Source organism: Rhizobium sp. LjRoot98, from assembly GCF_964252935.1.
Lineage (GTDB): Bacteria > Pseudomonadota > Alphaproteobacteria > Rhizobiales > Rhizobiaceae > Pararhizobium.
In genome coordinates this window covers 54,427-219,186 of the sequence record NZ_CAXUPW020000009.1, presented here as the reverse complement: position 1 = coordinate 219,186, position 164,760 = coordinate 54,427, and the positions used below count along the sequence as shown (strand labels likewise).

Below are 164,760 nucleotides of genomic sequence, written 5' to 3'. Positions count from 1 at the left end.
CGAACCTGCGAGGGCTTCGCTTACCTTGCGGTCGTCATCGACCTTTATTCGCGCAGGGTCATCGGCTGGGCTATGCAGAGCCGACAGACCACGGACGTCGTATTGCAGGCTCTGCTCATGGCGGTGTGGAGGCGAAAGCCGAAGGACAAGGTGCTGATTCATTCGGATCAGGGTTCGCAGTTCACCAGCATGGATTGGGCCTCGTTCCTCAAGCACCACAATCTGGTTCACTCAATGAGCCGACGCGGCAACTGCCATGACAATGCGGTGGCCGAGAGCTTCTTCAATCTTCTGAAGCGAGAGCGGATACGTCGCAGGGTCTATCGTTCACGCGATGAAGCGCGCCAGGATGTGTTCGACTACATCGAGATGTTCTACAACCCGAAACGCAAGCACGTCAGGAACGGAATGCTGTCGCCCGTCGAGTTCGAGAGGCAGCAGAAAATCTAACCCGGGGGTGTCTACGAAACTCGGGGCTATTCAGCATCCTAATTCGGTTTGTGGGTAGCCTCGCAGCTAAGCTCTGGGAAAATGAAGACCTCCCTAACGCCTCTGGTGGATAAAACCGCATTCGCTTCACGTACACGAGAGAAGTCGGCCGGCGAAGGCTACGCCTGACTAAGCGATCACGTGCCCAAGACCATGGTGAAGTTCCCCGGTGCCGAAGGTGCTGGTGCGCATTGCGAGTTGTGAGCGAGCCGCCTGGCGTATGCCCGAATGTACGACTGGCTAGATCGAACGATGGCCAACGTGCGACGAGGAATGTCAGGGTGCGCCAGTGGCCGTGCGGCACAAACGCCCGCAGACGCTTGCTCTTGGATTCAGGAACCCAAGTCAATTCATTGAAACGCTTGGAAGCCGCCAGGCACCTGCGCCGGACGCGCAACGCCAGCAACGAGCGTCAGGTTCTGGTGACGCTGACAGATCAGATCGTGCCTTGCAGCACAAGGCAGGCTGCCTCAGCGATATCTTGCTTGCAACCTCGATCCAGACACCACCGGACTCGCTGCCTTGCATCACGACGTGCGGCACCTGCGTGACGTGATCTACTCGCAGATCGGCGGGTGGGACGCACCCGCCTGACCTGCAGGAGCAGTCGATGGCTAGCTAAAGCGGTCGGAACCGTACCACCGTCGATCATATGCTCGGTTCCAGCAATCGATGCGGCTCAACCCGAGGCAAGGAACGCGAGTAGATCCGCAACCTCTTCCGGTTTTGCCGGTCGTCCAAGCGGTATGCCGCCGAGAGAGTTCATGATCCCTGTATTGCGGCGTTGTACAAGGATTCAACGCGCCTTCAGCGACCTCTCCGATGCGAGATCAAACTTCATGGAAGCACACATCGCATCAACCACAGTTATGAAGCAACACATTCCTCGCAAATGCCACAGCCATCCTTGTCGAGGAAGCTTCGACGCCCACAACAAAGACATGGCTCCATTCCGTCCTGGCTGTCTTCGCGCTCAGGACGCAGGATTTGCACTTCGTGGGTTGAGATCAAGTTTTCGGGATGGTCTCCCATCTCGAGCCTCCAAATTCGGGGTCAGACCTGAGATAGTGTGATGCTGATGGATAAGGGGTGGTATTCACAACCACCCGGTTATCTGCAAAACGCCTGCATGACCCGGACCAACCGATCAAGATCCGTAGGCTTGCCGAGGTTGGCGACGTCGGAAAGTACAGGCTCGGACGCGAGTTCGGATGGATGACTCGCGCTTGCGATCACATAGGGCACGCCGAGCGTTTTCAATTCAGCGGCTACCGGTACCCTCTCGGTCCCGAGGCGGACATCAAGAACGGCCGCGTCGGGACGTTCGGTTTTGATAAGATCAAAAGCATCAGCGACCGATCCGGCGGGGCCGAGAACATCGAACTCGGCGTCGCGAAGGGCGCGAACCAGTTCCATCGCGATGAACATTTCATCTTCGACGACAAGAACCAGCCTCTTGCGTTCAAGACCGGCTACTGCAGGTTCCTCCATAAGACCTCACATTGGGATTTTGATGCGTGCGACTAAACCTTCAGAGTGGTAAAAGAGTTTCACCGCACCACCTGCCTGTGCAGAGGTTCCCTTGATAAGTTTTGTGCCAAAACCTCTGCGGACGGGCGGAGAAACCGGAGGTCCGTTTTTCTCAAGCCAGTCGCAGTGCAGAACGGGGCGTCGTTGGCCATCGGATTCAACTTCCAGCCAACCTTTACCTCACCCTCCGGCACAGAGAGTGCACCGTACTTCACAGCGTTGGTCGCTAGTTCGTGAAGTATCATGCCGACCGCAAGAACCTTTGTTCCCGCCACCGCACCCGAGGGCCCCGAGGCATAGATCCGGCCTCCGTTCATTCCTCCGATCGAATGCCGCAAAATTGATTGAATCTCGGCGCTCTCTTTGTTCGCGGCAAGCTCTTGCGCGTGAAGGGCAACCTCAAGTCTTTTCAGAAACGTCCCCCGAAGATTGCAGCGCCTGGGTCCTCCGCGTAGGTATGCATGGCAATCGCCCGTACGACGGCGAACATGTTCTTCATCCGATGGCGCGTTTCCGCGATGATGAATTCCTGCTCAGCGTCATGAAGCTGGCGCTCGGTAACGTCGTCGAAAATGACGAGAATGCTACTGCTGTTATCGTCGGGGTGGATAAGCCGGCGGGCGTCGACGTGAAAGGTTTTCTGACCGACTGATGGGAAGTCATGTTTGACCTCGAATCCTATGACGGCAGCCGCTTTCGGTATCACTGCGTGAATCAAATGCTTCAGCTCCGGCACGTCCCATTGACCGTTGCCCAGCTCGAACAGGCTTTGGCCGATGACATCGTCACGGTTCACTTCGAACATTGTGACAAAGGCATTGTTGGCAGTCGTGACGTTGAAGTTCTTATCCAGGACGACCACCGGCTGAGTCATCGTATCCACAACGCCTTGCGCTTGAACGTGGCTGCTTCTAAGCAGTCGATATAGGTCTTCAAGCACCATCCCTGTTCCCCTCAGCCAGCTTCGACTTCCATCGTCTTAATAGACGCCTGCCGATCTGCACGAGACATAGCGCTGTCCAGTGAGAATGGAAGGCACATCGAACAGCTGTCATCTATGACGCCCGCCTAGCGCCGCAGCACGGGCATGGCGGGCGGATCTCGATCGGCTCATCGGCTGAGTCTTCAGCGAGCGGCATGGCAGGGTTCAGGAGTTCGCGGGCACGAGCGATGCTGATCTTTCGGGAAGTGCCGGTGCGCAGACCCTAATGCCGGATGCGGTGGAAGCCGCGCGGCAAGACATGGAGTAGGAAGCGGCGGATGAACTCATCGACCGCGAGCGGCACGATTTGCTGCCGGTCGCAGCCGTCGCGGCACGATCTCGTCCGAGCAGGCAATGGAATTGGCGAAGTTCCTATAGTAGCGGCTGGTGGTTAACCGGCTGCTGGGGCGATGATTTTACCGATTTTTTTTCTTCGTTGCGACGCGCGCTCTTGTCGTCGGAGCCGACTGCGATATTGTTCTCGCTCGAGAGGCGTATCTGCGCCGCAAACTCGAATTGGGGGACATAGTCTGACCGATCCACGGCTTCCATCCGCCGCTTATCCCGTTGCCAAGCTCCTCGATTCCGTGGACTGGGCATCGGGACCGATTGGCCCGAAATCGGAATGGCCCGCCTGTCTTCACGCCGCGATCGATATCATGGTCCCGTCGCAGGCTCAGATCGTGATGTTCTGGGGGCGAGAGTTCGTCGCTTTATATAATGACGTCTATGCGCCGACTATCGGCAACAAGCATCCGCATGCATTCGGGAGACCTGCCCAGGAACATTGGACCGAACTCTGGGACGATTTGGAGCCGCTTCTGAGACGCGTCCTCGACAGTGGCGAAACCGTTGCCGCGAAAGACCGGCCCTTTTACATCGAGCGGCACGGATACCCGGAGACAGTCTACTTCGACATCTCGTATTCTCCGGTATCTGACTCCGACGGCGTCGTTCACGGTGTCTTCTGTATCGTGAACGAGACCACCGAACGCGTACGGGCTGACAGGGCGCTTCGCGAAAGTGAGGAACGCCTCAGGGCGATTTTCTCGCAGTCGGCCGCGGGCATTGCCCTCAGCGATTTGACGGGCAAGCTCATCACCGTGAACGACCAATATTGCGCTATTGTCGGCCGGGCCAGGGAAGATTTGATCGGGACGCGGATGCAAGATATCACGTTCGCCGACGATGTTCCCGAGAACAAGCGTCTTTTCATGCGGTTAGTGGAAACCGGCGAAAGCTTCGAGATCGAAAAGCGGTATGTACGTGACGACGGTAGTTTGGTCTGGGTCTCGAACTCCGTGTCTGCGATTCGTGATGAACGAGGTAGGATCTCGCAGGCAGTTGCCATTTCGATAGACATCGGAGAGCGGAAGCATGTGCAGGGGGTCGAGAAGCATCTCGCATCAATGATTGCTTCGTCAAACGACGCGATCCTCGGCATCGATCTTGACATGAAGATCACCAGTTGGAACGCTGCTGCTGAACGGCTGTACGGCTATTCGGAGGCCGAAGCCTTAGGGAAGTCGGTGCTGATGTTGGTTCCGGGCGACCGCAGCGATGAGGAGCCGACGATCCTTCGGCAGATCAGGGCCGGTCGCGTCGTCGAACCCTACGAAACCATCCGCCTACGCAAAGACCGCCGTTCCGTAGAGGTGCTGCTAAGCGTTTCACCGATCCACGATGCGAGCGGCAGAGTCGTCGGTGCTTCGAAGCTCGCACATGACATCACGGTTCGAAAGGAAGCGGAGCGCCTCCAGTCCGTTCTCGTAAACGAGATGAACCATCGGGTGAACAACTCGCTTGCGATTGTGATTGCAATAGCACGACAGACGATAGGCCGAGACAAACCCAACCGCGATGACGTCGAGGCGTTCACCAGTCGGATCGGATCGCTTAGTCGCGCACAGGATCTCCTCGTCCACGGTGACTGGCAGAAGGCCGATTTAAGGGCGATAGTCACACAAGCAACCTCTCCATATCCGGTCGACGCCTTCCATATCGACGGGCCGCCCGTGCATCTGCCGCCCAAGGCGGTCATATCGCTTTCACTGGCGCTTCACGAGCTTGCAACCAATGCCGCAAAATACGGGGCGCTTTCGGCTCCAGGCGGGCGGATATCGGTTTCGTGGCAGTACGATTCCGCGATGAGCCCGTTCCTGCGTCTGACTTGGAAAGAGACGGGAGGCCCAGAGGTGGTTGCACCCAACAGCAAAGGCTTTGGTTCAACGCTTGTTGAGCGCCTACTGGCCGCGGAGCTGAAAGGTGACGTCCAGCTCTCCTACAACAAAAGTGGTGTCATGTGTGTCATCGAGGCCAACATACTCCAGTTGTCGGATGAGGCGGCCGCTGTGCGTTAAAAACACCCCTTGGGACGCAAGCGATCAGTCAGGCATCGTATCGATCAACTCCGTCCCCTCACTTCCGCTCCCATCGGCCGATAACGGAAAATCGCAGCCTCGGAGGTAAAACGCCTAAACCTTATGACCAGCGCTTCGTTCCAATTTGCGCGTATAGTCGGCAGGTTTCGGACTGCATCATGATAAATTGACGTCAAACAACAAGCGCCGCGGATTCAAGAATCAACGCGTCTGATGAGAGAGGTGCGCGTTGGCGGTAGCCTGCTTCGGAAGCACGAGGCTCGGCGGCGCTCGGTTCGGAGTACCCCCTCCCACGACCGATTCTACATACTTCAGCGTGTTCTGAAGGCCGTTCATTGTGTACGGCTTCTCGAGTGCCCCGATGGCTCCGGCGAGGTCTTCGGGAATACGTTTGAGATTGCCCGAGACGAAGATGTAGGGGATGCCCTTCTCGGCGAGCCGTCGACCGACGTCTAGCCCTGTTGGACCGTCGGTAAGCTGAACATCCACAAAAGCAAACTCCGGGTCTTTCGCCTCGATGAGTTCGAAAGCCACTTCGCTTGCCTCAGCCTGTCCCACCACCTGGTGTCCAGCGGTTTCAATCTCACTTTCGAGTTCGAGGGCCAAAAGGGCCTCATCCTCGACGATTAGTACGCGCATTTTTACTCCTTCGTGTCATCGACAAGCAGCGTGACGCTGACGTCGGTGCGATGACCCGCCAGCGTCCGCTCGATCGTCGCGCCAAGTTGCCTGAGCGAGGTGTTCAGCATCAGATTGCTAAAAATGTGCTCCTCACAGTCGACCTCCACCGGGGTGACCGTGTCGGCAACACGAATAAGAAAGTGCCCGTTCAATCGTCGCACTTCGACATGGATTTCGCCGCCACCAACGCTCAGACCCCGACGCACAGCATCTCCGACAAGCTCATTGACGACGAGGGCGATCGGCGACGCCTTTGCGGCCGGAACAATGACCTCGTTCAAATCGGTCGTGACCTTTATGTCGTCTCTCTTCAGGGCGTCGACGATGTCGAAAACCAATTCCCTGGCGAAGTCTGCGACGTCGAAATGACCCACATCGTCATCATTGAACAGTTTGCGCTGGACAGTGCTTAGCGCCTCAACGCGATTGAGGACCGAGCGCAGGGTCTTCCTGACGGTTTCGTCTTGGGACATCCGTGCTTGGAGCTTGACGATGGAGGCGATGGTCAAGAGGTTGTTCTTCACGCGATGATCGACTTCGTGAACAAGCACGGTTTTCGTCCCAAGAGCCTCCCGGAGATCGGCTGTTCGCCTCTGCACTTCCTCCTCGGCGATATGCCGCGCCGCGGCGAGGTCCGCTTCCTTGCTCTTGATATTGGTGAAATCTAGCTGGGAGGCAAAGAAGTAAATGATCTCGCCGTCACTGTTGCGGACCGGGCTGACGAACAGGGCGTTCCAGAACGTGCAGCCGTCCTTGCGATAATTAAGGATGTCGGTTGCGATATCCTTGCCCGCCGCAATCGCGTCACGAATTCGCGCAACGGCAGCGGGATCAGTCTCGGGACCTTGCAACAAGCGGCAGTTCTTTCCGATCAGTTCGTCGGCCGAATATCCCGTTAGTTCTGAGAAAGCAGCATTAGAAAAGATGATTGGATTGTCGTGCTGGCGCGGATCCGTGATAATCATCGGCATTCGCGTCGCCTTGAAAGCGGCGGCGAACGGGTCTTCGGAAGTATGCCGAGCAAGGAGCCTGTCGCCAGCGTCCCGCGCGTCCGTATACTGGTCGTTTCCCTTCATCGGCACCCGCCCTTGTTAGGCAATCAATGAGACCCCAGCGGCTCTTGTCGTTGGTGACCCCGTTACTCAAGTTCGAGAGATATGAGACAAGTCGTGTAAGTCAACATCACCTGCGGCACTCTCCGGTCGCGCATCGAGAGTAATCCGGAGTTACGAACTGGTCGGGACCGAACAGAAGCCCCTGTCGTCGATGAGGAACCCCTGACCCCATGGCGCTGGCCGACGCGCTCATTGACAATGGCTACTATTTAATCCCACCGCAGTACGAGCTAGGGACATCGCTCGCCCTACCACAGAACACACACGTCGATTCCAGCCTTCCGGGCGTGATCATTTGAGCAGACCTACCGCTTCCAGCGCGCGATGCAGGTACCCTAAACGGCTGAATGGACGGCGCAAAGCTGCCGCATCTAGCGGCAATCATCTTTAGACCACTCGTGCTCAAGTCTGAAATGTGGAAAATGCAGGTGAACTCACAGCCTCGACCGATTAAGGTCGCTTGGGTAAGTGACAGAAATATCCTGGCTTGCTCCACTTAGCATTCGCTTAGCGCTCCACCACATCGCGTCCATTGTCGCGGTGACGCTCTTGCTCGGACTGGCGAATGCGCTCATGACGCTGTTCGTCCTGCACACCTTTCGAACCCACCGCCTGCTCGCGTGCTGCCCGGGCCGCTCGACCTGTAGCAATAGCGTCTTGCTGGACCGCGATTGCGGGATCGAGAGTTGCCGGCGGCTTCCGGTTCTGATGATCGCTGTCGCTCGCTCTTCCAGCTGCCAACGTTCCCCCTCCCCCGGAAGTTTGCATCGCCGACGGTATCTGCTGCAACTCGATGTCACGACGCTGCTCGGCAAAGAGTGTGGAAATTTCGCGCCGCATTTCCTCGACCGCCTGGCGCTCACCACTACTGTCGACCATGGTTTCTAGGCGGTCCATGGATTTGTTGGCGCGTGCGACGCGCTCATCGAACTGTTCCAGCGATAGTGGCATGGTATTTTCCTTTCGATGTTTGATGCCTGAAACGAAAGTCACGAATTTCGCCAAAGGCGTGGCTTCCGACGCCGGCGGGTGAACGAATTTGTCGAAGCGATTCTGCAGCCACGGCGTCGGATGACCATTCTTGCCAGCGCCGGCCACCTCAACCGAAACGGCGGCATGTAGCCCCTGTTCGAACAACCGTCGCTCGATATTCTTCATAACCGCAAGGGTCACCGCGCCCGGGCCAATCTCCTCCTGTCTCTTCAGCTCCCGCTCGAGCATGCTGACGCTCGCTGCGGTTGGCGCCAACAGCAACACTGTTCCGGCTTTCACAGAAACGAACCGAGAATCGATATTCAGGGCGCGCTCGACAGTTTTCGACACGGAAGCAGGGTCGTTGACAGTTTTGATTTCCAGCCGCACAAGCACGATGCCAGTTTCATTTTGTGGTGGAAGCTTTGGCGATTTCTCCGCGGCGGCAGCGGCAAACCGATCGGCAGCATCAATCACTGTGGATTTCGCCCCTACCTTTTTCAGCGCGTCCACGGTCGCCCGCCATAGTGGGGCCAGTGCAAGACTGCTGTTTGCGAATGAGAAGCGATCGGCGACACCGGACCGCTTTCGCTCGACGCGATTGTTAAGATCGCGGTTCTTCAGATAACGCGGATCGGAAAGACCACGTTGGTACGCGCCGGCCTGCGCCTGACTGTACGGCCGCGTTGCCGCGACGTCGGCGCGGCGGGTCGCCACCATTGCGATCCCATGCTCACGCGCCCTTGCCGCGAACCGCTCTCGCCATTGATGAAGTTCGGGCTTGGTCAACCGCAGCGCTTTGCCAACATCATCGCGGGCGGAAATCATCGCATGGACGTGCACATGACCGGTTTCCGGATGATGCGCCGTGACCCACTGGTGCCCTGCGACCTGGTCGCTCAGAAAATCGCGCACCGCGCTGTTCATCGCCTCCGCATCTGTACCGGCGCGGGCTGAGAAAATGACATGGAAAGCATTGCGTGGTTCAACGGTGCGAATATGACCGGACCACTCCTGCCAAATTCCGTCGGCTGCTTTCTGGATTGAAGCGCCGCGTTTTACCGCGTCGCCGGCGCTCGTGATAACCCGCTTTTCAGCACGAAGAAACTTTTCGAGGAAATAGCGGCTCGACTTTTCCGAAGTGGTAGCCCCAAGAACGCGAACCTCCGCCCGTCTGCCGGCGTCCGCCAACCGTGCCGCAAGGTCATCTTCGGCAGATCCTGCGAACCGCACCGAACCATCGCCCTTCTCACGGGCTTTCAAAGCGCCAGCCAGTTTCCGCGCCGGCAGGTCCGTGACCGCATAGACAGAAATCTTCCCATCCGGACGATGAGAATAAAGGAATGGCTTTGAGCCGAAGGCAGCGTTCAGCGCCTCATGAAGATCGTCGTCTCCCGCAGGTTCGGCAAACGTAATCGAGATGCTCGCCACCGCGTTAACGGCATAAGGCTCGCGGAATTCAGCGATCCAGTCTGAGAGAACGGCCGCGCGCGCCTCCCTGCTTGCGATAGTGATCCCGTTTTGATCAATGACAGGAGTGTCAAGCTTTGCGTTGCTGCCATTTTCGCTTTCGACCTCGCGCGTTCCAAGATAGGTGAGCAGGCCAGCGGCCGAAGTTCGGCTGCAAACCGTTGATGTGACTTTGATCACAACCGGCTGGGCACCGGCAGCAAGCGCTCCCCGGCTGGCAACCGCTGACCACGCCTTGTCTTTCAACGAACGCCGCGTGGCGATCTGCGTGTTGGCCTGACGTGCGGCGCTACCGCCGCCGCCCCCGCCCCTGCGCAATTCATCGTCCTCTTCCGGCCCCGTGCGTGAAGCTAAAGCACCGACGAGCGCGATGACGTCCTGCGGAGAGGAGCGCGCTGGCTGCAGGATGGAGGCGATAGTCTGCTCCCCCGACGGGACGGAGATCGTCGCGGCCCTGGCTGCAATCCCTGTTGGCAGATACCGCTTCCCAGCGCGATCACTGGTCACGTGAGGACCACTCGCCCATCCGCGGCGCCGCTCCTCATCATCGTCAAGGAGCGATGCCCCCCGCCGCGCGGAGTAGCCATCGACTTCGCCGAGGAGACTTGCCCACTCATAAGCGATGGACGCCTCCTCTCCGGTCACGCCGGCTGATCCGAAGCATCAAATCGACATCGGCCCTCAGCCGGAACACAGCGTCGAGAAGCTTCCGCAGCGCTGCATCAAGATGCGGTTCATAGCCGACGCGGCCTTCGTTCATGGCCCGCACAGCCTGGTTGAGATTGATGCCGACCCGACGCAATTCCTCATTCGTGCCCCGCAGATGGTCGGCTTCAATGGGTCCGACAGGCAATGGTAGACCGGCCTGATTGCGGAAAAGCAACCGGATAACATCGCTTGCAGTGCGCTTTTCTCCGCACAGCGCCGCGAGCGTTTGCCGCTCTTCCGGCTTCATGCGGACCCTGACCACCTCGCTTCGCATCGCTTCCTCTTCCTTGCCACTGGTGCCGGAGGCGCCCCAGAGCGTCATCGGCGCGAACACCAGCACCGCCGGTGCCGGTCGGCGTCGAGTTTGTACCACAAACTTGACTATCCTGCCACCGAAAATAAATTATAATTTCCACTTCGCACTGTCAACTCGCACTCGCAGGTGTGACGCACGAGCCGTCTTTGGACGGCGACCGACAATGGGTAATTGAAACGCTGGCAATTGCCCATTGTTACGTGAAGAGTGGCCGTCAAAGCATGGATAATGTCAGATATCCGTTGTTAATCATCAAGAAACGCGTCATCAACTGCTCCTTGCCAATCAGCAATGGGTCGTTCCCCGTTGATGATGAACAGCTGGCAATTGTCGATAATCAATCATCAGCGGTCAATGAGTAACGGGGTACTGAAGCGTTGCAAGAAAAGCTGCTAACTGTTAATTATAGTTTTTCTTGAGATGAACGGAGCTTTCATGATCGTCACCATCGCGAACCCAAAAGGCGGGACAGGAAAAACTACGCTCGTGCGGGCTCTATCGGGAACCGCCGCCCATGCCGGAAACGATGTATTTCTCATCGACGCCGACAGCCGTGCCAACACAATGCGATGGGTGACGATGTCGAAGCAGATGGAGGTCTGGCCTGACAGGCTGGAGGCAGAAAGTTGCTTGGATCCAAGTCGGCTCTACAAAATGGCGTTGGATCGGCAGCGCGACGGCAGGATCGTCTTTGTCGACATTGAGGGAACGACAAATGAAAATCTCTTCGCGGGTCTCTATTGTGCCGACGTCGTCCTCATTCCCCTTCAGACCACCCAGGACGACGTGGTCGCCGGAATGCAACTCGCACTCAATCACATCCCCGTCGTCGAAGACGATCAAAAGCGCAAACTTCCCGCTCTGATCGTCATCAACCAACACGATCTCGTCACCGGACGCGCTAAGGCGCATGCACCGCTTCGCGAAATCTTGCGGGAAAGCGGCGTTGCGCTCGCCTCGAAGCCCATCGCCCGGCGCGCTTGCTATCAATCGATCGGCGCCGCCGGCACGCTCCAGACAGTGGCAACGTCCGACACGAAAGCCATCGCCGAGATGGAAACGCTTCTTGGCGAGGTTCTCGCCCTTTACAGATCGACCGCTGAGGGAGTTCAATCATGAGCGACGGAGCAAACAGCAAGAACTTGGTTCTCGGGCTGATTTCCACCAACCGCGAAAAACCGTCTGTGCGTGAAAAGCACACCGCCTCCCCTCTTCTGCAAACCGAGGGCGACCATCGAGCCTCGACGTCGAAGCCACCGGTAGACCGTGCCCAACTTCGGGAGATGGTCGCCAAGGGTGAAAGCCGCGATCCGATTGCCGGAAAACGCTTCCGAGACACAGAAAAAGTGACCACCGGTATTCATATCCGCGCCGACGTTCACAAGACGCTGAAGATCCTTGCCGCGATAGAGCGCCGCAAGTTCAACGCCTATATCGAAGAAGCGATCGATGACTATCTCGAAAAGATCGCCGATCGGATCCCCGACATTTCCTGAGCATTTGGACGCGGGGCCCATCATGCGCTCCGCTTCTCATCCCCGGCGGTCGCCCTGATCGCCGCCATAAGCACAGGCCCGAGACCGAACTCGCCCCGCTTTATCGGACCCAACAGTCAGCCAGAGACATCCTGTCAAAACCCAGCCCGTCGGTTGCGCCAATCCTCGAAATCATAGACTCACGCTTGTATTTTATATGGACCAATTGACAGTGCGGACAGGCGAATTCTGAGGCGAAAGCCGTCCCACTGGAGCCTTGCTCCAGATGGCCTTCCCAGAGAACCGTCAGTTAGGGCGGATTTGGCTGATCTGACGTCGTGCTACTAGCTGCCGAGCCCGAACGACATCGCGATTTACTTCATGTGCTTCGTCCGTTACCCCACCGGAACGAATTCCAGCCTCGCAGCACCAGGCGAGCGTTTACGCATCCTGGCGATCGGTTTTCACGCGATTTGCCGACCGGCACGGCATCGAAGATGATAAAAATCACCATGCAGTCCACGCCGGCCTTCGCTTGACTGGCCTGCGCAACGATGTGATGGGCGTACGACACTCTCACCCGTCACTGGCTTCGATCGCGGGTCCGAAGCGACCGAGTGGACAGCCGATCTTCACCGCCATCGGGAAAACGGCGACTGGGCCGGCTTAGCCGACCCGTGTTTCGGACGGTCGCCAAATAAACGCGCTTCCGCTCATGCGCTCTTTGGCAATTAGGCTGAACTGTCTTGTATCGCGATGATAGCTCGAATTCGATATCCGAGTCTCGACATAGGCCAGATCACCCGAAGCGACATTTTTCGTGATCCATTCAACCTGCTTCCTGTCGAGAATGGTGACCTGTACCCAGTCGTAGTTTTCGAACGTGGCCGAGCGTATATGACGATTAACATGCCCCATTCATTTAAACCTTCCTTAAGCGTCAATAACCGATTATTTGTGAAGTTCGAACCAATGCCGCTCGGTTTGACCTGAGGTTTCATTCTTGATGTCAAAGAAATAGGGCTCTGACTTGAGCGGTCGGGATATGGAGACCGTTTGTATGCAGCCTTGCTGTCGATCAGAGTTATAAAGACCGTGCGTCCTGCCCTGACACATATTCACTGTCCTTATGCAGAGGTTCTGCTCTCTGCCAAAACCGTTCCTGTCCTGGCGCCTTCCAACCTGATATCCCTTTGGGCACGCAGCATAACGTTCAAAACCGGGGGAGCCTGTGCCGGCTGCCGGGCAGGTTGGCCAATCAAAGTCTGGCTTCTTCATCTCCGTAATCAAGCGCTTCATCGGTGGATGGCAGTAAGCGACACCGCGCCACGAGGGATTGGACGATGCTGCGCACAACAATACTTCACAGCCCCATTCGCTCGCGGTTGCGGGAAAAGCAAACACGGATGCGGATACAGAAAGAAGAACTCCAATGACCGCGTTCATTCTTTTGATTTTGACCGACATGGGCACCCCTCACACGACACAATGGATATTTAAATATAATTAATCCTATGGCAACGAGCAAGCGTAAGAAGACCGATACCGACCTGGGCACGATGATCCTGCGAAACATGGCGATGACCATGGAGCGCGAGCGGGAAAAGCGCGGCCTAAACAAGAAGGAAATGGCGAGCCTGTGCGAGATCACATCGCCGTATTACCTGCAGATTCTCGACGGGTCCGCAAACCCGTCGCTCCAGGTCATCACGCGGATCAGCACGAACCTGAAGATCCCTTTGCAAGTGCTGATGATGGGACAAAGGGCCGAATAAAGCGGACTGATCGATAATTCTGCCTTGCGGATTCAGTAAATTATAATTACTTCATTCATCTGCTGGCTTCGGATGCGGTTTATCCGGCCCACGATGGAGTGACCGTGATCTCGAAGCACCCGCTTATCGCCGTTTTGCTACTGGCGACAACCACGGCAAACGCCGCTGATAATCCCATGTGGCGCAGCGGCCTGGAGTGGACATGCGCGTTCTCGTCTGTCATCCGCTGTGAGCGGTCAACCGACTGCTCCTCCCATCCGGATAACGGTACGATTAAACTCGATTACCGGGAAAACAATTTGATCGACCTTGCAGGACGAAGTCACCCTATCAAACGTCACTATGTCCAGACGGTAACCGGCAGTCCGATTGGCAGCGAGGTAAAAATTGAACTGACGACAAACGAGGTAATCTGGCTTTCAGCCGCCGATGGCGGTGGGACATTCTCCGACAATTGGACGGGCGCGATGGTTTCGCCACGGGTCGGGGTGATCGTGCAAGAGCTACGGCCATTGATCTGCGCGCCGGCATCTTAATCTCGGCGATGCGTTACCAATTCAACGCGGCGATACCACTTTTTGCGTCGCTGAAGAAACTCATTTTAAGTGCTTTGCAGGCTCGATGCCGGATCAATTCGACGCCCTGATCCGAGGTTGAGGTAGGATAGCCATTACTGCCAACTTTAGTCGCCAGTCTCGTCGGGACAGGATCGATGAGCTTTTCGGTCTATTTGAGTGAGGACGGATATTGAGAGGGACCGATGCGTCAATTCGAGAGCCAATCTGCTTGGAAAGAGGTTGCTTGGATGGTGTCGGCATTGGATTTAGCCATTGGGGGGCAGACGATAACGCCGCCGGTCGAACCGGCGGCGTTATTGAAAGGTGGCAAAGGGTGCCTCCTAGGTAGGAGACTGGTGCTCAAGGCGGGCGGCGAGTTCTTCGATTGCGGCGCTCAGTTCCGTCTCAATCTGGCGACGTTCTTCGAGATTAGGTGCATTGCGGAGTTCGGCGTACAGTTCTTCGATATGCTGTTCGATCGTCATCTTATTCTCCTTGACGTTTGTGAAAGATGAAATCGGCGCGGCTCTAAGGAGAATGACGGGTCAAGGTTCGCGCCAGCGACCGGCAGAGCCGGCGTGCGGAGGAACCGATTTTGTCGGAGCGCTGCGCAGGCAAAATTGGAGGGGCCGTGCGACCTTGAGGCGGCATCTTCCTTGGGGCCACAGTGGCCCATCTCAGCAGACAGGGGCTTGTCTCGTGTGCCCCCAAAGGCGTTGCGGCAGATCGGCAGTTTATTGGAGAGACGTGAACGGTGACCAGACGCTATATGATCGGCCAAGTGATCGTCGAGGATGACGACCCGGAGTTCAACGCCACCTTGGGCGAGGCCTATCGCCTGCGAGATCGACCGATTTGCCTCTGCTGTGACAAAGGCGCCTCGATGTACGTTGCGAAGATTGGCGAGCAGCTTGTCATCAAGCGCATGCCGCTGTCAGGTGGCGAACACGATCCGCAATGCCCGTCCTATGAGCCGCCCTACGAGCTGTCAGGCCTCGGACCGTTGATCGGTGGCGCTATCCAGGTTGATCCGGCAAACGGGTTGGCGGCGCTCAAACTGGATTTTTCACTGTCGAAACGGGGCGCTAAAAAGGTGACCGCGGCGCCAACCCAATATGGAGGTCCGGTTAAGAACGAGATTAGAAAATTGTCGCTGCGTGCGCTCCTGCATTATCTCTGGCATCAGGGCGGCTTGACCGAATGGACGGCGCATTGGGCTGGCAAGCGGCATTGGTTTCAGGTGCGAAGCCATCTGATGGACGCAGCCGCGACCATGACGGTCAAAGGTGGGGCATTGGTCGAGCGCCTGTTCGTACCGGAGACCTTCAGGCTGGAAGACAAGGCGGTTATCGTGCAAAGGCGGGCTTTGGCGCTGGAAGACATCCGCGCACCGGCATCCGGGTCACGTAAACTGATGCTGCTGGTCGGCGAGGTGAAGGAATTCGCATCGGCGCGTAGCGGCCAGAAGATCGTCATCAAGCATATGCCGGGCTTTCCGCTGATGCTCGAGGATGGCGCTTGGCGGCGACTGCAATCGCGATATGCGGCGGCGCTGGAACTCTGGCAGGCAAACGAAGCGTTCCATCTCATCGTTATCGCGACCTTTGGCATGACGCCGTCCGGTATTGCGGGTATCGACGAGATCGCATTGATGTGCGTGACCGAACAGTGGCTCCCGATTGAAAACGCCTATGAGCAGCGGCTGGTCGAAAGTTTAGCGCGGCTCAGTCTGAAAAGCGTGAAGGGGTTACGCTTCAATCTGCCATCGGCGCAGCCGATGGCAGCGGCCACATTCCCGCATCATCGGCCGTCGCCGGTAGCGCTCTATATCGTGCCGCCCGATGCGGATGGGGATTTCAAGGTAGCGCTCGCGGAGATGATTGCCGCGCGTCCCGATGTCGAGCCATGGATCTGGCGCGTGGCCGAAGGGGAGATGCCCGTTTTGCCCGTTCTGTCGGAGTTCAGCACCCGGCAACCATCACGATCGTGAATCGGTCATGGCCCACAGATTCAAAACCGTCATTGGACGCAGGATGAACGAACGGCGATCCTGCCACGATGATTGCCCAACCCTACCATCTCTATATCGAGCGGATCGATGCCACCAAGAACATGGCGCGCTATTATGCATTGTCGATCCAGCCGACATTGTTCGGTGAGGCATCGCTTTTGCGCAGCTGGGGTCGCATCGGGTGCCGCGGCCAGCAGAAAATTCACCTGTTCCAAGACAAGCACCAGGCCGTCAGCCTATTTCTCGAACTTGCCCTGCAGAAGCGCAAACGAGGCTACCGAGCCCGCGCAACCTGTGGAAAGTCGGAAAATTCGACCACGGTTTGTGCAGTGCCTCAATGACAGCGACCCAATTGGCTGTCACGGATTCCGGCATCTATGACGATGAGGAGCACAACACATGACGACTACGAACGAAATCGCGGAAAAGGTGGCCACTGAGCACGGCCTCACCAGGCCCCAAGGCAAGGCCGTTGTTGAGACGGTCATCGCCTCGATTACCGAAGCTGCCCTTGCCGGCAACGAAACGAACTTGCCCGGGTTTGGCAAATTCAAGGTCAAAGACACGCCGGAGCGCGATGCGCGCAATCCGGCGACCGGCGCTACCATCAAGGTCGCCGCTGCAAAGAAGGTGACCTTCACGCCTGCGAAGGCGCTGAAGGATGCCCTCAACAGGTGACACGAGAAGAGCCCCGCTCGGGTCGAGCGGGGCTCTTAGTGTCGCGTCAGCGGCGCGTGTTGCGCGACCAGATCAACTGCAGACTTTCCTGGCCCTGAACCTCGGTCAGTGTCGCGTAAATCGGAGCCGGGAAGCTCGGATCGTCGAGCTTGACGGAGATGTAGTCGCGCTCGGTTTCGCGTGCCTGTTTCTGCCAGCCTGCCCCGAATTCGACTGTGCCTGCCAGCACCCGGAAGTCGGGGGCGTCTTCTGAAGAGCGTTCGACGCGGACGATCTTAGCCTTGACGTTGAGGTTGAGGGTCTTGATTGTGCCGGAGAAGCCGTTTTCGGAAGCGGTGAATGAGCCGATGGTTGCCATTGGTGCAGTCCTTCTGTTGTTCGGGCCACGCCTATCGCGGCCTCGATGGCTGTCGATAAGACCGGGGACGGTCGGTGCGCACCCGCTGGGCCGCAACGAAGTGAAGGACGGCCATGGGCCGAGGCTTTCTTGTCTCGCGAGGAATGGGCGCGCAGCGCCCAGGGGAAGAAAACGAGCCGGCCGTTGCTCCAGCCGAACGAGCCGAGTGTGCGAGGCGGTCTTCGGTCAGACATGCCCCTTCGAGACCGCGTTGGGGCGACCCGTCAAAGGGCGGTACAGCAATCGCAATCGTGTGCGAGCCGTCCCGTTCGATACGTTCCGTCATGATCGCACCCGCCTGTTGAAGCCTGATCAGTGCCGTAACGCCATTCGGTGACGACGCCGCTTTGTGCATGGCCGCCTGTTGAGGGGGCCATGCAGGGTCAGTTTCGCCGTGGGTCAGGCGGCTGTCCGGCCAGCCGATGGTTGCAGATCATGCAGATAGGAGACCGCGCGCTGTGCCTGGGCGGCGGCCTGAAAGATGAAGCGGTTGTCGTTCTGCAGCACCGAAAGCCACGATGCCAAATAGCTAGCATGATCCGGGCGAGGCTCCAGTTCGGGCACGATGCCGAGGTCGGCCGCCAGAAACACCGCCCCGAGCTCGGCGATTTATCCTGACAGTCAAGGATCAAAGGCGGCGTCTGGCCCCAAACGGACGTCAAATACGCCGCAAAATTCGAATATTACGATGAAGTTTGCGACGGAAATCCCCTGATTATTCAGCCTCGCGAACCGGATTTCATACCACGAGCCATCCAGCCGCGAGGATGAGGCCTACCGCCAAGAATGGCGGCGCAGCCGACAGGGGAAGAAAGTCACCAACGGCCGTTGCGGGAAGCCGCTCCCCGGTCAGACATGCCCCATCGAGTTCGCAGAAGAGCGACAACAGATACGTGAAGGGAATTGGCAGTACCGCTCTATCGAGTGAGCTCAAAGTGACGGGCCGTTACTGGCGCTATCGGAAGCGGCTGATTTCTATCAGGGATTTCCGGCGTGCGACGAACTCCCGAAGCAGTGGGAGGAAAAATGCCTTGCTGAACCGGCCGAGCGGCGGTTCTGGTTCAAGATAAAACGAGCGCCCGATCACATCGCTGTTGAACTCATCGAGGATAATCCAAAGCCGCAGATCGGCATCCAGCCCTGCTCGTCGTTTTTCAATCGAGGGAATTTCAGTGGCGAAGCGTGCCTTGTCGGGCTGCTTCGTGGTGATCGGAAAGAACAACGCCAGATCGCCGTCGGGCCGGGGAATCCGGACGCCGACCGCAACCGGCCGATTTTTCCGGCCCTCGGTCTCGCCTTTGCCGCTTTCTCGCGCCCAGAGATAGGGATAGCGAACGATCGCCGCGTCTGGATGTCGTCATAACCGCTCACCGGCCAGCCTCGTCGCTCTCGGCATACGCGCCAACGGCTGTCTCGAACTCGTCGAACAATTCATCTGGCATGGTTTCGAGCGTCATGGCAGACCGGGCATCGGACTGGCGCATCAACCGATCGTAGTCCTCGATGTTGAGCAGCACCAGACGCGGCTTGTTGCGCTGGGTGATGGTCACGGGATGGCGAAGTGCCTCGGCGATGATGTCGCCGGACTTTCGTGAGAGATCGCTGGTCGTATAAGAGCCTGGCGTGTGTCGCATGCTGATCTCCTGAGGTGTCGCATCGAAGGAAGTATAATAGACTTACGACTGAAAATCCAGCATATACAGCATTTCTGTATATGCTGGATTTAGATCTGCTTCGGGCCGGCCTCCTTACCCGCCCAGGTTCAAGGTTGAGTGCCGTAATCGGGAGGAGGAATGGAGCGTCGTCATCAAGCTGCCTCCCTCTCTTCAGACACCAGAGGCTGGAGGCCGTACAGATAATTCACTGCCCGTTGCGCATGCGCTGCCGCCTGAAAGATCGCTTTGCGGTCATCGGCAAGTACACGCAACCACGACTGTAGGTATGAGGCGTGGTCGGGGCGCGGCTCCAGTTCCGGGACGACCCCGAGATCGGCGCATAAAAAGCAACTTCCTAGCTCGGCGATCAGTTCCTCGCGTGCGCGCTCTGACCGATCCTTGGCGTAGCGCGAGAGATCGCGGTTCAGCCGGTGGGATGCACCGGCCCAGTGAATTTCTTCATGCGCCAGTGTCGCGTAATAGCTCTCGACATCGCGAAACGCCTCGATCGGCGGCATCTGGATCGTATCGGAACCTGGCGCGTAATAAGCCTTGCTGCCACCATGACGGATCACGGCGCCCGTAGCAGCGAAGAATGCATCGACCTCGGCGATGCGGTTTACAACCGGGTTGGCCCGATCGGACGGCACCGGCTGATCGTGACGAGGCAGATCATCGATCTGCTCGACATTGAAGACAGTGTAGGTCTTGAGAAACGGAATTGCACGCTCGACCTCATCACCGTTGGCAGCGGTTTCGGTTTTGGTGACGCGGTTTGCATACACGACGGTCGAGCCGGTCTCACCCTTGCGGACATGAGCGCCGAGCTCGGCTGCCTGACGAAACGTCATCCATGTCGGAGAACGGAAACCACGCGAGACCGTTTCCGACCAGAGCAGCAGAACATTGATCCCGGAATAGGGTTCGCCATTGTGCCGCATTGGGCGGGAAATGCGACCTTCTAGATGCCCCGAGTTCCAGGGCTGCACCCAAGGCCGGACGCCCTCCTCCAGCGAGGCGATGATGCGGTCTGTGATTTTCGAATAGATGTCGACGCGCGTTTCCTGACCGCTCTTCCGGCTTTCCTGTCTCATTTTCTTCTCCTCGCTTCGAAGACCGCGCCCATCGCGGTCCGTCACGGCGGTCGAAGAGCGCAGGCCTGCGACGGCGCACCCGACGTCATCAATCCGAAAAAGTGCGAGTGGAGAGATCCGGGCCGAAACGAAGTGGAGGACGGCTTGCCGTTGCGCCGGCACCAGCCGGCCGAAGCTAGACCGCGATCCGGAACGGACCGCATGGGCGCGATATGTCCACACACAAAAGCCGGCGCCTTGTGGCGGCGACCGTTTCGACCGGGGGAAGAGAAATGCGGGGCCGGAGCCCCGCGATCGTGCTATTCGAAAGCTGCCATCTGGGCGCTGGCGGCCTTTTGATCGACGGATGTGCCAGATTGCTCGACCGTGCGCTCGTAAGGCCTCCAGGTTTCGCCGGTGATGTCTTCGTAGGCGCAGATGGCGCCTTCGGCTGCCATTCGGAGCACGTGGGCCTGCAGGCCCATGTCGGCGGCAAATTCGCGTTTGCGCTGGGCGCGGCTATCGAATCCCACTGGACCGTCGAGATCTTCGTCGCGATCGTCGTTCGAGAGCTTGGTCGTCAGGTCACGGGCCTCGGTGACCGAGCGGCTGTAGAATTGCCCGGCGCCGTAGGCGGAGCCCACAAACGATCCGGCGATGCGCTGCATGTGGATCTGCATGGCCTTTTCGGCAAGGCCTTCCTTCAGGGCATCGGCGCTTTCGATCAACTGGCGGCGATGGAGATCGCGGATCCCGTCGCTATCGATGAGGGCAAGGCCGAAGCTTTCCGAGATGCGCAGCGCCTGGTTCAGGTCAGGGCAGGCGTGCTTCACCATTTCGAGTGTGGTGGCGCGCTGGGATTTTGCCGGACGGTTCTTTTGGGTGGAGCGGTTGAGCGGTGCCATGATCGGATCCTTTATGAGCGATGTTTCAGCGAAGCCCGGGGTGCCGTTTGTCGTCCGGCTCATCCCCTCGGGTGCGGGCAAAAGGACAGGGGCGTCAGCGGTCCGGCCCAAGGTCAGGGCGTCGCCAAGAGGAGCGGGGAAGGTTTGCGGATGGTGCGGCCCGCCCAAGCGGGCTGTGACAGACGCGGGCCTGCCTTGCGACGAGGCGGTGATCCTGCCGCAACGCGGCGTGGCACACGGCCTTCGACCGGGACGCGCCCATGTCAGACCGCAGCAAAACCGAGGTGCTGTGCCGGCCCACAATCTGGTCCACGACAGGATGATGCAATCGCATAGCGATCCGACCATGGTAACGCCGCGTCATCAGAGAGCACTGACAAATCTCGGACCCAGCAGACTTCGGTACAAGCCGGCTGCCATGTTTCCCTGGCTCCGCGCTTCGCTCAGCGCCCCTACCATCTTCGACTGGCCGGGGTTACCGTTTGCACGGCCGGTGCCGGCGCCGGCGTCGATGGCGTCGGGTTGTCGTTGAGGTGGTTCCCGAAGTCTGCTGCGAAACCCGGCATACCGAGATCGAAGCCGGATGCGAGCGCTGTATTGCCGAACAGGTCGATGTAGAGGGATCGTCACGCGCCATTGGTAAACTCCTGTGAGTGGGCGCGTCGAGGCACACTCGTTGTTGACTGCGGGTGTTGCCAGGATGCGGATGGTGGAGGGTTGGAAGTGAAGGCTGCCGTCAGGCAGCGATAGTTTCCGGCAGGAGGCGGAACTGCACCGGCAGTTTGACGGCGATCTCCTCGTCGGTCAGATCATCAAGCAGCTTCCAGATTTTGCCTTGTGCAGAGGGATAGACGAGCACGATCTGGCGATTGCACAGATCGGCTGGAAAGCGGTTATCGGCATAGCCGCGAAAATCCGGACCAGTCGCGCTCCAGATATGATCGAGCCTTTCCTGTCGGTTCATGGCGCGGACGGGACGGGCTTCGCGGGTGATGATTGCGGCACGCATCCGAACAGGTGACTGACGATCGCCCAGGTCGCAATATCCGTGAAACCATCTGGAACGATCATCGATCCGCAGGGCGAAGAAAACGCTGGTGACGCTGGCGGCCAGAAACACGCGCATGGCGAACATGTCACCGCGGTAAAATAGCGGCGGCAGGATCTCGAACATGTGGTCGTGATCGGCTTCGGATACCTCGAACCACTCGCCGACATCACGAGTGCCATATATCCTGTTATCGTCGAATGGCGACTGGCAATGGCGGTTGAACAGGATGTACATCTCGTGGCGGGTAGCGACGCCTTCGAATACTTTGCGGATGGTGGGAGGATTAAACATCTGCGGCTCCTTGGGGTTGCGATTGAAGCGAAGCCTGATCGACCTCTCTGTTCAGTCCTTTGATCACCCCTCCACAGCCGGCGCTTCGCGGGCAGCGGGTCAAGGGCCGCCGTCAGGCGGGCGGCAGCTTCACCCTTGATGCGCTGTCCGCGTATGCGGCAGCTCTCCTCTTTCCCTCCTCTGTTGCAATTCTTCATTCCAGTCTTCACACCGCGGCTTGAGCCGCGAGAAATCGCAACTGGCGCGATCTGCCATCTGGCGCAGACGATCGGCAAAGACTTCACCCTGGACGTTATTGTCGGTCGCGGCCACCAGCCACGCGCCTTTCCCTGAAGCCAGGATTTCCAAAGCCTGAGCGGTCAACGGCGACCAACCGCCACCTGTGCTGACATAGAGCGTGTCGGATCTTGTCTGCTCGATCGCGGCCAGGCTGAGCGCATCGATCGCCGCCTCCGTCACACAGATCCGATGAGCGTCATTCATACCAAACTGGAAGAGCGCCTTGGCGCCGCCGGTTGAAAACCCGCGCCAGTCGGGGCCGCGCTCTTCCCAGCCGATGACGGCGCCAGTCTTATCGACATGTTTTGCCCACATCGAGCCATATGAGCCTTCTCGAAGAACGTCTGCCTCGATCGCTGCGGAGATGACTTGCCATGGCAGGGCGCGGTATTGATGCAGATATCTCCACGTCGCCGATGTGCGCCACGGACGCTCTCTATGGTTCCAGCGGTCAGCGACCGAAGCCATTGTGTGCGCTTGCCGGAGAGGCTTCTCCCAGGTCGGTGCGGTAGGCTGAAACGCGACAAGATCGCCAACGACCGCCAGCGCTTCCGCAAATCCGAACCCATGCAGATAGCCTGCAAGAGCGAACACATCGCCCTTGGCATCCGAACGAGCGTCGAACCAGCCTCTGTCGTCATGGATGACGATGATGATGTCGTCGTCGCGACGGAATTTTACCGCCCGGCGCGTGCTCTCTTTCCTGTCTATCGCGAAGCCGTCATACTCAAGGACGGCTGCGCAGCCCACCCGGGCTCGCAGTTCCTCAATGTCATTCTTATTCATTTCGCTTCCTCTGCTTTCCTTACTTTTTGGACTGGCAGCGCCCAGGCCGCGAAGATGGAAGCGCGCAAGGGCGCGGTTCGCAATGTGCAGATCTGCCGGACAAGTTCGCGGCGAAGCCTCCCTTGCGCGCGCCTCAGCGCGAGCGGCACGCGCTCCCTGGAAGGGGTGATCGGCTCAATGAGCCGATCCATAGGCAAAGGGATCATATTCGTTGATGATGGCGTCCTCATCGCCGTCATACTCGGCGGAAGGCATGACGCCGATCTCTCCATCTATTTCAAAGAGGGTGACCGGGACCATGAGGGTCCGGGCAAGATCGAGTGCGTGGTTTTGTGCGAGGCTGAGATCCGACATGTGAGGCTCCATCCATTGGCGGGGCCGATCCCCGCTCGATGGCGCCCGTTCGATCCAGGCCGGGCCGCGGTCACCTCGGCGGCGCAGCCAGAGAGGTCGCAGCTCGCTCGCGAACCCCTTGTGGGTTGACCGTCCAAGGGCGGGACTGGATTAGGGATGCCAGACAAGAGAGCGGGAATCGGAAACGCCGATGGGTGGAGCATCATTGCGCTCGGCCTGTTTACGCTGCCGCGTGCTGATCAGGCGACCTGCAGGTGCTGTGCCGCTTTCGGACGGCTCGCTGAACGTGGAGACAGGATCGCGCAAGGGATCAGACTGATCTTCGAGCATCTATCCCTTCTAGCTGGCTGATGGCCGGAGCGAATGAAACGATAAACGCGCTCAAAACCACGCGATCTGCAGGTGACGTGGTTCTGTTTTATTTGTCGGCACATGGCCCGTCGCTTACAAGCGACGTGACGCAATTCCTGATCGACGCTCATGGCTTGAAACCGGACGCTGCCAGGCAGCGTGTGTCTCGCACCAGAGCCGCTGTCAAACGTCTCGCGTACATCACTTTCCCGCGCAAGGCTCGCTTCATCTATTTGCAGCAACACTACGGCTCTCCGCAATACTGGGAGAACCTCATCGAAGCTCTCATCAGGACACGTCCGGCATATGGATTGGCAATCGAGTCGATTTTGCTACGTGGCGGGCTCATTCCAGTAAAGCACTTCCCGATCGCGCGTGGCGCGCCGATCATGCAGGCACGGCATCTGTCACCAGACACGATCTTCAATCGGCTAAGGCAAGCCCACTCTTGGACAAGGTCCTTGTGAGCGGACTGGGAGAATGCATCGTGTTCACCCAATACGAGGGCCGCTACGAGTCCCTGGCTCAAGATGTCCGGGCCAGACTGATCACAGAGTCCGTCCTGTTGAAGGCCATCAGCGACTGGAGCAGAAAGCTCGGTCTCGTCAGCTACGAAAAGGTGGCCACACGCGATGGAGAGCAAATCCCAAGGGTTGGCACATTTGCATGGGATCTCACTGCTCCTTCTTACCGAAGCTTTCTAACGAAGAGTGATGGCGACAAACAGAAGCCAGGGTTTCTCGCCTGCGACATTCTGCTTGGCGAAAAGATAGGTGTTGGGGGAATCCGGCCGTTCCTTCAAAAATGCCACTCGTTGCGAGCCCTGCGAAACGTTGGGCCAACAATCCAGATGTTCGTTGCGGATTCCTTTTCTCATGACGCGTTCAAGGGCCTGACCACCGCTTTTTAAAAGCACTATATGAAAGCCTGACGAGTCATATCACTGACCAATTTTTAGACATAAAAATTGGTCAGAAGGACAGGATCGATTGCCAGTGACCAAAGTTTGTATATAATCTTCGGTCAGAAGGACGGACAACCATGCCGGATCCCAGATCGGACACTCTCGAACGTATTCACCAACGGATTGCCGGCGCGGCACCTTCGGGCGTTTGGTCGCGTGCCGATTTCCTCGATATCGCGACACCGAACGCCGTCGAAAAGGCGTTGCAGAGGCTAACCATCCGCGGCGACATCCGCCGGCCTCATCGCGGCCTATACGACAAGCCGGGTATCAGCCAGCTGACCGGCAAGATGGTGTTTCCGCCACGCGCCTCATTCATCGATGCGATTGCACGGCGCGACAAGCTTCGTGTGTGCGTTGACGGCATGACGGCTGCCATCGATTTGGGCCTCACGACGGCAGTTCCGGCCCGGTCCACGATCTATGCGGATACCTATCCCCGAACCATCGAAATCGAGGCCAATGCCGGCGACGCTAAGGCCACAAAACCAGTCATCTATATCCTGGACTTCAAGCGAATTTCGGCAAAGACCGCTTTCTGGGCCGGCCGGCCGGCAATGCGGGTGATCCAGGCCCTCCACTGGTTTCGCGATGAGCGATCCAATCTGGAGACGGTTGTCGATGGTATCGCCCGTTACCTGGCACGAAGCCCCCACAGGCAACCGATTGTCGAGGATCTGCGCGAAAACATCAACGCCATCCCTGCCTGGATGTACCAGGCGATAGAAACGATAACACGCGACCCGCGGCCCCCGGTGGATGAAGACACTCCAACAGGTCAGGATGGGAAGGCTGGACATGCGCCAGAGCTTCATTGAAGTCCTTCGCTCAAGCGCTGACGAGCGGAGAGCACTATTCTCCGCCGCGGCGTCCGATCTGGAAACGCGGACCGAAATATCGAGAAAGATCTCTACGTCTGCTGGGTGCTCGACTTCCTGTTCAACCGACGGAGGGACGATGCTATCGGCCTCTATTTTAAGGGCGGTACCAGCCTCAGCAAGGCCTATAGCCTGATCCAGCGTTTTTCCGAGGACATCGACATCGGCATCTACAAGGGGGACCCGAAAGTTCCGCTTGAGGCCGATATCGCCGCTCTCCCCTCTGTCAATCAACAACAGAAGGCTCTGGCCGAGCAGGTGGACGAGGCAGCAAGGCATTATATCTCTGGGCCACTCAAGCGTTTGCTCGAGGAGGAAATCGCCGTGGTCGAAGGAGAGTTGGACAAACGGGACATTTTACGCTCGGCTTCGGGTACGATCCCTACCGGAAGAAGGAAGCGCTCGACATTTTGGTGCTGGGATACAGAAGCGTCTTTGATACCAGCGGCGGCTATGTCGAGGCGGCGGTGCGCATCGAAGGCGGCGCACGCCCGGATCCGGTGCCAGCCGAAACGCGAGAGATCGTCCCCTACATAGCATCCGAAATGCCGGCCGGTTCGAATCTCACGATCTCCAATGTGATGACCGTCAAGCCCGAGCGGACGTTCTGGGAAAAGGTCCTCATCCTTCATGCCATGACGGAAATGACCGAGAAACGAAACGCGGAGCAGAATGCGGAAAGAATGGTCCCTGACCTCAATCGATACTCGCGCCACTATTACGATGTTCATCAGATTTGGACGCATCCAGACTACGGAAAGGCGACTGCATCCATGCTCGATCTTGCTGAAGCGTGCCGGCAGCACAAGGAACTGATGTTTCGTGCACCGGACCATCGCTATGATCGGGCAGTACCCGGCAGTTTCCGGCTGGTGCCGACCGCCGATATGCGCAAGAAATTGGCGACCGACTACGACAGAATGTCAGCCATGATCTTTGCGACACCGCCTGATTTTGAGGCCGTCATGACGAGCATCGAGGATCTGGAGCGTTTCCTCAACAAAGAGCAATAGTCGGTTGACAATGCAGTTCGAACAACACCGAGGTCGCACGACCAGGTACTGAACTCAGTCTATGAAAATGCTTGTACGTGTGGTTGGTAGGCAGGCCAGACTAGGCTCGCGCCAGTAGAGGAACGACCACGAAAATAGGGGTTCAGGTTGACTGGAGACCTACAGGAACTTGCCACCAATGGTATCGACACCGATACGGTTCGACAGCTCGGCCGTCGCGCTGCTCGTAATAGATAGGCTTGGTCCGGTCTAACGAAGTGTCAGAGCTGCCTGCGCCAAGGCCGGGGCAAACAGATCCGGCCGTGTCAAGCACCACAGCACATCGCCCTTGGTGCGCGCAACGATGCCGGCGACAAACAGAGCGGCGGCCGCGCCATGAACCGCGTCGGCGCCGCCGCCAGCCACCTCGTGCAAAGCGCCACAAGCTAGACCACCACCGGGCAGCTTTGAATCAATCTCGGCAATTCCGAACGACAGCACCTCGCCCTTGCGCGCAGCTCCGCCTTCAAGCCGCCGGATGCGGTCCTGAAGCTCGGAAATAACGGGATTGGCGGCAGTGATTGGCATGGTCTCTTACGTCGAGGGGGTGTTTGCACACCCAAAAAAAGCTGATATGTTCTGTTTTTGTTCCTTAACTAACGATGAGTCAACGGACAAGAATCGGGTGGACGGCGGCCAACATCACGAGATGGCTGTTGCCCAGTCGATTCATCAAGCAGATTCAATTCGATGCAGAATGTGACGAAAATATCGTGGATGAGAAAATAGAGATATGCCCGGCCTGTTGACGCTCAGAGATTTCAAGGGACCGGTGATCACCGTCCAATGCAAGCCGTGCGGTCAGCAGGGAGAACTTGATCGCAAGACGCTGGTGAGAGAGTTTGGCGCCAGCATGCGTTTTGTGGATCTGCGCCGCCGGATGGCGATGGGCTGCGACAAGATGCATTGCTCCGATGGGCGCGATAGATGCGGAACGCAATTCCCGTGTTTGCTGGAGGCAGGCGTGGCTGTTGAGATGCAAGCGTCCACGTGTTCGGAGAAGCTCTCAAAGCTTGATTACGATCCAAAAGGATCGGAAACTTCGCCTTGACCGACATTGGATAGGAGGACGGCAATGTGTAATCTCTACAATGTGACGACCACCCGCGATGCGGTCCTGCAGTTTACCAAAGCATTCCGGGACCGGGCCGGCTGGAACGAAGCCTCCGTCGATGTTTATCCAGGCTATCAGGCGCCGATTGTCCGCGTTGCTGAGGACGGACAACGCGAGATTGCCAGGGCGACCTGGGGAATGCCGTCGCCGCCTGCCTATGTGAAAAACTACGACCCGGGCGTCACTAATATCCGCAATGTAAACTCCCCACATTGGCGCCGATGGCTTGGCCCGACCAGCCGCTGCGTGGTTCCGTTCACCTCCTTTGCCGAGCCGGATCCAGCCAGCAAGATTGAGGGCGGACGGGTGCCTAATGCCTGGTTCGCGGGCAACGAAGAGCCGCCGCTGATGTTTTTCGCAGGCTTCTGGACCCCGTGGAAGGGCGTGCGCAAAGTCAGGGATGGCGAACAGGAATACGAACTCTTCGGATTTCTGACGACCTCCCCCAACGAGATCGTCTCGCCGATTCACCAAAAGGCCATGCCCTCCATCCTGACCACGCCTGAAGAAGTCGAGACCTGGTTGACAGCACCGTGGGATGAAGCCCGCCACCTCCAGCGTCCGCTCCCAGGCAACATGCTGGTGATCGTGCCGCCACAGGCCAAACCGAAGCCAGACGAGGAAGGTCTGTTGCTTTGATCACCGGCACCATGCACGACCAGAGCAGTTAGGTGCCTGTACACCAAATGCCCGCGTACCATGTTGGAACCGACGTAATGGGGAGCGTGTAATCTGTGCGCAAAATCATCCATGTCGATATGGATGCTTTCTATGCGTCTGTCGAGCAACGCGACAATCCGGCGTTGCGCGAGCTACCATTGGCCGTCGGCGGATCGGCGGCCCGTGGTGTGGTGGCGGCCGCGAGTTACGAGGCGCGCGTCTTCGGCGTGCATTCGGCCATGCCGTCGGTCACCGCCAAGCGCAAATGCCCCGAGCTGATCTTTGTGCCGCCGCGCTTTGACGTCTACAGAGCGGTTTCTCTGCAAATCCGCGAGATCTTTGCCGAATATACGCCGCTGATCGAACCACTGTCGCTCGACGAGGCCTATCTCGATGTCACCGACAACTTGAAGGGGATGGAGATTGCCACCGAGATTGCGCTGGAGATCCGTGCGAAGATCAAGGATATAACCGGCCTCAACGCCTCGGCTGGCATCTCCTACAACAAGTTCCTGGCGAAGATGGCGAGCGATCTCAACAAGCCGAATGGCCAGGCGGTCATTACCCCGAAGAACGGACCGGGTTTCGTCGAGATGCTTCCTGTCAAGAAGTTCCATGGCGTGGGGCCGGCGACAGCGGAGCGGATGAAACGGCACGGAATCGAGACGGGGTTTGATCTGAAGTCGAAGTCCCTCGCCTTCCTTCAGCAGCATTTTGGCAAGTCCGGTCCGTATTTCTACGGCATCGCCCGTGGGATCGACGAACGACAGGTCAGGCCCGATCGCATCCGCAAGTCCGTCTGCGCCGAGGACACCTTCGTCAAGGACATTGATGATTTCGATCTCGCCAAAGGCGAACTGCGGCCATTGGCGGAGAAAGTCCGGAAGTATTGCGAAGCGCACGACATCACGGGGAAGACCGTGACGGTCAAAATCAAATATTCGGATTTCAGCCAGGCGACACGCAGCCAGACAGTGCCGGGAGCCGTCTCCAACCTCGACCAGATGCTGGAGATTGCAGAGACCCTGCTCGCCTCGGTATTCCCGTTCAAACGTCCGGTGCGGCTCCTAGGGATCACCCTTTCGTCGCTCAACACCGAAGAGAGCGGGCAAGAACCGCAGCTCGATCTGGGACTTTGATGCAGCCGGGCCTCGAAACGAAAAAGCCTGCCGCGGGAGGAGGTGCGGCAGGCTTTTCGAAAAGAACCGAACAGCGACTGGGAGGAGGAGTGTCGCCGTTCCGACAGACGTCCCTTGGGAGGAGGAGCGGGCCGTCTGAAATCGAAGCTGTGCGGGAGGAGGTGCATCGCTTCGATGAAAACCAGAATACCCATTCTCGCCGCACATTAAATAGACTTTGCTGCAGTGCAGCTATGCAGAGAATGCAGGACCTCATCCGTGACGAAAGAAATCTCCAGCACAGCGCCTCGCTGTGGGCCAGATACAAAAAACGCCCGCGTCATCAGCGGGCGTCGTGTCATTCAGGTCGGCTTGCAAACAGTCGCTTAACGAGCGACCGATTGGCGGGCAAGGCTGTGAATGTCGGCACGATCGATGCCTAGATCCTGCAGTTCGCGCGAGCTCATGCGGCCAAGTTCGGTAACGGTCTGACGATACTTGCGCCAGTTATGGAAAGAGCGTGCTACGTTCATGATGATCCCCTTTCGTGAGGTCTCTTGACGCCAGCAACCTAGCTTTGGTTCCAACGTCGTTTCGATGATTAGAATATAGGCTCTTGGACGCCCATCGATAAGGCACAAGGTCTCAGGTCGGCCATGCGCTCAAAGCATGGGTCCAATCAAACGACGGACGGAGCTATCAGGCTCGGAAACGATCGAAGGCGGTGAGCCGTTTGATCGGGGGATCTGCATCGGGATAGCGGTAGATTTCGGCCCTGAGATAGCGGAGCTCATCATCAAGCGCTTCTTCCCCAACCTCGATCCACCAGGATTTGGGACGGCCGTCGCTTCCGTCGGACCAGCGATAGCCTCGCGTCTTCAAGTGATCCTTCATGTCGAAGGGGCTGTTCTCCGCAAAGATCCGCACGCGCGACCTTTGGCTTGCGCAATAAAGCTCGGCGAAAGCGGTGGAATCCGACCCATTCACTTCCCTTGCCAGGACCTCCAGAAGCGCAAAGCAATCATCGACCGCACGATGTCCCTCATGAAAATATCCCGCTTGCCCGACAAGATATCCGAGTTTGGTACCTTCATATCCCCGCGACGACCAGTCGATCTCGGAGTTGGAGCAAGCCCAGGCCTTGCCGGAAAACAGCTGAGAAAACGCCTCGCAGAATGGCCGGTCGAAACCGGCATTGTGGGCGATCAGCAGATCGGCAGGGCCGATCAGCGCCCGCAACGCTGCCGTGTCGATCGACTGCCCGGCCACCATATCGTCGGTAATCCCGGTGAGCCTGGTGATCTCAATGGGAATGGAAACGCTTGGCTGCTGAAGTCCACCGTAGATGCCGGTCACGTCACCAATACTTCCTGTCGCATCGAAGGTAAAAGCGATCACGCCAATCTCGGTGATCTCATCCTTGCGAGCATTGAGGCCCGTGGTCTCGGTGTCGAGAATGACGCCCTTGAGGGGGTACTCTGGCCGGGCGAATGAAGCTATTGCGCGCGGCATAAGTTTCTGCAGGATCCGATAGCGACCCGTCTGCGACAGATGACGGACCATGTCCTCTTCACTCATGGGGATGGTATTCTTGTCGGGTTTGGCGGCGTTGGACGAGCCACGCGTGACCACAGGGCCGGGCGGAGCCCGCTCCGAAAACATGTCAAACTGTTCTGCCATTGCTGTTGTCAAAGCCCCGCCGCCAATTTGCCCCCTTCAAAACACGGCACGATCGGCAGATCAACCTTGTTGGGGGGGTGCGATTTCAGGCAGGCTTTCCAGCAAAGTTCGCAACCTCGCAATTTTTCCAACCTCAGTTCACAGGTGCTTGTGCGAAATGGCCAAAACCAAAAGTAGGGATATCAGCTGGAGCGGGAACCGCGAAAGCCGTTCGCCTCCCGCACGATCGGTCAAAAGGGTTGCCGCAGGAGGTTCAGCATCGCGACGGCGATGCCGGAAACCGGGACCGACAGCCCGGTGCGCGGGTCCATTTATGCCAGCGAGTGGCACAGTGCCGCATTCGGAGATAGAAGTGCGACATCCTTTGTGGGAGCCGAAACACAAATGCTGCAACTTACAGCTCTCGCGTTTAACCGCTGAGGCGCGATCCTGCATATCCTGACCGCCAGCTTGATCGGTGACGGGGAACAACATCAGCTCGGGCTTACCTTGTAGATAGAAATTAGCGCAGTGAGAAAAAACTCGTGTCAAAAGCCCGCATTCGTGTCATCGATCTTGAGACCGCCGGAAACGGACCAAACGACGTCTGCGAAATTGGCTGGCAGGATGTCGTCCAGGAAGTTGATGGCATCTGGATCGTAAGCGAGGAGCGCGGATCGCTACTGGTCAACCCAGGCCGGCCGATCTCTCCTGAAACGATGGCCATTCATCACATTCTCGATGAACAGGTCGCTAACGCGTCCTTCTGGAAAGAGATTGCCTCGACGGTCTTGCGACCCGTCGGCAGGATCGATGCCCTCGCCGCTCATCGGGCTGCCTTCGAGCAGCGATATTGCACACCGCGACTGACCGGTGAGGTTTCGTGGATCTGCACCTGGAAATGTTCGCTGCGCGTCTGGCCTGAACTGCCCCGGTTTTCCAATCAGATGCTGCGTTATCAGCGTATGCCACAAGGTCTGGTCCATGAGATCGGATTGCCAGCGCATCGGGCCATGCCGGACGCGTACGTGACCGCTCATCATCTGCGAGACCTGTTGAACGCTGCATCGCTCGAACAGCTACTGGTGTGGAGCACCGAGCCCGGGCTTCTGCCCCGCGTGCCTGCCGGCCCGGAGCGCGGCAAGAGCTGGGACCGTGTCGGCACGGAAGCGCTCAGTGAATTGCTCCGCGACCGAGACGCCGACGTCCGGTTCAGTGCCCAGACAGAACTGACAAAGCGGGGTGAGCTTGGAACTCCAACGGTTGCCGAACCGCAACAGAGGTCGCTGTTATAAGCGATGATCCAAAGTCCACCTTGTCACCCGCCGGCAGGTACTTCGTGGTACAAGGACGTCTTTGGCGAAAAAGCAATCCAGCTCTTGGTGAACACACACGTGAGTTGTTGTTTTGCCGACAGATTCAAGCGGGGATCTTCTTATCCTCGTATCTTCACTAACTCAAACCCTGAACCGTCATAGCGTGCCGGTGTCGATGAGCCGGTCCAACCGGTTTTAAATCCGGCAGTACGCAAATCCCATGCCGTACAGCCGAATAACATCTGGGCAGACGGTCACACGGCACCGCATAATAGCGCCGAGGTCTTGCATGGCGCAGAAACTAAACACCGGACATTACGATGACTGGATTGACCGGCGAACTGGCGTCCTCTTTTTGCAATATTGCAATGCACCATGGTGATCCCGCCGCATTCGCTCATCGCAATTACTCACTAACTCTCCCCATTGCACCGTTGACAGTGGCCGCTTTCCCATCAATTATTGTTGTCAGACATCTTACAAAATGTCGTCAAACTGTCTTTGGGAGGCACCATGAATATCTTTTCGAAGCTTCTGGCCGGCGCTGCGCTGCTGGCTGCCACAAATTCTGCCTTTGCAGGCGAAACGCTTGACCGCGTCTTGGAAAACAAGGCTATGGTCGTCGCGACCAACAGCAGCTGGCCTCCGCAGAGTTTCCTGGATGACAACAACGAGATGGTCGGGTTCGACATCGACGTTTCGCGCGAGATCGCCAAGCGCCTCGGCGTCGAGGTTAGCTTCCAGACCCCGGATTGGGCAACGCTTACCGGCGGTCGCTGGCAGGGGCGCTACGACATCGGCGTCGGCTCGGTCACCCCGACCAAAGCGCGCGCTCAGGTCATCGACTTCGCCGGCATCTATTATTACAGTCCTTATGTCTACGTCGTTCACAAGGACAGCACGGCAAAGAGTGTTGACGACCTCAACGGAAGGGTGATCGGCGTCGAGACGGCGACCACCTCCGAAGACTTCATCAACCGCAAGCTCGAAATCGATGCGCCGGGCCTGCCGCCGATGGAATACAAGCTGCAACCGGGTGAAATTCGCACATTTGCCGATTCCATGCTCCCCTTCGATGACCTGCGCCTCGGCCCGGGCGTGCGCCTCGATGCAGTGATCGCGCCTGAGCAGACAGCGATGAACGCCATCAAGAACGGCTATCCGCTGCGTATCCTCGATGGCGGCTACGCCTTCCGCGAACCTCTCGTCGTCATCGGCGAAAAGGTCGATCCGGAATGGACGGCAAAGGTCGGCAGCATCATCGCCGACATGAAGAAGGATGGCACGCTCGCCTCCCTCACAGCCAAGTGGTACGGCAAGGACTACAGCGCCGACTAAGACGCACAAGTAATGCCGGTTCGGGATCACATCCCGGGCCGGCATTACCTATCCTGCCTGAAGCGAGCCCGACATGACATATCCCGATACCTACTACCGCCGCACCATGGCCAATGGCGCCGAGCGGCCGACCCTTTCCGGCGCCATCGACTGCGATACCGTGATCATCGGCGCCGGCCTTGCCGGGTTGACAACAGCATTGCAGCTTACCCGTGCCGGCGTTTCCGTCGTTGTGCTAGAGGCAGAAAGCATCGGCTTCGGCGCATCCGGCCGCAACGGCGGCTTCGTCAGCCCCGGTTTTGCAACCGGTGGCGATGCGATCGCACGGGCCACCGGCAAAGATGCCGCGCGAAAAATCCATCAGCTCTCGATCGAGGGTGTCGATTTCGTGCGCGACACGATCCGTGATCTTGGCATCACCGACGCGAAGCCGCAGCCGGGCATCATGAGCGTGTTGCGCCACGATGGAGGCGGCAGCCTGAAGCAGCATGCCGACGAGATGCGCAGGGAATACGGCTACGAATACGAATATATTGGCACGGATGCGGTTCGCAGCCGGCTGAAATCAACACGCTATTTCCAGGCTCTGCGCGATCCCAAGGCCTTTCACATGCATCCGCTGAACTATCTGCGGGCGGTGGCCAAGGAGATCGAACGTCTCGGCGGGCGTATCTACGAAAACTCCGCCGCGACGCGCTGCGACGTCAATGGCGCGGAAAAACGCGCCAAAACTGCCAACGGCCAGGTGAAGGCCCGCCACATCGTTTTCACCACGGGCGGTTATACCGGCTCGCTGGTCGGTAAACTCAAGCGGTCCTACCTCCCGATCGCCACCTATGTGATGCTGACCGAGGAAGCGCCCGAGCTCATTCGCGAAGCAATCACCACGCGTGACGCGATCGGCGACAATCGCCGGGCCGGTGACTACTACCGCCTGGTGGAAGACGGCAAACGCATTCTTTGGGGTGGCCGTATTACCACCCGCGCCGCCTCGCCTGCAGCCCTCGCCCAGGAATTGCGGCGCGAGATGATCGGTACCTATCCGCAACTCAGCGAGCTGAAGACGGAACTCGCCTGGTCAGGCCTTATGTCCTATGCCCGTCATCTCATGCCCCAGATCGGCGAGATGCAGGCCGGGGTCTGGCATTGCACCGCATTTGGCGGGCATGGCCTAAATACGACGGCGATCGGCGGCAAGCTCATTGCAGAAGGTATTCTCGGTCAATCGGGTCGCTACAAATTGTTAAAGCCCTTCGGCCTCGTCTGGGCCGGCGGAACCGCCGGGCTCGCCACGGCACAACTTACCTATTGGAAATTACAGGCGCAGGACTGGTGGCGTGAGCGCGGCGCCTGAGACGGGGGAGGAACATCGATGATTGGAAAACTGATACTTACTTACCCCGCGGCGGCCCGTCGCATCGGCATAGTGCTGATCTTCGCGCTTGTTGCAGCCTCACTTTACGCACTTGGCATCAGCTCAGCGTGGATCGGCAAGCTCTTCCCCTCGGCCATAGACTGGTTGAAGGAGAACAGGCAGCTTGGCCGGATCGTATCGTCGATCACGATTGCGCTTATCGTCGCCTTTAACTGGAAGCTGCTGCAGCTTCTTCCGCGCCGTCAACAGATAGTGGCCGTCTGGATCGAACTGTTCGCGCTGCTGATGCTGTTCTTTTATTCGTTCGACCTGTCGATCAGCTTTATCATCCGCAAGATCGGCTTCATGATCTCGCAGGGCGTGGTGACGACGCTTTATATTTCGGCGATTTCGATTGCGATCGCCACAGTGATCGCGTTGGTAGGTGCGATCGCCAAACTGTCGAAGAACGGCGTGATCTACGGTCTTGCCACCTTCTACACCTCGTTGTTTCGTGGCCTGCCGCTGTTGATGCAGATCTACATCATTTATCTGGGCCTACCGCAGGTCGGATACGTGATCAGCGCGGTCCCGGCCGGCATCCTGGCGCTCTCGCTCTGCTATGGCGCGTATATGACAGAAATCTTTCGAGCGGGGATCGAAAGTATTCACCGCGGCCAGACGGAGGGTGCAACCGCGCTTGGCCTCAGCCCGAACCAGACAATGTTCCTCGTGATCCTGCCTCAGGCGATGCGGGTGATCGTGCCGCCGACTGGCAACCAGTTCATCGCCATGCTGAAGGATAGTTCGCTCGTGTCCGTGGTTGGCGTGTGGGAGATCATGTATCTCGCCCGCACCCAGGGGCAGACGGAGTTCCGCCATATCGAGATGCTGATCACAGCCTCGATGATCTACTGGGCGCTGTCGATCGTGCTAGAGCTGCTTCAGTCGCGCATCGAAGCCCGTTTCGGTCGGTTCAATGCCCGCTGAAGTATTAGCGGTCGGGGCAATGTCGCCGCGAAACCTGCGCGCCGTTTTGATCGTGCTGTGCGCCTTTGCAGTCTTTTCCGGCACGGACGCGCTTGCAAAGCTCTTGGCGCAAAGCTTTCCTGTGCCCCAGGTGACCTTCATGGTGACGGTCACAGCGCTTATCGTCGTCGTCGGCTCTGCGGTTTCTTCCGGCCGCGCCGGCACGCTCTGGCCCCGTCACCCGCGGTTGGCTTTCGTGCGCGCCGGGTTGCTCGCCGGAGATACGATCCTGATCTATTACGCCTTTGCCGCATTGCCGCTTGCCGAAGCCTATGTGGTTGCGTTCCTGTCGCCTGTGCTGGTGGCGGTACTTGCCTTTATCTTCCTGCGCGAGCGCCTGTCGAGGGCGGGCTGGGCCGGCGTTCTACTCGGCTTTGCAGGTGTCATCGTTGCCCTTCGCCCCGGTGTCGTGCCAATGAATTTCGGTCATGCGGCCGCGATCGGGTCTGCCTTGCTCTTTGCCGTGTCGCTTGTTCTACTGCGCCGTACGCAGACGACGGAATCCGACGCTGCCCTGGTGGCGAGCCTGCTGGTCGTGCTGAGCGTGCTCTCCCTCGTCGTTGCGCTTGCTGGTAGCGGCTTTGAGCCGGTCGGATTTATCGATCTTGCGACAGTAACCGTCGCCGGTCTCCTGTTGTCTGCCGGTCATGCGCTGCTCGTGCGTGCGTTTCGTATCGGCGATGCGTCCGTGGTTGCGCCTTTTCAATACAGCCAGATCATCTGGGGTTGTCTCTATGGCGCCCTGCTGTTTGGCGCTCCTATCGAAATCCATACACTGGCCGGCGCCGCGATCATCATTGCATCCGGCTGGGTGCTCGTGAAATAACTGGAGGAAATTGATGCAGCAATCGTCCAACCTCACCGAGATCAAGCTTTCCGGCGTGCACAAGTGGTACGGGCAATATCACGCGCTGGACGACATCAATCTCGATGTAGCAAAGAGGGAGCGCATCGTCATCTGCGGTCCGTCCGGCTCGGGAAAGTCCACGCTGATCCGGTGCATCAACCGGCTTGAGGTGCACCAAGAGGGGCAGATCGTCGTTGGTGGGGTCGAACTTACGGAAAATGAGAAGAACATCGAGAATGTGCGCCGGGAAGTCGGCATGGTGTTCCAGCACTTCAACCTTTTTCCGCATTTGACCATTCTTGAAAACTGCATCCTGGCACCGGTCTGGGTGCGCAAGATGAGCAAAGGCAAGGCCACGGAGATTGCAATGCACTATCTGGAGCGCGTCAAGATTCCGGAACAAGCCAACAAATACCCCGGCCAACTTTCCGGCGGCCAGCAGCAGCGTGTGGCGATCGCCCGTGCGCTGTGCATGAACCCCAAGGTCATGCTGTTCGACGAGCCAACCTCGGCGCTCGACCCGGAAATGGTTAAGGAAGTGCTGGATACGATGGTGTCGCTTGCGCAAGAAGGCATGACGATGATCTGCGTGACCCATGAAATGGGTTTTGCCCGCCAGGTGGCCGACCGGGTGATTTTCATGGATCAGGGGCGGGTGGTGGAAGAAGCCGCACCGGTAGATTTCTTCGACAACCCGCAGCACGAGCGTAGCCGGTTGTTTCTCAGTCAGCTCCTGCACTGAGAGCCACACGAAAACGCGACCGGCGACATTTTGCCGGTCTCCTGTTTTCCGGCTCGGCTTGTTTCAGAGTGGCTTCGGTTCCTGCGGAAAACCGCCGACATGGGTGCAGGTGCGCGCTGCGCATTCGCGTCCTGAGACGAGGCTCGTTTCGAGACTGCCGCCAGCGACGAAGGCGTGGAGAAACCCCGCGATAAAACTGTCGCCTGCTCCGGTAGTGTCGACGACGGCGACGGGCGTGATGCCGGTTTCCGCATATTCCTCACGGCTCATCGCGGCCGAACCATCGCCACTGCGGGTGACAACGGCCACCTTGGCCCCGCCGTTAAGGCACACCTGCATCATAGCTTCGGCTTTCTGCCGATCTTCACCCGCCGAGCCGAAGGCAATGCGCAGGTTGTCGACTCCGATGTGAGCGGGCTGGTTGTTGACCGAGACATCCTGCGAGACGCTGATGCCGGCCTCCGCCAGCCTGCGGCGCACGGTGCCCCGATCGGCGATCCAGCCGATATGGACATGATCCATGCCAGCGAGAGCCACAAAATCCTCTTCGCTCGGGATGTAGTCCTGGCAGACACCAAAATCCTCAAAGGCGAAGATGCGATCGCCGGCCTCGGTAATGTCGATATTCGTATAGGCGGTTTCACCGGGCAGCACCTGCATGTGTTCGACCCGCACACCTTTTTCCGCCAGCAGGTCGCGGGTGCGCGCGCCGTCGGCATCACGGCCGACGGCACCAAAATAATAGACCTCGTGGCCCAGCATGCCGAGTTGGACGGCGACATTGATGGCATTGCCACCAATCAGCGACTGCCCGACGGGAGGCTGGAAACGATCGACGCAATTGTCGCCGACGACGGCGAAACGGTAACGGGACATGGGACCTCGAATGATCTGTCAATGGCAAGGCCGCGACTATCATTGCGACAATCACGGCCTGTATCTGGCGGCCAGCTCCCGGAATTCTTGAGGCTGGCGATTGCGCATAATGCCGATGGCTTCTTAGTAGGCAACCTTCTTGTAATAGCGGCGCGTCGTCAGCGGGTGATTGCGCATGACTTCGAGATGGGCGCTGATGCGCTCAAGTACCGTTGCCAGCAGGATCGGTGAAATCAATCCGCGCACTTCCGGCGAGATGCCCGGCAGCTCGAAATCCGCAGTGTCGAGCACGGCGAGCTTGTCGGTGTAGTTCGGCGCGAAATTCTCGACCCGGTCGGCGACCGGACGGCACTCGTCCTCGCCCTTGAACAGGATGACGCTGACATTCTTGTCGACTAACTCGAGCGTGCCGTGGAAGAAGTCCGACGCATGGACCGGGCGGGTGCGGATCCACTGCATCTCCTCGAGAATGCACATACCGTAGTAGAAAGCTTCCGACCAGACGTTACCGGCACCGGTGACGATGTGGTAGTCGGAGCCAGCGAGGATCTTGGCAAAATCTTCAGCCTTGCTCTCGTAAGTGCGCTTGACCTCGAGCAGGAGCTTGGGGAGGCTCTGCAGTTCGCCGATCAGTTGGTCGTAGTTGGCGATTTCGGCGCGCTGCTTCATGATTGAAAGCGCCACGAACAGCGATTGCAAATAGAAGGACTCGCAGGATGTGTCGTCTTCTGCAAAATTAACGAAGACATGATCGCCACCCTTGCCCATCGGCGTTTCCTCATGGCCGACGAGCGTCAGGACAGTTGCCCCGATCTCCTTGATCTTCGCAAGCAGAGCGACGCTCTCCTTAGTGGTGCCGGAAAGCGACGGCATCACGACGATCGATTTCTTCGTAAGGTTTGCCGAGCCGGTGATGACGAGTTCAGCTGTGAGGTCCAAAAAGGAGGGGAAGCGCGAGTTGCGCTGAAGCAGCTGGTAGGCGGGCTGCATCAGTATCGCGGCCCCTCCGGTTCCCAGGAAAAATACGTTATCGGATCCCGCGGCTATGCAGCCTGCGATCACGTCGTCAAAGCGCTTTGCAAGGCCGGCAGCGCCGGACTGGATGCGCAGGTATCTGTGTTCGTCAAAGTTCAGCATGGAAAACTCTCTGTTGTCATGATCATGGCTGCCCAGGATCGCCTCTCCAACTTGTCGCCCCCGACAATGTTGTAAGACAACTGACATCTATGGCTTGGACTGTCAAGAGATATTGAAAACGGTGTCCCGAGACGACGCCATGTAACGTTTCTCTGAAATTCCTTCGCTTGACCTTTGCAGATTTGTCAGACAAGAAAATGAGCATTAGGATAGATACGAGGATTGCCTTGGACGAGCCCCTTCGCGACACGCGCACCCTAGTAATTCAGCTTCGTGATCGCATTGCCGAACTCATACGGGACGAGGGACTCCAACCCGGCGACAAGCTGCCCACGGAAGCACAGCTGACGACGCGGTTCAAGATTTCGCGACCAGCCCTGCGTGAGGCGCTGAAGCTGCTCGAGCAGGATGACATCATCTATGTCGAGCACGGTCGCGGCCGGTTCATTTCCGCGATTTCGGCGGTGCAGGTAGATCGGCCGATTACCGCTTTCGAGAGCGTGACCGACATGGCACGCCAGTATGGTTACAAGCCGCAGAACAAGGTTCTATCGATCTCCGAGGAGACGCCCACTGATACGATTTCCAAGCAGTTGCGCCTTGAGGCGGGGGAGCGCGTGATCCGCATCGAGCGGCTCCGCCTCGAAAATGATATACCGATCATGTACTGTCTGGACTATGTTCCGCGCAGCATCATCCCGGCTCGGCTTTACGATATCGACTGGAGCGGATCACTGCTTTCGTTGCTTGAGCAGCACAAGCAGCGTCCGCGCATGTCGGCCGCGTCCGTCACGGCTGTGATGCTGCCTGATGACGTCGTCGAGCGCAACGATCTGCGCGATTTTGGCCCTGCCCTCCTAATCACCGAAACATGTTTCAATATAGCGGGAATGCCGGTTGTCTATGCAATTGACTATCACCGCGGCAGCCATTTCACCTTCAGTCTGGTGCGCAAATAGACGACTGCTTCCATTGTTTCCTGGCCCCTTGAACCGGTCGGCCCAAACGCAGCGGGTTTTCGCATCCGAACGTTACGAAAAACCGTTTTAATTGACAGATGTCTGACAATTGCGCGCGTTCGGTGGTTATTTTGCACCGGGTAATCCGCCGAACAAAATCTAACAAAGGTGTGGCGCGTGGCAGCCGGAGACCCCTTCCGCAGACCACGTAAGCCAGTCGATGTTTGGGAACCAACTCCTTGTCGGTGAGTTGACGGGTGGCCATCCCGGTCACACAGTCAAGGACTAAACATGGATACAGCGCTTGTGATAGGCTATCTAGCCTCTCTGTGCTCCGTGACGAGCTTCGTCCCGCAAGTCTGGAAGGTCTTCAAGACGGGTGACACCGCTGCCATCTCGGCCCGGATGTATGCCTTGACTGTATCAGGCTTCGCTCTTTGGTCGGCGTTCGGATTGATCCGCGGCGAATGGCCTATCATCTTGACGAATACGATCTGTTTTTGCCTGTCGGGCTGCATTTTCTTGAAGAAGCTGAGCAGATGATACTTGATTTGGGTCCCGATCCATCCCGATGTGTTATCGCACGTCCGCAACATGTCGAGGTCTACCGCAAAGCTGGAGAGTTTGCCGGATGGCCAGCGAACTATGGCTTGTGGATCTGGGACGATGAGGTCGTGGTTGTTTTCGCGCAGGGTCTGCTGGGACGCGAAGGCAAGATCCATGCCCGCGATCGCGACCACCCGTTTCGCCCGCTTCAGGCACGCAGTCACGATGGTGGCATGACATGGGCAGTTGAACCTTTCCTTGGGCAGGTTCCCGGCGCTGAAACACTCTCTGCGGACGAACATGTGGTCGAAGGGCTGCGTGCTGGCCGCAACATCATTCCAGGGCGCGACCTCCAGCCCTTGACCATTCCAATAGATTTTCTTGACCTGGATACGATTGTCATGGCGGCGAGGACGGGAATAAGCCGCGCGGTTAGCTGGTTCTACGTCAGCCGTGATCGCGCACGAACCTGGCAGGGGCCGTACGCTTTCGGCGATTTCGGATTGCCGGGGATCTCGGCGCGTACCGACATCATTCCAGTCTCGGCAAACGAAGCATTGTTCATGCTTACTTCATCGAAGTCCGATGGCAATGAAGGACGCATCTTTTGCGCGCGCACGACGGATGGCGGACGAACGTTCTCTTTTCAAGGCTTCCTGATGGAGGAGACAAAAGGCTACGCCATCATGCCGTCATCGGTGCGGCTACCTGAAGGACGTATCGTCTCGGCCGCTCGTCGAATGGGAACGGGAGAAGAAGGCTGGATCGACATCTTCATGTCCGATGACCTTGGTATCACCTGGAGGCAAGTGGGCGGTCCCGTACCGACAGGGTTCGGGGGCAATCCGGGGGCATTGCAAATCCTGCCAGATGGACGGCTTGCTTTGATTTACGGATATCGCGACAAGCTCTACGGAATCCGACTACGCATGAGCGATGATGGAGGTCGTACATGGTCTCGCGAAACCGTTGTTCGCCGCGACGGTGGGTCTCCTGATCTAGGATATCCTCGTGTGGTGGTGAAACCGGACGGTTCGCTGCTTTGCGTTTACTACTTCAACGAGAAAGAAGACGGCGAGCGTTTCATCGCAGCGTCTGTGGTAATGCCCAAATCGCGCTGATGATTTTAGCCATCGTTGAAAGACTGTGTTTGTAGCTCCACGGGCGTGCTTTCGCAGGACCTGAGGCAACCGGTCTTCTCAATGCCGTCGTGAAGCCTGACGTTCACCGGCGGCCATTGTATTTCGAATGGGTTGCGGTTTTCATCCGCGTGAATTTTCCGTCTCCCCCGTTCCGTCCGAGCAAAGATGGACACTGGCCTTTATTCGAAAGTAACGCGCCTTCGGCGAAGAGGGCTCCACCGGTCGAGCAAATTTCGCAAAAAAGGCCCCGGAAAACCGAGGCCAATTTCGAAAAGAGGAAGAGACTGAGGGGTCAACTCTCCTGCCGGTTTTTTGTTCCCGCCGCCCTTGCCATGACCGATGTAGCTGGACGACTTCCAACGAGACCGGGCGCGTTAACAGTTTCCGTTCGTCGCTAACGCCGCTCTGGAAGAAACGTAACAGCTGGCTGGCGACCATCTGCGTCTCGACGCTATCCGGGTGGGGTCTTTTCAGTTCCGTGCAGCGAACATCAATAACGCGGCTCAATTACTAGACCCATCTCGCGAAAAATACTCCGTATGAGCAGCTTCCACACGGCGACGAGGTGGTCGACTCGATGAAGTGATATGCTGGCATGTCGCCTCTGGATCATGTATCGGCCGCCGCCCTATCGTGTGGGAGCGGCAGCCATCGACAATCCCTGTCGAAGTGTCGCTATCGGAAGCCCGGCCGGTGATCCTTCGGCCAAGAATGCGTCGGCATTGCCGAGGTGACGCCGACACCAGCCTCGTAGCAGGCCGCAACAAAGGCGTCGCGCGCCACGGCGACAGGCGTGGTTCTGTTCAGGGCACCCCGGCAGCTCGCCACAGCATTCTTGTAGCGGTCTCCAGTCTTCACGGGCCATTCGTTTTCAAGAAAGTCCAATGCTTCGTAAACGCTTGAAAACATCCGGGTCACTCCCGACTGCAAGCGGGCATTCAAGGGCACATTCCAGTGTACGTCTTTTTGCATGCTTCAGCTCCTATTCTGCCTTCCCGGAGGCATCGAAATGGATATCGTGCGATTGCGTCTGGCATCAAGATCCGTGCTCCAACTCAAATCGATTAAATATTCGCGACCGAGAGCGTATGTTATGAGCGCACCCGGATTATGGGGGAGCCCCCGCGAGGTTTCACCTTGAGACGTCGTGGAAAACACGTTTCCACAGCATCGCATATTACTGGAACAGCGATTGCATGCGGCCTGTCGTGTCAGTCGGATCACCATTGCGCGGCTTTGCTGACGCTGCTCGTCGGCCATAGCACTGACACCCTTCCTTGGCGCACCATACGACAGCGTGATTCAAGAAGGATTTATTACCGGCCCCAGCCTGACGCATCGTTGAAATGAAATCTGCCAGGCCTGATGAATGCTCCACGGCCGCTGGGGTGCAGCCCTGTACTCCAGCGGAACTGACGGAAGCTGTGTATCCAGCTTGGGATCTCTATTAAAATAGCTTGGTGCGCTGATCGTGCCTCGGGCGCATCCCATGATCCGGCGGGGCGCGCTTTCATGGAGAGGCGTGGTGGGTTCCGTTCTCATGCCTGACGAATTTATCCGCTACCCCGCCAACCTGCCACGGAACCTTCCTTTGAAGCCTCAGTTAGGCAGTCGGAGGATTACAAATGCGTAACGGCCCAATCATAGCAGCGATCATCGTCGCCTTGGCCCTTTTGTTCGCGCTTGTGCTGCTACTACCAGGCCATGGCGATACGACCCCTGGACAACCATCGCCTCACGCAATCGATCAGTCTCAGTAGAGACCGGAACTCTAACCGATTGACCGTGGAAGGATATCATTGTGGAAGACAGAGAGACTCCAATCGGACTGGCGCCATCTGCTGATCCACCCGCGCAGAAACGGCGCAAGGTCTTTGCCGGCCGCGGCATCGTCATGGTGATTGCCAGCATCGCAGTTGGCGCATTCATACTCTATGCGTTTATCGCCATGTATGGCATTCTGTCTTCTCAGTAGGGCCACCGCATGCCCCAATTTAATTGGGCCTCCCTCACTGGCAGTGGCTTCGATCTCTGTGCCACCTTCCGTGATTCACTGTTGGCCTGCTCCAATCGCTTGATCACCTAGCCACATTTGGGGCTGTCAGGGTCATGATCCCCTCAGTCGCCCGCTTGACATGATTTATTGTGAATCAGTGGCTTCAATGACTGAGCATTAACAACTGGTGAAACTGCCCTTCGGCTTTGAGTTTCGTTCAAGCACATAACATCTGCACATTCTTCGCGGAGTAGGTAGGACGAACGGACAGTGGCGGAAAAGCATGTTCCCTGCATGGAACCAGCAAAAGTAACTCACGGTCACGCCGCCACCGAGTAGATGACGGTGCTCGCGACCCGCACGGTGCGAACAGTGACAAGCCCGCTCGACAAGCTCGGCTTGTTCAAGCCGGCAAAGATATCGCCGGACGGCTGAGCCGTGCGCGCCTCTGTCGAGGTCGCCGACATCTTCCGTGCTGCCGGGGCGGCGTACAGGCGTGCGCGCGCAGGACATCTGAGCTTGCCGCAACTGAAGGTGATGTCGGCGGTCGAGAACTGCCGCACTGCTGCCCTCGGCGGTCACGTCGAGGCCTGCGAGGACTGCGGCCAGTGGCGGATCGCCTACAACTCCTGCCGCAATCGGCATTGCCCGAAGTGCCAGGGCGCAGCGGCACGGGCATGGCTTGCCGAGCGCGAGGCCGACCTGCTGCCGGTCGGCTACTTCCACCTCGTTTTCACGTTGGGTCGATACGCCTCAGCGATGGACGGACGCCCCTCCCCTCCTCATTCTCGACAAGCGCGTGATCGATAGGTGTGTTGCTATTGCTCACCATTTTGGGCATTATGAGCTATAGAAGAGGTGCTCTATAACTCATGATATGGAATTGGACGCAACCAGACTGGCCGCAGTTCACATATGACGCCGCTTCCCTCGCCCCCTTAGAGAACCAATTTCTTCTGTCTTCAGGCGAAGTTATCGGAGCGGTACGCCATTTCAAAGACGAGGACCGTGATCTCTTACGCATTGAACTGCTTAGCGACGAGGCAGTGAAAACATCGGAAATTGAAGGCGAAATGCTCGATCGACAAAGCGTGCAGTCTTCATTACGGCGCCAACTCGGTCTCGCGAGCGAGGATCGGCCGGTCAAACCGCAGGAGCGCGGCATCGCCGAAATGATGATTGATGTCTATCAATCATGGCATACGCCACTCGATCACCCAACGCTGTACCGATGGCACGCGATGTTGATGACTGAAAATCGTCACCTTGAAACAATTGGCGGATACCGAACACACGCGGACGCCATGCAGATCGTGTCCGGCCGGCATGACAAGCCGGCCATCCACTATGAAGCTCCTCCTTCGCTACGGATCCCGACGGAAATGGAGAGTTACATTGACTGGTTCAACACCTCGGCGCCCGATGCCGGACTTCCTTTGCCACCGTTAACGCGAGCGGGCCTCGGACACCTCTACTTTGAGAGCATTCATCCGTTTGAAGATGGTAACGGAAGAATTGGTCGAGCGCTTGCGGAAAAGTCTCTGGCTCAAAGTCTGGGGCGGCCAAGCCTTATTGCCTTGGCTCATACGATCGAAAGTGCCCGCAAGACCTACTATGATCAGCTGGAGCGAAATCAACGAACCCTCGATGTTACTGAATGGCTCGCATACTTCGCAGGAACCGTCATCAAAGCGCAAAAGACCACCCTTGAGCGGGTGGCGTTTTATATTGCCAAGGCACACTTCTATGATCGCTTCCGTGGCCGGCTGAATGACCGGCAGGAACAGGCTGTCGCGCGCATGTTCCGGGAAGGCCCCCAGGGCTTCAAAGGAGGACTCAGCGCTGAAAATTATATTGCAATCGCCCGGGCATCACGGGCGACGACAACCCGCGACCTTGCCGATTTGGTGGCGAAAGGCGCCCTGATCCGGACTGGGGAACGCCGGCACACGCGCTATGCATTGAACCTCGACTAACACACACGCCCAATCCGTTTGTGGGACCAACCCACAGCACGGTATGACAAGCATGCGGTAGAAATATTTCCCACCAAAATCCTTGGACGCACTGGGCCCCTCGCCGTCCAAGTCAGATAACGTTGCTTTACCGGACAGCGCTGACCTAGGCCTGCCCGTCGGAAGCCCCTTGCAGGCACGATCTCTCATCTCATCACTTTCAGCGAGAAATCTCCGCCTTCTGCGAAGTGCGCGTTCAAAGACTGCGCTGGAAAACGTTCAGCCCTTTCTCATAAGACCCGTCAGCCATCGACGGCCGCCACCGATCTTGATTGGCCGCATGGACTGGACGGCCGTTGGCCAGGCATGCGGGATTCAACGAGAATTGACGGCGAGTCGAAGAAACAGTTGCGTCCGGGACTTGACGCGATTATCCGCTGGCTCGGGGCCACGTGCCGCCGAGGACATACGATCCATACAACTACGTGCGAATTGGACAACGCGCGTTCCGCGCAAGTCGGAAACTGCTCCGCGCTCCAGGCCGGGACGGATCCTCCCCAACAAGACCTCCGCTTCATCGTCGTCTGCGCCCCAGGGCAACAACCGAAACCGATTAGTCCTCTCCCTGCGCCTTTGTTCGAGGGGACCAATGATCCGGCCAGATTTCAGAATGCACTTGCTTATCAGAAGCGCCAGTTCGCGAGGACTACTGGCAGCGTTACCGCGGATTATTGTCAAGCGGTTTTCGAGAAAACCTTTCCGGACTTTGGCTCCACGCCAACCTGACCTGCTGTGGCTATCCGCGTTGTGGATTCCAAAACATTACACCGTCGTGAACGCTGGGGCTGCGTTGCCGGCCGGATGAAATTGTAGCGGTAAAACCGTCGTTTCCCCGGCGGCCCCGGGATCGAAACCCACGATCCTGACGCGCTCGATTATCTCGGGGTCGCATTGTTCGTCGACACCATTCTCGGTCAGACAATCACGGCGATGATTGTTAGCATTGGCTCATTGAGATCGAAGGGTCTTTTGCGCTATCGGAACCGGCGCCCTTAGAAACGCTTACAGGTGTAGGATCCATCGATACCCAAAGCGCATCACCGCGCGTCGCCGGAATGTGTTGGTACCACTCCATGCGATCCGGCACATCAATATCGTCACGCACCCGATGAATTACTGCGAGCGGGCCCTAGGTTCTTTGACTTGGACGATGCAATCGCGCAACCGTCCGTTTTGCAACAGGGAAAAGACCATGGCAAGCAATGCGTTGAAGGCGCTTCTGGGCGTGCTGGCGGTCGCCGGCTACCAGAACCGGGACAAGATTTCAGAGATTCTGAAAGGGCTTCGCAATCCACCCGAGCCAAGCTCTGATGGAACGGCATCCTCTGGGGGGCTCAGTGATATTTTGGGCGGCCTGTCCGGAACAGGATTGGGCGGCCTTGGTGATCTTTTCCGCGGCGGTAACGCGGGTGGACTAGGTCGAGGCTTGGGAGATCTGCTCAGGCAGTTTGAGCAAAAAGGCCAGGGCGAAACAGCCAAGTCTTGGGTCGAGCCAGGGCCGAACAAGCAGGTCGATGACAATCAGCTTTCGGAGGTGCTTGGGCCGGAGATCCTTGACGACCTTGCCAACAAAACGGGCCTGTCGCGTGAGGAAATTCTGAGCCGTCTCAGCCGTGACCTGCCCAGGGCTGTCGATGACTTAACACCGGACGGGCAACTGCCGTTCGACGCGGACGAAGACGGATATCCTGACGGCAAAGCGCAGTCATCGCCGCCAGTCAAGCCGCAGATCGTTTGACTGACCAGCAGAGTCATGTCTGCCGGTTCACGGATGTATGTGATCCCTCCCGCTCCCGGGCCTACTGAGGATAATCCGGGGGCGTTTGGCATCAGACTCATTGGCGTTTTCGCAGAGACAGAAAGGCCACGAGGCGATCCTTGAGATAGGAAATTACCTTTGCCGCGCAGCAGTTATCGCTCCCGGTCCTTCAAAGGAGGCATTGGAGCACCGACGTCGCGTTGAATGGGTATGTCCTTAATGTGATCCTATGCACGCGTGGTGTCAAAGCGAGAAAACAGCAATAGTCTCCTAGAGCTTTCGCGAACGTAACATTCACAAATCAGATCATGTTCATGGAGCTGCTCGCCGCTCAACAAGCCCGTTTTAGATTTCTTTGCCGCGCTGATCAACGCTATGCGGCTCACCACTGCGATGTCCAAACGGATCCTCGCCTTGGTAAGCTATCTTCCTGCCCAAGATCGTTGAGCTCGATCGACGCGCATGCTTGCTCGGTCCCCCGGGAGCCGCAAGAGGCTTAGCATAGCGGCGGCAAAACGGATCGGCCGCCCCGAAGCTGCGTTCCATCTTCTCGCTTTAGAAAGAAACGGTCGCAGCGACCGCCGGCCGGAATTTTGGCGCAAGCAAACAGACTTCAGTACTTCGTCGAAAAGCTGGGGAACTTTCTCGCGTTTGGCTAGTTCCTGCTGGGAGGCCGACGGAATGGCCTAAGTTGAGGAAAAACCATGAAAAAATTGATTTTCGCGACAGCGCTTCTGAGCGCGTCTGCACTGGCAGCTCATGCACAGACTACAACAGCGCCGGCCGCCGCCGGTGATACGCCAGCCGTTGCTACCCCCGACACGGCAAATCCCGCAGCGCCGGTGGAGGGAGCAAACTCGTTCACTGAAGCGCAGGCCAAGGAGCGAATGGAAGCTGCAGGATATTCGCCCGTCAGCGACCTGAAACTCGACGAGCAAGGCGTCTGGCAGGCCATGGGCACAAAGGACGGCAAACCAGTCGCCGTTTCCATGGACTACCAGGGGAACATCGTCTCGAAATAACGTGCAAAACGCGGCTGAAAAAAAAGCTCTGAAAGGTTGAAGACAATGAAAACTGTAACAGGACTGTTTGACAACTACAGCGATGCCAGCACGGCAGTCAGTGCGCTCGAGGCAAGCGGTATCCCGTCGGACGACATCAGTATCGTCTCCAACAATGCGGGCGACAAGCATACCAAGGGCGAGACGAATGCTGCCGAAGGTGCTGGGACCGGCGCGGGCATCGGTGCTGTCGTCGGCGGTGCTGGCGGCCTCCTGGCTGGCCTTGGGATTATGGCTATTCCGGGGGTCGGTCCGGTTGTTGCCGCAGGCTGGCTTGCGGCGACCGCGGCCGGCGTTGCAGCGGGCGCCCTTGCCGGCGGCGCTGCGGGAGGCCTGATCGGAGCGTTGACTGACTCCGGCGTGCCCGAAGAACATGCCCACGTTTTTGCCGAGGGTGTGCGCCGCGGCGGAACATTAGTCACTGCTAAAGTCGACGATACACGCCGCGCGGAAGCAGAGGCGATTTTGAAGCAGACCAACTGGGTGGATCCTGTCGAACGCCGCCAGGCTTATGCAGCGCAGGGTTGGACACGGTTCGACGAAACGGCAGCTCCTTACGGTCCTGACGAAATTGACCGCGAGCGGGAGCGTTACACCCGCCGCACCCTTTGATCCCGTTGACACGCGAAACGATGAAGGGCCGGTTCGTTCCGGCCCCATTCGTCTGCCCGACACAGGAAAATGCAAGACGATGCGGCAGGCGCCCTCGCTCGGGCTCCATCGGTTCGGCATCCTTCGCGTAACCTGGCCGGTGGCCAGCAAGCACTGACCGAATGCGCCGCAATCACATATCCTTCTCGACATGAACCTTTTACGCCGCATGCCGTTTATCTCGATAGCAGATGATCAATCCAAGTGCGAGTTCGCCAACAATCAGTCAAGCTTTGCTCCGGCCCGAAAAGGCCAGACCTGCCGAAAACCGACCTGGCAAAAAGGACAGCCAATTGACCTACATAGCCTCTCCAAAATTTGCATCCGATTCCCCGAACCGCGCGGAAGATTGCGAGCAGTGTTTGACCTCGGCTTTCCTGCATCTCCATGACGCCGTGCCGCCAGAAGACGACATTGGCATTGAAGCCAAACTGGTAAGTTCGGCCGTTGAAGCCGGGTGGGACGAGCATGAAGTCAGAAGGGCCGTGGAGCGCCTTCGAAACCAGCATTTGGAACAGACACCGCATGTTCTGCAAAACCCGGGATATGTCCCGTCCTCATCACTGTAACGCCCGCGGACTACTCTGGTCAGGCATGTGATGCCGCTCCCCAAATCACAACTGGTTCGCTCGCATAGACGATCCCCCCGACTGATATCGGGCCACTCGTTTGGCGTTGCGCCTTGGAAGCGCACGCGTCCTGATGGAAGAGCAGAGCGGGTGGAAAACTTACAGGCCAAGGAAAGCCGGCGGATCTCTCAGTGCTTTGCGCGCCGAGCCTGATCGTAGCATTACCAATCTCGAAACCTAAAACTGCCGCACTGGAAGCGCTGGTTCAGGGCCGAGCGTCGGTGTCTGGTCCCCGCTATCAGTTTTGACTAACCCGATCCTGCGTTCAAGACGGACCATGGCCAGAGGCTCAATGCGTGGTTGGCCCGCGACCCGATGAAATCCCTCGATTTCATTGCAGGCATCGACGTCGGTCATTGGAACATAGGGCGGAAAGCGAAAGACGGGGAACCTCCGAAAACCTTTTTGCCTCCCTGACCACCGACGCGAACGCGTTGGTCAAGCCAACCAACCCGAAGGCGATACCGGTCCTTCTATTTTCCACAGGAAGAAGCAGATGTTTTGTTGCGCTATAACAACGCAGACGGCGGGCAAACGGATGCATTTCTCCACAATGCGGCGAGGCTCCGTGCCTGGATTTGAAACAGAAACGCACAAAACCCAAATCGTGGTTTCCAACGGCGCCTCAAAACGATATGTTCCGTTTTTGTTCGGAGATTAAACCCCCTGCCGAAACCATTCCCAGCCAACCGGGACGCATTATGGCACAAGCCTATCTGGAAAAACTCAACGACCAACAGCGCCGTGCCGTCGAGTATGGCGTTGGCCTGCCGAAAGCCTCGATCGCGGGTCCGTTGTTGATTATCGCGGGCGCGGGATCAGGCAAGACCAATACGCTTGCCCACCGTGTCGCCCATCTCATCGTCAACGGCGCCGACCCCCGGCGTATCCTTTTGATGACGTTTTCACGCCGGGCAGCGTCGGAATTGTCACGGCGGGTGGAACGCATTTGCAGACAGGTGATCGGCAGCAATGCCGCCCTGTTGACAGACGCGCTTTCGTGGGCGGGAACCTTCCATGGCATTGGCGCGCGTCTGCTGCGCATGCACGCAGCACAGATTGGCTTGAATGCCGATTTTACCATCCACGACCGCGAGGATAGTGCCGACTTGATGAACCTTGTGCGGCACGAACTCGGATTTTCGAAAACGGAAACACGGTTTCCCACAAAAGGAACCTGTCTGTCGATCTATTCGCGGACCGTCAATTCCGAGGCTGCGTTGGCCGAGGTCGTGCGCAACCATTATCCTTGGGCGTCGATGTGGCAAGAACAGCTGAAATCTCTGTTCAGTGCCTATGTCGAGGCCAAGCAGAAGCAGAATGTCCTCGATTACGACGATTTGCTGCTCTACTGGGCGCAAATGGTCGCCGATCCGGAACTGGCCGAAGAAATCGGCAACCTTTTCGACCATGTCATGGTCGACGAATATCAGGATACCAACAAGCTTCAATCATCCGTATTGATGGCCTTGAAACCGGGTGGTCATGGCCTAACGGTCGTGGGTGACGATGCGCAATCGATCTACTCGTTTCGCGCAGCCACCGTCCGCAACATCCTCGATTTTCCAGGCTCATTTAGTCCGGCCGCCGATATCATCACGCTCGACCGGAATTACCGGTCGACACAGCCGATTCTTGCCGCCGCCAACGGGGTGATCGATTTGGCGCGCGAGCGTTTCACCAAAAATCTCTGGACCGAGCGCCAATCTGAACAGCGTCCGAAGCTTGTCACCGTAAAAGACGAAATAGATCAGGCGAACTTCATCGTTGACGAGGTCCTCGCAAACCGTGAGGGCGGCATGACGCTGAAGCAACAGGCCGTGCTGTTTCGCACATCGAGCCACAGCGGGCCGCTTGAGGTGGAGTTGACCCGCCGCAACATTCCTTTCGTCAAGTTCGGAGGTCTCAAGTTTCTCGACAGCGCCCATGTCAAGGACATGCTGGCAGCGCTGCGGTTCTCCCAGAACCCACGCGATCGCGTCGCCGGCTTCCGTCTTTTAAACATGCTGCCCGGGATTGGACCGCAGACGGCTGGAAAAATCCTCGATGCGATCGCCGCCGATCCCGAGCCGCTTGTTGCCTTGGGAGAGATCCCGGCTCCGCCGAGATCCTCACAGGATTGGCCGTCTTTTGTCTCCATGCTTCAGACGCTGCGCAAAGCCGAAGCCGGCTGGCCTGCAGAGTTTGGCCTGGCGCGTCTGTGGTATGAGCCCCATCTTGGTCGCATCCATGAGGATGCAGAAACCCGCCTGGCCGACCTGCTGCAGCTTGAACAGATCGCTGCCGGCTACGCATCGCGCGAAAGCTTCTTGACGGAACTGACCCTTGATCCGCCGGATGCGACAAGCGATCAGGCGGGCGTGCCGCTGCTTGACGAAGACTATCTGATCCTGTCGACCATTCACTCGGCAAAGGGCCAGGAATGGCGATCAGTGTTCATGCTCAATGTCGTCGATGGCTGCATCCCCTCCGATCTTGGAGCGGGCACGACCCATGAACTCGAAGAGGAGCGGCGCCTGCTCTATGTCGGCATGACGCGAGCCAAGGACAATCTGGCGCTTGTGACGCCCTTGCGGTTTTTCACGCACAACCAGAACCCGCAGGGCGATCGTCACGTCTTTGCCTCAAGGACACGTTTCATTCCGGCCACCCTTCTGCAGTTTTTCGAGGTTATCCGCTGGCCACTGGTGACACCCGATCGTTCCGGCCGGAGCGCACAACAGATCCGCATCGATGTGGCGGAAAAGATGCGGGGCATGTGGAAATAGCGCCCTGCGGCTGCAGTCCTACATCAATGCTCCAAGATCGAGGAAAGATTGCGTTTGCTCTGCGGTCAGGGCTGCGTCGGTGTAAACACGAAACGCGATGCCCTCGAACTTGAGCTGCTCTGCCCTCATCAATGCCTCGGAATAGGAAAGCTCCGGTTCGTCCCGGCGGTCTTCCCCGGCCGGGTCGAGCGCACTGAGGCAAACGATTTGAAACTGGGTCGTCATTGCAGGGCTTTCCTCTTAAATTGCCGCGAGCGGGGTTCTAGCCCTCGTTTCCATCCGATACGAAATTTTTGGAGACCGCCCGGCTTGCCTCCTCCAGCGACGAAGCGGTGTCGAGCCATCGCGTTTTGACGACGTCATGGATGGCACGCGCAATGTCACTCGTTGGCCAATCCGCGTTTTCCATCTCCAGCACGAGTGCCGTTATCTTTTGATCGATAATTTCGTGGAGATCGTCAGTCTTTTCTGTGTGGGTCGTCTTCATTGGAACCTGCCTCCGTCACTTTCCCAAACGATTGCGGTCGAAGTAGGTTCCCACGTGCGGCTGCATTTCCCGACAGTCGCCGCAGTCATTTCCCGGCCAATGCATGGCCGGTCAGCGCTTAACGGGTATTGGGCCGGACTGGCTTGCTTTCAATTGGAGCCGCGCAGCGCGCAGGCTCTCCGTCTTCAGCCGGTCTGCCGCTCGCTGGTCTTCGATCATCGCCGTTGAGACTGCTTTCGACTGCTCGAACTCTCCTCTTGGAGAGGAACCACGGTGGCGCTTTCCATTTTCCATCTCAACCTCCAAACGCTTGCAAAGAATAGCCGGTGCCCGATCCGGCGCAATTAACTATGACACTTGGGGACCGATTGACGGCCGGCAACGAGACGGAAATCGAGGCGCTCGTTGAAAGAGCCATGCCGCCGCGGATAACGAGGCTGGCCTCCCGCTAAGAGGTACCCTTGCCCTTGCTTTGCGAAACACCATCAGCGCCGGGTTGCACCGAACACAGACCAGTCGGTTTTCGACGTCAAAATTTCGAGGCCGAGGGTTCCAAGCCAGCTGTTCCCCATGGGATCCAGCGCGGGTGACCATACGGCGATCGATGCCTGGTGGGGAGCGATCGCAAGAATCCCACCGCCCACACCGGATTTTGCCGGAAGGCCGACGCGATACGCGAAATCGCCGGAACCGTTATACTGACCGCATAGCATCATGATCGACAAAATGCGGCGTGCCCTGCGTGCAGCCTTGAGTTTGACGGTGTTTCCGCTCGTGCGATCTCCCGGAATGAGAAAGCGGCCAGCCTTGGCAAGCCCGCAACAGTCGAGTGTGATGGCGCATTGATGGATGTAAGCGTCCATGACCTTTTCTACAGGATTCTTGAGGTTACCGTGATGTCTCGCCATGAACATCAGCGATCGATTGAGATCCCCTCCGGTGCGGTCGCTGTCCATGACGCCTTGGTCCAGCGTCATTGTCTCATCGTCCAGCATTCGTTCAACGAACCTTACGACGTGCTTGTTTGGCCCCTGACGCCCACCGATACCGGCAAGGATGTCGCAGACGACCAGTGCGCCTGAATTGATGAACGGGTTGCGCGGCACGCCCTTTGCGCGTTCCAGATCGATGATCGAATTGAACGGGTCGCCGGACGGATCACGGCCAACGCGCTCCCAAACTCTCTCACCAATCGCATCAAGAGCGACCTCAAGCGCGAAGACTTTGGAAATAGATTGGATTGGAAAGGGTGTCTTGGAATTGCCAGCTGCCGCCATTTGCCCGTCCTGCAGGAACACAGCGATGCCGAATTGCTCGAAGTCCCGTTTAACCGGCGCCACTTTGCCGGCTACTTCAGCCTTTGCGGCTGCCTCTTCCAGGAGGTCTGGTGTCGCTTTGCGCACACGGGCCACAACGTCCTCAAGGATTGCCCTGAGAGCATTCTTATCCTTTCCGGTATGCGCCACGATTACGAACCGCCCGGCTTCGGCTGGCTGCCCGCCGACGGCCAGTCGTTCGAGGGTTCGGCGTCGAGGTCGGTGCCGCTATCATCCGCCGGGTCTGGATCACGATCATAGGCTTCGCGCAGACGAACGGCCTCCTGAATGATGATTTCAATAACATCGCCCGCCCGTGCGCCTTTGACGACGAAAGTGTCGACGAAATCTTCAAGCCTCTCACGGACATCGTTGTGCAGGTCCCCGGCCATGTTCGCCTCCATCATACTTGCCTCCATTCCTTAGGGACGTCCTGTTTACCCGCAGAGCAACCAGACGTACCTGACCGCCACGGGCTTTCCGCACCCGCAGGCATGGGCCTGCTCCAGCGTCAGCGATGCCCACCCTGCTAACAGCGAAAAACACAGAAGACTCCCCGAAAACACATGCGAAGCGACAATGTTCCGCCAGTCACGGCTCCGACGTTCGCTCTAGCGCGGTGCGAGCAGAACTATGCTTCGAGGCGCCGCGATCCGACCCCGACCTTCGCACACATGGTCCTTGCAGGCACCTCTCACGGGAACAATTTGTGCGGCGTCGAGTTTGTTCTCGCACACGAAAGTAATCAATGGAGGAAGCAATGGATCATACAAACCACGTCCGCCTCGCGGCTGGCGAGCTCACCGCCGACATTCTCGAAGGCGCCACAGTCTATGGCGCAGACGACTCTAAGGTGGGCACAGTCGATCACGTACATGGTGCAGGCGCTGGTAGCACTGCGATCATCGATGTCGGCGGGTTCCTGGGTATTGGAGCCAAACCGGTTTCGGTCCCGCTGACGGATCTCGAGTTCATGCGGGATGACGATGGCGACGTCCATGCCGTTACCGGATGGACAAAGGACCAGCTGAAGGACATGCCGGAGCATCGGCACTAAGACCGAAACGGAGACAAGCGGCGGGGTCGAAATCCGGCAGCTTGTTGTTCTCTACGATAACGACCTTGCCTGCCGCTTGATTGGCTTGCAACTCTTGGTTCTTTTACGAGTACTCGAACCAGCGACAGCGTGATGCGAACACGCTCGTTGCGCCTTACGCCGACATTTCGTGGATCGCCTAACTGCCCCGGACCTTACGAACCTGAAAATTGCAATTGCACACACTTTTCATAGCCGCAAAGCCTGCCTAAAGGCAGTGAAGCGCGTAGTCATATTTGAGATATCAGCCGCAAAAACTTTGTGGCGTTCAGTTGGCAAGATAGGCAGCACCTTTGGCCGATCGGTCGTGTCTTGCTAACGTGGAGACAAACGCTCTTTCTTTTCTCGCTTACTGTATAGCCGTTGGTCTGCGCCCCGGCCGGATATCTTCTTTACCGCCTCTCCGGCTCAGTCGGACGGGGGCTGGTGTAGGGCTTCGTGCCACTATCGGCGTGATCGTTGGATATTGCGTCCATTCGCCTCCGGTCCCTCTGGGGTCGGGGCCGGGAGAAATCATGTCCTATTCTTCTCGTACTGGGCTTCAACCTCGAGGCCGATCTCTGGAATAACGTCGTGCCGAGCTTGAATGACGTCGTGCCGAGCTTGGCGGACTTTGGCCCGATTGTATATGGGGGCCTTTCGAGGGATACCTCCCTACATGACATGGTTCCACTCCTTCCAGGCTCGATGACCACAACGCGGCGCCAACCTGACGCCTCGCCATTGCCCTTTCGTGGTACGGAAAAAAGATTCAGACATCTACTGTGGCGCGGCCTCAAGGCGCTGCTTCAGAAGCCAATCCCAAAGTTCCGGATCGTTCAGAGCAGCCCACTCGACGCCCGAGTGATCCACGGCTTCCAGAACGCTCAAACGAGCATTCCGCTTCAGACCGACTAAGCGTTCGTAAAGCACGACTGAATCAGACAAGGGAATGACGTCATCGCTTGTGCCATGGAACGCCCAGAAGGACGCCTTGTCATTCGTCCTGCTCAGGTAGTGACGATTACCGCCGCCGGCGATCGGAACGAAAGCGGCAAACTTTTCGGGAAACTGTTCCGCCATCGCCCAAGTGCCGAAGCCGCCGCGGCTGAAGCCCACGACATAGACCCGTGTGCGATCGACACGATACTTCGACATGACCTCGTCGAGCGCAGCTGCCACTTTCTCGATCGGATACAGCAATTCTTCACTTGGGTTCTGGGGTGAAAACACCAGGAAGGGAAATTTCTTGCCATCTTCGATCAGTTTCGGAATGCCGCTCGATCTCACCTTCTCGATATCTGTCCCGCCCTGATCGCCGCCGTGAAGCCACACGACAAGTGGATACACCGTGTCGGACGACGCATAGTCGTCGGGCGTATACATAAGATAACTGAGATCGTTCTTTATGCTCGTGGTCGATCTCACTGCCACCTGCTCGGCATGTGTCACTCCCGCACTGCAGAGTCCGCAGACGGCGGCAAATACCAGCGCCATGATGTTCCGCGTCATTCGATCAGCTCCTCCGTGATGTTCGGCGTATGGGCAGATCAAATGGAGCACACGTCCTAAAACTCAAGCATTGGCGGCCAATTCGAAGACAAACCGTCTATCCCATCAAAGCCACTGCCGTTTGAAACAACTCAGGCTATCACCGAAAAATTTGGAAACGGATGGAAAACTGGCTTCCACCCATATTTACTTTTATAATTATATAATGCAAATTCCGCACGCGGCTCAGGAGGTGAGCCTTACCAGCAGGAGGAAATCGCTGTGCGCAATTATTTTAAAGTCGGACTTCTCGCCGCCCTCGTCGGCGGCACTTTAGGATTGGGACCGCTGCCGGCTTCGTCGCAGGATCTGGAACTGACCATCATGGCGCCCGCCGGTGCTGGCGGCGGATGGGATTCGGCCTCCCGCTCCATGCAGGAAGCCATGATGGCGAGCGGCAATGCAAAGAGCGTCCAGGTCATCAACGTCCCCGGCGCAGGTGGCACGGTCGGTCTTGCCCAGTTTATCGGCTCCGCGAAGGGCAATCCTAGCCAGCTTCTGGTCGCAGGCATCACGCTGGTCGGCGCAAGCATCTCCAACCAGTCGCCGGTCGATCTGACCCAGGTCACCCCGATCGCTCGCTTGACCGGCGACCCGCTCGTGATAGTGGTTCCGAAGGATTCGCCGATTAAGACGATGGACGATCTGCTGGCGACGATTAAGAAGGACGTGGCTACGACAATCTGGGTTGGCGGATCGGCTGGCGGTGCGGATCATATCCTTGCCGCGCTCGTCACCAAGGCAGCGGGTGCAGACCCAAGCAAGATCAACTACGTCGCCTATTCCGGCGGCGGCGAGTCGCTTGCAGCCATGCTCGGTGGTCAGGCGACTGCGGGCGTGTCGGGTTACGGCGAATGGGAAGGCCAGATCAACTCCGGCGACCTTAGAGCGCTGGCGATCTCCTATCCGGAGCCGATCGAAGGCATTGAGGCAAAACCATTGAAAGCGCAGGGCCTTGATATCGAACTCGTCAACTGGCGCGGCATCTTTGCGGGTCCGGGCGTCGAAGGCGCTGATCTCGACGCGCTCAAGTCTGCCGTCGAGAAAACGGTGAAGTCCGCCGAATGGCAGGCAGTCCTCAAAGCCCGCGGTTGGACCGACTACTATGCGCCCTCCGACGAGTTCAAGGCCTTCATCGGCTCGGAAACCGAGCGTGTGAAGACCATCCTCACTTCGATCGGTCTAGCAAACTAACCTGACGAAGCGCGCGGAAGCCGCCAAGTGCCGCTTCCGCGTGCGACGAGGACACCATGACCCAGAAAACTCTTCGCATTCCCAACCGTCCAACGGCGGTGATCGCTGTCGTCCTGTTCACCATGGCTTTCATCACGTATTGGGATGCCAGCCACATGAAGGTTCGAGCAACTTACGGGATGAGCGCCAGCGCGGCGTCTTATTTTGTGGCAATCTTGTTCGTGGTCCTTGCGATCGGCCATCTGATCAGCGCGTTCAAGCCATCCGACATCGAAGTCGAGGCTGCGGATTGGATGGCTGTCGGCTGGATCGGTTTTGCTCTTGCAGGGCTGATCGCATCGATCTGGCTCGGTGGCGGTTTCATCCTGGGCTCGACGCTTCTCTTCGCACTGACCGCGCGGGCGTTTGGTCGCAAGGCCCTTCTCGTCGATCTCTGTCTCGGAGCGGTCATCGGGATCCTGGTGTTTCTTCTCTTCAATAAGCTCCTGACGCTCGCGTTGCCGCAAGGCCCGCTTGAGCGGCTCTTCTGAGGAAGCTCTGATGGATACACTTTCCTTTTTGATCGATGGCTTCGCGCTGGCTATCCAGCCTGCGAACCTTATTTACGCCGCCATCGGCGTCCTGATTGGAACGGCCGTAGGTGTTCTGCCAGGTATCGGGCCGGCACTGACGGTGGCACTTCTGCTTCCCGTGACCTTCAAGCTGGATCCTGGCGGTTCGATCATCATGTTCGCCGGAATTTATTACGGCGGCATGTACGGTGGCTCGACCACTGCGATCCTTCTCAACACGCCCGGCGAAAGCGCATCGGTTGTCACCGCGCTCGAGGGCAACAAGATGGCACGAGCCGGACGCGGCGGACCTGCGCTCGCGACCGCCGCGATCGGCTCGTTCGTGGCGGCCTTGATCGCCACAGCCGGGTTGGCCGTTCTCGCACCCTATTTGGTGAAGATCGCCGTCAAATTTGGTCCCTGGGATTACTTCGGCCTAATGCTGATCGCGTTTGTAACGGTGTCGGCAACATTTGGGTCATCGCCTCTGCGGGGACTGACCAGTCTGGCGTTCGGCCTATGGCTCGGACTGATGGGCATTGACCAGCTAACGGGGCAAGCTCGCCTGACATTCGGTGTTCCGGAACTGCTGGATGGCGTCGAAGTGACCACACTCGCCGTCGGTCTGTTCGCGATCGGCGAAGCGTTCTTCGTGGCGTCGCGTCATCTCTACAAGCCCGAGAAGCCTATCCCAGTGAAGGGCTCGATCTGGATGACCCGAGAAGACTGGAAGCGATCATGGAAGCCATGGCTCCGCGGCACGATGATAGGCTTTCCAATCGGCGCACTTCCTGCCGGCGGCGCGGAAATTCCCACATTCCTGAGCTATACGATCGAGCGCAAGCTGAGCCGGAAGCCGGAAGAATTCGGCCACGGGGCGATCGAAGGCGTCGCCGGTCCGGAAGCTGCGAACAATGCGTCCGCAGCTGGCACGCTGGTTCCATTGCTGACGCTGGGATTGCCGACGTCTGCCACGGCCGCTGTCATGCTCGCTGGCTTCCAGCAGTATAACATCCAGCCGGGTCCCCTGCTGTTCACACAGCACGCCGACCTCGTCTGGGGACTGGTCGCCAGCCTGTTCATCGCCAATGTCATGCTGCTTGTCCTCAACCTGCCTCTGGTCGGGATGTGGGTGAAGCTGCTCAAAATTCCGCTGCCCTGGCTCTATGCTGGCATTCTCGTGTTCGCCTCGATGGGAACCATTGCGGCAAACCCATCCGTGACGGAACTGCTGCTGCTGACGGGTTTCGGGGTCGTCGGATTTGTGATGCGCCGCTATGACTATCCTATCGCTCCCGCAGTTGTCGGTCTGATCCTCGGGCCCCTCGCAGACAGTGCCTTGCGTCGCTCCCTACAGATGAGCCTTGGCGATCCGATGATCCTGTTGCAGCACCCGAGTTCGGCGACCATGATCGGCATAGCCCTTGTTGCCTTGGTCGCACCGTTCGTGTTCAGAGGTCTCTCTAAGTTCCGTCAAGACGAGGACTGACGGCGCAAATCTGTTTGACTGCGCCAGCCGGCGCATATCACTGTGGAAATTCTGACTGAAAGAACAGGTCTTACGGAAAAGCCATGGCCAGAAACAGCCTCTCACCCCGGATCAGCACGGACATCATCCAGTTCGTGAAATCCAACGCGATGCGAAAGGGAGATCATCTGCCTCTGCAGATGTTGGCCGATAATTTCCGCGTGTCGCGTGCTCCAATCATAAGCGCTCTTCAAAAGCTCGAAGAGAGAGGCATCGTGCGAGCTGAGCCGAACCGCGGATATTTCCTTGCGGTGAACGGCGAGGCAATCGACGGTCTCGAGTCTGAGAATGGGCAGACTGGCGCGGGCGACGATGCGATTTATCTCAGGATCGCGGACGATCGCCTGTCCGGTAAGTTTGCCGAGCGCATCAGCGAAAGCGAGTTGATGCGTATCTACGAGGTGCCAAGAACCCGGCTGTTGAAGATCCTTCACCGGATTGCCGACGAGGGATGGATCGAGCGTCTTCCGGGCAATGGATGGTCTTTCAAGCAGACACTCATGTCGAAGAAGAGCTATGAGGAAGGATATGTATTTCGCGCCGTCATCGAGCAGCAGGCGATGCTGCTGCCGACGTTCCAATCGGATGCGGACGGTTTTCGAAGAGCGCGCGAGACACAGACGGAACTTGGAAACGGCGGATACGAACATTGGTCACGGGTCGAAATCTTCAAAGCCAATAACGACTTCCACGAAATGCTTGTCGCGTGTTCCGGAAACGAATTTTTCCTGGACGCGATAAAGCGGATCAACAGACTGCGACGCCTTCTGGAGTACCAGATCACCATCGATCGCAGCCGCCTGCCAAAACAGACGGCAGAGCATTTGCATATCCTCGATCTTCTCGAGAGTGATCGACGATCAGAGGCGGCTGCCTTCCTCTACACCCACATCATGGGTGCCAGCAGGATCAAGACACCGAAAGTGTAATCAGAAGGGGGACCGGGAGGAAACTCGCGCGGCCAAAGGCGTATTACATTTTGTTACGATAAAATGTGATTTATAGATGACCTTGCGACTTCGTTCCTGACGATCCTCTTCCAAAACGGACATGCGATTGAGAGAGTTGGGATGACCATCATATCGAAACTCACGGTAAACGGGGTGGCGTACGACGTCATCGACCTGCCAGCGGAGGTTGGGCACCGGCTTCGGTCGCTCCCCTATATTCACCGCATCCTGTTGGAGAACGTTCTTCGAACAGCAGGCGAAGACGCTGCGAGAGCCAAGGCTGCGATCATTGACTGGCTTGCGACGGGTTCGAGTGAGTTGGAGATTCCTTTTCTTCCCAATCGCGTCATGATGCACGATACCACATGCGGTCCTGCATTGGTTGATATCGCCGGAATGCGGTCGGCGCTGGCAGAAGCGGGTTATGATCCCGCGCTTCTCAATCCCGTTGTCCCGGTGGACGTCTCGACGGACCACTCCCTGGCGGTCGATGCCTATGGCGGGTCTGCGTCGCTCGAACTCAACATGAAACGCGAGTTCGAGCGCAATGCCGAGCGGTATCGCTTCATGAAGTGGGCGACCAATACGCTCACCGGGTTTCGCGTACATCCGCCTGGTACCGGCATCATGCACACACTCAATCTCGAACGCCTCGCGACGGTCGTGTCGACCATCGCGAAGGACGGTCGCCATTGGGCCGCGCCCGACACGTTGATCGGTACGGACAGCCATACGCCGATGATCAACGGCATTGGCGTTCTCGCATGGGGCGTCGGCGGGCTGGAAGCGGAGAGCGTGTTCTTCGGCATGCCCGTGTCGCTCCGGGTGCCTGATGTGGTCGGCGTTCGCCTGACTGGACGTCTCCGCGATGGGGTGCTTGCGACCGATCTTGCGCTGACTGTGACGCATATCCTTCGCAAGAGCGACCTTCAGGACAAGTATGTCGAATTCTTTGGGCGTGGCGTGTCGGCGCTGACGGCCGGCGACCGGTCGGTGGTCGCTAACATGACGCCCGAGTTTGGCGGTAATTCCGGCTACTTTGCGGTCGATGGCCGCACGATTGACTATCTCCGGACGACGGGACGAACGTCGGAGCAGGTCGATCTGGTCGAAGCCTACACAAAGCGCGTCGGGATTTGGTTCGATCCGGAGGAGACACCCCGCTACACGTATGTGGTCGAGATCGATCTATCGGCAATTGAGCCCAGCCTTGCCGGACCGACCCGTCCTCAGGACAGGATATCGGTGGGCGACACTGCTGCGGCGATCGCGTCGATGAAACGCGGAGCGGTGGTTGGTGCCGACACTTCCGAACCAAACGATGGTGCGGTCGCCATCGCGGCTATTACAAGCTGTACCAACACCTCCGATCCGCGACTCGTGATCGCGGCGGGTTTACTGGCGCGAAAGGCGCGGTCTTTTGGTCTTCATCCGGCGCTTTGGGTGAAGACGTCGCTCGCGCCGGGATCGCCCACAGCAGAGCGATACCTGCGGCGGTCGGGGCTATTGGAGGATCTTGAAGCGGTCGGATTCGGGATTGTCGGATACGGCTGTACAACCTGCATTGGCAATTCCGGACCATTGACCGAACCGATCGCCGTCGCAATGACGGAACGAGGAATACTCCCGGTCGCTGTTCTCTCGGGTAACCGAAACTTTCCGGGACGCGTACACCCGCAGCTTGAGGCCGGGTTCCTCGCATCGCCTCCCTTTGTCGTGGCCTTCGCGCTGGCAGGAACCGTCGAACTGAATATTCTGACGGACCCAATCGGTTGGTCGCCCGATGGGCAGGCGGTGACCCTGTCGATGCTGTGGCCAACGAGCGAGGAGATCGACGAAGCCGTTACACTTGCCTCCGATGCGGTGGACTTCAAACCAGCTTATGACGAAGCCGAGGCCAGCAAGGCTTGGCATGATGTCGAGGCGCCCGCGACAGCATTGTTTCCGTGGGACGAGACGTCGACCTACATCCGCAGGCCGCCGTTCGCAGGCTTCGGAAAAGGCAGCTTGCTCGGCACGTACGAGGCGCATCCGCTGATCGTTGTCGGTGACGACATCACGACGGACCATATTTCGCCAGCTGGAGCGATCCCGGCGCAAAGTGAAACGGGCCGGTATCTCGTCGAGCGAGGAGAAGTCCCAACAGACCTTAACGTTCACGCTTCGCGGCGGGGCAACTGGGAAGCGATGGTTCGCGGCTTATATACAAACCGAACTGTTCAAAATCTCCTGGGGAGCGATATTCCACCGGGATCGACAATTCATACGCCATCAGGCGAAGTCCTCCCACTCTGGTTGGCCGCCAATCGCTACGCCGAGAGCAAACAGTCCGTGGTGATTGTTGCTGGCGAACGCTACGGCATGGGTTCGTCGCGAGATTGGGCAGCGAAGGGAGCATCGCTTCTGGGAGCACGCGCGGTCCTTGCTGTAAGCTATGAGCGAATTCACCGTTCCAATCTTATCGGTATGGGCATTCTGCCAATGAGACTGCCGGAGGGTTTGGGACCAGATGAGCTCGCTATGAAGTCGGGTGACATCATTGAGATCCATGCCAAGGAAGACCTGATCTCGCCGCGTTGTCCAATCGGCATTGTCATTAAACGTTATGGGGGCGAGAACACCACATTTAAAGCTGTCGCGGCGATCGAGACGGCCGCTGAGCTCGACACGTTGAAGGCGGGTGGAATTCTGCCGCTAATGTTGAAGAACTTGGTCGAATCCCAACGCAGCGCGATCTAGGGATGGTATGGACCACATTCCCGCACAACACAAATGTCACCTAGCGTTCCGGACATAATCACTTCATTGGCAGACCGATCGCTTCGGAGCGCGATGCAGGTAGTCTGAACGGCTGCGATGGAGGCGCGGACGACGTTCGCGGCTCTGATGAAGCAGACAGCTTGCGACGACATCGCGAAGGACGTGATGGATTGCAAAGATGCGTCAGAGGGTAAAGTCAAGTGACCGATCGAAGAGGCAGTCCGCGCGGGCTGGGCAAAGGCGGAAATTGCAAACGCCCTGGTTGCGGTTTTCTGGGCAAGGCGTTGCTGTCAGGGGGCGAACCAAACACCCAAACCCCGTATCCTGAGGCACCCATTTCGCCCTCCTATACCGCGAAGATCCGTCGTGATTTCGCATCGATCGCGACGCGACCGAAGTCCCCGCCCCAAAACCGTTCGCGGGGATGCAAAGACTTTGGTCTCTTTGCTTCTCCATAGCGGAGCCTTATCGGATCAATGCACCGATCGTGCTCGTCGAAAATGCACGGGATGCACAGACCCTGGGGCTCTCCGTCATTTTAGAGTTCGCGGCTTGAGCGCTGAGATAATACCCCTAGGCTTCTGCCGACAGATCGATCAGTGCAATACCCAGACTTTCGTCTTTCCTGCGGCGAAGATTGGCGGCTGTTTCCCGCACTCGGCCGCACACAGCCCCTGATAAAGTGGCCGCCACGCGTACTGCCATCGGATAGCCCAAGAACCACGTGCAAATGCAAACTGGCCTTGCCGGCGTCGTCAACCGCGATGTCGCCGATCATGCTCAAGACTTCGGATTGCTCAGCGACTGGAATTTCACGGTGCGTCTTGGCCTCAAACTCGAAAAAGGCGACAGTTGCCTCACGAAACGCGCCGATCGCCGTCACGGAGGCAGCCGAAATTTCGTTCTTTTCCGCAAAGGCCACAATGCTGGTGAGCGCTTCATCGCCCTCGTCCAGTACGAGAATGTATGTCCTCCCGCCACCGGCGGAGGTCAGAATTTTCTCTTTCACGATGCTTCCTTTCTTCGACTGAAAGAAGTGAAAGAGCTGGGAGGAGCCAAGTGTGCCCTCCCGTCAGGAACAATGTGCATCTGCTGCCGTTACGCTTCCTTCACATGTGAAAGGAATTGTCCATGGCCGATGCGCGCTCCCCCGATCTTCCGGTCTGCAAGATCTCGCTTTCGATTAATGGCGAAAGACAGAAATTTACCCTCCACCCGTGGACAACGCTGCTCGACCTTCTGCGCGGTCCCCTTGAGCTCAGCGGCACAAAAAAGGGTTGCGATCATGGACAGTGTGGCGCCTGCACGGTTCTTGTCGATGGCGAGCGCATCAATTCCTGCCTGAAGCTCGCCGTATCTCTCGACGGCGCTGGCATCATCACCATCGAAGGCCTCGGCTCGCCAAACGGACTGCATCCGATGCAGGAAACCTTTGTCGAACATGACGCCTATCAGTGCGGTTATTGCACTCCCGGGCAGATCTGTTCCGCCGTGGCCCTGGTCAAAGAAGGCCACGCCCGGTCCCGTGCCGAGATCCGCGAACTGATGAGCGGCAATCTCTGCCGCTGCGGCGCCTATACCAATATCGCCGATGCCATCGAGGAGGTCATGGACACGCAAAGAATCCGGCCCGTCAAGGAGGCTGCGGAATGAGACCCTTTTCTTTCAACCGCGCTGAAACCGTAAAGGAAGCCATTGCGGCGCTTGCACAAAACCCGGATGCAAAACTACTTGCCGGCGGCACCAATCTGATCGATCTGATGAAATACGATGTCACGCATCCGGGCATGATCATCGATATCAACAGCCTGCCCTTGAAGGAGATTACCGATCTTCCCGATGGGGCCTTGCGCATCGGAGCCCTCGCCAGCAACTCGGCTGTCGCGTACGACGAGCGCGTGAAAGCTCGCTTTCCGCTACTGTCCAGCGCCATCCTTGCCGGCGCGTCGCCGCAGCTTCGAAATGCAGCCACGACAGGTGGAAACCTGCTCCAGCGCACCCGCTGCTACTATTTCTACGACACTGCTGCGCCTTGCAACAAACGTGCTCCCGGATCGGGCTGTTCTGCAATCGGCGGTGTGAACCGCATCCACGCCATTCTCGGGGCTAACCCGGCTTGCATTGCTGTTCATCCTTCAGACATGTGTGTTGCGCTCGCTGCACTCGACACGGTGGTTGAGGTCGAAGGGCCGCAGGGAGCGCGAGAAATCGCCTTTCTTGATTTTCACCGGCTTGCAGGCGATGAGCCGCAACGGGACAACACCTTGCAGACCGGCGAAATGATTACTGGCCTGCGACTGCCCCCCAATCCTTTCGGCCAAAACCACACCTATCTGAAGATACGCGACCGCCTTTCCTATGCCTTCGCGCTCGTTTCCGTTGCCGCAGCCATCGAAATCGACAAGGGCCGCATCATCGACCTTCGTGTTGCGCTTGGCGGCGTAGCCCACAAGCCTTGGCGGGACACGCTTGCGGAGCGCGAATTCGCCGATCGAGCGATAGGCGAATCCACGTTCCGGGAAATCGCCGAGCGGCTGCTGATCGACGCCAAGGGCCAAGGGCAGAATGATTTCAAGATATTGCTCGCCCGCAACGCGATCATCCGGGCGCTGCGCCAAGCTGCGGCGGGAACGCCGCAGGACCAGGCTGTAAAAGCAATACAATAACAGGGAGCCCAGACCATGCTCAATCCATCCAAAGTGGTCGGCGTGCCGACAGCCCGCATCGACGGCCCGTTGAAAGTCAGCGGCTGCGCGCCCTATGCTGCCGAGCACTATGAGCCATTTATGCTCTTCGGGTATGTCCTGCCGGCGACCATCGCCACGGGTCGAATTCTTGCGATCGATGCGACCGATGCCGAACGTTTTGCGGGCGTGATCAAGGTCTACACCCACGAAAACAGGCCTGATACGGCATGGCGCGACAGCAAATGGAAAGATGAGGTGGCCCTCCCCGGCCATCCTTTGCGCCCCTTGGAAAGCGACCGCATCCTCTTCGACGGTCAGCCGGTTGCCTTCGTGGTCGCCGAAACCTTCGAGGCGGCGCGCGATGCCGCGGCCCTTATCAAGATCCATTACGCGGCCGCTCGTCCGCACACGGATTTGCGCAGCGAGCTTCCCAACCGTTATGCGCCCCCGGTTCCGCGCATGAAGCAGCTCGTACCGCCGCCGCCGCGCGGTGACGCCGAAAAGGCATTTAAGGAAGCGCCGCATCGCATCTCGTCCGATTACGAGATGAGCGGTGAATATCACAACCCGATGGAGCTTTTCGCCACAACGGTTCTGTGGAAAAAGGACGGCGAACTGACAATCCACGACAAGACCCAAGGGTCGCAGAATTCGCACGAATATATCTGTCAGGTCTTTGGTCTCGATCCGGATAAAGTGGTCGTCAAGAATGCCTTCGTCGGTGGCGCCTTCGGGCAAGCACTCCGGCCAAAGCACCAGCTGTTTTTCGCGGTTATGGCCAGTCTCGATTTGAAGCGATCGATCAAGGCCGAGATGAGCCGTCGCGAGATGTTCTATCTGACCTGGCGCCCATCAAGCTTTCAGACCGTCTCTCTTGCAGCCGATGAGGAAGGGCGTCTGACGGCCGTCATGCACGACGCGGTTCATGCAACGTCGCGCTACGAGGATTATCAGGAGAACGTCGCCAACTGGTCGGCGCTCGCTTACAAATGCGACAACGTCAAGATCAGCTATGAGATAGCCAAGCTCGATGTATCGACGCCGGGAGACATGCGCGCACCTGGTGCAGCAACCGGGGTAACGGCGCTGGAAACAGCAATGGACGAGCTGGCCTACGTCTGCGGCATCGACCCGCTTGAGCTTCGTGTCAAAAACTTCGCTCACCGAGACCAGATGCAGGACAAGGAATTTACCTCGAAGGCTCTGCACGCCTGCTTCCGCGAGGGTGCAGCCCGCTTCGGCTGGTCGAAACGATCCCTCGAGCCCCGATCCATGCGTGAAGGACATGAGTTGATCGGCTGGGGCATGGCAAGCGGCATATGGGAGGCCACGATGTCGCCGGCCGAAGCCAGCGTCCGGCTTTCCGGCGATGGCAAGGTGACGGTATCGGCGGCAGCCTCAGATATTGGCACGGGGACTTATACGATCCTTGCCCAACTGAGCGCCGATACTTTCGATATTCCGCTGCGCGATGTAACAGTCCGGATTGCCGACTCTACCCTCCCGAAAACGGGAGTCCAGGGCGGCTCCTGGACAGCAGCCTCGACAGGTTCGGCGGTACAGGCAGCCTCCAAATCGGTGATTGCCACGTTGCTGAAACATGCGCAGAAACTGGAAACCTCTCCACTCGCGAAAGCCAAGGCAGAACATGTTGAAATCGCCGATGGCCGGCTGGTGCTGGAAGCGAACCATCAGATCGGCATGCCCGTTTCGGAGATCATGGAACGCGCGGGCCTTTCCGGCATCGAGGAACATGCCAAGGTGGGTCCCGACATGATGACCATGCGCAAGTTTGCTGCCTACACCCATTCGGCGGTCTTCGTGGAAGTCCGGGTCGACGATGAGCTGGGCGTGGTGCGGGTGACCCGGGTGGTCAGCGCCATTGCCGCCGGGCGCATCCTCAATCCGAAGACGGCGCGCAGCCAGATCCTGGGTGGCGTCGTCATGGGCATCGGCTCTGCGCTACATGAGGAAGGCCTGGTCGATCACCGCACCGGCCGCATCATGAACCACAATATCGCCGAGTATCATGTTCCCGCCCATGCCGATATCGAGGATGTCGACGTGATCTTCGTGGATGAGGACGACGACAAGGCAAGCCCGATCGGCGTCAAGGGTCTTGGTGAGATTGGCATCGTCGGCGTCGCGGCCGCCGTTTCCAACGCCATCTTCCACGCGACGGGCAAACGCATCCGCAGCTTCCCGATCACGCTGGACAAAATTCTTACAGAACGGACAGAACAATGATCAGCAAAATGCCAGTCACACCTCTTCCCTTTTCGCCTGATGTCGAGGCTCTTCAGCCGGATGAACCTGAAACAGCGCGAGAACTGGCGACGACCATGTTGTCGATTGCGGAAAAGACCTATGCCGATAGCGGTCATGCCATGCGCTCGGTCCATGCCAAGAGCCACGGACTGATCGAAGCAAAAGTTGAAATCCTCAACGACCTGGCGCCGGAGCTGGCGCAGGGCGTGTTTGCAACGCCCGGTACACAAGCGGCCATCATCCGTCTTTCAACGACACCCGGCGACCTTCGGCATGACAGCGTTTCGACGCCGCGTGGCATGGCGCTGAAGGTCATGAATGTCGATGGCGAGCGGCTGGCCGGTTCTGAAGACTCGACAAGCCAGGATTTCGTGATGGTGACCGGCAAGGAGTTCAATTCCCCGAGTAGAAAGGCCTTCCTGAAAAATCTCAAGTTGCTCGCCGCCACGACCGACCGCCTGGAAGGCACGAAGGAAGTTCTTGCCAGCATTCTGAAGAAGGTCGAAGGCACACTTGAAACGCTTGGCACCGAAAGCGCCTTGCTCAAGGCGCTCGGCGGCAATCCCCAGACGCATATTCTCGGCGATAGCTTCTTTACCCAACTGCCGCTACGCCACGGCCGCTACATCGCCAAATACGCTATCGTTCCTGCCTCAGACAATCTCAAGGCCCTGGCTGACCGCAAAGTTGATACGTCGCAAGACGCAGAGGTCATACGGCACGGCGTCCAGGCGTTTTTTGAAAGCGAAACAGCCGTGTGGCATCTGCGGGCGCAACTCTGCACTGACCTCGACAACATGCCGATCGAAGGTGTGGATGCCTGGGATGAGGCGAAGAGCCCATTCGTCACCGTCGCTCGCATCGTTGCAGGGCCGCAGCCCGCGTGGAATGAGGAACGTGCGGAAGCTGTCGATGATGGCATGCGCTTTAGCCCCTGGAACGGCGTTGCAGCGCACCAACCTCTGGGCTCCATTATGCGGCTCAGAAAGCTGGCCCACGAGAGATCGGCAGCATTTCGCTCTCAACGCAACCTTACGCCGGTGACGGAGCCGGTGAGCTGCCCGTTTGGACACGGCTGACCAGCGTCAGGATCGAAGACGCGCCACGCCGGCCCAAACTGAACTGCAAAATCAGCTCCTCAGGCGTCACTCCTCATGATCGACGTGGGCGCAGCCACGATTTTCCGCGGTGTACCGACAACGCATTCACCTTGCCGCCATCCGGCTGATGCGGGGCTTTGTATCGTGGGTGAGCCGAAAGCTTCTTCGATCAGCTTCAACACATGAGCAGTCGAGGATGTGTTCCTGATCTAGGCGGCGCGCACGCAAGGACCTTGGGCCGAGGAGATGCTTCTGGTTTGCGCTGGCAGTCAGAGGCTGCCGCTTCCTTCGAAGTAACCCGGGTACTGAACCTCCTCAGGATCAGGCTTGTTCGGCTCGGGTTTTTGCCGCTTGTCTTCCGCTGGCTCAGCTGCGTCGGCCGGTTTCGTATCGGACTTCGCTCCCATTTCGGCCAGCAAGGACCTTGCATAGTCTTCGATTGACATGATGTGCTCCTTCCTTTGGGAGGCGAACGATCATGGATCGCAATGGTTCCCGGCGAGCTGGGTTTTGTAAGGGACCTTGCCCTCGGCTTACGCCGCTCCATATCGGAAAGCTTAGAAGGTCGAACACAAGGGGGGCTCCGACAATCCTGCGATATCTCCTCCCCTTCACCGCACTCATTCTGGTAGGCTGCGGCGGACAACAATCCGCCCTCGATCCCGCCGGAGAAGAATCGGAAGCGGTCTATCGCCTCTTCATCGTGATGGTTATCGGCGGCGTTGCAATCTGGCTCGGCGTCTCGGCTCTCTACACATACGCGGCGCGGCATCGACAAACATCGTGGTCGCCGGCATGGGCCAGCGCCCTCATCGGTTGGGGCGGCGTCGCCTTTCCAGTGGTCGTGCTTCTCGCCCTGCTCGTCTACGCGGTCTGGCTGATGCCGGTCATTCGTCCATGGAATCCGCTCGCGGGTACGGATGGGGCGATCGAGGTGACTGGCGAGCAGTTCTGGTGGCGCATCCGATATCCTGGCGTCAACGGCAATCCAGGGTTCGAGACCGCCAACGAAATCCGCCTGCCCGTCGGGCAGCCGGCGACGTTTTCACTCGATGCGACAGACGTCATTCATTCCTTCTGGATCCCCGCACTCGGCGGCAAGATGGACATGATCCCCGGCAGAACCAATTTCCTGACACTGACACCGAAACGCACCGGCATCTTCCGCGCGCCCTGCGCCGAGTTCTGCGGTACGTCCCACGCCTACATGGCCTTTTCCGTCGTTGTCATGGAACAGGAGGACTTCGAAGTCTGGCGCCGCCGCCAGATTTCCGGCCACGAAAGATCCGCCGATCAAGGCTGGGAACTGATGCTACGGCACGGCTGTCTCGGGTGTCATTCTCTGCGCAGTGAGAAAATCGGCGGAGCAACCGCGCCTGACCTAACCCTGGTCGGCGCTCGCCACTCGATCGGCGCCGGCGCGCTTGCCAATACGGCGGAGAATATCGCCCGCTTCATCCGCTCGCCTGTCTCGGTCAAGCCCGGCGCAAAAATGCCGGCCTTCGACATGCTGCCTCAGCGCGAGATCGACGACATGGCCCGCTATCTCGGGGGGCTCAAATGACGAACGCGGCATCCTCGGAAAGAACAGCCCACGTGCAGGAGGAGGAGCTGCGCCGCGTCTGGGCCAATCCCACAGGATGGCGTTACTGGACTTCTGTCAACAACACCCAGATCGGCCTGTGGTATGGATCGGCCGCTTTCATCTTCATGCTTTTTGCGGGCGTACTTGCTCTTCTGGTCCGACTGCAACTCGCCGTGCCCGACAACGACTTCTTGTCCGCGGACATGTTCAATCAGGCCTTCACCCTGCATGGCACCGTCATGATGTTCCTGTTTGCCGTGCCGATCTTCGAGGCTGTGGCGATCTTCGTTTTGCCCTCGATGCTGGGGGCACGCGAATTGCCCTTCCCCAGGCTCTCCGCCTTCGGTTTCTGGAGTTTCGCGCTCGGGGGTGTCTTCGTCTGCGGATCGATCTTTTTCAACGCGGCCCCCAATTCCGGCTGGTTCATGTATCCGCCGCTTGCGACCGACAAGGAATATTCCGGCATCGGCGCCGATATCTGGCTGCTCGGCCTCTCCTTCATCGAGGTCGCCTCGATCGCTGCAGCAGTCGAAATCATCGTCGGTATTATGAAGTGCCGTGCGCCCGGCATGCGCATCAACATGATGCCATTGTTTGCCTGGTATCTGCTGATCGTCGGGGGCATGATCCTTTTTGCGTTTCCGCCGCTGATCGCCGGCGACATCCTGTTCGAAATGGAGAGGATGTTCGACTGGCCGTTCTTCGATGCGAAGCGCGGCGGTGATCCCCTGCTGTGGCAACATCTTTTCTGGATCTTTGGCCACCCGGAGGTCTACATCATCTTCTTACCCGCCATCGCCCTCATGGCGATGATCGTTCCGACCTTCGCCCAGCGTCCGATCATCGGCTATTCCTGGATCGTCCTTGCGGCGGTTGGCACCGGTTTCCTAAGCTTTGGTCTCTGGGTGCATCACATGTTCACCACTGGCCTGCCGCAGATCTCGCTCGCCTTTTTCTCGGCTGCGTCTGAAGCGGTCGCCATTCCCACGGGCGTACAAATTTTCGTTTTCATCGCCACCATGCTGGCTGGCCGGGTAATCTTTTCCTTGCCGATGCTGTTCGGCGCAGGTGGACTTGCGATCTTCGTCATCGGCGGGCTGACCGGCGTGATGGTGGCGCTCGCGCCCTTCGACTGGCAGGCGCATGACACATACTTCGTCGTCGCGCACCTGCACTACGTGCTCATTGGCGGCATGCTTTTTCCAGTCGTGGCGGGCATCTATTATTATTATCCCCTGATCAACGCGCGCAAACTTTCCGACAGACTGGGCAAGATTGCCTTTTGGCTCATGTTCATCGGCTTCAACGTCGCCTTCTTTCCAATGCACCTGACCGGCCTGCGCGGTATGCCGCGCCGGGTCTTCACTTATCCCGCCGAGGTCGGCTGGGACCTATTGAACCTGATCTCCACCGTCGGCGCCTTCATTTTTGCCACCGGTGTCGCCCTCATCGTCATCGACATCCTGCGCCCCAAGCACCGCGAACCGAAGGGGAAGATGAACCCGTGGAATGCCGGAACGCTGGAATGGATCAGCGAGCCGGAGGAAAACTGGGGCGTCCGCTCCATCCCGATTATCAGGAGCCGCTACCCGCTCTGGGACCAGCCGGGACTGATCGACGACGTCAACAAGGGCCGCTTCTATCTTCCCGACACGCAGGATGGCCGGCGCGAAACGCTTGTGACATCCGTGCTCGATGCCGAGCCAGTGCAATGCCTGCGCGTTGGCGGCACATCCTACCTCACGATAATCTCGGCGCTCTCGCTTGGAGGCGTCTTCATCGCGCTCACGTTTCACTGGTGGCTGCTGACAGTGCTGTGTGGAATCGTGACACTTGGCGCAATCTTGATATGGCTGTGGACGGGAACAAGCGAAATCCCCAAACGGAACGAGAGAGATATAGGGCTCGGTGTCACCTTGCCGCTTTATGTTTCCGGCCCGGCCTCCGTCGGCTGGTGGGCGATGTTCATCACCATGGCCGGGGATGGCACGGCCTTTGCCAGCCTGATGTTCGGCTATTTCTTCTACTGGACGATCCATCCGGATTTCACCGCAGGTCTGCCCGGCCCGGGTGCGGGCTGGCCGATCGTGGCGGTCGCGCTCTTCGCCGTTGCCTGGCTCGCCATGCTGCTTGCCCGTCATGCCAATGCGAACGATCGGGTGTGGATGGCGCGACTATCGCTTCTCGGTTCTGTCCCTATCACGCTTGCGGCCTGTCTCGCCGGGCTGGCCGGGCCCTACCTGCATGACATGCAGCCGACCGTCCATGTCTATCCCGCAATCGTCTGGGTCATTTCCCTGTGGACCGTTCTGCACGGCCTCGTCGCCATCATCATGCAACTTTACTGCCTGGCCGGGAGCTTTGCCGGGCGGCTGACGGCGAGCTACGATGCCGATCTGCGCAATGTCATGCTCTACTGGCACTTCCTCATGATCACGGCAATGATATCCTTTGGGGTGCTTGGCCTGTTTCCGGAGGTGCGGTGATGCGCCTGATCCCCAGGGAAGTAGAAACGCTGTGGACGCTGTTTACCGGGCCGGTCGTCTGGGCGCTGCATTTCCTGGCCTGTTATGCAGCAGCGGCAATTTATTGCGCGAAGGCATCAGAGGCTCCTTTCTCCTTTGACGGGCTTCGCCTGAGCCTGTTTGCCATAACGGTCGTGGCACTGGTCGCCATTCTCGCCGCAGCCTGGCTTTCGTGGCGGCAATGGGGCTTTGGCAGTGGTGATCCGCCCCATGACGCGCCCACACGCCACGACCGATTGCTGTTTCAGGGTTTTGCAACGCTGTTGCTCTCCGGCCTCAGTTTCATTGCGGTCATCTTCGTTTCGGTTCCGCTGCTGTTCATCGAGGTTTGCGCCCGATGAAAACAGCGCCTCTCACAGCAGGCATAACCGCCCTGTTGCTCGCCCTTGTGCTTCTTGCACTGAGCTGGAACAGCGGCTCGCTGGTCGCCCACATGATCGTGCACATGACGACCGTTACCATAGCAGCGCCATTCCTGGCCGTGGCGATCAGGGCCACCCGGTTTGATCCGACCCCACATCTCGGTCGTTCCGGACCGATCCTCGCTTCGCTAATCGAGCTGGTGGTGGTCTGGGTTTGGCATGTGCCAGCCATGAGAAAACTGGCGGAAACCGGCGCTGATGCCATGATCGCGGAGCAGGCCAGTTTCCTCCTCGCCGGTATTCTGCTCTGGGCCGCGTGTTTCCGGCTGCAAGCTGAGGGGCCTCGGCGGCTCGCGGGCATTGTCGGTCTGCTGTTCACCTCGATCCATATGACATTGCTTGGCGTCCTTTTGACACTTGCGCCTCGCCCCCTCTATGGCGCAGGCGATGTCATTTGTCTGGGGATCATGCTCAGCCGGGAAGCCGATCAGCAACTCGGCGGCGTGATCATGCTGATGGTCGGCGCCGCCGCCTATCTGCTCGGAGCCGTCATCCTGCTTGCCGATATCCTGAAGCCCACATCCTCGGAGCACTGCCGATGATTTTGGATTGGAAGCGGATCACCGCCGCAATTCTGGCACTGGCCGCAGCCGGCATGCTCTTCGCATGGTCCGGCCTTCTCGATATTCGCGCCAGCACCGGGCATTGGCGGGTCACGGACTGGTTCCTGCACTGGGTCATGCGATCATCGGTACGCACTGCCTCGCTTGGAACGGAGCCTCCCGCCTTCACGCCGGCCATGTTGCCGCTTGCCGCCGGTCATTACGAGATCGGCTGCGCCGGCTGTCACGGCTCCCCCGCCATGCCGCGCCCGGCCGCGGCTGAAAACATGCTACCACCGCCACCAGACCTGAAAGACGTCGCCGGAAGCTGGAGCGATGCAGAGCTATTCGAGATTGTCCGGCATGGCGTACGCTATACCGGCATGCCCGCCTGGCCGGCAGTGGTGCGGGAAGATGAGGTCTGGGCGATGGTGGCCTTCGTGCGGGCCTACCCACAGATGAACACGACTACCTATCGCCGCCTTGCCGCCTTCTCCGCCACCCAGTCTCGAGACTTTGCACATCTCTTGAAAACCTGTGAGGGCTGTCATTCATCCGAACGGCTCGACCAGACCAGTCTTATCCCGCAGCTTACCGGTCAATCTGAAAGCTATCTTCGCGACAGCCTCACGGCATTTGTCTCACGAAAACGGCCAAGTGGGGTCATGCAGGCCGCGCTGTCGCAGACATCGGATGAGGACCGTCGAAACCTGGCTGCCTATTTTGCCCGCCACACCACGCCGGAACGGTCCGGACCATTTTCCGGGACAATCGATCGCGGCAGAACGCTTGCGGAAGTAGGAGATAAGACCCGGGGTATTGCCGCCTGTGGTGCCTGTCACGACAGAGCCGACATCAATCCCGCCTACCCCCGTCTTGCCGGGCAGCCCGCAGCCTATCTCGAAAACCAGCTCAGCCTCTTTAAAGCTGGAATCCGCGGCGGCGGTCCCTTCGCTGACGTCATGACAAAGGCGGTGGCGGGCCTGAGTGGCGAGGATATCCGGGCGCTCGCAGCCTATTACGGCGCCAGCCGGAATTAACGCATCCCCTTGGAACAAATCGGCTTCTCAACCGTATGGCTGGATCGGTTCCGAATGAGCGGGGGATATCCATGCAAAGCTCGCAGACATACTCCAGAGGCTATCCGCTTCAGCGATTGTTCGTTCCCATCCCCTTGGTCAGTTTCGCGCTGGCACTCGCGACCGATATCCTGTTCTGGCAAACGGTTAATCTCATGTGGCAGAACTTTTCCGCGTGGCTGCTGTTTGCGGGGCTGATCGGTGGGGCGATTGCGATCATCGCGGGCCTCATCGATCTCCTGCGTCCCTCGACCCGCCTGCTGCGGCCGCGCTTACCGGAGACACTCGGTTTTCTGGTTATTCTCGCGCTGGCCGTTCTCAACAGTCTCGTCCATGCCGGCGACGGTTGGACGGCCGTCGTGCCGAACGGTCTGGCGCTCTCGGCCGCAACGTTTCTCATCATCTTGCTGACGCTTGTCTTCGCGGCCCGATCGGAACGCGCTTTGAACTGGAGAATGCCATGACCCACCTTTCGCTCCGTTCATCGATCCTTCTCCTAGCCGCTTCGACAATGGCACTTTCTGCCTGCAACCAGGCTCCCGAGGCGTTCGATACCGCCCAGCAAATCGGTGCCGATCCCGTTCTTCCCGAGCCGTCTTCCGAGCTTTTACCGGATATGAAAGTGGCCGAGGTCATCGGCTGGAGGCAAGACGAGACGCCAACGGTACCAGCCGGTCTGAAAATTACAGCCTATGCGAAGGATTTCGCCAATCCGCGGGCGGTTCACACTTTGCCGAACGGCGACGTGCTAATCGTTCAATCTCGCGCGCCGCAGGGTGAAATTCAATCACGACCTAAGGATTTCATCCGCGGCTGGATCATGGCGATGGCCCATGGCGGTGGCGGTGAACAGAAGGAAAGCAACATTGTCACGCTGCTGCGCGATATCAATCGGGATGGTGCGGTCGATGAACGCTATGATCTGCTGAAAGCGCTCAACTCACCCTTCGGTCTCGCCTGGATCGATGACACGCTCTACATTGCAGCGAGCGACGCAATTCTTGCCTATCCTTACAAGCTTGGCGAAACCGCCATCACCGCCGCGCCGAAAGTGCTTGCCCCACTGCCGGGCGGCCCGATCAACCATCACTGGACCAAGGATCTTGCCTTGAGCCCGGACGGCCGATTTCTCTACGCGTCGGTCGGTTCGAACTCCAATATCGTCGAGAACGGCCTGGAGGCGGAAAAAGGCCGCGCCGCGATCTGGCAGGTGGATCGCCAGACGGGTGCTGCCCGCGTCTTTGCCTCAGGCCTGCGCAATCCGAACGGGCTTGCCTTCAACCCCGAAAGCGGGCAGCTTTGGGCGGTCATCAACGAGCGTGACGAGCTCGGGCCTAATCTCGTCCCTGACTATGCGACTTCGGTCAAGGAGGGCGGGTTTTATGGCTGGCCGTGGAGCTATTACGGAAATCATGTCGATGCCCGCGTTCACCCGCCGCGGCCCGACATGGTTGAGAAGGCAACCAAGCCAGACTATGCGCTCTCAAGCCATGTTGCCGCGCTGGGCCTCACCTTCTCCCTGAACTCCGCCCTGCCCGCGCCTTACGCCAACGGTGCTTTTGTCGGCGAACATGGCAGCTGGAACCGTCACGTCTTCAACGGCTACAGGGTCACTTTCATTCCCTTCGAAAACGGCAAACCGGCCGGCAAGACGCAAGATGTCGTCACCGGTTTCATCAAGGGTGATCAGGCCAGGGGTCGTCCCGTCGGCCTGGGTATAGACGGCACTGGCGCATTGCTTATCGCAGACGATGCCGGCAACACCGTCTGGCGGGTTACAGCTGCAGATGGCGCGGTGACGCCTCAACCCGTCGGGACCGATCAAATGGCCGGCGCTGGCACGATGACACAAGGCCCCGCAAACGGAGATACCACTTCGTCTTCGACACCATCAGATGACGGGCGACAGGCTGCACCTTTGCCGCAACCGGCTCAAACAGAAATCGCGCCCGCTGCAGAGCCGAATTAGCTGCGTATCGGAAGATCGAACGCGCGTGGCTGTGACTTCCCGGTCGGCGTTCCAGACGTCGTGTCAGGGTAGGAGGACGAATCGTGCCATTCCCACCAGGCAAAAGCAGAGAGCTGCTACCCCACAAATACGCTACCGTGATCGCACAGCACCCGATCCTGCGACCTCACGCACATAACTAACAGAGCAGAAGGAACACATATAGACTTTGAACGTTTCGCCTCCACCATTGGGGGAAGACATGGAAGAAGCGATTCAGGCGTTTGATTGGAACCGGATGCTGGTGGGCGACGCTCCGCTCGAGTTCTTATTTGAAATCGCATTTCGAACCATCATTATCTACGTTTACTGCCTTGCCCTTCTGCGCTGGCTGGGCAGTCGTACGATCGGTCAACTTTCAACTATTGAATTCCTGCTGGTTATCGCATTGGGATCGGCGGTGGGCGACTCGATGTTTTACCCGGACGTCCCGCTTCTTCACGCATTGCTTGTCATCACGATGGTGGTCTTGGCGAATAAAGCGCTGGATCTGTTCATCGCGAAGAGCGCGCGGGCCGAAATTGTGATCGATGGCGTGCCAGAGGAGGCCATCCGTGATGGTGTGGTTTGCAAGGCGTTTATCGCGAGCACGACGTTTAGTCAAAGCGAGCTTTTCCAGCAGCTACGCAGGCAGGGCGTAGAAAACCTCGGTGAGGTCGCCCGCGCCTATGTCGAAACCAATGGCGGTTTAAGCATCTTCTTGGCAAAGAATCCCAAACCGGGACTACCCATCGTTCCGCCTTGGGAAATTGATCCGCCGAAATTTGTTAAACGGGGCACGACCCTTGAAGGGTCTGTTGGGTGTAAGCAGTGTGGAATGGTGACGGAGGTTCCCACCGATTGTTGCTCTCACTGTGGCTACGACGTCTGGGTTGAGATCAACAAGTAAACGTTAGGGACAGCAGGAGATTGGCAGTCGTCCTCGATAGCAATCCGGGGATGGACACGCTCCGCCGCACCATTCTTCAACGGCCTGACCATACCATCTCGCGATGCCGTTGGATCCGCCATCTTCCACGCGACCCTCCTGCCGATCCTGAAGTCCACTCCCCTCACCTTTAGAAGCTAAGTTTCGGTTGGCAAACTCCTTCGTCCATTGCGGGCAAAGCCGATGCCAAGACTGGCCGATATGCTTGCGCAAATCCTGGGCCATATCTGTCTGCACTTTTGCGGACGATCCTAACCGTCTTCGAGGTCGATCCACGCGGGCGCATGGTCGCTCGTGTGCGCCCAGCCGCGAACATGCTTGTCGGTGCCTGCAGCACTCAGTCTTTTCGCCACATCGGGGCTGATAAGAAAATGATCGAGCCGAAGACCGGCATTGCGCCCATAGGCGTTACGGAAATAGTCCCAGAACGTGTAGATCCGTTCTGAAGGATGAAGGTGGCGCAACGCATCAGTCCAGCCCATTGCACCGAGTTTGTGAAAGGCTTGGCGCACCTCGACCCTGAAGAGGGCGTCGTCTCGCCAGCGCTCCGGCTTATAGACGTCCAGGTCCGTCGGGATGATGTTATAATCCCCTGCAAGGATGACAGGTACATCCAGTGCGAACAGTTCGCCGGCATAACGGCTCAACCGGTCAAGCCAGCCAAGCTTGTAGTCGAACTTCGGGCCTGGCGCCGGATTGCCTTCGGCGCATAGATGCACCCGATCGCCATACGGCTTATCGCCGCCTCAATGTAGCGGCTTTGCGCGTCATCGGCGCCGCCGGGAAGTCCCTACCGGGTCAAAAGCGGCTCCCTGTCCTTGCACAGGATGGCGACGCCATTCCATGATTTTTGCCCCTGCCAGACCGCTCCATACCCGGCTCTTTCAAGCTCTTTTGCGGGGAATTTTTCATCGGGTGCTTTCAGCGCCTGCAGACAAGAGACATCCGGTGCCGCCTCCTCAAGCCAGCGCAGGAGGACGTCGAGACGGCCGGTTGACGCCGTTCACATTGTACGTGGCGATCTTCAACACGGCCCCGATGTCTTGGGATGAATGATCCTGACTGAAAACCCGCAACGGTCCGCAATGTTCCCGCCGTGCCGTTTCTCCAAGAGCCCGAACAGGTAGCCGGTGCCATCAATCCAGAGAAGCGCCGACAGTATCGGCGACATATGCACCCCGGCTTCCCATCGGCATTGGGGGGCCAGTCGTCGTATCGCGGGCGGTCTGGTGCTCGAGTTCCGCATTCAATTCGGCCCCGACAATGACGATGATTACGGAAATCCACGCCCAGATCATGAAGCCGATCAGCGCGCCGAGCGCGCCATAGGTTGCGTCATAGTTGGCGAATGTCGTCAGATAATAGGAGAAGAGGATCGAAGCCAGGAGCCAGAGGAGCGTGCTGAACACGGCTCCCCACGTTAGCCAACGGGCCTTTGCAGGCTCGCGGCTTGGCCCGAAATGATAGACCAATGCAACGGCACCGGCGATGACGACAAGGACGACCGGCCAGCGAAGAACGCTGATCAGAGTTTCCTGCCAGCGATCGAGCCAGACATACGAAAGTGCGGCGGGAACCCCGCCCAGCGCCGCGATAAAGAAAGCGGCGAGCACCAGGCCGATCCCCGTAAAGGCAAGCGAGATCAGGTTGAGGCGAACGATACCGCGCTTTTCCACTTCGCCGTAGGCGATGTTCATCGCGTCGAACAATGCCTTGATTGCACTGTTGGCGCTCCAGATGGCGATCGCCAGGCCGGCAAGGAAACTTACGCTCAATGTGGACGTTTTGGCTTGAACGAGAATGTTGAGCTGCGTGAGGATGATGTCGAAGGCCCCGGGAGGCAGGATGTCAGCAACGAAGGTGATATGCTTGGCCATCGTGCCGGGATCGGCGATGAAGCCATAAAGCGACACCAGGGCGCCAAGTGCGGGGAAAAGAGACAGCAAGATGTAAAACGTCACTCCGGCGGCAATAAGGGTTACACGGTCTTCCAAGACTTCAGTGGATACGCGCCAGAAAACATCCCGAAGTCCCCTCGCCGGAATTTCATTGGGGGTTTCGGCATCGCGGCCACGGCCAGGTTTGTTCTTTTCGACGTCCGACGCTGATGGCATAATCCCGGTTTACTCCATGCTCTGTCCTATTCCCTTATTCCAGATAGCGCGGCTCGCAATGATGGCTATCTGTTGGGAGCGGGTAATTTCTGAAAATCTCCACGCCCTTGGCCATGGGATGTTGGCGACCTTAGCGGGCCCCTGGGAACAAACGTCGGCATGGGACCTGCCCAAATTGTTCTGTTGCCCGTATCGACGAGGGAACAGTGTGGCGCCGGATGCGTTTGGTGCCGCGGACCTGCCCCGCCGATACTCTTTTGGCAGCGAAGGGAAACCCAATGGCATTCAAGCGATACCTGGGGGCAGCGATGTCGTCTCTTTTGTTGACCGGTCCAGCGCCGGCTCAGACCGTTGAAGGTCCGGCAGTGACCGCTTGCAGGTCGACCGGTCTTGTCGCCCTGCAAGCACAGTCATCAGAGATTACCGGCCTGGTTTTCGACGCCGAAAGTCTTGCAATCAGCGCAGCTGACACCAAGGTCGAGGACGTTGCTGTCAAAACGGTCATTCTGGGGGAAGCCTATATCGAGCGGAAGGGCGCTGCCGGAAAGGCCGATCGTTTCGTCTGCCTCGTCGGGGAAAAGGGAAAAGTGCTCCTGACGTTCTTCACGGCCAAATAGCTTGTCCGGTGACGTCCCCCACGAACGCACGGGAACCGGGCGGCTGGCGGCGCGTTGTGGGCAAGAGCTGTTTGGAGATGGCTTCCAAGGCCCGGAGGCGACCAAATGAAACTTTCCGCGATCATTGCCTTCGGGCTGGCGCTATTCCTCACTTTCGATTCCGCTCTGGCCGACGAAACAGGATTTCTGAAGTCGATCAGTGGGAACTGGTCCGGCAATGGCTTGGTGACGACCGCAATCGGCTCACGGCCGCTCAACGTCAAATGCACGTTCGACAGCAGGGCGCGTGGCACGTCTCTTGCCATGTCTGGTCAGTGCCGTGGATTGGTGGTGGTCAGGCGGGCCGTCTCCGCCGACATCAAGGCCAGCGGCACGAGATACAGTGGCACCTATGTCGGACCGTCGGGCCGGCCATCCCAATTGACGGGCTCGCGCAACGGCAACGCAATCAACTTCACCGTGCGTTGGAGCCGGGTGATCAATGGCGACCGAACGGCGCACATGACCATCGAAAAGATCGGCGCCAGGGGCCTAAGATTGAAAACGATCGACAAGGACCCAAAGACCGGCCGCCCAATCGTCACAAGCGATATCCGGCTGTCGCGGTAGGTCTATCGGGAGAGCCACGCCACGGACGACCGAAGACAGGAAACGATCAGACGGGATCGGAATTCCTTGTTTTGGTGGCATCGCCAGGACTTGATGCAGGTTGGCCAGCCGCGTCGTCCGATGGTTTGAAACTCGCCGTCATCCGCAACGTCAGGAAAGTCATGATCGACAGGACGAGCGCGATATCGTAGGCGCCCAATCCAACAGCTGTTCCAATTGCGCCCGTAGCCCAAAGACTGGCAGCCGTCGCGGTTCCCCGGACACTTTTGCTCACCACCAGGATCGCACCACCGCCGATGAAGCCCATGCCCGTGATCAATCCTTCGACGATACGGGCGGTCGCCTCAGGATTGCCTGCCGTCAGGTTTTCCGTCGCCTGGATGAAGCCGCAGCTGGCGATCGCAACGAGAGGGAAGGTACGCAAACCGGCGCTCCGTTCGCTCTTTTCGCGATCCCATCCGATCGGCAGCGCGAGGAGATAGGCAACAACGAGCGCACCGAGATGCGGCAGCACGTTGAATGACTGGCCGATGGCAGAAATCTGGTCGATCATTGGCTATTCCATCGATGGATGCACGTGTCCGGCTTGCACATGAAACGGGCTTGCCGGGCGGTGCGGATCGCTGCAGGGAAAACGAGGCCAGAAAAGCAGGCTGGGGCGAGCCCGAAAGCGCGCCCCAACCAGCCACGATCGTTACTTCTTCAATTTCGAATAATCGAGCTTGGGGGCATTCGAGAGATCGTCCTTCGTGGTGTCGACAAAGGCTTTCCAGGTTCCCTCGACTTCGGCAAGGGCAACGGATGCCGGATCGAGGACCACATAGCTCTCGCCGATGCTGAGGAAGCCACCGACACTGGCAACGATACCGATGACCGACTTTCCGTCGCCGATAACGACATCTGAGATCTCACCAATCGTCTCATTCTGCTTGTTGTAGATGTCGATGCCGATCAAACGCGAGGTCATCAGGTCGGTATCCTGAATGTTCACGTACTTGAGCGGAATGGTGGCGGCAGTGCCCATCGTTATGCCAGGGCCCGTGAGCGCGGCGTCAGCTCCGGATGCTGCGGCAGTCTGCGCGACAGCGGCGCCTGCGAGGAGAGAAAAAACAAGGCCGGCAGCGATCGGACGAAGATTCATAAAAAAACTCCTGAAAGTGAATGGGGCCGGCAGCAGAGGAACCAACTGTCCGGCGGCTCTAAACACACAGCAGGCCGATTGGTTCCCAGTTATCTCGACGCAGAACGACGGAACAAACATTAGCATTTTGAGTTATTCGAGCAGCTCTGGGAGGAGCCCCGAAATGATTATCGAAACAGAAATGAACTGCAGCAACATCAGCTGGGCGGAGCCCGTGCGGGTCCGTATCGGACATGGCGTCTCCATCGACATAGGCGGCCCGCAATCGGCTTTGAACACCATGACGCAACGATGGCCGAAGGAACGCGGCGAACACTTCGAGCGCGCACGAAAGCTCTGCATGGCAACACTTGGTAGGCGGATCTCAGCCGCGGCAATTCGCGACGACTTCATTGCGGCATGCGTGGAAGCCGACATCCTCGTTACATAGCCAATGACAGAGATCATTCGCATCAATCTTCGAACAAGATGGGAGGATCCCGTACGGGTGATCGCAGCCGATGAGCGGATAGACACCATCGTTGGTCCTGGAGATGCGCTGGCTTTTCTCGTGACGCGCTGGAGAGGGCTTAAAGGGCCGTCCTACAAGATAGCCCGCAAATCCTGCTAGGACGCTCTGCGCGGGCATGTCGGAACGGCACTATCCCGTGCGCATTTCATCACGGCTTGCCTCGATGCGGACATCCTCGAATGAGGCACAGCGGTATCCGGCTGACGGACGCGGCAGCAGGCTTCGATCACGCATTGTTATACAAGCGAACAATTCGGCCAACAATGTGCATTGAAAGACCCCCAAAAATCTGTTGGTATATAAGCGCTGACGAAAATGCATTGTCTAATGCAGTTTATATTTGAGGTGTGCATAATTTAACCGGATTTGCGCCGCCATCTGGAAACGGATGGCGGTTTTTTTGAGAAATTCGCTCTCAGATTTCTCATTTATGATGAGGCACAGTTGAGTCCCGTCGTTTCCGTGTCGATGATTACCCCTTTCAGGCCAAATTGCGGGCGACGGTGCCTGAGTTTGGTCACAACACGATAGCGGCCGGTGTCGATCAGATGCTGCACTATCTCAGCCTCGTTGATTACTGCGTAAGTGGCTTTCTTCGGTTTGGGATCGCGATCCGGTGCCGCCGGGATATCATCCGGTTCATTCGAAAACATGTCGATCTGTGCTGCCATGGCTCCTGTCTACCGCGGCATCGCCTTTACTTGATAGCCGCTGCTACCACATGAACGCGTTTTCGCGCCCGCATTGATAGTCCGGCTCCGCCAGAAATATGCTGAAGGTCACTGCGTGCCATCCAAAGCCGGGCCCGGATACGCACCAGCATCATTGACGTCGCTTCCGCAAGCCCTCACGATAAGGGATGTCGTCAGGTACAAGTTTTCTCAGTGAACTTTATGCTGCTGCAAACCCGGTGGCTAAGCTGCCACCGTCTGAGCGCCGCAGATTGATTGAACGTGCCCTTGAAACGATCGCCGATCAGCGGGAAATCGTAGAAAAGCAGGGTAACCTCCTACCTTTACCCGCCGCATTTCTCGCGCAGATCAAGCGAATCACGAAAGAGCTCAACAACGGCCCGGATCTTGTTGCCGCGCACCTGCTTTTTGAATGCGCAGATGAAATCCGCAGGCTTCAAACCTTGGCGAAAGACAATGAAGCCTAGTTTCGCCATGAGCGAACATTGGCCAACGGGCAAAGAGCATATCGGAGAACCGAGCATAGCGGTGGCAAAGCCACGGTTCGGGAATTCGCGCATGCAACTCCGGTTCCTGGGGCAGCCGCAGGAGATTTAGCATAGCACCGCCGAAACGGCGGAAATCGGGACCGACTGTCCCCGGAGTTGCATTCCACACCGCCGACCAACGCCTGGAGCGTCGCCGGAAAGTGAGCCTGCCACTCGTCGATGGTCTGCAGGTTTGGCTTCAAATCGAGCGGGCAAAGCTGTCGCGCAGTTCTCCGGTCGCAGAGGCGATCGACTACATGCTCAAGCGCTGGGATGGCTTCACGTAATTCCTAGAGGACGGCAGGATTTGCCTGACGAACAATGCAGCCAGAAGGATCATGGTGGAGCTCGCCTGGCTCTCCGCAGAAAGATCGGGGTCGCCGCAGTTGTTTTCATAACGAATATGGACGGCTTCGCCCGAAGATGACCATGGAGGCCGCTGTAGCTGCCGTCGAGGCCGGTAATCTCAGCCGAGAAGACGTCGTTGAAGCGATGTGTGCCGATCTGGTGGAGGTCGATGCCGAGAATGCTTGTGGCCAGGTTTGTCAGAAGCTCGAAGACGCAGCCTTCTATCACCGGGCTTGTCAGCATGTCGCCGACAAAGTCACCGCCGAGGGCATCCAGCCTTGCACATGGACCACGCTGCCGGAGGATTATGAGCCGGACTCCAACCCCTTCGAGATCACCACTGCCGATGAATGAGTCACGGCAGGTATCGACACACGGGCTACCGCCGACGGAAAGGTTCGCATCGACATCACGGTCGGCGGCAAGACGCCGATGGTTGATCGCGACGAATCCCTGTTGGAAGCTCTTCGAGAACTCATCGCGTGGCATGACGTCCGTATTTGCCTCACACGACCGCCGCCCGGCTTACCCCTCGACAGCGGGCTTCGTTTAAGGGCCGCCTTTGCCCTTGGCTTCCAGCTCTTTCACAAACGCTCCAAGCGGGAAAGGCTCTTTTTCCTCGAGATCTCATCCACACCGCGTGGCATCCTAGCCTTTCAAGATTACTCTGGACGTGGGGAGACAGACGCCGATCCTTTGATAGCTGCTGCCTAACACCGTCGAAGTAGTGCGTGCGGTTGCCGTGCAGATTGAAACTCTTGGCCAGGATCGCGGCGTTGATGTCAGGATCCGGATGTACCGGTGGCCACGACATCGGCGAGATCGTGATTGTCGTCGCATCGCTTCTGCCATGATTAGACCGAGTGCTTCGCATAAGCCGGTCGAGTTCAGCATGCGCCGCATCATAGTGCTTCCGAAGATTGGCATTCGCCGATAGCTGCTCTTCGAGGGCTATCGACTTCTTGGCATTTTCCAACGCGGAGGCGATCACCATCTTTTCGGTATCGAATGTCTGCTTCGACGGCCCTAGGGCCTCTTGAATGGCACGCTCTTTGGTGACGTGAGCGTCCATATGATCCAGAAATTCATCGACAAAGTTCATCGAATTCGTGAAGGTCTTGGCGACCGATATCGGCGGCGACTTCGTCACAACCTTCGGCGCCGGCGGTCTGCAGCGGGCGACAGCGGCACAAACCATTTCGACTGCCTTGGCCGGCGTGTTGAAGACGACCTTCGCCGGGATACGCAGGACACGGAATCCCTTTGCGACAAAGAATTCGTCACGTATTCCATCGCGCTCAGCAGCCTCCGGGGATGAATGCCAAGCTGCTCCATCTACCTCGACGACAAGCCATTTGTTCACGAGAGAGTCCAAGCGATAAGGCTTGTACTCGGTCTGAATGTCCAGCTCGATACCCGGAGTGACGAGGATGCCATTGTCAGGGATAAGACCATTGGATCTCGAAACGACCGGCCATCAGTACATGGAGAATAAAGCCGACCTAAAGCTTGGGGCCCTTCATTGGCAGCCTCTCGAATATCGGTAGCAAGCGCCAAACGAACATCACCAACAAGCGAGCCCGGGCGAAATCGCCCGGCGCTCAGATTTCTCACGATCAGCCCACGGCGGTCCTAGCTTTGCGCCATTCCGCGTAGCGGGCAAGTGTTTCTTCATTCGGTGGATAAACCCCGAGCGTCGAGCGCCCGGATTCGATTTCAACCTTCAGAAACTCCTCTTGCTCCTCCATGGCAACCGCTTCGTCGGCGATCTCTTCAACATATTCCCGCGGAATGACGATGACGGCCTCGCTATCGCCGAAAATGATGTCGCCCGGATACACGGCGACGCCCCCGCAGGCGATCGGCTGGTTCATATCGGACGCATGATGTGCAACCAGGTTGGCGGGCGCAGCCGGCCCGAGGCAATAAGTCGGGAAGCCGAGAGAGGCGATATCTGCGGTATCGCGCACGCCGCCATCCAAAACCATGCCGGCGGCGTTGCGGTAGACGAGACGCCGCGCAAGCATGGCGCCGATCCCGGCGACTTCGGCAAGGGCCCTGCAATCGAAAACCAGGACATGGCCATTCGGAATGGTATCGATAGCCTTGCGCTGATGGTTCGAAGGATCAGAGCTGTAAGTTGACCCGTCAATATCCTCGCGCGCAGGAATGTAGCGCACGGTTACGGCCGGTCCGATCATCGGCTTGTCCAGATTTGAAAGCGGACGCACACCGCGGATCGCCGTGTTGCGCAAGCCCCGCTTCAAAAGCAGTGTGCTTAGGCTTGCGGAATTTGTCCGTGCAAGCTTTGCCAGAACCGAAGAATCCAAGGTTGTCATGAAGCTCCTCCATTGCGTGTCGAAGGAGCATCTAACAGGCAAAATAAACATGTTCAATATAGAAATTAGAATTTCTTATTTGAACAAAGGGTGGCGGCCGTCAATCGTCTTGGTTAAAAGGGCTGCGCAATCGAGCGCTTCACGCCGGATTGACCGCGCTCGATCCGGCGTTGCCTCACCGATGAATGGAACGCTAACGGTTGCGACAAGCTGGCTGCCGGCGTCGAAAACCGGCGTCGCAATTGCCCGCACACCCAAGTTGGATTCCTGGTTATCCTCCGCATATCCGTTGCGCCGGATGTCGGCGAGCGCCTCCTTCAGCGCGTCCGCATCGGTGATTGTGTACGGGGTGCTCGCCTCCAAACCGGCAGCACAATATGCTTCGACCTCGCTATAGTCGGAAAACGCAAGCGCAAGCTTGCCGCCCGCCCCGACATGCTTGCGGGAACGCCCGCCGACCTTGATGAAAAGCGAATAGTCGCCCGGGCTTGGAGCAGCAAATATGGTCATCATTTCATGACCTTCGGGTGCAGCAAGCTTGAAGGATTCCAGAATTTTGTCGGCAGCAGCCGTCAAGATCGGCTTTGCCGCCTCAACCAAGAAAGCCTTGTCGGCGCCAGGAGAAATGCGACGCGCCAGCTCGACAAATTTCGGCCCGAGCTCGTAAATCGAGCCGCCGTTAACACGTGCAACAAGCCCATGCGCACTCAGTGAATTCAAGATCCGGTACACCGTCGACCGCGGCACACCCAGCTGCTCGACGAGAGCCGCAAGCGAAATCCCTGTCCGCGCATCCGCAACCGCCTCCAGAAGATGCGCGGTCTTTTCGACTATGGGCGAACCATGCTTGAGTTCATTCATGAACCAATTATTCCTTATTTGAAATATCTATGTTGACATTTGTCGTCGGTATGCGCATTTTTGCCCAGCGAATGTCAGATATGACACTACGCGCTTGCGGGAGGAAGTAAAGCGGCTCGGTTATGCCCAACGCGAAGAACCAGCAGCTTTCACGGCAAGGTCTACCTGATACAACACAGCAATGGCGCGGCCTTGCGGGAGGAGGATATCGTGACAACCATTTCTATCGGCAGATCGGCAAACATCGGCCTTCTTGCGCTGTATCTGGCTGCCGGCGTGGCCATGCCCGGCCATGCTGCACCCGACACGTTGACGGTCGTCGTTACTGACGAGCCGAAGTCTCTTGACCCTTGCGACACGGACCTCTCTGGCAATGCCCGCGTCCTGCGCAACAACATCACCGAAACGCTGGTCAACCTGAGCCCCGCAGACGGCTCGGTCCAGCCCAGCCTCGCCACCGCTTGGGAGCAGGTAGATGACCTCACCTGGAAATTCACACTGCGCGAAGGGGTGACCTTCCACGACGGCAAGCCCTTCGATGCAGCCGCAGTCGCCGCAGCCCTGACACGCGCGCAAAATCCCGCGCTTGCCTGCGAAGTCGGCCTTGCCACGCTGAAAGCGCTTGTCCTGACCCCGGAAGCCGCCGATGCGAAGACGCTCATCATTCGCACCGATATCGTCGAGCCCATCCTGCCCAGCAAACTGGCTGCCCTCGACATCGGATCGCCTGATACGCCTGCCGACGCCAAGTCGCGTGAACCGATCGGCACCGGCCCCTATAAGCTCGCAGCCTGGAGACCGGGCCAGTCGATCACGCTGACGGCTTTCGATAAATACTGGGGTGACAAGCCCGCCATCCAGAACGCGACCGTTCTCTGGCGGGCGGAATCGGCAGTTCGCGCTGCTATGGTCGATACCGGAGAGGCTCAGATCTCTTACGAGATCGCGCCGCAGGACGGCACGACAGCAAACGACCACGCATTCCCCAATGCCGAAACCTCCCTGCTGCGTATCGATCAGGAGATCGCGCCCCTCAACGACAAACGCGTCCGCGAGGCGCTGAACCTTGCAATCGATCGTGACGGGTTGATCGGCACGATCTTCCATGCGCAGGCCCAGAAGGCGATGCAGGTCGTCCTGCCCTCGGTTTTCGGCTACAACCCCGATATCCCGGTCTGGACCTACGATCCGGAAAAAGCCCGCAGCCTGCTGGAAGCAGCACGCGCCGACGGTGTCCCCGTCGATACGGAAATCGTCATCTATGGACGCATTGGCATCTATCCGAATTCGTCCGAAAGCCTTGAGGCGATCCAGGCTATGCTCGCTGACGCCGGCTTCAATGTTCGTCTCGAAATGCTGGAAACCAGCCCCTGGCTGAAGAAACTCCTTAAGCCCTGGGATGCCGGCCGCCAGCCGTCTATCCTGCAGACACAGATCGACAATACCGAAGGCGACGCGGTCTTCACGCTTCCAAACCGCTTTACCAGCGATGGCAATACATCTTCGATCGCCGACCCGAAGCTTGATACATTGATCTCCGATGCGTCCAAGGCAACCGGTGGTGAACGCAAGCGCCTGTTCCAGGAAGCGTTCAAATATCTCGCCGTCGACGCGATCAACATCGTGCCGCTGTTCCATATGGTCACGATCGCGCGCGTCGCACCGGATGTGAACTACACACCGGATGTTCAGGCCGGTAACGAGATCAAACTGAAGACGATCAGCTATCGCTGATCCTTCCTCCGCTCGGTACCCGAGGAGAACGGATGTCACTCGCCTATTTCGTCAGACGGACGATCTTCGCCGCGCTTGCGCTTGCGGCGTTGATGACCTCCGCCTTCATCCTCGTGCGGCTCACCGGAGATCCTGTGAACCTCTATTTGCCGGTCGATGCGTCCGATGCGGCACGTGAGGCCATGCGGGCGCGCCTCGGGCTCGATCGATCCCTTCTGGCCCAGTTCCTCGACTGGGCCGGAGACATGCTCCGCCTCGATTTCGGCATGTCCCTCTGGCACAACCGGCCGGCAATGGACGTGGTGCTCGAAGCTCTGCCGAACACGCTTGCGCTCGGCGCCATTGCCTTGACGCTTGCCTTCCTTGCGGCAATCGTTGCCGGCTCGATCGCCGCCGTCAACGCCGGCAGCTGGATCGATCGCGGCATCAATGTGCTGTCCCAAGCTGCTGCCAGCGTGCCGGATTTCTGGCTCGGTCTCATGGGCGTGCTGCTCTTTGCCGTCACGTTCCGCCTGCTTCCGACATCCGGCTTCGGCGGTCCTGTCTATTGGGTCCTACCGATTGCCTGTCTTTTCGCCCGGCCGTTCGGAACTTTAGTTCAGATCGTGCGGGGATCGATGATCGAGGCGCTGAATGCCACCTTCGTTCGCACGGCGCGTGCGAAAGGGGCTCGCAGCAAGCGCGTGATCTTCGTGCATGCGCTGCGAAACGCACTCCTGCCAGCGGTGACCGTGACCGGAGACCTCGCCGCGCAATTTGCCGGTGGTGGCGGTGTGGTCGAAGTCGTCTTCGGCTTTCCCGGTATCGGCAAGCTGCTGATCGACGGTATTCTCAAGCGTGATTTTGCCATCGTGCAGGCATCGATCTTCGCGGTCGCCGTCGTGATCTTCATCATCAATATCCTTGTCGACATGCTCTACGCGTGGATCGACCCGCGCGTGAGGGTGGAATGACCGAGGCGCTCTCAGAATTGCTTGACGAACGCAAGGCGGCAAGCGGACGCTTCGCGTGGTTCCTCCGTGCCCTTCGCGGAGACCCCATGGCGGTCGCGGCCACCATCTGGCTAATGATCGTGGTTCTCGCCATTCTGGCGGATGCGCTCTCCCTGCTGGGTGAAAACCGTATCTCGCTGAAGGCGCGCAACATGCCGCCATTCGATTTCAGCCAGGCCTGGACACTCTGGCTCGGCGCCGATGCACTCGGGCGGCCGCTTCTCGTGCGGCTGATACAGGCGGCCTCGACGACGATCGGGATTGCCCTTCTCACCGTGCTGACCAGTCTCGTCGGCGGCACCCTGCTTGGCGTTATCGCCGGCTATTTCGGTGGGTTCATCGGCAATGTCATTATGCGCATTTCCGATATCATCCTCGGCTTTCCGACTCTGCTCGTTGCGCTTTTCGGCCTCTACCTGTTCGGACCGAGTGTGCTCAATCTCATCTTGGTTCTGGCGATCACGCGCATGCCGGCCTACATCCGCGTGGCCCGAGCCGAAACGCTGGAGGCTCGCGAGCGCCTGTTCGTCGATGCGGCCAGGGTGTTTGGTGGCGGATCGCTCTGGATTCTGCGCGTGCACATTCTCCCGAGCGTCGCGCCGACCATGCTGACGTTAGCATCCGTCAATCTCGCCATGGTCATGCTGTTCGAATCCGGTCTCAGCTATCTCGGCCTCGGCATCCAGCCTCCGGCGGTGAGCTGGGGTCTGATGGTGGCGCAGGGCCAGGGTTATCTCTCCTCCGCCTGGTGGCTCGGCTTCTTCCCCGGTCTTGCCGTCATGCTCACCACCATGTCCTTCAATCTCCTCGCCAACTGGTTCCGGATCGTCAACGACCCCTCGCAGCATTGGCGTCTCGTGAGCCGGAGACGATAATGGCGCTTCTGGAAATCAAGGACCTTCAGGTCAGTTTCGATACTGCGGCGGGGCGCATCCTCGCTCTCAACGGCGTCTCCTTCTCACTGGAGCGCGGTGAGGTTCTGGCGCTGCTCGGCGAAAGCGGGTCGGGAAAATCCGTGACCGCCGCCGCGATCATGGACCTCATCCCCGATCCGCCGGGTGCAATCAATGAAGGCAGCATCCATTTCGACGGCGCCGATATTCTCCGGCTCGCCCAAAACAAACGCCGGGATCTTTGCGGAAGCCGCATCGCCCTGATCTTTCAGGATGCGCTTGCCGCCCTCAATCCCGTCTATCCCGTTGGATGGCAGATCGCAGAGATGTTCCGAATCCACGGCCGCACGCCGGAGGCAGGCATCGACAAGGCCGTCCTTGATCTGCTGACCGCGGTCGGCATTCCGGATCCGGCACGGCGTGCCAAGCAATATCCGCACGAATTTTCCGGTGGCATGCGCCAGCGGATCATGATTGCCATGGCGGTGGCGCTCGAGCCCGACATCATCATCGCGGACGAGCCGACAACGGCGCTCGACGTGACCATCCAGGCGCAGATCGTCGATCTTCTCGACCGTGTGCGCAAGCGTAGCGATGCCGGCATGATCTTCATCACCCATGATCTTGGCGTCGTTGCCGAACTCGCCGATCGCGTCGCAGTGATGTATGCGGGTCGCATCGTTGAAACGGCTGATGTCTTCGAACTGTTCGAAGACCCGCGCCATCCCTACAGCAATGGATTGCTGGCGTCGCAACCGCGCATGGACAGCGAGGAGGCCGAACTCCTGCCCATCCCGGGTTCAGCCCCCAATCCGGCCGCCCTTCCCTCGGGCTGCGCCTTCAGGACGCGCTGTCCCAGATCGGCGGATATCTGCGCCGAAATAGTTCCCGCCCTTCAATCCATGGGTCCCGGCCGGCAGGTCGCGTGCCATTTTCCGGTTGTACCCGCATGAACAAGCCGCTTCTCAAGGTCGAAAATCTCTCTCGCCATTTCGGCAGTTCGCAGGCACCGGTTCGCGCCGTCGAGGATGTCAGCTTCGAAATCGCTTGCGGTGAAACGCTGGGCCTTGTCGGCGAAAGCGGCTGCGGCAAGACATCGCTCGTCCGCACACTTCTGAAACTCGGTCCGGCAACGAGCGGCCGCGCGCTTCTGGATGACGTTGACATAACGACCGCGAGCGGAAAACAGCTTCATGCCCTGCGCCGAAAGATGCAGGTCGTGTTCCAGGATCCGTACCAATCGCTCAATCCCCGCATGCGGGTTGATCGCCTGATCTCGGAGCCTTGGGCGCTTCACCCGGATGTTCTGCCGAAGTCCCGCTGGCGCGACGAGACCATCAACCTTCTGGAATCCGTCGGCCTGCGGGCCGAACATGCCGAGCGCTATCCTTCGGAGTTTTCAGGCGGGCAGAGGCAACGCCTCGGCATTGCGCGCGCCCTTGCTCTCAATCCGACCTTGCTCGTCTGCGACGAGCCCGTCTCCGCGCTCGACGTATCGGTTCAGGCGCAGGTGGTGAACCTTCTCGCGAAATTGCGGCGTGAACGAAATCTAGCAATGCTGTTCGTCGCCCACGACCTCGCCGTCGTCCGGCACGTGTCCGACCGGGTGATGGTCATGTATCTCGGCAAGATCATTGAGACCGGATCGAAGGACGCGATCTTCAACGCGCCGGCCCATCCCTATACGCAGGCCTTGCTCTCTGCTGTTCCGACGCCGGACCCGAAACTGCGCGGCGTGCGCAAGCGTATTGTCCTGCAAGGCGACCTGCCAAGCCCGGCCAATCCGCCGAGTGGCTGCCGGTTTCGCACCCGATGCTGGAAGGCGACGTCGATCTGTGCCGAGCAAGAGCCGCAGCTCATCGAAAGAACAGCATCGCCTAGTCTATTCACAGCCTGTCATCATGCGGATAGCGCTGCATAAAAGGGTTGTTTGCTAAGAAGTAGAGACATCCCAACGTGAACCTCGAGTCGTAAAACTGAACCCACCTAGGCTCTTGAGGGGGGTTGAACCCTCGACCTGTCGTTCAGCGGCTCACATTCAAAATAATTTCCAATCCGGGCAACAGCTTGCTCTTCGGAGCGGCCGGTAAGGGGCCGTCTTCAGACTGTCCGGAGTTGGGGCTCCCGGCATGGAAGCGAACACGCGGAGCCTAGCCGGACGTTCCGGCTAGGCGATAGGACAACAGCAGTCCAACTGCACCGAAAGTTGATCTCCACCCCTTTTGTAGAAGAAACGTCAAGGAGGGGATAAGCGCGCCCTCGCAAGCATCCAGCATAATGCGGCCCAGGTCGCGCCGGCGCACCAGCCGCCGAGCACGTCGGTCGGGTAGTGAACGCCGAGATAGATTCGGCTGCAGCCGATGATCAGGGCGAGTAACACTGCGACCACGATTATGTAGGCGCGGGCGGCGAATGTCGTTTGCATTCGTGACAGAAGAGCGCCGAGTGTCAGGTAGGTCACAGCGGAGAGCATGGCGTGACCGCTCGGAAAGCTGAGATCGTGGACATCGACGAGATGCGGGACGATGAGCGGGCGTGGACGGGCAATGGTCATTTTTATGCAGGTGCTCAGTGCCCAGCCGCCGACCACCGAAACGAAGACGAAAATGCCAGCGGCCCGCTTTCGGATCAGCAGAAGGTATATCACGGTCAACACGGTCACCAGCGACACGACCGTCGTACCGCCAAGGCTGGTCAAATCGCGTACCACATGGGTCAACCAGTCGGGGCCGATGGGCACCGACAGATCGTTCGGCTGGCGAAAAAACTTCAGGATATTGTCGTCGAATGCCCAGGTCTCGCCTTCCAGCATTTCACTTGCCAGTTTCATGAAGGCAAGGCCGCCGCCGGACAGGATGGCAAACAGCACCAGCGTGATCGGCTCGCAGGACCGAATGCGGTCTATGAGGTTGCCCGCCAGGGGCCGATCAGATTGCAATGGATGCTCCAGGATAGGTGCGCTTGTCCGAGCCCGGACGATCGCGCAGATGGAATTTCGCCGATGACGATCGTAACCAGTCGACATTTGTCCTGTCAGCCGGATAGGCCAAATGTCTTTTCGAGATTCTCCCAGTTTTCGTCCATCGCATAGGCCGGCGACAGATAAGGGATGGCGAAATGGCCGAAGCGCAGTGACAGTTGTTGTTCCGCAGTTTCCTCGTTCACTTTTGCGATCTGCTGCAGGTAGATTGCTGCGGCGAGACCCGTGCGGTCCGAGCCCGATTTGCAATGGATGAGAAGCGGCTTGGGCGCATCGCGCAGCAGGGCAATGAGATGGTGGGTTTCATCGAGCGTTAACTGGCGTTCCGCCAACATCCTGAAATCGATATGTTTCACACCCAGTGACGTCGCTGCGGCAACCTCCTCACGATACCAGGAGGCGTCTTCGCTGCTGCCGCGCAGGTTCAGGATGGTATTGATTCCGTAGCGCCGCTTGTAATTCGCAATTTGTCCTGCAGTCGGCTGGTTGGATCGATAAAGTTCGCCAGGCACGACCTCATGAAAATTGCCTGTCAACTGTATGGCGAGCAGGTAACTACCGAGGATAAACACAGACGCTACCGGGCCAATCATGGTCCATTTCAAAAATCGTCGCATGGTAGGGCAATCCTTCTTGGCCCTGCGAAAGTGGCTGGGTTTTCTGACAATAGCCTGAATACTCACGCGAAATATTGTCATGATCACGCGTCCGAGACAGATAGCCGTGGTGACTTCAGGCAAATGGAATGCAGGCAAGCTTAGGAAGATCGGGGACCCGAGGCTATTGCGCGACGGGTTTTGCCCGCGCCAACGAAAGGGAAACCATTAATCCCCGCTCGTTGTCGGCCAGCGTAATATCGGCGCCGTGCAGGTCGGCGATAGCGCGAACGAGGCTGAGGCCGAGACCGCTCCCCGGTGTCGACCGGCTCTTGTCGAGCCGGTAGAGGCGCCGGAAGACCTTGGCACGCTCGGCTTCCGGAATGCCCGGCCCCGTGTCACGAACGGTCGCGATCAGAATGCTTTCGGCCGCCGTAAGCGAGAGGTTAATTCGAGTGTCCGGCTGGCAATGGTTGATCGCGTTCTCGATGAGATTGACGAAGAGCTGCGTCAGGAGTTCGCGATCGCCGGATACTAACCAAGTCCCTGCGGGCGGCGCGGCAAATGTCAGGGACTGGCCGTTATCCTCCGCGACATCGGCGTAGACTTCCACGATTTCGGTCATCAGATCGAGGAGATCGACGGGGCGGAAGCGAGCCTTGCGACCCCCGGCCTCGATCTGCGAAATCCTTAGCAACGCCTCGAAGGTGGCGTTAATCTGGTCGCTTTCGCCAAGCGCATCGGCGAGAAGATCCTCGATCGGTTCACCTTGCTCATTGCGGCTCATGGCATCCTGGATCGTCATTTTCAGGCGGTTGAGCGGTGTCTTGAGATCGTGGGCGATATCGGCGCTGACTTGGCGCATGCTTTCCACCAGCCGCGACAGGCGCTCCAGCGCGTCGTTGATTTGGATCGACAGGAGATCGATGTCGTCGCGTCTGCCGCTCAACGGGATGCGCGCCTGCATACGACCATTGGAAATATCCACCATGGTCTCGACCACGCCGTCGAGCCGCCGCTGCGCCCGATGTGCCAGGAGCACTCCACCGACGGCAGCAAAGGCAATAGTCAGCACCGCCACCCAGGCGAAACTGAAAAGGGCGATATCCTCGAAATCATCGGTTTCAGATAGGCTGCGCCCGACAGTCAGGTGGTTCTCGCCAATCGACCCCGAGAAAACGCGAAAGGTCGTATTAATCGGCAGGCCGATTTCCTGTGCCGTAATGCTCGCAAGACCATCAGGCAGAAGCGGAACAGTGGCGTTACCGGCGATGCGCCGGCCGGAGGGATCAACTAGCGAGAAGACCCGCTCGTCCGAGGTTGGGTGCTTCCCATAGGCTTCGATCGCCGCGACGAGGTCTTCCATGTCGTTCGGCGCATAATTCGACGTGGTGACCGCATACATTTCCGTGACGGACGTATCGAGCGAGCCCATCAGCTCCCGTTTCAGGTACTGATAGGTGATGAGGCCGGAAATCAGGAACCCGAGGATGAACAGCAGGCCGAAGGCCAGCGCCAGCCGGAAGGGCGTGCTTCGATGCAGTCTAGCGCGGAGCATGCAGGCTATAACCGATATTGCGGATCGTATGGAGAAGCTGGACCGGAAATGGCTTGTCGATCTTGGCCCGCAACCGGCTGATATGCGTCTCGACGACACTTGTCTTCGGATCGAAATGAAAGTCCCAAACGCGCTCCAGCAGCATGGTCCGGGTCAGCACCCGCCCCTCGCCGCGCATCAACGTTTCCAGCAACGTAAACTCGCGCGGCTGCAGGTCGATAGTCTGATCGCTCCGGCGTACCACCCGCTTTATCAGGTCGATCTCGAGATCGGCGACACGCAGCACCGTCGTCTGCTCCAGCGGCGGCGGGCGGCGGCCAAGCGCATTTACCCGCGCGAGCAGTTCGGAAAAGGCGAAGGGCTTGACGAGATAATCGTCTCCACCCGCCTCCAATCCCTCGACACGATCGTCGACACCACCGATTGACGTCAGAAAAAGTGCCGGCGTCTTGACCTGCGCGGCCCTGAGCGCCTTGACGACCGAAAGGCCGTCGAGACCCGGCAGCATCCGGTCGACGATGAGAACGTCATAGGCTTCGCGGGTCGCCTGGAACAACCCGTCGCGCCCGTCATCGATCGGATCGCAGACATGCCCTGCCTCCATCAGGCCCTTGACGATATAGTCGATGGTTTTTCGGTCGTCCTCGATCAGAAGAATGCGCATTTAAATCTCGCTTGTGCCGCCAGGCGTTTCCTTAGCAGGAAACGGGCTGCCGGTCTTCATGGGAGAAAACGTCCCGAAACACGGGAGAGGCCGCTCTGACCAGACGATAGCAGGCCAAAACAGTCGCCGCCTGACGAGCGGGGTTGCCTAGTGTGCGGTCGGATCGTCGAGCGCGTTCAGCAACCCGGTGACGGCCTGCTCCGCCCCGCTCGCATCCGGGCTGCTTTGGCGCAGCGAGCCGATGGCCGCATCGGCGGCGTCATCGATGACGTCCCATTCGGTTTTGTTCATCAGGTAGAGCGTCGGCTCCTTCTCGTCCCACGCGATTTCGAAATCCGTGCTCCGCTTCTCCGCCTTGGCGAGATCGCCCTTGGCGACCAGCTCCAGCGTGTCCCTGGCCATTGTCTTGAAATTGGTGAGATCGCCAAGATCGCTGACCATCGTCGCTGCAACCGCTGTATGCATGAAATTCGTCATCATGGCTGACGCCATGAAGAGCGTGGCGACTAATAGCATCGTTATCTCCGTTCGAACGCGGACCTCTCCTCCGACCGGGCAACCATGAATGCAGGATTTTACCGCAGCTTCGCGCCGGGATTACTGATTTGTAAGTTCTGGTAGTAAGCGCGATTTTCAACGGCGAAGGGCCGCCCACCCCCCCGCATATGCTGCGTTCCGGCCGCCAACTGCGAAGACGGCTGCGACCTTTTCGTGCCCACCTTACAAAACCGTATCCTTACGGCAAAGCGTGCGTATGAGCGCGCCAGTAGAGAGTATTCGTCCGTCACGGCTCGACGGTCCGATTTCGGGGCAATCACGCCTAGCACTCAAGGGTAATTCCAATGAAAAAAGTCTTTCTCGCCGCTGCCTTCCTCATCAGCTTCGCAGGTGTGCCGCTTTCCGTGTCCAGCGTGCAGGCCGGCAATGTGCCCTGCGAGGAAATGCTGAAGGAGATGCGTGCCGCCAAGGCGACCGCAACACTCAGTGAGGCCGACATGACCAAGGTCAACGACCTTGAAACGAAAGCCGTCGAGCGTTGCAACGCCGATGATGACGCCCGTTCCGACGGTTTCCTCACAGAAGCCATGACAATCATGGGCAAGTAACCCATCCCCTTTTGACCGGAGTACGACCATGACATACACCGCTTCCTCCTTCCTTCCGGAGAATCGGGTTCCCGAGGTCACCGTGGAATTCTGGCTCATCAAGCTCATGGCCGTCACCATGGGCGAAACCGCTGCGGACTATCTGGCGGTCAACCTGGGTTTCGGCCTGACGGTCACGTCCATATTCATGACCGCCATCCTAGTGGTCGCGCTCTGGTTTCAGTTTGCGCAGAAACGCTATGTGCCGGCGGTCTATTGGACGGCCGTGGTCCTGATCAGCATCGTCGGAACGTTAGTGACGGACAATCTCGTCGACAATTTCGGCCTCGCGCTGGAAACCACCACAATCGGCTTCACGCTGGCCCTGGCTGCAACCTTTGCCGTCTGGTACGCGGCGGAAAAAACGCTGTCGATCCACACGATCTTCACCGCGCGCCGAGAGGGGTTCTACTGGCTCGCCATCCTCTTCACCTTCGCGCTCGGCACGGCTGCGGGCGACCTTGTCGCCGAGGTCTTTGCGCTTGGCTACCTGACAACCGGCATCCTGTTCGGGGCCAGCATCGCCGCGATCGCGGCGGCCTATTACCTCCTCAAGATGGACGCGATCCTGGTGTTCTGGGTGGCCTACATCTTCACCCGTCCGCTTGGCGCATCCTTCGGCGACCTGCTGTCGCAGCCGGTCGAATATGGCGGCCTCGGTCTCGGAACCATCGTCACCAGCTTCATCTTCCTCGCCGTCATCATTGTCCTGGTCTGCTACCTGACGCTCAAGCCGACCCCGAGCCCGGTGGCGCTGCGAGGAGAACAACACTAACGACGATTGATAGACTGCCGTTACGTCCAGTTGTGACGAGACTTTGCGAGGCCTTCCCGTCAATACAGGAGAAGACCTTTTCCATAGGCTGGACGGAGCACTTCGAACGCGACCATGGCGTCCGCACCGCAACTCCGCGTGAAATGTCTTGTGAAACGCAGTAAGCTCTTTGCGCAGAGTTCATGTTGGGGAGCCGAGACATGGAGCGCAAATTATCGGCAATACTAGCCGCCGACGTGGTGGGATATTCGTCTCTTATGGAAAAAGACGAATCGGGAACGTTTGACCGTCTTCGCAAGCGGCGCACTGAACTATTCGAGCCTGAAATAGCGTTACATCATGGTCGGGTCTTCAAGCTCATGGGTGATGGCCTGCTCGCGGAGTTCGGCAGCGTAGTCGATGCCATCGAGTGCGCCGTATCTCTCCAGCGGGGAATGGCAGAACGCAATGCTTCGGTGGATGAGGCGGAGAAGCTCAATGTCCGCATCGGCATCAATCTGGGCGAAGTGATCGTCGATGGCGACGACCGTTATGGGGAGGGCGTCAACATCGCTGCCAGGCTGGAGCAGCTCGCCCCCCCTGGCGGCATCTGCGTCTCAGGGAAAGTGGCGAAGGAAGTCAATAATAAGCTCGCTTTTGCCTTTGAGCCTGCCGGTCTGCAGAGGATTAAGAATATCGAAGAGCCGATCGAAATCTATTTCGTGAGTACGGACAGCGGATCACGCAGAGGGCTCTCACGCCGCCGGGCCATCGGTCGCCGATGGTGGGCGATGGGGGTCTCGTTAGTCCTCGCCGCGACGATCGTCGCCGGGACCGCGTTATACGGTGCAGTGAGCACAATTTGGTCAACGGCTCCCAGTGCAATGCCTGGCGTCGCAGTGCTTCCGTTTAAGGATCTGAGTGCCGAGAGAAACCTGGGTTATTTGGGAGAAGGAGTGGCGAACGATGTCATCGCCATCCTCTCGCGTTTCTCCGACATTGCCGTCGTCTCGCGAACATCATCCTTCGCCTATGAGAAACAGGAAAGTGATGTCCGCCAGATCGGCAAGGATTTAGGCGTCGGCTATGTCGTCGAGGGCAGCGTGCGCAAGGAAGGCGACAAGATACGGATCGTTGCGGAACTCATCGACGCCGAAACAGGCGACCATATTTGGGCAGATCGCTTCGATAAGAGCGGAACAGACCCGTGGGCATTGCAGGATGAACTGACCGGCAAGATTGTCGGAGCGATGACCGGCGAGTGGGGAGCAATAAGAAAAGCGGACTATAGCCGGGCTTGGGGAAGAGACAGCACCAACCTGGCCGAATACGACTATTATCTACGCGCCGAAAGCCAGTTGAACCTCTTCACGAAGGAGGGCCTCGAGCGATCGGGGGAAATCGCGCAACAGGGGCTGCAACTCTTCCCCAACTCCCCCCTGTTGACCGTGGAGCTGGGCTGGTCTCATTGGTTGAAGGTCGGCCTACTTTACAGCTCCGACCCAGAGGCCGATCTTCAGCAAGCCAATCGCCTGGTCGACATGGTCCTGTCTAACAAGGACCTGAGCCCTCAGGTAGCGCGATTGGCGCATTGGCTTCGCGCCTGGCTTTTGACGCTCAAGTCTGACCACGATGGGGCTATTGTTGCGATGAACAAAGCCATTGCGGCGGCGCCCTACAACGCGTTCACACTCACCGACGCAGGGAGCATTTTTCTGCAAGCAGGCCAAGCTGAGAAGGCGCTGGAACTGACCGACACTGCAGCCGCTCGCGACCCAAGTCTGGCATGGTTCTTCAACTACGTTCGCGGATTCATCTTCATCGTGCTGGGTAGAAACGAAGACGCCGTGAAGGCTCTGAAAACAACCGATTTCGCGGACGCTCCGTTGCAGCTTGCTATCGCCGATATGCGCCTTGGTCGCCAACCGGAGGCGAAGGCTGCTGTCCTGAAAATGTTGGAGACTGCCCCGGATGCAACGATCCAGTCGTGGCAAAAGGCGTGGCACTTCCGAGATCCCACTATCCTCGACCGGGCTGCCGCAGATCTCGCCCGCGCCGGCCTTCCAAATGGCAGAATTCGCTGACGACGGACTGAGGGATTGATTGACCATGTCGCCAGGCCATTTCTGTATAAGGCGAAATGTCGATGTGACGTGCCGCGGCCGATCTACCAGATACCACAGTCGTTCATGAGGCGCATCGCGACACCCGAATTAATTTCCGGAGTGCCGAAATGTAAGCGGACCATCACCATTTGGTTGCTGGATGAAGTATGCGGAATGACCGACTAGGAGGCGCAATGCGGAATACTTCCGTTCTCGGCTACCGTGGCTTTCATGGCTGAAGTTAAACCGCTATCGTCCGTATATGAGCGTTATTTCCTCCGCTACCAGTTCCTGGAGCTGCCAAAGGTCGGCGGTTCACGTGTTGGATGCTCCGCTCCGTGAAGCGCTGGCGCACCTTGGAAGGCAATAGACGAATGAGCGGTCGGGGCAAGATTAACAGCGGATACTGCTACGCCATCTTGCTACTCGGGCAGATCCTATGTGCACTGATGCTTGTCTGGCTCGTGTTTCCGATATTCTACTTCCTTGTGACCCATCTCGGCGAGCGTCTGGACATTCGGATCGCCGATCAAATTCTGATCGTATTCGTTTCCATGCTGCTCCATTGCTTCACTGGTCTCGACTGGCCTGGGTCGAGATCGTCCCCCCGTGCCATAACATCCTGCTTGCGCACCTGTTCCTGTTCGCCAGCCGGGTCACTTTCTTCTTCGGCGGAGCTTTGTTCTCGGCGGTGTTCTTCCGGCACTTTCCTGAACTGGAAGTCTTCCCGCCGCTTTGGCAGGCGGTCGCCAAGGCCCTGTACGTGGTCGCAGTCTTGTTCGGTCTGTTCTGTGTCTCACTGGAGCTGGATAGGCTTGGTCGAGCGATGGAAGAACCGCATGTCAAAGGACGACGTCATTTCTTAAGGAGCGATCGCAAAAAACAGAAATACGACGAAAACGACAAGATGGACGATGCCCTGTAACATCGTCGTCCGGCCAGTTCCAAGTGTAATGACGCTGATGAACAGCGTCAGCATAAGCAGGGCCTGATCCTTGTCGTCCAATCCCAGCGCAAGTGGTTGGCCTATCACGATAGACACGAGCGCCACGACCGGGATCGTCAGGCCATCGCTGCGAGGACGGAGCCCAGAGCCAGGTTGAGGCTGGTCTGCAATCGATTGGCGTTCGCCGCCCGAAGAGCCGCGACGCATTCAGGCAGAAGCACGACTGCTGCTATGACGATACCGACGACGGCTTCCGGGAGCCCGAACCAACGTATCGCCCCCTCCACCGCCGGCGTCAGGGATTTCGCCAACCCTACGACCGCGACGAGGGCGACAACCAGCAAGCAGCCGCTTATCACTGCCGCCCTGTTCGATGGAGATGCCGCATGTTGGTGCTGGTCACCGGTTTCAGGGGTGAGGAAATCGTCGCGGTGGCTCACGGTCTGCACGAAGACATAGGCACAATACAAGACCAGCGACACAAACCCCGCAAAGACGAGCTGAGATGTATTGAACATCGGCCCGGAAGCTGTGGCGACAAGATTAGGCAGGACAAGCGTCAACGTGGTAAGGGCCGCGAGCACCGCCAGTCCGGCGTTTGCTCCGTGAGCCTGAAACCCCTGCTGGTGATGACGAATGCCGCCGAGAAGCAGGCAAAGCCCAACGATGCCGTTCATCACGATCATCACGGCTGCGAACACGGTATCGCGCGCAAGTCCCATCTTTTCCGTCGGAGCGGAGATCATGACCGAGACGATCAGCGCCACATCGATCACCGTGACCGCTACGGCCAGAACCAAGGTACCGAACGGCTCGCCCGTGCGATGAGCGACGACTTCGGCGTGGTAGACGGCGGCAAAGACCGTGGCGATCAGTGCCAGCCCGGCTGCCGTCGCGTGAACGCCGCTTCCTGTCAACGATGCCGGCAAGAGAAGAACAAGCCACGCCGCTGCGGGCGCCGCCCAGGTCCGAAACGGCATGCGTGCCACCAAAGGGATTTCCTTCCATTAGCCGCGTTGAAATCTTCTCTCGTAAATAGTCCGAGCGCCACCTTCGTCAGCCTGTGGATTCTACTCTCAGTCAATCTGATCCGGTCCTGGATCCAGGCCCGAACTGCGGTCGCCGCCGACAGTGGCGTCGGGGCCGAGGCCCTGCGATTGCGCGTAGGTGGTATTGTCAGACGCCGTGCTCGCGCACCCTGTGAGCACGGCGAACGCGATCAGTATGAACGTCATTACGGATTTCGAAGCCATTGCTTCCTCCTATGGGATCAGGATCTAAACCGCGTTCTAGCGCACGAGCCCCAGATTGATGAGTTGAACACGACGATTATCGGCAGCTTCCGGATTGTTGGGATCGAGCGGCCATTCCTGCCCGACGCCGACAGCGTAGAGGCGATCTGGCGCGATGGCGAACGTGGTGGACAGCGCCTGGGTGATCGCGTCTGCCCGCTTTTGGCTGAGCGTCAGGTTATGCTGGGCATCGCCCGTCGAGCTTGAGTGGCCAATGATCAGGAACTTGTAGCGTCGCAGGTTCGGATGATGGAGGGCGTCAGCGATCAGTCCTACCGTCCTATAAGATTTCGGCTCGATGGCGACGGAATCGTTTTCGAAATTGATCTCGACAATCATCTGCGACAGCTTTGACAGCTCCTGCCAATGCGGAAGGCTGGCGGCGCCCTTGCCTGCGCTGGCGGATGCTTCCTCCACGAGGATGGCGACGTCGATTGCCGGCGCCGCGCCTTCGACACGGCCTAGCGTGCGTACAAGCTGCTTGTCGCCCAGATCCTGGGCCAACGACTGGCCTGCCATCAACAACAGGCCTGCGGAGAGCATCGCGGTGATACGGATTTTATTCATGTGGACGTTCCCTTCGTCTGGACGCTCAACGCCAACCGGCGTCTGTGATGACCTGGCCGCACTGGCGCTCGTTCACGCGCTTGGCTTTCACGAGGCAGGAAAGCAGGTTGCCCTCCCCCTTTAAGCCGCTGCAGTATTGCGCGGCGTCATGCTCGCACACCTTTGCAAACGACGATTGGGCCGCAAGTCTCTGCTTGATGGAGGCGGTGACGTTCGCGAGTGTCGCGGTGCAGGTCGGCGAGACCTTCCCAGCGTTTTTCTCGAGGCAGGCCTGAATCTTTCCACCTCCGAGATTGAGCCCTTTGCAGTGCTTCTTGATGTCGTTGCCGCAATCGGTTGCGAGAGTGGTGACAGCGTCTGCAAAGCTGATGGTTTCTGCGCGACTTGTTGAGGCGAAGGAAAGAAGAGCCAGAAGTGTGGCTCCAGCCACGAATGAAAGACGAGTGGACATAGGCTGGTATCCGATCCGAATTGAGTGGGTCGAGTGCATTCCTCTGCCGGACGAAACGTCCGCGCTGTGCTGATGTGTGAGCCAAGATCGAAGTCTCGTCTATTGTCCTTTGGGGAAGTCGGGGCACATTTCTCGCATTTGCGGTCAGCCCCGAGGCAAGATAATAAGCGCGGTGTTGACCGCCGCGACCAATGATTTTGCCGCGAATGGTTTGCGGAGATAGGCGACGCACCCGGCTTCGAGCGCAGCGCGCTCCAGCGTTTCGTCTTCCAGTGCCGTGATGAAGATCACCGGAAGGTCCCTCCCGCTCTCTTTCAGATGCTGCCAAAGTTCGACGCCCGACATGCCGCCAAGCTGGATGTCGAAAATCGTGCAGCCCAGGTTTTGCAGTGGAGCCTGGGCGAGGAAGGTCTCTGCGGAAGGGTAGCCCTCCGTTGAGAAACCATTGGCATTGAGGAGGCGTTGGACGCTCCTGAGCATGCTGGGGTCGTCGTCGACCACAGCCACGACACGGGGTGAAGTTTCCAAAGGCATGCCTTTCCGGGGGTCAAATCGACACTGAGCCGGCCCCGTTTCTTCAGCTATCCTATGACGAGTGTGAAGCTGCCGCTATTGTCCTTTGGGGAAGCTCAAAGCTGCGAGCGTTCCTCGGCAGCCGCGATAAGCCCATGCCTCTCGGCAATGGAAACCGCTTCGGCGATATTCCTCGCCCCCATTTTTTCTATGAGATTGTGTCGATACGCCTTGATCGTCCGTTCCGACGTGCCGAGAACGTGAGCGATCTGCTTGTTGAGTGTTCCACGGACGAGCAGTTGTAGAACTTCGACTTCACGTCGCGTCAGGCTGGCTAATCTTGTTCTGGCGGCGTGGTTCCGTTCGAATTCCTCTCGTCGTGCGACGGCGCGCTGCAAGGACCGACGAATGGCCTCGAGCAAGACCACGCCATTCAGAGGCTTTTCCAGGAAATCGACGGCACCCGCCTTCATCGCGTGGACGCTCGCTTTGATGTCCCCATGTCCGCTCAGAAATACGACAGGGAGGAGCGGTGCTTGCTGCATAAGCTGTTCCTGCAGCGCCAACCCGTCCAAACCCGGCATATCAAGGTCGAGCAAAATGCAACAATCGGGCACGATGTCGTGGATGCGTGCAAGAAGCTCCTCGCCCGACCCGTACAGAGCGGTCCCATATCCGGACGCTGACAAGAGCCGCCCCACGGCAGTCCTGAATGAATAATCGTCGTCGACAATGTGGATGATCGGGTTCATCTGGTCTCCGCTCTTGCTAACGGTAATACCACGCGGAACACGGCGCCGCCGTCGCCTCCGTTGGAGGCCATTATCCTTCCCCCATAGGTCTCCACGATCGTGCGGGCGATTGAGAGACCGAGACCCGTCCCAGAGGCCTTCGTCGTGTAAAATGGCTCGAAGATCGTGGCGAACTTGTCGTCGGGGATGCCGTCGCCGGAATCCGAGATCGAAAGCTCCGCTTTGGCGTCTTTCGTTAACCGCGTCTCAAGGGTGAGCTTTCTTTCGTTACCCGCTTTCGTCATTGCATCCATCGCATTGATGGCGATGTTGAGAACCACCTGTTGCACATGGATCTTGTCCGCGCGGACGAGCAACGGCTCTCTAGCGGGCTTCGAGCGCACCTCGATGCCCCTGCGAACCGCCTCCCCTTTCAGGATCTTGATCGCCGTTGCGGTTAGTTCGCTGAGATCGAATTCTTGCCATTCGATTTCCGCTCTTTTCTTGAGAAGGCCTCTCATGCGGGAAATGATGTCGTGAGCGCGCTGATCGTCGTCCTGTATGTCCGTCAGAATCTGTTCGATCAGCTTCAGGTCGGGACACGCGGACCTCAGGACAATCGAAGCGGCCTCCGCGTTGCTGCGGATCGCACCGAGCGGCTGATTGAGTTCGTGCGCGATGGATGCCGAAAGCGCGCCGGCCGTGGCCGATTGATTGAGGTGAATGACTTCGAGCAGGCGATGCCGGGATTCCACCTCCGCCGTGCGACGCCGCCGTCGTTCAAATAGAAGGATGATGATGAAGACGCTCTGCAGAGTGATCACTGCCGAAACCACGAGGACCGTCAACCAATACTGTTCCAGAAAAGTCGGTTGTCGATACATCTGGAAGGTACCGGGCGGCAGATTTTGTTCGGACAGTCCCCAGCGTTTCAACTGCCGGGCATCGACGACATCGAAGTGCGGAGCCTGGACGTGGGTGATGGGCTTTCCGTCGAGGGCGTCAAGGGTCAGATCCGCGACACTCTCTCCCAGCGCCTCGAATGTCACGACGTTTCCGCCAACCGATCCGTAGTCGATATAAGTCGAGTACGGGCCGAAGACGGGCGCGCTTGCCGTGGCGGTGATCTGCTTGACAGCGTCGCGCGGGATAAAGTTTCGCCCGCTGCGGTCCTGGAAGATCGTCAGTGCCAGAACGATGCTGTCCGCCGGGAACGCAGCGGCCTTAGCGACAAATTCCTCGATGGTCAGGTCCTCGAGATAAGTAGTGTCGTAGTTCTTCGAAAACTCGGCAAGCTCGGCTTTCGCCGTTTCCAACCACCATCGATCGAACTCCGATGACCCGCCCAGCACGAAGAGATGTCGGGCGCTTGGGTGAAGACGCCGGGCGAGTGCCGCCGTCTTGATTATGTTGAACTCGGTGAACGCACCGATTACATCGGGCGGCATTTTCATCTTCAGCGCAGTCGATTTGTTGAAACCCGCGACGATGATCTTCGCGTCTCGGGCAAGGGCGGCACGATGCTCAACGATGAATTTTGCCGACTGCTCGCCAAGGGCGACCACGACATCGGGGCGGTGGCGCACATATTTTTCGCCCAGGAACTGCGCCATGCGCTCGACGTATTCGCCTTCGGGAAAGCGCGCGAGATCGAGGAATTCGGAGAAAAGATCGATCTTGCCGCCCGTCGCATCCAGCAGCCGCGCGCGGATCGCCTCGCCGGCCACGGTCGTAGCTGCAATCCGCTCATCATAGGGGTAAAGGACCAAAACGCGTGGAGAGCGGTTTTCGGTCAATGCCTGACCGCCCGCCGCCGGGACATATATCACGAACAGGAGGAGGCAGAGTCGGCCGACGCTTGTGAGCCACTGCCGCAGGCAGGTCGAGTTACGCAGAACGCCCATCACTTTTCCCCCGAAAAGGTAGCGCAACCTAGCAAGCGGCAATCACTAATACAACCAGCGCTTTAAGTTTCGACTCTGTCGAAAAATGATGATTCTGCCCAAAAGGACAATATCGCTGGTGCGAGACCTCGGATACCTTCCCCGCCTGAGTGGGCAGGCCAATCCGGCTGCTCACCAGTGACGCCTGAGACCCCCGAAGAGCGTCACCGTATTGGCGTGCAGATTTATTGTTTTAGTGAATTGAAAAAAACGGGCACGTACCGGAAGCGTTTCGCGCGCTTGGTGGCTCTGGCCCCAAACCTCACTGGAGGATTTCAGGATGAATTTTCGTCTCGTCTACACGTTTGGGGCCTTGGCGGCTTCGACGTTTCTCGTGGGGGCCATGTCCCCCGCGCTGGCACAGTCCACATCCAAGCCCAACATACTGTTCATCGTCTCCGACGACACCGGCTACGGGGATCTTGGGCCATATGGCGGTGGCGAAGGCCGCGGCATGCCGACGCCGAGCATCGACAAGCTGGCCGATGAAGGCATGACCTTCTTCTCGTTCTATGCACAGCCGAGCTGCACACCCGGACGCGCTGCGATGCAGACGGGTCGCATTCCCAACCGCAGCGGCATGACCACCGTGGCCTTCCAGGGCCAGGGCGGCGGTCTGCCCGCTGCCGAGTGGACGCTGGCCTCGGTGTTGAAACGCGGTGGCTACCACACGTATTTCACCGGCAAATGGCATCTGGGCGAGGCAGACTATGCGCTGCCGATCGCGCAGGGCTATGACGAGATGAAACATGTCGGCCTCTACCATCTCAATGCCTACACCTACGCCGACCCGACCTGGTTCCCGGACATGGACCCGAAGTTGCGAGCCATGTTCCAGAAGGTGACGAAAGGCTCGCTGTCCGGCAAGGCCGGTGGCGAAGTCAAGGAAGACTTCAAAATCAACGGCCAGTACGTCGATACTCCGGTGATCGACGGCAAGGAAGGTGTCGTCGGCATACCGTTCTTTGACGGTTATGTCGAGAAAGCGGCGATCGAGTTCCTCGACGAGGCCGCAAAGAAGCCCGATGAGCCTTTTTTCATCAATGTCAACTTCATGAAGGTGCATCAGCCGAACCTTCCGGCACCCGAGTTCGAGCACAAATCCCTGTCGAAGAGCAAGTATGCCGACTCGGTGGTGGAACTCGACACACGCATCGGCCGGATCATGGACAAGCTGCGTGAAACAGGCCAGGACAAGAACACTCTCGTGTTCTACACGACGGACAACGGTGCCTGGCAGGACGTCTATCCGGATGCAGGTTACACCCCGTTCCGCGGCACCAAGGGCACGTTGCGCGAAGGCGGCAACCGCGTTCCAGCCATCGCCGTCTGGCCGGGCAAGATCAAGCCTCGCAGCAAAAACCACGACATCGTCGGCGGTCTCGATTTGATGGCGACGTTCGCTGCAACAGGCGGTGTTCCGCTACCAACCAATGACCGCGAAGACAAGCCGATCATCTTCGACAGCTATGACATGACACCAGTCCTGCTTGGCACAGGAAAATCAGACCGCACAAGTTGGTTTTACTTTACCGAGAACGAGCTTTCGCCGGGCGCGATCCGCGTCAACAACTACAAGTTCGCCTTCAACATTCGTGGTGACGACGGGGCACACACTGGTGGACTGGCAGTAGATGCCAACCTCGGGTGGAAGGGCCCAGAAAAATACGTAGCGACTGTACCGCAGGTGTTCGATCTGTGGCAGGACCCGCAGGAACGCTACGACATCTTCATGAACAACTTCACCGAGCGGACGTGGATGGGCGTCGTCATGGGCGAAGAGCTGAAGACGATCATGGCGACATATGTGAAGTACCCCCCGCGCAAGCAACAGAGCCTTACTTACACAGGCCCGCTCACCCTCTCAAACTATGAGAAATACCAATGGGTTAGGGATAGCCTTTCAAAAGAAGGCATAAGCATCCCTATGCCAACAGGCAATTGACGACTTGCGGACGGCTTCGGACAACCGGAGCCGTCCGCTTCCACGCGCTGTGCAAACCCTTAGCCGGAGGCCTGCCATGATTTCGATGTTCAATCCAGTGAAGGCAAACCGAGAAGCAATGCTGGCACTTCTTGCCTGCCTGGTTTTTGCAGTGCCCGCATTCGCTCAGACAGATCCGCTCCCATCGTGGAACGACACCGCTTCGAAGACGGCTATTGTCGCTTTCGTCGAGAAGGTGACCAAGGAGAACACGCCCGACTTCGTACCCGAACTAGAGCGTATCGCCGTCTTCGATAATGACGGCACCCTTTGGGCCGAGCATCCGATGTATGTGCAGCTCGCCTTCGCGCTCGACCGTGTCAAGACAATGGCCCCGGAGCACCCGGAATGGAAAGACACGCAACCCTTCAAGGCCGTCCTCGACAATGACATGAAGGCGCTGGCTGCTGCAGGCGAAAAGGGACTGATCGAGCTGATCATGGCGACCCATTCGGCAATGACAAGCGATGAGTTTGCGAAGATCGCCAACGACTGGATCGCCAGCGCCCGTGATCCGAAGTTCAAGAAGCCCTATACCGAACTCGTTTACCAGCCGATGCTCGAACTCCTGGCCTATCTACGCGCCAACGGCTTCAAGACATTCATCGTCTCCGGCGGCGGCGTCGAGTTCATGCGGCCCTGGGCCGAGAAGGTCTATGGCATCCCGCCGGAACAGGTCATCGGCTCGTCGATCAAGACACAGTTCGTGATGCGGGACGACGTCCCTACCTTGTTGCGACTGCCCGAAGTCAACTTCATCGATGACAAGGTGGGTAAGCCTGTGGGGATCAACCAGCACATCGGTCGTCGCCCGATCGCCGCCTTCGGCAACTCGGACGGCGACCTGGAGATGCTTCAGTGGACGACAATGGGGGGCACCATGCCGCGCTTCGGTCTGATCGTGCACCACACGGATGCCGAACGCGAATACGCATACGATCGCGACACACCGTTCGGCAAGCTCGACAAGGCGCTCGACGTTGCCGCAGACAACGGCTGGACCGTGGTCGACATGAAGGCTGACTGGAAGCAGATTTTTCCTGGCAAATGAATGAATGCCCAACGGCAAGGAAATCACGATGACCAACGCACGCATTGGATTGATGACATTGGCTCTCGGCGTCGCGGTAGTGGCCACTGGAGCGCTTGCTCAAGATGTCACTAAGAAACCGCACGTTCCGCTGGAAAAGACGATCGGCGCTGTAAAACAGACCGGTCCGGTTCCTTCGCTTGCCGTCATCAACGCGGCGGGCGCGAAGATCGAAGGCGACAAGCTGATTCTGACCGGGGTGGCAGCAAGCTCGATCGTCTTCGCGGATCGACCTGTGCGGGCGGCGGGCCACGTCTCTACCGAGCAGTTCATCATGCAGTGGGACGAGGGCAAAGACAGCTTCGCCGTCGACCCACCGAACGCCACTGTGTCCGTGCTCGGCGGCGATGGATCGGACGTTAACGATGCCGTCGTCACGCTGAAGTCGCCGAAGCTCGAAGGAACCACACTCACCTTCGACATCGCGGTTCTGGAAGGAAGTCTTGCCGGATCGTCGGGGCCGGCCGCGCTCTTTATCGATAACTTCCGAGGGGGCGGCTTCGGTGGTGGTGGCTTTGGCGGCGGTGGTTTTCACGGTGGCTATGCGCGCGTCGGCGACGTCAGTGTCGCCCATGTCGGAGGAGGTTATTATCACGCGCCAGCCTATCACGGGGCTTGGTACGGCGCGCCTGTAGCGGCAGGCGTGGCGGCGGGTGCCGTAATCGGAGCGGCGGCTGCGAATTCGTACTACGACCAGCCGCAGTGCGGATACTATCCCCTTCCGCCGTGCTACTGATGTGGATGCGAGGTACGCATAGCAGGAGCGCCTGATTGCGAGTGCATCTCTCTCCAATAGCAATGGTTTGGGCCGCCCTGCTGATCTGGGCTATGCTCGCGCTCGCACCTGCGACCGCCGCAGCCGAAGGTGTGAAGTCCGACGTTCCCGACCCACAGATCACCACCCACCCTGGCTACGTCGATGAGAAAATCTGTTCTTCGTGCCACGCCGGTCAGACGGTGGCGTTCGCGACATCCCATCATGCGCAAGCGATGGCCGTTGCCAGCGACACCACGGTGCGGGGCGATTTCAATAACGCCAGCTTCGAGGGACACGGCGTGGAGGCGACGTTCTTCCGCAAGAATCGACAGTTCTTCGTCCGCACCGAAGGAGCGGATGGCACGCAGGCAGACTTCGAGGTCAAATATACCTTCGCCTACGAGCCGCTGCAACAATACCTGATCGATCTCGGCGCCGGCAAACTGCAGGTGCTCGACATCGCCTGGGATACGAAAAAGCACGCGTGGTTCTGGCTTGGTGCGGGATCGGCAGCAAAACCCGGATCGACGTTTCACTGGACAGGTCCCTTCTACCGGTGGAACCGCACCTGCATCGCCTGCCATTCCACCGATCCGCAGACCAATTTCCGGCCGCAGACGAACACGTATGAATCGTCGTATGTCGCGACAAGCATCGGGTGCCAGTCCTGTCACGGCGGCGGCGCAAAACATGTCGAATGGGCGACACCGCAAGCCCAGGCATCCGCAAAGACGTCCCTACCACGAGCGGGATTGTCAGAAGTCGGCATGGATACCTGTCTTGCCTGTCACTCGCGGCGGACACGGCTCGTCGGCGACTACCAGCCGGGAGGGGCGTTCCTCGACAACTTCTCCCCAGCGATGCTGCGCGGCGACCTCTACTTCCCCGACGGCCAGATCCTTGACGAGGTCTTCGAGTACGGTTCGTTCCAGCAGAGCAAGATGGCGCGCGCGGGCGTGACTTGTTTCGACTGCCATCGCCCGCACGAAGGCAGTGTCAAGGTTGTCGGAAACGCGCTCTGCACCCAATGTCACATGCCGGAGAAGCAAGAGCGCTTCACAGCAAACGATCCGAGCGGGCAATTTGACACGCCCGCGCACACCCATCATCCGGAGGGTTCGAGCGGCGCTCTCTGCGCAAACTGCCATATGCCTGAACGAGCCTATATGAAGGTCGATCCCCGCCGCGACCACTCCTTCGTCATTCCCCGTCCGGACCTTTCAGACCAATATGGAACGCCGAATGCCTGCACCTCGTGTCACGACGGCAAAACCAATGTCTGGGCTTCGCAGAACCTCGACACATGGTTTGGAACTAGCTGGCGCGACCGTTCAACGATTGCCCATGCGTTCGGCGGCGCGGCTAATGGCGACGCCACATCGTTGGAGGCTTTGCGTGCGCTTATCAAAGACGGGAAACAGTCAGGGATCGTCAGAGGGAGCGCGGTCACCGAGTTGAGCAGGATCGCTGGAGCGGATGTCGCTGCAGACGTGAAGGCAGCCACCCAGAGCGAGGATCCGCTCGTTCGGTTGGGAGCGGCAGAGGCCGCTGTAAATCTGCCGTCCGAGGTCCGGCTCGACGCTGTCGGCATACTCCTGGGCGACGAGACGCGCGCGGTTCGGGTGGCCGCAGCCAAGGCGCTTGGAAGAACGCAGTCGCTCGACTTCCTCGGCGATCAGCGCGGCGACTTCGAACGGGCGGTGGCGAACTTGAAGGCGTATGTCGACGCCAATGCGGACGTGGCCGAAATCCAGAGCACCCACGGCACCTTCCTTCTGGAACAGGGAAAGCCTGAGGAAGCGGAGAAGGCGCTCCGGCAAGCAATCGTCCTTGACCCTACCCTGCCCGGCGCGCGCATCAACCTTGCCGAACTCTATCGCGCCATCGGCGACGGTGGAAAATCAGAACAAAGCTACGCTGAGGCCGTCGCCGCCATCCCCGACCGGGCGGACCTACGCTTTGGCCATGGTTTGTCTCTCGTTCGCCAGAAGGCAATGGACGCGGCAATAGGCGAGTTGGAAGCGGCCATGCGACTAGACCCCACCAACACGCGATACCGGATGACGGCCGCCGTCGCGCTGGACTCGGTCGGAAAAACGGAACAAGCGTTTGCGTTGTTCGATCCTGCGCAGGCAGCCGCTGCAACCGACGCCAGCTCGCTCGGCGCAGCCATTCAAATGGGTCTGAAACTTCGGCGCTATCCGGAGACGCTGATCTTTGCAACCGCGCTGGCTGGTCTGCAGCCAGATAACCAACAGGTCGCAGAACTCGTGCGGCAACTGCAAGCCGCAAGTCAGGACAGCAAATGAGCGACCGGAAAATCCCCATTGGCAACACCCAATCACGAGTGGCGCGAGGCTTCATAGTTTGCGCCACACTGATCTTCGTCACAGCCTGCGGCGGTCATCCGAAGAACGTACTGACGCCAGTCGCGGACACGGTTCCCACGAGCAACCGTGTTACGATGCTTGTCGCGACGACGCGCGGTCGGTCTCAGGATGCCGGGGAAATGTTCACAGGGGAAAGAGCCCGCGCTCCTGCGTTTGTGGATATGACGGTGTCGATCCCGGCTGAACGCAAGGTGGGGGACGTCGCATGGCCCAAAAAGCTGCCTTCCAATCCGGCGACCGACTTTGCCACCCTGAATGCAGAGCCACTCACGAAGGATGCCGCCAAGTCGTGGTTGAACGCCACTGTCATGAAGAGCCCCGACCGCAGCGTCCTCGTCTTCATTCATGGGTTCAACAATCGTTTCGAAGATTCGGTCTATCGCTTTGCGCAGATCGTACACGACTCGGGGGTGAAGAGCGCACCCGTCCTGGTGACGTGGCCGTCGCGCGGCAGCCTGCTTGCTTATGGATACGACCGGGAAAGCACCAATTACACCCGCAATACGCTTGAGGCGATCTTCCAATATCTCGCCGCGGATCCCGAGGTGAAAGAAGTCTCCATCCTCGCCCATTCGATGGGCAATTGGCTTGCACTCGAAGGCCTTCGGCAGATGGCGATCCGCAACGGCGGTCTGCCCGCGAAATTCAAAAACGTCATGCTTGCAGCCCCAGATGTCGACGTTGACGTTTTCCGCTCGCAGATCGAGGACATGGGCGAACGTCGACCGCGGTTCACCCTGTTCGTATCTGCCGACGACCGGGCGCTGGCCTTCTCCCGTCGAATCTGGGGTGACATCCCTCGGCTCGGATCGATCGATCCAGAGCTGACGCCCTACAAGGAAGAGATGGTGACGAACAAGATTACCGTCATCGACCTAACAAAGGTGAAGGCCGGCGATGGGCTCCATCACAGCAAGTTTGCCGAATCTCCCCAGGTCGTCCAGCTCATCGGTGCGCGCATCTCGGAAGGTCAGTCGCTGACCGACAGCCGAATGGGCCTCGGTGACCATTTGATCGCTGGGACCACGGGAGTTGCCGCGGCTGCCGGCAGTGCGGCGGGCCTCATCCTCGCCGCCCCGGTGGCCGTCATCGATCCGCATACGCGCGATCACTTAGGCCATCATCTAGGCAACCTGACCGGGACAAAACAAGCAACGAATCGAACATGTGGTATGAACGGCACGGCGCTTGCAACGGCGCCGTGCCGTGAGCCGCGGCAATAAGGGGGCGGTCGGGCGTCGGCGCCCGCGAAACGAAAAGGAGCAGGCAATGACAAACTACAGGACACTCGCGCTCTCCGTGGCAGTCGGGGCGATCGTGTGTGGCGGCGCTCATGCGGCGGACGTCTCTCCCCTGTTGACACAGGAGCCTCAGACGGCCGTGACCGAGACTGGCTGGGAATTCAATGTTGCGCCGTACTTCTGGATGGCGGGGCTCTCCGGCGATACCTCGCAGTTCGGGCTACCCACAGTTCACATGGACTCCGATTTCGGTGACATCCTGAGCAACCTCGATTTCGCGTTCATGGCCGCAGGAGAAGTGCGAAATGGCAGCTTCAGTGTCATCGGCGATGTCATCTACACGAAGCTATCCGCCAATGGCGAAACGCCTTTCGGGGTCTTGGCAGACGATGTCGATGTGACGACATCGAGTTTTTCCGGTCTACTTGGTTTGGGTTACGCCGTCCTGGACGGTCCCGAAGGGCACCTCGACGTAGTCGGCGGCGTGAAGGTCTGGTCAGTCGATACGACGCTTTCGTTCAACGGCGGCATTCTCGGAGGCATCGAGCGCGAGGACAGCGCAACATGGGTGGACGGGATGGTCGGGCTGCGAGGAAAATATTCGCTTACGCCGGAAATCTACCTGACGGGCTGGGGTCTGATCGGCGCGGGCGGGGCCGACCTCGACTGGGATGTCGCGCTAGGCCTGGGATATGACTTTAATGACCGGATATCGGCGATCGCCGGATACCGCGCCCTTGGCGTCGACTATAGCGATGACGGATTCCTCTTCGACGCCGTGCAGCAGGGTCCGATCCTCGGCGTCTCGATAAAGTTCTAGCGCCTTCGCACAAACCTTGGGGGTTCGACCATGACACTATCCGTATCCAGGAAAGTCTTCGGCTTACTGATGCTGCTTGGAATCGCAAGTCCGCTGAAAGCGCAGGAGTCCAGTTCCGACCTGGCAAAGAAGCTGTCGAACCCGATCGCGTCGCTGATCAGCGTGCCGTTCCAGTTCAACTACGACCACGGCTACGGGCCGCTCGACGGCGACAAGACGACGCTCAACATTCAACCGGTCATCCCAATCTCTTTAAACGAGAACTGGAACCTTATCTCTCGCACGATCCTGCCTGTGACCTGGCAAGACGACATCGCAGGCCCATCCGGAACGCAGTTCGGTCTCGGCGACACCGTCCAAAGCTTCTTCCTGTCTCCGGCAAAACCGACCGACAGCGGCATCATCTGGGGTGCGGGTCCGGTGTTCCTGATCCCCACCGCGACGGACGATCTGCTCGGCGGGGAAAAGTGGGGAGCAGGCCCGACGATCGTCGCCCTCAAACAGGACGGCCCCTGGACGGTCGGCGTGCTTGCAAACCACATTTGGTCCTTCGCGGGCAGCGACGAGCGGAATGACATCAGCAGCACTTTCATGCAGCCGTTCGTATCCTACACCACCCCGGACGCCTGGACGTTCGCGCTGAACACGGAATCCACCTACGACTGGAAGGCGAATGAATGGTCGGTGCCTATCAATCTGACCGTCTCCAAGCTGGTGAAGGTGAACGAACAGCCGATCAGCCTGACGGCCGGGCTTCGATACTGGGCGGCAGCTCCGGACAACGGTCCCGAAGGGCTTGGCGTCCGGCTCGGTCTGACGTTCCTGTTTCCGAAGTAGGCGCAAAGAACCGTGAAGAGACATCTACGGCACATACTCATAACCGGAACTCGATCGGCGCAGTTCGATCGATGTCCGCAGACGCATACCCTTCTCGTGCTACCTATGCATCACACGCTGCGAACCGAAAGGAAGTTCAAATGCTGACGAAACGCGATCTGCTTCGCTCTGTTGCGATGGTGGCACTTGTCGCCACGACGGCAAAGGCCGACCCGCTCTCCCCTCTGGTCATTGAGCAAAACAATACCGAATGGCCGAGCCTGTTGGAGGCCAAGGACATCGCCGAAGAAGGCTTCATCTACGGCCTGCCGCTCGTGATGTATTATGCGGTCATGCAAGAGTTCGCCGTTGACAGGAACTCAGGGCAGTTCAAGGCACCGTTCAACGAAGTCGAAAACCAGCACCATGTCGCCACCCCGGCGGATACGGCAATCATCACCCCGAACAGCGACACCCCTTACTCGTTCATCTGGATGGATCTGCGCGCTGAGCCGATAGTTATCTCGGTGCCGGCGGTCGAAAAGGACCGCTACTACTCGGTTCAGTTGATCGACGGAAACACCTACAATTTCGGCTATATTGGAGCACGCGCCACGGGCAACGAGCCGGGCGACTATCTGGTGGTTGGTCCCGATTGGAAAGGGGAAACGCCCACCGGGATCAAGCAGGTCTTCCAATCGACGACACCATTTCCGCTCGCGATTTTCCGCACACAACTCTTTAACCCCGGCGACATGCCGAACGTCGAAAAAGTTCAGGCCGGCTACAAGGGGCAGATGCTTTCTGCGTACCTCAAACAAGCCGCTCCGTCTGCTGCGCCCTCGATCGAGTTCCTTCCTGCCACCACTGCCGGGATCAAGGACAACTTCTTCCAGTACCTCGACGCAGCCCTGCAATTCGTCCCCGAGACGGCAAGGGACAAGGAAATTCGCGCGAAACTTGCCAAGCTTGGCATCGGTCCTGGCAAGACCTTCGCGTTCAAGGATCTGTCGTTCGAGCACAAAGCCGAAATCCTGATGGCCATGAAGCAAGGCAACAGCAAAGTCGACAAATGGCTGGCCGGCGGAAACAAGGACATTAACGGCTGGAATGTCGGTTCGTTCTTTGGCGACGAGGCCTTCTACAACGGCGATTGGGTGATGCGGGCCGGATCTGCCAAAGGCGGTCTCCTTGGCAACGACTCCATAGAAGCCATGTACCCCTATACCCGAACAGACTCGACCGGTCAGCCGCTCGACGGCAGCAAGCACAAGTACACCATCACCTTCGCTCCCGGCCAGTTGCCGCCAGTGAACGCGTTTTGGTCCGTTACGATGTATGACGGCAAGAGCCAGTTTCTGGTCAAGAACCCGATCGATCGCTACCTCATCAACTCTCCGATGTTACCGGCGATGAAAAAGAACGCGGATGGCTCGCTGACGCTGTACATCCAGAAAGACAGTCCCGGTGCGGACAAGGAAGCAAACTGGCTTCCAGCCCCAGATGACAAAATCTATCTCGTAATGCGCCTCTATTGGCCGAAGCCCACGCAGCCTTCGATCTTGCCGGCGGGCGAAGGAACATGGCAGCCGCCCGGTGTGAAACGGATCTCATAGGAGGCGAAGGATTTCCCTCTTTTACGCAAGGTTGCCGCGATGCGTCGCTTCTCCAGCAGGGGAAGAACACAACTTTCGGCTACCTTGCGTAGGAATGAACGTTGGTCGATTGCCCTGATAAGAGGCCTCGTCTTCCGGCTATCCTCCCGTCGTTGCGCGTCAGCCTCGATTCTACAGCGGTAGGAGATCAGGGGCAGTTCTTCGAGGTCGCCGGTTGCCCGGTCGACAGATTGTCGGTCCCAGGGAGCGCCGTCGGTCTGCGGAAGACGTCGGCTTTGCCAGCGACTGCTTGAATGGATTCTGTTGTCATGTCTAAAGATTCCTGCTTTCAGCCCCGGTTGGATTGGCCAGGGTCTTTAGGCGACGCGGCGACTGGCGAAGCAGACCGACTGTTTCCAGAAACTCTGGCGAGGGGTGTGGACGACTGAAATGAAGGCGCGAAGCAGAAATAATTTCCGCTCTTGCCTACCGGCGATTACGGGGCCGGGAGTAGCTGTCAGCTTTAACTCCTGAATAAGGCGGTAGTGGACATCGCCGAAGCCGACTTCATAGGTGAAATGTTAGAAAATGGCTTCGAGGACCGGGTTAATATCCAGCCGCTATCCACGTCACCTCTGCAGGCCCCATGGAAGGAACAATTGACTAGCCTAAAAGTTTTGAAAGCACATTTGGGAGGATAACCATGCGCGTCCACCACATTGCCATTCTGCTTCTGCTGCCTCTTGCATATACTTCGGAAGCCTTCCCGCGCGAGTTCTTTACCGATCTCTCTGGTAAATGGGCTGGATCGGGCCAGGCATATCTAAAAAGACTAGGAGACGTGACGGCTGGATGCTCGGTCTCGGTCAGCGGCTCGTCCAAGAATGCGGCAATGAATGGAAGTTGCCGATTCCTGCTGTTCCGTCAATCTCTCGGCCTGACGTTGGTGAAGGTTGCCAATAACCGCGTGACAGGAACGTATACTGGTGCCAGGACCGGACCCGCCCAGTTAAGTGGAACTATGCGCGGCGATAAACTCATTCTCAATGTCACTTGGGGTGCTCCAGTTAACGGAGATCGTGTCGCTCAGATGGTGATCACGCGGACGGGCGAGGACAGCTTCGAGCAAACGGTCATCGACAAGGTCGAGGGCAAGATCCGGACAACCTCACGGTTTTCGTTCAAACGGAAATAGCCTCAGTCTTCTGTCTCAGTGAAATAGCCGGCCGCTTTTTTGGCAGATATCTCTACTGCCGCTCCAGATCCGATCAGACGGGTGGGAAGCTCCACCTGCTTCACTATATCGATCCCTGCACAAACGACGGCATCTCGCTTCTCGTTGCTCATTGACAACCAGGTGTCGATCCGCGTGACGCCCAGCCAATGCAGCACGTCGACGGCAAGTTCCTGATATCGCATGTCGCGCACTCCCGCCACTTCCTCCGTCCGCGAAAAATAGTCGTCGGCTCTGTCACCTGATCGGGCGTTGCGCCGCGCATTGTAGACCAGATATTTGACGACCTCGCCCAACGCGCGCCCTTCCTTGCGATTATAGGCGATGATGCCTAACCCCTCCTGCTGCGCAGTGCGAACGCATTCCTCCGCGGCAAAACCGAGATACGATCGACACGTGCACATGTCCGATCCGAAGACATCGGACCCGTTGCATTCGTCATGGACGCGGCATGCGATCTTGGCATCCGCTTTTCCAAGCAACGAAGGGTCACCAAACAGATAGACGCTTGTCCCGCCAATGGGCGGGAGAAATGCCTTGAATTCAGGCCGAGCAACCAGATCAGGATACATCCCTCCACTGGCATCAACCAATGCACGTCGTAGGGCGGTTTCCGGCATGTTGAGGCGGTCGGCGATGCCAGGCAGCCACCACACAGGCTCGATAGCTATCTTCGTTACCCGAACCCCTCCGAGGCTATCGACAATGCGCCCATCCGCCGCAAGTCTTCCAGCCCGCAGAGCATCGGCGATCTCTGGCATTATCAGCCGGCCGTCAGTCACCGCGATCGTCGGCTGGACCTTGCGTCCGGATGCGATTTCAGCGGCAAAATCGCCGGCAACCCGGTGCCCCCAAGGATCAAGTGTGACGATCTTGCCGGGATCGGACCATTGGGGGAACGGCCCGATGGGTACGAATGGCGTCGTATTGCCAAAGTCTGGAGCGTGAGACGCAGACAACGCTCCCGATGCCGTCGCGATGGCCCTGTAGGCGGAAAACGCCCCGGCATGAACTCCAATGGCGTTTCGTCCTGGCTGTGAGCCCGCAAGGATCGGGCCCCGTTCTTGAGGCGACGCTGCGTTCCAGTTGAGGTCGATCGGCGGAAACAGTCGTTCAGCCGCATGCGCCTTTGTTTCGTGCCTTGCCGAGATGGTGTTGGCAATGGGACTGTGATTTCTCATGGCGCGCTGACCGTTGCAAATATGTGGGGCGCGTCGAGATTCGTTCCTCCACGCAGAATGAAGGCAATTTGCTCTATCCTGCTGATGCCAACGACGGCTGCGGCCAGTCCGATCATGTCTTCCCAACCGGTCAGATAAAGAACTGGCCACAAGGCGAAAAGGAGAAGCGCCCCTGCCTTGGCTGACCAGAAATGGAACATCATCAGCTTGCCGGTGAGAAACCAGGAGGCGATGAGATACAAGAGCGGGCCGCCGAACAGAACTGCCAATGCTATCGAATGGCGTAAAGCGATCTCAGGAAAGGAGAGGAACAGGAAAAGCAGGATGGCGACGGAAAAAATGTTGTCGACAATGGCGTCGAGGCGAGCGCCGTATTCCGATGCTCGTCCAGACCGCCGCGCCAGCCACCCATCCATCAGGTCGGTCAGCGATGCGGCCAGATAAAGCAAGATGGCGAAACCGAGGTAGCGGTAACTTTCCAGCAGAAGGATCGGCACGATCAACAGGCCACGACTGACCGTCACGACATTGGCGAGCTTCAACGACCCTTCTTCCAGGACGATCTGGCTGTAAGGAACACTCATGACCGGTCCACGCAAAGTCTCAATGTGGTATCGCGTGCAATCAGCCGCTCGATCGAGTAGGCGTTATGATGCATCGGGCAGACGATCTGCTCCTTTTCGTTGATGTAGCCGAACTTCAAAGGGCCGCCGCGATGGGGGCACGTGTTGGGAACGAGGTAGAGTTGGTCACGATGCGAAAGCAGAAAGTACTCAACACCGCTCCTGACAATGGGTGGAAGGTCCTGGCCGATCCAGCTTGTGTTCTCGCCCATCTTTCAAACCTCGCGCGCAACGCTTGAAAGAGGAAAACGCTTGAACGCGGCTGGGTCGGTGATGATGCCGATCCCACCGATCTGAAGCGCTCGTCGCGCTATGACGGCTTCGGTTGGTACCGTGCAGCCGCCCGTCGCGGTCAGGTCGGCGCGCATTCCGAACTCTGCTACTCCGTCGCGCAACGCTTCTTCAAATGCCGTCGTTACATCAAGCATGTGTTGTCCGGAGCGCTCGAATGCCATCCGCGTCAATTCTGCTCCCACAACGATTTCTGTTCCGACCTCTGGCCCGAATTTCGAGACCAAGGGGGTAACAACTTCATCCGCCACCATTGCCGAATGATGAATGTCGATATGGGCATGTTCCCCGAAGTAGTGAGCATCGACACCGGGATGAAAACGCTTCAAGTATCGAAAGTGCTCCTCCGTCGATCGCTGGTAGCTCGCTTCTGCGTAGAGCAGGAAACCAATCTGAAGAAAAAGATTGCGGGGGCTCTGGAACATGAAATGGATGACATTGTGCAGCTCCAATGTCGGCGTATCGAACAGCGCCCAATAGGTGTTGTATTCCTCGCTCAGATCGAAGCCACGCATTGTCGATCTAAAAAGCACGCTGTGCTTCTTGCCGTGGGTGCCGTATCCGAACTCATCGATGAGAATTCGAAACAGAGCAGATTGAGGCTCGCCGTATTCGCCGATCACGCCGAGTGCGGAGGCGGACGCCTCCGCCAGCAGATCAACCGACGATTGGATGAGGAAATTACGATAATGGTGCGTGCGCGACTGCGATTGCTCCAGAAATGCCAGGAATGCACTCGGCAGACTTTCCTTAAGTGCCGGTACCAGATTGCTCACATAAGCGGCGCAGTCCTGCCCAGCCGCGATCTTACGTGCGCTTTCGACCAATGGGACGATTAGAAAATCTTCAAGATCAGCTCGCATGACATCGACACGCGAAATCTCCCGCGGGTCGTAGTGGCGGTGCAGGCGCGCCACAATTGACTCGCTCGGCGCGGCGCTCGGCAGAAGAACATAGCGGCCCTGATAGCTTCGCATCAACGTCTGATGTTGAACATATTTTTGAAGCTCCGCGTTATCACTCGTCACGAGCGAAGCTGCGTCCGTCCTCACGTCGTAGACCAAAGGAGGGGCTGCGCCTGCGCGCGCCGAAAGACGTTCTCCAATATCCGACAGCATCTGGCGCGAAATTACGTTCATGCTCTCACCGTCATCGGCTCGTAGATCGTCACGGCCACACCACTCTTGCTAAAGCAGTCGACGAGCCGCCATCTGGTCAAGTCGAACGCACCTCCCGGTTCATAGGGGTACATATAGCTCGGAGCCTGCATTGATCCAGTGATCACCGGGATATGTTTTATGATGATACGGTTCACCAACCCAACCTGATGCAAGCTGTGGAGCAGACGGCTACCGCCTTCGACAATCATGCTCTTTACGCCACGATCCTCAAGAATACTCATGAGCGCCGCCAGATCGACGAAGTGCTCGCCGCACGCGAGCACTTCGACATTGGGTTTAGCCGCCAAGGCGGCCACGTCGGCCGGCTCCGCCATGCGGGAAACGGCAACGATCGTCGGCAATCCGTCGTTGAGAAGCTTAGCATCCAGAGGCACCTTGCCTCTTGACGATGGGATGACGCGCAAGGGATTTGGACCGGGTGCATGGCGCACGGTCAGTTCGGGATCATCCGCGACGACGGTTCCGGAGCCGACCATGATTGCATCATTCGATGCCCTCTGCGCGTGGAACCAGCTACGCAGGTCGTCGCCGTAAAAATCGAACAGATCTTTGCTGGATGCCTTTGGCCCTAAAGACAGTTTCCCGTCGATCGTCAGTTCGGACAGGGTCGTAATCTTGATCATGCAGTTTCCACTCGATACGCTTTAGAGGTGGAGCGGGGTCGTCGACATTCAAGCGGTCCAGATGCGCATTCTGCGCTGAGCATCCGCGGTGCTGTGTTTCAACGCCTCACCTTTGCCCCGGATTCCAGCCGTAGGTCTGCCAGATGGGGTACGAAAACAGCAGTCAGCCCGATGTCATGCGGCGGACGACGTTGGTCTTCCAATAGAACTGGTGAGCCAGTGCTCCGACCACGTGACCGGCGATCAGGGCCCAAAACACGACCTTTAAAATGTCGGCATGGATGTCGCCGGCGGTCCCGTAGCCGAAATAGTAGGCAGCCATCCCTGTCAAAGGCATCGCAACAAGAAGGATATACAGAAGCATGTGTGTCGCCTTGGCTACGAGACTGAAGAACGTGGGCTCTCGAGGAGGAGACGCTGGCACGCCTCGGGTAGCCCGAAGAGCAAGCCGGAAGATAACCAGAAGAAGGATCGCCATCCCGACATAGGCATGGATATTCGCACTGGCCACCTGATCGGTTGTGGCCGAACCCGTCCGCTTGACGCTTCGGTTCCACTCTTCCATGCCGTCGGGAAGAAGGAGGTTGAAGAAAACTAGTCCTGCCGTCAGCCAGTGAAGAACACGCTGCGACAAGGAAAACGAGCCTGGAGTTGGCATTGGCGGCATCGACCTTGAAATGTGACGTTGCCGATCCCGGAAACAGCAGGGTGCCCGCCCCCGAGATCGATAGGCTATTTCTCGCGGTGAGCGTTATTTCGTGACAGTCAGCATCGCGTGCATGCCCGCCTCGTAGTGGCCTTTGATATTGCACAACAGGATGTATGAGCCCGGTGTGAGCTCGGTTTTCAACTCGCCGTCGTTGCCGGGTTTCAGTTCGGCCACTTCGCCGAGGCTCTTCAGCTTCTTTTCGTTGATACGGTGTTTTGTTGTATCGACGACGATCGACTGGTCGGCTGACTTCAGTTTGACCAGAACCATTTCGTGCTCTTCGGTCACAGCATCATTGTGAACCATGAACGTCGTCTCACCTGCTTTGATTGTCGACTGGTCTGTTCTCAGTGTCATGGACCCGCCGCCCTCGCCGCTCTCGATGACTTTAATGATGCTCCCGGCGAGGGCGGGAGTGCTAATGCAAACAATGGCTACAGCGGCGAGCAAGTTCCGGATGCATGTCATGTAAAAAATCACCTTTTCGCGATTGAGGTGCCTATCCGTTAGACGGTCAAACTGACGGTAACCTGAATGTTGCCGGTCCCATTCAAAACTCTGGCTCACGCTGTCCGACCAAACGCTCGGCAGTATAGCGTCGCTGAAACTAAGGCCGCTCTGCTGGATTACCCGACGTGAAGAGGCCGCGAAACTGACGTCAGCTTTTGGGCAGGCACGATAACAGCCACTATGACCGATATAAGGGCGCAATTCGGCCACGGAGCTTAACCTTTGGACAGAACGGTAGCCCATTGGAGGACCTGGACCACCTTCCTTTAATTTGACGAGTGCGGGATTAGTTGCGAACTTGTTTCCGCCACTCGATTGGAGCTACACCTACAATTGAAGCGAATACCCTTGCAAAATGTTGGGTGCTGCTAAATCCGCATACCGCAGCAATATGCGAAATAGGCATTGAGCTGTAGCGCATCATAGCCTTGGCCTGCTCGATGCGGTGAAGGCGCATCCACGAATCGGGGCTCCTGCCCGTCGATCGCCTGAAGGCCCCGGCAAACCGACTTGCCGTCATGTTCATCTCGGATGCCAGAACCGACAATGAACTATCCGTGTGGTACTGGCTGTGCATCAGGTCAATTGCCCAGTTGACCTGCTTCGCGGATAACCCATGCCCGCCTCCTGATGGAGCACGCATGCCGCCGAAAACGTGAGCGAAGTAAGCAGTGCTGGCCAGGAGCACGCGCTCGGCATATATCGAGTCCACCTCGTCGGGCCGATCGAGAGCCGGGAGAAGGGAATGGGCAAGGCTCCAGATCGTGTCGTCCAGACGTCCCTGGTTTTCGCAGACAAGCGTTTCGACACGTCGAACGCCTTGCTCCTCGGGCGACCTCATTCAGAGCGGATTGCGGGACTGTGAAGATGATTGTGTCGAAGGCGCTGAGCAGGTTTGCCTTGGGCCGCTGCCAATGATCGACAACGGAGACCGTTCTTTCGGGAAACGATCCCTGATGAACATGATGGAGGAGCAACCTCAGGCGACGGTATCCGCGATCGAAACCTTTCTCGGCGACGGCAAGAAGAGGGAGATCGAAGGTGAAGAAGGGTTTTCCGGCCTTCGATTGCCGTTGGATGAAATCTATCGCGGCGGCAGTGGTCTCATCGTCGATGGTTTCCATGCGCTTCTTGTTCAGAGCACCGGTGTCTTCGATCTTGCCGTCAGCCGATGCCTTGAGCACACCGCGCGGGGCGTTGGTGCGGACAAACTCCGCGTCGTCCTTAGGGTAGTATGGACGCTCCGGTTCTTCCTCGGCATTGAGGTGATAGAGATTTCCGTAAAATTCGTCGAAGCCGTGATTGGTCGGCAGGAACTCATCACGGTCGCCAAGATGGTTTTTGCCGAACTGTCCCGTGGCATACCCCAAGGGTTTAAATGCCTGAGCGATCGTTATGTCGCGCGCCTGGAGGCCGACGGTCGCACCAGGTATCCCGACCTTGCACATACCGGTGCGCAAGCAAACCTGACCCGTTATGAAGGTGGAACGTCACGACGTGCAGAAATTCTCGGCATAGTAATCTGTAAAGATCATGCCTTCCTTCGCCATGCGATCAATATTGGGGGTCTAATAGCAAGTATACCCATGGAATAGGCACTGATATTCGTCTGCCCGATGTCATCGCCAAACATCACGAGGATATTTGGCTGGTCGGCGGGAGTTGCCGCACCGTCCTGGGCCGAAGTTTTCAGTGGGCTGAGGAACGTCGCAGCAGCAAGTGTAGCTGCTAGCATCGCGGTTCGCACGGCAACGCCGGGAGAGGACCATTGTCCACTCGCGCTTATGAGACTTTGCAAACGTTTCATTCTACTTCTCCAATCAAATTGGCCACCCTTCGAAACCGGCTCCGGAAGAGATCAATTCGTACAATAATCGTTGGAAATTTTCGAAATGCGCGGTCGCAATAATTTGCGATAGTCAGGATAGATCACTTTCGCTACCTCCTACCTTCCTGAATTCTTTTGTTAGTGGCGAAGATTGTACCGAGAGCACTGCAAGTTCCAGGGCATCCTCTATGTCCACCCAAGATACCGGACTGTGTTCCTCGATCTTCGTGTGTCCGAACAGAATCTGGATCACACGAAGATTGCCCGTCGCGAGGTGGAGGTCGCTTGGGCATTCCACTTAGCACTGGTTGACTTACCCGAGGTTGAATAATAATTTTCTAATTCAGTCGTTAGGCTTATCCTCATATGACGGACCGATCTCTTCATCGTCGCCTTGCCGCCATCGTCGTGATCGATGTGGTGGGATATGCGCGTCTAATGGAGGCAGATGAGTTCACAACGCTGGCGAATCTCAAGGAACTCCGTTCCGGCGTTATCGAGCCGGCTGTGAAGCGCCACAACGGTCGTATCTTCAAGGTCGTGGGCGACGGATTTCTAGTCGAATTCGGCAGCGCGGTGGACGCGGTCGTAGCATCGTTGGAAATGCAACGGGCCATCAGCGCTGTTGAAACTTCCGGAGACCGGCGCCTGCTTTTGCGGGTCGGCGTCAATCTGGGAGATGTCATTGACGACGGTTTGGACGTCCTCGGCGACGGCGTCAATGTCGCGGCGCGCCTCGAAACTCAGGCCGCACCGGGCGGCATCTGCATTTCAGACAAAGTTCACAGCGAGATCGTCGGCAAGATCGGCGACCGGTTCTTCGATGCAGGCGAACGCTACCTGAAGAACCTCACGCGCCCGGTCCACGTGTGGCATTGGCCGGATGCACTGCAGAGCACATTGCCGCTGCCCGAATGTCCCTCGATCGCTGTGTTGCCGTTCACGAATATGAGCGGGGATGAAGCGGATGCGCCTTTCGTCGACGGCTTGACCGAGGACCTAATCACAGACCTTTCCCGCACGGCTGGCCTCTTTGTCATCGCGCGCAATTCCGTGTCCGGCTACAAGGACAAGCCGCTCGACATACGGCTGGTCGCCCAGGAACTCGGTGTCCGCTATGTCCTCGAGGGAAGCGCCAGACGCGCAACGGGCCGGGTCCGCATCAATGCCCAATTGATCGACGCGCTTGGCGGCCAGCACTTGTGGGCCGACCGGTTCGACAGGACGGTGGAAGATGTTTTCGAACTGCAAGACGAAGTTAACGCCAAGATTGTTGAAGCCCTCGTCGGCCGGCTGATCGTCCCGACGCATCGCAATCGGCCGAAGAACATCGAGGCTTACGATCTGTGTGTGCGTGCTCGTCTCCTGACAGAAGAGTCGCCGCAAACCGGCCGTGAGGCCTACATCTTGCTCCAACGCGCGGTTCAGCTCGAGCCATCATATGCCGAGGCACTCGGTCTGCTCGCCTATAACCGTTGGCTCGCCTGGACTCATTTCGGAGAGCCCGAAGATCCCCATCGTCGGATGGCGGTGACGTTCGCGCAGAAGTCGGTCGGGCTGGATCCAAACGATGCCGGCTGCCGTTACGTCCTGGGCACCATTTTGGCTTATGAGCGGCGATGGGGGGAATCGGAAGCCGCCTTCGCCAAGTCCCTGGAACTAGATCCCAACCACGCCGATACCTGGGCGGCCATGTCGGACATGTCCGTGCTGGATGGCAGGGTTGCCGACGGACTGGCGCAGATCGAAAAAGCTCTACGGCTCAATCCCTATCCAGCCTGCTGGTATCTTTGTCATCTTGGGCAGGCGCAATACGCCGCAGGTGACTATAAGGCGGCAACCGAGACCCTCCGCAGGGAAGACACGTATCGTACCAACTCACGCAAATTCCTGGCCGCTGCGCTTGCGCAGGGAGGGCACCGTGAGGAGGCACGGCGAGAGGCGGAATTGTTTCTGATCGCTCACCCTCATTTCACGATCGGCCATTGGCTCAGCTCCCAGCCGCTGCGTGATGCATCTGTACGGGACCACTTTGTCGACGGCTTCCGAAAGGCTGGCCTTCCGGAGATGTGACAGCGGGCGGAGACAATCCCGACCCGTTCGAGGACTTGATCGAGAGACATGCGCTACACGTGAACGGCGGTGCGGATCGCAGTGCGACAAAACGCGTCATTCAGCCGGAGTCTCGCATGACTTTCCGCTGCACGGCCACGCATCATGGTAGTGCTGAACCCTTCATCAGAAGAAAGACCATGTTTTGTGAAACATTCAAGCAGCTTCGATGAGACAAAGCGGCAACGTCGCTTACTTCCGCTATCGGCGGCACAAACATGCCATTTCCGTGATACCAAATAATGTCTGCTTTCGGGCGGGTGCAAAGTCTCCTGTTACGGCCGGAATGAGGGCGCGAATCTGCCATGGCTTTGTGGAGTGCCCCCCATTTCGCCGGACAGATCAACTATTGAGACAATGCTTTGATGAACTCCCTCGGGGAGGCCATTTTCAGCGCTGAGTGTGGATGGATTTCGTTGTAGTCCTCGATCCATCCGTCGATCTTCCGGAGAGCTGTTTCGGCGTCCGGAATGGGTGAGATGCGTATATAGTCCCGCTTCAGGGTTTTGACGAAAGCCTCCGACATGCCGTTCGATTGTGGGCTGGCAACGGGCGTGAAGCATGGGATCAGGTTAAGGGCTTGAGCAAACAGCCTTGTCTCCCTCGCGGTGTAGGCACTGCCGTTATCGGACAGATGTTCGATAGCATGCGGAGCGCTGGTTGCGCCGAAGCGTTTCTCGACAGCCTCCAACATCATGTCTCGGATGTCGCAACCGGATATCCCGGCATTGGCGACGGCTGCCCATGAGATAATTTCTCGATCAAACGCATCGATGATGAATGCCAGGCGGATCACCTCGCCATTCCAGCAGGTGAATTCAAGACCGTCCGAGCACCAGCGAAGGTTCGACCGCATCACCATGACCTTGCCGTCGTGGACACGGCCTATTCGCACCGCCGTATGTTTCTCAAGGATCATGGCGTGATTGGCCATGATGCGGTGGACCCGCTTGCGATTGACGGGCGGCTGATCGGCGGCTCGCCGCTGCCTGTTGAGAAGGGCAGCGATCCGCCGATAGCCGTAGGTCGGCCGAGCATCCACGAGCCTGCGAATGGCAGGCAGCAACTCAGCATCATCCGCTTTGAGGTATGATCCACGCGGCTTGGACTTGCCCTTGAGACGCTCAGCGAGATTGGAACGTGACACGCCCAGAACATCTGCCACCGTCTTCATCGGGAACCGTCCTTCGGCAACAAGATCGGCCGCGATATCGGTTTTTTTGAGTGGGCTTTGGAAAGGGCTTCGCGGAGAATCTCGTTCTCCAACGTCTTGCGCCCGAGGATGCGCTCAAGCTCGCGCACTCGATCTTCCAGCTTCTTCACCTCGGAATTGCCGATCACCGGCTCGTCGGAATCCACGGCCACCGCACCTCCCTCGCTCAGGAGCCTACGCCAGCGATACAGAAGATTTGGCGCAACTCCATGCCGCCGAGCCGCAGAGGAAACGGTCTCCCCTTGGGCGTAGCTTTCCTCGATGATCTGCAGTTTGCGTTCGGTTGTCCAGCGTCGCCGCCGGACGTCACCGATCATCAGGTCAACCTGTCGAAACTCGTTAGACATAAGCTTATCCTCAAGCCTGTGCTTGAGCCTTTCTGCTTATGCTGAGTGTCCGGTCGAAAGTGGGGGCAGTTCACTTTGCTCATCTCAGCTCTTGAATGGAATCGAACTCTCGGCACCCTGTTTGTCTTCGCGAGTTTGATTCAAATCAGCTACTTGGCTTTCGAAGCGGAGGCAGCCTATACTCAAAACGGGAGCTCAATGGCTTCGCGGTTTTTCTTTGCTCCCTCGACCAGGACCGTCTTGAACCGCTCGGCATCTTGTACCGGCAGCATTCCTGCCCCGGTTCGAACGGCTTCCTGCCAAGCAGGCCCGCGCTCCCACGCTTCGTTGTAGACGAGTGCCAAGTCGGCAGACCGCCTCGTCAGCTGCAGGGCTTCAAAGAGCAGCGCAGCTTGACGAACGTCCTTCTCTCGCTTCGCTGGCCCCTGCCCGTCAGTGTGCCGACGGCTGGCGACTATGAGCTTGTGGATCGCATAGCGGGACGGATCAGGGACGACGACTGGGACACCACTTCGGTGGAGCAGCATTGTCCTGACGGGCTCCCTGATGAGGAAATCGAGAAAGCGTAGGGGATCCGCGCTGGCGCCGCCGAGGGCGGGCATCTTCGCCGGCTGGTCGATGTAGTCGTCCGAACCACGGTACGACGTCAGGAATTCAACCCTGTAGCCGTCGGCATTCTGAAACGCCGACGAAGTTGCGGAGCCAGATCGATGTGGAACTGGCCGGAAGCTGGCGTCGACGCTCTGCAGCAGCTCAACAATCGAAGGCAGGCTGTCTTCTACCTCCCGACTGATGGCATAGTCCTGGGCAATGTCCGCATCGCCGGTCAAGATTGCAGCCATGGGAAGGCGGACGCCCAGCAGTCCTGAATAGCACTGAAAGGCCACCGTGCCGATAAGAACGCCCCGGAGCCGGAAAAGACCGCCGTCGGCAAGAGCCTCAACGATGTCGCCCGACATGGCATCGGAAGCGACCATCCCGCCTTCGCGGGTCAGCGTGTTGACCATGCGCCTGCGGGCGCGTAGATCGTCCTTGTCCCGCTTATGATCAGCTACGCGCTGCGCAATATCCGGATCGTCAGCAGGACCGACGTAACGGCGTTTCGTACCACCATGTCCATCCGGGATGTCGAAGTACCAGTACTTGCGCCCCTTGATGTTCGCCGGAGTAAACCGACCCTCCGAGGGAAAATCAGCAGTCCAAGCGGCGTCGAGCGAGCGCTGGCCTAGCTCGGCCAGCATCGTCTGATACATGAGGTCGATTGACTTCATAAGCTCGACTCCGGCGTTATACTGTTTTTGAAAAACAGTATAACCATCGAGACGGTAATCAGCAAGATGGAATGCTGGCTCTATCGCCTTGACCGGAGTCGAACCTACGACCGCGCTATTGTTTCGCGTCGATCTCATCCGGACTTTCCGGAACGTCAGAGACTTAGAAATCACAGTCCTCGATCTCGTTCGCGAATGCCTCGCCAACCACATGAGGAGACCGTCTCGAGTTTTTGAAATCTTTCCTCGCAAATCTTCTCGCTGGTGGAAATTGGATGGAAACGGATGAATAAATGGCGCAAAACAGCGCTTCAGGAATTGGATGGGAATGGATGAAAGAATCGAATTTCTAAACACGGAGGCCATCCGGATCACGCCCGAAATCCTGTCGCTGATCGCCGAAATTGACGAATTCAAAGGTGCCTGGCGAGCGATCGGCCGGATCGCGCCTGAGCGGTTGTCCAGCCTGAAGCGTGTCGCCACGATCGAAAGCATCGGTTCCTCCACCGAGAGGTCGAAAAGCTGCTGGCAAACATTCGCCCGGGGTCGTTTACAACACGCGACGAGCAAGAGGTCGCCAGCTATACGGAGGTGATGGAGACCATCTTCAGTGCTTACGAAGCTATCTCGTTCACCGAGAATCATATCCGTCAGCTTCACCGCGACCTTCTTGCGCATTCGATAAGGGATGAGAGGCATCGCGGCGCCTACAAAACCCTCTCCAACAACGTGGAAGCGTTTAACGAGCACGGCGATAGCCTCGGCATCGGTTTCGAAACGGCATCGCCGTTCGATACGCCGCGTCGAATGGAAGAACTGATCGCCTGGCTGGATGAGCAGGGCGTGAAAAACGGCTCCATCGACTTTTGGTCGTCGCCATCTTCGTTGTGTTTTTCCTAGAAATCCACCCATTTCAGGATGGTAATGGCCACCTATCACGTATTCTAACTACCTTGCTGCTCCTGCGGGCCGGTTATGCTTACGTCCCTTATAGCTCGCTCGAAAGCATCATCGAACAAAGCAAGGAGAGTTATTACATCTCGCTTCGCCGTACGCAGGGAACGATCCGCAGCGACGAGCCTGATTGGAATCCCTGGATCGAATTCTTTTTTAAGAGCCCTGCATCGGCAGAAGGCCCGGCTTGAGAAGAAAATGGAGCGCGAGCGTATTATCCTCGCCGACATGCCGGAATTATCCGCCGCATTGCTCGAGTTGGCGCGCGAGCACGGGCGGATCACGGTCGCGGAGGCTGCCCGGGTCACCCATGCAAGCCGTCATACTATCAAGGATCATTTTAAGGCACTCGTGGATCAAGGGCACCTCGTTCTGCACGGTGCCGGTCGCGGTGCCTGGTACGGTCTCTCCTGATGAACGGGTGTCAGGCCCATCTGAATAGGTATGCTCTTGAGATCCCATCAGGGGTGAGTAGCGGCCTGCACCGTGGCAGAGTGAGGTCGCTAGAAAACTCTCTGGAGGCCAATCACGCCGATAACAGCAGATCAAACTCAAGCGCAGACCACTACCCCCGTCGATCTTGGCGCAATATTCGTTTCGTTGGAATTGAGTGAATCGACGTGGCTGGTGACAGCTCTGTCACCTGGCAGCGAAAGAATGTCCCGCCACTCCTTTACCGGAAGGGAGATTGCCGGCTTGTTCGCATGCTTTGCAGCGCTTCGTCAGAAAGCCACTCGGCGAAAGAACATACTTTACCCACTGGTAGTGATCCAGGAGGCCGGGCTGGATGCCTTCTGGCTGGGACGAGTGCTCTGCAAGGAAGCTTGGATCGAGAGCCACATTGTAGAAGCCGCATCAATTGCCATGCCGCGCCGGCATCGCCGGGCGAAGACCGACCGCATCGACGGCGAAACGCTGATCGGCGCATTGATGGCATGCAAACGTGGCGAGCCTCGCGCGTGCTCAATGGTCAAACTTCTCTCACCCGAGGAAGACGACAATCGACGGATTAGACGGGAGCGGAAAACTCTGATTGCGGAACGTGTCTTCCACATCAACCGCATAAAGGGGCTGCTCTTCACGCAAGGAATTCGGAATTACCAACCTGTCAATCGAGATCGCCGCCAACGTCTGGAAGAACTTCGGACTGGCGTTGGTCGGCCACTCTCAAAGCATTTGAAAGGGGAAATCTGCAGAGAACTCGATCGCCTCGAATTGTTGCTCACACAATCAAGGCTGTTGAAGCCGAGCGAGATGCCTTGATCGTTCAGGAGACGCCGGAAACGCCGAAAGAGGCGACCGCGCTTTTAGGCATCAAAGGAATAAGCCCAGAGTTCGCTGCGATACTTTACACGGAAGGCTTGTTCCGACACTTCGACAATCGGCGGCAAATCGCATCCTATGCCGGCCTTGCGCCCTCCCCTTGACAAAGCGGCAACGTCAATCGCGAACAAGGGGTCTGGAAAGCGGGAAATCCGCGATTGCGGGCAACGATGGTCCAACCTCGCCTGGCTATGGCTGCGCCACCAACCGAGATCGACTTTAACGCTATGGTTGAAGGAACGCATCGCGCGGAACGCCGGCCGCTTAAAGACGCCGATGATCGTTGCGCTCGCGCGTAAACTGCTCGTGGCCCTTTGGAAGTATGTGAGCTCGGGCGGCGTCATCGAAGGTGCAATCATGAAAACCGCCTGAAAGACAAACTGCTGCGAAACACAGTTTCTAATCCCCAGGGCCTGATCAGCCCTGACGGATTCAGGTGAACGGACCGGGAATCCTTTTGGCTTTCAACGCCGACCTTGAGTTTGGTCCCGTTCTCATGAGCCCGTGCCGGTCGAAAGCGGGATAATGGTGCAGCCGCGTGAGAGCGGCGACCGGATGTGAGGTTGTATAGGCCCGAGAACCGGGCCGGTAATTGCTATGGGCTCAGACCTTGGATCCGCCTACAAAGGAGAAATTCGATGCCACTTGAATGAACAATTGACAAAAATCCTGGTGTGAAGGGATACGAACTCACGACCCCTGCTTCCGGGTAAAGCGTTAACATCGTTAAACGGTCGACATAACAGAATTATGGAACTCGACTGGGTATTCGCGCCCGAATACTTCACTGCGGCAGAGCTACCCCCGCTCATTTCCAACCGTCGCTGCATCGGAAAATTTAAATCAACCGACGAACCGCCAAGTTTCGCATCAGATGTGATGCTCCAAAAACCCACGGCGGGCATTCGGTGGAAAGTTTGACCTGATTGACGAGAGCACCTAACTGGCTGTTCGAGATCGTCACCACGTCGCCCACGTTATGCGTAAACCCCTGCCCAAGAGCATTGCGGTCTTCAACCGGGGCGAAAAGCGTGCCCAGGAAAAGCACGAAGCCATCCGGATATTGATGATGCCGGCCACGCGTCTGCGCCACCAGATCGAGAGGATCGCGGCTGATTTCCTTCATCGAGCTCTTGCCACGCAGCACGAACCCATCCTCGCCCTCGACGACGAGGTCGAGTTCTGCATTGCGAACGTCATTGATCGAATACGTGTCGTCGAACAGACGTATGAAGGGGCCGATCGAGCAGGACGCATTGTTGTCCTTGGCTTTGCCCAGTAGAAGCGCAGAGCGTCCTTCCACGTCGCGAAGATTAACATCGTTGCCGAGCGTCGCGCCCTTTACCTGGCCTTGGCTGTCAACCGCAAGTACGATCTCCGGCTCGGGATTGTTCCATTTAGAAATAGGGTGAAGCCCGACTGCAGCACCGACTCCGACCGACGACATCACCTGCGACTTGGTGAAGACCTCAGCGTCCGGGCCGATACCGACTTCAAGGTACTGCGACCACAATCCTTCCTCGATCAGGGCTGCCTTGACCTTCTGGGCAGCTTCGGAACCCGCTTTCAGGTCGCGAAGGCTCGCACCAATGATCTGCGAGATCTTTCCCCGGATTTCCGCAGCCCGCTGCGGACTTCCAGCGGCGCGCTCTTCGATCACGCGCTCGATCATCGACCGGGCGAAAGTAACGCCACAAGCCTTGATCGCCTGAAGATCGATGGGAGCAAGAAGATGCGATTGGGAAAGGTCTGCTTCGCGGATGGCCAGCATCTCTTCGAGCGAACCAATATCCGCACCTTTCATGCCGCGTACAAAGAATGCCGGATTTTCGCGCTCGAGCAGATCACGTATCGTCGCGTTTTCCTGGGAGGTAATGTCATAGACACGGCCGTCGCGGATCGTAACTACGACCGGGCCCTTTGCCTCCGCAGACCAAACGCGTCCGACGAAAGTCCCCGTCTCAAAACTCGAAATTCCGCTCATCTTCATCAATTCTCCCTGAAAGCCGGTATCAATATCTTGTCTTGGGTCATGTCTTCGCGGTCGAGCGTACCAACAGGTCGATCCTCGCGGTCATGCTCACGCTTAACGTCGAAGGAAGACTGGTGGACGCTTTTCCTTGAAGGCCTGGCGACCCTCCCTCGCATCCGCGGTCGCAAAGCATATCGTCTGGAGATCCCGTTCGTATTCGACGGCCTTGTCATGCGGCATCGAGACGGCGGCTTTAAGATTGAGCTTGGCTGTTTCCGCTGCGATAGGCGCCCGGGCGGCAATCGTCTCGGCGATGGCACGGGCGCGCGGCAGAAGCTCCTCAATCCCCACGACTTCGCTGACGAGGCCCCACTGCAGCGCCTTTTCGGCAGAGATCGGATCCCCGGTCATGATCATCATCGCGGCATTTGACATGCCGATAGAGTGGGCGAGCCCCGCCGCCATGCCGCCGCCGCCGATCCAGCCGAGCTTGATCTCCGGGGCCGCGAACTGCGCGTTTTCAGAGGCGATGCGGATATCGCAGGCCATGGCCGTTTCAAGGCCTCCGCCAAATGCGTAGCCGTTCACGGCGGCGATCGTCGGCTTCAGCGACGCATGAAAAGCGTCGCAATAGTCCGGCCGATTGCGAAATTGCCACGGCGTCTCATAGGTATCGAGTTCGCGGATATCGGAGCCGGCGCAAAACGCGCGCTCCCCTGCTCCCGTCAGAATGACGCAGCGGATCGTGTCGCTGTCGTTACATTCCTTGACTGCCGCGACGATGGCATCCGCCATCTCCGGCGTCACAGCATTAAGCTTGGCCGGGCGGTTCAAGGTGATCGTCGCGATCGCGCCATCCACCTCGAATGTGATCTCTTCCGTCATGATCTTCTCCTATCGCTCTTCGCCGGCCCGACGGTGGGCCTGATAGAGGTCCTGCAGGCGGTTCAGCACGCTGGACGCATCGGCCCGGGTTTCGAACGCCTCGCGTAAAAGCGCCGACGCCTTGCTTTGAAAGGCGATGTAGCCATCATGGCGCGGCCGCACATACGCCTGCTCCAGGGTGACGGCGGTGTTTTCGTAAAAGCTGCCCCAGCGGGCATTCACGCCGACATCGTGCCACGCTTCGCGGCGTGACGGCTGCCCCTCATGAGCGGGAATGAACCCGATCTGCGCTTCTCGGCCCATCAGCCAGAGCAGATGCGCCTTCAGTTCCGGCGTCGGCTCGCAACGCCTGGAGATGCCGATGCCGGTTCCGCCGAGCGTCGAGCCCGGACGGCCGCCTGCGATGCGGCGCGGCGCATTTGCAAACGTGATGGCCTGTCCTTCCACCGGCGCCGCATAATTCACGTACCCGTAGACGAGCGGGCAAAGAACGACATCGCTCTCCTGCGCCATATGCCCGAGAATACCGATCGGATTTTTGGCAAGGACCGAGCGAGGGCTATGGGAGGCAAGCTCGGCCATGAGCGCATAGACAGCCCGGCCCGTGTCTGCGGAAACCAGCACGTCCGGATCGGCCTCGGCCGGTGGCTCGCCGAAAGCGGCTGCGATCGACAGGAAGCTCAGCGCCGCATGCGGCCCGGCCAGCGACAGCGCCACCTTGCCGGTCTGGCGCGAAAGATCGAGTACGGCATCCCAGGTTTCCGGTGCGCCACCCTCAACATGATCGGCGCGCAGCGCCATAACCTGGGTCGCGGCATCGAGCGGAAGCGCCCAATGTTGTCCGGCGTACCGATAGCTCGACAGCGACGGCCCGATGCTGTCGACACTGAGCGTCTGCAAGACATCCTCGCCGAAAACGCTTTCGAGCGAGCGCAGGCAATCGCCGCCGACGGCTTCGCCGACATGCGGATGGTCGAGCACGACGAGGTCGTAGCGGGCACAAAGATCGGCGATCGGATGGGATTCGAAACCTTCGAGCGGCTGCTTGTCCCACTGGATATCCAGACCGGCGGCGATCACATCCTCGCGCCTTGCAGCGGCGGCAAGCGCGGTGTAGCCGCGCGGGTGGTCCCAGGTCAGTGCCTTGATCGTCGTCATGATCAGAGACTTCCCTTGGCGATGGCGCCGGCTGCGATCAGCGATGAAATCGTCGCTTCGTCGTAACCGGCCTCCCGCAACACCTCTTCCGTGTGCTGGCCAGTGACAGGCGCACCGCGCTCGACGGTGGAAGGCGTCTTTGAGAACTTGATCGGGAAACCGGGCGTCTTCACCTTGCCTTCCGTCGGATGCTCGTATTCGACGAAGGTGCCGTTGTGTCTCACCTGCTCGTCTTCAACGAGGTCGGCGTAACCATAGACCGGGCCGCACCAGATATCGGCTGCCCGCAGCAATTCCAGCCATTCGGCCGATGTCTTGACCTTCAGCCTGTCGCGGGTCTTGGCGAAGATTTCATCGCGCCGCTTCCAGGTATCGATCTCGTCGTCCATCGTCAGGAAGCTGTCTTCGCCGATAACCTCGCCGAGCGTCTTCAGCTTCGGGAACGCGACGATGATGAAGCCGTCGCTGGTCGCGAATGCCCCGTAAGGCGCGCGGATGTAGACATGGGCATGCGGCTCGGCAGAGCGCTGCTGCAGCTTCTTGCCGACCGTGAAGACCGAGAGTTCCTGCATCTGGATCGTGGTGATCGCATCCAGCATGTTGACCTGCACGAGCTGTCCTTCGCCGGTACGCTCACGGTGGAACAGGGCGGCAAGCGCGCCTTCGAAGGCGGTGTATGCCGTGATCGCATCAACCAGGTACTGGCCCGCAGCCGTTGGCGCCTCACCCTCGCGTCCCGCCGACAGCATCGCGCCGGACAGGCCCTGCAGCACGAGATCCTGTCCCGGACGGTTTACATACGGACCATCCTCGCCGTAACCGGACATGGACACGTAGATCAGACGCGGGTTGATCTTTGAGAGGCTTTCGTAATCGACGCCAAGACGCTTTGCGACGCCGGGACGGTAGTTCTGCAGGAAGACGTCGGCCGATTTCACCAGATCGAGCAGGACTTGCTTGCCGCCCTCGGATTTCAGATCGACGGCAAGTGAGCGCTTGTTCCGGTTCAGCGAGAGGAAGGAGACGTTCACGCGATTGCCTGTTGCACCGCCGGCCGCGACATGGCGCTGCCATTCTCCGGTTGTCGGCTCGACCTTGATCACGTCTGCGCCGAGATCCCCGAGCCTTTGGGCTGCAAAGGGGCCGGCCATGGCAATTGAGCAGTCCAACACCCTGATACCCGACAAGATACCCATAGAAATCGTCCTTCGAATGTCCGTTCACGTTGGCCGCGAACATATCGACAAAATTCGATTTGTCCAGAGTGAGCGCTAATCATTCTGTTGCTGCATTGCGGCACTACGAAGCCTTTTGGCGTGATTCACGTGATTTATGGGTTAGCGCTAACTTTTACGTTGACCATCGCGATCCTGATGAATAAGAAATTCACTAGTAAACCAGAGCGGCACGGGAGGCCGCGGAGGAGAAAATCCATGAACAGACTTGAATCCGGCCCCGGCCTGACCCTGCTTGCGGCTGCCCTGCTTTCATCTACCGCGTTTCCGGCCTATGCAGACGCCCGTTCCGACGCGATGCAGGCGCTGCCGGAGAATGCGCGCGCCCTTTATACGGAAGCCGTCGATGTCGGCCCCGCGCAGTTTGCCGACTTCAAGGCGCCGGCCAAGCCATGGCGCTGGTGCCATTCGGAATCCTACATGGGCAATCCGTGGCGCGTGACCTTCAACGACGAACTCGCCCGTCTCGTCAACGACGCCAAGGAAGCCGGCGACGTCTCGGAATTCATCGTTTCAGACTCCAACGGCGATACCACGCAACAGATCTCGCAGATCCGCTCGTTTATCGAAACGGGTTGCTCGGTCATCACGACCATCGCGGGCTCCTCGACAGCGCTCAATACCGTCATCGAGGATGCCTACAAGGCCGGCATTCCGGTCATCACGTCAGCCGGCGCGGTCACGACCCCGACCGCCATCAACGTGATGCATAACCAGAACCTTTGGGGATACCAGATGGGCAAGGGCATCGCGCAGGCACTGCCCAACGGCGGCACCATCCTGCAGGTCGAAGGCATCTCCGGCCATCCGCTGGTCCAGCAGGAAAATGCCGGACTGGAGAAGGCCGTTGCCGAAAGCGGCAACCTGACGGTCGCCCGCAAGGTCAGCGGCGAATGGACGGGCACCACGACGAAATCGGCTGTTCTGCAGGCGCTCGCCACGACGCCGCAGCAGATCGATGCCGTATGGTCAACCGGCTCGGAAGCCCGCTTCATTGCCGAAGCGTTCCAGCAGGCTGGCAGGCCTCTGCCGCTGATCGCAGCCTCCATCTCCGGCGATGCGCTGGGCTACTGGCACGAGAACCAGGAGGCGTTCAAGTTCTACGGCGGCGAAGTTTCGCCTCACGTCGCCGCACAGAATGCCTTCCGTGTCGCTCTTCGCGTCGTCAGCGGCCAGAAGCCGATCGTCAACACAATCATCGCTCCGATGCCGACCATTACGCAGGCCGATCTGCCGACATGGTACAAGGACTGCATGAAGCCGGACTCCGCCGCGATCTTCCCGATCCCGCCGCAGGATCCGTTCCAGGAAGACCTGTTGAACGCCTACTTCACCAACGGCGAAGCAACTCCGCTTTATGACTTCTCCAAGGTTCCGGCGTCCTGCACCAAGTAACCCGAACGGAAACGACCGCTGCCGATCTTCGGCAGCGGCTCATCGATCGATGCGCCCGCCAGAAGGCTGACATGAATGCATGAGATGACAAAGACGCAGGGTGAAAAGACGGCTGGCCCGTCGCGCATCCATCGCGTCGTGATAGACAACAGTGGCGCATTTCCTCCGCTGCGGACAGAACCGGTCGGACTGAAGACCGTTGGCCTGACCAAGCGATACGGCGAAACACTGGCTCTCAGCGATGCCTCCGTCGATTTCCGTCCGGGAATTCACACCATTCTCGGCGAAAACGGCTCCGGCAAGAGCACTATGCTGAAAATCCTGTCCGGCGTGGTCACGCAGACCGAGGGTAGCGTGTTGCTGAACGATCGCCCGGTCACGCCCCACAGCCCGCGCGACATGCACGATCTCGGTCTTTCCACAGTGTTCCAGGAGGTGCTGATCGCACCGCACCGCACCGTGCTGGAAAACATCTTTCTCGGCTATGATGGCCCTCTGATCTGGCGCATTCCGAAGGCGAAGCGCGCGGCCCTTGCCGAAGCCCTGCTGGCGCAGATTTCACGTTTCCCCATCCCGCTTTACGCAGCCGCTGGTGAGTTGCCGCTCGCGAGCCAGCAGCTCGTCGTGCTGGCGCGTGCGTTTTTGCGCCTGCCGTCGATCCTGCTGCTCGATGAAGCAACGGCGGCGCTCGACTACGCCGACCGAGATCTCGTCTTCGATGCCATCGAGGATTATGCCGGCGCCGGCAACATCGTCATCTTCATTTCCCATCGCCTCGAAGAGGTCCGCCGCCTGTCGAACCGCGTCACGGTCCTTCGCAGCGGAAAGGTTATCGAGACGCTCGAACGTGACGACATCACTGCTCCGCGCCTCCTCAAACTCATGGCTCCGGAGGCCGCACTGCATGTCGGATGAGAACATCGTTCTGCGCTACGACAATCTTGTGCTCTCGGCCGGCAGAAAGCCGCTATCCGGCGTTATCCGCGCAGGCGAGATCGCCGGCGTTGCAGGCCTCGAAGGCCATGGTCAGGAACAGTTCCTGCTGGCTTTGGCAGGTCTCGGCCGCTCACGCGATGGCTCTGTCACCGTCGAAGGCGGCACGGCAGGTTCAGCCAGGTACAAAGACCATTACGAGGCTGCGCGCAACGGCGTTGTCTACCTGCCGCGCGACCGGCGGGCCACCGGCATCTTTCCGGTGCTATCCGTCCTCGACAATTTCGCGATCCCGTCCATGCCGCGGTTCTCGTTTGCGGGCATTCTCGATCGCAAACGCCTGAAACAGGAGCTTTCGTCTTACACCGACTTCCTGTCGATCCGTTACCCCTCGGCAGATGCTTCGATCTCGGCGCTGAGCGGCGGCAACCAGCAGAAGGTCTTGCTTGCCCGGCTGCTTGCCCTGAAACCCCGCGTGATGCTGCTCAACGACCCCACCCGAGGGGTTGATCTCAACACGCGCCTCAAGTTTTACGAAGCATTTCGCAAGCTGGCTGCGGAAAACGGTATCGCGCTCGTCATCCTGTCGAGCGAGATCGAGGAAATCCTCCAGCTCTGCCACACCGTTTCGATCTTTCGGGATTTCCAGTGCAGCAGCGTTCTCGATCGCACATCAATGACGATGGACCGCGTGATGGCAGCCATGTTCGGGCAGGAAGGAGGCCATCCATGAGTACCGCCCCCAAGACCTCAAGCAAACCTGCTTTCTGGGCGAGAAACGAAACGCGGCTTGCGGCGATCCTGTTCGTCGTCCTCATCGTGATCAACGTCGTTCTCAATCCGGTGCGCTTTTCGCCAGGCAACTGGCTGACGGTCCTCGGGCTTGCGGCGCCTTTGCTCTTGGCGACGCTGGCGACCACCTTGCCATTTCTGGCCGGGCGCGGTTCGATCGATGTTTCTGTCGGCCCCTTGATGGGGCTCATCAACGTGATCATCATCAAGGTTTTGATGGGCGATGCCGGCATTTCTTCGCCGTGGGTCATCATCCCTGCCGCCTTGCTGCTGGGGATTACGTCGGGCGTGATCAACGGATTTCTCGCGGCCGTCCTGCGCATCCAGCCGATCGTCGCGACGCTGGCGACCTATCTGATCTACAGTGGTCTTGCCCTGTCGATCCTGCCCTCGCCTTCCGGCAGCGTGCCCTCGTGGCTCGCGGATTTTGCAGGGCCGCTGTCCTTTATTCCCGTCAGCCTGATCATCGTCGCCTGGCTCCTGTTCAAGCGGCTGCCGCTCTATGACCTTTTGATGGCCGTGGGCAGTGACGACCGCACCGCCTATACGGCCGGCGTCAATGTGCCGGCCGTGCGTTTCCTCTCATATGTCTTCGGCGGCCTGATCGCCGGCATGGCGGCCTTGGCGCTGACGGCACTGATCGGTTCGGGAGATCCCAATATCGGGCCGGGCTATACGCTTATCGCCGTTGCGGCTGCGGCTCTGGGTGGCGTCAGCCTTGCCGGCGGCATCGGTGGACTAGCGGCGGCGTTTATCGGCGCAGCGGATATCTTCCTGCTGCAGAACATGCTGACATCGTTCAACGTCTCCACGTTCGTGCTGCAGGCAGCCTACGGCATCGTGCTCGTGCTGGCCGTCTGCCTGAACTCCGAAAAACTTAAGGCACGGTTCCAAATCTGGATGGAAAGCCGATGAAAACCTCCCTGACATCGAATCGCGCCCTGATCGCCTTCCTTGGCGTGGTGCTGGTTTTTCTGCTCGGCACGCTGATCATTCCCGGTTTCGGCAGCGTGTTTTCCGTCCGTGCCATGCTTATTTTGGCGTCGTTGCTCGCTATTGCCGCTCTCGGCCAAACACTGGTCATGATCCTTGGCGGTATCGACCTGTCGATCCCCTTCGTCATCGGCTTTGCCAATGTCGTTTTCGCCAGCCTTTACGGCAGCGGCACGCCGGCTCTCGTAGCGTTGCTGATCGTGATCGTGCTTGCCGCCTGCATCGGCGCCATCTCCGGCGGTCTGTCGGCCGCCTTGTCAATCCATCCGTTGATCGTCACGCTCGGTGTCGGCACCTTGGTTCAGGCCGGCGTGCAGATGTGGACGCGCGGCTTGCCGACCGGGTCGGCTCCGCCCTTCGTCAACGAGTTCGTGTCACTAGGCGGCACGATCGGGCCATTGCCTTTCCCCTGGCTCATCCCGTTCACGCTGATGCTGACGCTCGGCTGCTCTTTCGTGCTGCAGCGAACGGTGTATGGCCGTCGCCTCTATGCTCTGGGCTCCAATCTGAAGGCGGCCGAACTCGCTCTTGTACGGCCCGTCTCCATGTGGATGACGACTTTCGCTCTCAGTGCGGTGTTTGCGGCATTCGCCGGGATTCTACTTCTCGGTTTCACCGGCTCCTCCAGCGCCACCGTCGGCACGCCTTATCTCTTCCAAACGGTCTCGGCTGTCGTAATTGGCGGCACGGCGCTGATTGGCGGACGCGGCGGTTTCCCCGGCACAGTTGCGGGCGCCATCGTGCTGGTGGAATTGCGCACGCTGCTGATTGGCCTCGGCCTTTCCGAAGCCCTCGTCCAGTCGGCGCTTGGTCTTCTGATCCTGGCTCTTGTCGCTGCCTATGGCCGCGATCAGCATATTCGCAACCTAATCTGAGGAGGTATCAATGGAGGAACGGCTCGCTAAGACCATCGCTGCCATCAAGGAATCGGGAGCCGACTGGGGCCTCTTCACCAGCCCGGATGGTATCGCCTATGCACTGGGCCATGTCTGCGGCATCGAGGCGGGGCCTTCCCCCTTTGCAGGTGGCCCCAGCCTCGGCATTGTCGGCACGAGCGGCGAAACCGCCCTGCTCATCACCAACCTTGAGATGGAGACGGCAAGCTGGGCAGATACCATCGTCACCTACACAGGCTTCTCCTACCAGGAGCCGACCGACATCTTCGAGAACTACCTGACGGAAACGAAAGCGCTCCTCGCCCGTTTCGGCGTCGGTGGGCGCATTGCCGTCGAACGACACGCTTTACCCGCGTCGATCGCCAGCCTGCTTGACGGGAGCGTCGCGCTTCCAATCGAACCGGCATTTCGCCGGCAACGGGCCATCAAGACAGCAACCGAAATCGGCCTGTTGCGCGAAGCGGCCCTGACAGCATCCGCCGGACAGAAGGCATTTCTGGCCAGCACCCGTGCCGGCATGCGCGAGCTTGAGGTTTTTGCGGCGATCCGGCTGGCGATGGAAACCCGTGCAGGCGTGCGCCTACCGATGACCGGCGATCTGATCTCCGGGCGGGAGCGCACCTCCCGGTTCATGGGCTGGCCCGACAACCGCATCATCGAGACTGGCGACCCACTGATCTGCGATCTTGCGCCGCGTGTGGCGGGCTATTGGGGCGATAGTTGCGCCTCCGCCATGATCGGGCAAGCTTCGGAAGGTTTCCAAAAGCTTTTTTCGAGCGCACGCTCGGCGCTTGACCTTGCAATCGAGACGATCCGGCCCGGCCTGGTCATCGGCGACCTCGACGCGGCGCTTCAAGCCGTCATTAACAGCAATGGTTACAGCTATGCGCATCATTCCGGCCATTCGATCGGCACCGGTGTCCACGAATGGCCGCGCATCGTCGTTTACGAGCGGGAGACGCTGAAGGAGGACATGGTGATCATGGTTGAACCTACCGCTCTCGACCCGGATGTCGGCGGCGTAAGGCTGGAATATATGCTTCAGGTAACCGCGACCGGCTGCGAAATCCTAACGGATTTCGAGCATCGGCCGGACTTTTAAGCCTGATCAGCCACTATCGCGGATCATCAGCTTGAAGCCCATGTCGATCAGCGTCTCATCGGATTCGATGCCACGCATGCCTTCAAGCAGCAGGCGCCCGGCTTCACGGCCGATTTCGGCCGAGGGTACCGCCACCGTTGTCAGGGACGGGATCAGGTGGCGCGCAAGTTCGAAATCGCCGAAGCCGGTGATTGCCAGCCGTTCCGGGACTTTCAGCCCGATGCGGATGCTTTCCTGCAATGCGCCCGAAGCGATGATGTCGGACGAAAACATGACCGCATCCGCCTCCGGATACCGGGCAAGGGCCTTGCGCAGAACATCGGCACCCGACGCCATGGTCAGCGGAAGTTCCCGCGAAATGACGATGCGTGGCGTCTTGCCGGGGAAAAGCTCCTGCATGGCCTCGGAGAAACCATCCCGACGTTCTGCGGCACGACTATCCCCTTTTCGCAGGACGCCGGCGAAAACAATGTTGGTTCTGCCGGAGCGTGCAAGATGGCGGGCCATCTCGGCTATTGCCGCCGCATTGGAGAAGCCGACGAGCCGGTCTATCGGCTTGTCCGTCATATCCCAGCCTTCGACCACAGGAATGCCGGCACGCTTCAAAAGCGCGATGCTCGTGCGCGTGTGATGCGCCCCGATCAGAAACACGCCATCCGGCCGCCGGCCGAGCAGGCTGCGGATAACCTCCTCTTCCCGATCCGACTGGTAGTCGGTATTTCCAAGGAAGATCTGGTAACCTTCCCGATGAAGCACATCGGAGAAATGCTGGATGGTCTCGGCGAAAACCGAAGCCGAAAGCGTCGGGATAACGGCGGCGACCGTATTGCTCTTGTGCGACGCCAGATGGCTTGCCGCGAGATTGTGGACGTAGTGCGTCTTGCGGATCGCATCATCGATTGTCTTGCGGTTTTCAGGCGTCACCGTATCGGGAAAACGCAGCGCCCGCGATACGGTCTGCATGGAGACACCGGCCGCAGCGGCGACATCCGCCATCGTCACCCCGCCACCCTTGCGACGGCCTTTTCGCGGAGGGTGTTTCTCTGATGTCACAGGATGAAGGGCCTCACGCAGACAGGGGTGCCGATTTCGATGCGCTTGCCGCTGTCGGTGAGAATGCCCGTTTCTTCATTGCGCCTGAAGATGGCAATCGCATCGCCATTCTGGTTTGCGACCATTAGGTGTCGGCCACTCGGAGACAGCGCGAAATTTCGCGGCGTCGCGCCGCCGGATGGGACGATCTCCTGAAGGGTCAGCATGCCAGTCTCCTGATCCACGATAAAGCAGGCGATGCTATCGTCACCTCTGTTGGAACAGTAGAGAAAACGGCCATCGGGGGATAGATGGATATCCGCGGTGTGGGATTCGACGCCGGGCAGGACGGTCGGCAGGGTCTGCTCAACCGTCAACACGCCCGGTTTCCTCGATATGAAGGAGACGCTCGAACCAAGCTCGTTCGAGACATAAACAAAGCGCCCGTCTGCATGCTGCGCTACGTGCCGAGGGCCGGCGCCGGCGGGAAGTGCGACATCCGAGACGAACGACAGGACGCCATCTTCTTCCAGCCTGTATTCCGCGACACGGTCCAGACCAAGGTCAGCGATGAGAAAGCTGCCGCCTTCCGCAGTCTCCGTGACCATATGCGCATGTGGACGCTCCTGCCGGTCCACAACCGGGCCAAGTTCGCCATCTAGCCGCAGCGATGAGACGGCAGGGCCCAGACCACCATCGGCGAGGATCGGAAACACGGCGACCGATTTGTCCGGGCCGCCCGAGCCCATGGCGTAATTGGCGACAAGCACGAAGCGCCGGTCGCGCGTCACCATATTGTGGGCGGCAATGCTGCCGAGCGTCGGCTGCTTGTCGAGATAGGCGAGCGTGTTCGTCTCGCGAGAGAAGAGGAAGGCACTCACCGTGCCTTCGTGCCAGCCGAAAACTTCGGAATTGGCGTAGACCACACCGGACGCTGAATCAACCGCGAGGAATGTCGGGTTATCGACGCTGTTCGTGGTGACGAGCCTTTCGTATTCCAGGGTTGTTTCGTCAAACGCGAGTATGGTCAGCCCTTCGCCGCGCGCTCCCTGAAAATACGGTGCTTCCCTGTTGAGCGAACCGACGGCGAGATAGACCTGCTGAGCCACCCGGAGCTCCCCTGTTGGCGAATGAGACGGACGAATGGCACATTCTCGGCGATGGCGCTAGTTCATCACCCAGCCGCCGTCGACATTGAGTGTCTGGCCGGTGATGAACCCGGCCGCATCGGATGCCAGAAACATCAGCACATTAGCGATGTCGGCGGCGCTGCCGCGGCGCTTGACCGCCTGATGATCGAGCACGAAGCGGGTGTATCCTTCGGGATCGGGGTGGATCTTTTCCGCATCCGTCGGGAATGCGCCGGGAGCGACGGCGTTGACGGTGATACCATAAACGCCGAACTCGCGTGCCCAGGCGCGGGCGAGACCGATGAGCGCCCCTTTAGACTGGACATAGGGCGAAAGGTTTGCCCAGCCGCCAAAGGCGGTGACGCTGGCGATGTTGATGATGCGCCCCCAGCCTTTTTGACGCATATGCGGCAAGGCGACCTGCACGCAGACGATCCCTGCATCGACATTGATGCGCTGGACACGCTGCATTTCCTCGATCGAATAGTCTTCGAACGGTTTTGACGGGTAGATCGCAGCATTGTTAATAACGACGTCGAAGCCCCCGACTTGCCGCGCGAGCTCTTCCAGCGAACTGCGCAGCGTGGCAAGATCCGACAGATCAAGCGCCTCCAGAACAAGCCCGTTCAAGCCCTGCGTAATGGCCGCTGCTTCGAGCGTGGCATTCTTTGCCGGGTCGTTATCGATGGCCACGACCCGGGCGCCAGCCCTCAGAAACGCGAGCGTCGTCTCGACACCGAGACCGCCTGCGGCACCGGTATAGAGAATGACTTTGCCGGCAACGGACATCGCGGATTTTCCTTCTTCTGCAACGGCAGTTATCTGGACGTTCATCAGCGGCCCCCAAGGGCAACGTGATTGCCGGACGGGGCCGGATACTCTTCGCCCGGCTGCCGCGCGATCGCCGTGATTCGTGCTTCGCTGGCCGCGATGGCGGCGGCATCGCCGAGAATACGCAATGTGGTGTCGTAGCGGCGCTCCTCCCCGTGCTCCAGCCAGATCAGTTCGCCGCGATCGCGCGCCGCGCCGTGACCAAGCACATGGTTGGTCGAGGGCTCGATGCCGAGCGCATATTGCCCGGCCTGCAGGTTCTGCCACTCGTACATGCAGGGAAACTGGTCCTTGCGCGTCACGACTTCAAAACCGAGGCCCAGGCGGTCGTTGACGAGCGCGACCGGAACTTCGCCATTCGCGTCTGCCGCCATCTCGTGTTGCCAGACCTGCTCGTGAAAGCCGAGTTGTGGCGCGGGCATGGTGCGGTAGCCGACATTCTGCTTCCGGTAATCGTTGCCTGCATGGGCGGCCCAGACGACGTCCCGGAGCGGTGCAAGATACCGCGACCCTTCGCTCAAAACCGGATGCCCGACATTGATGTGATAGCAATACATATGCGGCGTGCGGTAAAAACCGCGATTGACGACCCTGTCCGAGAGACGGATGTCATTGGTGCCGACCTTGATCTCGATGCGGCGTTTCAATTCCAGGTGTTCGCCGAAAACCGTGCCCTGCGTGACGGTGCCTTCGCACCACAGATAACACTCGTCACCGTCCCACCGCTCCCCGTAACCATCGAGCTTGCCCGGAATGGTGCCGATACGGCCGTGGATCGAGTGACTGACAGTCTGCTTCGGCTTGTAGTTATAGTGATCGGCGGGTTCGTCATACATGAAAAGGATATGGTCGAGGCCGCAGGTGATCATCAGGCCGGAGAAGGATCGCATCCAGCCGAGACCGCCCTCGCTTTCATATTCATGCAGACCCGGATGGCGGAAACCGGAGGGGGAATGCCAGCCGATCGCCATGCCGCGATAGTCGCAATCCGCGATATCGAGCGCGCGATCCACCAGCACCGTAAAACGCAGGCCCGTGCCACTCCTGAACTCGAGCAGGCGAATGCCTCGCTCCAGCCCGTCGCCAAGCGTCATCAGCCGGACGCCGGCAAATTGCGAAAACGATCCTGCACTGGCGGCGAGGTCGCGCCGCGACTTCGCTTCCCCGTAAAGTTCAACCATCGTCATGTTCCTTCTCACCTGCCGGAAGCAGGCCATGCTGTCTAAGGAGCGGCCGAGGCGAGCCCGGCCGCGATGTCGTCAAAGGCCTTGCGCCCGCAGCTTTCCGTCAAGGAACTTCTTGGCGCGCGGCACATCGCTTTCATCCAGATGTTCGATGATCATCGGAATGTTCGGATGCTTCTGCGCCAGACGCTTGAGGTAGAGATCGTAATTCAGCGATCCGAGACCGGGAGCCGGCAGTTCGATTTCGCCGACGCCACGGAACGTGTGGCTTTCGAGCGCATCCGCATCGCCGATGTCGGCATGTTTTTCCGACTTGTCGTCGCCGGACCGCTTCACATCCTTGGCATGGCCGATCTTGATCTTGTCGGACAGCGTGTCAAACACTTGGTTCAGGATCTGATCCATACGGTCGATGTTGTGGGTCTCGAAGTAATTGGTCGGGTCCATCAGCAGGCCGAGGCCCGGATGATCGACCTGCGCGAACATCTTCACCGTTTCCTCGACGGAACCGACGACGTTGTTGACGTAGGTTTCGAGCAGGAAGACCGCGCCGTGATCATAGGCATATTGCGAGAGATCGGCGATGACCTTGCGGCACTCCTCAAAACCTTCCTCGGTCTTGTTCTTGGGGTGATGCACCCAGTCCGATTCCGTGTTGTAGGTGCCGGTTTCCGAGATCACATAGGGCGTGCCGAGATACTGGGCGTGCTTGATGATTTCCTTGAGATAACCGACGCGGCGATCGCGCTCCGCCTTATCCGGGTGGATGATGTTGGTGTAGCCGGAAATGCAGGAAATCGGCAGATTGCGATCGCGAAAGGTCTCGCGGATCTTTACGCACTTGTCCTTGGTGATCTGGCCCGCCGAGAGATCGATGTCCTTGAAGTGCATATCGAGCTGCACCGTGTTGAAACCAAGCGCGCGGATCTTCTGCGCCGTTTCCTCAAGGGCGTACGGGAAATAGCCCGTGAAAATACCGGTTTGCATCATGATGAGAATCCTCCCTCGTTGTTCATGAATGAATAGAAATTTCGGAAAGCCGGACCGTCCGGCCCTCAGCAATCGACTTGTAGCCGGCCTCGATCAACGCCACGGTCTTGACGTTGTCGGCAACGGAGAGCGCCGGTGCGTCGCCGGTCTTCACGGCATATTGCAACTGCTCCATCACGCCGATGAAGGCATGGGGGAACCACATCGTCTCCCATGTCGGCGAGACCCACTTGCCGGTCGTGGTTTTTTTCGAGGCGTAGGACAGCGTCGAGGGCGAGCCGTCCGGCCAGCCGATCGTGCCCTGGGCCACGCCATCGGTGCCTTCGACGCGCCACTTGATATAGATGTCGCTGTCGAACCCTTGTTCGCGCGGGCCGGACCACACGTCTTCCATCGAAACGGCCATCACACCGCTCGGGAAATTGAGCGTGGAAACGGTGATGCCGTCCTTGTGCTCGAACGTCGTGCGCGGATCCTTTCGCGTCAGCGTGGTGATCGTGTCGGGATCGCCGAAGAGGAAGCGCAGCACGTCGAGATGATGTACGCTCATGTTGGAAAGCGTCAGCCGGTCGTAGTCTTCAAGAAACGCCTGCCAATGCGGTATCGCCCGCATCTCGATAGTCGCCAGAACGGGCGTGCCCAATTCCTCTTTTTCAAGGATTTGCTTCAGCACGCGCATCGACTGGTCGTAGCGCATGTTCTGGTTGACGGAGAGAACCTTGCCAGCCTTGGCGGCGGCATCCCGCAATTCGATCGCTTCTTCCAGCGTCAGCGCAAGCGGCTTCTGCGCCAGAATGCCCTTGATATGCGGCTGGGCCAGCGCCTTGCGGATGAGAGCAGGCTGCTGGTCCGGCGGAAAGGCGATGTCGAGGATCTCGATGTTCGGGTCGTTGATCAGCGCATCCGGTGTGTCATGTACTGTCGGAATAGCCCAGCGCTCGGCAACGGCCGCCGCCTTTTCCCGCGTGCGTGACGCGATGGCGACGACCGGAAAGCCCGCCTCCTTGTAGGCTGCCAGATGGCACTCCGCCATGATCATGCCGGCACCGATGCAGCCAATTTTCACATCCCGCACCCTCACCTGCGGATCCGGTGCAAAACCGTTGGCTTCGCTCATAATGACCTCCCGTTTTATCTGTTCGTTCACAGGCCGAGCGCCTCCCCCGCCTGGTTGAAGAAATGGGCTCTCGCCGGATTGCAGCTGAGCGCCACGGCGCTGTCGATGCGGATATCCGGCTGCCCGCGCATCAGCGCTTTGAGCTTCTCCGCGCCGGTATCGACAGTCACGACCGTATAGCCGCCGAGCGGTTCGACTTCATAGACCTTGGCCGGACGTCCCGCATGCGCCGCGCTCCATGGCTCGACCTTCAGGTCTTCCGGCCGCACGCCGATTTCCGAGACATCAGCCGGCACGGCGTCGATCGGTAGCGTGATCGTACCATCGGCTGCCTTCACCCCGTCGCCGCGAACGGCCGACATGATGTTCATCATTGGCGCACCCAGCAGCCGCGCGACGTATCGGCTGACGGGCGTATCGTAGATCTCGCCCGGAGTTCCGACCTGGCGGATTTCGCCATGCTCCATGATGGCAATGCGATCGGCGACGGACATCGCCTCTTCCTGATCGTGGGTGACGTAGATCAGCGTCTGCCCGCGGTCGCGCTGGATGCGCTTGAGCTCGACGCGCGTCTCTTCGCGCAACCGGGCATCGAGGGCCGAAATCGGATCGTCCATCAGATAGGCGACCGGGTCACGCACGAGGGCGCGGGCAATCGCGACGCGCTGACGCTCGCCGCCTGAAAGCTGGGCTGGCGGCTTGTGCAGTAGATGGGCGATATGCAGCTTGGCGGACACCGCCTCGACCCGAGCCCGGATCTTGTCTTCGGCAATCTTCCGCTCGGTGAGTGGGAAACGCACATTCTCCCCCGCCGTCATATGCGGAAAGAGCGCCAGGTTCTGAAACACCATCGCCACGTTGCGATCGGCCGGCGACACATGATTGACGGGCCAGCCGCCGATCAGAACTTCGCCTTCATCCGGCGTTTCCAGGCCGAGGATCAGCTTCAGGACCGTCGATTTTCCCGACAGCGGCGGGCCGAAGAAACAGAAGAATTCGCCCGGCTGAATGTCGAAGCTCGCGTTTTTCAACGCGACGGTTTTGCCGAAGCGCTTGGTGACGTTGCGGAAGGAAATGCCGGCCATGTCAGGCTCCCCGGATCGCATTGCCGGTCACTGCATCGAACAGACGCGCAGCTCCCGGTTCGATGGCAATATGGGCGGTTTCGCCGGTGCTGATGGCAACGTCATTGTCGAAAACGGCTTTCACCCGCTTCTCGCCATCGCCGAAGTGCACCACGGTCCGCGCCCCGATGCGTTCGATAAAGGTCACCGGCATGGCCAGCCCCGCCCCCGATGCCGCCAGCGCAACACGCTCGGGCCGGAAGCCATAGACGACATCGCGTGCCGCCTGCTTGCGGGCGGCGGCAGCAATGGCGGGTTCCAGCGGTGCGGAGATGCCAAGGACACCGAGATCGACGACTATGCCATGGTCGCTGTCGGCAAGCATGCCCTTCGCGAGGTTCATGCCCGGCGAGCCGATAAAATCGGCCACGAAGAGATTGACGGGATCATTGTAGACTTCCAGTGGCGTTCCAACCTGCTGCAACACGCCATGATCCATGACGGCGATGCGGTCGGCCATGGTCATGGCCTCGAGCTGATCGTGGGTGACATAGACCATGGTCTGCTTGAACTGGCGCTGGAGATGTTTCAGCTCCGTGCGCATCACTGCCCTGAAGGCGGCATCGACATTGGAGAGCGGCTCGTCTAGCAGGAAAATCGCCGGTTCGACGATCGCCGAACGGCCGATCGCCAGCCGCTGCAGGATGTTGACCGAAAGTTTGGCGGACGGCTTGTCGAGCATCGGTGTCAGTTGCAGGAAATCGGCCATGGCCTTGACCCGCCGATCCAGCTCGCCTGCCGGCGTGCCGCGTACCTTTAGCCCGTAGGCGAGATTGTCATAGACACTCATGTGGGTGAAGATCGCATAGTTCTGGAACACGAAGCCGACGCCGCGTTTTCCCATGGCAACTCCGTTCATATCGGCGCCATCAAAGGTTATGCGGCCTTCGCTCGGGCTTTCCATGCCGGCGATCATGTTCATGGTCGTCGATTTGCCGCAGCCGGATGGCCCCAGCAGCGCCATGAATTCGCCGTCGCGGATTTCGAGGTCCATGGTCTTCAGCGCCGTGAAGGCGCCAAAACGCTTCACCAGATTTTCAAGATGGATCGCAGTTATGGCTCAGGCCTCCTTCGCTGCATTCATGCGGCTGATGGCCAGCGACACGACGATGGACAGCACCACGAGAATGACCAGCGCGATGGCTGCGACATAACCCCAGATCAGGTCCTGCTGCGTTACCTTGTAAATGTAGACGGAGATGGTTTCCGTCGCGACGCCCGGCCCGCCCCCAGTCATGATGAAGAGCGTATCGAAGATCTTGAAGTTCTCGATGATGCGGATCGACAAGGCGATGATCATGATCGTCTTCATCTTCGGCAGTGCGATCGTGTAAAACCGCTGCCACCAGCTGGCGCCGAGCAAGGTCGCCGCGCGCATCTGGTCGTCCGGCACGCCGACGAGACCGGCGAGCAGGATGAGGAACATCAGCGGCGTCCACTGCCAGATATCGGCGATCATCACCGCTACAAGAGCGGTTCCGGGGCTCGACAGCCACGCGAGTACGAAGGGTCGGCCGATCAGCGTAGAAATAATGTCGTTAACCGGCCCACCCGACTGGAACAGCATAAAGAACATGTAGCCGGCCACCGCAGGCACTACCATCATCGGGATCAGCATGATCGAATAGAACACGCGCTTGCCGATGAAATTGTCCATGAACAGGATGGCAAGCCCCAGACCCAGCAGGAACTCGACCGGCACGCAGATCAGCATCACGAGCGCTGTACGTCCGAGCGCATCCCAGAAGCGGCTGTCGACGGCAAGATCGGTGTAGTTGACAAAGCCGTTCCACAGTTCATAGGCCTGCCACCAGCCGGTGCCCTCGAGCGGCGACCAGTCGGTGAGGCTGATGTAGAGCTGCATCAACAGCGGGAAGACCGCGATGAACAGCACGAGAAGCTGCGCCGGCAGCGTCAACATAAAGCCGAGACGACGGCCGCCATCCTCGGTGCGTGTTTCAGGCGTGGTAAGATCGCCGGGCACGGAGTGCTTCTCCTCGATTGCAAAGCTGCTCATTGCTTGAGCGCTCCAAAGGTAAGGCCGCGAACCAGATGTTTCTGGATGGCGATACCCATGATGACGGGCGGCACGGCGGCGATGAGGCCAAGGGCGGCCTTCGCGCCATAAAGCTGGCCGGTCATCGAGGACGACAGCGACGCCATGTAAACCGGGATCGTTACCCATTCGCGGGTCGTCAAAAGCAGGGCGATGAGATAATCCGACCAGTTGAGGATGAAGACAAAGAGAGCCGAGCTTGCGAGCGCCGGGCGCATCATCGGCAGCGTGATCTTGAGGAACACGCGCATGCGCGAGCAGCCCTCGACCAGAGCTGCATCCTCGATTTCGCGCGGCATGTCGTCAAAGAACGTCTTCATCAGCCAGAATGCGAACGGCAGCGTCACGATGCCGTAGATCAGCGCCAGCCCCCACCAGGTATCGACGAGACCGAAGAAGGCCCACATGATCATGACCGGGATCATCACCGCCATCGGAGGAAACAGCCGGAGTTGGATCAGCGCCAGCGGCAGGTTCTGCCCCGAGCCGAAACGCGACAAGCCGTAGGCGCCGGCCGTGCCTGCCGTCATGGCAATCAGCGTGCCAAAAACGGCCGAGAGCAACGACGCCAGGATCGGCTTGCCGGCGGTCCGGTCGAGCGCGACGATGAGGTCGGAGGTAGATGTCCCCAGAATGAAGCGGAAATTGTCGAGCGTGGGGGCTTTTGGCCACCACGTCAGATCCGCACCGGTGGCCGACCATTCAGCAATCGGCTTGAAGGCCATCGAGGCCATCCAGAGCGTCGGGACGAGCGTTACGGCGAGCGCCAGGAAGATGGCGGCGTAACGGAAAACCTCAAAGGGTAATGAGCGCTTCATGACAGGGAAAACTTCATTCTCGAAAACAGGATGATCGCCGGGCGGGATCTCCGCCGGGCAATCATGTCAGCGGGGCGCGTCAGCCGGCCAGCGGATCGAGCACCGTCGGCCAGGCTTCCTTGTTGGTCTTGATGGCCTCGAGCAGTTTTTCCTCGCCGGTTCGCCGGGCGATGCGCTGCCACTGGCGTTCCGTATCCGCCATGGCCTGCTCCGGCGTTTTCGACTTGGTTAGCGCCGCCATCAGGTTTTCGTCGAGCGCGTTGTGGAAAGCGGTCGCGCCCGGGTAATTGATGGTCGGTACCGTACGGGCAACCGTCTCGCGCACGATGTCCATGTGGTAGTCGTGGTAAGTCTGCCGCACCAAGGGGTCCGAGAAATTCGCCAGCTGGAACGGATCGAAATACCCGCCGGGGTTCGCCGTCATCCAGGAATAGATGCGGCTCGAACCCAGCCATTGCAGCAGGAGGTAGCAGGCTTCCGGGTGTTTGCTCTGGGCCGAGACGCAGGCCGAAAGGTTCAGCCAGAGAACCGAACGGCTCACAAGCTTGCCATCGACCTCGCGGCCGGGCGGCAGCATGGAACCGATCTTGCCGGTGACCTTGGAGCCTTCATTCGCCTTGTTATCGAGAAACTTCGGCAGGTTAGAGAAGGCGGAGGTCATCGCTGCACCACCAGCGGCGAAGTTACCGTACTGTTCCGGCCAGCCCCAGGAAATCGCATCAGGCGAATGATGGCTGAGACTATCGACATATTCCTGCGTCGCCAGATAACCGGCGTCGGAATTGATCAGCGGCTTGCCATCGTCGCCGAACAGGAACTGGTTGGGCGAACCCGTGGACACGAAGCGCTGATACCAGTTGGTGTAACCCCAGCCCTGGTTGCGCAGGTCAGTGGAGCCGAACAAGCCCTTGTCCGGACGATGGAAGAAGGCAGCGATATCGGAATGCTCTTTCCATGTGCGCGGCGGCGCAAGCGCATAGCCGTTCTTGTCGGCAAACGCCTTTTTCTCGGCCTCGTCATTGAAGAGATCGGTGCGATAATTCCAGGTCTGGAAATCGCCATCGAGCGAGACGCCATAGGTCGAACCGCGATACTGGTTCAGCAGCGAGACGCCCTTGGCGCCGTTCACATAACCACGCTCGGGATCGTCCCATTCCGGCTTGTGAGCCGCGACATAGTCGTCAAGCTTGATGATCCCTGCGGTTTCAGCGAGGTCACCGAGGCGGTTCCACTCGACGGCATAGATGTCGAATGCCCCACCCTTGGTGGAGATATCCTGCATCGTCTTGGTGAATTCCTGGCCGTTGGGGACACCGACGATATCAAGCTTGATACCGGTTTCCTTTTCCCAAAGATCCTTGATCGATGGCGCACCGGCCGGGAAAGGCTGGGTTAACTGGCCGATCGATCCATCCGAAAGGCCCAGCACGATCCGCTCCGGCGCCTTGCCGGCCGCCTTCAGCGCCTTGGCCGCCTCGATGGCACGTCCCTCGGGTGTTTCCGCGCCGTACTGATAGCGCTCGGCGCCATCAAATCCGGTCGGCCCTCCGATCATTCCCGGCGCCAGGGCATCGGCCGCAAAGGCACGGCCAGGTCGAATGAATTGCGGCGCAATACCGACTGCAGCCGTCAGTGCAAAGGTTTTTGCACCAGCGGCCAGCAGGCCACGGCGCGAGACCGTAAAAGTGTCGCTCATTGATATATCCTCCCTCGTCGACAGGCCTCCACACCTCGTCAACATGAGGAGTAATGACGTTACGTTTGATTTATGTCAACATCAAAACACATCATATTACGTCTTTTGGCCGGGCTATTTGAGCATTCCGTTGTTGGGAGCGCAGAAATCATGTTTAAATGACGAAACTTGATGGCTTTAGGCCACCCTAGTTCGTTTTCTGAGGATAATAGGGAAGAAGCTCGGGGAAGCCCTTGTATTTGACCACCATCGAAATACATCATTTCCCATCATTTTGAGAAAGGACATGCCTTGCGTTCGACTTTGATGGACATTGCACGCGAAGCCGGCGTTTCCTTGGCGACGGTGGACAGAGTCCTCAACAATCGGGAGGGTGTGCGCGAGCGCACGCGCAAGGTCGTGCTCGAAACAGCCCGCAAGCTGGGCTACGTTTCGGAGCCGGAAAACCAGCCCGCCGGCGCGGATGCGTCCCTTCGGCTGGATTTCGTCCTGCCAGCAGGAACGAACACCTTCATCGCCAAGCTGCTAGAGCAGATCGCCAGCCAGGGCGAATTGCAGGAGGGTATCGATGTCCACACGCATTCGATCGAGGGCTTCAACCCCGACAGCCTTGCAAGACAACTCGATGCCCTGAGCGGCATTACGCAAGGCGTGGGCGTCATTGCGCTGGACCATCCGACGGTGCGCGAGGCGATGCGGAGGCTAGCGGCTTCAGGCGCCCCCATCGTGACGCTCGTTTCTGATATCTTGCATGTCCCGAGGCTCGGCTATGTCGGCATCGACAACCGCGCCGCCGGGCGGCTGGCGGGCTATTTGCTCGGGCGCCTTCTCGGCAGGGGAGCAAAACGCAAGATCGCCCTCTTTGCCGGCTCCCTCTCCTATCGAGGCCATGAGGAACGGGAGATGGGTTTCCGCCATGTCATCGCCGAGGAATTTCGTGATCTGGAGGTCGTCGAACTGCGCGAGATTCGCGACGACCGAAAGCGCGCCTTTGAAGAAACGACGTCGCTGTTAAAGCGTCACCCTGATCTTTCAGGAATCTACAATATCGGAGCCGGCAATGCCGGCATCGGGCAAGCGCTACAGGAAGCGGGGCTCGCCCAGTCCGTCATTTTCGTCGGCCACGAATTGACCGAAAGCACCAAACGTTTCCTGCTTGACGGCACCATAGACGCCGTCATCGACCAGAACCCGCGGGTTGAAGCGCGAGAAGCGCTGTCCATGCTGAAAAACACGCTTTTGGGCCGAAAATTCGACTACCATCCACCACGCCTGCAGGTGATCTTCCGGGAAAACATACCGGAATTTTGATGCAGGCGATAACCTTGTAACGGCCTGCGGCATCCGCGATTACAAGAACCGCCGATCGGATGCGAATTCAACGACCTGTGAATCGGTGCGATCAATATCCAAATGCAGCTCTATCCTCAATCGACCTCACCCCCCTTTCCGGCCAGACTCGATCTCGGATTTCAGAAATTCCTCCTGCTCTTCCATCGCGACGGACTCCTCGGCAATTTGGGCGACATATTCGCGCGGAATGCCGATAACCGCCTCGCTATCACCAAAGATGATGTCGCGTGGATAGGCCGCAAATGCCGCCGCAGGCGATCGTTGCCAATCCAGCGCGCCCCAGAGGGAGCTGCTAGCCAAGGGGACCGTCAACTTTCGGGAAGTCGAGCTATCAGTAAAAACAACCCACATGCAGGTGCGAAGCGGAAATAATTTCCGCTTTCAGTGCCGACGGGTATGGGGCCGGGAGCGGTCACGCAGCCGTCCGCAAAAATAGGTGGACCTGACTCTAGCAGGTCTAGTTTGCGCAAAAGCTTAGCATTCAGTTAAAGCGTTTCTGGTGCTTCCGGCAGCCGCGTGTCCGGCGCTCGATGCTTGGCGCATCGCTCAATCTTCAGTGATATCCCATCTGTCGTCTGGATTGAATGTCCGGATTCCTGCGGCCACCTCCTCGGTCTTGTCTCCGAGATCAGCTTGGTGGACCGTTCCGTTGGCGTTTACGGTAAAGGTGTGAACGCCAATCTCTCTATATCGTATCGGCATCGCGATCAGGGCGAAGCCCGCAATCATGTTGCCGTTAATCTGACGCGACAACTGCTTCAATATTGGCCGAACTCATTGTGGCCAACTTCGCGCAAAGCCGATGACTATGGCTACTCGCATTGGGAGCAGCCAAACTATGCCCCTCCTACAACTTGAAACCGCTAAACATGCCGAGAACAGGCCGAGGTCAAAAGGCAATCCGCTATAGAAATCAATCAGCAGCAACTCTTGGTTATCATGCGTCTCCTAATGTTTCATAGAGTTGTTATATGCCGCAACCCTAGCTGGGTCGCGGCTGTTCCATCCGTCTTCGGCAAGCCTTCTTTATCGACTGCGCTTTCGAGCGTGAATACGGGAAATGGTGGTCGCTGAGCTTCGGTTATCTTCTAGGTCCCTCCAGTTGAGCTCGCAACGTCGCGTTTTCAGTTTCCAATCGCTGCAGTCTCTCACGAAGAGGAGCGACTGCGTGTTCAACCTCCTGTTCGGTGTAGCGGGGGGTGATGTGCTGAGGGCAGTTCCAATCGTACGCCTCAAGCCGAAGCCTGAAAATCGCCTCTGCCCTGCCTTTGTAGCTGTTATCGGACACGAGTGCGCTGAGACCCTCGTCAACACCGAGAGCGAGCCGCTCAACATGGACATATATCTTGAGCCGGGCCCGTCGCACGTAGTCCATCAAAAAGAGACAGGCCCGATCGTTGGTGGCGAAATTGCCGACACTTATATACTGACGATTCCCCCTGTAATCAGCAAAGGCCAATGTTTGCTGATCGACGACCTTGAGGAAGCCGGCTTTTCCTCCACGATGTTGAACATACGGCCAGCCGGTTTCGGAGACGGATGCGATATAGAAGCTGTCACGTGAGGCAATAAAGGCGATTTCTTCTTCTGTGAAGGTCTCGGAAGGGCGGTTCTCTGCGCCCAACCAGATTTGGTCCACGCCCATTGCGGCCTGAGCGGCTCTGACGCTCGGCGTCACAGCCACCTCAAGGAAATGATAGGGCATGTCTGATCTCCGTGCTTCGTCAGGCCCGCGTCGGTGTCTCCCGGTGCGGGGCCTGATCTATCTTGGGCTGGCCGAACTCAATGCCAGGAAAATTTCTAATTCGCGAAAAGCGGGCATTAGTCCTGCAATGCCCAGTCTGCAGCCTGCCAACGCATTTCCCCGCGATCTGCAACGACCCGTCCCAGCCCGGGGAAAGGCATATGCGTGGCGGCGATCAGCGCACCCTCGGACGCAGCGAGCGGAAAGAAACGATCCCGCATAGCTTTAGCAGCGGCCTGGTCCTGCTCGAACAGGAAGAATACATCGGTTGCGGCCGGATGCACGACGGGGAAAATCATGTCTGAAACCATGATCAGGCTCTTGCCGCCATCTTCGATCCGCACGCCGATATGGCCGGGCGTATGGCCGGTCAGGTCGACAATCGAAATGCCCGGCGATATCTCGCGCTGCCCGTCGATCGCCTGCAGCCTCGGATACAACCGCACGACCTCCTCCGCCATCTTGAAGCTGGGCTGCAGAAAATCAGGCGCTCCGTTGCGCTTTGCAGGATCAGTCCAGTGGTTAACGTCGCGACGATCGATATAGACCTCAGCGTTGGGATAGTTGTTTTTGCCTCCGAGAACCAGTCCGCCCATGTGGTCCTGGTGCATATGCGTCACGATGACCGCGTCGATCTGATCAGGCTCCAAACCAAGTGCGGCGAGTGCCTGGGGCAGTTGCCCCGTCTGCCCGATCGAACCCGCCGCCCCGGCATCGATCAGGACTCGGCGTTGACCATCCTCGACCAGATACTGGTTGAAGAGGAAACGAACCCCACTCGGCCGAGCGGTAAACTGCGCGTTCGCGGCCTTTTCTACCTCCGGCGCTGAGCGTCCCGGAAAGTAGTCGAAGGGCATATCGGCATACCCGTCCGTCAATGCCGTGACGGTGAAGCGACCGATGCGGATCTGTGCGAACGGAGTTACCGTAAACGGCGCAGCGGCGGCGGCCTGCGTTGCGGCATGGGCGGAAGCGCTGCCTAGCAGGTTTCCACCGAAAAGACTTCCTCCGATGAGGCCGAGAGGCAAAGCGCCGGCAAAAGCGCGGCGTGAGAGCTGAGGCATGACGTCGTCCTTATGATCGATTGATAATATCGTCAGCTTTGCGCTTCTTCGGTCATACGCCGGCGCTCAAGCGCTGCTTCAGGCTATGGGTAGGTTGGTTCAAGCCCGTCCGCAATTGCGATCTAGGTCACAGGCAACTAGCCGAAGGCACTGTAAAAATAGACTTTCGTCTATCAATCTCGCCTAACGCCTCGGCGAGAAAAGGCGTAGTTTCCAGTCAGTTGCAGGCGGCGCGAATATCTGAGGGAATCGACTTGGAAAAACAGAGGGACTTCGACGCGATTATCGACCTGATCCCTGCAATGGCATGGTCGACAACGTCTGATGGTATGCTCGATTTCGCCAATCAGCACTTTCTTGAATATATCGGCATGCCGCTTGCCGAGATTGCCGGTGAAAACTTCTACCGGCTTTTTCACCCCGATGATGTCAGCCACCTGGGCTCGGAGTGGCGACGCATCATGGTTTCCAAGATAGGAAGGGAAGTTGAAGGTCGGATCCGTCGTGCCGACGGCGACTATCGCTGGTGTAGCCTTCGACAGAAGCCTCGGCTCGATACTGAGGGAAACGTCGTGAAGTGGTATGGGGTCGTCCTCGATATCGAAGACCGAAAACAAGCCGAAAATGCGCTAAAAGAGGCCAAGTCGGCACTCGCCGCCAGTGAAGAGAATCTGAGGCTCATCATCAATTCGCTTCCTGTTCTCGTATGGTCTGCGCGCCCCGATGGGAGCGCTGACTTCGTGAACCAGAGTTGGCTGGATTATGCCGGGCTACCGGCCGACAGTATCCTCGAATGGGGCTTTCTCGACCTTTACCATCCCGACGACATTCCGGAGATGGTGGAAATCTGGAAGCGCGACCTCGAACATTCTGACCACACTCACCTGAAAGGTCGCATTCGCGGTCGAGATGGGCGATACCGCTGGTTCTATTTCTCAGGCCGCAAGCTCACCGATGCCAACGGCATTGTTCGCTGGTTCGGCGTCAACATCGACATTGAAAATCTGCAGTACGCCGAAAATGCTCTGCGGGCGAGTGAAGCAGCTCTCAGAGAAAGCGAACACAAGCTCAACCTCATCATTAATACCATCCCCGC

Annotated in this window: 161 protein-coding genes and 16 pseudogenes (1 of these 177 only partly in view); 91 read left to right on the top strand and 86 right to left on the bottom strand. The window is 58.5% G+C overall.

The genetic code is table 11. The features are described 5' to 3' along the window. Positions 1 to 450 (top strand): IS3 family transposase (locus tag ACSQ3J_RS24410; protein WP_436040528.1); only part of this gene is annotated, 450 nt, incomplete at its 5' end. Between the two features lie 359 nt (positions 451 to 809). Continuing rightward, a pseudogene (locus ACSQ3J_RS24405) lies at positions 810 to 1,083 on the top strand (MarR family transcriptional regulator); the annotation flags it as partial. Positions 1,084 to 1,168: 85 nt separating this feature from the next. Here the strand turns inward: ACSQ3J_RS24405 and ACSQ3J_RS24400 are convergent. From ACSQ3J_RS24400 to ACSQ3J_RS24385, 4 genes and pseudogenes are all read right to left on the bottom strand, one after another. Next, positions 1,169 to 1,258, bottom strand: a pseudogene (locus tag ACSQ3J_RS24400) (short-chain dehydrogenase); the annotation flags it as partial. A gap of 341 nt (positions 1,259 to 1,599) precedes the next feature. Further along, entirely contained in the window at positions 1,600 to 1,980 is a 381-nt protein-coding gene (locus tag ACSQ3J_RS24395; RefSeq protein WP_436040527.1) for a response regulator, read from the bottom strand. A gap of 448 nt (positions 1,981 to 2,428) precedes the next feature. Next, on the bottom strand, positions 2,429 to 2,962 hold the full coding sequence (locus ACSQ3J_RS24390; RefSeq protein WP_436040526.1) for a PAS domain-containing protein: 534 nt from the start codon (positions 2,960 to 2,962) through the stop codon (positions 2,429 to 2,431). A 265-nt stretch (positions 2,963 to 3,227) separates the two neighbouring features. After that, a pseudogene (locus tag ACSQ3J_RS24385) lies at positions 3,228 to 3,326 on the bottom strand (transposase); the annotation flags it as partial. Between the two features lie 334 nt (positions 3,327 to 3,660). On the opposite strand from ACSQ3J_RS24385, the gene ACSQ3J_RS24380 reads away from it, so the two are divergent. Continuing rightward, positions 3,661 to 5,361: a PAS domain S-box protein gene (locus tag ACSQ3J_RS24380; RefSeq protein ID WP_436040525.1), complete on the top strand. Its 1,701-nt coding sequence runs from the start codon at positions 3,661 to 3,663 to the stop codon at positions 5,359 to 5,361. Positions 5,362 to 5,583: 222 nt separating this feature from the next. Here ACSQ3J_RS24380 and ACSQ3J_RS24375 read toward each other — a convergent pair whose 3' ends face one another. The 4 genes from ACSQ3J_RS24375 to ACSQ3J_RS24360 all read right to left on the bottom strand — a co-directional run bounded on the left by ACSQ3J_RS24375 (position 5,584) and on the right by ACSQ3J_RS24360 (position 10,701). Further along, entirely contained in the window at positions 5,584 to 6,021 is a 438-nt protein-coding gene (locus ACSQ3J_RS24375; protein ID WP_436040524.1) for a response regulator, read from the bottom strand. Positions 6,022 to 6,023: 2 nt separating this feature from the next. Continuing rightward, on the bottom strand, positions 6,024 to 7,139 hold the full coding sequence (locus ACSQ3J_RS24370; RefSeq protein WP_436040523.1) for a histidine kinase dimerization/phosphoacceptor domain -containing protein: 1,116 nt from the start codon (positions 7,137 to 7,139) through the stop codon (positions 6,024 to 6,026). A 546-nt stretch (positions 7,140 to 7,685) separates the two neighbouring features. Further along, on the bottom strand, positions 7,686 to 9,341 hold the full coding sequence (locus ACSQ3J_RS24365) for a relaxase/mobilization nuclease domain-containing protein (protein ID WP_436040522.1): 1,656 nt from the start codon (positions 9,339 to 9,341) through the stop codon (positions 7,686 to 7,688). Positions 9,342 to 10,233: 892 nt separating this feature from the next. After that, positions 10,234 to 10,701, bottom strand: a complete 468-nt coding sequence (locus ACSQ3J_RS24360; RefSeq protein WP_436040521.1) for a hypothetical protein — start codon at positions 10,699 to 10,701, stop codon at positions 10,234 to 10,236. 89 nt (positions 10,702 to 10,790) lie between these two features. Here ACSQ3J_RS24360 and ACSQ3J_RS24355 point away from each other — a divergent pair, with 89 nt between their 5' ends. From ACSQ3J_RS24355 to ACSQ3J_RS24345, 3 genes are all read left to right on the top strand, one after another. Continuing rightward, positions 10,791 to 11,006 (top strand): hypothetical protein, encoded by a 216-nt coding sequence (locus ACSQ3J_RS24355; RefSeq protein WP_436040520.1) that lies wholly within the window; start codon positions 10,791 to 10,793, stop codon positions 11,004 to 11,006. A 73-nt stretch (positions 11,007 to 11,079) separates the two neighbouring features. Beyond that, positions 11,080 to 11,763: a ParA family protein gene (locus tag ACSQ3J_RS24350; protein WP_436040519.1), complete on the top strand. Its 684-nt coding sequence runs from the start codon at positions 11,080 to 11,082 to the stop codon at positions 11,761 to 11,763. After that, a complete protein-coding gene (locus ACSQ3J_RS24345; protein WP_060504289.1) occupies positions 11,760 to 12,140 on the top strand; it encodes a hypothetical protein in 381 nt (126 codons plus the stop codon). Before ACSQ3J_RS24350 ends, ACSQ3J_RS24345 begins: the two co-directional genes overlap by 4 nt. A 930-nt stretch (positions 12,141 to 13,070) precedes the next feature. Here the strand turns inward: ACSQ3J_RS24345 and ACSQ3J_RS24340 are convergent. Beyond that, on the bottom strand, positions 13,071 to 13,586 hold the full coding sequence (locus ACSQ3J_RS24340; RefSeq protein ID WP_436040518.1) for a hypothetical protein: 516 nt from the start codon (positions 13,584 to 13,586) through the stop codon (positions 13,071 to 13,073). Positions 13,587 to 13,633: 47 nt separating this feature from the next. Between ACSQ3J_RS24340 and ACSQ3J_RS24335 the strand changes: the two genes are divergently transcribed. Then, on the top strand, positions 13,634 to 13,894 hold the full coding sequence (locus tag ACSQ3J_RS24335; protein ID WP_060504288.1) for a helix-turn-helix domain-containing protein: 261 nt from the start codon (positions 13,634 to 13,636) through the stop codon (positions 13,892 to 13,894). Positions 13,895 to 13,998: 104 nt separating this feature from the next. Then, entirely contained in the window at positions 13,999 to 14,430 is a 432-nt protein-coding gene (locus ACSQ3J_RS24330; RefSeq protein WP_436040517.1) for a hypothetical protein, read from the top strand. A 362-nt stretch (positions 14,431 to 14,792) separates the two neighbouring features. Here ACSQ3J_RS24330 and ACSQ3J_RS24325 read toward each other — a convergent pair whose 3' ends face one another. After that, positions 14,793 to 14,936, bottom strand: a complete 144-nt coding sequence (locus ACSQ3J_RS24325; protein ID WP_200956633.1) for a hypothetical protein — start codon at positions 14,934 to 14,936, stop codon at positions 14,793 to 14,795. A 284-nt stretch (positions 14,937 to 15,220) separates the two neighbouring features. On the opposite strand from ACSQ3J_RS24325, the gene ACSQ3J_RS24320 reads away from it, so the two are divergent. From ACSQ3J_RS24320 to ACSQ3J_RS24310, 3 genes are all read left to right on the top strand, one after another. After that, a complete protein-coding gene (locus ACSQ3J_RS24320; RefSeq protein WP_436040539.1) occupies positions 15,221 to 16,441 on the top strand; it encodes a DUF1173 domain-containing protein in 1,221 nt (406 codons plus the stop codon). Between the two features lie 68 nt (positions 16,442 to 16,509). Beyond that, positions 16,510 to 16,803, top strand: coding sequence for a WGR domain-containing protein (locus ACSQ3J_RS24315; protein ID WP_436040516.1), 294 nt, complete (start codon positions 16,510 to 16,512; stop codon positions 16,801 to 16,803). A gap of 58 nt (positions 16,804 to 16,861) precedes the next feature. Next, positions 16,862 to 17,140, top strand: a complete 279-nt coding sequence (locus ACSQ3J_RS24310) for an HU family DNA-binding protein (RefSeq protein WP_436040515.1) — start codon at positions 16,862 to 16,864, stop codon at positions 17,138 to 17,140. 46 nt (positions 17,141 to 17,186) lie between these two features. Here the strand turns inward: ACSQ3J_RS24310 and ACSQ3J_RS24305 are convergent, their stop codons facing one another. From ACSQ3J_RS24305 to ACSQ3J_RS24260, 10 genes and pseudogenes are all read right to left on the bottom strand, one after another. Further along, positions 17,187 to 17,498 (bottom strand): DUF736 domain-containing protein, encoded by a 312-nt coding sequence (locus tag ACSQ3J_RS24305; protein ID WP_436040514.1) that lies wholly within the window; start codon positions 17,496 to 17,498, stop codon positions 17,187 to 17,189. 438 nt (positions 17,499 to 17,936) lie between these two features. Then, a pseudogene (locus ACSQ3J_RS24300) lies at positions 17,937 to 18,146 on the bottom strand (zincin-like metallopeptidase domain-containing protein); the annotation flags it as partial. Positions 18,147 to 18,492: 346 nt separating this feature from the next. Continuing rightward, positions 18,493 to 18,759: a hypothetical protein gene (locus ACSQ3J_RS24295; protein ID WP_436040513.1), complete on the bottom strand. Its 267-nt coding sequence runs from the start codon at positions 18,757 to 18,759 to the stop codon at positions 18,493 to 18,495. Positions 18,760 to 18,904: 145 nt separating this feature from the next. Continuing rightward, on the bottom strand, positions 18,905 to 19,171 hold the full coding sequence (locus ACSQ3J_RS24290) for a type II toxin-antitoxin system prevent-host-death family antitoxin (RefSeq protein ID WP_436040512.1): 267 nt from the start codon (positions 19,169 to 19,171) through the stop codon (positions 18,905 to 18,907). 173 nt (positions 19,172 to 19,344) lie between these two features. Beyond that, complete coding sequence (locus ACSQ3J_RS24285; RefSeq protein ID WP_436040511.1) at positions 19,345 to 20,286, bottom strand: ArdC family protein; 942 nt, start codon at positions 20,284 to 20,286, stop codon at positions 19,345 to 19,347. 299 nt (positions 20,287 to 20,585) lie between these two features. Next, positions 20,586 to 21,170, bottom strand: coding sequence for a hypothetical protein (locus ACSQ3J_RS24280; protein WP_060501827.1), 585 nt, complete (start codon positions 21,168 to 21,170; stop codon positions 20,586 to 20,588). Positions 21,171 to 21,906: 736 nt separating this feature from the next. Further along, positions 21,907 to 22,512 (bottom strand): DUF1419 domain-containing protein, encoded by a 606-nt coding sequence (locus tag ACSQ3J_RS24275; RefSeq protein WP_436040510.1) that lies wholly within the window; start codon positions 22,510 to 22,512, stop codon positions 21,907 to 21,909. A 129-nt stretch (positions 22,513 to 22,641) separates the two neighbouring features. Beyond that, positions 22,642 to 23,577, bottom strand: coding sequence for a DUF3991 and toprim domain-containing protein (locus ACSQ3J_RS24270; RefSeq protein WP_436040509.1), 936 nt, complete (start codon positions 23,575 to 23,577; stop codon positions 22,642 to 22,644). A 174-nt stretch (positions 23,578 to 23,751) separates the two neighbouring features. Then, a complete protein-coding gene (locus ACSQ3J_RS24265; RefSeq protein WP_020046815.1) occupies positions 23,752 to 23,931 on the bottom strand; it encodes a hypothetical protein in 180 nt (59 codons plus the stop codon). Between the two features lie 150 nt (positions 23,932 to 24,081). Continuing rightward, on the bottom strand, positions 24,082 to 24,261 hold the full coding sequence (locus ACSQ3J_RS24260; RefSeq protein ID WP_060501776.1) for a hypothetical protein: 180 nt from the start codon (positions 24,259 to 24,261) through the stop codon (positions 24,082 to 24,084). 20 nt (positions 24,262 to 24,281) lie between these two features. On the opposite strand from ACSQ3J_RS24260, the gene ACSQ3J_RS24255 reads away from it, so the two are divergent. The 4 genes and pseudogenes from ACSQ3J_RS24255 to ACSQ3J_RS24240 all read left to right on the top strand — a co-directional run bounded on the left by ACSQ3J_RS24255 (position 24,282) and on the right by ACSQ3J_RS24240 (position 27,137). Then, the gene (locus ACSQ3J_RS24255; RefSeq protein WP_436040508.1) at positions 24,282 to 24,749 is read left to right on the top strand and encodes a hypothetical protein; all 468 of its coding nucleotides are present in this window, start codon (positions 24,282 to 24,284) and stop codon (positions 24,747 to 24,749) included. Positions 24,750 to 24,769: 20 nt separating this feature from the next. Beyond that, positions 24,770 to 25,192, top strand: coding sequence for a hypothetical protein (locus tag ACSQ3J_RS24250; RefSeq protein ID WP_436040507.1), 423 nt, complete (start codon positions 24,770 to 24,772; stop codon positions 25,190 to 25,192). 131 nt (positions 25,193 to 25,323) lie between these two features. Next, entirely contained in the window at positions 25,324 to 26,064 is a 741-nt protein-coding gene (locus ACSQ3J_RS24245) for a DUF6088 family protein (protein ID WP_436040506.1), read from the top strand. Further along, positions 26,045 to 27,137 (top strand): annotated as a pseudogene (locus ACSQ3J_RS24240) (nucleotidyl transferase AbiEii/AbiGii toxin family protein). The gene ACSQ3J_RS24245 and the pseudogene ACSQ3J_RS24240 overlap by 20 nt, the downstream one beginning before the upstream one ends. A 261-nt stretch (positions 27,138 to 27,398) precedes the next feature. Here ACSQ3J_RS24240 and ACSQ3J_RS24235 read toward each other — a convergent pair. Then, a pseudogene (locus tag ACSQ3J_RS24235) lies at positions 27,399 to 27,704 on the bottom strand (damage-inducible mutagenesis protein); the annotation flags it as partial. Between the two features lie 205 nt (positions 27,705 to 27,909). On the opposite strand from ACSQ3J_RS24235, the gene ACSQ3J_RS24230 reads away from it, so the two are divergent. From ACSQ3J_RS24230 to dinB, 3 genes are all read left to right on the top strand, one after another. Next, positions 27,910 to 28,227, top strand: coding sequence for a hypothetical protein (locus tag ACSQ3J_RS24230; protein ID WP_436040505.1), 318 nt, complete (start codon positions 27,910 to 27,912; stop codon positions 28,225 to 28,227). A gap of 24 nt (positions 28,228 to 28,251) precedes the next feature. Then, positions 28,252 to 28,929: an SOS response-associated peptidase gene (locus ACSQ3J_RS24225; protein WP_436040504.1), complete on the top strand. Its 678-nt coding sequence runs from the start codon at positions 28,252 to 28,254 to the stop codon at positions 28,927 to 28,929. Between the two features lie 95 nt (positions 28,930 to 29,024). After that, positions 29,025 to 30,089 (top strand): DNA polymerase IV, encoded by a 1,065-nt coding sequence (gene dinB / locus ACSQ3J_RS24220; RefSeq protein WP_436040503.1) that lies wholly within the window; start codon positions 29,025 to 29,027, stop codon positions 30,087 to 30,089. 365 nt (positions 30,090 to 30,454) lie between these two features. Here dinB and ACSQ3J_RS24215 read toward each other — a convergent pair whose 3' ends face one another. Together ACSQ3J_RS24215 and ACSQ3J_RS24210 are read right to left on the bottom strand one after the other, a co-directional pair. Then, entirely contained in the window at positions 30,455 to 30,601 is a 147-nt protein-coding gene (locus ACSQ3J_RS24215) for a DUF1127 domain-containing protein (RefSeq protein ID WP_436040502.1), read from the bottom strand. Between the two features lie 166 nt (positions 30,602 to 30,767). Further along, a complete protein-coding gene (locus ACSQ3J_RS24210) occupies positions 30,768 to 31,748 on the bottom strand; it encodes a 3'-5' exonuclease (RefSeq protein WP_436040501.1) in 981 nt (326 codons plus the stop codon). 524 nt (positions 31,749 to 32,272) lie between these two features. Between ACSQ3J_RS24210 and ACSQ3J_RS24205 the strand changes: the two genes are divergently transcribed. The 6 genes from ACSQ3J_RS24205 (at position 32,273) to ACSQ3J_RS24180 (ending at position 38,353) form a co-directional block, all read left to right on the top strand. Next, complete coding sequence (locus ACSQ3J_RS24205) at positions 32,273 to 33,022, top strand: exonuclease domain-containing protein (RefSeq protein ID WP_436040500.1); 750 nt, start codon at positions 32,273 to 32,275, stop codon at positions 33,020 to 33,022. Between the two features lie 534 nt (positions 33,023 to 33,556). Beyond that, positions 33,557 to 34,381 carry a transporter substrate-binding domain-containing protein gene (locus ACSQ3J_RS24200; RefSeq protein ID WP_060501764.1) on the top strand — a complete coding sequence of 275 codons (825 nt, stop codon included), beginning with the start codon at positions 33,557 to 33,559 and terminating at the stop codon, positions 34,379 to 34,381. Between the two features lie 73 nt (positions 34,382 to 34,454). Continuing rightward, positions 34,455 to 35,735 carry an NAD(P)/FAD-dependent oxidoreductase gene (locus tag ACSQ3J_RS24195; protein WP_436040499.1) on the top strand — a complete coding sequence of 427 codons (1,281 nt, stop codon included), beginning with the start codon at positions 34,455 to 34,457 and terminating at the stop codon, positions 35,733 to 35,735. 18 nt (positions 35,736 to 35,753) lie between these two features. Further along, a complete protein-coding gene (locus tag ACSQ3J_RS24190) occupies positions 35,754 to 36,725 on the top strand; it encodes an amino acid ABC transporter permease (RefSeq protein ID WP_436040498.1) in 972 nt (323 codons plus the stop codon). A gap of 19 nt (positions 36,726 to 36,744) precedes the next feature. Beyond that, positions 36,745 to 37,590, top strand: coding sequence for a DMT family transporter (locus ACSQ3J_RS24185; RefSeq protein ID WP_244481855.1), 846 nt, complete (start codon positions 36,745 to 36,747; stop codon positions 37,588 to 37,590). Positions 37,591 to 37,603: 13 nt separating this feature from the next. After that, positions 37,604 to 38,353: an amino acid ABC transporter ATP-binding protein gene (locus ACSQ3J_RS24180; protein WP_436040497.1), complete on the top strand. Its 750-nt coding sequence runs from the start codon at positions 37,604 to 37,606 to the stop codon at positions 38,351 to 38,353. Positions 38,354 to 38,416: 63 nt separating this feature from the next. Here ACSQ3J_RS24180 and ACSQ3J_RS24175 read toward each other — a convergent pair whose 3' ends face one another. Further along, positions 38,417 to 39,229: a PfkB family carbohydrate kinase gene (locus ACSQ3J_RS24175; RefSeq protein ID WP_060501757.1), complete on the bottom strand. Its 813-nt coding sequence runs from the start codon at positions 39,227 to 39,229 to the stop codon at positions 38,417 to 38,419. A gap of 123 nt (positions 39,230 to 39,352) precedes the next feature. Next, on the bottom strand, positions 39,353 to 40,366 hold the full coding sequence (locus tag ACSQ3J_RS24170) for an SIS domain-containing protein (RefSeq protein ID WP_060501755.1): 1,014 nt from the start codon (positions 40,364 to 40,366) through the stop codon (positions 39,353 to 39,355). Between the two features lie 227 nt (positions 40,367 to 40,593). Between ACSQ3J_RS24170 and ACSQ3J_RS24165 the strand changes: the two genes are divergently transcribed. The 3 genes from ACSQ3J_RS24165 to ACSQ3J_RS24155 all read left to right on the top strand — a co-directional run bounded on the left by ACSQ3J_RS24165 (position 40,594) and on the right by ACSQ3J_RS24155 (position 42,992). Then, positions 40,594 to 41,325: a GntR family transcriptional regulator gene (locus ACSQ3J_RS24165; RefSeq protein ID WP_436040496.1), complete on the top strand. Its 732-nt coding sequence runs from the start codon at positions 40,594 to 40,596 to the stop codon at positions 41,323 to 41,325. 291 nt (positions 41,326 to 41,616) lie between these two features. Beyond that, complete coding sequence (locus ACSQ3J_RS24160) at positions 41,617 to 41,868, top strand: SemiSWEET family sugar transporter (protein WP_436040495.1); 252 nt, start codon at positions 41,617 to 41,619, stop codon at positions 41,866 to 41,868. Then, the gene (locus tag ACSQ3J_RS24155; RefSeq protein ID WP_436040494.1) at positions 41,793 to 42,992 is read left to right on the top strand and encodes a sialidase family protein; all 1,200 of its coding nucleotides are present in this window, start codon (positions 41,793 to 41,795) and stop codon (positions 42,990 to 42,992) included. The genes ACSQ3J_RS24160 and ACSQ3J_RS24155 overlap by 76 nt, the downstream gene beginning before the upstream one ends. A 696-nt stretch (positions 42,993 to 43,688) precedes the next feature. Here the strand turns inward: ACSQ3J_RS24155 and ACSQ3J_RS24150 are convergent. After that, complete coding sequence (locus tag ACSQ3J_RS24150; protein ID WP_060501747.1) at positions 43,689 to 43,985, bottom strand: DUF982 domain-containing protein; 297 nt, start codon at positions 43,983 to 43,985, stop codon at positions 43,689 to 43,691. An 829-nt stretch (positions 43,986 to 44,814) separates the two neighbouring features. Between ACSQ3J_RS24150 and ACSQ3J_RS24145 the strand changes: the two genes are divergently transcribed. Then, positions 44,815 to 44,988, top strand: a complete 174-nt coding sequence (locus ACSQ3J_RS24145) for a hypothetical protein (RefSeq protein ID WP_200956613.1) — start codon at positions 44,815 to 44,817, stop codon at positions 44,986 to 44,988. A gap of 341 nt (positions 44,989 to 45,329) precedes the next feature. On the opposite strand, the gene ACSQ3J_RS24140 is transcribed toward ACSQ3J_RS24145, so the two are convergent. Further along, positions 45,330 to 45,476: a hypothetical protein gene (locus ACSQ3J_RS24140; protein WP_436040540.1), complete on the bottom strand. Its 147-nt coding sequence runs from the start codon at positions 45,474 to 45,476 to the stop codon at positions 45,330 to 45,332. Between ACSQ3J_RS24140 and ACSQ3J_RS24135 the strand changes: the two are divergent. The 7 genes and pseudogenes from ACSQ3J_RS24135 to ACSQ3J_RS24105 all read left to right on the top strand — a co-directional run. After that, positions 45,448 to 45,750: pseudogene (locus ACSQ3J_RS24135) on the top strand (transposase zinc-binding domain-containing protein); the annotation flags it as partial. The gene ACSQ3J_RS24140 and the pseudogene ACSQ3J_RS24135 sit on opposite strands and share 29 nt — an antisense overlap. Positions 45,751 to 45,881: 131 nt before the next feature. Continuing rightward, complete coding sequence (locus ACSQ3J_RS24130; protein WP_436040493.1) at positions 45,882 to 46,985, top strand: Fic family protein; 1,104 nt, start codon at positions 45,882 to 45,884, stop codon at positions 46,983 to 46,985. A 1,231-nt stretch (positions 46,986 to 48,216) separates the two neighbouring features. Further along, positions 48,217 to 48,762 carry a YidB family protein gene (locus ACSQ3J_RS24125; RefSeq protein ID WP_436040492.1) on the top strand — a complete coding sequence of 182 codons (546 nt, stop codon included), beginning with the start codon at positions 48,217 to 48,219 and terminating at the stop codon, positions 48,760 to 48,762. 725 nt (positions 48,763 to 49,487) lie between these two features. Further along, positions 49,488 to 49,805, top strand: coding sequence for a hypothetical protein (locus ACSQ3J_RS24120; protein WP_060501743.1), 318 nt, complete (start codon positions 49,488 to 49,490; stop codon positions 49,803 to 49,805). Between the two features lie 45 nt (positions 49,806 to 49,850). Then, positions 49,851 to 50,456, top strand: coding sequence for a general stress protein (locus ACSQ3J_RS24115; protein WP_060501741.1), 606 nt, complete (start codon positions 49,851 to 49,853; stop codon positions 50,454 to 50,456). 230 nt (positions 50,457 to 50,686) lie between these two features. After that, complete coding sequence (locus tag ACSQ3J_RS24110; RefSeq protein ID WP_436040491.1) at positions 50,687 to 51,064, top strand: hypothetical protein; 378 nt, start codon at positions 50,687 to 50,689, stop codon at positions 51,062 to 51,064. A gap of 761 nt (positions 51,065 to 51,825) precedes the next feature. Then, complete coding sequence (locus tag ACSQ3J_RS24105) at positions 51,826 to 53,892, top strand: ATP-dependent helicase (RefSeq protein WP_060501736.1); 2,067 nt, start codon at positions 51,826 to 51,828, stop codon at positions 53,890 to 53,892. 18 nt (positions 53,893 to 53,910) lie between these two features. Here ACSQ3J_RS24105 and ACSQ3J_RS24100 read toward each other — a convergent pair whose 3' ends face one another. From ACSQ3J_RS24100 to ACSQ3J_RS24080, 5 genes are all read right to left on the bottom strand, one after another. Continuing rightward, complete coding sequence (locus ACSQ3J_RS24100) at positions 53,911 to 54,117, bottom strand: hypothetical protein (RefSeq protein ID WP_060501734.1); 207 nt, start codon at positions 54,115 to 54,117, stop codon at positions 53,911 to 53,913. A gap of 37 nt (positions 54,118 to 54,154) precedes the next feature. After that, positions 54,155 to 54,379, bottom strand: a complete 225-nt coding sequence (locus tag ACSQ3J_RS24095; protein ID WP_060501733.1) for a hypothetical protein — start codon at positions 54,377 to 54,379, stop codon at positions 54,155 to 54,157. A 111-nt stretch (positions 54,380 to 54,490) separates the two neighbouring features. Next, complete coding sequence (locus ACSQ3J_RS24090) at positions 54,491 to 54,673, bottom strand: hypothetical protein (RefSeq protein WP_156397366.1); 183 nt, start codon at positions 54,671 to 54,673, stop codon at positions 54,491 to 54,493. A 191-nt stretch (positions 54,674 to 54,864) separates the two neighbouring features. Further along, a complete protein-coding gene (gene glsA / locus ACSQ3J_RS24085) occupies positions 54,865 to 55,845 on the bottom strand; it encodes a glutaminase A (protein WP_060501732.1) in 981 nt (326 codons plus the stop codon). Positions 55,846 to 55,847: 2 nt separating this feature from the next. Then, on the bottom strand, positions 55,848 to 56,102 hold the full coding sequence (locus ACSQ3J_RS24080; RefSeq protein ID WP_082511932.1) for a hypothetical protein: 255 nt from the start codon (positions 56,100 to 56,102) through the stop codon (positions 55,848 to 55,850). A 353-nt stretch (positions 56,103 to 56,455) separates the two neighbouring features. Between ACSQ3J_RS24080 and ACSQ3J_RS24075 the strand changes: the two genes are divergently transcribed. Next, on the top strand, positions 56,456 to 56,752 hold the full coding sequence (locus ACSQ3J_RS24075) for a PRC-barrel domain-containing protein (RefSeq protein ID WP_060501730.1): 297 nt from the start codon (positions 56,456 to 56,458) through the stop codon (positions 56,750 to 56,752). A gap of 798 nt (positions 56,753 to 57,550) precedes the next feature. Here the strand turns inward: ACSQ3J_RS24075 and ACSQ3J_RS24070 are convergent. Continuing rightward, on the bottom strand, positions 57,551 to 58,282 hold the full coding sequence (locus ACSQ3J_RS24070) for a prolyl oligopeptidase family serine peptidase (RefSeq protein ID WP_060501728.1): 732 nt from the start codon (positions 58,280 to 58,282) through the stop codon (positions 57,551 to 57,553). 261 nt (positions 58,283 to 58,543) lie between these two features. Here ACSQ3J_RS24070 and ACSQ3J_RS24065 point away from each other — a divergent pair, with 261 nt between their 5' ends. The 5 genes from ACSQ3J_RS24065 to acnA all read left to right on the top strand — a co-directional run bounded on the left by ACSQ3J_RS24065 (position 58,544) and on the right by acnA (position 65,283). Beyond that, positions 58,544 to 59,515 (top strand): Bug family tripartite tricarboxylate transporter substrate binding protein, encoded by a 972-nt coding sequence (locus ACSQ3J_RS24065; RefSeq protein WP_436040490.1) that lies wholly within the window; start codon positions 58,544 to 58,546, stop codon positions 59,513 to 59,515. Positions 59,516 to 59,571: 56 nt separating this feature from the next. Then, positions 59,572 to 60,045, top strand: coding sequence for a tripartite tricarboxylate transporter TctB family protein (locus tag ACSQ3J_RS24060; RefSeq protein ID WP_060501723.1), 474 nt, complete (start codon positions 59,572 to 59,574; stop codon positions 60,043 to 60,045). A 10-nt stretch (positions 60,046 to 60,055) separates the two neighbouring features. Then, positions 60,056 to 61,555, top strand: a complete 1,500-nt coding sequence (locus ACSQ3J_RS24055; protein ID WP_060501721.1) for a tripartite tricarboxylate transporter permease — start codon at positions 60,056 to 60,058, stop codon at positions 61,553 to 61,555. Positions 61,556 to 61,638: 83 nt separating this feature from the next. Beyond that, positions 61,639 to 62,523: a GntR family transcriptional regulator gene (locus tag ACSQ3J_RS24050; protein WP_060501719.1), complete on the top strand. Its 885-nt coding sequence runs from the start codon at positions 61,639 to 61,641 to the stop codon at positions 62,521 to 62,523. Positions 62,524 to 62,664: 141 nt separating this feature from the next. Further along, positions 62,665 to 65,283 (top strand): aconitate hydratase AcnA, encoded by a 2,619-nt coding sequence (acnA, locus tag ACSQ3J_RS24045; protein ID WP_436040489.1) that lies wholly within the window; start codon positions 62,665 to 62,667, stop codon positions 65,281 to 65,283. A 594-nt stretch (positions 65,284 to 65,877) separates the two neighbouring features. Here the strand turns inward: acnA and ACSQ3J_RS24040 are convergent. Beyond that, a pseudogene (locus ACSQ3J_RS24040) lies at positions 65,878 to 66,313 on the bottom strand (PPC domain-containing DNA-binding protein). Between the two features lie 122 nt (positions 66,314 to 66,435). On the opposite strand from ACSQ3J_RS24040, the gene ACSQ3J_RS24035 reads away from it, so the two are divergent. Genes ACSQ3J_RS24035 through ACSQ3J_RS24020 form a run of 4 tightly spaced genes read left to right on the top strand, consistent with a single transcriptional unit; the run spans position 66,436 to position 71,338 of the window. Beyond that, positions 66,436 to 66,957 (top strand): (2Fe-2S)-binding protein, encoded by a 522-nt coding sequence (locus ACSQ3J_RS24035; RefSeq protein ID WP_436040488.1) that lies wholly within the window; start codon positions 66,436 to 66,438, stop codon positions 66,955 to 66,957. Next, the gene (locus tag ACSQ3J_RS24030) at positions 66,954 to 67,970 is read left to right on the top strand and encodes an FAD binding domain-containing protein (protein WP_060501711.1); all 1,017 of its coding nucleotides are present in this window, start codon (positions 66,954 to 66,956) and stop codon (positions 67,968 to 67,970) included. The genes ACSQ3J_RS24035 and ACSQ3J_RS24030 overlap by 4 nt, the downstream gene beginning before the upstream one ends. Before the next feature lie 15 nt (positions 67,971 to 67,985). Further along, positions 67,986 to 70,238, top strand: a complete 2,253-nt coding sequence (locus ACSQ3J_RS24025; protein WP_060501709.1) for a xanthine dehydrogenase family protein molybdopterin-binding subunit — start codon at positions 67,986 to 67,988, stop codon at positions 70,236 to 70,238. After that, positions 70,235 to 71,338, top strand: coding sequence for a catalase family protein (locus ACSQ3J_RS24020; RefSeq protein WP_436040487.1), 1,104 nt, complete (start codon positions 70,235 to 70,237; stop codon positions 71,336 to 71,338). The genes ACSQ3J_RS24025 and ACSQ3J_RS24020 overlap by 4 nt, the downstream gene beginning before the upstream one ends. Before the next feature lie 290 nt (positions 71,339 to 71,628). Here the strand turns inward: ACSQ3J_RS24020 and ACSQ3J_RS24015 are convergent, their stop codons facing one another. Further along, entirely contained in the window at positions 71,629 to 71,805 is a 177-nt protein-coding gene (locus ACSQ3J_RS24015; protein ID WP_156397364.1) for a hypothetical protein, read from the bottom strand. Positions 71,806 to 71,837: 32 nt separating this feature from the next. On the opposite strand from ACSQ3J_RS24015, the gene coxB reads away from it, so the two are divergent. From coxB to ACSQ3J_RS23975, 8 genes are all read left to right on the top strand, one after another. Beyond that, a complete protein-coding gene (gene coxB / locus ACSQ3J_RS24010; RefSeq protein ID WP_082511931.1) occupies positions 71,838 to 72,923 on the top strand; it encodes a cytochrome c oxidase subunit II in 1,086 nt (361 codons plus the stop codon). Then, positions 72,920 to 75,430, top strand: coding sequence for a cytochrome c oxidase subunit I (ctaD, locus tag ACSQ3J_RS24005; protein WP_436040486.1), 2,511 nt, complete (start codon positions 72,920 to 72,922; stop codon positions 75,428 to 75,430). The genes coxB and ctaD overlap by 4 nt, the downstream gene beginning before the upstream one ends. After that, positions 75,430 to 75,810, top strand: a complete 381-nt coding sequence (locus ACSQ3J_RS24000; protein ID WP_060501701.1) for a hypothetical protein — start codon at positions 75,430 to 75,432, stop codon at positions 75,808 to 75,810. The genes ctaD and ACSQ3J_RS24000 overlap by 1 nt, the downstream gene beginning before the upstream one ends. Beyond that, positions 75,807 to 76,433 (top strand): cytochrome c oxidase assembly protein, encoded by a 627-nt coding sequence (locus tag ACSQ3J_RS23995; protein ID WP_436040485.1) that lies wholly within the window; start codon positions 75,807 to 75,809, stop codon positions 76,431 to 76,433. The genes ACSQ3J_RS24000 and ACSQ3J_RS23995 overlap by 4 nt, the downstream gene beginning before the upstream one ends. Continuing rightward, positions 76,430 to 77,473 carry a c-type cytochrome gene (locus tag ACSQ3J_RS23990; RefSeq protein WP_060501697.1) on the top strand — a complete coding sequence of 348 codons (1,044 nt, stop codon included), beginning with the start codon at positions 76,430 to 76,432 and terminating at the stop codon, positions 77,471 to 77,473. Before ACSQ3J_RS23995 ends, ACSQ3J_RS23990 begins: the two co-directional genes overlap by 4 nt. A gap of 71 nt (positions 77,474 to 77,544) precedes the next feature. Further along, the gene (locus ACSQ3J_RS23985; RefSeq protein ID WP_436040484.1) at positions 77,545 to 77,976 is read left to right on the top strand and encodes a DUF2231 domain-containing protein; all 432 of its coding nucleotides are present in this window, start codon (positions 77,545 to 77,547) and stop codon (positions 77,974 to 77,976) included. A gap of 47 nt (positions 77,977 to 78,023) precedes the next feature. Next, positions 78,024 to 79,481, top strand: coding sequence for a PQQ-dependent sugar dehydrogenase (locus ACSQ3J_RS23980; protein ID WP_436040538.1), 1,458 nt, complete (start codon positions 78,024 to 78,026; stop codon positions 79,479 to 79,481). Positions 79,482 to 79,722: 241 nt separating this feature from the next. Then, positions 79,723 to 80,409, top strand: a complete 687-nt coding sequence (locus ACSQ3J_RS23975; protein ID WP_060501694.1) for a DUF421 domain-containing protein — start codon at positions 79,723 to 79,725, stop codon at positions 80,407 to 80,409. Between the two features lie 290 nt (positions 80,410 to 80,699). Here the strand turns inward: ACSQ3J_RS23975 and xth are convergent. Both xth and ACSQ3J_RS23965 read right to left on the bottom strand, forming a co-directional pair. Further along, positions 80,700 to 81,476 (bottom strand): annotated as a pseudogene (gene xth / locus ACSQ3J_RS23970) (exodeoxyribonuclease III). Between the two features lie 108 nt (positions 81,477 to 81,584). Beyond that, a complete protein-coding gene (locus ACSQ3J_RS23965; protein WP_060501692.1) occupies positions 81,585 to 82,562 on the bottom strand; it encodes a YihY/virulence factor BrkB family protein in 978 nt (325 codons plus the stop codon). Positions 82,563 to 82,840: 278 nt separating this feature from the next. Between ACSQ3J_RS23965 and ACSQ3J_RS23960 the strand changes: the two genes are divergently transcribed. Continuing rightward, on the top strand, positions 82,841 to 83,179 hold the full coding sequence (locus ACSQ3J_RS23960) for a hypothetical protein (RefSeq protein WP_436040483.1): 339 nt from the start codon (positions 82,841 to 82,843) through the stop codon (positions 83,177 to 83,179). Positions 83,180 to 83,284: 105 nt separating this feature from the next. Further along, the gene (locus ACSQ3J_RS23955) at positions 83,285 to 83,788 is read left to right on the top strand and encodes a hypothetical protein (protein ID WP_436040482.1); all 504 of its coding nucleotides are present in this window, start codon (positions 83,285 to 83,287) and stop codon (positions 83,786 to 83,788) included. Positions 83,789 to 83,834: 46 nt separating this feature from the next. Here ACSQ3J_RS23955 and ACSQ3J_RS23950 read toward each other — a convergent pair whose 3' ends face one another. Continuing rightward, positions 83,835 to 84,341 carry an MgtC/SapB family protein gene (locus ACSQ3J_RS23950; RefSeq protein ID WP_060501686.1) on the bottom strand — a complete coding sequence of 169 codons (507 nt, stop codon included), beginning with the start codon at positions 84,339 to 84,341 and terminating at the stop codon, positions 83,835 to 83,837. A 141-nt stretch (positions 84,342 to 84,482) separates the two neighbouring features. Further along, positions 84,483 to 84,929, bottom strand: a complete 447-nt coding sequence (locus ACSQ3J_RS23945; RefSeq protein WP_060501685.1) for a PRC-barrel domain-containing protein — start codon at positions 84,927 to 84,929, stop codon at positions 84,483 to 84,485. 163 nt (positions 84,930 to 85,092) lie between these two features. On the opposite strand from ACSQ3J_RS23945, the gene ACSQ3J_RS23940 reads away from it, so the two are divergent. After that, entirely contained in the window at positions 85,093 to 85,359 is a 267-nt protein-coding gene (locus ACSQ3J_RS23940) for a DUF982 domain-containing protein (RefSeq protein WP_060501682.1), read from the top strand. 3 nt (positions 85,360 to 85,362) lie between these two features. After that, entirely contained in the window at positions 85,363 to 85,539 is a 177-nt protein-coding gene (locus ACSQ3J_RS23935) for a DUF982 domain-containing protein (protein WP_436040481.1), read from the top strand. Between the two features lie 329 nt (positions 85,540 to 85,868). Here ACSQ3J_RS23935 and ACSQ3J_RS23930 read toward each other — a convergent pair whose 3' ends face one another. Next, positions 85,869 to 86,111, bottom strand: a complete 243-nt coding sequence (locus ACSQ3J_RS23930) for a hypothetical protein (RefSeq protein ID WP_060501678.1) — start codon at positions 86,109 to 86,111, stop codon at positions 85,869 to 85,871. A gap of 188 nt (positions 86,112 to 86,299) precedes the next feature. Here ACSQ3J_RS23930 and ACSQ3J_RS23925 point away from each other — a divergent pair, with 188 nt between their 5' ends. From ACSQ3J_RS23925 to ACSQ3J_RS23915, 3 genes and pseudogenes are all read left to right on the top strand, one after another. Continuing rightward, positions 86,300 to 86,599, top strand: a complete 300-nt coding sequence (locus ACSQ3J_RS23925; RefSeq protein WP_436040480.1) for a hypothetical protein — start codon at positions 86,300 to 86,302, stop codon at positions 86,597 to 86,599. 188 nt (positions 86,600 to 86,787) lie between these two features. Further along, positions 86,788 to 87,012 (top strand): annotated as a pseudogene (locus tag ACSQ3J_RS23920) (IS66 family transposase); the annotation flags it as partial. Between the two features lie 76 nt (positions 87,013 to 87,088). After that, positions 87,089 to 87,361 (top strand): hypothetical protein, encoded by a 273-nt coding sequence (locus tag ACSQ3J_RS23915; RefSeq protein WP_156397358.1) that lies wholly within the window; start codon positions 87,089 to 87,091, stop codon positions 87,359 to 87,361. 151 nt (positions 87,362 to 87,512) lie between these two features. On the opposite strand, the gene ACSQ3J_RS23910 is transcribed toward ACSQ3J_RS23915, so the two are convergent. The 3 genes from ACSQ3J_RS23910 to ACSQ3J_RS23900 all read right to left on the bottom strand — a co-directional run bounded on the left by ACSQ3J_RS23910 (position 87,513) and on the right by ACSQ3J_RS23900 (position 90,207). Further along, the gene (locus tag ACSQ3J_RS23910; protein ID WP_436040479.1) at positions 87,513 to 88,370 is read right to left on the bottom strand and encodes an endonuclease domain-containing protein; all 858 of its coding nucleotides are present in this window, start codon (positions 88,368 to 88,370) and stop codon (positions 87,513 to 87,515) included. 253 nt (positions 88,371 to 88,623) lie between these two features. Further along, positions 88,624 to 89,346, bottom strand: a complete 723-nt coding sequence (locus tag ACSQ3J_RS23905; RefSeq protein WP_060501673.1) for a ribonuclease activity regulator RraA — start codon at positions 89,344 to 89,346, stop codon at positions 88,624 to 88,626. 75 nt (positions 89,347 to 89,421) lie between these two features. Beyond that, positions 89,422 to 90,207, bottom strand: a complete 786-nt coding sequence (locus tag ACSQ3J_RS23900; protein ID WP_436040478.1) for an IclR family transcriptional regulator — start codon at positions 90,205 to 90,207, stop codon at positions 89,422 to 89,424. Between the two features lie 243 nt (positions 90,208 to 90,450). Between ACSQ3J_RS23900 and ACSQ3J_RS23895 the strand changes: the two genes are divergently transcribed. The 5 genes from ACSQ3J_RS23895 to ACSQ3J_RS23875 are packed head-to-tail and all read left to right on the top strand — an operon-like array spanning position 90,451 to position 95,747. Further along, positions 90,451 to 91,941 carry an ABC transporter substrate-binding protein gene (locus ACSQ3J_RS23895; RefSeq protein WP_436040537.1) on the top strand — a complete coding sequence of 497 codons (1,491 nt, stop codon included), beginning with the start codon at positions 90,451 to 90,453 and terminating at the stop codon, positions 91,939 to 91,941. A gap of 32 nt (positions 91,942 to 91,973) precedes the next feature. Further along, positions 91,974 to 92,894 (top strand): ABC transporter permease, encoded by a 921-nt coding sequence (locus ACSQ3J_RS23890; RefSeq protein ID WP_060501667.1) that lies wholly within the window; start codon positions 91,974 to 91,976, stop codon positions 92,892 to 92,894. Further along, on the top strand, positions 92,891 to 93,808 hold the full coding sequence (locus ACSQ3J_RS23885) for an ABC transporter permease (protein ID WP_060501665.1): 918 nt from the start codon (positions 92,891 to 92,893) through the stop codon (positions 93,806 to 93,808). The genes ACSQ3J_RS23890 and ACSQ3J_RS23885 overlap by 4 nt, the downstream gene beginning before the upstream one ends. After that, the gene (locus ACSQ3J_RS23880; protein ID WP_060501663.1) at positions 93,808 to 94,779 is read left to right on the top strand and encodes an ABC transporter ATP-binding protein; all 972 of its coding nucleotides are present in this window, start codon (positions 93,808 to 93,810) and stop codon (positions 94,777 to 94,779) included. Before ACSQ3J_RS23885 ends, ACSQ3J_RS23880 begins: the two co-directional genes overlap by 1 nt. Continuing rightward, positions 94,776 to 95,747 (top strand): ABC transporter ATP-binding protein, encoded by a 972-nt coding sequence (locus ACSQ3J_RS23875; RefSeq protein ID WP_060501661.1) that lies wholly within the window; start codon positions 94,776 to 94,778, stop codon positions 95,745 to 95,747. Before ACSQ3J_RS23880 ends, ACSQ3J_RS23875 begins: the two co-directional genes overlap by 4 nt. Before the next feature lie 315 nt (positions 95,748 to 96,062). Here the strand turns inward: ACSQ3J_RS23875 and ACSQ3J_RS23870 are convergent, their stop codons facing one another. From ACSQ3J_RS23870 to ACSQ3J_RS23850, 5 genes are all read right to left on the bottom strand, one after another. After that, a complete protein-coding gene (locus ACSQ3J_RS23870; protein WP_436040477.1) occupies positions 96,063 to 96,764 on the bottom strand; it encodes a phosphatase PAP2 family protein in 702 nt (233 codons plus the stop codon). A gap of 95 nt (positions 96,765 to 96,859) precedes the next feature. Then, positions 96,860 to 97,423, bottom strand: coding sequence for a dual specificity protein phosphatase family protein (locus tag ACSQ3J_RS23865; protein ID WP_436040536.1), 564 nt, complete (start codon positions 97,421 to 97,423; stop codon positions 96,860 to 96,862). A 163-nt stretch (positions 97,424 to 97,586) separates the two neighbouring features. Continuing rightward, complete coding sequence (locus tag ACSQ3J_RS23860) at positions 97,587 to 98,960, bottom strand: sensor histidine kinase (protein ID WP_436040476.1); 1,374 nt, start codon at positions 98,958 to 98,960, stop codon at positions 97,587 to 97,589. Beyond that, positions 98,947 to 99,624 (bottom strand): winged helix-turn-helix domain-containing protein, encoded by a 678-nt coding sequence (locus tag ACSQ3J_RS23855; protein ID WP_436040475.1) that lies wholly within the window; start codon positions 99,622 to 99,624, stop codon positions 98,947 to 98,949. Before ACSQ3J_RS23855 ends, ACSQ3J_RS23860 begins: the two co-directional genes overlap by 14 nt. 147 nt (positions 99,625 to 99,771) lie before the next feature. Further along, positions 99,772 to 100,140 (bottom strand): hypothetical protein, encoded by a 369-nt coding sequence (locus tag ACSQ3J_RS23850; RefSeq protein ID WP_436040474.1) that lies wholly within the window; start codon positions 100,138 to 100,140, stop codon positions 99,772 to 99,774. 326 nt (positions 100,141 to 100,466) lie between these two features. On the opposite strand from ACSQ3J_RS23850, the gene ACSQ3J_RS23845 reads away from it, so the two are divergent. The 4 genes from ACSQ3J_RS23845 to ACSQ3J_RS23830 all read left to right on the top strand — a co-directional run bounded on the left by ACSQ3J_RS23845 (position 100,467) and on the right by ACSQ3J_RS23830 (position 104,553). Next, positions 100,467 to 100,730, top strand: a complete 264-nt coding sequence (locus ACSQ3J_RS23845; protein ID WP_436040473.1) for a hypothetical protein — start codon at positions 100,467 to 100,469, stop codon at positions 100,728 to 100,730. 28 nt (positions 100,731 to 100,758) lie between these two features. Then, a complete protein-coding gene (locus ACSQ3J_RS23840) occupies positions 100,759 to 101,544 on the top strand; it encodes a COG4705 family protein (RefSeq protein ID WP_436040472.1) in 786 nt (261 codons plus the stop codon). Between the two features lie 200 nt (positions 101,545 to 101,744). Continuing rightward, entirely contained in the window at positions 101,745 to 103,607 is a 1,863-nt protein-coding gene (locus ACSQ3J_RS23835; RefSeq protein ID WP_436040471.1) for an adenylate/guanylate cyclase domain-containing protein, read from the top strand. A 586-nt stretch (positions 103,608 to 104,193) separates the two neighbouring features. Further along, a complete protein-coding gene (locus ACSQ3J_RS23830; protein WP_436040470.1) occupies positions 104,194 to 104,553 on the top strand; it encodes a hypothetical protein in 360 nt (119 codons plus the stop codon). Here ACSQ3J_RS23830 and ACSQ3J_RS23825 read toward each other — a convergent pair. The 7 genes and pseudogenes from ACSQ3J_RS23825 to ACSQ3J_RS23795 form a co-directional block, all read right to left on the bottom strand. Further along, positions 104,491 to 105,554, bottom strand: a pseudogene (locus ACSQ3J_RS23825) (calcium:proton antiporter). The gene ACSQ3J_RS23830 and the pseudogene ACSQ3J_RS23825 overlap by 63 nt on opposite strands. Positions 105,555 to 105,650: 96 nt before the next feature. Next, positions 105,651 to 105,827 (bottom strand): hypothetical protein, encoded by a 177-nt coding sequence (locus ACSQ3J_RS23820; RefSeq protein WP_156397354.1) that lies wholly within the window; start codon positions 105,825 to 105,827, stop codon positions 105,651 to 105,653. A 36-nt stretch (positions 105,828 to 105,863) separates the two neighbouring features. Then, on the bottom strand, positions 105,864 to 106,433 hold the full coding sequence (locus tag ACSQ3J_RS23815; protein ID WP_060501659.1) for an OmpA family protein: 570 nt from the start codon (positions 106,431 to 106,433) through the stop codon (positions 105,864 to 105,866). 25 nt (positions 106,434 to 106,458) lie between these two features. Next, entirely contained in the window at positions 106,459 to 106,884 is a 426-nt protein-coding gene (locus ACSQ3J_RS23810; protein WP_060501658.1) for a cysteine rich repeat-containing protein, read from the bottom strand. A gap of 144 nt (positions 106,885 to 107,028) precedes the next feature. After that, positions 107,029 to 107,418: a response regulator transcription factor gene (locus ACSQ3J_RS23805; RefSeq protein WP_060501656.1), complete on the bottom strand. Its 390-nt coding sequence runs from the start codon at positions 107,416 to 107,418 to the stop codon at positions 107,029 to 107,031. A 95-nt stretch (positions 107,419 to 107,513) separates the two neighbouring features. Further along, positions 107,514 to 108,149 carry a response regulator transcription factor gene (locus tag ACSQ3J_RS23800; RefSeq protein WP_060501653.1) on the bottom strand — a complete coding sequence of 212 codons (636 nt, stop codon included), beginning with the start codon at positions 108,147 to 108,149 and terminating at the stop codon, positions 107,514 to 107,516. Beyond that, entirely contained in the window at positions 108,146 to 110,032 is a 1,887-nt protein-coding gene (locus ACSQ3J_RS23795) for a sensor histidine kinase (RefSeq protein WP_436040535.1), read from the bottom strand. Before ACSQ3J_RS23795 ends, ACSQ3J_RS23800 begins: the two co-directional genes overlap by 4 nt. Positions 110,033 to 110,351: 319 nt before the next feature. Between ACSQ3J_RS23795 and ACSQ3J_RS23790 the strand changes: the two genes are divergently transcribed. The 9 genes from ACSQ3J_RS23790 to ACSQ3J_RS23750 all read left to right on the top strand — a co-directional run bounded on the left by ACSQ3J_RS23790 (position 110,352) and on the right by ACSQ3J_RS23750 (position 121,959). Next, positions 110,352 to 112,016: an arylsulfatase gene (locus ACSQ3J_RS23790; RefSeq protein WP_060501651.1), complete on the top strand. Its 1,665-nt coding sequence runs from the start codon at positions 110,352 to 110,354 to the stop codon at positions 112,014 to 112,016. A gap of 76 nt (positions 112,017 to 112,092) precedes the next feature. Next, positions 112,093 to 113,106 (top strand): HAD family hydrolase, encoded by a 1,014-nt coding sequence (locus tag ACSQ3J_RS23785; RefSeq protein ID WP_060501649.1) that lies wholly within the window; start codon positions 112,093 to 112,095, stop codon positions 113,104 to 113,106. 28 nt (positions 113,107 to 113,134) lie between these two features. Next, positions 113,135 to 113,881 carry a hypothetical protein gene (locus ACSQ3J_RS23780; RefSeq protein WP_060501815.1) on the top strand — a complete coding sequence of 249 codons (747 nt, stop codon included), beginning with the start codon at positions 113,135 to 113,137 and terminating at the stop codon, positions 113,879 to 113,881. A 92-nt stretch (positions 113,882 to 113,973) separates the two neighbouring features. Next, entirely contained in the window at positions 113,974 to 116,211 is a 2,238-nt protein-coding gene (locus ACSQ3J_RS23775) for a tetratricopeptide repeat protein (RefSeq protein ID WP_244481866.1), read from the top strand. Next, positions 116,208 to 117,515 (top strand): alpha/beta hydrolase, encoded by a 1,308-nt coding sequence (locus tag ACSQ3J_RS23770; protein WP_060501646.1) that lies wholly within the window; start codon positions 116,208 to 116,210, stop codon positions 117,513 to 117,515. Before ACSQ3J_RS23775 ends, ACSQ3J_RS23770 begins: the two co-directional genes overlap by 4 nt. Before the next feature lie 46 nt (positions 117,516 to 117,561). Further along, entirely contained in the window at positions 117,562 to 118,353 is a 792-nt protein-coding gene (locus tag ACSQ3J_RS23765) for a hypothetical protein (RefSeq protein WP_156397353.1), read from the top strand. A 69-nt stretch (positions 118,354 to 118,422) separates the two neighbouring features. Then, a complete protein-coding gene (locus ACSQ3J_RS23760; protein WP_244481864.1) occupies positions 118,423 to 119,190 on the top strand; it encodes a transporter in 768 nt (255 codons plus the stop codon). A gap of 140 nt (positions 119,191 to 119,330) precedes the next feature. Continuing rightward, positions 119,331 to 120,785 carry a DUF1254 domain-containing protein gene (locus tag ACSQ3J_RS23755; protein WP_060501642.1) on the top strand — a complete coding sequence of 485 codons (1,455 nt, stop codon included), beginning with the start codon at positions 119,331 to 119,333 and terminating at the stop codon, positions 120,783 to 120,785. Between the two features lie 682 nt (positions 120,786 to 121,467). After that, on the top strand, positions 121,468 to 121,959 hold the full coding sequence (locus ACSQ3J_RS23750; protein ID WP_060501640.1) for a hypothetical protein: 492 nt from the start codon (positions 121,468 to 121,470) through the stop codon (positions 121,957 to 121,959). Between the two features lie 2 nt (positions 121,960 to 121,961). Here the strand turns inward: ACSQ3J_RS23750 and ACSQ3J_RS23745 are convergent, their stop codons facing one another. The 9 genes and pseudogenes from ACSQ3J_RS23745 to ACSQ3J_RS23705 all read right to left on the bottom strand — a co-directional run. Further along, positions 121,962 to 123,179: a GTP cyclohydrolase II gene (locus tag ACSQ3J_RS23745; RefSeq protein WP_060501638.1), complete on the bottom strand. Its 1,218-nt coding sequence runs from the start codon at positions 123,177 to 123,179 to the stop codon at positions 121,962 to 121,964. After that, positions 123,176 to 123,763: a CDP-alcohol phosphatidyltransferase family protein gene (locus ACSQ3J_RS23740; protein ID WP_060501636.1), complete on the bottom strand. Its 588-nt coding sequence runs from the start codon at positions 123,761 to 123,763 to the stop codon at positions 123,176 to 123,178. Before ACSQ3J_RS23740 ends, ACSQ3J_RS23745 begins: the two co-directional genes overlap by 4 nt. Continuing rightward, complete coding sequence (locus ACSQ3J_RS23735) at positions 123,760 to 124,014, bottom strand: Rieske (2Fe-2S) protein (protein ID WP_060501634.1); 255 nt, start codon at positions 124,012 to 124,014, stop codon at positions 123,760 to 123,762. The genes ACSQ3J_RS23740 and ACSQ3J_RS23735 overlap by 4 nt, the downstream gene beginning before the upstream one ends. Positions 124,015 to 124,017: 3 nt before the next feature. Further along, on the bottom strand, positions 124,018 to 125,232 hold the full coding sequence (locus ACSQ3J_RS23730; RefSeq protein ID WP_060501632.1) for an iron-containing redox enzyme family protein: 1,215 nt from the start codon (positions 125,230 to 125,232) through the stop codon (positions 124,018 to 124,020). Then, complete coding sequence (locus ACSQ3J_RS23725; RefSeq protein WP_060501630.1) at positions 125,229 to 125,897, bottom strand: RibD family protein; 669 nt, start codon at positions 125,895 to 125,897, stop codon at positions 125,229 to 125,231. Before ACSQ3J_RS23725 ends, ACSQ3J_RS23730 begins: the two co-directional genes overlap by 4 nt. Positions 125,898 to 126,060: 163 nt before the next feature. Beyond that, positions 126,061 to 126,564: a cytochrome b gene (locus ACSQ3J_RS23720; RefSeq protein WP_082511928.1), complete on the bottom strand. Its 504-nt coding sequence runs from the start codon at positions 126,562 to 126,564 to the stop codon at positions 126,061 to 126,063. Between the two features lie 84 nt (positions 126,565 to 126,648). Beyond that, the gene (locus ACSQ3J_RS23715; protein WP_436040534.1) at positions 126,649 to 127,074 is read right to left on the bottom strand and encodes a plastocyanin/azurin family copper-binding protein; all 426 of its coding nucleotides are present in this window, start codon (positions 127,072 to 127,074) and stop codon (positions 126,649 to 126,651) included. 328 nt (positions 127,075 to 127,402) lie between these two features. After that, positions 127,403 to 127,957, bottom strand: coding sequence for a helix-turn-helix transcriptional regulator (locus ACSQ3J_RS23710; RefSeq protein ID WP_060501628.1), 555 nt, complete (start codon positions 127,955 to 127,957; stop codon positions 127,403 to 127,405). 196 nt (positions 127,958 to 128,153) lie between these two features. Beyond that, a pseudogene (locus ACSQ3J_RS23705) lies at positions 128,154 to 128,851 on the bottom strand (sulfatase-like hydrolase/transferase); the annotation flags it as partial. Between the two features lie 459 nt (positions 128,852 to 129,310). Here ACSQ3J_RS23705 and ACSQ3J_RS23700 point away from each other — a divergent pair. After that, a complete protein-coding gene (locus ACSQ3J_RS23700; protein WP_060501622.1) occupies positions 129,311 to 131,017 on the top strand; it encodes an adenylate/guanylate cyclase domain-containing protein in 1,707 nt (568 codons plus the stop codon). Positions 131,018 to 131,402: 385 nt separating this feature from the next. Here ACSQ3J_RS23700 and ACSQ3J_RS23695 read toward each other — a convergent pair. Both ACSQ3J_RS23695 and ACSQ3J_RS23690 read right to left on the bottom strand, forming a co-directional pair. Beyond that, a protein-coding gene (locus ACSQ3J_RS23695; protein WP_436040469.1) for an IS3 family transposase occupies positions 131,403 to 132,616 on the bottom strand; the annotation gives its coding sequence in 2 pieces (ribosomal slippage) (positions 131,403 to 132,280 and positions 132,280 to 132,616; 1,215 coding nt in all). A 182-nt stretch (positions 132,617 to 132,798) separates the two neighbouring features. Then, a complete protein-coding gene (locus ACSQ3J_RS23690) occupies positions 132,799 to 133,887 on the bottom strand; it encodes a nucleotidyltransferase family protein (protein ID WP_060501810.1) in 1,089 nt (362 codons plus the stop codon). Positions 133,888 to 134,481: 594 nt separating this feature from the next. Between ACSQ3J_RS23690 and ACSQ3J_RS23685 the strand changes: the two genes are divergently transcribed. From ACSQ3J_RS23685 to ACSQ3J_RS23670, 4 genes and pseudogenes are all read left to right on the top strand, one after another. Continuing rightward, positions 134,482 to 134,787: a Fic family protein gene (locus tag ACSQ3J_RS23685; protein WP_280140004.1), complete on the top strand. Its 306-nt coding sequence runs from the start codon at positions 134,482 to 134,484 to the stop codon at positions 134,785 to 134,787. Then, positions 134,775 to 135,032 (top strand): Fic family protein, encoded by a 258-nt coding sequence (locus tag ACSQ3J_RS23680; RefSeq protein ID WP_436040533.1) that lies wholly within the window; start codon positions 134,775 to 134,777, stop codon positions 135,030 to 135,032. The genes ACSQ3J_RS23685 and ACSQ3J_RS23680 overlap by 13 nt, the downstream gene beginning before the upstream one ends. Before the next feature lie 7 nt (positions 135,033 to 135,039). Next, positions 135,040 to 135,255, top strand: coding sequence for a DUF977 family protein (locus ACSQ3J_RS23675; RefSeq protein WP_244481842.1), 216 nt, complete (start codon positions 135,040 to 135,042; stop codon positions 135,253 to 135,255). Positions 135,256 to 135,375: 120 nt separating this feature from the next. Continuing rightward, positions 135,376 to 136,536 (top strand): annotated as a pseudogene (locus ACSQ3J_RS23670) (IS110 family transposase). Between the two features lie 466 nt (positions 136,537 to 137,002). Here ACSQ3J_RS23670 and ACSQ3J_RS23665 read toward each other — a convergent pair. The 4 genes from ACSQ3J_RS23665 to ACSQ3J_RS23650 all read right to left on the bottom strand — a co-directional run bounded on the left by ACSQ3J_RS23665 (position 137,003) and on the right by ACSQ3J_RS23650 (position 141,375). Beyond that, the gene (locus ACSQ3J_RS23665) at positions 137,003 to 138,154 is read right to left on the bottom strand and encodes a fumarylacetoacetate hydrolase family protein (protein WP_436040468.1); all 1,152 of its coding nucleotides are present in this window, start codon (positions 138,152 to 138,154) and stop codon (positions 137,003 to 137,005) included. A gap of 96 nt (positions 138,155 to 138,250) precedes the next feature. Further along, the gene (locus ACSQ3J_RS23660) at positions 138,251 to 139,021 is read right to left on the bottom strand and encodes an enoyl-CoA hydratase/isomerase family protein (RefSeq protein ID WP_436040467.1); all 771 of its coding nucleotides are present in this window, start codon (positions 139,019 to 139,021) and stop codon (positions 138,251 to 138,253) included. A gap of 9 nt (positions 139,022 to 139,030) precedes the next feature. Further along, positions 139,031 to 140,179 (bottom strand): hypothetical protein, encoded by a 1,149-nt coding sequence (locus ACSQ3J_RS23655; protein ID WP_060501619.1) that lies wholly within the window; start codon positions 140,177 to 140,179, stop codon positions 139,031 to 139,033. A 2-nt stretch (positions 140,180 to 140,181) separates the two neighbouring features. Beyond that, positions 140,182 to 141,375: a CaiB/BaiF CoA transferase family protein gene (locus ACSQ3J_RS23650; protein ID WP_436040466.1), complete on the bottom strand. Its 1,194-nt coding sequence runs from the start codon at positions 141,373 to 141,375 to the stop codon at positions 140,182 to 140,184. 237 nt (positions 141,376 to 141,612) lie between these two features. On the opposite strand from ACSQ3J_RS23650, the gene ACSQ3J_RS23645 reads away from it, so the two are divergent. From ACSQ3J_RS23645 to ACSQ3J_RS23620, 6 genes are all read left to right on the top strand, one after another. Then, positions 141,613 to 142,809 carry a substrate-binding domain-containing protein gene (locus ACSQ3J_RS23645; RefSeq protein ID WP_060501615.1) on the top strand — a complete coding sequence of 399 codons (1,197 nt, stop codon included), beginning with the start codon at positions 141,613 to 141,615 and terminating at the stop codon, positions 142,807 to 142,809. A gap of 84 nt (positions 142,810 to 142,893) precedes the next feature. Next, positions 142,894 to 143,724 carry an ATP-binding cassette domain-containing protein gene (locus tag ACSQ3J_RS23640; protein ID WP_082511938.1) on the top strand — a complete coding sequence of 277 codons (831 nt, stop codon included), beginning with the start codon at positions 142,894 to 142,896 and terminating at the stop codon, positions 143,722 to 143,724. After that, positions 143,714 to 144,475, top strand: coding sequence for an ATP-binding cassette domain-containing protein (locus ACSQ3J_RS23635; RefSeq protein WP_436040465.1), 762 nt, complete (start codon positions 143,714 to 143,716; stop codon positions 144,473 to 144,475). Before ACSQ3J_RS23640 ends, ACSQ3J_RS23635 begins: the two co-directional genes overlap by 11 nt. Then, positions 144,472 to 145,449, top strand: a complete 978-nt coding sequence (locus tag ACSQ3J_RS23630; protein WP_082511927.1) for an ABC transporter permease — start codon at positions 144,472 to 144,474, stop codon at positions 145,447 to 145,449. Before ACSQ3J_RS23635 ends, ACSQ3J_RS23630 begins: the two co-directional genes overlap by 4 nt. Then, entirely contained in the window at positions 145,446 to 146,402 is a 957-nt protein-coding gene (locus tag ACSQ3J_RS23625) for an ABC transporter permease (RefSeq protein ID WP_060501610.1), read from the top strand. Before ACSQ3J_RS23630 ends, ACSQ3J_RS23625 begins: the two co-directional genes overlap by 4 nt. Positions 146,403 to 146,412: 10 nt before the next feature. After that, the gene (locus ACSQ3J_RS23620; RefSeq protein WP_060501608.1) at positions 146,413 to 147,525 is read left to right on the top strand and encodes a M24 family metallopeptidase; all 1,113 of its coding nucleotides are present in this window, start codon (positions 146,413 to 146,415) and stop codon (positions 147,523 to 147,525) included. Between the two features lie 6 nt (positions 147,526 to 147,531). Here ACSQ3J_RS23620 and ACSQ3J_RS23615 read toward each other — a convergent pair whose 3' ends face one another. The 11 genes from ACSQ3J_RS23615 to ACSQ3J_RS23565 form a co-directional block, all read right to left on the bottom strand. Beyond that, positions 147,532 to 148,521, bottom strand: coding sequence for a LacI family DNA-binding transcriptional regulator (locus ACSQ3J_RS23615; RefSeq protein WP_112834712.1), 990 nt, complete (start codon positions 148,519 to 148,521; stop codon positions 147,532 to 147,534). A gap of 53 nt (positions 148,522 to 148,574) precedes the next feature. Beyond that, complete coding sequence (locus tag ACSQ3J_RS23610; protein WP_060501604.1) at positions 148,575 to 149,666, bottom strand: lactonase family protein; 1,092 nt, start codon at positions 149,664 to 149,666, stop codon at positions 148,575 to 148,577. 57 nt (positions 149,667 to 149,723) lie between these two features. Further along, positions 149,724 to 150,521, bottom strand: a complete 798-nt coding sequence (locus ACSQ3J_RS23605) for an SDR family NAD(P)-dependent oxidoreductase (RefSeq protein WP_060501603.1) — start codon at positions 150,519 to 150,521, stop codon at positions 149,724 to 149,726. Then, positions 150,521 to 151,699 carry an aldose 1-epimerase family protein gene (locus ACSQ3J_RS23600; protein ID WP_436040532.1) on the bottom strand — a complete coding sequence of 393 codons (1,179 nt, stop codon included), beginning with the start codon at positions 151,697 to 151,699 and terminating at the stop codon, positions 150,521 to 150,523. Before ACSQ3J_RS23600 ends, ACSQ3J_RS23605 begins: the two co-directional genes overlap by 1 nt. A 78-nt stretch (positions 151,700 to 151,777) precedes the next feature. Further along, positions 151,778 to 152,692, bottom strand: coding sequence for a sugar phosphate isomerase/epimerase family protein (locus tag ACSQ3J_RS23595; protein ID WP_060501601.1), 915 nt, complete (start codon positions 152,690 to 152,692; stop codon positions 151,778 to 151,780). 22 nt (positions 152,693 to 152,714) lie between these two features. Continuing rightward, the gene (locus ACSQ3J_RS23590) at positions 152,715 to 153,809 is read right to left on the bottom strand and encodes a Gfo/Idh/MocA family protein (protein WP_060501599.1); all 1,095 of its coding nucleotides are present in this window, start codon (positions 153,807 to 153,809) and stop codon (positions 152,715 to 152,717) included. 26 nt (positions 153,810 to 153,835) lie between these two features. Next, a complete protein-coding gene (locus ACSQ3J_RS23585) occupies positions 153,836 to 154,894 on the bottom strand; it encodes an ABC transporter ATP-binding protein (RefSeq protein WP_436040464.1) in 1,059 nt (352 codons plus the stop codon). 1 nt (position 154,895) lies between these two features. Further along, the gene (locus ACSQ3J_RS23580; protein ID WP_060501595.1) at positions 154,896 to 155,990 is read right to left on the bottom strand and encodes an ABC transporter ATP-binding protein; all 1,095 of its coding nucleotides are present in this window, start codon (positions 155,988 to 155,990) and stop codon (positions 154,896 to 154,898) included. 3 nt (positions 155,991 to 155,993) lie between these two features. Then, entirely contained in the window at positions 155,994 to 156,854 is an 861-nt protein-coding gene (locus ACSQ3J_RS23575; RefSeq protein ID WP_244481863.1) for a carbohydrate ABC transporter permease, read from the bottom strand. A 92-nt stretch (positions 156,855 to 156,946) separates the two neighbouring features. Continuing rightward, complete coding sequence (locus tag ACSQ3J_RS23570; protein ID WP_060501593.1) at positions 156,947 to 157,807, bottom strand: carbohydrate ABC transporter permease; 861 nt, start codon at positions 157,805 to 157,807, stop codon at positions 156,947 to 156,949. 79 nt (positions 157,808 to 157,886) lie between these two features. Then, positions 157,887 to 159,503 (bottom strand): extracellular solute-binding protein, encoded by a 1,617-nt coding sequence (locus ACSQ3J_RS23565; RefSeq protein WP_436040463.1) that lies wholly within the window; start codon positions 159,501 to 159,503, stop codon positions 157,887 to 157,889. Between the two features lie 291 nt (positions 159,504 to 159,794). On the opposite strand from ACSQ3J_RS23565, the gene ACSQ3J_RS23560 reads away from it, so the two are divergent. Continuing rightward, complete coding sequence (locus tag ACSQ3J_RS23560) at positions 159,795 to 160,814, top strand: LacI family DNA-binding transcriptional regulator (RefSeq protein WP_060501589.1); 1,020 nt, start codon at positions 159,795 to 159,797, stop codon at positions 160,812 to 160,814. 138 nt (positions 160,815 to 160,952) lie between these two features. Here the strand turns inward: ACSQ3J_RS23560 and ACSQ3J_RS23555 are convergent. The 5 genes and pseudogenes from ACSQ3J_RS23555 to ACSQ3J_RS23535 all read right to left on the bottom strand — a co-directional run. Continuing rightward, positions 160,953 to 161,115, bottom strand: a pseudogene (locus tag ACSQ3J_RS23555) (ribonuclease activity regulator RraA); the annotation flags it as partial. Positions 161,116 to 161,402: 287 nt separating this feature from the next. After that, positions 161,403 to 161,597 (bottom strand): annotated as a pseudogene (locus tag ACSQ3J_RS23550) (DUF2950 family protein); the annotation flags it as partial. 234 nt (positions 161,598 to 161,831) lie between these two features. Further along, a pseudogene (locus ACSQ3J_RS23545) lies at positions 161,832 to 161,941 on the bottom strand (DUF1348 family protein); the annotation flags it as partial. Continuing rightward, positions 161,938 to 162,561, bottom strand: a complete 624-nt coding sequence (locus tag ACSQ3J_RS23540; RefSeq protein ID WP_060501583.1) for a pyridoxamine 5'-phosphate oxidase family protein — start codon at positions 162,559 to 162,561, stop codon at positions 161,938 to 161,940. The gene ACSQ3J_RS23540 and the pseudogene ACSQ3J_RS23545, both read right to left, overlap by 4 nt. 116 nt (positions 162,562 to 162,677) lie before the next feature. Then, complete coding sequence (locus ACSQ3J_RS23535; RefSeq protein WP_060501581.1) at positions 162,678 to 163,664, bottom strand: MBL fold metallo-hydrolase; 987 nt, start codon at positions 163,662 to 163,664, stop codon at positions 162,678 to 162,680. A 302-nt stretch (positions 163,665 to 163,966) separates the two neighbouring features. Between ACSQ3J_RS23535 and ACSQ3J_RS23530 the strand changes: the two genes are divergently transcribed. Then, a protein-coding gene (locus ACSQ3J_RS23530) for a PAS domain S-box protein (protein WP_436040531.1) crosses the window boundary here: on the top strand, positions 163,967 to 164,760 show its start. 1,057 nt of this gene lie beyond the right edge of the window; the window shows 794 of its 1,851 coding nt (coding positions 1-794); its start codon is at positions 163,967 to 163,969; its stop codon lies beyond the right edge, outside the window.

Excerpts from the sequence above, each read along its gene's own strand:
- ACSQ3J_RS23900 (WP_436040478.1), bottom strand. The coding sequence starts at position 90,207 with ATGAATGAACTCAAGCATGGTTCGCCCATAGTCGAAAAGACCGCGCAT.
- ACSQ3J_RS23625 (WP_060501610.1), top strand. The coding sequence starts at position 145,446 with ATGAAAACCTCCCTGACATCGAATCGCGCCCTGATCGCCTTCCTTGGC.
- ACSQ3J_RS24230 (WP_436040505.1), top strand. The coding sequence starts at position 27,910 with ATGCCCGGCCTGTTGACGCTCAGAGATTTCAAGGGACCGGTGATCACC.
- ACSQ3J_RS24275 (WP_436040510.1), bottom strand. The coding sequence starts at position 22,512 with ATGTTTAATCCTCCCACCATCCGCAAAGTATTCGAAGGCGTCGCTACC.
- ACSQ3J_RS23885 (WP_060501665.1), top strand. The coding sequence starts at position 92,891 with ATGACCGAGGCGCTCTCAGAATTGCTTGACGAACGCAAGGCGGCAAGC.
- ACSQ3J_RS23820 (WP_156397354.1), bottom strand. The coding sequence starts at position 105,827 with ATGGCTTCGAAATCCGTAATGACGTTCATACTGATCGCGTTCGCCGTG.
- ACSQ3J_RS24115 (WP_060501741.1), top strand. The coding sequence starts at position 49,851 with ATGAAAACTGTAACAGGACTGTTTGACAACTACAGCGATGCCAGCACG.
- ACSQ3J_RS24185 (WP_244481855.1), top strand. The coding sequence starts at position 36,745 with ATGTCGCCGCGAAACCTGCGCGCCGTTTTGATCGTGCTGTGCGCCTTT.
- ACSQ3J_RS24200 (WP_060501764.1), top strand. The coding sequence starts at position 33,557 with ATGAATATCTTTTCGAAGCTTCTGGCCGGCGCTGCGCTGCTGGCTGCC.
- ACSQ3J_RS23850 (WP_436040474.1), bottom strand. The coding sequence starts at position 100,140 with ATGCTATTAGTCGCCACGCTCTTCATGGCGTCAGCCATGATGACGAAT.
- ACSQ3J_RS24015 (WP_156397364.1), bottom strand. The coding sequence starts at position 71,805 with ATGTCAATCGAAGACTATGCAAGGTCCTTGCTGGCCGAAATGGGAGCG.
- ACSQ3J_RS24325 (WP_200956633.1), bottom strand. The coding sequence starts at position 14,936 with ATGACGATCGAACAGCATATCGAAGAACTGTACGCCGAACTCCGCAAT.
- ACSQ3J_RS24155 (WP_436040494.1), top strand. The coding sequence starts at position 41,793 with ATGGCCTATCATCTTGACGAATACGATCTGTTTTTGCCTGTCGGGCTG.
- ACSQ3J_RS24305 (WP_436040514.1), bottom strand. The coding sequence starts at position 17,498 with ATGGCAACCATCGGCTCATTCACCGCTTCCGAAAACGGCTTCTCCGGC.
- ACSQ3J_RS23855 (WP_436040475.1), bottom strand. The coding sequence starts at position 99,624 with ATGCGCATTCTTCTGATCGAGGACGACCGAAAAACCATCGACTATATC.
- ACSQ3J_RS23735 (WP_060501634.1), bottom strand. The coding sequence starts at position 124,014 with ATGGGCGAGAACACAAGCTGGATCGGCCAGGACCTTCCACCCATTGTC.
- ACSQ3J_RS23730 (WP_060501632.1), bottom strand. The coding sequence starts at position 125,232 with ATGAACGTAATTTCGCGCCAGATGCTGTCGGATATTGGAGAACGTCTT.
- ACSQ3J_RS23715 (WP_436040534.1), bottom strand. The coding sequence starts at position 127,074 with ATGACATGCATCCGGAACTTGCTCGCCGCTGTAGCCATTGTTTGCATT.
- ACSQ3J_RS24375 (WP_436040524.1), bottom strand. The coding sequence starts at position 6,021 with ATGCGCGTACTAATCGTCGAGGATGAGGCCCTTTTGGCCCTCGAACTC.
- ACSQ3J_RS23650 (WP_436040466.1), bottom strand. The coding sequence starts at position 141,375 with ATGGGTATCTTGTCGGGTATCAGGGTGTTGGACTGCTCAATTGCCATG.
- ACSQ3J_RS24225 (WP_436040504.1), top strand. The coding sequence starts at position 28,252 with ATGTGTAATCTCTACAATGTGACGACCACCCGCGATGCGGTCCTGCAG.
- ACSQ3J_RS23635 (WP_436040465.1), top strand. The coding sequence starts at position 143,714 with ATGTCGGATGAGAACATCGTTCTGCGCTACGACAATCTTGTGCTCTCG.
- ACSQ3J_RS23960 (WP_436040483.1), top strand. The coding sequence starts at position 82,841 with ATGGCATTCAAGCGATACCTGGGGGCAGCGATGTCGTCTCTTTTGTTG.
- ACSQ3J_RS23685 (WP_280140004.1), top strand. The coding sequence starts at position 134,482 with ATGGAGACCATCTTCAGTGCTTACGAAGCTATCTCGTTCACCGAGAAT.
- ACSQ3J_RS24180 (WP_436040497.1), top strand. The coding sequence starts at position 37,604 with ATGCAGCAATCGTCCAACCTCACCGAGATCAAGCTTTCCGGCGTGCAC.
- ACSQ3J_RS23575 (WP_244481863.1), bottom strand. The coding sequence starts at position 156,854 with ATGTTGACGCTGCCGGCGCAGCTTCTCGTGCTGTTCATCGCGGTCTTC.
- ACSQ3J_RS23995 (WP_436040485.1), top strand. The coding sequence starts at position 75,807 with ATGAAAACAGCGCCTCTCACAGCAGGCATAACCGCCCTGTTGCTCGCC.
- ACSQ3J_RS24110 (WP_436040491.1), top strand. The coding sequence starts at position 50,687 with ATGATCAATCCAAGTGCGAGTTCGCCAACAATCAGTCAAGCTTTGCTC.
- ACSQ3J_RS23725 (WP_060501630.1), bottom strand. The coding sequence starts at position 125,897 with ATGATCAAGATTACGACCCTGTCCGAACTGACGATCGACGGGAAACTG.
- ACSQ3J_RS23800 (WP_060501653.1), bottom strand. The coding sequence starts at position 108,149 with ATGAACCCGATCATCCACATTGTCGACGACGATTATTCATTCAGGACT.
- ACSQ3J_RS23955 (WP_436040482.1), top strand. The coding sequence starts at position 83,285 with ATGAAACTTTCCGCGATCATTGCCTTCGGGCTGGCGCTATTCCTCACT.
- ACSQ3J_RS23690 (WP_060501810.1), bottom strand. The coding sequence starts at position 133,887 with ATGAAGTCAATCGACCTCATGTATCAGACGATGCTGGCCGAGCTAGGC.
- ACSQ3J_RS24030 (WP_060501711.1), top strand. The coding sequence starts at position 66,954 with ATGAGACCCTTTTCTTTCAACCGCGCTGAAACCGTAAAGGAAGCCATT.
- ACSQ3J_RS24055 (WP_060501721.1), top strand. The coding sequence starts at position 60,056 with ATGGATACACTTTCCTTTTTGATCGATGGCTTCGCGCTGGCTATCCAG.
- ACSQ3J_RS23935 (WP_436040481.1), top strand. The coding sequence starts at position 85,363 with ATGACAGAGATCATTCGCATCAATCTTCGAACAAGATGGGAGGATCCC.
- ACSQ3J_RS23605 (WP_060501603.1), bottom strand. The coding sequence starts at position 150,521 with ATGAACGTCCAGATAACTGCCGTTGCAGAAGAAGGAAAATCCGCGATG.
- ACSQ3J_RS23585 (WP_436040464.1), bottom strand. The coding sequence starts at position 154,894 with ATGGCCGGCATTTCCTTCCGCAACGTCACCAAGCGCTTCGGCAAAACC.
- ACSQ3J_RS23540 (WP_060501583.1), bottom strand. The coding sequence starts at position 162,561 with ATGCCCTATCATTTCCTTGAGGTGGCTGTGACGCCGAGCGTCAGAGCC.
- ACSQ3J_RS24035 (WP_436040488.1), top strand. The coding sequence starts at position 66,436 with ATGGCCGATGCGCGCTCCCCCGATCTTCCGGTCTGCAAGATCTCGCTT.
- ACSQ3J_RS23770 (WP_060501646.1), top strand. The coding sequence starts at position 116,208 with ATGAGCGACCGGAAAATCCCCATTGGCAACACCCAATCACGAGTGGCG.
- ACSQ3J_RS23785 (WP_060501649.1), top strand. The coding sequence starts at position 112,093 with ATGATTTCGATGTTCAATCCAGTGAAGGCAAACCGAGAAGCAATGCTG.
- ACSQ3J_RS23945 (WP_060501685.1), bottom strand. The coding sequence starts at position 84,929 with ATGAATCTTCGTCCGATCGCTGCCGGCCTTGTTTTTTCTCTCCTCGCA.
- ACSQ3J_RS24140 (WP_436040540.1), bottom strand. The coding sequence starts at position 45,476 with ATGTCGGCGACCTCGACAGAGGCGCGCACGGCTCAGCCGTCCGGCGAT.
- ACSQ3J_RS23810 (WP_060501658.1), bottom strand. The coding sequence starts at position 106,884 with ATGTCCACTCGTCTTTCATTCGTGGCTGGAGCCACACTTCTGGCTCTT.
- ACSQ3J_RS23590 (WP_060501599.1), bottom strand. The coding sequence starts at position 153,809 with ATGAGCGAAGCCAACGGTTTTGCACCGGATCCGCAGGTGAGGGTGCGG.
- ACSQ3J_RS23615 (WP_112834712.1), bottom strand. The coding sequence starts at position 148,521 with ATGGCGGATGTCGCCGCTGCGGCCGGTGTCTCCATGCAGACCGTATCG.
- ACSQ3J_RS24380 (WP_436040525.1), top strand. The coding sequence starts at position 3,661 with ATGGTCCCGTCGCAGGCTCAGATCGTGATGTTCTGGGGGCGAGAGTTC.
- ACSQ3J_RS23660 (WP_436040467.1), bottom strand. The coding sequence starts at position 139,021 with ATGACGGAAGAGATCACATTCGAGGTGGATGGCGCGATCGCGACGATC.
- ACSQ3J_RS23815 (WP_060501659.1), bottom strand. The coding sequence starts at position 106,433 with ATGAATAAAATCCGTATCACCGCGATGCTCTCCGCAGGCCTGTTGTTG.
- ACSQ3J_RS23620 (WP_060501608.1), top strand. The coding sequence starts at position 146,413 with ATGGAGGAACGGCTCGCTAAGACCATCGCTGCCATCAAGGAATCGGGA.
- ACSQ3J_RS24340 (WP_436040518.1), bottom strand. The coding sequence starts at position 13,586 with ATGTCGGTCAAAATCAAAAGAATGAACGCGGTCATTGGAGTTCTTCTT.
- ACSQ3J_RS24090 (WP_156397366.1), bottom strand. The coding sequence starts at position 54,673 with ATGGAAAATGGAAAGCGCCACCGTGGTTCCTCTCCAAGAGGAGAGTTC.
- ACSQ3J_RS23790 (WP_060501651.1), top strand. The coding sequence starts at position 110,352 with ATGAATTTTCGTCTCGTCTACACGTTTGGGGCCTTGGCGGCTTCGACG.
- ACSQ3J_RS24075 (WP_060501730.1), top strand. The coding sequence starts at position 56,456 with ATGGATCATACAAACCACGTCCGCCTCGCGGCTGGCGAGCTCACCGCC.
- ACSQ3J_RS23860 (WP_436040476.1), bottom strand. The coding sequence starts at position 98,960 with ATGCTCCGCGCTAGACTGCATCGAAGCACGCCCTTCCGGCTGGCGCTG.
- ACSQ3J_RS23805 (WP_060501656.1), bottom strand. The coding sequence starts at position 107,418 with ATGCCTTTGGAAACTTCACCCCGTGTCGTGGCTGTGGTCGACGACGAC.
- ACSQ3J_RS23710 (WP_060501628.1), bottom strand. The coding sequence starts at position 127,957 with ATGAGGTCGCCCGAGGAGCAAGGCGTTCGACGTGTCGAAACGCTTGTC.
- ACSQ3J_RS24070 (WP_060501728.1), bottom strand. The coding sequence starts at position 58,282 with ATGACGCGGAACATCATGGCGCTGGTATTTGCCGCCGTCTGCGGACTC.
- ctaD (WP_436040486.1), top strand. The coding sequence starts at position 72,920 with ATGACGAACGCGGCATCCTCGGAAAGAACAGCCCACGTGCAGGAGGAG.
- ACSQ3J_RS24265 (WP_020046815.1), bottom strand. The coding sequence starts at position 23,931 with ATGTCGGATCTCAGCCTCGCACAAAACCACGCACTCGATCTTGCCCGG.
- ACSQ3J_RS23600 (WP_436040532.1), bottom strand. The coding sequence starts at position 151,699 with ATGGTTGAACTTTACGGGGAAGCGAAGTCGCGGCGCGACCTCGCCGCC.
- ACSQ3J_RS24105 (WP_060501736.1), top strand. The coding sequence starts at position 51,826 with ATGGCACAAGCCTATCTGGAAAAACTCAACGACCAACAGCGCCGTGCC.
- ACSQ3J_RS23750 (WP_060501640.1), top strand. The coding sequence starts at position 121,468 with ATGCGCGTCCACCACATTGCCATTCTGCTTCTGCTGCCTCTTGCATAT.
- coxB (WP_082511931.1), top strand. The coding sequence starts at position 71,838 with ATGGATCGCAATGGTTCCCGGCGAGCTGGGTTTTGTAAGGGACCTTGC.
- ACSQ3J_RS24215 (WP_436040502.1), bottom strand. The coding sequence starts at position 30,601 with ATGAACGTAGCACGCTCTTTCCATAACTGGCGCAAGTATCGTCAGACC.
- ACSQ3J_RS23950 (WP_060501686.1), bottom strand. The coding sequence starts at position 84,341 with ATGATCGACCAGATTTCTGCCATCGGCCAGTCATTCAACGTGCTGCCG.
- ACSQ3J_RS23645 (WP_060501615.1), top strand. The coding sequence starts at position 141,613 with ATGAACAGACTTGAATCCGGCCCCGGCCTGACCCTGCTTGCGGCTGCC.
- ACSQ3J_RS23965 (WP_060501692.1), bottom strand. The coding sequence starts at position 82,562 with ATGCCATCAGCGTCGGACGTCGAAAAGAACAAACCTGGCCGTGGCCGC.
- ACSQ3J_RS23745 (WP_060501638.1), bottom strand. The coding sequence starts at position 123,179 with ATGAGAAATCACAGTCCCATTGCCAACACCATCTCGGCAAGGCACGAA.
- ACSQ3J_RS24285 (WP_436040511.1), bottom strand. The coding sequence starts at position 20,286 with ATGAGACAGGAAAGCCGGAAGAGCGGTCAGGAAACGCGCGTCGACATC.
- ACSQ3J_RS23835 (WP_436040471.1), top strand. The coding sequence starts at position 101,745 with ATGGAGCGCAAATTATCGGCAATACTAGCCGCCGACGTGGTGGGATAT.
- ACSQ3J_RS24000 (WP_060501701.1), top strand. The coding sequence starts at position 75,430 with ATGCGCCTGATCCCCAGGGAAGTAGAAACGCTGTGGACGCTGTTTACC.
- ACSQ3J_RS23740 (WP_060501636.1), bottom strand. The coding sequence starts at position 123,763 with ATGAGTGTTCCTTACAGCCAGATCGTCCTGGAAGAAGGGTCGTTGAAG.
- ACSQ3J_RS23655 (WP_060501619.1), bottom strand. The coding sequence starts at position 140,179 with ATGACGACGATCAAGGCACTGACCTGGGACCACCCGCGCGGCTACACC.
- ACSQ3J_RS24160 (WP_436040495.1), top strand. The coding sequence starts at position 41,617 with ATGGATACAGCGCTTGTGATAGGCTATCTAGCCTCTCTGTGCTCCGTG.
- ACSQ3J_RS23630 (WP_082511927.1), top strand. The coding sequence starts at position 144,472 with ATGAGTACCGCCCCCAAGACCTCAAGCAAACCTGCTTTCTGGGCGAGA.
- ACSQ3J_RS24095 (WP_060501733.1), bottom strand. The coding sequence starts at position 54,379 with ATGAAGACGACCCACACAGAAAAGACTGACGATCTCCACGAAATTATC.
- ACSQ3J_RS24100 (WP_060501734.1), bottom strand. The coding sequence starts at position 54,117 with ATGACGACCCAGTTTCAAATCGTTTGCCTCAGTGCGCTCGACCCGGCC.
- ACSQ3J_RS24290 (WP_436040512.1), bottom strand. The coding sequence starts at position 19,171 with ATGCGACACACGCCAGGCTCTTATACGACCAGCGATCTCTCACGAAAG.
- ACSQ3J_RS23570 (WP_060501593.1), bottom strand. The coding sequence starts at position 157,807 with ATGAAGCGCTCATTACCCTTTGAGGTTTTCCGTTACGCCGCCATCTTC.
- ACSQ3J_RS24050 (WP_060501719.1), top strand. The coding sequence starts at position 61,639 with ATGGCCAGAAACAGCCTCTCACCCCGGATCAGCACGGACATCATCCAG.
- ACSQ3J_RS24280 (WP_060501827.1), bottom strand. The coding sequence starts at position 21,170 with ATGGCACCGCTCAACCGCTCCACCCAAAAGAACCGTCCGGCAAAATCC.
- ACSQ3J_RS24060 (WP_060501723.1), top strand. The coding sequence starts at position 59,572 with ATGACCCAGAAAACTCTTCGCATTCCCAACCGTCCAACGGCGGTGATC.
- ACSQ3J_RS23890 (WP_060501667.1), top strand. The coding sequence starts at position 91,974 with ATGTCACTCGCCTATTTCGTCAGACGGACGATCTTCGCCGCGCTTGCG.
- ACSQ3J_RS24170 (WP_060501755.1), bottom strand. The coding sequence starts at position 40,366 with ATGCTGAACTTTGACGAACACAGATACCTGCGCATCCAGTCCGGCGCT.
- ACSQ3J_RS23865 (WP_436040536.1), bottom strand. The coding sequence starts at position 97,423 with ATGCGACGATTTTTGAAATGGACCATGATTGGCCCGGTAGCGTCTGTG.
- ACSQ3J_RS23915 (WP_156397358.1), top strand. The coding sequence starts at position 87,089 with ATGGAGGCCGCTGTAGCTGCCGTCGAGGCCGGTAATCTCAGCCGAGAA.
- ACSQ3J_RS24350 (WP_436040519.1), top strand. The coding sequence starts at position 11,080 with ATGATCGTCACCATCGCGAACCCAAAAGGCGGGACAGGAAAAACTACG.
- ACSQ3J_RS23940 (WP_060501682.1), top strand. The coding sequence starts at position 85,093 with ATGATTATCGAAACAGAAATGAACTGCAGCAACATCAGCTGGGCGGAG.
- ACSQ3J_RS24150 (WP_060501747.1), bottom strand. The coding sequence starts at position 43,985 with ATGCAAAAAGACGTACACTGGAATGTGCCCTTGAATGCCCGCTTGCAG.
- ACSQ3J_RS23755 (WP_060501642.1), top strand. The coding sequence starts at position 119,331 with ATGCTGACGAAACGCGATCTGCTTCGCTCTGTTGCGATGGTGGCACTT.
- ACSQ3J_RS23990 (WP_060501697.1), top strand. The coding sequence starts at position 76,430 with ATGATTTTGGATTGGAAGCGGATCACCGCCGCAATTCTGGCACTGGCC.
- ACSQ3J_RS23925 (WP_436040480.1), top strand. The coding sequence starts at position 86,300 with ATGTCGTCAGGTACAAGTTTTCTCAGTGAACTTTATGCTGCTGCAAAC.
- ACSQ3J_RS24210 (WP_436040501.1), bottom strand. The coding sequence starts at position 31,748 with ATGGCAGAACAGTTTGACATGTTTTCGGAGCGGGCTCCGCCCGGCCCT.
- ACSQ3J_RS24390 (WP_436040526.1), bottom strand. The coding sequence starts at position 2,962 with ATGGTGCTTGAAGACCTATATCGACTGCTTAGAAGCAGCCACGTTCAA.
- ACSQ3J_RS24130 (WP_436040493.1), top strand. The coding sequence starts at position 45,882 with ATGATATGGAATTGGACGCAACCAGACTGGCCGCAGTTCACATATGAC.
- ACSQ3J_RS23985 (WP_436040484.1), top strand. The coding sequence starts at position 77,545 with ATGCAAAGCTCGCAGACATACTCCAGAGGCTATCCGCTTCAGCGATTG.
- ACSQ3J_RS23665 (WP_436040468.1), bottom strand. The coding sequence starts at position 138,154 with ATGAAGATGAGCGGAATTTCGAGTTTTGAGACGGGGACTTTCGTCGGA.
- ACSQ3J_RS23780 (WP_060501815.1), top strand. The coding sequence starts at position 113,135 with ATGACCAACGCACGCATTGGATTGATGACATTGGCTCTCGGCGTCGCG.
- ACSQ3J_RS23640 (WP_082511938.1), top strand. The coding sequence starts at position 142,894 with ATGACAAAGACGCAGGGTGAAAAGACGGCTGGCCCGTCGCGCATCCAT.
- ACSQ3J_RS24120 (WP_060501743.1), top strand. The coding sequence starts at position 49,488 with ATGAAAAAATTGATTTTCGCGACAGCGCTTCTGAGCGCGTCTGCACTG.
- ACSQ3J_RS24315 (WP_436040516.1), top strand. The coding sequence starts at position 16,510 with ATGATTGCCCAACCCTACCATCTCTATATCGAGCGGATCGATGCCACC.
- ACSQ3J_RS24255 (WP_436040508.1), top strand. The coding sequence starts at position 24,282 with ATGGCCGGAGCGAATGAAACGATAAACGCGCTCAAAACCACGCGATCT.
- ACSQ3J_RS24370 (WP_436040523.1), bottom strand. The coding sequence starts at position 7,139 with ATGAAGGGAAACGACCAGTATACGGACGCGCGGGACGCTGGCGACAGG.
- ACSQ3J_RS24125 (WP_436040492.1), top strand. The coding sequence starts at position 48,217 with ATGGCAAGCAATGCGTTGAAGGCGCTTCTGGGCGTGCTGGCGGTCGCC.
- ACSQ3J_RS23765 (WP_156397353.1), top strand. The coding sequence starts at position 117,562 with ATGACAAACTACAGGACACTCGCGCTCTCCGTGGCAGTCGGGGCGATC.
- ACSQ3J_RS23565 (WP_436040463.1), bottom strand. The coding sequence starts at position 159,503 with ATGAGCGACACTTTTACGGTCTCGCGCCGTGGCCTGCTGGCCGCTGGT.
- ACSQ3J_RS23880 (WP_060501663.1), top strand. The coding sequence starts at position 93,808 with ATGGCGCTTCTGGAAATCAAGGACCTTCAGGTCAGTTTCGATACTGCG.
- ACSQ3J_RS23795 (WP_436040535.1), bottom strand. The coding sequence starts at position 110,032 with ATGGGCGTTCTGCGTAACTCGACCTGCCTGCGGCAGTGGCTCACAAGC.
- ACSQ3J_RS24080 (WP_082511932.1), bottom strand. The coding sequence starts at position 56,102 with ATGATGGAGGCGAACATGGCCGGGGACCTGCACAACGATGTCCGTGAG.
- ACSQ3J_RS24175 (WP_060501757.1), bottom strand. The coding sequence starts at position 39,229 with ATGTCCCGTTACCGTTTCGCCGTCGTCGGCGACAATTGCGTCGATCGT.
- ACSQ3J_RS24270 (WP_436040509.1), bottom strand. The coding sequence starts at position 23,577 with ATGAATAAGAATGACATTGAGGAACTGCGAGCCCGGGTGGGCTGCGCA.
- ACSQ3J_RS24335 (WP_060504288.1), top strand. The coding sequence starts at position 13,634 with ATGGCAACGAGCAAGCGTAAGAAGACCGATACCGACCTGGGCACGATG.
- ACSQ3J_RS23905 (WP_060501673.1), bottom strand. The coding sequence starts at position 89,346 with ATGACAACCTTGGATTCTTCGGTTCTGGCAAAGCTTGCACGGACAAAT.
- ACSQ3J_RS23675 (WP_244481842.1), top strand. The coding sequence starts at position 135,040 with ATGGAGCGCGAGCGTATTATCCTCGCCGACATGCCGGAATTATCCGCC.
- ACSQ3J_RS24190 (WP_436040498.1), top strand. The coding sequence starts at position 35,754 with ATGATTGGAAAACTGATACTTACTTACCCCGCGGCGGCCCGTCGCATC.
- ACSQ3J_RS24020 (WP_436040487.1), top strand. The coding sequence starts at position 70,235 with ATGATCAGCAAAATGCCAGTCACACCTCTTCCCTTTTCGCCTGATGTC.
- ACSQ3J_RS24195 (WP_436040499.1), top strand. The coding sequence starts at position 34,455 with ATGACATATCCCGATACCTACTACCGCCGCACCATGGCCAATGGCGCC.
- ACSQ3J_RS23760 (WP_244481864.1), top strand. The coding sequence starts at position 118,423 with ATGCTGCTTGGAATCGCAAGTCCGCTGAAAGCGCAGGAGTCCAGTTCC.
- ACSQ3J_RS23875 (WP_060501661.1), top strand. The coding sequence starts at position 94,776 with ATGAACAAGCCGCTTCTCAAGGTCGAAAATCTCTCTCGCCATTTCGGC.
- acnA (WP_436040489.1), top strand. The coding sequence starts at position 62,665 with ATGACCATCATATCGAAACTCACGGTAAACGGGGTGGCGTACGACGTC.
- ACSQ3J_RS24395 (WP_436040527.1), bottom strand. The coding sequence starts at position 1,980 with ATGGAGGAACCTGCAGTAGCCGGTCTTGAACGCAAGAGGCTGGTTCTT.
- ACSQ3J_RS23980 (WP_436040538.1), top strand. The coding sequence starts at position 78,024 with ATGGCACTTTCTGCCTGCAACCAGGCTCCCGAGGCGTTCGATACCGCC.
- ACSQ3J_RS24310 (WP_436040515.1), top strand. The coding sequence starts at position 16,862 with ATGACGACTACGAACGAAATCGCGGAAAAGGTGGCCACTGAGCACGGC.
- ACSQ3J_RS23720 (WP_082511928.1), bottom strand. The coding sequence starts at position 126,564 with ATGCCGCCAATGCCAACTCCAGGCTCGTTTTCCTTGTCGCAGCGTGTT.
- ACSQ3J_RS23775 (WP_244481866.1), top strand. The coding sequence starts at position 113,974 with ATGCTCGCGCTCGCACCTGCGACCGCCGCAGCCGAAGGTGTGAAGTCC.
- ACSQ3J_RS24345 (WP_060504289.1), top strand. The coding sequence starts at position 11,760 with ATGAGCGACGGAGCAAACAGCAAGAACTTGGTTCTCGGGCTGATTTCC.
- ACSQ3J_RS24025 (WP_060501709.1), top strand. The coding sequence starts at position 67,986 with ATGCTCAATCCATCCAAAGTGGTCGGCGTGCCGACAGCCCGCATCGAC.
- ACSQ3J_RS23595 (WP_060501601.1), bottom strand. The coding sequence starts at position 152,692 with ATGATGCAAACCGGTATTTTCACGGGCTATTTCCCGTACGCCCTTGAG.
- ACSQ3J_RS24245 (WP_436040506.1), top strand. The coding sequence starts at position 25,324 with ATGCCGGATCCCAGATCGGACACTCTCGAACGTATTCACCAACGGATT.
- ACSQ3J_RS23535 (WP_060501581.1), bottom strand. The coding sequence starts at position 163,664 with ATGCCTCAGCTCTCACGCCGCGCTTTTGCCGGCGCTTTGCCTCTCGGC.
- ACSQ3J_RS23840 (WP_436040472.1), top strand. The coding sequence starts at position 100,759 with ATGACATACACCGCTTCCTCCTTCCTTCCGGAGAATCGGGTTCCCGAG.
- ACSQ3J_RS24320 (WP_436040539.1), top strand. The coding sequence starts at position 15,221 with ATGATCGGCCAAGTGATCGTCGAGGATGACGACCCGGAGTTCAACGCC.
- ACSQ3J_RS23700 (WP_060501622.1), top strand. The coding sequence starts at position 129,311 with ATGACGGACCGATCTCTTCATCGTCGCCTTGCCGCCATCGTCGTGATC.
- ACSQ3J_RS23930 (WP_060501678.1), bottom strand. The coding sequence starts at position 86,111 with ATGGCAGCACAGATCGACATGTTTTCGAATGAACCGGATGATATCCCG.
- ACSQ3J_RS23845 (WP_436040473.1), top strand. The coding sequence starts at position 100,467 with ATGAAAAAAGTCTTTCTCGCCGCTGCCTTCCTCATCAGCTTCGCAGGT.
- ACSQ3J_RS23975 (WP_060501694.1), top strand. The coding sequence starts at position 79,723 with ATGGAAGAAGCGATTCAGGCGTTTGATTGGAACCGGATGCTGGTGGGC.
- ACSQ3J_RS24260 (WP_060501776.1), bottom strand. The coding sequence starts at position 24,261 with ATGCTCGAAGATCAGTCTGATCCCTTGCGCGATCCTGTCTCCACGTTC.